Annotated in this window: 172 protein-coding genes, 1 pseudogene and 1 riboswitch (1 of these 174 running past the window's edge); of the genes and pseudogenes, 65 read left to right on the top strand and 108 right to left on the bottom strand. The window is 34.9% G+C overall.

The features are described from left to right. Window positions 1–181: 181 nt before the first annotated feature. Entirely contained in the window at window positions 182–1,204 is a 1,023-nt protein-coding gene (locus BM289_RS15985) for an LLM class flavin-dependent oxidoreductase (protein WP_091495333.1), read from the bottom strand. A gap of 135 nt (window positions 1,205–1,339) precedes the next feature. Further along, window positions 1,340–1,690, bottom strand: a complete 351-nt coding sequence (locus BM289_RS15980) for a winged helix-turn-helix transcriptional regulator (RefSeq protein WP_091495332.1) — start codon at window positions 1,688–1,690, stop codon at window positions 1,340–1,342. A 105-nt stretch (window positions 1,691–1,795) separates the two neighbouring features. Here BM289_RS15980 and BM289_RS15975 point away from each other — a divergent pair, with 105 nt between their 5' ends. Continuing rightward, window positions 1,796–2,539: an SDR family oxidoreductase gene (locus BM289_RS15975; RefSeq protein ID WP_091495331.1), complete on the top strand. Its 744-nt coding sequence runs from the start codon at window positions 1,796–1,798 to the stop codon at window positions 2,537–2,539. Window positions 2,540–2,835: 296 nt separating this feature from the next. Here the strand turns inward: BM289_RS15975 and BM289_RS15970 are convergent, their stop codons facing one another. Both BM289_RS15970 and BM289_RS15965 read right to left on the bottom strand, forming a co-directional pair. Beyond that, a complete protein-coding gene (locus BM289_RS15970) occupies window positions 2,836–3,201 on the bottom strand; it encodes a helix-turn-helix domain-containing protein (RefSeq protein ID WP_091495330.1) in 366 nt (121 codons plus the stop codon). Between the two features lie 104 nt (window positions 3,202–3,305). Then, on the bottom strand, window positions 3,306–3,935 hold the full coding sequence (locus BM289_RS15965) for a Crp/Fnr family transcriptional regulator (protein WP_167365438.1): 630 nt from the start codon (window positions 3,933–3,935) through the stop codon (window positions 3,306–3,308). A 394-nt stretch (window positions 3,936–4,329) separates the two neighbouring features. On the opposite strand from BM289_RS15965, the gene BM289_RS15960 reads away from it, so the two are divergent. Both BM289_RS15960 and BM289_RS15955 read left to right on the top strand, forming a co-directional pair. Next, complete coding sequence (locus BM289_RS15960; protein WP_091495320.1) at window positions 4,330–5,361, top strand: hypothetical protein; 1,032 nt, start codon at window positions 4,330–4,332, stop codon at window positions 5,359–5,361. 36 nt (window positions 5,362–5,397) lie between these two features. Beyond that, window positions 5,398–5,859 (top strand): VOC family protein, encoded by a 462-nt coding sequence (locus tag BM289_RS15955; protein WP_091495318.1) that lies wholly within the window; start codon window positions 5,398–5,400, stop codon window positions 5,857–5,859. 122 nt (window positions 5,860–5,981) lie between these two features. Here BM289_RS15955 and BM289_RS15950 read toward each other — a convergent pair whose 3' ends face one another. From BM289_RS15950 to BM289_RS15910, 9 genes are all read right to left on the bottom strand, one after another. After that, window positions 5,982–8,771: a M16 family metallopeptidase gene (locus BM289_RS15950; RefSeq protein ID WP_091495317.1), complete on the bottom strand. Its 2,790-nt coding sequence runs from the start codon at window positions 8,769–8,771 to the stop codon at window positions 5,982–5,984. 583 nt (window positions 8,772–9,354) lie between these two features. Then, a complete protein-coding gene (locus BM289_RS15945) occupies window positions 9,355–9,801 on the bottom strand; it encodes a protein-disulfide reductase DsbD domain-containing protein (RefSeq protein WP_091495316.1) in 447 nt (148 codons plus the stop codon). Between the two features lie 62 nt (window positions 9,802–9,863). Next, on the bottom strand, window positions 9,864–11,078 hold the full coding sequence (locus BM289_RS15940) for a redoxin domain-containing protein (protein ID WP_091495315.1): 1,215 nt from the start codon (window positions 11,076–11,078) through the stop codon (window positions 9,864–9,866). A 28-nt stretch (window positions 11,079–11,106) separates the two neighbouring features. Then, a complete protein-coding gene (locus tag BM289_RS15935) occupies window positions 11,107–12,321 on the bottom strand; it encodes a TlpA disulfide reductase family protein (protein WP_091495314.1) in 1,215 nt (404 codons plus the stop codon). Window positions 12,322–12,349: 28 nt separating this feature from the next. Further along, window positions 12,350–13,558 (bottom strand): thioredoxin family protein, encoded by a 1,209-nt coding sequence (locus BM289_RS15930; RefSeq protein ID WP_091495312.1) that lies wholly within the window; start codon window positions 13,556–13,558, stop codon window positions 12,350–12,352. A 188-nt stretch (window positions 13,559–13,746) separates the two neighbouring features. Then, window positions 13,747–15,246 (bottom strand): RagB/SusD family nutrient uptake outer membrane protein, encoded by a 1,500-nt coding sequence (locus BM289_RS15925; RefSeq protein ID WP_091495310.1) that lies wholly within the window; start codon window positions 15,244–15,246, stop codon window positions 13,747–13,749. Between the two features lie 31 nt (window positions 15,247–15,277). Continuing rightward, window positions 15,278–18,757 (bottom strand): SusC/RagA family TonB-linked outer membrane protein, encoded by a 3,480-nt coding sequence (locus tag BM289_RS15920; protein WP_091495308.1) that lies wholly within the window; start codon window positions 18,755–18,757, stop codon window positions 15,278–15,280. A gap of 123 nt (window positions 18,758–18,880) precedes the next feature. Next, the gene (locus BM289_RS15915) at window positions 18,881–20,035 is read right to left on the bottom strand and encodes a FecR family protein (RefSeq protein WP_091495306.1); all 1,155 of its coding nucleotides are present in this window, start codon (window positions 20,033–20,035) and stop codon (window positions 18,881–18,883) included. Between the two features lie 143 nt (window positions 20,036–20,178). Then, window positions 20,179–20,727 carry an RNA polymerase sigma-70 factor gene (locus tag BM289_RS15910; protein WP_091495304.1) on the bottom strand — a complete coding sequence of 183 codons (549 nt, stop codon included), beginning with the start codon at window positions 20,725–20,727 and terminating at the stop codon, window positions 20,179–20,181. Window positions 20,728–21,800: 1,073 nt separating this feature from the next. Here BM289_RS15910 and ilvN point away from each other — a divergent pair. Both ilvN and BM289_RS15900 read left to right on the top strand, forming a co-directional pair. After that, complete coding sequence (ilvN, locus tag BM289_RS15905; protein WP_091495298.1) at window positions 21,801–22,313, top strand: acetolactate synthase small subunit; 513 nt, start codon at window positions 21,801–21,803, stop codon at window positions 22,311–22,313. A gap of 156 nt (window positions 22,314–22,469) precedes the next feature. Beyond that, a complete protein-coding gene (locus BM289_RS15900; RefSeq protein ID WP_091495296.1) occupies window positions 22,470–23,933 on the top strand; it encodes a glycoside hydrolase family 125 protein in 1,464 nt (487 codons plus the stop codon). Between the two features lie 266 nt (window positions 23,934–24,199). Here BM289_RS15900 and BM289_RS15895 read toward each other — a convergent pair whose 3' ends face one another. Then, the gene (locus BM289_RS15895) at window positions 24,200–25,018 is read right to left on the bottom strand and encodes an alpha/beta fold hydrolase (protein ID WP_091495294.1); all 819 of its coding nucleotides are present in this window, start codon (window positions 25,016–25,018) and stop codon (window positions 24,200–24,202) included. Window positions 25,019–25,040: 22 nt separating this feature from the next. Next, the gene (locus BM289_RS15890) at window positions 25,041–25,811 is read right to left on the bottom strand and encodes an alpha/beta hydrolase (RefSeq protein WP_091495292.1); all 771 of its coding nucleotides are present in this window, start codon (window positions 25,809–25,811) and stop codon (window positions 25,041–25,043) included. A gap of 354 nt (window positions 25,812–26,165) precedes the next feature. Between BM289_RS15890 and BM289_RS15885 the strand changes: the two genes are divergently transcribed. Continuing rightward, complete coding sequence (locus BM289_RS15885) at window positions 26,166–26,783, top strand: cysteine hydrolase family protein (RefSeq protein ID WP_091495289.1); 618 nt, start codon at window positions 26,166–26,168, stop codon at window positions 26,781–26,783. A 131-nt stretch (window positions 26,784–26,914) separates the two neighbouring features. Here BM289_RS15885 and BM289_RS15880 read toward each other — a convergent pair whose 3' ends face one another. The 9 genes from BM289_RS15880 to BM289_RS15835 form a co-directional block, all read right to left on the bottom strand. After that, a complete protein-coding gene (locus BM289_RS15880) occupies window positions 26,915–28,288 on the bottom strand; it encodes a sensor histidine kinase (RefSeq protein WP_091495287.1) in 1,374 nt (457 codons plus the stop codon). A 144-nt stretch (window positions 28,289–28,432) separates the two neighbouring features. Continuing rightward, window positions 28,433–29,857: a SusD/RagB family nutrient-binding outer membrane lipoprotein gene (locus BM289_RS15875; RefSeq protein ID WP_091495285.1), complete on the bottom strand. Its 1,425-nt coding sequence runs from the start codon at window positions 29,855–29,857 to the stop codon at window positions 28,433–28,435. 12 nt (window positions 29,858–29,869) lie between these two features. Next, window positions 29,870–33,058, bottom strand: coding sequence for a SusC/RagA family TonB-linked outer membrane protein (locus BM289_RS15870; protein ID WP_091495283.1), 3,189 nt, complete (start codon window positions 33,056–33,058; stop codon window positions 29,870–29,872). A 1,281-nt stretch (window positions 33,059–34,339) separates the two neighbouring features. Continuing rightward, window positions 34,340–34,861 carry a DUF3347 domain-containing protein gene (locus tag BM289_RS15860; RefSeq protein ID WP_091495278.1) on the bottom strand — a complete coding sequence of 174 codons (522 nt, stop codon included), beginning with the start codon at window positions 34,859–34,861 and terminating at the stop codon, window positions 34,340–34,342. Beyond that, entirely contained in the window at window positions 34,858–37,296 is a 2,439-nt protein-coding gene (locus BM289_RS15855; RefSeq protein ID WP_091495277.1) for a zinc-dependent metalloprotease, read from the bottom strand. The genes BM289_RS15860 and BM289_RS15855 overlap by 4 nt, the downstream gene beginning before the upstream one ends. Window positions 37,297–37,301: 5 nt before the next feature. Beyond that, the gene (locus BM289_RS15850; protein ID WP_091495416.1) at window positions 37,302–38,726 is read right to left on the bottom strand and encodes a RagB/SusD family nutrient uptake outer membrane protein; all 1,425 of its coding nucleotides are present in this window, start codon (window positions 38,724–38,726) and stop codon (window positions 37,302–37,304) included. Between the two features lie 4 nt (window positions 38,727–38,730). Then, a complete protein-coding gene (locus BM289_RS15845; RefSeq protein WP_091495275.1) occupies window positions 38,731–42,378 on the bottom strand; it encodes a SusC/RagA family TonB-linked outer membrane protein in 3,648 nt (1,215 codons plus the stop codon). A gap of 135 nt (window positions 42,379–42,513) precedes the next feature. Beyond that, complete coding sequence (locus BM289_RS15840) at window positions 42,514–43,650, bottom strand: FecR family protein (protein ID WP_091495273.1); 1,137 nt, start codon at window positions 43,648–43,650, stop codon at window positions 42,514–42,516. Window positions 43,651–43,849: 199 nt separating this feature from the next. Next, entirely contained in the window at window positions 43,850–44,419 is a 570-nt protein-coding gene (locus BM289_RS15835) for an RNA polymerase sigma factor (RefSeq protein WP_091495271.1), read from the bottom strand. A gap of 187 nt (window positions 44,420–44,606) precedes the next feature. Between BM289_RS15835 and BM289_RS15830 the strand changes: the two genes are divergently transcribed. From BM289_RS15830 to BM289_RS15820, 3 genes are all read left to right on the top strand, one after another. Then, window positions 44,607–45,485: a helix-turn-helix domain-containing protein gene (locus BM289_RS15830; protein WP_091495269.1), complete on the top strand. Its 879-nt coding sequence runs from the start codon at window positions 44,607–44,609 to the stop codon at window positions 45,483–45,485. A 74-nt stretch (window positions 45,486–45,559) separates the two neighbouring features. After that, complete coding sequence (locus BM289_RS15825) at window positions 45,560–46,390, top strand: NAD(P)H-binding protein (RefSeq protein WP_091495267.1); 831 nt, start codon at window positions 45,560–45,562, stop codon at window positions 46,388–46,390. A 123-nt stretch (window positions 46,391–46,513) separates the two neighbouring features. After that, entirely contained in the window at window positions 46,514–47,968 is a 1,455-nt protein-coding gene (locus BM289_RS15820; protein WP_091495265.1) for an FAD-dependent oxidoreductase, read from the top strand. Between the two features lie 306 nt (window positions 47,969–48,274). Here BM289_RS15820 and BM289_RS15810 read toward each other — a convergent pair whose 3' ends face one another. The 7 genes from BM289_RS15810 to BM289_RS15780 form a co-directional block, all read right to left on the bottom strand. After that, window positions 48,275–48,724, bottom strand: a complete 450-nt coding sequence (locus BM289_RS15810) for a hypothetical protein (protein ID WP_091495261.1) — start codon at window positions 48,722–48,724, stop codon at window positions 48,275–48,277. A gap of 170 nt (window positions 48,725–48,894) precedes the next feature. Then, window positions 48,895–49,530 (bottom strand): hypothetical protein, encoded by a 636-nt coding sequence (locus BM289_RS15805; protein WP_091495414.1) that lies wholly within the window; start codon window positions 49,528–49,530, stop codon window positions 48,895–48,897. A gap of 221 nt (window positions 49,531–49,751) precedes the next feature. Then, on the bottom strand, window positions 49,752–50,828 hold the full coding sequence (locus BM289_RS15800) for an adenylate/guanylate cyclase domain-containing protein (RefSeq protein ID WP_143102092.1): 1,077 nt from the start codon (window positions 50,826–50,828) through the stop codon (window positions 49,752–49,754). 102 nt (window positions 50,829–50,930) lie between these two features. Further along, a complete protein-coding gene (locus BM289_RS15795) occupies window positions 50,931–51,755 on the bottom strand; it encodes a DJ-1/PfpI/YhbO family deglycase/protease (RefSeq protein WP_208610255.1) in 825 nt (274 codons plus the stop codon). A gap of 74 nt (window positions 51,756–51,829) precedes the next feature. Next, window positions 51,830–52,579: a putative quinol monooxygenase gene (locus BM289_RS15790; protein ID WP_091495255.1), complete on the bottom strand. Its 750-nt coding sequence runs from the start codon at window positions 52,577–52,579 to the stop codon at window positions 51,830–51,832. A gap of 12 nt (window positions 52,580–52,591) precedes the next feature. After that, window positions 52,592–53,626, bottom strand: coding sequence for an alpha/beta fold hydrolase (locus BM289_RS15785; RefSeq protein WP_091495253.1), 1,035 nt, complete (start codon window positions 53,624–53,626; stop codon window positions 52,592–52,594). Window positions 53,627–53,648: 22 nt separating this feature from the next. After that, window positions 53,649–54,236, bottom strand: a complete 588-nt coding sequence (locus BM289_RS15780; RefSeq protein WP_091495251.1) for an NAD(P)H-dependent oxidoreductase — start codon at window positions 54,234–54,236, stop codon at window positions 53,649–53,651. Between the two features lie 185 nt (window positions 54,237–54,421). Between BM289_RS15780 and BM289_RS15775 the strand changes: the two genes are divergently transcribed. Beyond that, window positions 54,422–55,222: a hypothetical protein gene (locus BM289_RS15775; protein WP_091495249.1), complete on the top strand. Its 801-nt coding sequence runs from the start codon at window positions 54,422–54,424 to the stop codon at window positions 55,220–55,222. Between the two features lie 64 nt (window positions 55,223–55,286). Here the strand turns inward: BM289_RS15775 and BM289_RS15770 are convergent, their stop codons facing one another. Continuing rightward, window positions 55,287–55,706 carry a hypothetical protein gene (locus tag BM289_RS15770; protein WP_091495247.1) on the bottom strand — a complete coding sequence of 140 codons (420 nt, stop codon included), beginning with the start codon at window positions 55,704–55,706 and terminating at the stop codon, window positions 55,287–55,289. 66 nt (window positions 55,707–55,772) lie between these two features. After that, on the bottom strand, window positions 55,773–56,363 hold the full coding sequence (locus BM289_RS15765; protein WP_091495245.1) for a Crp/Fnr family transcriptional regulator: 591 nt from the start codon (window positions 56,361–56,363) through the stop codon (window positions 55,773–55,775). A 176-nt stretch (window positions 56,364–56,539) separates the two neighbouring features. Between BM289_RS15765 and BM289_RS15760 the strand changes: the two genes are divergently transcribed. Then, window positions 56,540–57,385 (top strand): chromate resistance protein ChrB domain-containing protein, encoded by an 846-nt coding sequence (locus tag BM289_RS15760; RefSeq protein ID WP_091495243.1) that lies wholly within the window; start codon window positions 56,540–56,542, stop codon window positions 57,383–57,385. 86 nt (window positions 57,386–57,471) lie between these two features. Further along, complete coding sequence (locus tag BM289_RS15755) at window positions 57,472–57,966, top strand: hypothetical protein (RefSeq protein ID WP_091495241.1); 495 nt, start codon at window positions 57,472–57,474, stop codon at window positions 57,964–57,966. A gap of 18 nt (window positions 57,967–57,984) precedes the next feature. On the opposite strand, the gene BM289_RS15750 is transcribed toward BM289_RS15755, so the two are convergent. Together BM289_RS15750 and BM289_RS15745 are read right to left on the bottom strand one after the other, a co-directional pair. Beyond that, window positions 57,985–58,290, bottom strand: a complete 306-nt coding sequence (locus BM289_RS15750) for a hypothetical protein (protein ID WP_091495413.1) — start codon at window positions 58,288–58,290, stop codon at window positions 57,985–57,987. A 259-nt stretch (window positions 58,291–58,549) separates the two neighbouring features. Further along, window positions 58,550–60,019: a DUF1254 domain-containing protein gene (locus BM289_RS15745; protein WP_091495239.1), complete on the bottom strand. Its 1,470-nt coding sequence runs from the start codon at window positions 60,017–60,019 to the stop codon at window positions 58,550–58,552. A gap of 448 nt (window positions 60,020–60,467) precedes the next feature. Between BM289_RS15745 and BM289_RS15740 the strand changes: the two genes are divergently transcribed. Then, window positions 60,468–62,072, top strand: coding sequence for a class I SAM-dependent methyltransferase (locus tag BM289_RS15740; protein WP_091495237.1), 1,605 nt, complete (start codon window positions 60,468–60,470; stop codon window positions 62,070–62,072). Window positions 62,073–62,161: 89 nt separating this feature from the next. On the opposite strand, the gene BM289_RS15735 is transcribed toward BM289_RS15740, so the two are convergent. The 10 genes from BM289_RS15735 to BM289_RS15690 all read right to left on the bottom strand — a co-directional run bounded on the left by BM289_RS15735 (window position 62,162) and on the right by BM289_RS15690 (window position 73,404). Continuing rightward, the gene (locus BM289_RS15735) at window positions 62,162–62,971 is read right to left on the bottom strand and encodes a hypothetical protein (RefSeq protein WP_091495235.1); all 810 of its coding nucleotides are present in this window, start codon (window positions 62,969–62,971) and stop codon (window positions 62,162–62,164) included. Between the two features lie 31 nt (window positions 62,972–63,002). After that, complete coding sequence (locus BM289_RS15730) at window positions 63,003–64,547, bottom strand: DUF1254 domain-containing protein (RefSeq protein ID WP_091495233.1); 1,545 nt, start codon at window positions 64,545–64,547, stop codon at window positions 63,003–63,005. A 36-nt stretch (window positions 64,548–64,583) separates the two neighbouring features. Next, window positions 64,584–66,068, bottom strand: a complete 1,485-nt coding sequence (locus BM289_RS15725) for a DUF1254 domain-containing protein (protein ID WP_091495231.1) — start codon at window positions 66,066–66,068, stop codon at window positions 64,584–64,586. 528 nt (window positions 66,069–66,596) lie between these two features. Next, on the bottom strand, window positions 66,597–67,613 hold the full coding sequence (locus BM289_RS15720) for a cytochrome-c peroxidase (protein ID WP_091495229.1): 1,017 nt from the start codon (window positions 67,611–67,613) through the stop codon (window positions 66,597–66,599). Window positions 67,614–67,774: 161 nt separating this feature from the next. Further along, window positions 67,775–68,650 (bottom strand): MbnP family protein, encoded by an 876-nt coding sequence (locus BM289_RS15715; RefSeq protein ID WP_091495227.1) that lies wholly within the window; start codon window positions 68,648–68,650, stop codon window positions 67,775–67,777. Between the two features lie 251 nt (window positions 68,651–68,901). After that, entirely contained in the window at window positions 68,902–69,270 is a 369-nt protein-coding gene (locus BM289_RS15710) for a hypothetical protein (protein ID WP_091495225.1), read from the bottom strand. A 4-nt stretch (window positions 69,271–69,274) separates the two neighbouring features. Continuing rightward, window positions 69,275–71,254, bottom strand: a complete 1,980-nt coding sequence (locus BM289_RS15705) for a TonB-dependent receptor plug domain-containing protein (protein WP_091495411.1) — start codon at window positions 71,252–71,254, stop codon at window positions 69,275–69,277. A gap of 4 nt (window positions 71,255–71,258) precedes the next feature. Next, a complete protein-coding gene (locus BM289_RS15700) occupies window positions 71,259–72,179 on the bottom strand; it encodes a hypothetical protein (protein ID WP_091495410.1) in 921 nt (306 codons plus the stop codon). Window positions 72,180–72,470: 291 nt separating this feature from the next. Further along, window positions 72,471–72,842, bottom strand: coding sequence for a hypothetical protein (locus tag BM289_RS15695; protein ID WP_244165387.1), 372 nt, complete (start codon window positions 72,840–72,842; stop codon window positions 72,471–72,473). A 112-nt stretch (window positions 72,843–72,954) separates the two neighbouring features. After that, the gene (locus BM289_RS15690; protein WP_091495221.1) at window positions 72,955–73,404 is read right to left on the bottom strand and encodes an isochorismatase family protein; all 450 of its coding nucleotides are present in this window, start codon (window positions 73,402–73,404) and stop codon (window positions 72,955–72,957) included. 606 nt (window positions 73,405–74,010) lie between these two features. Between BM289_RS15690 and BM289_RS15685 the strand changes: the two genes are divergently transcribed. The 10 genes from BM289_RS15685 (at window position 74,011) to BM289_RS15635 (ending at window position 92,568) form a co-directional block, all read left to right on the top strand. Continuing rightward, complete coding sequence (locus tag BM289_RS15685; RefSeq protein ID WP_091495219.1) at window positions 74,011–75,552, top strand: tetratricopeptide repeat protein; 1,542 nt, start codon at window positions 74,011–74,013, stop codon at window positions 75,550–75,552. A 293-nt stretch (window positions 75,553–75,845) separates the two neighbouring features. After that, window positions 75,846–76,391 (top strand): RNA polymerase sigma factor, encoded by a 546-nt coding sequence (locus BM289_RS15680; protein ID WP_091495217.1) that lies wholly within the window; start codon window positions 75,846–75,848, stop codon window positions 76,389–76,391. A gap of 76 nt (window positions 76,392–76,467) precedes the next feature. Next, entirely contained in the window at window positions 76,468–77,520 is a 1,053-nt protein-coding gene (locus tag BM289_RS15675; protein ID WP_167365437.1) for a FecR family protein, read from the top strand. Between the two features lie 176 nt (window positions 77,521–77,696). Continuing rightward, window positions 77,697–81,257: a SusC/RagA family TonB-linked outer membrane protein gene (locus BM289_RS15670; protein WP_091495213.1), complete on the top strand. Its 3,561-nt coding sequence runs from the start codon at window positions 77,697–77,699 to the stop codon at window positions 81,255–81,257. A gap of 18 nt (window positions 81,258–81,275) precedes the next feature. Next, window positions 81,276–82,634 (top strand): RagB/SusD family nutrient uptake outer membrane protein, encoded by a 1,359-nt coding sequence (locus tag BM289_RS15665; protein WP_091495211.1) that lies wholly within the window; start codon window positions 81,276–81,278, stop codon window positions 82,632–82,634. An 11-nt stretch (window positions 82,635–82,645) separates the two neighbouring features. Then, a complete protein-coding gene (locus BM289_RS15660; protein WP_091495209.1) occupies window positions 82,646–84,622 on the top strand; it encodes a TlpA family protein disulfide reductase in 1,977 nt (658 codons plus the stop codon). 24 nt (window positions 84,623–84,646) lie between these two features. Further along, window positions 84,647–87,244 carry an alpha/beta hydrolase family protein gene (locus BM289_RS15655; protein WP_143102091.1) on the top strand — a complete coding sequence of 866 codons (2,598 nt, stop codon included), beginning with the start codon at window positions 84,647–84,649 and terminating at the stop codon, window positions 87,242–87,244. 233 nt (window positions 87,245–87,477) lie between these two features. Beyond that, window positions 87,478–90,273: a M16 family metallopeptidase gene (locus BM289_RS15650; protein ID WP_091495206.1), complete on the top strand. Its 2,796-nt coding sequence runs from the start codon at window positions 87,478–87,480 to the stop codon at window positions 90,271–90,273. Between the two features lie 836 nt (window positions 90,274–91,109). Then, window positions 91,110–91,967: a helix-turn-helix domain-containing protein gene (locus BM289_RS15640; protein ID WP_091495202.1), complete on the top strand. Its 858-nt coding sequence runs from the start codon at window positions 91,110–91,112 to the stop codon at window positions 91,965–91,967. Between the two features lie 94 nt (window positions 91,968–92,061). After that, window positions 92,062–92,568: a hypothetical protein gene (locus BM289_RS15635; RefSeq protein ID WP_091495200.1), complete on the top strand. Its 507-nt coding sequence runs from the start codon at window positions 92,062–92,064 to the stop codon at window positions 92,566–92,568. Between the two features lie 41 nt (window positions 92,569–92,609). Here the strand turns inward: BM289_RS15635 and BM289_RS15630 are convergent, their stop codons facing one another. The 8 genes from BM289_RS15630 to BM289_RS15595 all read right to left on the bottom strand — a co-directional run bounded on the left by BM289_RS15630 (window position 92,610) and on the right by BM289_RS15595 (window position 103,577). Next, window positions 92,610–93,392, bottom strand: a complete 783-nt coding sequence (locus tag BM289_RS15630; protein ID WP_091495198.1) for a hypothetical protein — start codon at window positions 93,390–93,392, stop codon at window positions 92,610–92,612. Window positions 93,393–93,480: 88 nt separating this feature from the next. Beyond that, entirely contained in the window at window positions 93,481–94,890 is a 1,410-nt protein-coding gene (locus BM289_RS15625) for an efflux transporter outer membrane subunit (RefSeq protein ID WP_091495196.1), read from the bottom strand. 2 nt (window positions 94,891–94,892) lie between these two features. Next, on the bottom strand, window positions 94,893–98,048 hold the full coding sequence (locus BM289_RS15620; protein ID WP_091495194.1) for an efflux RND transporter permease subunit: 3,156 nt from the start codon (window positions 98,046–98,048) through the stop codon (window positions 94,893–94,895). Between the two features lie 32 nt (window positions 98,049–98,080). Continuing rightward, entirely contained in the window at window positions 98,081–99,214 is a 1,134-nt protein-coding gene (locus BM289_RS15615) for an efflux RND transporter periplasmic adaptor subunit (RefSeq protein WP_091495408.1), read from the bottom strand. Between the two features lie 547 nt (window positions 99,215–99,761). Then, window positions 99,762–100,523, bottom strand: coding sequence for a LytR/AlgR family response regulator transcription factor (locus BM289_RS15610; protein WP_091495192.1), 762 nt, complete (start codon window positions 100,521–100,523; stop codon window positions 99,762–99,764). Continuing rightward, complete coding sequence (locus tag BM289_RS15605; RefSeq protein ID WP_091495190.1) at window positions 100,520–101,623, bottom strand: sensor histidine kinase; 1,104 nt, start codon at window positions 101,621–101,623, stop codon at window positions 100,520–100,522. Before BM289_RS15605 ends, BM289_RS15610 begins: the two co-directional genes overlap by 4 nt. Window positions 101,624–101,665: 42 nt before the next feature. After that, complete coding sequence (locus tag BM289_RS15600; RefSeq protein ID WP_091495188.1) at window positions 101,666–102,709, bottom strand: beta-ketoacyl-ACP synthase III; 1,044 nt, start codon at window positions 102,707–102,709, stop codon at window positions 101,666–101,668. Window positions 102,710–102,743: 34 nt separating this feature from the next. Beyond that, window positions 102,744–103,577 carry a universal stress protein gene (locus BM289_RS15595; protein WP_091495186.1) on the bottom strand — a complete coding sequence of 278 codons (834 nt, stop codon included), beginning with the start codon at window positions 103,575–103,577 and terminating at the stop codon, window positions 102,744–102,746. A 219-nt stretch (window positions 103,578–103,796) separates the two neighbouring features. Here BM289_RS15595 and BM289_RS15590 point away from each other — a divergent pair, with 219 nt between their 5' ends. The 7 genes from BM289_RS15590 (at window position 103,797) to BM289_RS15560 (ending at window position 108,333) form a co-directional block, all read left to right on the top strand. Continuing rightward, window positions 103,797–104,381 carry a Crp/Fnr family transcriptional regulator gene (locus tag BM289_RS15590; protein ID WP_091495185.1) on the top strand — a complete coding sequence of 195 codons (585 nt, stop codon included), beginning with the start codon at window positions 103,797–103,799 and terminating at the stop codon, window positions 104,379–104,381. Between the two features lie 85 nt (window positions 104,382–104,466). After that, window positions 104,467–105,000 (top strand): YceI family protein, encoded by a 534-nt coding sequence (locus tag BM289_RS15585; protein ID WP_091495183.1) that lies wholly within the window; start codon window positions 104,467–104,469, stop codon window positions 104,998–105,000. Between the two features lie 12 nt (window positions 105,001–105,012). After that, window positions 105,013–105,234, top strand: coding sequence for a tautomerase family protein (locus tag BM289_RS15580; protein WP_091495181.1), 222 nt, complete (start codon window positions 105,013–105,015; stop codon window positions 105,232–105,234). A gap of 19 nt (window positions 105,235–105,253) precedes the next feature. Next, on the top strand, window positions 105,254–105,994 hold the full coding sequence (locus BM289_RS15575; protein WP_091495179.1) for an SDR family NAD(P)-dependent oxidoreductase: 741 nt from the start codon (window positions 105,254–105,256) through the stop codon (window positions 105,992–105,994). Between the two features lie 18 nt (window positions 105,995–106,012). Then, entirely contained in the window at window positions 106,013–106,387 is a 375-nt protein-coding gene (locus tag BM289_RS15570) for a nuclear transport factor 2 family protein (RefSeq protein ID WP_091495177.1), read from the top strand. 6 nt (window positions 106,388–106,393) lie between these two features. Then, window positions 106,394–107,455: an NAD(P)H-dependent flavin oxidoreductase gene (locus BM289_RS15565; RefSeq protein WP_091495175.1), complete on the top strand. Its 1,062-nt coding sequence runs from the start codon at window positions 106,394–106,396 to the stop codon at window positions 107,453–107,455. 488 nt (window positions 107,456–107,943) lie between these two features. Then, entirely contained in the window at window positions 107,944–108,333 is a 390-nt protein-coding gene (locus BM289_RS15560; RefSeq protein ID WP_091495173.1) for a DoxX family protein, read from the top strand. A 472-nt stretch (window positions 108,334–108,805) separates the two neighbouring features. Here BM289_RS15560 and BM289_RS15555 read toward each other — a convergent pair whose 3' ends face one another. The 8 genes from BM289_RS15555 to BM289_RS15520 form a co-directional block, all read right to left on the bottom strand. Next, a complete protein-coding gene (locus BM289_RS15555) occupies window positions 108,806–109,573 on the bottom strand; it encodes a LytR/AlgR family response regulator transcription factor (protein WP_091495171.1) in 768 nt (255 codons plus the stop codon). Continuing rightward, window positions 109,554–110,573, bottom strand: a complete 1,020-nt coding sequence (locus BM289_RS15550; protein ID WP_091495169.1) for a sensor histidine kinase — start codon at window positions 110,571–110,573, stop codon at window positions 109,554–109,556. The genes BM289_RS15555 and BM289_RS15550 overlap by 20 nt, the downstream gene beginning before the upstream one ends. Before the next feature lie 550 nt (window positions 110,574–111,123). Beyond that, complete coding sequence (locus BM289_RS15545; RefSeq protein WP_091495167.1) at window positions 111,124–111,861, bottom strand: DUF1223 domain-containing protein; 738 nt, start codon at window positions 111,859–111,861, stop codon at window positions 111,124–111,126. Window positions 111,862–111,965: 104 nt separating this feature from the next. Continuing rightward, a complete protein-coding gene (locus BM289_RS15540; RefSeq protein WP_091495165.1) occupies window positions 111,966–112,376 on the bottom strand; it encodes an organic hydroperoxide resistance protein in 411 nt (136 codons plus the stop codon). Window positions 112,377–112,406: 30 nt separating this feature from the next. Beyond that, window positions 112,407–112,598 (bottom strand): hypothetical protein, encoded by a 192-nt coding sequence (locus BM289_RS15535; protein ID WP_143102090.1) that lies wholly within the window; start codon window positions 112,596–112,598, stop codon window positions 112,407–112,409. Between the two features lie 13 nt (window positions 112,599–112,611). After that, complete coding sequence (locus BM289_RS15530) at window positions 112,612–113,598, bottom strand: alpha/beta fold hydrolase (RefSeq protein WP_091495161.1); 987 nt, start codon at window positions 113,596–113,598, stop codon at window positions 112,612–112,614. A 254-nt stretch (window positions 113,599–113,852) separates the two neighbouring features. After that, a complete protein-coding gene (locus tag BM289_RS15525; RefSeq protein WP_091495407.1) occupies window positions 113,853–114,266 on the bottom strand; it encodes a cupin domain-containing protein in 414 nt (137 codons plus the stop codon). A gap of 529 nt (window positions 114,267–114,795) precedes the next feature. Then, window positions 114,796–117,249, bottom strand: coding sequence for a hypothetical protein (locus tag BM289_RS15520; RefSeq protein WP_244165386.1), 2,454 nt, complete (start codon window positions 117,247–117,249; stop codon window positions 114,796–114,798). Window positions 117,250–117,767: 518 nt separating this feature from the next. On the opposite strand from BM289_RS15520, the gene BM289_RS15515 reads away from it, so the two are divergent. Together BM289_RS15515 and BM289_RS15510 are read left to right on the top strand one after the other, a co-directional pair. Further along, window positions 117,768–118,184 carry an OsmC family protein gene (locus tag BM289_RS15515; protein WP_091495157.1) on the top strand — a complete coding sequence of 139 codons (417 nt, stop codon included), beginning with the start codon at window positions 117,768–117,770 and terminating at the stop codon, window positions 118,182–118,184. A gap of 117 nt (window positions 118,185–118,301) precedes the next feature. Then, entirely contained in the window at window positions 118,302–119,069 is a 768-nt protein-coding gene (locus tag BM289_RS15510; protein WP_091495155.1) for an alpha/beta hydrolase, read from the top strand. A gap of 252 nt (window positions 119,070–119,321) precedes the next feature. Here BM289_RS15510 and BM289_RS15505 read toward each other — a convergent pair whose 3' ends face one another. Both BM289_RS15505 and BM289_RS15500 read right to left on the bottom strand, forming a co-directional pair. Further along, complete coding sequence (locus tag BM289_RS15505; RefSeq protein WP_091495153.1) at window positions 119,322–120,287, bottom strand: hydrogen peroxide-inducible genes activator; 966 nt, start codon at window positions 120,285–120,287, stop codon at window positions 119,322–119,324. A 354-nt stretch (window positions 120,288–120,641) separates the two neighbouring features. Further along, window positions 120,642–121,385: an SDR family oxidoreductase gene (locus BM289_RS15500; protein ID WP_091495151.1), complete on the bottom strand. Its 744-nt coding sequence runs from the start codon at window positions 121,383–121,385 to the stop codon at window positions 120,642–120,644. A 269-nt stretch (window positions 121,386–121,654) separates the two neighbouring features. Between BM289_RS15500 and BM289_RS15495 the strand changes: the two genes are divergently transcribed. The 6 genes from BM289_RS15495 to BM289_RS15470 all read left to right on the top strand — a co-directional run bounded on the left by BM289_RS15495 (window position 121,655) and on the right by BM289_RS15470 (window position 129,672). Continuing rightward, a complete protein-coding gene (locus BM289_RS15495; protein WP_091495149.1) occupies window positions 121,655–121,990 on the top strand; it encodes a winged helix-turn-helix transcriptional regulator in 336 nt (111 codons plus the stop codon). Window positions 121,991–122,165: 175 nt separating this feature from the next. Continuing rightward, window positions 122,166–123,242: a calcium:cation antiporter gene (locus BM289_RS15490; RefSeq protein ID WP_091495147.1), complete on the top strand. Its 1,077-nt coding sequence runs from the start codon at window positions 122,166–122,168 to the stop codon at window positions 123,240–123,242. Between the two features lie 705 nt (window positions 123,243–123,947). Then, window positions 123,948–125,357: an NADP-dependent phosphogluconate dehydrogenase gene (gndA, locus tag BM289_RS15485; protein ID WP_091495145.1), complete on the top strand. Its 1,410-nt coding sequence runs from the start codon at window positions 123,948–123,950 to the stop codon at window positions 125,355–125,357. A 29-nt stretch (window positions 125,358–125,386) separates the two neighbouring features. Then, complete coding sequence (zwf, locus tag BM289_RS15480; protein ID WP_091495143.1) at window positions 125,387–126,898, top strand: glucose-6-phosphate dehydrogenase; 1,512 nt, start codon at window positions 125,387–125,389, stop codon at window positions 126,896–126,898. Continuing rightward, on the top strand, window positions 126,899–127,615 hold the full coding sequence (gene pgl, locus BM289_RS15475; protein ID WP_091495141.1) for a 6-phosphogluconolactonase: 717 nt from the start codon (window positions 126,899–126,901) through the stop codon (window positions 127,613–127,615). A 329-nt stretch (window positions 127,616–127,944) separates the two neighbouring features. Continuing rightward, entirely contained in the window at window positions 127,945–129,672 is a 1,728-nt protein-coding gene (locus BM289_RS15470; protein ID WP_091495139.1) for a tetratricopeptide repeat protein, read from the top strand. Between the two features lie 30 nt (window positions 129,673–129,702). Here the strand turns inward: BM289_RS15470 and BM289_RS15465 are convergent, their stop codons facing one another. The 8 genes from BM289_RS15465 to BM289_RS15430 all read right to left on the bottom strand — a co-directional run bounded on the left by BM289_RS15465 (window position 129,703) and on the right by BM289_RS15430 (window position 141,779). Beyond that, a complete protein-coding gene (locus BM289_RS15465; RefSeq protein WP_091495137.1) occupies window positions 129,703–130,062 on the bottom strand; it encodes a nuclear transport factor 2 family protein in 360 nt (119 codons plus the stop codon). 617 nt (window positions 130,063–130,679) lie between these two features. Then, a complete protein-coding gene (locus BM289_RS15460; protein ID WP_091495135.1) occupies window positions 130,680–130,982 on the bottom strand; it encodes a hypothetical protein in 303 nt (100 codons plus the stop codon). Between the two features lie 12 nt (window positions 130,983–130,994). Further along, window positions 130,995–131,666 (bottom strand): hypothetical protein, encoded by a 672-nt coding sequence (locus BM289_RS15455; protein WP_143102089.1) that lies wholly within the window; start codon window positions 131,664–131,666, stop codon window positions 130,995–130,997. Window positions 131,667–131,695: 29 nt separating this feature from the next. Further along, window positions 131,696–132,346, bottom strand: coding sequence for a CPBP family intramembrane glutamic endopeptidase (locus BM289_RS25865; RefSeq protein ID WP_394332982.1), 651 nt, complete (start codon window positions 132,344–132,346; stop codon window positions 131,696–131,698). A 73-nt stretch (window positions 132,347–132,419) separates the two neighbouring features. Next, window positions 132,420–133,103 (bottom strand): hypothetical protein, encoded by a 684-nt coding sequence (locus tag BM289_RS15445; protein WP_091495129.1) that lies wholly within the window; start codon window positions 133,101–133,103, stop codon window positions 132,420–132,422. 15 nt (window positions 133,104–133,118) lie between these two features. Then, window positions 133,119–133,892 (bottom strand): hypothetical protein, encoded by a 774-nt coding sequence (locus BM289_RS15440; RefSeq protein WP_091495127.1) that lies wholly within the window; start codon window positions 133,890–133,892, stop codon window positions 133,119–133,121. Window positions 133,893–133,900: 8 nt separating this feature from the next. Further along, a complete protein-coding gene (locus BM289_RS15435; protein WP_091495125.1) occupies window positions 133,901–141,316 on the bottom strand; it encodes an RHS repeat-associated core domain-containing protein in 7,416 nt (2,471 codons plus the stop codon). A 10-nt stretch (window positions 141,317–141,326) separates the two neighbouring features. Further along, complete coding sequence (locus tag BM289_RS15430; protein ID WP_091495123.1) at window positions 141,327–141,779, bottom strand: T9SS type A sorting domain-containing protein; 453 nt, start codon at window positions 141,777–141,779, stop codon at window positions 141,327–141,329. Window positions 141,780–141,983: 204 nt separating this feature from the next. Here BM289_RS15430 and BM289_RS15425 point away from each other — a divergent pair, with 204 nt between their 5' ends. The 7 genes from BM289_RS15425 to BM289_RS15390 all read left to right on the top strand — a co-directional run bounded on the left by BM289_RS15425 (window position 141,984) and on the right by BM289_RS15390 (window position 151,234). Further along, on the top strand, window positions 141,984–142,295 hold the full coding sequence (locus BM289_RS15425) for a helix-turn-helix domain-containing protein (protein WP_091495121.1): 312 nt from the start codon (window positions 141,984–141,986) through the stop codon (window positions 142,293–142,295). 820 nt (window positions 142,296–143,115) lie between these two features. Beyond that, entirely contained in the window at window positions 143,116–144,207 is a 1,092-nt protein-coding gene (locus BM289_RS15415; protein WP_091495117.1) for an efflux RND transporter periplasmic adaptor subunit, read from the top strand. Between the two features lie 49 nt (window positions 144,208–144,256). After that, window positions 144,257–147,373 (top strand): efflux RND transporter permease subunit, encoded by a 3,117-nt coding sequence (locus BM289_RS15410; RefSeq protein WP_091495115.1) that lies wholly within the window; start codon window positions 144,257–144,259, stop codon window positions 147,371–147,373. A 189-nt stretch (window positions 147,374–147,562) separates the two neighbouring features. Continuing rightward, complete coding sequence (locus tag BM289_RS15405) at window positions 147,563–149,041, top strand: TolC family protein (protein ID WP_091495113.1); 1,479 nt, start codon at window positions 147,563–147,565, stop codon at window positions 149,039–149,041. Between the two features lie 160 nt (window positions 149,042–149,201). After that, window positions 149,202–149,762, top strand: coding sequence for a Crp/Fnr family transcriptional regulator (locus BM289_RS15400; protein WP_091495111.1), 561 nt, complete (start codon window positions 149,202–149,204; stop codon window positions 149,760–149,762). A gap of 253 nt (window positions 149,763–150,015) precedes the next feature. Beyond that, window positions 150,016–150,342: a DMT family transporter gene (locus tag BM289_RS15395; RefSeq protein WP_091495109.1), complete on the top strand. Its 327-nt coding sequence runs from the start codon at window positions 150,016–150,018 to the stop codon at window positions 150,340–150,342. A 445-nt stretch (window positions 150,343–150,787) separates the two neighbouring features. After that, entirely contained in the window at window positions 150,788–151,234 is a 447-nt protein-coding gene (locus tag BM289_RS15390) for a GNAT family N-acetyltransferase (RefSeq protein WP_091495106.1), read from the top strand. A gap of 3 nt (window positions 151,235–151,237) precedes the next feature. On the opposite strand, the gene BM289_RS15385 is transcribed toward BM289_RS15390, so the two are convergent. Next, window positions 151,238–152,101 (bottom strand): LysR family transcriptional regulator, encoded by an 864-nt coding sequence (locus BM289_RS15385; protein WP_091495104.1) that lies wholly within the window; start codon window positions 152,099–152,101, stop codon window positions 151,238–151,240. Between the two features lie 257 nt (window positions 152,102–152,358). Here BM289_RS15385 and BM289_RS15380 point away from each other — a divergent pair, with 257 nt between their 5' ends. Further along, window positions 152,359–152,877: a GNAT family N-acetyltransferase gene (locus tag BM289_RS15380; protein WP_091495102.1), complete on the top strand. Its 519-nt coding sequence runs from the start codon at window positions 152,359–152,361 to the stop codon at window positions 152,875–152,877. Between the two features lie 277 nt (window positions 152,878–153,154). Beyond that, window positions 153,155–154,042, top strand: coding sequence for a DMT family transporter (locus tag BM289_RS15375; RefSeq protein ID WP_091495100.1), 888 nt, complete (start codon window positions 153,155–153,157; stop codon window positions 154,040–154,042). A 107-nt stretch (window positions 154,043–154,149) separates the two neighbouring features. Here BM289_RS15375 and BM289_RS15370 read toward each other — a convergent pair whose 3' ends face one another. From BM289_RS15370 to BM289_RS15355, 4 genes are all read right to left on the bottom strand, one after another. Next, on the bottom strand, window positions 154,150–156,426 hold the full coding sequence (locus tag BM289_RS15370; protein ID WP_091495098.1) for an ATP-binding protein: 2,277 nt from the start codon (window positions 156,424–156,426) through the stop codon (window positions 154,150–154,152). 4 nt (window positions 156,427–156,430) lie between these two features. After that, a complete protein-coding gene (locus BM289_RS15365) occupies window positions 156,431–157,027 on the bottom strand; it encodes a biliverdin-producing heme oxygenase (RefSeq protein WP_091495096.1) in 597 nt (198 codons plus the stop codon). Between the two features lie 302 nt (window positions 157,028–157,329). After that, a complete protein-coding gene (locus BM289_RS15360) occupies window positions 157,330–158,670 on the bottom strand; it encodes a sensor histidine kinase (protein ID WP_091495094.1) in 1,341 nt (446 codons plus the stop codon). A 1-nt stretch (window position 158,671) separates the two neighbouring features. Beyond that, window positions 158,672–160,021, bottom strand: coding sequence for a sigma-54-dependent transcriptional regulator (locus tag BM289_RS15355; RefSeq protein ID WP_091495405.1), 1,350 nt, complete (start codon window positions 160,019–160,021; stop codon window positions 158,672–158,674). A gap of 284 nt (window positions 160,022–160,305) precedes the next feature. Between BM289_RS15355 and BM289_RS15350 the strand changes: the two genes are divergently transcribed. Together BM289_RS15350 and BM289_RS15345 are read left to right on the top strand one after the other, a co-directional pair. After that, entirely contained in the window at window positions 160,306–161,016 is a 711-nt protein-coding gene (locus BM289_RS15350) for an ABC transporter ATP-binding protein (protein ID WP_091495092.1), read from the top strand. A gap of 5 nt (window positions 161,017–161,021) precedes the next feature. After that, on the top strand, window positions 161,022–163,433 hold the full coding sequence (locus BM289_RS15345) for an ABC transporter permease (RefSeq protein ID WP_091495090.1): 2,412 nt from the start codon (window positions 161,022–161,024) through the stop codon (window positions 163,431–163,433). Window positions 163,434–163,656: 223 nt separating this feature from the next. Here the strand turns inward: BM289_RS15345 and BM289_RS15340 are convergent, their stop codons facing one another. The 12 genes from BM289_RS15340 to BM289_RS15285 form a co-directional block, all read right to left on the bottom strand. Further along, complete coding sequence (locus BM289_RS15340) at window positions 163,657–165,087, bottom strand: glycosyltransferase family 2 protein (protein WP_091495089.1); 1,431 nt, start codon at window positions 165,085–165,087, stop codon at window positions 163,657–163,659. A gap of 11 nt (window positions 165,088–165,098) precedes the next feature. Next, window positions 165,099–165,920 (bottom strand): hypothetical protein, encoded by an 822-nt coding sequence (locus tag BM289_RS15335; protein ID WP_091495087.1) that lies wholly within the window; start codon window positions 165,918–165,920, stop codon window positions 165,099–165,101. Between the two features lies 1 nt (window position 165,921). Continuing rightward, window positions 165,922–167,136: a YaiO family outer membrane beta-barrel protein gene (locus BM289_RS15330; RefSeq protein WP_091495085.1), complete on the bottom strand. Its 1,215-nt coding sequence runs from the start codon at window positions 167,134–167,136 to the stop codon at window positions 165,922–165,924. After that, window positions 167,136–167,501 carry a response regulator transcription factor gene (locus tag BM289_RS15325; protein ID WP_091495083.1) on the bottom strand — a complete coding sequence of 122 codons (366 nt, stop codon included), beginning with the start codon at window positions 167,499–167,501 and terminating at the stop codon, window positions 167,136–167,138. Before BM289_RS15325 ends, BM289_RS15330 begins: the two co-directional genes overlap by 1 nt. A 78-nt stretch (window positions 167,502–167,579) precedes the next feature. Beyond that, window positions 167,580–169,562 carry a response regulator gene (locus BM289_RS15320; protein WP_091495081.1) on the bottom strand — a complete coding sequence of 661 codons (1,983 nt, stop codon included), beginning with the start codon at window positions 169,560–169,562 and terminating at the stop codon, window positions 167,580–167,582. Between the two features lie 225 nt (window positions 169,563–169,787). Next, complete coding sequence (locus BM289_RS15315; protein ID WP_091495079.1) at window positions 169,788–170,426, bottom strand: NAD(P)H-binding protein; 639 nt, start codon at window positions 170,424–170,426, stop codon at window positions 169,788–169,790. Window positions 170,427–170,523: 97 nt separating this feature from the next. Beyond that, a complete protein-coding gene (locus BM289_RS15310; protein WP_091495077.1) occupies window positions 170,524–171,471 on the bottom strand; it encodes a DUF4465 domain-containing protein in 948 nt (315 codons plus the stop codon). 31 nt (window positions 171,472–171,502) lie between these two features. Then, the gene (locus BM289_RS15305) at window positions 171,503–172,717 is read right to left on the bottom strand and encodes a hypothetical protein (protein WP_091495075.1); all 1,215 of its coding nucleotides are present in this window, start codon (window positions 172,715–172,717) and stop codon (window positions 171,503–171,505) included. 5 nt (window positions 172,718–172,722) lie between these two features. Continuing rightward, window positions 172,723–173,961, bottom strand: a complete 1,239-nt coding sequence (locus tag BM289_RS15300; RefSeq protein ID WP_091495073.1) for a PKD domain-containing protein — start codon at window positions 173,959–173,961, stop codon at window positions 172,723–172,725. A 38-nt stretch (window positions 173,962–173,999) separates the two neighbouring features. After that, a complete protein-coding gene (locus tag BM289_RS15295; protein ID WP_091495071.1) occupies window positions 174,000–175,283 on the bottom strand; it encodes a PKD domain-containing protein in 1,284 nt (427 codons plus the stop codon). 4 nt (window positions 175,284–175,287) lie between these two features. Continuing rightward, window positions 175,288–176,433, bottom strand: a complete 1,146-nt coding sequence (locus BM289_RS15290; RefSeq protein ID WP_091495069.1) for a YncE family protein — start codon at window positions 176,431–176,433, stop codon at window positions 175,288–175,290. Further along, complete coding sequence (locus BM289_RS15285; RefSeq protein WP_091495404.1) at window positions 176,430–178,478, bottom strand: TonB-dependent receptor; 2,049 nt, start codon at window positions 178,476–178,478, stop codon at window positions 176,430–176,432. The genes BM289_RS15290 and BM289_RS15285 overlap by 4 nt, the downstream gene beginning before the upstream one ends. A gap of 109 nt (window positions 178,479–178,587) precedes the next feature. Continuing rightward, window positions 178,588–178,790: riboswitch (cobalamin riboswitch) on the bottom strand. 168 nt (window positions 178,791–178,958) lie between these two features. On the opposite strand from BM289_RS15285, the gene BM289_RS15280 reads away from it, so the two are divergent. The 3 genes from BM289_RS15280 (at window position 178,959) to BM289_RS15270 (ending at window position 180,362) form a co-directional block, all read left to right on the top strand. Then, window positions 178,959–179,285, top strand: a complete 327-nt coding sequence (locus BM289_RS15280; RefSeq protein ID WP_091495067.1) for an ArsR/SmtB family transcription factor — start codon at window positions 178,959–178,961, stop codon at window positions 179,283–179,285. 54 nt (window positions 179,286–179,339) lie between these two features. After that, a complete protein-coding gene (locus BM289_RS15275; RefSeq protein WP_091495065.1) occupies window positions 179,340–179,810 on the top strand; it encodes a DUF6428 family protein in 471 nt (156 codons plus the stop codon). Window positions 179,811–179,942: 132 nt separating this feature from the next. After that, on the top strand, window positions 179,943–180,362 hold the full coding sequence (locus BM289_RS15270; protein ID WP_091495063.1) for an arsenate reductase ArsC: 420 nt from the start codon (window positions 179,943–179,945) through the stop codon (window positions 180,360–180,362). Window positions 180,363–180,588: 226 nt separating this feature from the next. On the opposite strand, the gene BM289_RS15265 is transcribed toward BM289_RS15270, so the two are convergent. Then, complete coding sequence (locus tag BM289_RS15265) at window positions 180,589–181,482, bottom strand: YybH family protein (protein ID WP_091495061.1); 894 nt, start codon at window positions 181,480–181,482, stop codon at window positions 180,589–180,591. 215 nt (window positions 181,483–181,697) lie between these two features. On the opposite strand from BM289_RS15265, the gene BM289_RS15260 reads away from it, so the two are divergent. The 3 genes from BM289_RS15260 to BM289_RS15250 all read left to right on the top strand — a co-directional run bounded on the left by BM289_RS15260 (window position 181,698) and on the right by BM289_RS15250 (window position 183,463). Then, entirely contained in the window at window positions 181,698–182,291 is a 594-nt protein-coding gene (locus BM289_RS15260; protein ID WP_091495059.1) for a hypothetical protein, read from the top strand. Between the two features lie 210 nt (window positions 182,292–182,501). Continuing rightward, entirely contained in the window at window positions 182,502–182,993 is a 492-nt protein-coding gene (locus tag BM289_RS15255; protein ID WP_091495058.1) for a GNAT family N-acetyltransferase, read from the top strand. Further along, window positions 182,990–183,463 carry a MarR family winged helix-turn-helix transcriptional regulator gene (locus BM289_RS15250; protein ID WP_091495057.1) on the top strand — a complete coding sequence of 158 codons (474 nt, stop codon included), beginning with the start codon at window positions 182,990–182,992 and terminating at the stop codon, window positions 183,461–183,463. The genes BM289_RS15255 and BM289_RS15250 overlap by 4 nt, the downstream gene beginning before the upstream one ends. 136 nt (window positions 183,464–183,599) lie before the next feature. Here BM289_RS15250 and BM289_RS15245 read toward each other — a convergent pair whose 3' ends face one another. Beyond that, the gene (locus BM289_RS15245) at window positions 183,600–183,956 is read right to left on the bottom strand and encodes a winged helix-turn-helix transcriptional regulator (protein ID WP_167365435.1); all 357 of its coding nucleotides are present in this window, start codon (window positions 183,954–183,956) and stop codon (window positions 183,600–183,602) included. 108 nt (window positions 183,957–184,064) lie between these two features. Here BM289_RS15245 and BM289_RS15240 point away from each other — a divergent pair, with 108 nt between their 5' ends. The 3 genes and pseudogenes from BM289_RS15240 to BM289_RS15230 all read left to right on the top strand — a co-directional run. Further along, window positions 184,065–184,697, top strand: coding sequence for an NAD(P)H-dependent oxidoreductase (locus BM289_RS15240; RefSeq protein WP_091495056.1), 633 nt, complete (start codon window positions 184,065–184,067; stop codon window positions 184,695–184,697). A gap of 268 nt (window positions 184,698–184,965) precedes the next feature. Next, window positions 184,966–185,343 carry a hypothetical protein gene (locus BM289_RS15235; RefSeq protein ID WP_091495055.1) on the top strand — a complete coding sequence of 126 codons (378 nt, stop codon included), beginning with the start codon at window positions 184,966–184,968 and terminating at the stop codon, window positions 185,341–185,343. Window positions 185,344–185,476: 133 nt separating this feature from the next. Beyond that, window positions 185,477–185,899: pseudogene (locus BM289_RS15230) on the top strand (transposase); the annotation flags it as partial. A 91-nt stretch (window positions 185,900–185,990) separates the two neighbouring features. Here BM289_RS15230 and BM289_RS25575 read toward each other — a convergent pair. Continuing rightward, window positions 185,991–186,521 (bottom strand): hypothetical protein, encoded by a 531-nt coding sequence (locus BM289_RS25575; RefSeq protein WP_208610254.1) that lies wholly within the window; start codon window positions 186,519–186,521, stop codon window positions 185,991–185,993. Between the two features lie 311 nt (window positions 186,522–186,832). On the opposite strand from BM289_RS25575, the gene BM289_RS15220 reads away from it, so the two are divergent. The 3 genes from BM289_RS15220 (at window position 186,833) to BM289_RS15210 (ending at window position 189,997) form a co-directional block, all read left to right on the top strand. Further along, window positions 186,833–187,591 carry a helix-turn-helix domain-containing protein gene (locus tag BM289_RS15220; RefSeq protein ID WP_091495052.1) on the top strand — a complete coding sequence of 253 codons (759 nt, stop codon included), beginning with the start codon at window positions 186,833–186,835 and terminating at the stop codon, window positions 187,589–187,591. Between the two features lie 30 nt (window positions 187,592–187,621). Further along, window positions 187,622–188,824, top strand: a complete 1,203-nt coding sequence (locus BM289_RS15215) for an FAD-dependent oxidoreductase (protein ID WP_091495050.1) — start codon at window positions 187,622–187,624, stop codon at window positions 188,822–188,824. Between the two features lie 114 nt (window positions 188,825–188,938). Then, a complete protein-coding gene (locus BM289_RS15210; protein ID WP_091495048.1) occupies window positions 188,939–189,997 on the top strand; it encodes a BamA/TamA family outer membrane protein in 1,059 nt (352 codons plus the stop codon). Between the two features lie 169 nt (window positions 189,998–190,166). On the opposite strand, the gene BM289_RS15205 is transcribed toward BM289_RS15210, so the two are convergent. Beyond that, entirely contained in the window at window positions 190,167–190,553 is a 387-nt protein-coding gene (locus BM289_RS15205) for a DoxX family protein (RefSeq protein ID WP_091495046.1), read from the bottom strand. A 437-nt stretch (window positions 190,554–190,990) separates the two neighbouring features. On the opposite strand from BM289_RS15205, the gene BM289_RS15200 reads away from it, so the two are divergent. The 3 genes from BM289_RS15200 to BM289_RS15190 are packed head-to-tail and all read left to right on the top strand — an operon-like array spanning window position 190,991 to window position 205,028. After that, the gene (locus BM289_RS15200; protein WP_244165385.1) at window positions 190,991–202,111 is read left to right on the top strand and encodes a PKD domain-containing protein; all 11,121 of its coding nucleotides are present in this window, start codon (window positions 190,991–190,993) and stop codon (window positions 202,109–202,111) included. 52 nt (window positions 202,112–202,163) lie between these two features. Continuing rightward, window positions 202,164–203,087 carry a PorP/SprF family type IX secretion system membrane protein gene (locus tag BM289_RS15195; RefSeq protein WP_091495042.1) on the top strand — a complete coding sequence of 308 codons (924 nt, stop codon included), beginning with the start codon at window positions 202,164–202,166 and terminating at the stop codon, window positions 203,085–203,087. A 12-nt stretch (window positions 203,088–203,099) separates the two neighbouring features. Further along, window positions 203,100–205,028 (top strand): OmpA family protein, encoded by a 1,929-nt coding sequence (locus BM289_RS15190; RefSeq protein ID WP_091495040.1) that lies wholly within the window; start codon window positions 203,100–203,102, stop codon window positions 205,026–205,028. A 124-nt stretch (window positions 205,029–205,152) separates the two neighbouring features. Here the strand turns inward: BM289_RS15190 and BM289_RS15185 are convergent, their stop codons facing one another. From BM289_RS15185 to BM289_RS15140, 10 genes are all read right to left on the bottom strand, one after another. Further along, window positions 205,153–205,578 carry an MgtC/SapB family protein gene (locus BM289_RS15185; RefSeq protein WP_091495038.1) on the bottom strand — a complete coding sequence of 142 codons (426 nt, stop codon included), beginning with the start codon at window positions 205,576–205,578 and terminating at the stop codon, window positions 205,153–205,155. Window positions 205,579–205,587: 9 nt separating this feature from the next. Continuing rightward, window positions 205,588–206,001 (bottom strand): 3-hydroxyacyl-ACP dehydratase FabZ family protein, encoded by a 414-nt coding sequence (locus BM289_RS15180; protein ID WP_091495036.1) that lies wholly within the window; start codon window positions 205,999–206,001, stop codon window positions 205,588–205,590. Between the two features lie 379 nt (window positions 206,002–206,380). Then, window positions 206,381–207,364 carry a glycoside hydrolase family 43 protein gene (locus tag BM289_RS15175; protein ID WP_091495034.1) on the bottom strand — a complete coding sequence of 328 codons (984 nt, stop codon included), beginning with the start codon at window positions 207,362–207,364 and terminating at the stop codon, window positions 206,381–206,383. A 205-nt stretch (window positions 207,365–207,569) separates the two neighbouring features. After that, on the bottom strand, window positions 207,570–208,751 hold the full coding sequence (locus tag BM289_RS15170; RefSeq protein ID WP_091495032.1) for an aldose epimerase family protein: 1,182 nt from the start codon (window positions 208,749–208,751) through the stop codon (window positions 207,570–207,572). Window positions 208,752–208,775: 24 nt separating this feature from the next. Beyond that, on the bottom strand, window positions 208,776–209,798 hold the full coding sequence (locus tag BM289_RS15165; protein WP_091495399.1) for a glycoside hydrolase family 43 protein: 1,023 nt from the start codon (window positions 209,796–209,798) through the stop codon (window positions 208,776–208,778). A gap of 93 nt (window positions 209,799–209,891) precedes the next feature. Next, window positions 209,892–211,706, bottom strand: coding sequence for a glycoside hydrolase family 2 protein (locus BM289_RS15160; RefSeq protein ID WP_091495030.1), 1,815 nt, complete (start codon window positions 211,704–211,706; stop codon window positions 209,892–209,894). A gap of 449 nt (window positions 211,707–212,155) precedes the next feature. Next, window positions 212,156–213,196 (bottom strand): glycoside hydrolase family 43 protein, encoded by a 1,041-nt coding sequence (locus tag BM289_RS15155; RefSeq protein WP_091495028.1) that lies wholly within the window; start codon window positions 213,194–213,196, stop codon window positions 212,156–212,158. A gap of 275 nt (window positions 213,197–213,471) precedes the next feature. Continuing rightward, window positions 213,472–214,644, bottom strand: a complete 1,173-nt coding sequence (locus BM289_RS15150) for a glycoside hydrolase 5 family protein (RefSeq protein ID WP_091495026.1) — start codon at window positions 214,642–214,644, stop codon at window positions 213,472–213,474. A gap of 266 nt (window positions 214,645–214,910) precedes the next feature. Further along, window positions 214,911–216,434, bottom strand: a complete 1,524-nt coding sequence (locus BM289_RS15145; RefSeq protein ID WP_091495024.1) for a RagB/SusD family nutrient uptake outer membrane protein — start codon at window positions 216,432–216,434, stop codon at window positions 214,911–214,913. A 16-nt stretch (window positions 216,435–216,450) separates the two neighbouring features. Continuing rightward, entirely contained in the window at window positions 216,451–219,456 is a 3,006-nt protein-coding gene (locus BM289_RS15140; protein ID WP_091495398.1) for a SusC/RagA family TonB-linked outer membrane protein, read from the bottom strand. A gap of 390 nt (window positions 219,457–219,846) precedes the next feature. Between BM289_RS15140 and BM289_RS15135 the strand changes: the two genes are divergently transcribed. Beyond that, complete coding sequence (locus tag BM289_RS15135) at window positions 219,847–223,773, top strand: hybrid sensor histidine kinase/response regulator transcription factor (protein ID WP_091495022.1); 3,927 nt, start codon at window positions 219,847–219,849, stop codon at window positions 223,771–223,773. Window positions 223,774–223,915: 142 nt separating this feature from the next. Here the strand turns inward: BM289_RS15135 and BM289_RS15130 are convergent, their stop codons facing one another. From BM289_RS15130 to BM289_RS15105, 6 genes are all read right to left on the bottom strand, one after another. After that, the gene (locus BM289_RS15130) at window positions 223,916–224,623 is read right to left on the bottom strand and encodes a LytR/AlgR family response regulator transcription factor (RefSeq protein WP_091495020.1); all 708 of its coding nucleotides are present in this window, start codon (window positions 224,621–224,623) and stop codon (window positions 223,916–223,918) included. Further along, window positions 224,623–225,792 (bottom strand): sensor histidine kinase, encoded by a 1,170-nt coding sequence (locus BM289_RS15125; protein WP_091495018.1) that lies wholly within the window; start codon window positions 225,790–225,792, stop codon window positions 224,623–224,625. The genes BM289_RS15130 and BM289_RS15125 overlap by 1 nt, the downstream gene beginning before the upstream one ends. 380 nt (window positions 225,793–226,172) lie before the next feature. Further along, window positions 226,173–226,910 (bottom strand): CPBP family intramembrane glutamic endopeptidase, encoded by a 738-nt coding sequence (locus tag BM289_RS15120; RefSeq protein ID WP_091495397.1) that lies wholly within the window; start codon window positions 226,908–226,910, stop codon window positions 226,173–226,175. Window positions 226,911–227,155: 245 nt separating this feature from the next. Next, window positions 227,156–229,360, bottom strand: a complete 2,205-nt coding sequence (locus BM289_RS15115) for a TonB-dependent receptor (RefSeq protein ID WP_091495016.1) — start codon at window positions 229,358–229,360, stop codon at window positions 227,156–227,158. Between the two features lie 96 nt (window positions 229,361–229,456). Next, window positions 229,457–229,843: a DoxX family protein gene (locus BM289_RS15110; protein ID WP_091495014.1), complete on the bottom strand. Its 387-nt coding sequence runs from the start codon at window positions 229,841–229,843 to the stop codon at window positions 229,457–229,459. Between the two features lie 432 nt (window positions 229,844–230,275). Next, window positions 230,276–230,686: the end of a zinc-binding alcohol dehydrogenase family protein gene (locus tag BM289_RS15105; RefSeq protein WP_091495012.1), read on the bottom strand. 603 nt of this gene lie beyond the right edge of the window; 411 of the gene's 1,014 nt are visible here — the last part of the coding sequence; its start codon lies beyond the right edge, outside the window; the stop codon is at window positions 230,276–230,278.

The raw sequence follows: 230,686 nt of genomic DNA, 5'->3' as shown, positions 1-230,686 counted from the left end.
CAAAAAAACAAAAAGAAAACAAATCACTAGTTATCAATACCTTAAAACAAAAACATCTATTTATATTGTATGAATACTTATCAAAATGAGATGGTTATCATTTCAAAATGAGATGGAGAAAAAATCAAAAAAAGCCTCTAATCACAAGAATTAGAGGCTTTTCGAGTTTTTATTTGACTAATTAACGCCAACCTAATTCTGGGGCAATATATTGTAATATAGAAGACAATATATGAACATTATACTCTACTCCTAAAGTGTTAGGAATTGTCAGCAATAAGGTGTCGGCTTCTTGAATTGCTTCATCTTCTGCCAATTGCTTTATCAGTTTTTCTGGTTCTGCTGCGTAGCCTCTTCCAAAAATGGCACGTTTATCACTTTCGATGTAACCAAAACTATCAGCCGCCTTGCCTTGATCTCCAAAATAGAATTTATCCTGTTCATTGACTATAGCAAATATCGAACGACTTACTGAAACTCTAGCTTCGCGTTCATGTCCTGCTTTTTTCCAAGCTTCTTTATACAACCTGATTTGCTCTGCCTGCTGGATGTGGAATGGTTTTCCATTCTCATCATACTTCAAGGTAGAACTTTGCAAGTGCATTCCGTTTTCAGCAGCCCAAATCGCAGTTGCATTAGAGGCTGCGCCCCACCAAATACGCTCTCGCAATCCCTCAGAATGGGGTTCAAGTCGCAATAAACCTGGTGGATTTGGAAACATTGGATACGGATTTGGTTCTGCAAATCCTTCTCCGCTCAGCTTATCCAAAAACTCTAACGCTTTTTTGCGTCCCATATCGGCATCGGTTTCTCCGGTCTCTGGTTCGTATCCAAAAGAGCGCCAGCCATTAATTACTTGTTCCGGTGAACCTCTGCTGATTCCTAATTGCAATCGTCCTTCCGAAATGATGTCTGCTGCACCAGCATCTTCCACCATATACAAAGGATTTTCGTATCGCATATCGATTACCCCTGTTCCAATTTCAATTTTCTCTGTTTTAGCACCAATAGCCGATAGTAAAGGAAAAGGCGATGCCAGCTGTCGTGCAAAATGATGAACACGAAAATAAGCGCCATCTATACCAATTTCTTCTGCGGCAACAGCTAAATCTATGGATTGAAGCAGTGTATCGCTTGCTGTACGAGCTTTATAGGAAGGGTGATTGGCCCAATGTCCAAACGATAAAAATCCTATTTTTTTCATATAGCATTATTCTAATTTATAAACTCAAATATACGCATCATTCTTGAGTGATTCAGCAATTTTATGATTAATAATAGAGATTTCATAAGTAAATAGTAATCAACAATAATTGCTAAATCGGATAAGAATAAGAATTTATTCACTTTCAATAATCACTTTTCGATGTTTTATTCCCCACTCTGCTAAATCATTTATAATCGTTTTTAGTGTAAGACCATAATCCGTCAGCTGATAATGAATGCTTACTGGCTGCGTATCCAGAACAGTACGTTTTATAAGTTTATTGATCTCTAAATCCTTTAATTCTTTACTGAGCATTTTATTAGAAATACCGCTTACATCATTTAATATATCCGAAAATCTTCTCTTATTATGATAGCAAATAGAAGAAATAATTGAAATTTTCCATTTCCCATTTAATATATCCATCGTATCATGGACAGCCATGATTTCTTTTCTGTGTTCAATTTGACATTCGTTACTCATAAGTTACTAGGTTTCTCAAACGTTACTGTTACTTTTAGTTACAAAGTAACAATAATAAACTTAGTTGAGCTAATTTTGTTCTCCTAATTTATAAAACACATTAAAATGAACTTCACAAACAAAAATGTTCTTATCACAGGTGGAACAACAGGAATTGGACTAGCAACTGCAAAAGAATTCATAAAAGCTGGAGCAAACGTATGGATTACAGGAAGAAATATTGAAAATCTGGAAAAAGCATCGGCGGAAATTAAAAGTTCTCAATTAAAAACTATAGTTTCAGACACATCAAATTTAGCAGATCTTCCTGTTCTTGAAAAAGCATTTGCATCAAGCGGTACTCAACTAGATGTTCTTTTTCTGAATGCAGGAATAGCAACATTTAGTCCAATTGAAGAAGTAACTGAAGCTGATTTTGACGCTCAGTTTAATACCAACGTTAAAGGTCATTTCTTCACGCTTCAAAAATTGCTGCCTCATTTAGCAGAAGGTTCCTCTGTAATTTTCACTTCTTCTACTGTAGCAACGGCAAAAAACTTAGGAACCAGCATTTATTCAGCAACTAAAGGCGCTTTAAACAAAATTGCACAAATCGCTGCAAACGAATTAATCGGCAGAAAAATTCGTGTCAATATTGTTAGTCCTGGACCAGTTGAAACACCTGGATTACATAAAGCCGTTCCTGAAGAAGCTAAAGATTACCTTGCCAGTGCTACTGCAATGCAGAGATTAGGTAATCCATCAGAAATTGCCAAAACGGTATTGTTTCTTGCTTCCGATAATGCAAGTTTTATAACTGGAACAGAGTTATTGGTAGATGGCGGTTATATAAATTATGCATTGAAATAAGATAGTTTAAGTATAAGTGACTTTTATAAAAAAGAGGCAATAGCTTCTTTGGGTAAAAGATAAAATTTGCTGAAAAAATTACCTTATACCCCAGAGGAGTACAATATTTATAGAATTACAATAAGAAGATGTAGAAAAGCTCCGGAGGAGTGACATTAAATTATAGACTACAAAAAATATGTCGCTCCTCTGGAGCTTTATATTGGCAACATTTACCCTTTTCTATAAATATGCCACTTCTCCGAAGCTTACAAAAAAGAGGCTGTCCTAGTACCTCTTTTCTGTTTTTATATAAACTAAAGCATTCCGAATCTATCTCTGTAGGTTTTAAGTTCTAAATCCATTTTATGTTGCAATTTCTCTAAGAGCATTATTTTATCTTTTAACAGCTGACATATAGAATAGTCAATACTTTTAGTGCTAACATTTTCTTTAGTTCTCTTTTCAAAATACTGTTCACTTTCAAACTGTATTATATTTTGTATGCTGACTTCCAACACAGCTGCGATTTCCTCTAATTTCTTCAGACTTACTTTACTTATTCCTTTTTCGATTTTACTATATCCCGCCTGCGTCATTCCTAATCTGTCAGCCACATATTCTTGAGTATAGTTTTTTAGTTCTCTGATGTTTTTTATGTTATTATTTATATTTACTGCCATCTGTTTAAATTTTATAAATTATACCTCATTAATTAAATTCATATCTATTTACAAATGATAATTGCAAATAAATAATCAAAAACGAACCTTCGCAATAACAAATGTTAATCGTTTGGCGTGTTTTTTATTTTACTGGCATATTTTAAACGGCTTAAATGCACTGAGCTGATATTAAGATAAGATGCGATATGATATTGTGGAACCCGCTGCAATAAAGTGGGAAACTTCGCATTCATCGTTTCATAACGCTCTAGCGGAGAATGCATATAGAATGCTTTAATTTTATCATTCAGAATAAAGAAATAATCTTCTGTAATAAGTCTTCCTAGTTTTTCGCCATTTCTGACCGTACTGTATAAGGTTTGAAGCATTTCAAAAGTTACTTCTATAACTAAAGTATCTTCTACTGCTTGTATCGAAAAACTTGAAGGAATGTTTTTTAAAAAACTTTCATAATCAACACCAAAAGTCCCTTCCAGACAAAAATGAAACGTCTTCTCTTCTCCTTTTTCATCAGTATAATAAATCCGAAGTAAACCTCCTGCAACAAAAAATATCTTACTACAAATTTCATTCTGATTTAAAAGAATGCTTTTTTTGGGAAAAAATGTGCTTTTAAAACTGTTACAACAGTATTCCCATTCCAATTCGTCGATTTCAACATAATTCGAAATGAGTTTATATATGTTCTCTATTCCGTTGTTTTTTAAACTTTCAAATTGTTTTCTCTTCATATTTCTAATTTTTGGCGTGTACATAATCTGTTTAACTTTTAAATTTAATTCTTAGACAAAATTAAATTATTACCGAAGCTGAATAAATGGAAACTTTAAAAGCTTTTAATACAGTTATTAAAAAAACTGCTTTCATTTTATAACTCCGAAAAAAAGAAGAAAATTGTTTTCAAACAAGCCCATTTTCGTTATTCCTAATCGATTTAACAGAAAACGATTGGTGTCTTTTATCTATTTAGTATACTGAATTCAAACACATTAAATATTAAATCCAAAAATATGAAGAAGGAAATCTTAATTTCGACATTACTTTTTTTAAAAAGACTTTTCTTACTGGTGTTGTAGAATTAAAATAAATTTTATCTTCGTTTATAAAACAAAACTTGAAAATTAATTGAAAACTTTTAACAAAAAACTAACCGTACTTGTCTTATATCTGATTGCGATTTATTCTTGCAAAAGAAATGAAGAGGCAAATAATAAAGAAAAAAAACAGCAAAGCATCAAAATAGATAGCACAAAAACAACAGATGATGATCCTATTGTCACATTATTTTCTTTTAATAATGAAAACAATACTGAATTAATTAAAATAGCTGCGAACGGTGCTGGTGATGATGATAAATTTAGTTTGGGTGCAGATAAAATCACAATAATTGTTTCAAAATATAGAAAGAATAAAGAAAGCCTTAAAATTACTCAGCAGGTTACATTACTCGTTAGTGAATTTAATTACATCAACATCGATTCTCATTTTTTACGAAAAAAGATTCAGGGTATAGATTATTTCTTATTTGCATTAAAAGAATCTCCTATGGGTAACGGAGATCCCTCATCATATCTAAGCTATATTATGATTAATACCAATAATTTACAATTTTACAAATTAGGATATATTGGAGAATATACTTTAAGATCCGGTGATTCAATTGATGGTGATTTCACAAAAGATAAAACCTTGGAATCTAATACGACAGTCTATAATGAATTATATCAGTTTGCGTCTAAAAGCAAATGGATATACAAGCCAACAGAAAAAGAAAAGGACATTAATTATTATAAAAATTTTGAACAAAAATGGTATAAAGATAATAATCATGAAGATGAAGAAACCTCAGCTTCCTCTATCATTACGAGCACTTATTACACTGAAAATCTATTTAAATTTAATGGTTTTTACGATGACGACCAAGTAATTGAAAATGCCGATTTTAAAATTGTCTCCTATTTTCGTCATAACATTATTGCATATGACAAAAATAAAAAGTTGTACTTTCCTGTTATTGTAGGATCCTGTGCCCATGGATGTAATAAGGAAATAAAATTTGTTTCTGAAAATGAAATAGAAATTGTATACGAGATGAATACACAAAAAACCGACACTATTGATTTGGATAAAATCAAGTTTACCAACACCCCTATCTGATACTTATAATTTAGCATCAAAATATTTAAATTACAAATGGACTTAAAATTTAGTCATATCGATATTTTAGTAAAAGACCTTCAAACGGCCTGCGATTATTATTCAAAAATTCTAAAGGCAGAAATTTCAAAAAAGTTCACTTGGCAGAGAGACAATCTTCATGTGACTTATGCCGTTGTAAAAATAGGACAGGAAAAATTCATGCTTGTACAGCCTTTTACTGGAAACCTCAAAAATCTTTTGGACAGCAAAGGCGAAGGAACTATTTACCGTCACTGCTATTCAACTCCAGACATCGAAGTGGTTTATGATGAATTGATGGATGTTGGTTTACAGCCCGAAGATGAAAATGGAAATCCTTTATCCAAAGAAAAACTCAATTCACCAAGCGGTGTAAGAATCATTTGGCTGCCTAAACGTTTTGGAGAATTTTCAATCGAAATATTGGAAGAATCAGGACTGGAGGATTTTATGGCCGAGGCGTTTAAAAAAAACTAAGGAGTATATTATTAAGTTTTCAGTCGCAGTCACAGTTTACAGGTCGAAACTGAAAACTGTGACTGAAAACTGTGACTGAAAACTGAGACTGAAAACTGAGACTGAAAACTGAGACTAAAAACTTATTTCAAAGGATTCCCTTCTTTATCCAAAGAACCCGATTTAATGATGATCATTTTATCCAGTTTAACATACTTTTTAATCGCATCGTTTACCTGCTGCAAAGTCGCTTTTTCGATGTCTTTTGGATATTGGTCAATATAGTTTGGTTCCAATCCTCTTTCCATGAAACTTAAAATTGTTCTTGCCATACCGTTTGTGGTAGACATCCCGACTTTAAAACTTCCGATTAGATTGGTTTTCTTGTTTTCCAGTTCTGTTGCAGTGATTCCGTCTTTTACCCATTTATCAACCTGAACCATTGTCGCATCAAGTCCTTTCTGGAATAAATTCGGGTTGAAAGAAGCGTTTACATACCAATAACCTCCCGTTTCTATATTTCCTCCAATTCCGGATGAAATGTTATAAGTTAGACCGTCATTATCACGAACAGTCTGCATTAAACGACCTGCAAATCCAGCTCCCAAAGTATAATTTCCAATGAAAAACGGAATATAATCAGCATCGGCTCTTTTTAAACCCGTAAACTGTCCTATGAATAATTCAGCACTTGGTTTCTCCGGAATTGTCACTACTTCAGTTTTTGAAGCTGCTTTTGAAGCTTCTTCAAATTTTAGTTTTTCCGAAACTCCCCCGTTCCAGTTTTTGAATGATTTTTTTAATGAAGCATTTAAATTCGCTCCTTCTGTATCTCCCACAATAACAAGGCGCATTGATGCAGTACCAAAATATTTTTTATGAAAGGCCTTTACTTCATCTAAAGTCGCTTTTTTAATATTTTCGATATTTTCTTCAACGCTTAAACTGTAATTCGGATTGTTTTTTGGATAAATAGACTGAGATAAAGCGATATCTCCTCTTTCTCCCGGATCATTTAAACTCTGCTGCGCATTTCCGATAAATTGTTGTTTTAAATTCTCGAATTCTTTGGCATCAAACAATGGATTTCTTAATTCTTCAGCCAGTAAAGCAACAACCTGATCCAGATCTTTCTTCAAACATTTAAATCCAATATTGATTTTAAAAGTCGAAGCATTTACGTTTAAAGTCACTCCTAATTTCTGCAGTTTTTCCGAGAATTTGAATTTGTCATTCAGCGTTGTTCCTTTTGACAGCATCGAAGCCGTTAAAGACGGAATACTATTATTTTTCGTTTCGCTCGCATAATTTCCCAATGAAATACTCGCTGCAACAGTTACAAAATCTTTAGCCGAAGTTTTTACTGAAACCACATCGATTCCTACTACTTTTTCTCTTTTATAAGCCGACGACGATTTTTCAATATTTTCACTTGAAACCTTTTCTTCTAAACTATTTTTTATTGATGAGGAAACATCAGCTGGACTTTCTCGATGTAAATGTCCGTCTTGTACATGTCTGTAATAAAATGGTCCATTTTCCGGCATAAAATTGCCTGCCTGAGTTGTATTTTGATTTTGAGAACCAGATTGTTTCGGAATAAAATAACCCGTTGTACTTTGGTCTTCCACCAAATATTTATTGGCCACGCGAAGCACATCAGTCGGAGTTACTTTTTTCAGTCTCTCAACACCCGTTACATAATCCGTCCAGTCTCCTGATGCGATGGCTTCATTTAATTCTGATGCAATTACGCCAGATCCATCACGTGCTAAAACAGTCTGTGCACTGATATTGGCTATCACACGATTTACCTCATCCTGAGTTACTCCCTCTTTCTGAATTTTAGCTACCACTTCGCTGATTTTAGCATCAATATCTTCATGTCTGGAACTTGTCGGAAATCCTACACCAATTGTAAACAATCCCACTTCTTTAAAGTTGGTTGCGCTTGCATAAGAATAAATTCCTAAACGGGTATCTACAAAAGTTTTGTTTAAAATGGAGGAAGCCCCTGAACTTATAATTTCTGCTAAAATATTTAAGGCAGGCAAATCTTCATGGAGCGCGCCAGGAATTTTGTAGGCTTTGTTTACAACGCCCAACTCCCCAGGTTTACTAACCACAATTTTACGTGCCCCGTACTGCTCCGGTTCTTCTGTGTAGGGCTGGGGCATTACATGCGGTGCCTTTGTGATTTTTCCGAAATACTTTTCAATCAGCTCAAAAACATTCTCTTTTCTGAAATCACCGATAATCGTTAAAGTCGCATTATCCGGCCAATAATAGGTATTATAAAAATTCTTCAAAACCTCAATCGGCGCTTTTTCAATATCCGATTTCCACCCGATTGTCGAATGATGATACGGATGCGCGATATATGCCGAAGCCCAGATTTCTTTGTCCAATAAACTGTTTGGGTTGTTTTCACCTCTTTCGAATTCGTTTCGTACAACCGTCATTTCTGCTTCTTTATCTTCTTTTAGTAGTAAAGAATTACGCATCCTGTCCGCTTCAATCTGAAGCGCCAGTTCTATTTTATCACTAGGCAATGTTTCGTAATAGTTGGTTCGATCGTACCAGGTTGTGGCGTTCAATTGCGCTCCAGTATTTTGCAAAACATCGGTAATGGTGTTTCCATTCTTTTTGTTGAAAGTCGGCGTTCCTTTAAACATTAAATGCTCTAAAAGATGCGTTGATCCTGTATTTCCCAAAACTTCATGTTTAGAACCTACGCGATATACAATTTGTACCGTTGCAACCGGCGAGGCATTGTCCTGCAAAAGCAAAACACTCATGCCGTTTGGCTGGTATAAATATTCCTCTATACCACCTAATTCTTTTATTTTCTTAAAATTAACTGATTTGTTCTGCGCTGAAATTAGGGTACAGAAAGCTAATGAGCAGTAGCCCAAAAAGATGTATTTTTTCATTTTTTTGTATTTTTTTAGTTTGCAGTCTCAGTCCCAGTTTTCAGTTTTTAATGGGACTGTAAACTGAGACTGAATACTGAAACTAAGTTTTCTTAAAATAGGTTTTTACAATCAGTGACGTTTCTTTTGTCATCATTATTGACAATTCTTTACTGTCGAACTTTTTAAAGGATAATTGCTCATACCAGTATTTCTTAAATAGTTTCAATGGTTTCATAATGTCTCAGAAATTTATAAGTCTTTCTAGATTTTTAATCAGATTTAAAAGAGCCGTTTTTCACAGCTCTTTTATTCGGTTTTTCTGTTTAATTGTTTTTGCTTACTAATTCAAAATAAAAAATGAAACATCAAAAACCTGTATGAAAATTTGAAGTCTGATTCTCTTGAAAGAATTTGACTTTTTCGAATTCCGTTTCTCTCAGGAGATTCATCATGATGTGTTGAAAAAGGGTCTTAAAATGCTTCCAGAAACTCAGAAATTAAATAAAGAATAAGCATAACAAACAAAAGTCTAAATTCTATTCTTCCTACTGAAATTATAGTTCAGCCTAGAATTATGACGAAGTGTAAATAGAATTTCTCTTTATTTAATCTTAAAAAGCAATTCCACTTGTTTAGGCGGAAGACATTTGGCATCATCACAAGCCATAAACTCGACATTTGCATTAATTTGTTTTGGTGCTTTGTCCTTAATTTTAATGCGCTGTTTAAAAATCGTTTTATTTTCGAAATATTTAATTTTTATTCCATAAATCGGATCATTAACTATACGACCTTCTTCTTCTTTGGTATTTCCTTTTTTAAGATATTCTCCTTTGCCGTCAAAAGAGAATTTAGTTGGCAGAGGTCCATCTTCAGGTACAGTTTGTGAATACAAATGCCAGCCTTTTTCAATAGCCGCTTTGGCAATAAGTTCATATTCTGATCCTGATATTTTCACGACGCTTGTCGTCCATTTTACCGGATTGTATACTTGTGCACTGACAACTGCTGAAAACAAAATCATCAGTATTGCAATTATTTTTTTCATTTTGTGGTATTTTTTTAAGTCTTATTTACCAGCTAAACAACTATTGGGAAGGTAAGTTTTGACTATTTATTTTTGAAAATTTCGCTTAGATCTTTATCCATTTTCGCATCATCTTCTTCGCCTCCATCATATCTGGCAACTATAATTCCGTTTGGATCTACTAGAATTTTGGTTGGAAGAACATGAATGTTATAACCGTCGCTGATGTCTTTTTCAGGGTTTATTTTTTCATAAGTTCCTTCTTTATACTGAAGTCCTCTCAAAACATGCTTCCATACTCCGATTCCGTCTTTTTCGACTGCTTTTCTCCATTTGTCATGCGCTCTGTCATCGTCTGAAACACCTAAAATTTCCAATCCTTTTGATTTGTATTCTCCATACAGTTTCAATAAATGCGGATTTCCTTTTCTACAAGGCACACACCATGAAGCCCAAAAATCAACCAAAAGATATTTTCCTTTAAAATCATCCAGTTTAATTGGATTTCCGTTGATGTCTGTAGTATTGAAAGGCCCTGCCGGTGCGCCTGGAACTCCTTTTTTCATGTTCTCTATATCGGCTTCTAAACTTTTAGCCATTGTTCCTTTTTTGTATAATGGATTGAAGCTGTCATAATAAGCTTTAGCTTCGTCATACTTTAGATTTCTTGAATTCATTCGTAATAACTGTAAGCTGTAATAAGATTTCGGGTTCTCTTTCATGAATTTGAAAGCTGCATCTTCATACTCTTTATACATTGGCTCTAAGCGTCCTCTGGCATCATTGTCTTCATATTTTATTGCTTCCAGAACTTCTTCGCTTTTTTTAGCCGCTCTAGCATCATCATACTTTTTTCTGATGGCATCAAACTGATCCAATTCTTTTTTATATTTTAATTTAATCTTGTCGATACTGGCATCAAACTTATAAGCATCGTCTTGTGCTTTAGAACCTTTTAGTTTGGTCTTTTTAAAATCTGCGTAGTTCAACTGTAAAGTCATTGGCGTCGCTTCTGCGAAAAGAGAGACATAGGCTTTGTCAGTCATTTTTCTTTGATCTGAAGTATTGGCAATTGCAATGTATTCTACAGGATCTTCCAATTCTCCACTGATCTGAAACTTTCCTTTAGTTACCTGAACAGTGTCGGTTTTTTTTCCATGTAAAAAATAAATTTTACCATCTGTTAAACCTGTAACAGTTCCGTCTATTTTAAATTTCCCCTGAGCTTCACATTCATTTGCGAAACCTTGAAGCAGCAAGCATACAAGTGCTGTTTTTATTATATTTAAACTTTTCATTTGCTTTCTTTTTAGTTTTAACTAGGCATTATTTGGTCTTAAAAATCTTTGCTAGATCTTCGTCCATTTTTTTATCATCAGCTTCGCCTCCATCGTATCTTGCCACGATAATTCCGTTTGGATCTACTAAAATTTTAGTTGGTAACGAATGAATATTGTAGCCTTCGCTAATATCCTGATCTACATTAATTCTTTCGTAAGTTCCTTCTTTATACTGAAGTCCTCTCAAAACATGCTTCCATACCCCGATTCCATCTTTTTCAACTGCTTTTTTCCATTTATCTTCGTTTCTGTCATCATCAGAAACACCTAAAATCTCTAAACCTTTTGGTTTATATTCTGCATACAATTTCAATAAATGCGGATTCCCTTTTCGGCATGGCACACACCACGAAGCCCAAAAGTCTACTAAAACATATTTCCCTTTAAAATCTTCCAGTTTTAATGGATTGCCGTTGATATCTTTGGTATTAAAAGGTCCTGCCGGCACACCTGGAATACCTTTCTTCATTTTTTCGATTTCAGTTGCTAAATATTTGGCCGTTTTAGTCTCTTTGTAAAGCGGATTAAAACTGTCATAATAGCCTTTCGCTTCGTCATAAGTCATTCCGTTTAAATAGTATAAAAGAGTACTAATACTAAAATAAGATTTCGGATTATCCTTTAGAAATTTCAATGTCGCTGCTGTAATCTCTTTATAGGCAGGCTCCAACAGTTCTTTTGCATCATTGATTTCGTATTTGATTGCCTCTGTCGTTTTCTCGTCTTTTTTTGCTGCCACGGCATCATCAAACTTTTTATGAAGTGCTTCAACTTTATCAAACTCTTTTTGATATTTTTTCATGATTTTATCTCGAATAGCATCATACCTATAGCTGTCATCCTGAGTTTTTGATCCTGTCAAAATAGCTTTTCTAAAATTTGAATAGTCTAGTTTTAAAGTCTGCGTTCCCGGCTCTGTCAAAACAGATGTAAAGGTTTTTTCGTCCCTGTAATTAATTTCAGCATCTTTTGCCACACTAAGATTATAGACCGGTTCGTCCATTTCTCCCTCAATTTGAAACTTGCCGTTTTTTACTTCTATAGGCACAACTGCATTGTTCTTATACGTATAGATTTTACCGTTAGTCAATCCTGTAATTGTACCATTTATGTGGAATTTTTGCTGTGCTGTCGCTTTAAAATTAAAAACGGACAAAAGCAGACTTAAAATGGTTATTTTGATTACACCTAAATATTTCATGGTTGTTTATTTTTAAGTTTTTCAGGTTTTATAAACTTTCAATTTTGGTTTTTAATGTCAATACCCTTGCGTTTGGTTCATCTCCTTTGTCAGTAGATTTTTTGATATAAGCATTGATATTTTCCAAACCTTTTTCTTTATTGGCAGTTTTCAAATAAAGACTTGCCAGACAAAAATTTACAGCCAATGATTCTGGATCCGTATTTTTCACGCTTTCAACCATTGCAATTGCTTTTTGTTCTAATCCTGCTTTATCCAAATCAGGGTTAACCGCTACGCTGTAAGCTGTATTGATATATGAACCCAATGCTTCTTTCTGATTTTTTGCAAATGTTTCGTCTGCTTGTTTTTTATTAAAATCAAACCATTTATCGTATTGTTTTTGGGCTAAATAATGCTGTCCGTAGTAATATGTTTTATACTGACTTTGCTGTGGAGACACATAATCTTTTTCTGTTTCTGCAATCGCTTTATCCAGTTCCGGTAATGTTTTTTTTGTCGCTACTTCTACTAAATATTTTGAAATTGCAGTTCCAACTACATAATCATAGCTTTCTTTTCCGATGTAAGGTTTATCGATAAAGGCTTTTTTATTTTTAATTAAGTAATTGTAAACCTTGCTTTTGTAGTCAACTCCAGCGTGTGCGATAACCGTAAAACCATTTTCTGTTACATAGTGCTCTGGTTTCATTGTTGGAATAACATCCTTGCCTACTTTTTCAATAGCATCCAATTTATACGCTGTATATAAAGCTTTTACATATTGAGCCAAAAAAGCAAAATCACGATTTCCCGACTGATATTGTTTCTCAAGGTTGTCTAATTGTTTGGAAGGATCGAAAGCTATTTTTGCCTGCTCAATAAAATCTTCTGCTTTTTCTGCACCTGTAGCTCTGTGTACCACTTTCCCATCAGCATCCATAAAAAGCAGTGTTGGATAAGCACTTACACTGTAAGTTTTCGTTAATTCAATTCCTTCGCCTTTTTCCATATCCATCTTGATGCTTACAAAATTGGCGTTCATATAATCTCCAACATGCTGTTGTGGAAATATATCTCTAGCCATCATTTTGCAAGGACCGCACCAAGTGGTAAAACAATCCATAAAAACCAGTTTCTTTTCTGCTTTGGCCTTTGCCAAAACTTCTTTAAATGTGCTGTGTTCAAAGGAAATTCCTTGTGCACTCAGCTTTGGAAGCGCCAATAACATTACTACTACAATTGCGATTTTTTTCATTTTTTGTTGATTAAGATTTGTTGTTGTTATAATTTTTTTCTTTTAAAATATCTTAATTAAAAGACATAAGTCAGGCAGCTCACTTATAAAAAATAAGCGAATTCTTATATTCTGAATTTCAAAATGAAATACAAGGTTAGAGAAGTATTATAGAGGAAAAAGCACTTCTCTAACCTGTAATTTAAAGTTTAATACGATGGGTTTTGTTTGATAATGTGATTCCCAGCATCTATAGATTCTGTTGGAATTGGCAAAATAAATTTATCCGAATTCGTAGCCGATGCTTTTACATCCGATACTTTAAATCCTGTACCAAATCCGTCAACGTAATCATATCTGATTAAATCAAACCATGATTCGCCACCTTCGGCATACAATTCGGCTAATTTTTCATAACGAACTGCTGTTAAAAATTGTGCTAAAGAAATGGTACTTGGATAAGTTTCAAAACCATTTCCGCCGGTTGTTGTGGCTCCAGCTCTCGTTCTAATAGTATTTATAGCAGAAAGCGCTTCTGGAGTTACAGCATTGTTCGCTCTTGCACTGGCTTCTGCCAAAATTAAATACACTTCTGCCATACGCATGTGGTAAAACAATTCATTTGTCCCTGTGGTAAAATAAGAAGTATATTTTGTGCTGTAATAGCCTCCATATTGCAGATTATTTATAAAAATAGAGGTTCTCGTGGCATCGTAAGTGATATTTTGCGATCCGACTGTAATACTTCCTGCAATAGCATTTTTATAAACCTGAGAAACACTGGCTGAAAATCCGCTGTAGTAATTTCCAATTCCCAATCCTGCATTCGATTCTCCTGCACTACCAAACAGAATTTCAGAACTTGTAAAAATGGCAGCCGAATCGTGATCGTCAAAAATAGCTCCGTAAGTTGGTTCTAATTTAAAATTTGAATTTGTTGCATCAATAATGCTCTTACACAAAACAGCAGCGTTCGCATAATCGCCTTTATACAATAACACTCTTGCTTTTAAACCTTTGGCAAAGGTTTTATTGGCATACTTTTTACTTCTAAGAACTGGAGCATTTGCAATTCCTTCATCTAAGTCAGCGATTATAGCGGCATAAGTTTCTGCCACTGTATTTCGTGGACTAATTTCAGAATTCTTTACTGGGGTTGTTCTAATTAAAATACCATATTCTGAATTCACATCATAAAACTGACCAAAAGTGCGAAGCAGGTAAAAATGTCCCAATGCTCTTAGAATTTTAGCTTCAGCCAAGATTTCCGCTTTTCTTTCCGGATTGGTAAAAACTTTACTATCTAATTCGGTTACTTTTTCAATAAGCCAGTTTGTGCGATTGATCAAATCATACAATCCGCCATAGATGTATTGTGTATCCGAAGCACCTGCCGCAATTGGATTATTGGATGACCAACCTACTTTTTCTGGTACTGAGGCATAAGATGATCCATTATTGCTGTAACCGCTCATAATATCGGAAACTAAATAAAAGATCGGAAAAGCGCCACCAGAACTTTTTTGTCTAAAAGTAGCATAAGCTCCAGTCAGTGCTAATTCCGCAGCCGACTCACTATTAATTGCAGTATCTGCTTCTAAAGCATAGGGCGGTTTATAATCGTCTAGATCTTCTGTTAACTGGCATGAAGCTACGGTAAACATGGCAGCACTTACTAAACCTATGTATATATATTTTAAATTTTTCATTTCTGTCTTTTTTACAATTATTTACTATGAATTAGAAAGTAACATTTAGAGCAAATGTAAAAGTCCTGATGTTTGGATAAGAGTTTCCGCCGTCACTTGTAAAACCAGTTGATCTGTTCGCAAAAGAGCTCCCAACAACATCTTCTGGATCCAACCCTGGATAATCTGTAATAGTAATTAAATTATTACCACTCAGCGATAATCTTACTTTGCTCAGACCTGTATTTTTAAATAAACTTGAAGGCAGATTGTATCCTATAGAAGCCGAACGTAATTTAATATAAGACGCATCTACAACAGATCTTGAAGTGGCTATGTAGCCGTGTGTTGGAGAAGCGTATCTAGCATAAGGCGCATCTGGATTTTCTGGAGTCCAAGTCTGAAAAACTTCACGAGTAGGATTCGTAATAGCATTAGTGTAATAAAGATTCGAAATTTTCTCGTACTCTCTTTGTGCTCCTTGCGAAAAATTCCAGTTCATGGTAAAATCCCAATTTTTATAGGAGACTGTATTGTTCCAACCTCCAAAATAATCTGGATTAATGTCTCCAATTGGACCACGGTCTAAGGTTGTGATTTTTCCGTCGCCGTTAATATCTTTAAAAATATAATCTCCAGGCTGTGTCAGCGTACTTTGATAAACACCTCCTGCAGCAGCATTAAGCGCATCGATTTCTGCTTGAGTCTGTGCAATTTTCACTACATCATAACCTGTAATAACACCAAGTGGTTTTCCTTGAATAACGGTTTGAGATCCTGCGTTTCCTCCATATAAATTGTCTACATTATTTTTTACAGTTGAAATATTAAATGAAGAATTCCATCTGAAATTTTTGGTTCTAAAAATATCTACACCAATTAAAAATTCCCAACCTTTATTAGACACATCTGCCACGTTTGTATTCCAACTGATTGATCCTGTTTCGTAAGGAAGTGGTGTAAACAAAATAATTCCTGAGGTATTTTTTTCAAAATAAACCAACTCTCCAGTTACACGGTTGTTAAATAAGCTAAAATCAAGTCCTAAATCCAATTGATCTGTTTCTTCCCATTTAATTTTAGAGTTAGGAACTCCTGTAACAGCTATACCATTTTTTCCATCATAAAAAGAATCACCATTTTCTAAAGATTGATAATAAGCCAAATAAGTAAATGACGGAAGATTATCAGAACCTGTTCTACCAATTGAAGCTCTTAACTTTAACTGATTGATAAAAGAGACTTCTTTCATGAAATCTTCATTGTGTATATTCCATGCTAAAGCTCCTGAAGGGAAAAATCCGTAACGGTTATCTGGTCCAAATTTGGTCGATCCGTCTCGTCTGGCTGTAACTGTGGCCAAATATTTTGATTTATAACTGTAATTTATCCTTCCAAAAATCGAATTAAGCCCCTGTTCCACACTTTCGCTTTCAACACTGTCCGTAAAATTAGAAGAACCAATATTGATTAAAGTGTCATCATCAGGAAAGCCTCTGTAGTGTTGTGCATCTGCATCATATCTAGTGTGATTCCAAGAAACACCTGCAACAGCATCAATTCTGTGATTTTCGCTAATAGTTTTATTGTAACTTAAAGTGTTTTCAAAAGCCGTTGTCCATCCTTCATTATGCTGTACGTCTAGTCTTGCTCCTGGTCGATCATAGTACAATGCATTAAATAAAGCCGTAGTACTTTTTGAAGTGCTGAATGTATTCGATTCATCCGAATTTACACTGGCGTTCAACTGAGATTTAAATTTTAATCCGCTAATAATTTGGATTTCACCGTAGATAGAACCTATCAAATTTTTTGAAAGCGCTTTTTTTCTAGTCTGCATTCCGTCTCCCAGAGCAGTGTATTGCTCTCCATAGTTTCCTACGAAAGTTGAATAAGAGCCGTCTTCGTTGTATGCTGGAAGATCAGGTCTAAAACTTCCAAGGGCAAGAGAAGAAAATCCTTTATTTTTATTAATTGAATAATTGTAATTAACCGATCCTCCTACTTTAAAAGAATTAGTTACATTGACATCTAAATTAGTACTGAAAGTGTAACGCTTAAAATCATTCTCAATCATAACACCTTCTTGGTCAGAGATTCCGGCAGACATCATATAATTGACTCTTTCGCTTCCTCCATTCACATTAAAACTGTACTGTGTCCATAAAGCATTTTTGTTGGTAATTAAGTCTTGCCAGTTGGTATTGGCTTTTCCAAAATAGGTATCCGGACTATTTACAATAGCATACTCCTGCGGGAAATACGGCCAATACATTGGTGGATACTCATTTAAAGTCTGCTGCGCTTTCTCAGTAGAAAATTTGATGTATTCATCTGCAGCTAAATAATCGTAGGTTTTTACCGGATTTTGAAATGTACTTGCAGCATTAAATGAGAATTTAGGTGCCTGATTTCTCTTTCCTCTTTTTGTAGTTACAATAATAACCCCGCTTGCCGCTCTAGAACCGTAAATTGCAGCCGCAGAAGCATCTTTTAAAACATCAATACGTTCTACATCATCTGGATTAATTGCTAAAAGTGGATTTTCTCTTGAACCGTAATTAATCAATCCCAAACTTTCAGAGTTTGGCGTAATTGAGATTGGTGTTCCGTCAATCACATATAAAGGCTGGTTATCTCCTCTAATTTGTGTTAAACCACGAATGTTAACAGAAGAACCTGATCCAGGTGACCCGCCTCTGCTCGATACATTTACCCCCGGAATTTTCCCAATCAATGCATTATCAATCGTTTGTGTTTTAATCTGTTGAATATCTTCTGATGTTATCGAACCTACAGAACCTGTAAGGTCTTTCTTTTTCGTTGTTCCATAACCCACCACCATTACTTCCTCAAGAGCACTTACTTCTTCTTTCAATACAATTGAATAATTGGTTTTGCTTTTTGTGATTTCTTCAGTGTACAATTGAAAACCTATACCACTTGCTACAATATAATAACCAACTTCGGCTGTAATGCTGAAAGTTCCATCAAAGTCAGTTGTAGTTCCTCTGATAACGAAGTTTTTGTTGTTTACAGCACCAGTTGGTTTGTAGCTGGAAACGTAAACCGTAATACCGGGAATTGGTTGCCCGTTTACATCCGTAACTTTTCCTTTTATTTCGATGGCCTCGGCAGTATCTGTTTTTGGTGTCTTCGATACCGCAATCTCTTTGATAATAATAGTATTATTGCCCGCAACTTCATATTTGAAATTTCCTCTTGAAAGGCTTTTCTCTAAAAGAGTATTAACACTTATCTCCCCCTTTTCAAGTTCAATTTTTGGAAGATTATCAAACATATCTGAGCGATAGACAAATCTGTATTTTGTCTGCTTTTTAATGATCTCAAAAACTTGATCAACAGTAGCTTTTTGGTTATTCTTAATTACAATTTTTACATTTTGGGATAAAAGTTCTAACGGAGTAAAGCTGAAAAGCGCCAGAGAAAGAAAAAGAATAATGGTTCGCATAATTAAAGTAGAAATGTTTTTTCTTGTGGAGAAAACATCTTTAATAATTTTAATTTTCATAATTTTGGTTTTGGTTTATCAGTTAATCTTGAATTAATTATAAGTCCTATCACGGGAAAAGATGGTTTGTACTTCGACCCACTAACCACTTTTCCCTTTTTTATCAGCTTATAATTTCTTTTCTTACTTAAAAATTACAGTCTTTTGGTTTATTTCATACGGTATCTTGTTTGTGTTACTAATTATATTTAAAATTTCCTCTATTTTCTGATCTTTATCTAGTATTCCATTAAATGTGCTGTTTTCTATAGCTTTATTTTTAAATACGGTTTTGATGTCGTACCATCTTTCCAGTACTCTCATAATATCTTTTAAAGGCATTTCCTGAAAACTGAAAATTCCTTCTTTCCACGAAACTTCATTAAACACATCGACAGCTGCAACGCGAATATTGTGGTTTTCTAATACCGACTGATCTCCAGGTTTTAGAATAGTCGAATTGAAAGAACCTGTTAAGTGTACTTTACCTTCAACGAGTGTTGTATAAATAGTTTGATTGTCCTGATACGCTTTGATATTGAATTCGGTTCCTAATACTTCAACATTCTGGTTTTGCGTCAATACATTAAAATGTGAACCTTTGTGCGCTGTACTTGGAGAAACATCAAAATAAGCTTCGCCATAAACCAATTCCACCTGACGTGGCTGTCCATCTACAAAACTTACAGGAAATTTCAGTTTTGATTCGGAGTTTAACCAAACTTTTGTGCCGTCTGCTAATTTTATAAAAAACTGTCCGCCTCTTGGTATCGTTAAATAATTGTATGCAATTGTATTTTTAGCGGTATTATCATTTTTATAAATAATCTCTGTTCCATTACTATGCACCCCAGTTGAATTATATACTGAACCTTTGCCTAAAGCAACCTGCTCTCCACTTGCCAAAACCAAAATCGCTTTGTCTGTTCCTGGAGTAATAACTGATTTGGTTACAACCACTTTGTTTGGCTCGTTTTCGATTAAATGATTTTTAGAGAAATAGAGAGTAGATCCCAATATAAGAACTGCAACGGCGGCGGCATATTTCCAGATCTGCAATTTCTTAACTGGTACATCAATTTTACTTTGAATAGCTTTCCAATCTTCTTTTTTATTAAACTGTTGTAATAGAACAGCACGTTTTTTTAAAAGTTTTTCATCGGTAAGATGTTTCAGTATATATTCTTTATCCGAATCTGTAAATAAATCAGAATCGGCAAGTGATTCTGGTTTCTCTCGTTTTAAAATGGAGGAAGCAGTTCGACTGGAAAGGTCAATTATTTTATCAAAAATAGACATCTTAAAATGTGTTTATAATGCTAAGACGACAAAACGAAAAACGAGGGTGAAAAAAAGTAAAAAAAAATTATATTTTTTTTAAGCAATTCTAAAATACCATGAATTTTTGACAGTAGTAAACAGAAATCAATACCTAAAAAACATCAATTTCTAATCTCAAATACAAATGCAATAATGAAGAAACAATCTTTCAGCAGGGGTTTTAAGCGTTTGTAGGCAATCTTTTTCTGTGTTTTAATGGTATTTAAAGAAACACCTAATTCTTCTGAAATTTCGGTGTTGCTAAGTCCTTTAATGCTCAATTTTATAATCTGTGCACATTTTGCGGGTAGCGTATTTACTGCTTTTTCTATCAATAATGAAGTTTCGGAAATAACCACTTCTCTCAAAAAGAATGGATCTGTTTCCATTTGAGCAAAATCAGTTTTACCAAGTGACTCTGTCACTTTGTAATGCCTGCTTTTTAAATAATCAAGAGATCGATTTTTGACAGACGTGTACAAATAAGATTTGATTGCGGCATCGTTATGAAATTCAATTTTTTCTTCCCAAATCTTAATAAAAACTTCTTGTACAATATCTTTTGAAACTTCTATATTCTCAATATACTTGTTGGAAAATAAGCACAACGAAGGATAGAGCGTATTAAAAACGCTTTTGTATTCCTTTAATGTTAAACACTGCACTCCCATATTTCCTTTTCGAAGGCTTTAAAAACTTAATTTATAACTCTTTATTTGCATTTCTTTTTATTAAGAAATTGCTCATTCAAGTAAAAATTAAATCGTTATTTTAAATGCTAATATAAATAAATTGTTAATTGATGCGTAAATTACAAGGAATCTGAAAAATTTCCTTGCTTCTTCATCTTAGCTAAAAAATTAGAATTACTATCCTACCATCTCATTAAATAGTGCCTTTTTTACGATTTTGATATTTAAATAAATCAAAAATTACCTGATCTAGAAAAAAGCTAAATTAAACAAAAATTACACTTTTAATAGTCAAAGTAAGATTATACTACATATTTAACATTTAATATTCACACATACCGAGATATATTCAAAAACAAGAACAAAAAAATAACATACGATATTTCTGAAGAAAATAAGATGACTTAATTCAGTGCCTCTTAATCTTTAATTATTGCATATACTCTTAAACACAAATTTATATAAATTCTATAGAATTAATAGATAATAATTTTAGACTAAATTGTTAAATATCGACCTAACTTTTCTTAATCGCGCTTAATCAACTAACATTCTGACATTTAAATTTCATAGACCTCATTATTCAAAAATAAAAAAAACTGTTTTATACTAAGAAAATTCTCAAAACGCTACTTCTAATTACCTAAAATATTCTTCAAAAAACAGAAATAAAAGCTATAATTTGAGAAAATATAATATATTTGCCTCCACAATAGAAAAAAATGAGCAATCAAATTATTACCCTTATTATTAGCAACGATATTATTATCAATCGATATTAATAAGGGAAATTTTTATATAAAAGTATTACAGTACAATTTTAAAAACCTCCCGTAATGGGAGGTTTTTTTAGTTTAGGACTAAAATGAAAAATTTAACGTCAATCATTATTATCTCAATTATCATTATTCATTCCCCGTGATGAGTCAGGATTGTATTGTATAATAAAAACCTTTCTCATCCTACCGAGAAAGGTTTTTTTTTGATCCAAACTGAACTGAATCCACCATAACTTAAAAATATTTTACTAACAAATAAGCATTAAACATCCAATGAAAGAGCAATACACGCTAACATTTTACACCGAAGATCAAATGGGATTAGTCAGCAAAACCGCTGTTATTTTTTCGAGAAGAAAAATCAGTTTTGAAAGTTTTAATATTTCATCTTGTGAAATTAATAGCATGTACCGATTTACCATTGTTGTTACGGAAACCTTTGAGACAGTACGAAATCTAGCGTTGCAAATTGAAAAAATTATTGATGTTTATAAATGTTATTGGAGTACAAATTCTGAAATCGTTTACACACAAACCGCTTTATTTAAACTTCCTACTCATGTAATTATCGAAGAAAAAGTACAAGATTTGTTGAAACAGCATAATGCCCACTACAAAATTTTGGAAAGAGATTATATTATTTTTGAAGTCACACAGCAGGAAACACAAATTGATTTTTTGACGAAAGAATTAACAAAACACAGCATTATAGAATTTGTCAAAAGTCCTAGAGTTGCTTTAATTAAATCTGGAAAAGGTTTTACAGATGAATTGGAAGGTTTTTAATGGAACTCGTCTTTTTACAATTCGAAATGTTGTTTAAAGTGTTCAAGATGTCATTTGTCTAATTTTAAATGAAATAATGAAAAATATTATTTATTTAGTACAATAAAGTTTCCATTATCTTTAAACTAACCTTACCTATTTCTAAAATAAAATTTTATGCAGTCTCGAAGAAAATTTATCAAAAATGCCGGCATTTTTTCTGCTGGATTATTGGCTATTCAATCCGAAGCATTTGGATTTAATTCTAATCTTTACGAATTTCCGTTAAAAGATTTTGTATCCCAGAGACCACCTTTGGCAGAACGTAAATTTACCAGTAAAGCAATTGAGGCTGCTATCGTAAAAGTTAAAAAACAAATTGCCAATCCTGAGTTGGCTTGGATTTTTGAAAACTGCTTTCCTAATACACTTGATACTACGGTTGAATTTGAAGTGATAGACGGTAAACCTGATACCTATGTAATTACGGGTGATATTGATGCGATGTGGCTTCGCGACAGTACAGCGCAGATCTGGCCTTATATACCGTTTGTGAAACAAGATCCAAAACTGGCTGAATTGGTAAAAGGAGTTATAAACCGTCAGGCGAAATGTATCCTTTTAGATCCTTACGCTAATGCCTTTTACAAAGATTTCAATAAGGAAAGTGAATGGAAAAATGATTTAACAGACATGAAACCAGGAGTCCATGAACGAAAATGGGAAATCGACAGTTTATGTTATCCTGTTCGTCTGGCTCATGGGTATTGGAAAGAAACTGGTGATATTTCTATGTTTGACAGTCATTGGAAAGAAGCCATGAAACTAGTTGTAAAAACCTTTAAAGAACAGCAAAGAATGGACGGCAAAGGTGGTCCGTACAGTTTTCAGCGTCAGACGGCTTGGGCTACAGACGGCGTTCCATTAGCAGGTTATGGTTATCCTGTAAAACCTTGTGGTTTGATCGTTTCGACTTTCAGACCAAGTGATGATTCAACATTATTTGGTTATTTGATTCCAAGCAATATGTTTGCGATTGAAATATTAGGGTATCTAATGGAGATTTTCTCTCTTCCTGCTTTAAAAGACGAGGATTTGGTAAATCAAGCGAAAGAACTTAAAGAACAAGTTCAAAAAGGATTAAAAGAACATGGAATTATTGATCATCCTAAATACGGAAAAATTATTGCTTTTGAAGTCAATGGATACGGAAGTTTCCATATGATGGATGATGCCAATGTGCCTTCTTTACTATCGCTTCCCTATTTGGGTGCCATCGCTCCTGATGATCCTTTATATTTGAATACCAGAAAATTGGTCTTATCTGAAAATAATCCGTTTTTTTATAAAGGAAAAGCAGGAGAAGGTATTGGAGGTCCGCATACCGGCGTAGACACCATCTGGCCGATGAGTATTGTTTTGAGAGCCATTACGAGCATTGATGAACAGGAAATAAAAAAATGTATCAGTAATTTGATAAAAACGAATGCCGGTACTGGTTTTATGCACGAATCCTTTCATAAAGATGATGTAGCTAAATTTACACGCAAATGGTTTGCCTGGGCAAACACTTTGTTTGGCGAAATGATTGTACATACCAGTCTAAAATATCCTCAAGTTTTAAAAGATAAAAACTTGTAAAACAAAGAGCTTTCATCAAAAGTATTAGATAAAAAAATACGCTTCGAGAAGCGCAATATTTATAGCAAAAAATAGAATTTTACAATATAAAGCACCAGCGGAGCGACATACAAAAAATTGAAAAAATACGTCGCTCCGCTGGTGCTTTGCTGTCGATACTAACATGATTTCTATAAATATTGCACTTCTCCGAAGCTAATAAAAAAGCTGCCTTTTTTAGACAGCTTGTTTTTTTTTTAATCTAAAAGCAATCTTACTATTTCAAATTACTTAATAAAATCCATAATATCGGCATTAATTCTATCTGCATCTGTTGTGGGCATGCCGTGGCAAAGACCGGGATAGGTAATTAATTTTCCGTTTTTCAATAACTTTTCTGCTCTCAATGCTGTCACTTTATAAGGAACAATCTGATCGTCTTCTCCGTGAAGAATCAAAACTGGAAAATCAACACTTTTTAGATCTTCAGTAAAATCAGTTTCAGAAAATGCTTTTATGCAGTCGTAATGTGCTTTGATTCCTCCATTCATTCCCTGACGCCACCAATTGTCCTGAATCCCTTTTTTGATATTAGCCCCTTCTCTATTGTAGCCGTAAAAGGGAAAAGTAATATCCTGATAAAACTGCTGTCGATTATTTGCTGTATTAAAACGAATGTCATCAAAAACTTCAATAGGCACTCCATCTGGATTATTGGCATCTTTAATCATGTACGGAGTTACAGCGCTGATCAAAATGACTTTAGAAACTCGGCCTTTGCCATATTTAGCAGCATAATGAATTGCTTCTCCTCCTCCTGTTGAGTGACCAATATGAATAGCATCTTTTAGATCTAAAAATGCTGTCAGTTCTGCTACATCTGCTGCATAAGTATCCATTTCATTGCCTATATACGTCTGAGTAGATCTTCCGTGACCTCTTCTATCATGGGCAATAACTCTAAATCCTTTATCCAAGAAAAACAACATCTGTGCGTCCCAATCATCTGCCGACAAAGGCCAGCCGTGATGAAAAAAAATAGGCGTTCCTGTACCCCAGTCTTTGTAATAAATCTCTGTTCCGTCTTTTACTTTAATTTTAGCCATTTTAATTTCGTTTTAATTGTTATTATAGATTTTCATACCATTCTAAAATATAATCTGCTACTGCTTCCCAGCCTGGTTCTCCGCAGATGAAGTGACTTTTTCCGGGAAAAATTTTTAAATCTACCTGACTGTTTTTGTCTTTATATTTCCGAGCCAGCGTTGTTGTAAGTGAAGCTGGAAAAATAGCATCGTTAGCGCCTCCTATAAACAGAATTGGTTTATGAGGTTTTTTAAAATCAATATTCGAAAAAGAGTTTAAAACCAATTCTCTGCTTACTTTATAACTTTCTGGAACTGCAATAGTATCAAATGCTTTTGCCCTGTCCCTATGCTGTAAAGTGTTAAAAAAACATCTGTCATACCAATCACGGCTTCCCATAAAATATTTGCTGGAAGAGAAAAATCCAAAAGCTGGAAGCACCGATTTTAAAGTTGCAAAAGGTGGAAATACATTTTTTGGTGGCGCACCATCTATGCTTACCACCGCAGTTGCTTTGTCTAATTCTAATAATTTCATTGCTGCCATTCCTGCCATCGAATGACCAATTATAAGCGGTTTTTCAGACAGGCTGTCTGCCAGTTTTGCGATATTATTTACTACATCAATAAAACCGGTTTTGATAAGATCAGGATGAACTGTTTTTCTTAAATCTGAAGGATTTCCTCCATGACCGGGATTAGCAGGAGTGTAAACCGTATAACCTTTCTGTTCATAACGTTCTTTCCACTTTATCCAACTGATGTCGTTTACAAAGTTTCCATGAACAAGAATAATGGATTTTGATTTTGTCATATAATTGATATTTAATTAGTAAATAGCTTTTTATAATTACAGTAAAATCCAGTTTTTTCAAACTGTCTCAAAAATCAAATTTGGAAGACGTGGTTTATTACAAGAAATAAAACATGCTTTTTTAGCCGATCTGATAGCGAAAAAGAAAATGCAAGAAGCGTGCTAAACAACTAATTTACTAAATATCAGCTAAATACACCTAAAATTAGTTTTACTATTAGTTATATTTCGCAAATTCATTATATATCGTAGAATTTTTTTTTTTGAAGCTCACTAAAAATATAAGTTAACAAAGAAAAAAGGAATTGGCACATTATTAGAATCCTTTTTTCAACACATTAAATCTTTAGAATTATGAGCTTATATCAACTTCAAAAAACGGCAATTGTACTAATCGATCCCTTTAATGATTTTCTTTCTGAAGGAGGAAAATTATATCCTATAACAAAAGAAACCGTTGAAGGAAACGGAGTCGTTCAAAACATTAAAAAGCTGTTGACAGCAGCAAGAGAAAAGAAAATACTCATTGTATACGCTCCTCACCGGCACACAGAAAAAAATGATTATTTAAACTGGAAATTTATGGCTCCATCGCACGCAGGAAGCAAGAATATTACCTTGTTTGAAAAAGGTTCTTGGGGAGCCGAATTTTATCCTGATTTGATAATGCAGGAAGGCGATCTTCTTGCTCAAAATCATTGGACAGCCAGCGGATTTGCCAATACGGATCTGGATTTTCTTTTGAGACAGCATAACATTGATCAAATTGTTATTGTTGGAATGCGAGCCAATACTTGTATTGATTCAACAGCAAGATTTGGCGTGGAACTTGGCTATCATGTAACTTTAATCAAAGATGGAATTGGTGCTTTTAATTGGGAAGAAATTAAAGCAACGGTTGAAACCAATTTTCCTAATTATGGACATGTACTTTCTTCTACAGATGAGTTTATCCAACAGATTCATCTTTAATTAGATTATTGTAAAAAATGTTTCACGCAGATTTAAAAAGATTTCAGCAGATAAACGCAGATCTATCATAAATCTGTCCAAATCTGTAAAATCTGTATAAAAAACCTGTTATATAAGCTAGTTTCTATTCTCTATTCTCTATTTTCCAAAGGCAGTATAAATTTAAAAGTACTGCCTTTTCCAAGTTTACTTTCGGCCCAAATTTCGCCTCTGTGTTTTTTTATAAATTCATGACAAAGCAGTAATCCTAAGCCGTTTCCGATTTCATTTTCGGTGCCTTTTTGGATTACTTTTTCATTAATTTTAAAAAGCTTTTCTTGTATATGGAGCGGAATTCCAATTCCGTTATCACGAATAGATACCTCGACTTTTTTATTGGTTTTCTGAAGACTTACAACAATTTCTCCATGCTGTTCTGTAAACTTAATAGCATTGGTTAAAAGGTTTCTTAAAACAGTATCAATCATATCTTTGTCCATCATTGTGCTCACAGTTTCTATTGATTCGAATCTTAAATCTATGTTTTTATGTAATGCCACACTTTTGTGCAGTTTTATGTTTTCTTCAATTAAACTGTTTAATTCACATTTTTTCGGATTGTATTCGATCATTCCTGTCTGCATTCTGGACCAATTTAAAAGGTTTTCGAGCAGTTTATAAATATTCTTGTTCGAATCATGAAGCATTTCTGTAATTTCCTTGATTTCTTCACGGCTGTAAGTATCGATTTCCTGAGACAAAATTTCCGACAAAGCCAGTGAAGAACCTAACGGACCTTTTAAATCATGTGCGATTATTGAAAAAAATAAATTTTTGTCCTTTAATAGTTTCTGTATTTTAAGATCCTGCTTTTCTTTCACCAATAATAAAAAACCGATTGTTCCAATGAGAGTTAGTAAAAATAATCCGATACTGTATAAACTATCAAATGTGCTTTGTCTAAAGAAATGTTTCTGCGGACTAACATAAGTGTATATTGCTTTAAGAAAGATCAAAATTTCAAAAGAAACATAACAAAGCAGGTAAAATATACGGAACAAATTTGTTGCTTTCTCTCTAAAATAACCAATTGTCGGAAGCAGATAAATAGAAAATATTCCGAGAGACATGATTATAATACGAATATTCATTGATCCTCCAAGTAATGCTACTGCGTTAAAAACCAGAATAGCAATAAAGGTTAAAACTGTCTGAATCTTATAACGTCTAATGAATTTGGATTTATTCATAGATATTATCGCTATAGTTTCATACCAGCATCCTGAAAGAATTATTGTATTTCCCAAATTGATAGAAACAAGATCTGGCACCATTCCTCTTAGAAAAATACAAATCCATCCAATCGTTAATAATACTTTTCCAAAACCAAACGTATTCAATTTTTTTCTGTTTTCTGCTGAAGCATACGAAAGGGAGTAACTGAAAATAAGTATGCAGACAAATAAATTTCCCCAGAAATAAAGAAGAAAGATGGTTTTAGGATCTAAGGGTAACAATTTGAGCATTTATATACTTAGAATATTATAACTAGTCGCAAATATACAAATTAGAAATAATAAAACCCCGCATCGCTGGGCGACACGGGGTTTTCTTAAGATTTTTCTTTCTTAAAAAGAATTTTGTTTTGGCGAAAAAACAAAAAATACTATTTATTTAGCATCAAACCATAATTTAGTCGTCAACAGATCTTTTCCTTGATCCGAAACCGCATTTTGATAATTAATTCCGTTTAATGACTGCTCCGTTCCAGGATAAAAGAAACGGGAAGGAATTTTTCCGTCCAAAACAGTATTTGGTCCAGCTGTCAAAACGGGGAAATCTAATCTTCTCCATTCTGTAAAAGCATCTAAACCTTGTCCGAAGAATGCAATCCATTTTTGTGTACCAATAGATTTAGCATAATTCGATGCATCATATTTTACAGTTGCCTGATCTAAATAATTAGAGATTACTGTAGCATCTGTAATTCCAAATTGATTGAATGATGCTGTAATGGCATTTTTATAAAGTGTCTCGGCATCTCCAGCAATGTAGCCGCGAGCAACAGCTTCAGCAAGATTAAATAATACTTCTGAATAAGAATAAATTACAGCTGGTGATGTTGACGTTAAGAAATAAGTTCCTGGTTTAGATGTTTTAGCAAAACCTTGATTGTTCGCATCACTGTTTGTTAATCCGTTACCACCTCCAACATAAGTACCCACACTTGCATCTGATGGTAATTGTGCATAAACTGGTAAACGTGGATCTGAGAATTCTTTTAATTTATCTACCATCGTTTTTGAAATACGGAAATCATCACGTGTTTCAAACCAAGCCGAAGCCGGATTCTGTTGAGGAGAAGCAATATACGTAAACTTAAAAGTATCATTATTACTACTTAAAACTCCTGCTGGATCAGTTGTTGCATCAATAGCAACTTGTTTTGCTAATGCAGGTTCTTTATCAGCAATTCTTAATGCAATTCTCAGACGAAGAGAATTTACATATCTTTTCCATTTTACAATATCTCCTTTGTAAACTAAATCTCCTGTTACAGTACCATTTGTTGTCCCCAATAAAGACTGAGCTTTTGCCAAATCTTCTAACAAGCCCGTATATACTTCTTTCTGTGTATTATAAGCTGGCGTTACTTTTTGTCCTGCTTCTTTATAAGGAATACTTCCGTAAGCATCTGTCAACAGTAAAAATGTCCAAGAACGAAGTGTTAAAGCAATTCCCTTGTAGTTTGAATTGGCCTGAGCATCTGGAAAATTAATAATCGTATTCAAATCTGTTATCAAGGTTGCATAACCTGTATTCCATAAAGAAGTGAATGAAGTATTGGAAACATCGTATCGATCTGGTTCCGTATATTGGATTTTAGCCCAATGTTGCACAAATAGTAAAGAGGAGTTAAAATTGTTCTCTGAGCCCCAGTATAAGTCAGCTCCTTGTTTTAAACTTCCAGTTAACAAATAAGGTGCTAATGGTGTTTCGGTTGCATTTGGATTTTTATTGATATCATCCAAAGTATCACTGCACGAGGTCAGTGTCAATCCAAATAAGATTATATATGATAGCTTTTTTAGCATGATTTCGTGTTTTTAGAATTTAAGATTAACATTAAGACTGAAATTTCTGGTTGTTGGCAAAGACAAACTTTCCAAACCTTGAGCATTTCCAGTATTGAAAGCCGTTTCAGGATCAATATTTGGCGCATCTTTATAGATAAAGAATAAGTTACGACCAACGGCAGTAATACTTGCTCCTTCTAATCCCAGTTTTCTTGCGAATGACTTATTAAAATTGTAAGCCAATTTAATTTCTCTCATTTTTACAAAAGTTGAGCTGTAAATGTAAGCTTCGCTGATGTTGTATGATGCTTTATAATATTCCTGAGCACTAATTACTTTTGTGTTTGGACTTCCATTTTCGTATACTCCGTTAAAAATCATACCGTCATCATAAACCGTTACACCGCTTGGTGCAGTTCCGTTCACTAAAGTTCTTCCATTGGCAGTATTATTATTTGGATAATAATAGCTTAAACCGCCATTTTCAGCACCACGTCCCGGAAGCGTTGAAGCCAATACTCCTGTATAAGTTCCCGTTCTATTCGTTCCTGAGAAAATTTCTCCACCTACACTAGCATCAACCAAAACGGATAATTCAAGATTTTTGTATGTCAAAGTATTCGTTACACCCGCTAAATAGTCTGGAGTGTAATGTCCTAAAACTCTCTTTGTCGGATCAGCTTTTGGTAATCCGTTTTCTCCTACTACAATGTTGCCGTTTGCATCACGTAAATAAGCCGTTCCGTAAAGTGCTCCATAAGCCTGTCCTACAGATGCCAACACCTCTACACCTCCAGAAGAACCAATTGTATAATTTTGAATCTGTTTTGCATAATCCAAAATCTCTACTTTACTTCTGTTTCTAGAATAATTGGCTCCAATATTCCATTTGAAGTTTTCAGTTTGAATTGGACTTCCGTCTAATTGAATCTCTAAACCTCTGTTGTTTATTTTTCCAGCGTTGATTAACTGTGAAGTGTATCCGCTTGAAGCTGTCGTTTTGATTTCTAAAATCTGGTCGAAACTGTTTGTGTTATAATAAGCCACATCAAAATGCAATCTGTTTTTCCAGAAAGTAGCTTCTAAACCAACTTCTGTTGAACGTGTCGTTTCTGGCTTTAAATTCTCATTCAATTTTCTTTGTGAAGAAGTTTGAATTGGATTACCATCAAATGCAGTCTGGAAATTATAGATTGTTGATAATTGATACGGATCAGCATCATTACCTACTTCAGACCATCCACCGCGTATTTTTAGGAAATCCAATGTACTGCTTTTCAAATTTAAGGCTTCGGATAAAACTAAACTTCCGTTGATTGAAGGATAAAAATAAGAACGGTTGCTGCTTGGTAATGTAGATGACCAATCGTTACGAGCTGTTACGTTCAAATACGCATAATTTTTATATCCCAATTGTGCAGAAGCATAAGCACTATATACTCTCAATCTTGATAATGTATTTGATGATGTCAACGGATCTCTTGAATTCGTCAAAGTATATAAATCTGGTACTGCTAAACGTGGCGCTTTTTGATAGTTGTTAGCATCACTGTGATTACGGATATTGAATCCAGCAAGAGCATCTAAACTAAAATCATCATTCAGTTTTTTAGTATAAGTAAAAATACCTTCTGTATTTTGTTCGTTTACCGTGTAAGCATCTTCAGCATATGATCCGAAAGGGGTTCCGTTTGTACCATATTTGATTGTATACTTTCTACGGTCATTGTAATAATCAACTCCTGTACGGAATCTGAAATTAAGTCCATCAGCCAATGTAGCATCCAAATGCACATCACCAATAAAACGATTACGCTGCTGGCTTGTGGTATTGTAATAAGCATTCCAATAAGGGTTGCTGTAATAACTGTTGTTCCAGTTCACATTTCTGTTGTTTTGAAGCTCATTAATATCAACCTGACGACCGAACCATAAAAACTGAAGCATTACACCCGCAGCACGGTTTCCTGATGGTCCACCTGGCAATGCGGGAGCATTAGTTGTAATATAATTCCCTGTAACTCCTACTTTTATGTTTTTTGAAATTTGATAATTTGTGTTAATCGTAAAGTTTGTTTTGTTCACTTCACTATTAGGTACGGTTCCCAATTGTTTTTGATTGTTTACACCTAAACGGAAATCTGATTTATCATCTGATCTTGCTACAGAAACACTATTGTCATAAGTAAGTCCTGTATTAAAGAAGTCTTTCACATTGTTTGGATGTGCTACAAAAGGCACTGCTTCACCATTTGAGAAAAATTGAGGAATTAAACGTCCGTCTAGTCTTGGTCCCCAGCTTTCGTCAACACCATCATTTATTCCGCCTCCTTTTCCATCAACAAAGCTGAATCTTCCGTTTGAACCTTGTCCGTATGAGTTTTGGAAACTAGGCAAAGTCGCTACTTGAGAAATTGTGATTCCTGAATTTACAGTAATTCCCAGTCCTTTCTGGCTTTTTCCAGATTTCGTCGTAATCAAAACCACACCATGCGCCGCACGTGATCCGTAAAGTGCCGCCGCGTTTGGTCCTTTTAATACCGTTAAGGTTTCAATATCGTTTGGATTTAAATCGGCAATTGCATTTTTAAAGTCACGAGTTGCTCCTCCTACACTTCCTAATTGTGAGTTATCTACAGGAACTCCATCCACTACAAACAAAGGTTGGTTGTTTCCTGCAATAGAAGTTTCTCCACGAATGATAATACGAGAAGATCCCATATCTCCTTGAGAGTTTGTAATACGTACACCCGCTAATTTTCCGCTAAGACTGTTTAAGAAGTTCGTTTCTTTTGTCTCAGCAATATCTTTGTTTTTAAGTGCTTGAGTTGTATATCCTAAAGATTTTTTTTCTTTTGAAATACCAAGTGCCGTAACCACTACTTCAGATAATTGATTTTGTTCTTCTGTAAGATCAATTACGACTGAATTTTCATTGATTACAAATTCTCTCTTTTTGTATCCCAAGTAACTTACTATTACGGTGTAAGGCAGTTTTTGTCCAGTTTGGAAATAGAATTTACCATCAAAATCAGTTTGAACGCCATGCGTAGTGCCTTTGATCACAATTGATGCTCCAATAATAGGTTCTTTAGTAACGGCATCTATCACTGTTCCGCCAACTTTTGATTGAATCAGTGGTTGCTTTTCCTGAGCCGTCGCACCGATGGAAATCAAGAAAATACATAATCCAATATATCTATTTAATATTTTTTTCATTAGTTCTTTTTAATTTAATAAATCAAGGATTGCGTAAAAACAGAAAAAAATCCGTTGATGCTTCCCTTTCTAGAGATGTATATTTTTTTTTTTAAGCTCGACCATTTCTGCGACTACAGGAATGGCATATTGTTTTACCGGCTACACATTCGTTTTTTCATTTTTTCTTCTTTTTTTGATTACTATTATTTGGATTGGCCTATACAAGAGCTGCCCTATTGCTAAGGTTCACTCTAATTTAAATTTGTTGAAATTGGGAATTGAAGACTTTTAACAGAAGCTGCACATGAGATTGAAACAGCTAAGAGATTTCTGTTTGTTTGAAAGTGAAATGTTTTTACTAGTCTTCATTATTGGGAAAATTTTAAACTCTACTAATTCGATAGAACAAAAGTATATTAAAAATTTTAATATAAAAGTATTATTGCAATTTTTTTGCAAAAAAAATGTTAACGAAAACGATAAAGAAAATACAAATAACTGATAAACAATAAATTAAAAAACACAATAATTTTTAAACCTTAATAAGAATTTTACTAAAAAGAAGGAATTTAAATTGAAAAAACAGTGTATTTAAAAATGTTTTACAAACAATTTTAAGTTTGCAAGCAAAAAAACTGCTCAAAATAGTTGAACAGTCTCTTTTTCTTATTTTTTAAAATCTAAAAGGGCAATGCCTTTAAGTTAAAAATTTCTCTCTTAAATTTTCGTTAATCTAATTCTAAATAATCCCGATGGCTACACTATTAAGATTAATCCGTTGAAAGAAATTGATAACATTCAAATGAATTCCGTAGGAATGAGAAAATATTGTAGCAACGGATTTTAATCCGTTGAAAGAAATTGACAGTAATCAAATGAGTTCCGTAGGAACGGATCATTTTCCTTCCAAATATGAATCGAACCTACAGCTCTTTATTTTTCGAACGTTTTATAAACCGGATTAAAATCCGGCCCTACAAAATAGTTCGAGCCTAAGGCTCTTTTTACATTGTTTATTAAAATCTGACTGAATTATTCAACCAGTATTTCTATGAAACATAAATAGTTGTAGTCGCTATTTGTTTACCCATGAAACATTGCTGAAAAATGATCGTTAACTATAACGTTAAAAATTTATTTTTTATAAAAAAAAAAAGGACTGTCTCAAAATTGAAACAGCCCTTTGCTAATTCTTTCATTGTCCTATTTTTTCGAAAGAAATAAAGAGTATAATAGAAACGACAAATACGGCTTCAGTTAGAACACCGTATTTATCAAACTAATTCAAATTAAAAAAAACTACAAACTTGCTTTTACTTCTCCACAAGTCAGCATATTTTTTGGATAATAAGGATTCTTAATTTCCTTACTATCACTTGTCCAAACAGCGCCTGTCATGGGACAAACCTGTAAATATAATGTAGCATCAGCTGCTTTGAATTTTGAAGCCACATCCCAGTATTTCACAGAAAGTGTTTCAAAAATTTTGCGCTGTTTATTAATATTTTTAGTCGTTGCCATTTCAGCTGCTAAATCTGAGATTGCTTTTCTTGTTGCTGTCGCCGCATTCATTTGTTCCAAAGTCAGCTTTTTAAATTTGAAGTTCTTTAAAGAATTTTTTAAAGCTTCAGCATTCTTTACAACGGCAAGACTATCTGAAGTGATTAAACTGTTTTTTAATGCCAGATAATTTTTAGTAATTTCCTTTTTTTGTTCTTCTCTTTTTTGAACCAATTCTGGCACTACTTCTTCTTTTGAAGTTACTTGTGCCTGAGCAAAACCGCTTAAGAAGATTAGGGCGATAATTAATACTTTTTTCATATCGTTGTAGTTGAATTTAATTTTGTACTTATTTTGTCTATTTCGATCAAGATTGCTTCAAAATGATCTTTATTTATTCCTGTTGCACTGTTCATTAATTTAACAACCTCTGCTCGTAATTTTACTAAATGCTGTTTAGCATATAATCTAACATCGCTTCGCTGTGCTGTATTTAATGCTTTTCCAGGTTCTGTTTCTTTAGGCAATAACAGCATTCCCATTTTTTCGATATAACCACGCTGTAAACTTCTTCTGTAGAAATCTTGTTTCTCGTCACCACTAAATTGTACCCAAACGGTCTGCTGTAAATCGTTTAAGAATTCGGGCACCGTATAAGCGCCTTCAAACTGAATTGCTTTTTGACTGATGTTATAAAGCATTCCTGAACTCAGCAACATATTCAATACTTGATTTTGTTGATCTGAAATCTGCTCTGATGTTTTTAATGGAATCAATTTATCTAATTCCTGCGGGTACATCCAAAGCGGTGCTACAAATAATTGTCTTCCAACATAATCTACCGCTGCTTTTACTTTTGCTTTAGGAACCGGCTGAAAAACTGCTCCTTTTTCATCAACAGTACGTTTAGTGATATAATTGCTTCCAATATTTTTCAGAACATGGTACAAATAGCGTCCGTATTGCAACACAACTGCTTTATGCATATCTTCTAAATTCTCATAAGCATCATTTGGCTGATACGTCCATTCAATAAGATTTGGAACTACGCGTTTTAGGTTTTTAATTCCGTAATCACTTGCTAAAACAGAATCATCACCGATGTCTTCTTTTTGGCTTCTTGGATCTTCATCTTTTCCTTCTCCGCCAAACCATAATTTTGGATTAGCTGTTAAACTATCTGTGGTTAATTTGGCTAGAATTTTTTCTTCCTCAAACTCATCTTTTGCTTTTGGATAATAACCATAACCCCATTTCACAGCCCACTTATCATAGACTCCAATTCTTGGGTAAATTCCTTTTGGACTGATATTATCTTCTGGCTGTGCTACATAATTGAATCGGGCATAATCCATAATCGAAACCGTATGTCCGTTGGCTTCAACCCATTTTTTGTCTCTTAATTTTTCAACTGGAGTCGCACTGCTCGCTCCCATATTATGACGAAGACCAATGGTATGACCAATTTCATGAGAAGAAACAAAACGAATCAATTGTCCCATTAATTCATCATCCAAATGCATTTTTCTTGCTCTCGCATCTAATGGTCCAGCCTGAATCATATACCATCTCTGTACTAATTTCATCACATTATGATACCAGCCTACGTGACTCTCAATGATTTCACCACTTCTTGGATCACTAATTCTTGGTCCGTAAGCATTTGGTGTTTCTGAAGCATAATATCTTACTACCGAATATCGTGCATCTTCCAGACTCATTGTTGGGTCATTTTCCGGCCATTCTTTACCTACAATAGCATTTTTAAAACCTGCGGCTTCAAAAGCTTTCTGCCAGTCGTTGATTCCTGCAATTAAATAAGGTCTCCACTTTTTTGGTGTTGCCGGATCGATATAATAAACGATTTGTTTTTTAGGCTCCACCAATTCGCCGTTTAGATATTTTTTGATGTCCTTATCTTTAGGTTCCAGACGATAGCGCTGAATAATATATTTTGTTTGAGCACGTTGTTCATCATCATCAAACAAAACATATTTGTTGGCAAAATACCCTACTCTTTCATCAAAGAAACGTTTACGCATTGGCGTTTTTGGAAGCAGTACAATCGAAGTATTTAAACGTAATGTAATACTCCCGCTGCTGGCTGTTGCACTTGTATAAGTTTTTGTCGTTTTTACCTCAATATTGATTGGATAAGCATCTATACTTTCAATAAAAGATTTGTCGTCTGCAAGAGAAGTTAATTTTTTCTCTGTTTTCTCTTTACTCTCGATAGCAAACATTGGATTGTCTTTCTTAAAAACATCCGTTACATCGATAACTACTTCTTTTGTATCTGGATTAGTTGTTTTAATTGGAAATGCAGCAACAATCGGATTTTCGTTGCTTCCCGCCAATGCTTTTGCCAACATTGAATCGGCTGAACGAACATCTTGTCTGTATTGCAGTGATCTTAAATAAACGGTGTTGTTGGCTCCTTTTTCAAAATAAATAGTCTGTTCGTTGGCTTTTTCTCCACCAAAAACCCCCATTCCTTGTGGTGTAGAAAGAAATCGGGTAACCACCAGCATGTATCTATTGAACAAGCTGTCTGGAATTTGAAAATAGTATTTGGTATCTACCTGACTCACCGTAAAAAGACCTGCTTTATTTTTCGCTTTATCGGTAATTACTTTGTTATACGCCAGCATGCCTTTTAGCTGCGTGCTGGTGCTGTCGGCTTTTTTTTCTGGAGTTTGAGCAAAACCATGCTGTCCAAAAGACAGCATGATCAGCATTATAAATAATTTCTTCATCTCAATTAAAATGGAAGTTTTTCGTCTGTATTTAAAGTCAATTTTGGATTCTTTTGTAAAGCAGACAAAGGAAACGGAATAATATACAATCGAGAGTTTGGCTGTAAAGTATATGTTTTTTGAGGAACCGTTTTGTTTACAATTGGGAATACTCTGGTAATTGTTTTTGCATATTCAGTTTCCGTATTTAATCGTTTCAAATCGAAAAAGCGGTTAAAACCTAAAAGCAATTCTTTTCTTCTTTCATTAATCACCAATTGCATTGTTTCTTTTCGAGTAGCCGGAACTGTTAAGTTTACCGTACCAGAGAGAATACGTTTTGCTCTTAATGTATTTAAAACGGCAACTGCTTCGTTCAATTTATCTTGTCTCGCTAAACATTCAGCCTTCATCAAATACACTTCGGTTGTTTTCATCCCCACTGTTGGGTAAAAAAATCTTGTGTACTGAGTGCCCCAATAAGCAGTACCAGAACCTTGATCTAAATTGGTTGTGCTGGTAGAATTGAAGAATAAATTAAAACGAGCATCATTTGTTCCGAATAACGTTCTCAATTCTGGACTGATGATGTATAACTGGCCAAAATTCATTTCGTTGTAACCCGTCATATACATATAACTTAATACTTCAGTGTTATTTGCCGCAGGAACAGCCAAAGCAGTTGGTCCGCCTTGTGCGCTATAAGCTACCATATCAAATATCTGATTGTTATAGCTTAATGATTTTTCAGCAGCTTCCTGTGCTTTTGCAATTTCTCTTTTAAACAAATGCACTTTTGCTTTAAAAGCATAAGCAAATGCCAATGAAGGATGATAAACATCAGCCGGTTTCTCTAAAAGATACGGTAATGCTTCATCGATATCTTTTTGAATAAAGTCATAAACTTGCGCCACAGTAGATTTTGAAGGCTGTGCTTCTAAATCAAATTTGTCCATAATACAAATTCCGCCATCTGTAGCTGCTGTATTGGGGTCATACCCTTTTGCATAAGTATTTACTAATAAAAAGTGATCATACGCTCGGTAAATTCTAGCTTCAGCTTTTGCTAATCGTTTGATGTTTTCATCTCCTTTACTATTATCCACTAACGAAATAATGGTATTCCATCTGTTGATATAACTATAAGCTTGATTGTAAAAACTCGACCCGGTCATTAATGAAACGCGGTCTACACTTTCATCAAAAGTAAAATTAAGAATATCGATGTTTGGAGTTCTACCAATTACATTGGCTTCTTTCATCCATTGATCATCTGACAAGTATTGAAAGTTGTTGATTGGGTAACCACGTCCAGGAAGCGAAACCAATTCAAGAAATTGCTGTGGTGTTTCAATTACTAAAGCTCCTTTAGGTGTTATGTCTGTATAATCGTCACATGATGACATTGTTAGCATCATTAAAGAAAGCAGTGTTATATATATCTTTTTCATTTTTTTAAAGAGTAAGATTAAAACCAAATAGGTATGTTTTTGGCAATGGCAAATTACGTGTACCAGAATTAACTGTATAAACTTCAGGATCAATACGATTTCCAGCAGCACTCCAATACCAAATATTATTCATTTGAAAAGTAAATTTTGCCGATGTGATATTCATTCGAGTAGCGAAAGCTTTTGGAATATTATATCCTAATGAAATGTTTCTTAGTTTAATATAATCTCCATCTACAACATTTGCAGTTGAATTTCTCCATTGACTGCTTATCGTTCCTGCATAATTTCTAACACTTTCGTCAAAATCTACAAATAAACGAGTATTTCCATTTCTATTTGTGTCAGTATAACGATCTGTGATACCAGAAAGGTTTACAGCATCAGAACTCATATCGATGGTTTCTTTACGCATTACATTGCCACCAGAGAAAACAAACAAGAAGTTTAAATCGAATTGCTTGTAAGAAAAACGCTGTGACAATGAACCTGTGTAAGTTGGCATTAAAGTTCCCACATTTACTAAGGCATCTGGATTAGTAATTGTTTTTATACTTGTCGAAATTGGATTTCCATTCGCATCAAAAGTGATAGATGGATTTCCATTTTCATCCAAAACATAAGGATATCCATTTACTGTTCCTCCATATTGGTAAGCATACATACTATTGAAGAAATCATTTTCTACAAAGAAATTAGTTGGTGCCGAAACATATGACGAAGCTGTAGATTGAGCTCTTGTTACTTTTCTAACCGTTGTTTCGTTAAAGGCAAAAACTAAATTTGAATTAATACGGAAATTGCCATTATTATACCATTCAGAACCAGCGCTAAATTCTATACCTTTATTCAATAGTGCTCCAGCATTAATTCTTCTTGACAATGCTCCAACAGTAGGATCAAGATCTGTAGTTGCTAATAAATCGCTGCTATATTTGCGATACACATCAATAGTACCATTTAATTTAGCACGGAACAAACTATAATCTACACCAATATTGGTACTTTGCGTTTTTTCCCATCTCAACATTGGATTAGGCTGAGCAGTGATATTGGTATATTGTAAAGACTGATATAAGTTGTCATTTCTTCTTGTAGCAGTTATATAAGGTGTTGTGCTTTGATCTACGTTTCCGTTAATACCGTAAGTAGATCTCAATTTCAGCATAGTTACCCATTTTACTTCTTTCATAAAATCTTCATTGCTGATGTTCCATCCTAAACCTGCAGACCATAATGGGCGGTTTTTGTATTTTGGATCCACTCCAAACAAATCGGCTTTATCAACACGGTAACTTCCTGTAATGTTATATTTAGATAAATACGTATAACTAGCAGTACTAAAAATTGAAAAGTAACGGTGTAATATTTCCTTCTGCGTTCGTCCCAAAGCCGCCAACGTTCTGTTGCTGCCAAATATATAGCTAGAAACTCCTGTTTGGCTTAGTGCAAGATTATTTAATACTGCAGAACTAAGTGTAACAGGATCATAACCATATCGCAATTGTTCGATAGATCTTGGAACGAAAGTTTCCCGCATTTCAGTACCAACCAAAGCATTAACAGAGTGTTTGCCTTCTGCAAATTCTTGATTAAAATCTAATTGATTTCTAAAAGAATAATTACTTGCTTGAGAACTTGTCTGCATATATCTTCCTCCGGTTGAGAAACCGTCAACATAAGTGTATGCATTTGTAGTTGGATTATAACCCGTTAGCGCATTGATTGCAGAACGCATTCTGTAAGAATTAACATCAAGATACTGTTCTCTATCATTTTTTCTTACTTCATACTGAAATTGTGTACTATAACTTAAACCTTTCCATAATTTCGCTTTTATATTAGCGAAGGTTCTTAAACTCAATGAATTCTGTTCTTCAATACCTTCTCTAAGTGCATCTAAAACATTAAAACTCGTTGATTTAAAACCACTTAAAGCCGATATTTTTTCAACCATAGCCGGGTTAAGAACGGCGCCTGAGGTAAAACCATCTCTAATTGATGCAAATGACGATTGTACCAAATTTCCGTTATCATCTGTAATACGCTCGTATCTTTTTTGAATATCATAATTGCCAAGATCAAATTCCGTAACATCATCATTACTATAAGTTCCATTTACTCCGAATGTAGCATTTAACCAATTGTTTACCTGAAAACTACTTTTAGCATAAAGATTAAAATTACGACCCTCATTGTATTTAATACGACCTAATGATTTATCATAATTAAGTGACACATAAGTATTCTGCTTCGTGGTACTGCCTGAAAATGCAACATTGTAACGTTGTCTGAATTCTTTCTGCCAAACATTATCACGATAATCTTTATTATAATCGTTCTTTCTCCATTGTGCTAGAGTACTATTGTAAGTTGTATTGTCTATTTTACCCTCTTCCAGATTTCTATTCAACTGATAAAGCGGACTATAATATTTAGGATTGCTGTTTCCAATATCTCCATAACTGCTAAACATGGTAGCTGTATCAGCAAATCTGGCTCTTTCTCTATTGTAAACCGCTTGCTCAAAGTCAATCATATCGCTGGTTGAAGCGTAATTCATGTCTCTAAGATTTGGTTTATCTGAAATAAAGAAATCAGAGTTGATTGTTACTTTTAATTTACCATTTCCTTTTTTAGTTGTTAAAACGATAATACCATTTGCCGCTCTTGAACCATAAATAGAAGCCGCTGCGGCATCTTTAAGAACATCCACACTTTCAATATCATACGGATTAATTTCATCTAAAGTCAACTCTGTTGGCAAACCATCTATTACTACAAGCGGACTGTAGCCAACTTGATCAGATGAAAAAGTACCAATACCTCTTAATATAGGCTGATCTGAACCAATGCCGTTTGGATTCTTTTGAAACATCAAACCCGCAACACGTCCTTCTATAGCGCTTGATAAATTCGAGTTGATGTTTTCGTTTAACGTTTTTTCATCAATTTTAGAAATGGCACCAGTAAAATTGCTTCTAGCAATAGTCTGATAACCAGTCACTACTACTTCTTTCATTGCCGCAATTTTGTCTTCAACAATAATCGTAAGAGTATTTCGACCACCAATAGCAATAGACTTTGTTTCAATTGTTAATCCCGAACACTCCAAAATTCCGTTAGAAGGCACATTGTCAAAAATAAAACCACCATCAAAATCGGTAATGCTTGTTCTATTTGTCCCAGATAAAGTTACAGTAACACCAGGAAATGGCTCATTTTTATTGTTTGTAACTTTTCCGCTTACGCGGATTTGCTCGTTTCCCAAGCTTTCTGCTTTCTCTTTAGAGGAAGCGGCTACAACAATAGTCTGATTAGCCAAATTGTATTTTAAATTCTGACCGCTAAAAATTTTATTTAAAGCTTCTTTTAATGTAGCATTCTTAACATTAATTGTAACCGGCTTAGCATCTTTTAGCATTTTCTGCGTGTACAAAACTTCGTAATTCGCTTGTTTTGCCACTTCTTTCAGCACCGTTTCAAGTGATGCGTCTTTAAAATTGATGGTAACATTTTGTGCCTGCCCCGAAAAACTGCAAAACAGCATAAAAAGCACAGCAAAAACATTTAAATAATTGGAAAAATTAAATCTGGGAATCTTTTCTCCAAGATTTTTGTAAGGTTTTTTTGGTTGTAAATTTAATTTCATACATTTACATTGGTTATAGTTAAACAATAGGTGGACAACTTATACTGGCTATACCCTTTTATAACAACCAGAAGCATCGCAACTGCTTCTGGTTTTTTAGTTTATAGTCTCAGTATATTCGGGTAAACTTAAAATTTAGGGATACACAATAACTGTTTTTCCTTCAACCTTAAATTTGATATTACTAAACTCAAGTACTTTTAATACTTCAGATAAATTTTTATTTCTAAACGTACCGCCACTAAAACGAACATCAGAGACGTCACCGTGATATTCAACTTTAATTCCGTACCAACGTTCCAACTGTTTCATTACAGTCTTTAAATCAGCATTGTCAAATTTGAAACGGCCATTTTTCCACGCAACCGCTTCTTCCGTATCTACTTCTCTCACTTTGATTTTACTGAAACTCTCCGATACGTCAGACTGCTGTCCCGGTTTCAAGATTGTTTTTTGATTTTTGTACGTAACGGCTACACTTCCTTCCAGCAAAGTAGTTTTCACAACCGATTCATTATTATAAGAATGAACATTGAAATGCGTTCCCAATACTTCAATAGATTGGTTATCCGATTTTACAATAAAAGGTTTGTTTTTGTTTTTCGCCACTTCAAAATAAGCTTCTCCTTCTAACTCAACCACTCTTTTATCTCCGTTAAATTGCGTTGGGTATTTGATTGATGAAACTGCATTTAAATACACTTTGGTTCCGTCAGCCAAAATAATATTGTACTGACCTCCTGTTGGAGTTGAAAGTGTGTTGAAAGAATTATCATCTTTAGCACCAGCTGCATTTGGATTTATGATATAAGTAATTTCTCCATTGGCATTCATCTTGATTGTTACCTCATCTTCTTCTCCTTCTTGGGCAATAATATCTTTTGCTGTAATTTCAGAAAGTACGATTTGTTTTCCGTTCGAAAGGGTCAATACTCCTCTGGTACCTCCAGGAGCAATTTCCTGTGGTTTTGCAGCAACCTGAACTTTTTGTTCTTTTGGTTGTGCAAAATAAAAAATTCCTGTACCTAATATTACAGCAATTGAAGCAGCAACCGCTATACGAGGCCAAAGACGGACTACTTTTGTTTCTTCCTGCAGTGGTAATTTCGATTTCAAAAGCTGGTAACTATCTTCCAGCTCATATTCATTAAGCTGTAAATTGCTGTTAGAAGCTTTATGCAGATACCAAGCATCCAGTTTATCTTTATCCTCATTAGATAAAGTACCGTCCTGATATTTTTTAAGCAATTCTGAGATTTGGGTTTTGTTCATAATTACGACACGAAATTTTGTCTTGTTTAATAGTAAGACAGTTAGAAAGTGCTTTTGTCATAGACAAAAACAAAAAAAATTAAAAAAACATTATTATATCTTTAACAAATTGAGAAAAACGTTAGCTTTCTATTTACTACTGAACGAGTTACAAAATTGAAAATCATTCAAAAAAATTAACAAAAAGCATAAAAATAATTCACCAGACAAAAAGATTTATCATGGATTTCAGCTTTTCTCGGAGAATTTTAAGCGAATTATACACTTGTTGCTTGGCTGTTTTATCCGTAATATTCAATTGAAGTGCAATTTCATCATACGAAAGCTCTTCTACCTTTCTCAGCAGAAAAACTTCACGCATTTTTTCGGGAAGCAATGCAATTTCTTTCGCAATAATCGTCTCTAATTCTTTTTCTCGAAGATCAGAATCGGCAAAAACATAATCGGCTTCTATAAAGTTGGAGATTGAATCGGCATATCTTGAAACCACCTTTTCATGTGCGATATGATTGAGTACTCTATTTTTTACCGCTTTGTATAAATAAGAAGAAAGCGAACCTGTAATATTTAATTCGTAGCGCTTATTCCAGATAGAAAGGAAGACTTCTTGCGCTACATCATTTGCTTCATCTTGATTTTCAAGAATTTTATAAGCATGATTAATTAAAAGTTTAGAATAACGCTCAAAAATTTCTGTATACGCCAACTGATTATCTTCTTTTAGAAGATTTAATAAGAAATCATCAGTATATTCGTTATAAACAGACATTAAATTGAAGGGTTGCTAATCAAAAAGGCAATATTAAACATTTTTTATGTTAAAAGCTAAAAGATGATGCAGTACAAATTTTAGTTTAAAATAAATCTAAATGAATTTATACTGAATTATAATCTATTTAGACTCTGAAAAATAAACCTTAACTTTTCACACATTTTACCCGAAACAGCATTATTCCATGACAACCGATATTCTTGAACTTAACGATTGCATTGTTTTAATCGAACATTCGAACACAACAAAAACAATAGTCCAAAAATGCGAAATAGACGGCGACGCGCTTGGCTTTGCCTTTTATGGATCAGGAAATGTTGAACTGGAAATCAAACACAACAAACAGACAAAATATCTAATGAACACAACAGGTTTGGCAATTTGCTTTTTCGGAAATCAAAAAGTCGAATTCTCCCATAAAATTGAACCCGACAAACCTTTACAATCTATTAGTATTTTTACGAAACTAAAAAACCTAAATTCACTCCCGCAGGCCGAGAAAGAGATTTTCGAAAGTTATCTACCACAGTTATTACATCCGAAAGAGCATTTTGTAAAAGGCCCTTCATTTTACATGACACTTGAAATGCAATTGGCTGTTCAGAAAATCTTTAATACTTCTTACACAGGAAATGCACGTTTGCTTTTTTTAAAAAGTCAGGTCAACGAACTTCTTGCTCATTTTTATGCACTTCTGGCTTCTGAGAAAAAAACTGATTTGTCTGAAACCGACAAAAACAAACTATTTCAGGCAAAAGAAATTGTTACCATCAACTACTCTGCTCCGCCATCCATTACACAATTATCACAAATGGTTGGTCTTAATAGCAATAAACTAAAAAAGAATTTCAAAGAACTATTTGGAATCCCGGTTTTTAAATTTGTGCAAGAAGAAAGATTAAACAAAGCCTACGAATTACTCCGCGAAAGCGAAAAAACAGTTCAGGAATCGGCTTGGGAAGTAGGTTATGAAAGTCTGAGTTCTTTTTCGAATGCGTTTCATAAAAAATTCGGCATGCGCCCGAATGAGGTCAAACAACAGTTCTTTTCAAACAAATCATAATTCTTTTGCGACAAATGATTGCATTTTAATCTCCACAACTTTGCATCAGTAATCATCATTAAAAAACTACTGATATGAAAAAGAAAATTTTAGTTCTAGGATCCAATGGAAAAACAGGACGCAGAGTTGTTAAAAGATTAGAAAATAATCCTGAAGTTGAAATTCGTTTAGGTTCAAGAAACGAAATTATTCCTTTTGATTGGGAAAATCCCGAAACCTGGCAAAATGCTGTAAAAGATGTTAATATAGTTTATATCACATTTCAGCCAGATCTGGCTGTTCCTTTTGCAGCAGAAGCTATAGAAAATTTCACCAAAATTGCCACAGCAGCAGGCGTAGAGAAAATCGTTTTACTTTCTGGAAGAGGTGAAAAAGAAGCCCAGGTTTGCGAGGAAATCGTCAAAAAAAATGCTAAAAACTGGACAATCATTCGTGCCAGCTGGTTCAATCAGAACTTTAGCGAAAGCTTTTTCCTAGATCCAATTCTTTACGGAATCGTAGCATTGCCAAGAGCCGAAGCACTAGAACCTTTTACTGATGCTGATGATATTGCAGATGTAGTAACCCAAGCGCTTTTGGATGAAAATCACAACGGAAAAACCTATGAATTGACTGGGCCGAGATTATTAACTTTTAAGGATGCCGTAAATGAAATCGCTAATGCAAGTGGCAGAAATATCAGCTTTAAAGGATTAAGTCTGGAAGAATACACGAAAATGCTTCGAGAATACCAAGTTCCTGAAGATCATATCTGGCTGGTGAACTATCTATTTGAACAGGTTTTAGACGGAAGAAATTCAAATGTAACTTCAGATATTGAAAAAATTTTAGGAAGAAAAGCTAAAGATTTCAGCGCTTATGCAGAAGAAACAGCCAAAACTGGAATATGGAATCCTGAAAATTAAAAGAATACAAAAGCATCAAGTCTATCAAAAGTTCCAGACAGAATTATATCATAATACTTTTGAAAATATTTCTCTAATTTTGCCCGCCTTTACAAATGAATTGAAAAGGTAAAACAGTAGAATATGTGGACTATTTGTGAGGAATGCCAAGGACGCGGTAGAAAAAGCCGAAGAATCAGCAAAAAAGTACGGCTTGATTACCAAACTGCCCTTGATCAGTTTGAAAAATCAGATAAAACAGGGACAGCTCCAGTTCGTGCTAAAGCGGCTTTATATACTTGCACCAACTGCAACGGATCTGGTTTAACTGTTTCTAGAACTTATCCAAAACCTGATCTTGAAAATTTTCCACATGTTGCCATTATTGGTGCCGGAATTGGCGGTATGGCTCTGGCTGTTGCTTGTTTACATCGAAGAATTCCTTTTACAATTTATGAACGTGACCTTAATTTCGAGGCACGTTCTCAAGGTTATGGACTTACTTTACAGCAAGCCAGTAAAGCAATGGAAGGATTTGGAATTACAGCTTTAGAAGAAGGCGTAGTCTCTACAAAACATATTGTACATAATACTGAAGGAAAAATAATTGCTGAGTGGGGTTTTAGAAAATGGCTCGAAAATGACATCAATGCATCACCAAAACGCACCAATATTCATATTGCACGGCAATCTCTGCGTCTGGCTTTACTACAACAGCTGGAAAGCAACGATACTGTACAGTGGGGACATCAATTAATAGATTTTAAATCATCGGCTGAAAAAGGGATTGATTTACGTTTTCAAGTTAATGGAGAAATAAAAAATGCGAAAGCAGACATTCTCGTAGGTGCAGATGGTATTCGCAGTTCGGTTCGCAAAAATCTGATTAGTGAAGAAACAACTCCTTTGCGTTATCTAGACTGCATTGTGATTTTAGGAATATGTCCATTAAAAGCATTGGAAAATCTTGATAGTCCGTTATTAGATTCGGCTACTGTTTTTCAGACTGCGAATGGAAACGAACGAATATATATAATGCCTTATACTTCAGATTCAATTATGTGGCAACTTAGTTTTCCAATGTCCGAAGAAGAAGCTAAAGCCTTAAGTGCACAAGGAACCAAAGCCCTAAAAGAAGAAGCCTGCCGAAGAACACAATGGCACAATCCTATTCCGCAGATACTAGCCGCAACACAAGAAGCACAGATTTCGGGTTATCCTGTTTATGACCGTGAATTAATTAATAAAGAATTACTGGAAAATGCAGGCCCTGTAACACTTATTGGAGATGCAGCACATCCTATGAGTCCGTTTAAAGGTCAGGGAGCCAATCAAGCTTTATTAGATGCACTTGCGCTCGCTCGTGAAATTGCAAAAGGTTGCAAATCTCCAATGTATTGGAAGGAAAAAGGTGTAAGAGAAAGTGCTTTGGAACAATTTGAATCAGAAATGATAGAACGAAGTGCTTCTAAAGTGAAAGATTCTGCTGCTGCCGCTGAATTTCTGCATTCTGACATTGCCCTTTATGAGGGTAATGAACCAAGAGGAAAATGTCTTAAGAGAGAAATCAATGACAATGGCAATGATAAATCTCAATGACAAATTTCAATATTCATTCTTTTTTGCTCAACATAGCCCGTCGTTTCAAACACAGGAGACATATAATTTACATTGTGTTCCCGTGGTTGAAACCACGGCTATATTTTTATTTTTTTTAGAGTTACTTGCGAATTTTTCATTTTACAATAACAAGATTCTGTACCCTATTCACCAATTTCAATGGGCAGTCGCAACGAAAACCAATCTATAATTTACAATTAACGCTCAACGCCTATCAAATTGTTTTAAAATAAAAAAACTCCAAAATCTTAGGACTTTGGAGTTTTAAAATATTGTATGTAAATCTTACATTTCGTTCAAATCATTGAATTCGTGTAGAGATTTTAATGTGTTTTCGTAGAATAAAATCGCAGCGATTAAATTTCCTTTATCGGAGTAAGGCATCATCTTTCTTTGGAACTCTACTGTAGTATCTAGGAAAGTTGTTGTACCAGCTGCTTGGTTATCTAAGATTTTCTTGTGATCTCCATCGTCTGGAATACCTAAATCAGCCATAGTAACACCTGGTTTAGTAACCAAAGCGATGTAAGGAAGAGTTTTTACTAATACTTTAATACGCTCAATGTACAATTCCAAAAGCTCTCCTTTTTGCATACCACTTAATTCTTTTTGATCATGGTATTTACGGATTAACGCTGTTGTACTAATAATACTTTTAGGAGCATTTTTCGCTTGTGCTGAAACAGCCTCAGTTGCCAATAAGAAAAGGAAACTTAGTAAAATTATCTTTTTCATGTTATGAATTTGATTTGGGTGTTGTTCGACGACAAAAATATGTATTTTAACTTAATTTACAAGTTTATTGTTTTCTTTTTTTGATAAAACTTTAACATTTATCACTATTATCAGAATTTACTTATTTTAACATATTTATTTTCCTACTTTAAAATAAACAAACTCTTTTTTTATGTTTTTATAATTCTAAAACGTCCTGGATATTTTATCCAAATGCTTTTTTTATTGCCATAATAATCCATGAATTCTTCACATACAAAAACAGCGTGTGCTTTTGACCAGGCAACAACACCACAATACTCACTTCCAGACTCTCTTTTTAACTTCTGGACTTGCTTACCCACTGTAAAACCTAAGTATTTATATATTGTTGGCGTATACACTGTCCCATCTTCCAAATCCTCTAGCGCTTTATCAAAAGTAGATTCCCTATCGATAATCTGTTTGTATTTTGCCATTACAGCATACGTAAGAACAGCATAATCGGTTATTTTTTCTGTATCGCAATTGTCTTTGATGTACACAAAACCAGCAGAAATTCTGGCTCTGTTCAATTCTTCTTCTTTAAGATCGAATGAAGCGTTATTTTTTAAGGTTATTTTGAAGAGTTTATCATTTACAGTATCTGTTACAAATAGATTGTCTAATCCGTACACGTTTAAAGAAGCTTTAATGAAAGCAATAGACGAACAATTAGTCCGTTCTCCCTGCTTAAAACTTTCAAATATTTTATCCGAACTTAATTGGGAATAAGAATAAGAACAAACAAATAGTAAACAGATAACTAATAACCTAACAGACTTCATTGAATTTGCTTTTTTAATTTTTCTCCAATATCCTTTAGTGGTAAACATAAGAGAGTCTACAAATCTATAAAAATCAATTCATAGTTTTTTTACTTCTTTGCTTTTAACTTTTATAAAATAACAAAATTTGATTTTTTTCTTGAAATTGTCTTTTTAAAATTACCTCTAAAACCTAATAATGAATTGATTATATATTTTCATTAATTAAAGAATAGTTCTGTTTAAATTTTAAAATCGACTGTAAAAAGCTGTAAAGGCTTGGCTTTTCCTCTCAATTCAATTTCTCCCTGCCGGACATATTGGATTGATTGATCTTCGACAAGAGCATTTTTCATCGATTCTGAAATCACAAAATCATGATTTAATTCGTTGCATTTGCATTGGATTCTGGAAGTTGTGTTTAAAAGATCACCGTGATACACAATTTCTTTTTTTACTTTTCCAACCCAAGTTGTTACTGCATTTCCAATGTGCATTCCGGCTTTAAATTTTGGTACAATTTGATAGGTTTTGAGATAATAATCTTCTCGTTTTTTTATACTTTTTTTCAGCATATAAAAACAACATAAACAACGATTTTCTTTTATTCCTGTAGCTGATTTCCAAGTCAAAATGATTTCGTCTCCAGCATATTGATAGATTTCGGCACGAGAAGCCAGAATTCCATCGGTAAAATGACTGAATAAATCCTGTAATAAACTGCTGTACAAAATATCTCCCAATTGTTCAGCCAATGTCGTGGAAGATTTGACATCGACAAACATAAAAATACGTTCTTCTTGAATTGATCTATGATATTTTCCAGTAAAATAATTATAGAAAAATCCTGCACTCAATAAACTGCTTATTTCTAAAAAAAGAATTAAAAACACCGAAGCACCAAGCGAAAAAATAAAATCGCCAACTAAACGCTTAGAAATATATTGCTTAAAAGCTTCTTCTAAAGCAATATGTTCCAAAATACTGGTAAATAAAACCACAAAAAACAATAAGAAAATCAAAATGCTAATACTGTAAATTACAGCTTTCAACAACATTGCCTTGACAAAAGAATATTGATTTAAATAGGTAAAATGCTTTTCGAAAGTAACAATAACAAAACCAAAAGAAATCCCAATAATCAATCCTAAAACTAATTTCAAACCTATATTTTCAGAATCAGAATCTGTGATTGCAGTATATAATAATCCTAATATACCGCCAGCAATAATGGCTTTAAGAATTAGGTTGTACTTTTTGTAAAAAGACAGTTTTGGCAATTCCATGATTGGATTAATTTTCCATATAAAAATAGCCAATTTTAGAACATAAACCACTATCTATCAAACAAGTATTCCCTGAACACAATTATGTATTCAAGGAATAATATTACAGCCTTTATATTTTTTCAATCAGTATAATTATTTCTTAACTAACCAACTTTCAACTGCCCTTGAAAAATCGGCTACATCGATTGGGTGACGACTTGTAATGATATTGGCATCGGTTACCACGCTTTGTTCTACCACATTTCCTCCTGCATTTTTCAAATCTACCTGAATGTTCCAATAACCTGTTAGTTTTCTTCCTTTCAAAATATCGGCAGAAGCCAATACAACCGGAGCGTGACAGATAGCTGCAATTAGTTTTCCTGCTTGGTTAAAATCTTGGATGAACTTAATAACATCCTTATCATAACGCAGATTATCCGGATTCCACGCTCCACCCGGAATAAACACCGCATCATAATCATTTACTTTAATCTGATCCGCTGTACGGTCAAATTTAATCCATCCAACAGGTTGTAAGTATTGAATAGCCATGACATGCGTTTTGGACATTTCCGGATATACCAAACCATATCTTTCCGGCGCTGGATTGTATTTTGGCGCTACTATATCGACCTGAGCACCTAATTCTTTAAAATACCAAACTGGACCTGTTAATTCAATTTCTTCAAATCCGTCGGCTACGATAACGGCAATTTTTTTTCCTTTCAATACTGATTTATCTTTTACAGGTGTAAAGAAAAAATCTCTTAACGCTTCATTCCCCGGTGCGTTTAATAATTTGGTTACGGGCATATTGACAACCGCTACTTGGGTTGACAATTGATTTACAATTTCGAATTCGCTAGTTGTTGCTGTTTTCATTTCTTTTGTTTTTACTGTTACTTGTCCTTCTACACTTAATACTGCAAATACTGTGGTTATACCTGCAGCGATCATTTTAGGTATTGTTTTCATTTCATTTTAGGTTTAAGAGTTATCTTTTAATTTTTAATTTTTAATTTTTAATTTTTAATTTTTAATTGTTTTTATCATTCTCGAATCAGAGGCGCAAATTCAATCAGGTTATGAATTCCGTCCTGAAAAGGCTGTTTTTTAATACTTGTATTCAGATAGTCTATTACGGGTTGAATGGGTGGAAAATTCAAATGGTATTGAAACGCTTCTTTGTTTCTAAACTTTTCGAAAGTCGCAAACTGAGAAGCATCTTCTTTTAACTGTGATAATTGATACGTTACAACACCTTGTTCACTTCTAAATTCAGGCATTGCTTTGTGATAGACTTCCATAAAATTGTTTTCTGTCCCTTTTTTAGCATCTACAAAAAGCATGATGGTTAACTGCTCCTCTCCTTTTTTACTGGTTTTGCGCCATTCTTTTTTGGTTAAAGGTTCTAAATCTTTCACATAGATTATTCTCTCCGGTTTTACTAAAGCTGTTTTAACCAAGCCATTCAATTCTTTAGCATTCTTCCAGAATTTTTCTAATTCGTCTTGGTTTTTCCACCTTTCAAAAAGCCAGATAACGCCATGATCTTCCTGTTCGAAATAAGCTTCTGACATGATATTATTTCCATTTGATATGGATTTCTTCACATAATTAGCAACCGTCTTTTGGAATTTCTCCTGATTTTCTTTTTTGACTTCGTAACGTGTCATTTTTGCAACTATTTCCTGATTCTCATCAGCAATTTGTGCTGTAGCTGAAGAGCCGTTCATAACTAAAAGACTAAAAATGCCTAGCATTCCTTTAGAAATTGTCTTTTTGGTTTTCATTCTCATGATAATTGATTTTTAAAGTTGTTTTCCTATTTGAATCAATACATCTGAAACTGCTTTTGGCTGGGATAAAAAAGGAGAATGACTGCTGTTGATTTCGTAAATCGTTTTGATTCCAGCTTTAGAAATCATTTGATCTTGCAGTCTTGGCGAAATGACAATATCTTGAAGTGTTTTGATATAAACTTTCTCTACACTTCCAAAATTCTGAGAAGTTAGTGTAACAGCGTTAGAAAACGGAATTGCAGGTTCAGCGCGATAATTATCGATTACTTTTTGTTTGGCCGCAGCTGTGCCATCATTAATAAACAAACGAGTTAATTCATCAGATTTGACATCGAGAGTCAAATGATCCGCAGCTTCAATCAGGGTAGGTCCTAACTGCGAATCTGGATCGGTTTTGGCAATATCGGCAATAGCCTGCCCAGATGTTGGCAAAAAAGCACCAATGTAAACCAGTCTGCTAATTTTAGTTGGAATACTTTCGGCAACGGCCGTAACGACCATTCCCCCCATGCTATGCCCTACTAAAACCACTTTTCCGTTTACTTTAGAAAGTGCTTCAATAACCTTGTCACGATATAAATTTAATGATAAATTTTGATTTGGCGTATTGTCTTTTCCATGACCTGGAAGTTCTACTACAATTACGCTATTACCGTTTTTCATTAAATTCGCTTTTACTTCATCCCAAACATAAGGAGCCTGCCATGCGCCATGTACCAAAACATACGTTTGTGGTTTTCCGCTGTTGTCGTCATTATTGCTATTGCAAGAAGCAACTGCAGAGAATGAAGTAAAGGCAAATACAGAAGCCAAAAGTCTCGGAATTGCTGTTTTATTTTTAAAAACATAAACTCCTAAATAGTGAAATAGTACTCCCACTGCCCAAGCAGCATTCTGCCAAAGCGGCCATAAAACTGTTTGATCTGTTAGTAACCAGGTTAACCAAAGTACTTGAACGGTTAATACAAATACCAATAAGTGAGTTTTGAATCCTTTTTTAGAATCGATGTGAGCTGTTTTATGCTCTTTTGCTAAATTTTTCATGATGTGTGATTTTTAATTGTAATTATTTAAGTTGTGTTCCTAATTGTTCGACTTTTTTAAGCCATTTACTGCGTTGTTTGTCAGTCGATTTTCTCATAAATCCGAAAGTGGAAAATTTGATTGGATCGAAACCAACGTAACCAAACACAATGTTTTTAAGTATCTGATATTGAGATGCACGATAGATGAGATAAAACCACCATTTTGGCGTATCCATCGTAACTAAAAGCCTTAAGCTTTTTCCTTTGAGAAGTTTTTCTGGGAATATTTTTCCTGAATGGTGTTTGAATGCAAAATCAGGAAGCAGGATTCTGTCTATAAATCCTTTGGTAATGGCGGGCATAAATCCCCACCAGTTTGGATAAGCTAAAACAACATGGTCAGCCCATAAAATAAGTTTTTGAGCTTCAACTAAATCGGCTTCGAGTTGTAGTTTTTCTCCCGTTTTGTATCCGTCAGCAAGATTGACATCAAAATCTAATTCTGATATGTAAATTGTTTTGCAGTTTGCACCTGTACGCTCTACTCCTTTTTTATAAGCATTAAGCAATGCATTACAAAAAGAATTTTGAGAAGGATGCCCAAGTATAAGTAAGATATTCGTTTTCATTGCAGTATCATTTAATTTGACACTGCAAAGATTTTAAATATCACAAAGGCGTTCCTGACACAAATGTGTCAAAATTATTTCTCCTTTTTTGAACAAATCTCTTTTTCAGAAAAAAACACCAAAAAAGAGAAAAGAATAGACAATTACTTTAAATTTGATTTATAAAAATTTTATCAGCCTGCCCAATGAAACTAAAACTGCTTCTCTCCATTATTACGATTGGACTTTTAATTTCCTGTAAAGACGCTTTAAAACAAGAAAAAAAATCAGTTAAACCCGATGCAGTAAAACTGAAACCAAAAGAAATAATTAATGAAACAGAAACTGCAGATTCCCTAAAAGGTTATAAAATCGTGGATCTTATTAGCCCCAAAAAAATTCCGGCTACAAAAGAGCTTTTAAATTATCTTGGAGAAAAAATTGAGAAGACAGAAACCGTTGATTTTAATGGTGATGGTATTCTCGATTATATTTGCCAAACCAAATCAGACAGTCTTGGTATTGGAAATGAATACTGGATTTCCTCTGATTATAAAACCATTAAAAAAACGAAATACTACTCGGATGGTTTTTACTACCGCTGGTTTATCAATTTAGATAATGACCCTGAACCGGAAATGTTTGAAGTCATTGGTGATGAAGACGGAGCTGATTATATTATTACAGATCAAAATCTGATAACAGGAAAAAATACAACTTTGCAGTATATAAATCCGATTATTATTGAAAATAACAAAAAATACTGGGGTTATGCGTGGGACATCAAAAGTATTATAGCTAGAACCAATGGAACTGTTACTGAACTGTTTTGTTCTTTAAACCATACAATAATAAGAGACGGAAACGAAGAATATGATCCTAAACACCAAAAGCAGATGCCTGTACTATTTTTTACTGGACACCATACACAGGAAAGCGGAGATCATGATATACAAAAACCACAATGGCTCACTCTGGAAGAAATTATAAAAAGGACTAAAAGATAAAGCAATGTTTCTTTTAGAGTATTTTTGTTGATTCGGTAAATTCAGAAATAAATAAAGATCACCTTTAGTCAAAAGTAACTCTGCCGAAATTTATTTTTTCGGTTTCATGAAGAAAACCATTGTAGTGATCGGCTGTCCATTCTTCGTTTCTGTAAATAAACGATAACTTTCTATCGTAACTGCCAGGAGCGAAAATTTCCAGATTATCCCCTTCGCTCGGATTGTACTCAAAATCAAAACAATTTCTGCTGTTGAGTTCTTCCAACATTTTTTTAGTCGACAGACTTTCATTTAAAGTATCCAGAGGAAAAATAATCATTCCGTCCATCGTGGTATTGGCATACCCTACATATCTTTCGAGAACCCAGATATAATCATTACGCTTTTTACTTTTATACTTCGTAAATCTTTTATGACTAATGACAGTATCGTTGTCATTAATAATACAAGTACATAGTTTAATTTCTTTTACGTTTTCGCACATGAGGATAATTGAAGAAATGGTATTCTTTCAAGGATTGAATTTAGTCTATTTTTTTTAAGTAAAATACTACTGATGCGCTATTTTTTGACGAATTCGGGTCAATGTCTGCCTTTCAATACCTAAAAAACTGCATAAATGAGAGATCGAGATTCTGTTAAATAAACCGGAATGATGTTTTACAAAATCAATGTAACGTTCTTCGGCGGTTTGAAATATAAAGCTTTCAATACGTTCCTGCTGCCGTTTTAGAATTTCGCCTGCAATCAATCTTCCGTATCTTTCCAGATTTGGAATATGATCGTAAACCCACTGCATGTTTTCGTGAGAAAGACAAACCATAACAGTTGGCTCTAAGCATTGAATGTAATATTTACTGGGCTGTTGTTCTATAAAGGCAGAATAATGTGTAGCGTAATCGCCTTCGGCATAAAAACCTACTGTAATTTCGTCTCCATCTTTATCTATAAAATAAGAGCGGACTAAACCGTTTGCAATAAAACCAATATTCTTTTGTACGTGACCAAACTGAAGAAAGTACTCTTTTTTAGAAAACGATTCAATAGTAAGTTTTGTAGCATATAGAGCCAATTCGTAATCAGTCATTTTAGGACATATTTTTTTGACGGAATTTAGAAATACTTCTATTGTTGGTTCCATACTTCTTTGATTTTGTTTTGGTTATTGAAGTATAAATTTAAGGAAACGCACAATTAAGTGCTTCAGAAAACCAAAATATTTAATTATGACCATTTCTATTTGAGTCAAATTCTAAAAATATTCTTGAAAAAAAATAAAGATAAAATGTACATTAGCAGTGATTAAAATTTTCCATAATGAAATGGATCACCAGAGAAAGACCTAAAATAGATCGAATCGCCTGCCCATGGCTAATAAGGAAATTTATAGATTCTGAAGCAGAATTTATATATGTACCCTATGATCAGGTTTTAGAAAAAGCAAAAAAATTAAATGCTGTTCCGTTTGATATTCCGGATGTAGAATACACGCATTATGAAGAACAATGCACTTTTGATTATTTCGTAAAAAAACATGAAATAAAAGATCCCGCCCTATTCATTATTGCCGACATCGTACGCGGAGCGGATACAGACCGTCATGAAATCGCCAAAGAATCGGCTGGACTTTGGGCAATATCAGCTGGCCTTTCTTATAATATTACTAATGATTACAAACTTTTAGAAACAGGAATACTGCTTTATGATGCTCTTTACAGCTGGGCAACTCATTTGTACCAACAAAAACATTTACAAAACAGTCCCTTTGAAAATCTTCTTCATGAAGTTTACAATAAGTTTTTAAAAGATAAAAAAAGCAATGCCAAAACGCCTTCATGGGTTAAAGATCTCAAAGAAATCATTCAAGATCAGATTGATGCACAATTTACTCTTGACTTAAAAAAAATATCAAGCGAACTTGACCTAAATCCTTCCTATTTATCAAGGGAATTTTCTAAACATTTTGAAGATCTAAATTTTGGAGAATACGTTCGAAAACAACGCATTGAGAAAGCTATAAATCTAATTGAAAACTCTTCATACACCCTAACTGAAATTGCCTATATGACTGGTTTTTCTGATCAAAGCCATTTCACTAGGATTTTTAAGGCACATACTGGAAATAATCCTTCCGTCTATCGCAGAAAAATCCGTAAAAAGTAATCTTTATACAAAAACGTAAAAAGCGTTCTATTAAAGGAAAACACAGGGAACTAACTTTGTTTTTATAACCAATAAAACAAAACTCCATGTTTCGATACACATTCCTTTTTTTAGTATTACTTTTTAGTTCCTTTTCTTTTTCTCAAACTACTTATCCAAAAATCACGGGGTATTTTGGCATTATGCATCCAATTGTTACTGTGAGCAGAGACGAAACTGCCGTAAATTTTAGAGATTATTATGCTGTATCATTTCCTACTGGAATCAACATTTGGAAAAGCAGTAAAATAGGCTTTTCTTTTGAAATTGTTCCCAATATTAAAGACGATAACGGATCTAGTAAAACAACAAGTTTATTATTTCATCCTGGAATTCTAGTTGCTTTGGGAAAAGGATATAGTTTTGCAGGACGACTTGCCTTTGATAGTAATGGAAGATACGGTTTTACACCTGTATTCAATAAAACATTAATCAAAACAAGTAGCGTTAGTTATTATGCCGCAGTGCCTTTACCTGTTCGTTTTGGTAATGATCATCCCGCTTCATTTACCGCAGGATTTCAATTTGGAATAGCTTTTTAGAATATTTTGATTTTCCTCTTATTCATCCAAACTCTCAACTTTTGCAATTTCACTTATTCTGTCCAGCAATTCAAATTCATCTACAGGAAGCAACTGTAATACCATTTCCAGCATTAAAGCAATATCTGAATCTTTATTTGCATTTAATTCCAATACTAAAATACAGGACTTTAGCATTTGTGTAATGATAGAACTTAATTCGGTATAACTTGACAATTTGATTTTTGCTTCATATATGTTCTTTTCTTCAGACACAGGTTTCAAAGTATTTAAATATAGAGCAGTTAATTTTTTAAGATTTTCTAGTTTTTCAATCATGTCCATAGCTTTGTTTTTCAACAAATTTATCGGCAAGGAATTGAAAAATGAGGAACGTATATATCCAGTCATATTTGACTGTAAATGAAAACTTCAAAAAGATATACGCTTGGTAAACAAATTATTGGAATTGATAAACTTATACGAATTGGTAAAGCTTTGAATGTTGAGATGTCGGAATTGTTGAGAGCATTATGATAATAAAAAAGACAGACAACATAAAAAAATTGTCTGTCTTTAAATACTAAAAAATGAATTAACTACCTTAATATTTTTCAACTAATGGTGGAATCCAGCTTTCGTCAATAATTGCTTTTTCACCCCAATATGCTCTTATGTATAAAGAAAAATCTCCTTTAGGTGCAGGTATCCAATTACTTTCTTTATCTGCTCCGGGATTTTTGTTTCCTACATATAATGTAAGTGATCCATCAGATTCTTTTTTAAGTCCCTTATTTTTAGTTCCTAATGAATAACGTTTTAAGTCATTTGGGAAAAAGAAGTGTTCAGCATTATATAAGGTCATAGACCAAAAACCTTTTACAGGAGGCAATACTTTAAAGTTTACTTTGTAATTATTATTCCCGTTAAGTTTTTCCCTTTTACTAGTGTTGTCCGTGTAGAAATATTGTGTTTCAGTTGGTCTGTTATCAAAAATATTACTTCTTCCAGAACTAGTTCGGTTTGTATAATCAAATCCCCAAACGGCATTATGAAAAGACCTGTTCCATCCATTTCCTGCAGGTTTTCCGTTGTATTTCCATTTCAAATAATCTTTAATTAGAGTATTATCTAAATCAACAGCTTCCTGAACAATAATTTTTTTTATTTCAGGGTCTTTGGCTGCAGTCGCTAATAGCGCTCTAAATTGTGCATATAAAGCTTCTTCTCCTTTTACCGGTGGTACTTTTTCCAAAATTTCTGGCAATAAATCAAAGAATTTTTCAGGAACTACCCATTTAATTTCTCCTCCTCCTGTATTTCCAGTAGGAATATCGGGTGCTTTATTCCATTCTTTTGTTTTCATTTTACCATCGAACTCAGAAAGCGGATAAGCAACAATTTGATTAATAATCGGCTGTAGAGCAATTCTATCCTCAGGGGTATCATCTAAAAAAACTCTCGGAATTGCATTTCCTAATTCGGTCTCAAATTTAATTGTACCCGCAATTCCAGATGGAACTTTACCTTTCCAGTTTGGACCATGAAGCAGATAAAACCCAGGCTTCGTATTGTACATTTTACCCATATTTCCTGTTTGTTCTGTTCGTGCATTATAGAGCGCATAAACCCAGAACCTGTCACCAAAATCCGGAACCTGAATTACTACAGGATTCTTATCTAATTCGAAATATCCATACCCATAAGCAACATCCTGATTGGGACAAGCAACACTATTCTGCTGTGGCGCAATGTAATCTGAAAGCATACATATTTGCCCCAGTGGAGCCGCAGGAAGTACGCCGTTTAGCCTTCCAGGTTCTTTTAGTGGACGAAAAGCATTTCTTCTATTAAAAATATTAGCAAGCGGATAACCCCAAATATAAGCCATTCGTGCAATACCTCTGGCATATTCCGGATGTAGAATAACATCTGATCCCGGAAGCTTTATAGAATCAGTTTTTACCGTATCAATAGAAGAATCTGCTGTGTTTTTTTCAGCACTGTCAGAAGTTTCTTTTTTACAACCTGTTAGAATAATAAAAAACAGGTAAATGCATAGTTGTTTTTTCATTGTGACAGATTTAAAATTATACTAGATTGAAGCCTAATACAATGATTATTAGTTTTTGATTTTTACATTAGAATTCATCTCAAAATTAAACAAAGTTAAAACTGAACATTTTAAAAGTGTGTTTCAAGTTATAATTTGAAACAAAGTTTTTATTCTAATACATTATGTGTAAAATATCACTTTCGCAAACCCTGTATAAACATAGCCCGTGGTTTCAACCACGGGAAACGTATCGTTTTTCCATTGTGTCCCCGTGGTTGAAACCACAGGCTATATTTGAAAATAACGACATAAAAAAAATGAGACTTTCAAAATATATCGCTCCGCTGGAGCTTTTTTTATTTGTGATTTTATTTGCTATAAATATTTTGCTCCTCTGGAGCAAATTTGGATGCGCTTCGTTTAAAAAATTTTCACTATTTTTAAACTAAACCTTCACTCTTACACTATGACCGAAAAATCACAACTTCTAAGTTCCATTTTCAGGCATCTCGACGGTTTAGTTACTGCTCCCGTTGCCATAGCGCTTAAGAAAAAATCAGTTTTAGAGTATCTTTTAGAGAAAAAACAGCTTTCATTATCAGAACTTACAAATGTTTTCAAAGCCAATGAAGGTTATCTGAATATTGGTTTGCGACTTTTGGCTTCACAGGGTTTTCTGGAATATAAAGTCAATAATCAAAAACAGGAAATTATAATTGGGGTAAACGAGAAAACCAAAACGGCTTTTTCGTTATTTTATTTATACGAAGATGTTGTCGATTTGCTTCAATTATCTACACAGTTTCATCCGCGTCAGTTTGAAGATACTCCTTTTGAAAAACTCAATCTCATTTTTGAAAAATATAAAAAGGGATACGGAATCGAACTTTCAGACGATCCTTTAACCAATGAAATTCAGAATCAGATTTTAAAACATATTGAAGGCTATTTGATCGGCCCAACGATTGTTCGTCTGGCAATGAACGGAATGTTTCATAAATACTTTATGGAGACTTCTTTCCGTCCGGAAGAGTTTCATAAATCGCCTGAAAATTTTAAAAAGATTCTGGACTTTTTTGTGCATTTGGGATGGTTTTTAGAAAAAAACGGCAATTATCAGTTTACCGAAGCGGGTTTGTTTTTTGCCAAAAGAGCCAGTGCTTATGGTGTTACGGTTTCTTATTTACCAACATTTGCTAAAATGGACGATTTGCTTTTTGGAAATCCCGATGTTTTAAGAACTAATGAAGGTGAAAATGAAATTCACGTAGATCGCGAAATGAACGTTTGGGGAAGCGGTGGCGCACATGACACCTATTTTAAGGTTGTAGATGAAATTCTGATCAAACTTTTTAATCTCCCAATCGAAGAACAGCCCAAAGGAATTCTGGATATGGGTTGTGGAAACGGTGCTTTTTTACAGCATGTTTTTGAAGTAATCGACCGACAGACTTTACGAGGTAAAATGCTTGACGAATATCCGTTATTTTTGGTCGGTGCCGATTATAATCAGACAGCTTTGAAAGTTACAAGAGCCAATTTGATAAAAGCAGATATTTGGGCAAAAGTCATTTGGGGTGATATTGGACGCCCAGATTTGCTTTCGAATGATTTAAAAGAGAATTATAATATCGATTTAAAAGATTTGCTGAATGTGAGAACTTTTCTGGATCACAATCGAATTTGGACGGAACCTCAACACGAAGATAAAAATAGAATCAGTACCTCAACAGGAGCTTTTGCGCATAGAGGAAAAAGAATCAGCAATAATCTGGTTGAAGATAATTTGTTGGAACATTTACAACGATGGTCGCCGTACGTTTATAAATTTGGTTTACTTCTGATTGAACTGCACACCATAAACCCGAAACTAACAGCTCAGAATATCGGAAAAACTCCTGCAACGGCTTACGATGCTACACACGGTTTTTCGGATCAATACATCGTCGAAATTGATGTTTTTAACAAAGTTGCTGCAGAGGCTGGTTTATTTCCTGATAAAGCCGTTTTTAAACGATTTCCAGATTCTGATACCGCAACAGTTAGCATCAATTTACTAAAAGGAAACTAAAATTAGAAAACCTCTGAGATCAATGGTTTCAGAGGTTTTCAACTTACTAACTCAAAATATTTAATTGTAATTAACTCTCTTACTTAGATTTAAAAAATCACCTGAAACTGAAAAATTGCCTGCCAATTTCCAACATATTCTGGTTTTTCAATGTTATAAAAAGCTTGTGCGGCTGCAGAATAAAACAATTTACTCTTTTCTCCTATTTTAAACGTTTTTCCCGGGCCTCCGCCAATGGGAACCAGCCAGCGATTATTACTGTCAGCAAGCCAATTGGCAACAATAGTAGCATTACTTTCTACAAACCAGCCTTGTGAAAAATTGTAATAAGCAATGTATTGAAGACTTCCTGAATTCACTTTGTTATCTCCATTACCACCCAGCGACCAATAATTTTGAAGTACGGTTCCTAAAGAAAATTTATCTCCGGCATAATACAACAACGCAGTTGGCCCTAAACTTAAAGCACTGCTTCCTAAAGCTGAATTGGTTCGTGTGGGAATCTGCATTGCCGGGCCAATTCCCCAACTGAATTTACCTTTCTTGGTAATACTCGAAAAATATCCGTTAAACAAAACATTCCCCATTCCTGCCTCGCATGTTGCCCCTTCTGTAATTGGAGGTATGGATTGAAAGGGAATAATGGTATACGTAATAAGCTTGAGATTTGTTCCCAGTTTAAAAGGATAAACAGGCTGAACAGAAAATGAACTTGCAGTACCGTCTCCTACAGGAAGCAGTACTTCCTGCAGAAAAACACTACGCAAACCACTTACTGGGTCTTGTCTTTTCTTACTCATTTCTTCGACAGAAGTCGTATGCTGTTCATCAGACTGGCTAAAAGCGGGAATGAAAGAAAAGCATAACCAAAAACAGCAGCAATACAATCTTAGATTCATAAATCTTATTTTAAGGAATAAAACTTGATCTTTATTTTACTTTCTCGAAATCGCCTGGTTTATATTTTCGGTCAAAAAATTCTTGTTTTGGTCCATAAAAACGGAACAAAGCAAACCATCCTTTTCCTGGAACTGTTTTTAACCAATTTGCCTCGCCAGAAGGTTTATCTGGCCCCACAATAAAAGTTACCGATTTATCTGCATTATAAATAAGCTTATTCATAGAATTTAAAGAAGGATAGACCTGATCTTTCGCATCAACACCTGAAGCAGTTTCTGCATCATATAAGGTCAATGACCAGAATAATCCAGCAGGTGGATTTGCAGGAAATGTAATTTTATAAGTGTTCTCTCCCATTAAATAATTTCCGTCTTTATCTTTATAAGCGTTTCCATATTTTGCTCCTAAACCTGGAATAGAAGACATCATACCAGAACTTATTGAATAATGGTTGATGTACATTTGTATTTTAGCATTTACATCGGTATGTTTTGTAATTCTGTTGCGATATTCTTCGTCTAGCAATGTATGCATGAAATCGTCTTGTTTTGTTTTCGCATGAGCAATCCATTTGCGGTCTGCCCACCAAAGTGCATCTTTTTCTTTATCATAATTTCCGGCAACATTTTTAGCCATTTTCCATGCGGTTGCTGCCGCTTTGCCTAATAATTCTTTTTGCTTGTCTGTAGGACTGAATGTCTCTCCTTTTTTGATTCCAATCGCTTCCAGCATTCCATGCATATAAGGATCAATATCATCTACTTTATCACTTTGTATAAATCGATTCAACATTTCAAAGTAGCTGAAATCATGTGCAAACAATGAATTTGAAGGAACATCGGAAACATGTTTAAAATTCATTGGCATTTTTTCTCCGTTAAGTGGATAAACCTTAATTCCTTCAACAGATTTTACTCCAGGCGACAAATCATCTACAGATTTAAAGAAACCGCGCTGAAAAATAAAAAGTCCGTTTGTTTTACATTTGAAGACAAAATAGTTTTTTGCATCGACAACACCTTTATAATCGGATGGAACTACCAAATACTTTCCACCTTTTCCTTTATCTGGACCAGGAAGACCAATATCCCCTAAATAAGTTGTTCCATCAGGTTTTGCAGGACCGACTAATGGTCTGTGCCAAAAATCATCTAATATTCCCTGTAAATTTGGCGGCACTTCTAAAACTAAAGGCCCTGTCTTACTAAGATCAGCAAATCCTAAAGCATAAATAACGTCTGAATTAGGAGTTGTAATTACAGTTTTAGGCTTTAGTCTTTTCTCAAAAACAGAAATCACATTATAACCTTCTCCAGATATTTTGCCCAAACCTTCTTTCATAGCGTACATATTTACTGCTGGTAATGCCCATAAATAAACCTGTGTAGCTCTTTGAAAATATAAATCATCATTTAGTTTTTCAGAAGACTCAGCTGTTGGATAACCGCCTACAATATCCTGATTTGCTATTTTTTCAGAGGCCGTAGCGGTATCTGCAGGATTTGTTTTTGAAGATTCTTTGCAACCTGTAAATAATGTAACTAACAATATTCCAGAAATAATTATTTTTTTCATAATTGATAAAATTTAGGTTTTCTATTATCGAATTAATTAACTTTTTTTAACCGCAGGCGGATTCCAGCTATCATTCAAAACTGATTCTTCTGGCCAATAACATCTTATATATAGAGAAAAAACTTCTTTTGGTGCCGGAAGCCAATTGCTCATTTTATCTTCTGATGGAGGTGTACTTTGAACATAAAGCGTTAAAGAACCATCTGGGTTTTTCTTTAAGTTTTTATTTTTTGTCCCTAAAGAATATCTGTTAAGACTATTTGGTGCAAAAAAGTGATCTTCATTATAAAGAGTAAGTGACCAAAATCCTTTTACTGGTGGAATCTGACCGCTTGGAAATGTTACGGTATATTTTTTACTTCCATTTAATCTTGCGCCATTCTCATCCAAATCCTGATAAAAATATCTGGTTTCGTTAGGTTTGTTCACAAAAATATTAGCTTTGGCACAAGAAAGTCTTGTCAGATAATCGTAACCAAATTGCGCTCCGTTACGCTGTGTTGTCCAATTGTATTTGATAGGATAACCCACATTTTGAAACTGAAACAATGGCGTAACGTAATTTTTCTCGGCATCAATTGCGGCATTTACAGCAATCGCTTTTAATTTTGGATCTCTTTTCACGGCTTCTAATAATGCATTTATTTGTGCATAAAGCGCTTCTTCTCCTTTCATTGGTGGAACCTCTTTTAAAATATCGCTTAACTGGTCAAAAAAGATTTCTGGTTTTACCCATTTATTTTCGCTTTTTTCTCCTTTTGCAGGAGGTGGCGTTGATTTTATTTTAGTCCAGTCCGTTGTTTTTACTTTTCCATCGTATTTGCTTAAAGGATATAAACCAATTTGTTGAACTAATGGCTGTACCGCTTTTTTATCAGCAGGATCATCGCTTTGAAACACACGCGGAATTACAATTCCACGACTTGTCGGAGATTTAAAAACGCTGATAATACCGTCTGGAACAGTACCGTTCCAGTCTTTCGAAGCTAAAAGATAAAAACCAGGTTTTGTATCATACATTTTACCAAGACTTGCAAATCCGTCTGTACGCTGATCACATACCTGATAAACCCAGAATCGGTCACCAAAATCAGGAACTTGCACTACTACTGGTTCTATTGCCAAATCTAATGGAGCCAAACCATAAACTACATCCTGATTTGGACAAGCAACGGCGCGTTCCTGTGGCGCCACATAATCTGTAAGCATACAAAGATGATTTGGTGGTGCAAGTGGCAGAATTCCTTCTCCATAAATAGGACCCGGAAGATTTCTAAAGGTTTCAACTCTATTATGAATATTCACCATTGGCCACGCCCAACCATAAATAGAAGTGGTAAGATTTTTCACAACAGCTTCGGTCATAATGGTATTTGGAATCGGACCAGAAGGTAATTTTTCTGCTGTACTTGAATCTACAACCGTTGCATTTTCTGAGCTCGGATTTACAGCTACTTCATGTTTTTTACAGGAAACTAAAAATAGTATCGCCGTAAGTACTATAAAAATTTTATTTTTCATGGTATATAGTTTTTGTAGTTGAGTATTATTAATTCAATTTTGAAATTGTTGAATGCGAAAATCTACTATATACTGAATTTTACGGGCAGATATTTATTAGAAATCATTATCAGGAAATTTGTGTTTTTTCATTTCCTAACACTAATTTATATATTATCCGTTTTTGATTCTTTTTTAATGTGTTGCAAGTTATAATCTGCAACATCTTTTGACCTGAAAATGCCTAAATACGTTAATTTTTCTTTGATTTATTTAAAAATCGTTTTTGATTTCAGGTTTAATGCTCTGAAAGGGCTTAAATATTTATTAGAAATTCCAATCATAAAAATGAAAAAAGCTCCAGTGGAACGACATATTATATGTCGCTCCGCTGAAGCTTTATGTTGTAAATCATATTAACAGCTATAAATATTTCGCCTCTCCGAGGCTTTTTATATATATATCTAAATCCCGTTTAAATTGTAAATTCTCTTATTGGCTATGAATATTGGCCTCTACTAAACTTTTTATTTTAATCTACAAATATTTTTATCTCTTCGTAAACGTTGCATCGCTAAAGGTCTTCATAAAAGCAATCAGATTTACTTTTTCTTCTTCTGTCAACGGAATTCTTTTTCCATTCTCTTTAAAAATCGGATCCAAATTATCAGCGTCTAAAACACCATTATCAAAATAATCTAAAACCGATTTCAATGTTGGAAACTGTCCAAAACTTCCGTATGGAGCGGTGTATTCTATATTTCGTAAAGTTGGAACTCGGAAACTCATAAAATCTGCTGCAATTCCCGTAACTCTGGCGCGTCCGGCTTCATTGGTATCTGTATTTAGAGGAAAACCAATATTTCTGAAACTTTGGTCCGTGAACAATTCTCCTTCATGACAGCTTGCACATTTCTGCTGAAAAGTTTGATAGCCTTTTAATTCACTTTCTGTAAAAGAAACTTCTTTGCGTTTTACTTTATCGTATTTACTGTTGGCAGAAATCAAGGTATATTCAAACTGTGCAATACTTTTATAGATTCTTTCAGGTGTAATATTTTCATCTCCAAAAGCTTTTCTGAACAAGTCTTTGTAAACAGCATCGTTCTTAATTTTACCCATTACTTCCAAAATCGAGGAATCCATTTCTTCATGTGTGATAATGGGTACTAAAGGCTGATTTTCAAGCTGTAATTTGCTTCCATCCCAATTGTAAAACTTCATAAAAGCCAAATTCTGAATCGACGGTGTATTTCGAAGTCCGATTCTGCCTTCAATTCCGACTGCTTGTGTTTTCTGATCTGTAAAAGCATTTTCCTGAATATGACAGCTGGAACACGAAATTGTATTATCGGCACTGAATCGTTTATCCGAAAACAATTTTTCTCCCAATTCTACACCATATTGAGTCGGTTTGTTCTGACTTACAAAAGCATTCAGTTCCGGAAAATCGGCCGGAATTTTTAAATCAATTTCAGGATTATCAATAGCCAGCATTTCCGAATCTTCGCTATTACAGGAAGTCAGAAACAATATTGCTATTACGAAACCTAGTATTTTTTTCATTTTAAATGAATTTTAAAAATTGAACTGTTTAAACAGCTCTGGAAATAGGACACGGATTAAACGGATTCGCTATCGCGAAGACGCGGATTCGAACGGATTTTTTTATCTATTTTTATCTGGGGCTTTACGAAGTAAATCCGTTTCATCCGCGTACTCTTTTTTTAGTTTTCTACAGCAGTAACAGAAAACATTCCAGTAATATCGCTTGATCCGTTTCCGCCTAAATTATCTACAAATTTTGCCATTTGAGCAGCAGTATGAATATTTGGAGTAGCGTTATCATTCATTCCAGTACCAGTTGATAAAGTAATGGTATTGGTTTTACCGCTTAATAATTTATCGAAATCAGCCTGAATCTTAATTTTTGGCGCTTTGCTTCCAACCACTGCATTTGTTGTTAGGTTTAAAGTAATATCTCTATAAGCGTTTACTCCCTGCGTATAACTTGACGGAACATCTTTAGTCCCTTCAACCGTACTTCCTGTATGGATTGACATGGTTTTATTATCAGTACCATAAAAACCTTCAATTTTAGTAAAACGGTAACCGCTTCCCCATTCCCACATCATGGCAGTATCATTTGCACCCGCTAAAGCATAGAAATTAGGAAACCTAACCTGATCTAAAGTATTTTGCTCCGCCTTGATTCCTAAACCAAATTTAATCTGCTTGTAAGTTGCAGAAGGCACATTGCTTAAAACATAACTCAAAGAAGCTGTTTTTGCCTGATCGATTACTGTTGCTCCTTTATCCAAATCGTTTACATTGTACGGCACTTCATCTCCATTGTCTTTTACCAGACGAATATTGCTGATTACGTATTTCAATTCCGAAAAATGGTGTACTTGTCCTGCTGCAGAAGTATTGGCTGTAGCCGAAGTCGAAGCCGCGTTTCCTAAAACAATGGTAGTACTTTTGAAAGTATTATTGAATTCCAACGTTACATTGTTCGCAGCAGGATTGTCATCATTGTCTGAACATGATACGAAAGCCAAAGCGGCAAGAGATAATAAAAGGTATTTTTTAAAATTTTGCATTTTGTGATATTTAAATTTTTGTAATTAATTATGCCTAAAAGATGCTTTTGGTACATCTTTTTCCATTCTAACTGTAAATAATCTTAAACACATAGAAACATAGATTTTATTTGAATTGATAAAGATTAAATAAAAATGACACATCATTTAACACATAGCTATATGTATTGATGCAAGTGAAATGGCTTTTTCTAGACTCCGAAAAACTAGGTTTCTATGTGTTTAAATTAATTTCAATTGAGGGGAATTAATCAGCAAATAGGCGGTGGTACAAAAATTTCGAGACAAGGTTCTGTTTGCCCGGTCTCTTTATATATCAATACTTTTCTGGAATTTATTTCTTTTATAAGGCTGCAGAAAAATCCAATATCTGAATTCAGAACAATGTCAATCTTTTTACTAATGCTCGTTAGTTCTAAATCACTGTTATTATCCGATTTTTCGAGTTCTTTCTTCAAATGACATTTACCATGACATTGTAATTCTGGTTTTGTTTTATTGACACAGAATTCCTTTTCTATACTCTTCTGATTCAGTTTAAAGTGTACAATAATCAATGCCTGCTGGAAAGAAACCAGCAGTAAAAGCATTATCATTGTGAAACTAAAAACCTTTTTCATTTTCTTAGAAATTTAATTTTAAAGAAGTAAAAATATTACGCCCCATTCTTGGAATATTTCCCCAGTCGGCATAAGTGCTGTAATATTCATTTAATAAATTCTCTGCTCCAGCTTGAACAACGGCTTTTAGATTATTGATTTTAAAAGTATAATTGGCTGAAAGATTCCAAATTACGTACGCCGGTGTTTGATCTTCTCCGTATTCCGGACTGTAATTGATTTGCTCAAAATCGCCATTTACAGAAGTCTGGATTCCAAAATTTTTATGCATGAAATGAAGCGAAGTCAGATAACTTAACGGACGAATAAAAGGCAGATTTCCTCCGTTACTATCCACTCCGCGCGCATATGTTACCGTTCCGTTCCAATGTAAATGTTCTAAAATATCGTAACTCACATTCATCGACATATTTAAAAGCGTCGCATAATCCAATGAAGTGTAACCTTTTACTCCAACCGACTGATAATTCATCGGACTTCCCATACTGAGGATTCTACCAATAATATAGTTTTCGATATAGAAATAATTCAGTTTGCCCTGAATGCTTAATCTTTCATTTTTAAAACCAGCAGATGCATTTCCTTCATACGAAATTTCATTTTTCAAATCAGGATTTCCAATGTAATCGTAACGGTCAAAACTATTGTAGATATAATAACCGTAACCTTCAGAAACAGAAGGCGCTCTGTGTCCGTAACCCGTTCCTACAGAAAAATTAAACTGATCGATGTTCAGATTATAACCTGCATGCAAACTCGGTAAAAATCTCGTTTTTTCCTGAGAAGCTCCGGGATGAAAAATCCAGTTGAATTCTACATATTTAGAATAATTGTAATTTACTCCCAAAGAGCCACCCAAATTCACCTGACTTTTCTCTGAAAGATCCCAGGAATTATTCATCGACAGTCCAGCAAAACGAGTTGTAACCCAAGGCCAGCTGTAAGCAAACATGGTTCTTTCGCTTCTATCTTGCGGATACATTCTCATTTCGGCAATAGACAAATTATCGTAAGCATTCAATTGTATTTCAGACGAATAACTATTCTTTTTCAAATTGGCTTTCGAAACCAGACCATAAGTCGTGCTCCAGCCCGGCATATCCATGTGAACCAGATTTTCAGGTCGCGTCGTATCGTCCATATAATGTTCGATTGCATTGAAATAAATCTTAGAATCAATCACTTTTACAAATCCGTCTTCGAATAATTGTTTGTACGAAGCTGAAGTAATTAAGGCACGAGAAAGCGATAAATCCATTGGAAGAGCTGGATAACCTACGTCTTTTGCCATATCAAAAATCGCGTCTACTCTCACAGCAGATAAATCACTTGTTTTATAAGCAAACCCTAATGACGTATTGAACTTTTTATATTGCGAATGTTTAACTTCATCGTTATTTCCATCATCATAATCATCTGCTTTTCGGTACGAAATACTTCCTTCGGCAACAAATTTTTCGCCTGAATAGGCTATGTTTCCAAGATTGAAAAATTGTTTGTTATTGAATTCAAATCCGCTTTGGTAAGCACCGTTCCATTTTTTGGCAAGACCAAAGGGTGTACTTTTTCTTTTTAAATCGATGCTTCCGGCAATAGTAGAACCGTGCAAACTTCCTTCCTGTCCTGATTTTATATCGATTGTCGAAAGGTTATTGCTTTCTACATAAGACGTAATCGGATCCATTTTATCGGTACAAGCGCCAAAAATGTGCATTCCGTCAATAGTTACTGTAGAACGTTCTGTACTCATATTGTTCAACAGCGGTTCCCAGGCATAAGCACCGCGCTTGATAAAACTGATATTATCTGCAGAAGACAAAAATTCATCAACTGAAACCGCCATTTTCATTTGGGTTTCTATTTTCTTTTTGGTCGCATTTTTTACCTGAACTTCTTCTAAATTTTTAATGCTGTCGTGATGTACGTGATGATTTTGAGCCATTGCCGACATTCCTAAAAAAAGAAATAATATACTATATTTCATACTGTTAGAATAAAGTATCAATAAATAATTCACTCTTTACTCCTTCTACTCCAGGCGTAAAATCGGTTGGAACTACGGTTCCTTTTACAATTAATCCGTTTTGGTTCATTAGGATTAAATTCAAAGTCCAATTTCCTGTCATGGTATAATTGACAACACCATGGTACAAACCGTCATTTTGCTGTGTCAAATCCTGATTGTTTGGCGAAGAATGATTTCCCATAGAAGGTTCTGGCATTCTTGGATCCAATTTCAAAGTATAACCGTTTACTTCTGAATACGAAAATTGTGTTGGATCTGGAAAAGTTCCGGCTTGACTTGTCGGTTTATTGTATTTGTAAATACCTGCAATCAATGGATTTTCGGCCACTTTTGGTTTCTGCGGAGAAATTAACGCAATTACATATTGTTCGTTATCCTTTCCCGTAAAAGTGGTCATATTGAGGTTTTTATTGCTCTGCTTTTCAACCGAAATTTCTTTATTGACTTCGTATTTCTGATTGTCAACTTTAAAACTTACATATAATTTCCAGCTATTTGAAACTGCTGTTTCGCTCGTAAAAACAGCATATCCAGAGAAATATTTATTTGTCGCATCATACGATACATTGTATTCGTGCGGACAAGAACTTGAAGTTTCATTAGTACTTAGAATTGGTAGAAAAGTCAAGTCAGAAGCATTTACACTTTGATTGGTTTGTGCATTGATAACTTTTAAATGAAGTTCGTTGTAGCCTTTATAAAAGGTTCCGTTCAAGGCTTCAATGCAAATTTTATAGTTGCCACTGGTTAACGAAACGGCTTCTTTAAACTCATAATATTCTGGAACTTGTGAACCGATTTCAGCTTCATAATCTGTTTTATCGATTGTACAGGAAGTAATCACACCTAATAGTGCCATTACTAAAATTTTAAAAGATTTCATTGGTAATGAATGTTTGAAAAACGTTTTAAAATGCAGCATAAAACCATCCTTCTAGGAAAGTGCAAATGCCGTGAAATTTTAATGCTGTTTTGAATTGAAAATGGATCTAGAGCATTTTCAATTGAAGGAATAAGATCATTTTTTTCTGTATGAAAAAGTAACGCAGATTCAAGTATTAAACTGAATTTCTACAATATTCAAAATATATAGGAAATCCGGAATATTGCCTCTTTTTACATCATTCCAAAAAGAACAATGCCATTAGATTCAAAAACAGAAAATGATCTCGAATTAAACGAGCGGAGGATGAAAAGTAAGATTAGAAGCCTTGATTGGTTTCTTTTCGAACAAAATAGAAGTATTTTCTTTTGATTCGATAACTGGAACTGCATTGATAACAACTTCAGCAGTATTTTGTACATAAACAAGCTCTGATTTCTCTTTTAGGCTGTCCTGCATTTTCTTTTCGTTATCTGAATATTTTTTGATGCTTTTTTGAAGTTCGCATCGACCGTTACAGTTGTTGAAGACTTGTTTACGCTGTACACAAATCGTTTTTGCAATTTCTTCTTGATTGATTTTGAAGGAAGCATAAACGAACAAGCTGCCAAATGATGGCGACAAAATTAAAATGGAAAGTACTATGATGGTTAACCTTTTCAACTGCTTGTTAGTTATTTTGACGGCAAAAGTACATCATTTTTATATTTGTTTTAACTAAATCTGTTTTTTTGTTTGATTTAATTTTAGAATAGAAGCCTTTAAATTTGCTATCTTAAACAATTTCAGCTGTTTTATTTTCTACCAATTGTACATTAAATCCTAAATCTTTGGCTGTTCGTACAGTTGGATCATTGGCCATATCAGCCATCATTCCAACGATAGTTAAATTTTCTATTTGATTGTTTTTCAAATAGTCATACAAATTGGTATCTATAAAACTGTTGGGATTATTTTTAACAATAACCGTTTCATTTTCCAACGGCATAACTTCTTCATAAATTTCTGCTCCATAAGTACCCGAAATAAAGCAAGCAGCATTCTTTTGGATTGCTATATGCTGAATATGTATAATTGTTCTTCTTTTTTTTCTAAAAATATCCAACGTTTTTTTGGCTTTAGCCGCCACTTCATAACTACCGCGAAACTCCATTTTTCCTTTGTAGAAGTAATCGTTTTGTATGTCTAGTAACAATAATGCCGATTTGGTATATTTTCTTTTCATTATGGGATATTCGTTTTTTAAAAATTTTAAAAAAAACTGCTGGTTTCAAGTGCTTCATCCAAAAATCTATCAAATACATCAAAAGCAAATATACTCCGGACCCCTCTAGAGCCTGCCATGAACAGGATTGGTTTAATGTAATTAGGGAATAAATATTGGAGGAAATGGTGCAGCTTTTGTACGAAACCAGCAGCCCAACAAAAAAAAGCTTTAAAACAAAAAACTAATCCTTTCCATTCAAAAACTTAGCTGCGAAACTAGTCATTTGTGAGAGGTGAAAATCGAGCGTCTCTTTACCAATTACGTAATAAGTAAAATATTTTCTCTAAAGATAAAACGTAAATAACTGAATTAAAATGTTTTAAAAATCGACTCATTTTGAAGTTCAAAACTTCAATTAATCAGTTCAAAGTTCATCTATTTGATGCAAAACGTTAAAGACTAATTACACATAAAAATTTAATGTTGTTAATAAAATAAATAGGCCACAATATTTTGAAAAATTATACCTACATTCCCCGTTTACTATACTAAAATTATATTATTAAAACAGAATCTATATTCATAATATAAAACTGTTTGATTTAATTTATAACTAAATACCACATGCAATTAAAAAACACTCTCCTCCTATTTGCTTGTATTCTTTCGTATAGTCTCTGTTATTCGCAGCAGTCATTCGAAAGTATTTATACCGAAACCTATCAGGTTTTGCTAAGTTCAAATCCGAAAAAAGCTTTGAGCAATACTGATTATCTCTATACACTTGCAAAAAACAATACTGACAGAATAAAAACGCGTATGTTGAAGGCGCACCTTTTGTACCAGTACGGAATTAATAATGAAGCAATTAATGCATTAAAACAAGCCGATAGTTTGGCATTGCTGGACAAAGATTATGCTCTTCAAGCTAAAATTTATGGATTTATGGCTTCTCTTTACCGTGAAAGCGAAATTTATGATATTGGGAAAACGTATCTGAACAAAGCCGTTACGATTAGCAAAAAAATCAAGGACGAAAGTGAAATGTATCGTTTTCAGGGAAATTTATCGCAGGAACTTGCTTGTTATGAATTACTGGAATCGAATTATTCCAAAGCCATTTTACATCTTAAAAAAGGAATTCAATTGTTTGAAAAAGCGGCTTCTGTAAGCGATAAAAACTATCAGATTGCCATTAACGACGAACTGATTGCCCGAAACTATCTGGAACTGCATAAAGCGGATTCTGCTTTATATCATTACGAAAAAGCAGCAAAAGAACTGCAAGGATCTTTGTCTTATGACAATCCGTTAAAAGGTTTTATTTATAATGGATTGGCAAAAGTTTATGTTCTCACAAAAGATTATAAAAAGGCATTATTGCATTATAAAAAAGCGGAAGAAATTGCCGAAAAATCGGATTACTCTGCCTTAAAACAAGAGGTTTACAATTCGTTAATGGAATTCTATAAAAAGACCGATTCCAAAAAATATATCACCTACAACGAAAAGAATTTAAAACTAGCCAAAGCTGACAATGACAATAAAAAAGTAATTGCAGACGATTTAATTCGTTCCATCCGAAAAAACCATTTGGACAGTCAGTCTAAATATCAAAAACATAAACTTATTATTATAGGTATTTGCGCTTCTTCCATTTTGACTACCATCGCACTATATATCTATAAGAGAAAACAGGATCATAAAAAAATAAAAGCTTTTATCGAAAATAACAAAGTTGCTTTTACGGAAGAAACAGAACCCGAAATAAAGAAAGATGCTTCCAAAGAATATATGTCTGAGGCGACTGAAAATGCAATTCTGGAAAAACTAAACGAATTTGAAAATTCTCTTTTTTATCTCAACAAAACCTTGTCGCTCAATTCTGTGGCTTCAGAATTAAATATCAACCACCGTTATTTGTCTTATGTTATCAACAAACATAAATCAAAAGATTTTGCGGGATATATTAATGAGTTAAAAATCAATTATATCGTCGATTGCTTAAAAAACGATCCGAGTTATTTAAAATATAAAATAAGTTATCTGGCCGATCAAGCTGGTTTTGCTTCGCACACTCGATTTACTATTACATTCAAAAAAATTACGGGCGTTTCTCCTTTGGCTTTTATTACGTATCTTCAAAATAATAACGATGTGGCATAAATGTTTACAATTTTGAATTTTATTGATGATTAGTTTAAAGAGATTGAATGAGTTAAACTCTTTTTGAGTTTATTTTTACTTTGCAACAATGTTAAGAAAAAGATTATTTCTACAAAAGATCTCTTTCCTTTCATGCTAATATCAACACAATTCCTTCAAACTCATTTTAACAAAATTATCGCCATTATTTTGACCAAAATCTTCAAAATGATGCGAAATATTCGAAATATTATTCAATCAACTGATAAAAGTTTTAGATTTGCTTTAAAAACAATAGCAATTTTATTCCTTAAATGGAGAATACCACATCAGATATTTTATTATGGCAACAGATTAAAAAAGGTGATATTACCGCCTTTGAGAAGCTGTATGATAACTACGCTGACGTTTTACTTACTTTTGCTTTACAATATACTAACGAAACTTCTATCGCTAAAGATGCGATTCACGATGTTTTTCTAGACATTTACAAATACCGAAGCGGTCTTGCCGAAAGTGTCAATGTAAAATCGTATTTGTTTAAAATCACACAGCGAAATGTTTTAAAAAAACATAAAGCCACTCAAAAAACATTTTCATTAAGTACTGACTATGATTCGGTTATACTAAAAGAACTTTCTTTTGAAGACACTTTAATTGAAGAAGAAAACCATCAAGCGCTGAACTCCAGACTGGCTTTTGCAATGGAAGAACTTACCGATAAACAGCGCAAAGCTTTATTCTACAGATTTAACGAAGACAAACCTTATGAAGAAATTGCCTCTATTTTAGGCATTTCTATCGAGTCTTGCAGGACACTGATATACAGGTGTTTGAAAGATTTAAGAAAAAAACTTTAAAAAAAGGTTATTTTTTATGTCTATGTTTTACAAGAGTCGTTCTCTTAGTATTATATACCCCATAAAAAACATCGCCTTGCAAATTAATTTTAATAAAATATCAAACGATGAAAAAGATTCTTTAAAGAATCAAATTCGTCACGGACTAATCGAGCTGGAACAAAAAGAAACCAGACGCAGAAGAAAGAAAAGATTAATCGCCTTTTCTGCAGCTGCGAGCGTGGCACTTTTAGCTGGATTGTTTCTAAACCGAACTCCAGTAAGCAAACCTAAAACAGATTTAGAGCTTTTTGCTGAAAAAGGAGCCACAACTGAATCTAATGAAGACTTAGAGGATATCTCTCTTATTCTGCAAGATCAGAAGACTATTGCTGTACAAGACAGCTCAATCATTAGCTATGGAAAAAATGGCAAAAAAGTTACGGTTGGAGAACAAGCAATCAATACCAACTCCAACAGCGCTTCTTTTAATACGGTTAGAGTTCCTTACGGAAAAAGAACACAAATCGTTTTAACCGACGGAACAACTGTTTGGCTAAATTCAGGTTCGTCCCTAATTTATCCAACTCAATTTGACGGATCGATTCGTGAAGTGTATTTAACTGGTGAAGCGGCTTTTGATGTCGCACATAACAAAGCCAAGCCTTTTTTCGTAAAGACAAAAGAATGTAATGTCCGTGTACTTGGAACAGTTTTCAATGTGAGTTCCTATCCTGAAGATGAAACGGTTCAAACTGCTTTATTGCAAGGAAAAGTCCGAATTACATACAACAAAAAAGGATTGTTAAGCAACAAGGAAATTCAGGAAGATTTAACGCCTGGAATGATTGCTACAATCAATAAAGATCAAAAACAGCTTAAAGTAGAACGAAAAGATGTTGCTTCGATATTATCTTGGAGAGAAGGTTATTTTACTTTCAAAAGTCAGTCTTTGAATACCATTTTAGGCAAACTTTCAAAATATTATAAAATTGAATTTATCAAAGGATCCGATTTAAACCTCGACGCTAATTATTCCGGATCTTTTGCTCTAAATGAAAATTTAAATAATCTGGCTAGTACTTTAGCGAGTATTACCAACAACAACTGTACTGTTAACGCAAACCAAAGAACTATTACAATTAAATAAATAAAAAAATCAATTCTAAAACCACCAAAGCCTATGATATAAGACCAAAAATAAACATATCAACCTTATTTGTAAAAACTAACCAAAAAAAAACCAAAAGATGTTGGAACCATCTTTTGGCATTGTAGAACTGTAGTCAACGCTAATTGACTATCTCTTAAATTCAAAACAAAATTATGAATAAAAAACATAATTCAGAAAAGTATTTTTCTGGACGATACCACTATTACCTATATCTGCTGCTTATGAGATCTGTTACTGCATTTATTTGGATAAGTATGTGTAGTTTATATGCGAACCCTTCTTTAGGACAAAATAAAATACATGTTCGTTTCAAGAACACGCCACTAACCGAGGTATTTTCTACTTTAGAAAAACAGACTAACTATGTCTTCTTCTATAATGATGATGTGCTAAAATCGGCCAATACTATTACATTGGACAAAGACGCAACATTGGAAGAAATCTTAAATAATGCTTTAAGAAGCAACAATTTAACCTTTGACATTATTGACAAACAAGTTGTTGTAAAAAGAAACAAAAAGAAAGCCGAACAGCTGGAATATGACTTAACCGGAAAAGTAACCGATAAAAAAGGTGCTCCACTTGTTGGCGTAAACGTAATTCTAAAGGGAAAACAAAGTTGGGATATTACCAGAAAAGAAGGTGAATATCGAGTGAGAGTTTCTCCTTATGATACTATTGTTTTCAGCTCTTTAGGATATAAAACTGTAACCGTTGCTGTTAATAATAGAAGAATTATCGATGCAACACTTGTACCGGATGTTATGGAATTGCATTCTGTAGAAATTGTAGCTTCTAACGGTTATACCGACCTTCCAAAAGAAAGAGTTACTGGAGCTATTGGTGTAATGACTGCAAAAGAATTGGCAGAAGTTCCAACAGTAGATATTCAATCTAGATTAGAAGGAAAAATGGCAGGTGTAAATGTCGATCCTAGAACGGGTTCTATCAGTGTTCGGGGAACTAATAATTTCAGCGGAACAGGACAGCCACTAATCGTTATTGATGGTTTTCCACAATCAAGAGAAGATTTTGCTTTCTCTAAAAGAGGTGTTCCTGGATCTTCTATTTTAAGTTTCCTTAATCCAGATGATGTCGAAAGCATTACGATTTTGAAAGACGCTGCTGCAAGTTCCATCTGGGGATCGCAGGCTGCAAATGGTGTAATCGTAATTACAACCAAAAAAGGCAAAAAAGGTGAACCAACCATTAATTTTAATACCACGACAAGCATTGGAGAAAAAATAGATTTGGGCAAACTTCGTGTTATGAACACAGCCCAATATATTGATTATGAAAAAGACCTTGTAAATGGCGGATTTGTTGCTGATAATATCTCGAACTGGCAGGCGCTGAACCCAAGTGCAGCACAAGAGATAATGTTTAGACAAAAAAGAGGCCAAATTTCTGTTTCTGAAAGGGATGCGTTGTTAAGTCAGCTGGCACAAAATGATAATTTGGGGCAGATCAATAGATATTTATTAAGAAATTCGCTTACCACTCAATACGATTTATCAATCAGTGGCGGAAACGACAAAAGTTCTTACTATTTGTCTTTAGGATACAATAAGGATCAGGCAGCCATGGTTGGAAATGATTCTAAATCGTATAATATTACCTTGAATAACTCTTTTCAGCTTAAAAAATTCTTAAAGTTAAATACAGGAATCAATTACGTTCCAACAACTTATCAAAGCAATAACGTTGCAAACGAAGCTTTATCAAATGTATCGGCTACCGCTTTGCGCCCTTATGATATGATTGCAGACGAAAATGGAAACGGTATTGATCGTTATTTTCTTTTCAGGCCAGAAGTTTCACAAGGATTTGAAGCAAAAGGATATTTGCCTTGGTCTTACAATTACTTAGATGAGCTTAATTATTCGAATGTAATAACAAAAGGAGCCAATATACGATTAAATGCTAGTTTAACTGCTACAATCACAGATTGGTTGAATTTTGAGGCCGCCGGAATGTATACTTCTATTACGAGCAAAATCAAATCTTTAAATGAACTGGACAGTTATTATACTCGAAACATGATCAATCAGGCTACATCTATTAATACAGCCGGAAAATTAGTTTACGGTATACCGCTAGGTTCTTATTTATACAATACGAGCACGAACAATGACAATCAGAGTATGCGTTTTCAAATGAATATTAATAAGAATTTCAACGAAAATAACAGCTTACACTTTTTAGCAGGCTCAGAAATTAGAGAAGAGCGTCGAGAAGGTTCAAGTCAAAGATATTATGGTTACAATATTGACACTAACTCAGGACAATCTGTAAATCCAACTGTTTATTACACTACCGTTTATGGATGGCAGAGCATTATCGGATCTTCTGACAATAGCATTAGTAAATCAAGAAGCCGTTATTTATCTTACTACGGATTAGGTTCTTACGATTTCATGAACCGTTATCATGTTTCGGGAAGTGTTCGTTTTGATGATTTTAACTTGTTAGGAGCTTCTAGAAAAAATAGAGCTCTGCCTTTATGGTCTACGGGAGCAAAATGGGACATTAATAAAGAATTTTTCTTGAGGGACGTAAACTGGTTAAGCAGTTTAGCCTTTAGGATAACTTATGGTAAAGCGGGAAGTTCGCCTCCAGGAGGATTTGGAAGCCAAAGTCCAGTAATTAGTATTGGATCTGTTGATTTCAACACACAATTACCAACAGCTAGTATCTCTATACCTCAAAATCCTGAAATTAAATGGGAAACAACATCAACCTTAAATTACGGTTTAGATTATGGCTTTTTCAATAATCGTTTAAGAGGATCTATTGATTTATATTATAAAAAAACCAAAGATATTTTAGCAAATCTTCCATTTAACCCAACTTACGGCTGGTCTTTTGTAAATTATAATACCGCTTCGCTCAAAGGACATGGTGTAGATCTATCTCTATCAGGAACTATTGTAAACACCGCTTTTAAATGGAACAGTACTTTTAATTTTTCTTATAATACCAATGAGGTTACCGACTCACGTTATGTGTTAAACAGCACCAATCAGTATTTTGGTTCGTCACCGATGGTTGGAAACAGCATAGGAACTGTATATGCCTACAATTGGGCCGGACTAGATGCAACTGGACAATCTCAGGTATACAAAAAAGATGGGACAATTGTTACATCGACCCAAGGTATTGCTTCAATAGATAAAGACGACCTGAAAAAAATGGGAACTACTTTTGCTCCTTATTTTGGAGGATTTATGAATGATTTCTCTTTTAAAAATTTCAAATTAGGAGTTCAAATAACTTATTATGCAGGACACGTATTTAGAAATACCGTATTGCAAAATTATCCTTCATATTCTGGCGTACAGTCTGGAGCTGTCGCTAAAGACGAGCTAGTAGCTGACAGATGGAGAAAAGCAGGAGACGAAGCTATTACAAATGTTCCTGGCCTTACCAATATTAACTTTAACAGCTTGAACCGTTACCAAATGGCAGATATTAATGTGCTTCCTGCAGACAATATTAGATTGCAGCAGATTTCGTTAGGATATAATGTGCCGTCACAATGGTTAGAAAGAACATTTATTAAGTCACTAAGTTTCAATTTTGCCGCTAGAAATCTTGGATTGCTTTGGGTTAAAAATGATTTAGGAATCGATCCGCAATACTTGTCAAACGCTAATTACAATACACTTGCCCCACAGCGTAATTACTCGTTACAATTTAATTGCACTTTTTAATTTAAAAAACAGATTATCATGAAATTTCTAAAAACCGCATTATATATAATCCTTCCTTTGCTTTTACTAAACTCATGCCGAGATTATGTTGAAGTTGAACAGGTTGGAAATAACAGAATTTTAAAATATACTTCTGATTACAGGGCATTGGCTAACAGCTATAACGATATGACTTCTTCTGGAGGAATCTATCTTATTGCTAATGCTGATGTTGAATTTCCGACAACTTATCAAAACGGAGTAAGTACAATTTGGGCCAACAGTTATACTTGGCAGGACAGAATTTACGATCCTTCTCAGGGCGATTCAGACTGGATCGGATTATACAAAGCAATTTATTACAGTAACGTAATCCTAGATGGCGTAATGAGCAGCCAAAAAGGAACAGATGCTGAAAAAAAAGAAATCTATGCTGAAGCTTTTGTGCATAGAGCGTTTGCTTACTTGCAGCTAGTAAACACTTACGGACCTCAATTTGATCCAGCTTCTGCGAATTCAGAAAAAGCTGTGCCTATTTTATTGAAACCTGAACTATTTTCTTCATTGGACAGAAGCACTGTTGCTCAAGTTTACGATCAAATTATATCCGACTTAAATACTGCTTTAGCAAATGGCATTCAGAATGACCCTCAATTCAATGTGCTTCCTTCAAAAAGAGCGGTTTATGCATTACTTGCTAGAACTTATTTATTGATGGGACAATATCAATTGAGTCTTGAAAATGCAGAAAAAGCTTTACAGATGCAAAATGGCCTGATTGACTTAAAAACATTTGCTTCTGGCTACAGTTATCCTGTTCTGATTCAGAATCCTGAAGTAATATTTTCTAAAACTTTACTCAATACCTACAATAGAGCTCCTTTGTCTCCTGATTTATTAAGCAGTTTTGGAACAAATGACTTGCGCTACGATTATTATACAATTGCCGGTAATATTGCCATCTCTCCTACTTACACAGGAAGAGGATTTGGAATTGCGACTTACAGCAATACAAACGGTATAAACGTTGGAGTTTCAGTGCCAGAAATGTATCTTATCGCTGCAGAATGTTACGCGCGAGGCGGACAGCCACAAAAAGCAGTTGATTATTTAAATATCTTAAGAGCTAAACGTTTTAAGACAGGAACAGCTTACAGTGTTACTGCAGCAACAAACAAGGAAGCTTTGGATTTGGTTTTAACTGAAAGGCAAAAAGAATTTATCGGACGCGGATTCAGATGGTTTGATCAGCGCCGCTTAAATTTAGATCCGACTTATCAGAAAACTTATAGCCGAGTTTTCAAAGGCCAAACCTATACCCTAGCTCCAAACAGCGACGGATATGTTTTCCCAATCAATCAAAATTATATCGATCTAAACCCTGAGTTAGGGAAATAAAAAAACGTACAATGTTTACAAAAATTAAAAATATCAAATTATTGGTATTGGCGTTCTGCGCCTTTACCTTACAGGTTACGAGTCAAGAAGTTAAATCAAGATTGCAAGGAATGGTAGACATTCCGATTCCTGGAGCAACTTTCAGCATGACTTATAATCCAAAAGGTGGGCCACTAGAAAACGTTAAGAATATCAGCGGTTATGCTTATGTTTTTAATGATTACAGATGGGAAATTGAAGATCTAAAAATGAAAAAAAATGGCGCTGTTTACAGCGCCGATTTTACAGTTCCAAAAAACTGTGCTTTTATGGCTTTCAAATTCTATGGCAATACCGAAAACGGATTAGTTACCGATACAAATCAGGATGCAGGATATATGCTGGTGGCTTTTAAAGAACCAAAAGTAAAAATGCCGGGAGCAGATTTGGCTTGGGCGACTTTTAGAAACAAAGACTTTAATGGTCAGTTTGGCGGTTACTTCAAAGATTTTTCTATTGATGGCGATGCTACAGAATATTGGTTAAAAAAGGAAGTTTCAGCCAACGGAAATAGATTTCCTGAGTTTTTTGATACTTATTTCCAAGTTTTGAAAGTACAAAAACCAGAAAAATTTCAGGAATTAGGAAGCAAGTTTTTAGCCGACTTTACAAAAAACATGAAAAGTCTTCCAGAAGAAGTGTACACAAAAGTGCATCATATTTATTTATTCGATTTAAAAAATAAAACTAAGGCCGATTCTCTTGAAACTGTAATCACAAAACAATTTCCTAAAGGAGCTTTTGTAAGACAAAAAGCATATCAAAAGATTATGCCCATTGCAGATGCTGGAGAAAGAAACAAAGTAATGACACAGTTTTTGGCTGATTTTCCATACAGCTCTGAAGTTCCGCCATCTCAACAGTACTTTTATGATAATATCACAAAAATGCAGTTTGGTTATTATTTCGAAACGAAAGATTACAAAACCATTTTGGCTATGATTCCAACAATGAATTTTGCTAATTTAAATGATGCTTACCACCAGAATATTTCTAAAGCATTATACTTAAAAGTTGTAGATCCAGCGGTTATCGAAACTATGGCAGTGCCAATGATTCAGCAGATGCAGCAAAAAGTAAACGATATGTCTTATATATCAGGACTTTATTGGTCTCCAAATCAGGCCACTGAAAATGCAAAAAATCAGCTTAACAACGAATTAGTGATTCAGATTCGTATGTACGATATTTTGAAAAAATACAAAGAAGTTTTAGAAACTTTTGATTTACTTCCTTTCGAAAAACGTTACGAAAAAGCAAGTATCAACGATATCCACATCAAAGCTTTAGAAGCATTTAATAAACCAATTATTGAAGTTTTGAAAAATGCGGCAAGAGCCAATACTTTATCAGAAGGCGCAACAGCTAAGCTGAAAGAAATCTATTTAAAAGAAGGTAAAAAAGAAGCTGATTTCCCTGCTTATTTAGAGCAGTTGAAAAAAGAAAACAAAGCGGAAGAAAAAATCGCCCTGATTGATATTGCAGCTCCTGCAATCAAAGTGCAGTCATCTGATGGAAAAACAAAAGAATTGGCTTTAAACAGCGGTAAAATTATCGTAATCGACTTTTGGGCAACTTGGTGCGGACCTTGTAAAAAAGCTTTCCCAGCAATGCAACAATTGGTAAACAACTTTAAAGATGACAAACAAGTTGAAGTGTATTTTATCAGCACGCAGGAAACTAAAGAAGGCTATAAAAAAGAAGCTTTGGCTTATCTAAAAGAAAAAGGCTTAAAAATCAATACATACTTTGATTTGGTTAAAAAAGGCGGCGGCACAAACAACGCTTCTTTTGGCCAATATGCCAAAATTTTTAATTCAAGCGGTATTCCTAGAAAAGTGGTGATTAAAGACGGAAAAATCCGTTTTACATCTGAAGGATATTCTGGAAATCCAGGACAATTAGTAGATGAACTTACAAATGTCATCAATACTTTGAAAAACGAATAATTGCTTTTTGAAAATCAAAAAAATATGAAAAAAATAGTTTTACTATGTGCACTCGCTTTGGGTGCACATAGTTTATCTGCACAGAAAAAAGCAGTAGACGAATCGGCATACCAATCGTGGCAGCGAATTAACAGCAAAGCTTTATCCTACAATGGAAAATGGATGTTGTATAATACTGTTTTTCAAGATGAAGAAAAAGAAAACAAAAAGCAAATCATTATTCAGGAAGCTCCAAAAGGTAAACGATTGGTGCTGGAGAATATCAGTGATTTAAAGTTCATTGGAAAAAAAGACTGGATTCAGTACAGCAAAAATGACAGCACGCTTTTGCAGAATTTAAAAACAGGAGTTAAAAAACTTTGGAAAAGCAAGCATTACACAAATGCACTTGACGGAACCGATTTCCTGTACTACACTCGCCCTGAAACTCCAAAAGGAAAATTCTTCTTGCAGCGTTTGGTTTGTTACAATTTAGAGAGCAATGACAGTACTTTTGTAAGCAACATTAAGTCGTCACGTTTTTTAAAAAACAAATCAATTGTTTATGTGCAGATAGAAAAAGATCAAGTCTTTCTAAAACATGGAACAATTGGCGGAAAACAAGAAACTATTTACAGCGGAAAAGCTTCTGATTTTGGCGATTTTCAAATAAACGATAAAGAAAATGGCGGCAGTTTTACTTTGAAAGGCAATAGCAGCTCCGATTTTAATGTGGTTTATTCTTTTAATCTGAATAATAATTCTACAAAAATTTCATTCAACTATGATGATATTAAGTTAGGCGAATCTGGTTATTCGATTTCAAAAACAGCATACGGATTAAACGAAAACACTCGTTTTATAACGCTATTAGTAAATTCTAATAAACGTCCTGAAAATACACAGATTGCAAAATCGAATATTGAAATCTGGAGATCAAATCAGGGAACTATGGAGCGCAGACAGGAATTACTAAGAAATACGAAAACGCTTCCAAGTGAACAGAAATTTATTTATGACATTCAAAATAAAAAAGTAATCAAAATTGCTTCAACAGGTGAATTTGATCAAGTTTTAATTCCAGAATCTGGAAACTTCAAAGGTGTTTTTGCCATTGATAAAAAACCATATGCTGTAGAAGTAGATTGGACTTTTAATGAACGTAACGATGTATATTGGATTGATGCTTCGACAGGAAAAACTACCAAATTACTTAGTGGAATTTTCGGAAGTCCCACTTGGAATCCGCAGGGAACTTTTGCTGTTATGTATGATGAAAAGCAAAAGATCTGGACCGTTTTCGCTACCGACTCTATGCAGTTTAAAAACATTAGTTCGCAAATTCCTTACTCAGTTTCTGATGAAAATGTGGACATGAAATCGGCTTATAGCGCATACGGAATTGCAGGCTGGCTAAACAACGGAAATACAGTAGTTCTTTACGATCAGTTTGATTTGTGGGCAATCGATCTTACGAATCAGAAAAAGGCTTATTCGCTCACGCAAGGTTACGGAAGAAAAAACAATGTAGAGCTTCGTTATAATGAAACTGGCTTTATAGGAGATTTGGACACTAAAAAATCAATTACTTTCATAGGTTTTAATATCAAAAGCAAATCAAAAGGAGTATATAAATTAGCTAATAATAGTACGATTACAAAAGTATTTGCTAATGCCGATTATAATGTTCGAATTGAAGCTGTTTCTGGAGATAATTCAAGTGTATTATTCAGCAAAGAAAGCTATACTATTTTCCCAGACTTATGGTGGTGCACTGCTAATTTTGGTTCACAATCTAAAATGACAGATATAAATCCGCAACAAAAAGATTATGCTTGGGGAACTGCAAAAATATTGACATGGAAAAGCTTTAACGGAAAAGAAAACCAAGGAAACCTTTATCTTCCAGACAATTACGACAATAAAAAAAAATATCCCGTAATTGTTCATTTTTACGAAAAACATACCACCGATTTTAATGCATATCAGCTGCCAGAAGTTAGTTCTTCAAACATTAATATTCCTTCATATTTAAGCAGAGGATATATCGTTTTTCAGCCAGACGTTCATTATGTTTATGGTGATGTTGGAAACAGCGTTTACAATGATGTCATGAGCGGTGTCGAATATTTAATTGCAAATGGTATTACTGAAAAAGGTAAGATCGGAATTCAGGGACACAGTTTTGGAGGTTACGAAACTTCCTTCTTAACCACTAAAACAGATCTTTTTACTTGTGCAATTGTAGGTTCTGGCGTAAGCAACTTTACTGCCAATTATCCTGTTATGAGATCCAATGGAATTTCGACTATGTTTAAATACGAAGCCGATCAATATCGTATGGGAAGTTCAATGCACGATAACCTTGACGGATACATCAAAAATTCGCCTTTATTTGCTGCAAAAAACATTAAAACACCTATTTTGATTTTCCATAATGATAATGATCGCGCAGTTCCTTATCAAGAAGGACAATCTTTATTCTTTGCACTTCGTCGTTTAGGAAAACCTGCTTTATTGGTAAACTATAAAAAAGAAGGACATACCTTAGACGATGCCAGCAATAGAAAAGACTGGACACTCAAAATGCAACAGTATTTTGATTACTACTTAAAAGGTGCTACAAAACCAGACTGGATGTAATTACAATGCCTTTAAATTAGACACTGATTTTGCTGATTCGCTATCACGAAGACGCGGATTAAACAGATTTTATTTTTGAATATGTTATCTGTGTAAATCCGCGTTTTCGCAGGGCGAATCCGTTTCATCCGTGTTCCATTACAGCTGTTTTTGAAGACAAATGAAACAGCAGGGACTTCTTATATCCTATTCCAACTAAAATTCAATCAAAAAAAGAACAATAAGGATCAACAATGAAAGCAAAATTAATTTTAGCGCATTTCCTATTTCTGGGTTTAACTCAGGTTTCTGCTCAGTTTAAAACTACTTTTCCACTGCCCAAAGAAGTGGCTCATGGAACGCTTAAAAATGGAATGCAATATTTCATCATGCACAACGAATGGCCAAAAGACAGAGCCGATTTCTATTTCGTGCAAAATGTTGGAGCGATTCTAGAAAACGACGATCAGGACGGATTAGCTCATTTTCTGGAACACATGGCCTTTAATGGTACAGAACACTTTAAAGGAAAAGGAATTATCAATATGCTGGAAAAACAAGGTGTTTCTTTTGGAAAAGACATCAATGCTTACACGGCTTATGACGAAACCGTTTACAATATCAGTAATGTTCCTGCAGAAAATAAAACTTTGTTGGATTCTTGCATGTATGTATTGCACGATTGGTCAGGTTATTTACTTTTGGCCGACAACGAAATTGATGCCGAAAGAGGCGTTATTCGTGAGGAATGGCGCACCAGAAGAAATGCAGATTACAGAGCCGGAGAAAAAATAGACAAAGTCGTTTTTCAAGGTTCTAAATATGCCAAACGAAATGTAATCGGAGATTTGAATGTCATCAATAATTTCAAATATCAGGTTTTAAGAGATTATTACAAAAAGTGGTATCAGCCTCAAAACCAAGCTGTCATTATTGTTGGAGATATCGATGTGGCGTTAATCGAGAAACGCGTTAAAGAGATTTTCGGTTCGATACCTACTCCAAAGAAAATCAACAAAAGAGAATACGAAAAAATTCCGGTGCAAAAAGAAAATCGCTATGTTCTGGCTACCGATAAGGAATTACAGCGCTCAGGGATTTCACTGTCCTATACCAGACCAAAACCTTTAGTGCAAAACGAAACTGAAATGACCAAAAACATGCAGGAAAGCCTTGCCATGCAGTTAATGAATATTCGTTTTGGAGAATATATCTTGAATAATGAAACGGCTGCTTTATCTTTTGGAATATCTAATAGCAATCTTTCCAGATTAGACAGCAAATTTTCATTGAATATTGCCCCTAAAAAAGTCATGTTTTTAGAAGCTTTTTCAGAAGCGTATAGAGAATATGAAAGAGCCATTCAAAACGGCTTTACACAGCAGGAATTAGACCGCTTGAAAACCAAAATGCGTAGCAGTTATGACAATCGTCTGGCAAATAAAGATAAAATCAGCAACGGATCTTGGGCAGAACAATTTCAGATGTATTTCCTAGAAGCCAATCCAGTTATGACAATGGATCAAGAGTACAAATGGATGAACAGCTTCTTAGATAAAGTTACACTCGAGCAGGTAAATGCCGCCTTTAGAGCTTTAGAGCCAAAACAAAACTTAATATTATCGGTTTCTGCTCCAGAAGATGCTGCAACGAAATTTCCTGAAGCAAATGATTATTGGAATGCGATGAAAACCATTTCAAACAGCAAATTGGAACCATACAAAGAAGAAGAACTTACAGCTTCATTGGTAAAAGAGCAATTGACAGAAAAAGCGATTGTAAAAACCAGCGACATTAAAGCTTTTGCGAATACGAAACAATATACTTTGGCCAACGGTGCAAAAGTGATTATTTATCCAACCACATTAAGCAAAGACCAGATTTTGTTTTCGGCTTACAGCGCAGGAGGAAATTCGCTTGCAGACTGGCAGGATCTTCCGTCAGCTCAGATTGCTACTGGTGTGGCTTCATATTCTGGTTTAGGAGATTATAAGTTTACCGATTTAAAAAAGAAACTAACTGGTAAAACAGCTACCGTGAATCCATATATTGGAGGCTTGTATGAAGGTTTTAACGGAAGCAGCAATAAAGAATCTTTGACAACTTTGTTACAGCTCACTTATTTATATTTTCAGCATCCAAGATTTGACGCCAATACTTTTGACAAAATTAAAGAGCAGTACCAAAACAAACTCAACAATGCTCACAATAGCAACGAAAAAGCATTAAGTGATACGATTTCGGTTTTAAACAGCAATTATAATAAACGCAATTGGTTATTGAATCAAGACTTCATCAATGCTTTTGATTTGAATAAAGCAAAGAAATTCTACACCGAACGTTTTTCTAATGCAGGAGATTTTACTTTCCTTTTCGTAGGAAACATCTCTGAGAAAGATATTGAAGTAATCAATACCTATTTAGGCAATATTCCATCAAGCGAAAAAACAGAAACATACGTCGACCATAAAATTTATATGAAAGACGGAAATACTGAAAAAACAATTTTCAGAACGATGGATACGCCCAAAACGACTGTTTATCTTCATTTAGAAAATAAAGATGTAACCTATTCTAAAAAGAACAAAATTCTGAGTTTCATGGTTTCGGAGTGGCTGAAAAAACGTTATTTAGAAACCATTCGTGAAGAAGAAGGCGGTAGTTACGGAGTTCAAGTTGGAGCCAATTTATCGCAATCCCCTTCTCCATTATACTCTTTAGAAATCAATTTTGACTGTAATCCGGACAAAGCAGATGCGTTGATAAAAATCGTTCACGCAGAACTAACAAGAGTACAAACAGAAAACATTCCTGCGAATATGCTGGAAGACATTAAACAATCTATAATCAAAAATTATCAGGAACAGATCAAAGAGAACAGTTATTGGCTGGGTGCGTTGACTTCTTATGTCCGTAATGACGAAACACCTCTTGATATGGAACTTCTTAAAAATACACTAAGCACGATCACTGCAAAAGATTTAAAAGAATTTACAGTAAATGCTTTGAAAAAATCTAACAGCGTACAAGTGCTCATGAAAGCAAAGTAAGAATCAATTTTAACCCCATTTTTAGTTTCAGGGTTTAAAATATTCTTATCGATTTTTTTATTTTTTTTATTTTAATTAGTTTTTAAAGGCTGTCCACAAGACAGCCTTTATTGTTTTAATACGAAACGCTTTGTAAAATATGAATCGAGCCTATGGCTCTCCAGTTTGGTGGCCATTTTTTCAAACCGGATTAAAATCCAGCCCTACAAAATGGTTCGAGCCTAGCGGCTCTTTTATATACTTGACTTAAAATCTAATTGAACTGTTTAATCAGATTCTTTAGCAATGACAAATAATGTAACAAGCCATCGTTATTAAATTAATCTATCAAAACAAATTGATAACAATCAAAGAAATTCCGTAGAAATGGAAAAATATTGTAGCAACGGATTTTAATCCGTTGAATAAATTGACCGCAATCAAATGAGTTCCATAGGAACGGCTCATTTCTCCACAAAATAGGAATCGAGCTTACGGCTCTTTAAATTTGGACGTGATTTTTTTAACCGGATTAAAATCCGGCTCTACAAAATAGTTCGAGCCTAGCGGCTCTTTTATATACTTGACTTAAAATCTAATTGAACTGTTTAATCAGATTCTTTAGCAATGACAAATAATGTAACAAGCCATCGTTATTAAATTAATCTATCAAAACAAATTGATAACCATCAAAGAAATTACGTAGGAATGAAAAAATATTGTAGCAACGGATTTTAATCCGTTGAATAAATTGACCGCAATCAAATGAGTTCCATAGGAACGGCTCATATCTACATGAAATACGCAATTTTCCTTATATTTGAGAAATAAAACTTCCAAAAAAAGCTCCATAGAAAATGAGCAAAATCGATACCTATTCACTCGAGCATCATAAAAGCCTGTTTACAGACGAAAACCACAACAAAGACTATTTTTATGTACAGATTGAAGAGCATCCGTACATTGATATTCCGTATCGGGCTGAAAGTTATGCGATTGAATTTCTGAAAAAGGGAAGCATTGTATTGCAGACACGATTAGATAAAATCGTGATTGAAGCTCCAGCTATGCTTGCGCTTGGGCCAAATGTCATTCGAAGTTTCAGCAAAAACAGCGAGGAAATTTTAATGGATATTATTTTTTTTAAACCTAAGTTTTTTCTCGAAACGCAAACCAATGTATTTTTTCTTTCTCAATATGATTTTTTCGAAAACAGTGCAATGCACGTATTTCCTTTGGAGAAAAAAAACAAAACCAAATTCGAACAGCTTTTTAATTTAATCGAGGAAAATCTTCAAACAGATCATTTTCATCAGGCTTCTATTCTTCGAAGTTATTTGTATGTTTTGATATTTGAACTGGATTCGATGAAACAAAATCTGCCGCAAAGGGAAGGTCAGAATCCGTTGTTTGAAAGATTTAAAGCACTTTTGGTAAAAGATTTTATTCAACATCGTTCTCCGTCTTATTATGCGGAAAGTCTAAATGTGACGCGAAAATATCTTTCAGAAGTGATTAAAAATAACAGCGGTAAAACGACTCGTGAATGGATTGATGAAATGATTATTTTGGAAGCCAAAGTACTACTTCAGAATAAATCATTAACGATTAATCAAATCAGTGATATCTTGCATTTTTCGAACCAGTCTGTTTTTGGCAAATTCTTTAAAAACTACACAAAGCTTTCTCCTTTAGAATATCGAAACAGTATTTAGAAAACCGACTTTCTGACCAACATTTCAGACTTCCTTCCCTTTTCTTGCCAAACAAATAAGTGCAGTTTTGTATTGAAATTCAATACCTGAAAACATGTCTAAAAAAGCACAATTTGTAGTTATAATACAGGACACAGCTACCAATATGGAAGCTAAAGCCAAAAAATTCTACTCTGATTTATTTTTATCTGAAGAAGTCGGAGAACAGTATGTTTCTGAATATCTTTCTGTTCCAGAACTTTTTAAAGTCCAAAATGATTTTAACATCGAAGTTTTAAGGATTCATGAAAATGAAATTCCTTTTTCTTTTCTTCAATTGAATTCCAACCGGATATTTAATGAAAAAATAGAAGCTTCAAAACCCGTCTGCATCGAGCATATCGTACATTTTAGTGTTGAAGAAATTCAGCTGCTTTTTACTCGTGCTGAAGAAATCGCCAGACAAAGAAAACACGATTTTATTTGGGTAAAACTCTTTGAAACTGATCTGATGTTAAAAGAAACTTTAATTGAAATGGGATACTCAGCATTTAATTATTTTGGAACTATAACCGAAAATCTTCCTGCAAAACAACTATTTTTAAAAAAGGAAATCCATTAAATAAAAAACCTGCTGAATGTGATCAATTCCAGCAGGTTATCTTATTCTTCCATTGCCATTAATTCTAATTTGGCTGTAATGATTGCCAAATTATCTTCTAATGAAACACGTCCATCGCGCCATTCTTTTTTATCCGATTCTCTTGAAACTCTAAAGATAAAATCGTCTGTAAAAACATATTCTGTAGTTTCTCTTAGACCGTTTGCGGTAATTCGTTTTAAAGCTTCTCTTAAATCGACTTTAATTTCGATTCCGTTGCTGAAAAAAACAGTATCTAAACCGTCGTTACTTTTTCCAAATTTATGACCACGGTATTCTATCAGTTTTATGAAAGCATCCATAAAAAGTAAAGCTCGATTTATATTGTCAATTGAAACATTTAAGTCTAAAACTTTAGATTTAGGTTCATAAATCCTATCGTTTAAGGCTTTGTTGATCCAATATTTTTGTGTTGCTGTTACAATAGCGATAGGCTTTTTCAGCTTTTTAGGAACTTGTAAAGGTGCGTTCGCATCACTTTTTATTTTTCCTGCTAATTCTTGTAAAGGTGTTGGTTTGGAAGCAGTTCTAAACTGCATGTCGTACCTTTTCTTAAAAATACTGATTTCATTATGTCCTTTATAATTGAAAGCCAATTTTGGAATGTCCATACGCTTATATTCCGGTCTTGTCCAATGTTTGTTTTTGGGCAGCGGAATTTCCAGTTTAGCACAGGCATTTTTTATTCCCATCGTAGAAATTTCATAATGTTTTGCAACTTGTACGAGTGGAAATTTCCAAACTAAACCATAAAGTTCTGAACGCGTAAAAGTAATTTTGTCCATCTCAGTAATTCAAAATCAATTAAAACACAAATTCACCACCTCTGAAGTTTCCTTCCAGCGATGGCGAATTGTAATAATTATTAGGCTTTTACTCTACTCCACCACCTAAGGCACGATAAAGATTAATGGCCGCATTTAGTTTTTCCAATTTTATAGTCACAACATCCAGATCATTCTGAAGTGAACTGTTTTGAGCCGTTATGACTTCTAAATAATTGGCCATACCACTTTTGTAAAGTAAAGATGCATCAGAAGTGGCTTTATCCAGAGATTGTGCTTTTTCTTTGGCTAAAACAATTCTTTCATCAGCATATTTCAGTCTTGACATTGCATCGTTTACTTCGCCGACAGCTGTTATAAAAGACTGTTTAAACTGAACTGCCGCTTTTTCCTGTTCTAAAACAGCAACTTTGTAAGCTGTACTCAATGCTTTTTTTCTAAAAATTGGCTGAGCAAGATTTGCAGCGATGTTTTTGGTAACCGATCCTGGAAAATCAAACCATTTATCAAATTCAAATGAATTCACTCCTATTGACGGATTTAAGCTTAAAGTGGGATACATGGCAGCTTTTGCCAGTCCTGTTTTAGCAACAGCTGACATAACTGCATATTCGCTGGCTTTTACATCTGGTCTTCGGCTTAAAAGCGAAACTGGAATTCCTGTTGGAAAAACAACATTTATCTCAGCTGCATCAATATTTCCCGCACGTTCAATACTATTTGGATATTCACTGCACAAAATCTGTAAAGCATTTTCTTGAACTGCAATATTCGCTTTTGCTAATGGGACTAATAATTCAGCCGTTTTCTTTTGTGCTTCTGTTTGGTTTACTGCTAAAGAACTAATGGAACCCGAATTGTACTGCAGCTTCATCATATCTAAAGTACTGGTGCTCAATTCAATATTTTTCTCTGCAATTTTCAGCTGTTCATCCAAACCTAAAAGATTATAATAAGCTTGTGCTACCTGAACAATAATTCGGGTTTTTAATGCTGAAAGATTTTCTTTCTGAGCAAAATAAGCCGCCTTGGCATCTCTTTTTTGCATGGCTGCTTTTCCCCAAATATCGACTTCCCAGGACATACGTAGGTTAGCACTGTAATCGTCCATATAATCTTTTCCGATAAACTGAGCACTTAACGAACCGTTTAAAGAGTTTTTGGACTGGTAGGCACGACTTGCTCCTGCATCAAAATCAAGTGTTGGAAGTAAGGACAACTTGGCTTGTTTGTAACTAAGGTCAAGTTGTTCCATACTTTTCATTGCAATAAGCACCTCGTTGTTTTTAACGAGTGCTTTTTCAATTAAATTAACCAACAAAGGATCTTTATAATAGCTTTTCCACGGAAGCAGAATTGTATCTCCAGTAACCGCAATTTCTTCACGGTATTTTTCCGGAGCTTTTAAATCTTCACGGGAATATTTTTTTCCTACCACACACGATGTCATGATCGTTCCGGTAAGTAAAACAATTCCAATCTTATATAGTATTTTCATTATTATTCGTTTATAGTTTGAACTTGTGCTGCAATCTTCTTCCCAGATACTTTTTCTTGTAAATACTGGAACACAATGAACAGCAACGGAATTACAAAAATTCCCAAAACAACACCGCTTAACATTCCTACGGCTGCACTGACGCTAATAGATCGATTACCAACTGCAGTTCCTCCAGAAGCAAACATCAACGGAATCATTCCGACAATAAAGGCAAGCGAAGTCATGATAATTGGTCGAAGCCTTGACCTTGCCCCCTCAATCGCGGCTTCGACAATGCTTAATCCGGCTAAACGTCTTTGAAGCGCAAATTCCACAATCAAAATGGCATTTTTTGCAAGCAATCCGACGAGCATGATTAAACCAACCTGAACGTAAATATTGTTGTCTAAACCAACTGCTTTTACTCCAGCGAAAGCTCCTAAAATTCCTGTCGGAATTGAAAGCAATACAGCCAATGGCAACAAATAACTTTCATATTGCGCAGCCAATAAAAAGAATACAAACAAGAGACATAATCCGAAAATAGCAACCGTTTGGTTTCCTCCGGCTTTTTCTTCCAAACTTAAACCTGTCCATTCGTAACTATAATCTGCAGGAAGTTTGTCTAACATCGTTTCCAAATTCCCCATGATTTGACCGTTACTATAACCCGGCAATGCCATTGCAGTAATGTTTACAGAATTATAAAGGTTATATCGGTTTACCGATTCCGGTCCGTACACTTTATGGAATTTTACAATCGATTTTACAGGAACCATCTGCATTTCATTATTTCGAACAAAAATTTCGTTAAACGCATCCTGATCCATTCTAAAAATTCCGTCTGCTTTTACGTTAACTCTGTAAAACTTACCAAATCGGGTAAAATCTGACGATTGATCACCGGCAAAATAGGTCTGGATATTGCCTAAAAGTTCTTTGATATTCACTCCCATCTGACGGGCTTTATCTTCATCGACTTCCAATTCCAACTGCGGATAATCGGCTCTAAAAGTGGTGTAGGCATATTGCACTCCCGGTTGCTGCATAATCTGTCCGATTACTTTATCCGACATTGCTTTTAAAGCTTCCGGACTTCTCGCCATTCTGTCTTGCAACACAATTTCGGCACCACTCGTTACACCAAATCCTTCAACAGGTGGCATTCTGAAAACCATAATCGAACCTTCTTTGATTTTAGCCAATTTGCCATTTACGATATTCATGATTTCATCAATATCTTTTACAGCACCTCTTTCTTTTTTAGGTTTTAATTTGATAAATCCTAATCCGTAAGCGGTACTCGCACTGTTGCTTAAGATGTTGAAACCGGTAATACTGGTATTCACATCAATAGCTTCAATTCCGGATAATTCTTTTTCCATTCTTTGAATTACAGCAGTTGTTCTGTCTAAAGCGGTTCCTGGCGGCATTGATAAACTGTACACCATAAATCCGTCATCTTCTAACGGAACAAAACTTTTTGGAGTCGACATCATCATATAAACTGCCAAAGCAGATATTCCTGTAACCAAACCTGCCGCAAGCCATTTTCTTCCAATAAGGAAACGAACACCTTTAATGTATCTACCTGTTAAGTTGTTGAAACTCGTATTGAATCCAACGAAAAATCGGTCCTTGAAACTCGTTTTATGTTCGTGATTGCCATGTTTATCTCCATGATTCTTTAGCAAAAGCGCACATAATGCAGGAGTTAATGTTAAGGCATTTACAGCCGAAATAATAATCGCAATAGCTAATGTATAAGCAAACTGTTTATAGAAAATTCCAGAAGATCCTGTCATGAATCCAATCGGAATAAATACTGCCGACATTACCAAAGTAATCGAAATTACTGCTCCCGTAATTTCTGCCATCGCACCATGAGTCGCTTCTTTGGCTGAAATTCCTTCGTCTTCTTCCATTTTACTGTGAACGGCTTCGACGACGACAATCGCATCATCGACCACAATTCCAATGGCCAGTACCAAAGCGAAAAGCGTTAAAATATTAATGGTAAATCCAAAAACCAATAAAAAGAAAAACGTTCCTACAATGGCTACCGGCACTGCAATTGCTGGAATTATCGTCGAGCGAATGTCCTGAAGGAATATAAATACTACGATAAATACCAAAATAAAAGCTTCAAACAAAGTCGATTTTACTTGTCCTGTTGCTTCGTCCAAACGTTCTTTGGTACTCATTACGTTGACGTATTTAATACCTGGAGGAAAAGATTTAGATAATCTTTCTACTTCTTTATTAATTCCGATTTCAATGTCGTTTGCATTGGATCCCGAAGTTTGTAAAATTGCCATCGTCACAGCATTTTTACTATTCGATTTGTTGTCTCCGCTATACGAAATAGAACCAAATTCAACTCTGGCAACATCTTTTAATCTCAGAACATTACTTCCGTTATTTTTAACCACAATATTTTCATACTGTTCTGGTTTGTTCTTTTTTCCTTTGTAACGAATTACATATTCTAAAGCTGCTGTAGATTCTTCTCCCAGTTTTCCCGGAGCCGATTCTAAACTCTGTTCTGCAATAGCTTGTGTAACATCTGAAGGAACTAAACCGGCATTGGCCATTTTTCTTGGATCCAGCCAGATACGCATCGAATAATCTTTCTGACCAAAAATTTGAACTTGTCCAACACCCGGAACACGTTTCATCTGTGGTACAAGATTGATATTCGCATAATTCTGTAAAAACAACTCGTCGTATTTGCTATTATCCTCTGTATACAAGTTGAAAATAACAATCATACTGTTTTGCTGTTTTGAAGTCGTAAGTCCCATACGCACCACTTCCTGAGGAAGCTTTGGTGTTGCCTGCTGAACTCTGTTCTGCACGTTTACCGCAGCTTGATCTGGGTCTATCCCCTGTTTGAAAATAACGCTGATTGAAAAAGATCCGTCGTTACTGGCAGTCGATTTAATGTACTGCATATTTTCAACTCCGTTAATCTGTTCTTCCAATGGCGTAACCACCGAACGAATAACGGTTTCACTGTTTCCTCCTGGATACGAACCGCTTACCATAACGGTAGGAGGCGAAATATCCGGAAATCTTGTTACCGATAATCTTGTAAGACCAATGATCCCCAATATTACCAATACAATAGAGATAACTGTGGCCAAAACTGGCCTGTCTATTATTTTTTTTAACATGGAAAATGTTATTTTATATTATAATCAAAAAATTATTTGCTGCTCACGGCTTTAGCAGCGGTTTTTGGAACAACTTCCATACTATCATAAAGTACATCGATAGAATTCAAAGCCACTTTATCACCCGATTTTAAACCTGATTTTACAAAGTAATCTGATCCTGCGCTTCCTGCAATTTCAATTGGAACCATAGCGACTTTATTGCCGTCTTTCAAAACAAAAACAAAGAATTTATCCTGAATATCTTTTACACTCGCCATTGGAACTGTAACTACAGAAGACAAACTTTTGTTCAATACAATTCGGGCAGAACCTCCGGAACGCAATATTTTTTTCGGATTTGGAAAAATGGCTTTTAAAGCGATTGTTCCTGTAGAACGATCAATGTTTCCACTCGCCACTTCCAGTTTTCCTTTTTGATCGTATTCGCTGTCATCTGCCATAATTAAACTTACGGTTTGATTCGCTTTTGCATCTTTAGAAAAAGCTAAGTAATCGGCTTCTGTCAAAGAAAAATAAACAAATACATTGTTGATTTCAGAAAGCGTAGTTAACGGAACGGCATCGTTTGGAGTAACCAAGTTTCCGACACGATTAGGAATACGGCTAATATAGCCGCTTACAGGAGCTTTAATCAAAGAGAAATCGGCATTTAACTGAGATGATCCTAAAGCGGCCTTAGCCTGTGCTACTTGTGCGGTTGCAGCTTCGTAATTGGCCTGCGCTGTTTTTAACTGCATGTCTGAAAAAACTTTTCCTTCCACAAGCGGTTTGATTTTTTCTACTTCCAATTTGGCATTGGCTAAGTTTGCCAAAGCACTTTTGTAAGCTGCACGGCTGTTGTTTACCTGTTCAGCATACACATCGCCTTTTATTTTAAAAAGAGATTGTCCTTTGTTTACGTAATCTCCTTCTTTTACATAAATAGCTTCAAGATATCCTGATACCTGAGCTTTTATATCAACGTTTACAGTACCTTCGACTGTTCCTGGATATTTTTTCTCTACTGCTCCATCAGCTGAACTTGTTTGTAGAAAATCAACATCCGGTTTTGGAGGCGCCATTTGCGCATCGGCACTTTTCCCGCAGGAAGAAAAAGAAATTATAATCAATAAAATCGCAATCCTGCCAATTGCCTTGTTATTTTGAAAAAACTGTTTTGTCATTTTACTTTTCATTTTAAATGAATTACCTCATATTTGGCCGCAAAATAACAGCTCAACACCGCTTTTTTTTGGGAGAATTTTACCCAAACGACATTTTTTGATACTGAAACGTATGGGGTGTTTCGGCCGAGAAGGCGCTAAAACGCGAAGTTTTTTTAGCCACGAATTCACGAATTTTCTCTAATTAAAATTTTGATTTGAAAAGACTGAAATAGAATCTCACGGATTTTTTATTTCGAAGACTTTATTTTTTTTGCCACAAAGGCACTAAGACGCAAAGTTTTTTAGATAAAGGGACAAAGTAACAAAGTAGCAAAGGGACAGAGGTTTTTTCTTTTCTGGCGAAAAGATTTCTTATGCTTGTTTTTGTCATCCGTGACAAAACTGTGCGTAGAAAAACTCTGCGCCTTAGCGACCTTGCGAGATTAAATTTGCAGGATCTTCATGAAAAAAATCCTTTCAAATCCTTTTAATCAGTGGCATAAAAAAAACTTTGCGTCTTAGTGTCTTCGCAGCAAAAAACTTAGCATCTTAGAATCTTAATAACTTATCTGTCCATCCACTGTTTAAAAAATGGTGTTTTTTCCCTGCTAATAATTACTTCGCGTTCGGAATCTAGTTTAAGTTGGATTTTAAGTTTTGCATTGAAGTAATTCGCAATAGATTTGATGCTTTCTGCGCGAATGAAGAATTGTCTGTTGGCTCTGAAAAAGATATTAGGATCTAATTCCTGTTCCAATTCTTCCATAGTTTGTGGAATCGAAATAATAGTACCCGATTTCAGGAACAAATTACTCGTTTTGAATTCCGAATAAATAAAATCAATATCAGCAACATCTACGCTTTTATAGCCGTCACGATAGGTTACCAAAAAACGAAGTCTGTAGATTGGTTTATGAATAAGTTCTTTTAGAATTCCAGTTATATTCGAAACGTTGGTTTCTGTTTCTTTTTTAGATAAAGATTTAAATTTCGTTAAAGCAAATTCCAATTCGCCTTTATCAATTGGTTTCATCAAATAATCAATGCTATTGACCTTAAAAGCCCGAATAGCATATTCGTCATAAGCCGTAGTAAAAATAACCGGACAGGTAATATTGATTTCGTCAAAAATAGAAAAGCTTAGTCCGTCTGCTAAACGAATATCCAGTGTGATTAAATCGGGAGCAGGATTCGATTTCAGCCAGGCAACTGTATCAACAACAGTATCGATAATCCCTAGAATTTCACAATTAGGTTCTAATTCCTCCAGCAGTCTTTTTAGACGGCTGGCATTGATACTTTCATCTTCTACAATTAAAATTTTCATAATACTTCAATTAACGGTAGACGTACTTCATAATAGCCGTTTGCTTCTTTAAAAACCGGCATTCTTTCAGATAAAATTTTATAACGAAATTCAATGTTTTTATTTCCAATTCCGGTAGAAACTAGGCTTTTTCCTGCTGTTCGCTGGAGATTATTTCTGACGATAATATCTTTCGAATCACAAAAAACAGTAATCGTAAGCGGATTGGCTAAAGTAGCCATATTGTGTTTTACAGCATTTTCAACCAATAACTGCAATGTTAAAGGCGGTAAATGCAATGCTTGACAAGAAGGCTCAATATCAATTTTTAAATCGATTTTATCTCCCAGTCTTTTTTTTAATAAATAAAAATAAGCGTTCAGAAATTCAATTTCTTCTTTTACAGTAATGGTATCTTTATTAGAATTTGAAATCATATAACGATACACTCTTGTGATATTCTCTAGAAACGAAGCCGCTTCTTTTTGATCTTCATAAATCAATTCTGTCAACGTACTGAAATTATTGAAAACAAAATGCGGGTCTAACTGCATTTTTAAGGATTCCAGTTTTGAACGTGTTACGGCTTCCTGAAGTTCAGAAGCTTTAATTTTCAATTCGGCGGTTTCTATAGAATTTAAACGCCAGCGGTTTAAAAGAAATATACCGGTATGAATGGCGCTGATAAAAAGAGAAATAATAGCAGCCATAATTTTGGACTGCCAAATGGTAACTAAATCATTTTCTTCCAAGGCTGTGCAGGGATATAAATAATCCCAAAGACAAGAGAAAAAGTAATTTAAAAGTATATTTCCGGCAATTAAACAAATAAACTGTGCTATTGCTCTAAAAAAGGGATTTTGTTCCCAGCTTATATAGTTGTTTAATTTTCTGCCAACAAAAAGTGTCAGCTCAGTCAATATGGCACAGTACAGTAAAATGATAAAAATATCAAAAGTCTGATCCAGATCCAGCAAAGTTTCTTCTTCAAAATTCCGGTATGGATTTAAGAAGTAATAAGAAGACAAATACACTAAAAAAACCGCAGGAATTACTATTACTCTGTAATATTTATAGAAAAAGTTTTTCCCTGATTTTTTATTTTGCTTCTGTCTTCCCATTAAATCATCTCTATTTTGAATCGAAAATCTGCGTGGCCCTATTTAGTGTGCCACCAGAACTTCTTCTACTTTTGAATCTTCAGTTTTTTGAACTGTTTTTTTTTCACGCATCACTCCCCATTTCAGACAAGTAGCTCCCCATGAAAATCCTGCACCAAAAGTCGTAATCAATAAGTTTTGACCTTCTTTAAAATCTTCTTGAAAGTCCCATAAGCACAACGGAACTGTTGCCGAAGTAGTATTTCCGTAACGCTCAATATTGACTTTTACTTTAGAAGCGTCAATATTTAAACTTTCTCCGACTGCATTGATAATTCTTAAGTTTGCCTGATGCGGAATTACCCAGTCAATTTCTTCAGATTGTAATCCGTTTTTAGCCAAAGCATCTTGAGAAACCTGTCCCATTGAAGCCACTGCTCTTTTAAATACAAAAGCACCATCTTGTTTTAAATAATGCGTTCTGTGCAACAAACTCTGCATAGAAGTAGGATTTCTTGAACCTCCAGCTGGAACAGCTAATGAAGACGTACCGCTTCCGTCAGTTTTTAAAATGGTTTTCATCAAACCGTTTTCAGATTCCGTTCTTTCAAGTAAAACCGCCCCTGCTCCATCTCCGAAAAGGATACAAGTATTACGGTCTTCATAATCTACGATAGAACTCATTTTGTCTGCTCCAACAATAATTAACTTGCTGTAACGACCACTTTCAATCATGTTTGCTCCCATTTCCAGCGCATATAAAAAGCCGCTGCAGGCTGCATTCATATCAATTCCAAAAGCATTTGTTAGTCCACTTTTTTCACACACGATACTGGCTGTCGGTGCTAAAATGTGATCGGGAGTTGCAGTTGCCACAAGCAAAGCTTCAATTTCGTCGCGATCTACATTATAATTTTCAATTAGGTTTTCAATAGCAGCAGCGGCAAGATCAGAAGTTGCCGTATCGTCGTCTGCGATTCTTCGTTCTTTAATTCCAGTTCTTTTTACAATCCATTCGTCAGATGTATCAACAGTCTCCGAAATCATCTTATTCGTTAGGATTGATGATGGCACAAAGCCACCTATAGCTGTTATAACTGCATTCATGTTTTTAGTTTTTTTAACGGATACAAAAATAACACTAATAATTCGGAAACGACAACAATGGTATGTCTAATCCTGCAGCTAATATTCTAGTTTTGCTTTTATGTACCAAAGAATCCCAAAAACCATACTTTTGAGGCACCATAATTAAGATATCTGCTTCATAATTCTTAATTTCTTTCTTAATTTCGTTAATAACTGCATTTGATCTCACTGTCTTGTACAGGTATTTCACGTCTTCAAACTCTTTTTCGATATTTGAATTCATTAAAATTCGATGCTGCTCTTCTTTTAAATCGTCCAATTTCTCATCTACGCTGAAAAACTCAATTTCAGCACCCAAATCACCTAATGCATTTTTGATCCAGCTGAATCTCTTAATGGCTGAAAAACTTAAGCTATCGCAAGCATACAGTACTTTTTTGACATTCTGAAAACGTGCTTTTTCTGGAACTGCCAATACTGGAATATGAAGGTTTTTTATTGCCGAAGTAGTCGAGTTTCCTAATAATTCCTGCTCAAAAGAACGTTCCGCCATTCCCATTACTACAACATCTGCTTTGGTTTGGTCAATAATTCTTGGCAGTTCATCTTCTAAAAAAGAATAGGTACAAATCGCTTGTGTCTCAATTTTGAAAGAATCGGCTATTTCTTTTGCTAAATTTTCCAGTCGTGAAATCGCTTTTTCAATCTGCTTTTGCATCGCATCAGCTGTAATATGCGAATTGGCACTGTGTACACTCAAAGAAAACGAATTAAATAAAACCAATTTAGCTCCTGTCGCTTTTGCAAGTCCGGCAGCATAATTTACAGCGTTGTTGGCAATTGCAGAAAAATTGGTCGCGGCGATTATAGTTAGTTGTGGAATCATATAATAGTAATTAAACTTTTTTTCGCAAAATTGACTAATTAAACGCTTGTTTAATTTTTTAAATTACTGAAAGATCATTTTTTAGCACTCAACCGTAAAATTTCATTACTGAAAAAACAGGCTTTACTTATTTGTTTAGTATTTTAAAACCATTCCAAATTATAGCATTTACATCTTTTCAATATTTAGTATTTTTACTTTCCATAAAATCTTTACTAAATGGATGCCAAAAACCTTTTAAAAGAACACGTCTCTAAAATTGTAACCCTGACTGATGAGCAGTTTGAGTATTTCTTTTCGCATTTTAAAACAGAAACGTATAAAAAAGGACAAACCATTATTAGTGAAGGACAACAGGTCGATAAAGAATATTTTGTGGTTTCGGGCTGTTTAAAATCTTTTTATGTTAATGATGAAGTAAAAATGTACATTCTGCAGTTTGCCATGTCAACCTGGTGGGCATCAGATTACGCGGCACTTTACAACAAAACCAAAGCAACAATTAATGTAGATTGCATTTCGGATGTTGAAATTCTTTCTCTCTCCAATAATGATCGAGAGAAAATCTGTAAAGAAATACACGAAGTAGAACATTTTTTTAGATGGCGTACCAATCGCGGTTTTGTGGCTTCTCAAAAAAGACTGCTTTCTTTTATGAATAATGACACCAAAACGAGATATGAAGAACTGTTGGTACTTTATCCTGCATTGTATAATACTGTTCCCAAACATTTAATTGCGGCTTATCTCGGGGTTTCGAGAGAAACTCTAAGCCGATTATACAACGCTTCCAAACCTCATTAACGAATGTGATCTACATCACGTAATCAATTTTGAATACCGCCATTACTTTGTACCATAAATTAATAACAATTTAAAATACAGAATAATGGAAACTCAAAATTTTAAAATTTCGAATACTGAAAGTCAAGTAAACTGGATCGGAAAAAAAGTTACTGGACAACACAACGGAACGATTAATATTGAAGAAGGCAATTTTACTTTTTCTAATGATGAACTTACTGGCGGAAATGTCGTTATCGACACCACTTCTATTGTAATTCTTGACGTCACCGATCCTGCAACAAATCAGCAGTTTGCAGGGCATTTGGCCTCAGATGATTTCTTTTCTACAGATAAATTCCAAACTGCTACTTTAGATATTACAGCTGTTTCAAAACAATCTTCTTCAAATTATTTTATCGAAGGCAATCTTACGATTAAAGCCATTACACATCCAATTGGTTTCAATTTAGAAGTAAAAGCCAATAAAGATGAATTGAAAGCATCTGGTAAAATCATTATTGACCGTACCAAATATGACATGAAATTCCGTTCTGGAAATTTCTTTACCAATCTCGGCGACACTTTAATCTACAATGATTTTGAATTGGATGTTAACCTAACAGCAAAACTTGCTTAATACCTAGAAATCATGCCATACATAAAAATAGAGTTAACGAGAGAAGGCGTTACCCGAGAGCAAAAACAACAGCTGATTTTTGGCATTACAGAATTAATCACTGAAGTTTTAGACAAAGATCCAAACCTGACCCATGTAGTCATTCAGGAAATAGAATTGGACGATTGGGGATTTGCAGGCGAACAAGTTTCGGTATTGCGTGAAAAAGGCATTACCGCTCAAAGAAAAAAATAACTTTTAAGAATCAGAAAAAATGAAAACAATCATAATCACTGGTGCCTCTACAGGCATCGGTAAAACAACCGCTCAATTATTTTTAGAAAAAGGCTATAATGTAGTCATCAACTCCGCAAATTTAAAAAACCTTGAAAATACGTATCAAGAATTAGGACACGCTAGCCAATTAGCAATGGTACATGGCGATGTAAGTCTTATTGCTACGGGAAAACAATTAGTGCAAACGGCTTTGGAACGCTTTGGAAGCGTTGATGTATTAATCAATAATGCAGGTATTTTTCAACCAAAAGCTTTTTTAGATGTAGAAGAAAAAGACTTGGATCGTTTTTTAAACATTAATTTAAAGGGAACTTACTTTACAAGTCAGGCAGCAGTAAAACAGATGTTGCGACAAGGAGAAGGATCCATTATTAATATCGGAACCGTTTTGGTTGACCATGCTATTGATGGGTTTCCTGCTACCGCGCCAATTTCAAGCAAAGGCGGTATTCATGCTTTTACGAGACAACTTGCAGCTGAATTCGGGAAAAACAATATTCGCGTAAATGCCATTGCTCCGGGAATAATTAGAAGTCCGCTTCAAGCTAAAACTGGCGTAGACAATGCTGATAGTTTGGCTGGATTGCATTTATTAAAACGCATTGGAGAAACTAGCGATGTGGCTCAATTGGCTCTTTATTTGGCCGAAAGTAATTTTGTAACTGGCGAAATCATTAATTTAGACGGCGGTCACATTGCCGGACACAGCATTCAATAATCATAAAGAAATTAAATCATGGAAAGTTTCGGTACAAATGCAGCACTGATTACAGCTGTACTCATGAATTACTTTAACGGAATTTACAACGGAGATGTTCCTTTACTGCAAAGTGTTTTTCATCCGCAGGCAATTATTGGTTTCGATCTAAATGGCGAAACCCATTTTAAAACGGTAAACCAATATCTGGAAGGAGTAAAAAATCGTAAAAGTCCAAAAGAACTTGGAGAAGAATTTAAAATGAAAATTTTATCTTTAGAAATTATCAATAATACGGCTGTAGCAAAAGTTCAGGTTCCGATATTTGAATTTGACTACTATGATTTGTTAAGCCTTATTGTTGTTGATGGCAAATGGGTTATCAGTAATAAATTAGCAACTAAAGTAAATTAAAATACAATGTGGAATTCAACCAAAATAACACAGTTACTAGGCATTGAGTATCCAATTTTACAAGGTCCAATGGGCGGTGGTTTTTCAACTGCCGCTCTTTTGGCTTCTGTAAGCAATTCGGGAGGATTGGGCAGTTACGGTGCTTATACCTTAACTCCAGACGAAATTCGCGAAGCTGGAAAAGAAATCAAAAAAGCCACATCCAAACCGTATAACATCAATTTATGGGTAAATGATGTAGATAAAAGTCTCGTTGATTATTCTCCTGAAAAACTAGAAAAAATCAAACTGCTTTTCAAACCTTATTTTGACGAACTGGGAATTCCGCTTCCTGATCTTTCTTCTGATATTCCTTCTAAATTTGAAAAACAAGTTGAAGTTTTATTCGAACTTAAACCAGCCGTTTTTAGTTTCATTTTTGGAATTCCTTCAAAAGAAATACTTCAAGAAAGCCAAAAACTTGGAATAAAAACTATTGGAGCCGCAACCACTTTAGAAGAAGCACTTGCTCTTGAAGATGCTCAAGTTGATGCTATTATCGCCGCAGGATTTGAAGCCGGAGGTCATAGACCATCGTTCTTAAAACCCGCTCAGGATTCTTTTACAGGATTATTTACGCTTGTGCAGCAATTAAAAGCCAAAACCAAAACGCCAATTATTGCGGCAGGCGGAATTATTGATGCAAAAGGGATAAAAGCCGCCATGACCTTAGGAGCCGATGCCGTTCAGCTAGGAACCGCTTTTATGGTTACCGACGAATCTGGTGCCGCACCCATTCATAAAGAAATGCTGTTTGCTAATCCAAATGTACCTACAACAGTTTCGAAATCATTGACAGGAAGAATGGGCAGAATGATCAGTAATACCATTTCCGACGCTGTCCCTTTTGAAACCGAAGTATTGCCATTTCCCCTTCAAACCAAATTAATTGCACCTTTAAAAGTGGCTGCACTCGCACAAGGAAGAACCGATATGGTAAGTTTTTGGTCCGGACAAAATACTAGTACCTTAAAATATCATAAAGCACAGGAATTGATGCAGGCTTTAATTGCTGAAATGTCTGCTTAGATTTTTTTACCGCAAAATGCGCTAAGTTTATTTTTTATGTAAATGTTGGAGATTTTAAGTTCGCAAAGTTCTCACTAGACTTAAAGCTTTGTCCTCAGACTTTTTTAATCTGGTAGAGTCACAGAGTTTTTTTTTAAAAGCCACAGATTATTAGGATTAAAAGGATTTTGTTTCACGCAGATTTTGCAGATTTTATTTTTATTATTAAAAAAAATCTGCAAAATCTGCTTAAATCATTTTAAATCTGCGTGAAATAAAACTCTGCGACTCTGCGACTTTGCGAGATTAATTACACATAAAGCTTTGCGAGCTTAAAATCTCCAAACATTTATTTAAAAAAGATCCTTGAGCTCTTTGCGGTTAAAAAACACCACCCAACATCCCGTCCATTTCACCCCGAAGTTTGTCCGCTTCAACATATTTTCGATTTCGTTTTTAAGGCTTTCAACGCACATTTGTACCGTTAAATAACTTTAAATATCAAAATCATGAACTTAAAAACAACAAAAATTATCTATTGGACAGGCGCAGTATTAACTTCTTTATGGTTTGGTGCCAGCGGTTTCTTTGAACTAACAAATAACCCATTGGTTTGGGGAATTACGCAACAATTAGGTTATCCAGCACATTTTATCTACATCTTAGGCGTTTTTAAAGTAGCGGGAGTTATTACCCTATTAATTCCGAATAAATTATTACGATTGAAAGAATGGGTTTTCGCAGGCGTATTTTTCGATATCATTTTTGCTTTCTTTTCTAAAATAGCCGTTTTAGGATTTGGCGCAGCAACCGATGCCATTGTAGCTTTTGTAATGGTTAGTGTTACTTATGCTATGTATAGAAAATTATATACGGCTACTTACACTCCAGCTGAGTAAAATATTTATAAAACTGCAATAAAAACAAATACAAAAAGCTCCAGTGAAGCGACATACAGATTTTGAAAAATATGTCACTCCTCCGGAGCTTTATATTGTAAATGTTTATTCTTTACTATAAATATTTCGCTTCTCCTAAGCTTATAAAAAAAGAACTTTCCTTTTGAGAAAGCTCTCTTAAAAATTTATTTCACTTTAATTATCTCCAATGAAAAAAGTCATTCTCATTATCTGTTTCATTTTATCAGCTTTGTTTTTTATCAGCTGTTTTATGTTTCCAGAATTATAAAATCAAAGCCAATTAATTTATAATCAGCAAATAAATTAATTGGCTATACATTCTCTATTCTCCATTCTCCATTCTCCATTCTCTATTCTCTATTCTCTATTCTCTATTCTCTATTCTCTATTCTCTATTCTCTATTCTCTATTCTCTATTCTCTATTTTCTATTTTCTATTTTCTATTTTCTACTACCTATTTTCCAGCCAACTCAAAAAAGCGGTTGCTTTTTCTTTTCCAACCAATATTTTTTCTTCTGTTGGAACACTTAATTTTACCAATATCTTTCTCGAGAAATAATGTTCTGCTTCCCTAATAGCCGAAAAATTAACCAAATATTGTCTGTTGACCCTAAAAAACTGAATTGGTGATAAAAGTTTATGAATATCATCCAAAGACTGCGTTAAGGGATATTCATTTTTATCTAAAGTCATAATTGTAGGCGTTTCATTTTTGATATAAAAAAACGCAATATTCTCCGTTAAAACCGTTTGATATTTATTGTTTTTGAAAACCAAAAAACTACTTTTCCCTTTATTTTCGCCATTTCGCGTCAGCAAATAATCAAAATCGGGCATTGCTTTTTTATTTCTTTGAAAGAAATTTTTCAGTTCGCCGGCTTTCTTTAAGGCTTGCGAAATGCTTTCTCTGGAAAACGGTTTTAAAACATAATCAATTCCGTTTGACTTAAAGGCTTCAATCGCATAATCGTCAAAAGCAGTGCAGAAAATAACAGGCGACAAAACCTCAACATTTTTAAAAATCTCAAAACATTGGCCGTCTGCGAGCTGTATATCCATAAAAATCAAATCGGGCTGATCGTTTTCTAAAAGATAACTCACAGCGCCGTCAATACTTTGTATATAAGACAAAATCTGAACATCGGGTCTGATGCTCAGAATAAGCTGGCCAAGGGCTTTGGCCGTTTTTACTTCATCTTCAATTATTACGATGGTCATAAATGAGTGGTATTTTTACTTTAAAAGTGGATTCATTTTTATCAATTTCGATTTCTTTGTGCACCAAATGCATAAAACGCTGGTTGATATTATCCAATCCAACGCCAGTAGAAACTATAGCACCTCTCTTCAACTGAATCGGGTTTTCGATTACCAAAAAATCATCTTCGCTGTAAAGTCTAATTTTTAAAGGTTTGTCTAAGGAAACGACATTGTGTTTGATGCAGTTTTCAATCAACAACTGTAAAGCAAAAGGCGGAATAACCGATTCGTACTGTTTTTCGTCGATTTCATTCTCCAAAACAAAACCATCCTCAAAACGGGCTTTCAACAAATAAACATACGAATCGAGAATCTGAATTTCTTCTCGAAGCGAAATCAGATCTAATTTTCGGCTTTCTAATGTAAAACGGTAAAAATCAGATAATTTCAGAATAAAATCAGAACTATTTTCGTCGTTCATATCCACCATCGATTTCAAAGTATTCAAACTATTAAAAAGAAAATGTGGATTGATTTGCTGTTTCAGTAATTCGTACTGAGCACCAAGATTTACGGCTTTTGTGCGTTCCAGTTCGACTCCCATTTGTTGGGTTTGATAGTTTTGAAAAAGCAGATGCAGAAACATATACACAATCAGATTAATCAAAACCCCGCGGAGTTCGAACATAATCGGCGCATCCATTTTAGAAACCTGAAACAATTCCTGATGCGCGATTACCAGAATTACCATTAACAAAATCCCTAAAACAACACTCAGTAAAAGTTTCCAGTTGAAAAGACTTTTAGTAGTTCGGTTTGAAGAAAATTTGGGTAAACTGTAAATGTTGTAATACCATATAAAAAGGGAAAACAACAGTGTAATTGAAGAGTTTATCACAATATCTCCAGGTGTTGATCCGGCATCAAATAATTTAGGAATCGAAGCCAGAATCGCCAGAGCAATCGAACTTCCCCAAATCACTTTGAGCGAAACCTGAAAACGTTTTGGTTTTTCCATAGTTGTAGTTTAATAGTCAAAGATAGGTTTATTTTCATTTTTTTTAAACACATAGAAACATAGGATTTCAATTTGCGCTTAAAGGCGTTTCACTTAATTTAATAAACATAGCCTTTTAAATTTCTCTCGCAGATTTCGCAGATCTAGGAGATTTTTTTTATCTGCTAAATCTCCAAAATCTGCGGGAGTATACTTTTTATATAGTACAGTTTTATAAAAAAAGATGTCACACTCCCGATAGTTATCTGGATTATAGTATTTCAGCAGATGCGCGCAGATTTTTTTGTTCAAGTACCCGCACAGTTTGTCATTTCGACGAAGGAGACCCGAGCGATAGCGAACTGGCGAAGCAAATCTTCACTAGAAACTCCGCAAAGCATGTCGCCAATCTTTGTCGAATCCCGAGTGTGATTTCTCCTTTCAGTCGAAATGACAAAAAATGAGAATAAAAACTGTGCGTCTCTGCTCCCGATAGCTATCGGGATTGCGAGATTAAAAAAAATCTGCAAAATCAGCTAAAATCCTATAAAATCTGCGTGAAACAAAAAAATCAAACTCGTTTAACTCCCAAAACAACACCAGAATCAGCATCCTGAACAAAGCCAATCACTTCAAAACCTTGTGAATTATAATTTTTGGGAAGAGAAATTGTCGCCGTTCCTTTCTTACCTTTACTCAAATTTACAGTCTGCAACTGACGTACAATCTGATAATGCAATAAAACCCGATTCGCATTTTCGCCTCTTTTTACATTGCTTTTAGCTTCTTTCTGAACAACAGCAAGTAATAAACGGCTATTTTTTGAAGTGCTTTCCACATTATACTGCACTGAAAGTATATTTGAGTTTTTAGCAGTTTCTAAGCTTAAATTAGCCAAAGCAGGTTTCGAAAGTGCCGATTTAATTCCATTTCTGAGACTTGTTTCCTGAGAACCAATAAAATCTGTTTTTCCGTTAATAATCACCTGAGGCGTATAAATAGGTTCTTTTCCCATAAATTGAGCGTAATCGTATTGTCTTTTGGTATAATCGGCATTGCTGAAAATATCTTTCCAGCCCTGTTTATCCCAATAATCCACATGATAAGCCAAAACAAAAACATTTTTATCACGGTACTCATTCTGAATTTTGCCCAATAATTCGTCTGCAGGCGGACAACTCGAACAGCCTTCCGAAGTATACAACTCCAAAAGCGCAAAGCCTTTTTTATCTACGTTCTGACTGAAAACACCATTTCCAATCAAAAGAAACAACATTAAAAAGCCTGTTAATAACTTTATCTTTTTCATAATTTCTATTTGTTAAACCGACAGGTTTTAAAAACCTGTCGGGTTTGTTGAGAGTTAATTTTGGCATCAACTCCTAACTTATAACTTATTACTCTTAACCTTTCTTAAAGAATATTAATCTCAACGTTTATATTTCCTCTTGTCGCTTTAGAATACGGACAAGTCTGATGCGCCTGAGACGCTAATTTTTCGGCTGTTTCCAAATCCAAACCCGGAAGACTGATATTCAATCTCGCCTGAAGAAAATATTCGTCCTCTTCGATACACAAATCTACTTCGGCATCAACGGCGGTCTCAGCTGGAAGTCTTACTCCTAATTTCGAAGCTGCAATTCCCAACGCTCCAATAAAACAAGCCGACCATCCCGAAGCAAACAACTGCTCCGGATTTGTCCCCGGACGTGAAGATCCCGGTGTGCTTAATTTGATATTCAATTGTTCATCCGAACTATGAGAAACTCCTTCTCTACCGCCTGTTGTATGTGTTTTTCCTGTGTATAAAACTTTTGTGCTCATGTTTTCAAATTTTAAATTGTTGATTTTAAATTATTTTAAATTGATATTGATATTGATATTGATATTGATATTGATATTGATATTGTTATTGATATTGTTATTGTTATTGTTATTGTTATTGATATTGTTATTGATATTGTTATTGATATTGTTATTGATATTGATATTGTTATTGATATTGTTATTGATTTTTGACATTGACATTGTAATTGTAATTGCCATTGAATTTTGGAATTTATTTAGAAACGTCAATTATCGCTTGTGCAAACGCCTTTGGATCTTCTTGCGGAACGTTGTGTCCGATTCCTTTTAAAATTCTGTGTTCGTATTTTCCCGTGAATTTGCTCGCATAGGCTTTCCCATCCGCGAAAGCGCCATCAAAATCACTTCCTATTGTAATAGTCGGAACTTTAATTTCTGGTTTTGCTGCCAAACGTTTTTCTAAAGCATCATATTTAGATTCTCCCGCTTCTAGAGATTGTCTCCATCTGTAATTATGAATCACAATTGCTACGTGATCTGAATTATCAAAAGACTGAGCTGTCTGATCGTAGGTTGCTTTGTCGAAGTTCCATAACGGAGAAGCGATTTTCCAGATCAGTTTATTGAAATCATACGTGTTTTGTGTGTAACCTTGTTTTCCTCTTTCGGTTGCGAAATAATATTGATACCACCATCCTAATTCGGCTGTTGGAGGAAGCGGTTTTAAATTTGCTTCTAAATTCACTATCAAATAACCACTTACAGAAACTAATCCTTTTACGCGTTCTGGCCAAAGTGCTGACATTACAACTGCTGTTCTTGCTCCCCAATCGAAACCGCCAATTACAGCTTTATCTATTTTCAATGCATCCATAAAAGCGATAATATCACTTGCTAAAGCTGCCTGCTGACCGTTTCTGAAAGTATCTTGGGAAAGGAAAGTTGTAGTTCCAAATCCTCTTAAATACGGAGTAAAAACGTGGTATCCTTTTGCCACTAAAACAGGAACGACTTCGTTATAACTATGAATATCGTACGGCCAGCCGTGAAGTAAGATTACTGGCGTTCCGTTTGACGGACCTGCTTCGGTACAACCCACGTTTAACAATCCGGCATTGATTTGTTTTAATGTTCCTAAAGAACTGTTTACTTCAATTGTTTTTTTCTGTGAAGTCTGTGCTTGAGTGAAAGCTGCATTCATAAAAAGAATAGTGATTAGAATATTGGATAGTGTTTTCATAATTGTTTTTTTTAAGATGTGAGATGTTGTTTAACCGCAAGGGGCGCTAAGATTTACGAAATGTTCGCCAGTTTTTTTCACAACGTTTTGCGCTTAGTTATTTTTAGTCACAGATTAAAGGATTAAAAAGATTAAAATCTGTGGAAATCATTTTAATCTGTGGCTAACCTAATCAACACAAAGCTTTGCGAACTTTGCGTTTTTCAACAGCAACTAAGAAAAAAAAACTTGCGTGCTTTGCGGTTAAATAAAATTTAGTTTTTCATTACAAGTATTGGTTTTCCCTTTTCTACGATATAAGTTGCCAGTTCCGAAGCCTTAGCATTCGTATTATTTTTAGCCGAGTGCACCACGCCAGCCGGAATAAAAAGCACTTCTCCCGCTTTTAAGGTTACCGGTTCTTTGCCTTCAATTTGATATTCTAGCGAACCTTCCACGACATAAATAATTTCTTCACCGTGATGATAGTGTTTTCCGAAAGCCGAATGCCCGTCAAAATCGATTCTCGCCTGAACCATTTCGCGCCCCGGAACACTTAAGTCGTGTTTTTGCAAATCGATGCGTTTAATGCCTGTCTGTGCCGCAATCTGATTTGGAACCAAAAAGGCAATGATTCCCAAAACGATAATTGCGATTATAATCCATGTTTTTTCTTTTTTCGTTTCCATAGCTTTTAGTTTTAAATAGTTGTTTTTTGTTAATTTCTTCGTCAAAAGTATTTCGATAACCCTTCTTACGAAATCAGAAAATAGGTGAAACGGACAAACTTCAAGGTGAAATGGACAGGCTGTAAGTTGTGATTTGCGAGATGTGAAATGTTTGAGAGTTTAACCGCAAAGCTCGCAAAGGTTTTACGCAAGGTTCGCTAAGTTTTTTAATCTCGCAAAGTCGCAAAGTTTGCCTTTATTTTTTGCCACAGATTAAAAGGATTAAAAGAATTTTTGTTTCACGCAGATCCAGCAAATTTTAGCAAATTTAATTTTTAATATTTTAGAAAATAATTTACATTTATCTGCTTAAATTATTTAAAATCTGCGTGAAATAAACCTTTTCGATTAAAATAAAAATTCGCAAAACTTTAAAAAGAAAACTTAGTGCCCTAGCGCCTTTGTGGCAAAAAAAAGGAGTAAAAAAAAATCAGGATTAGTATTTTACACCATCCTGATTTTTTTTGAATTAATTAACCTTTACACTTATTTATCTTCTTCCTCTAAAACCTCCACCGCCAAAGCCTCCTCCATTAAATCCGCCACCGCTTCTTTGAATATTCTGAAAGTTTCGAGTTTGCATTTCGCCACGATCTCTTGAAAAAGCGGAGCGGTCAAGATCGCGTGTAACATCAGGATGACCTGCCTCGCCAAGCGGTTTATTTGGTTGTCCAAGTGTTTGATCTGCTTTAGGGAAATTATCGCGTTGCATTCCTATTCGAGTTTCACCTCCAAGGTTTTGACCAGATTTTGGCAAATTATCGCGCTGAATTCGTTCTCCCGTTCCATTTGCGCCAAGCCTTTGGTTAGCTCTATTCTGAATTCCTTCGCCCGATTTTTTGGACGAACCCAAAGTTCCCGCTTGCGTCCAGCCACCGTTTCCGTTATTATAATGACTCCAATTTCCGTTGGCATCTCTTTTATAAACATGTCCATCGTGACCAGCATAAACATTATTATTAGTGTGAATTGTTGTTCCTCCGCCTCTTCTATGCGTAATTACACCTTTATTTCCGCTCGAAGTTTCATAACCAATTGCCGTTCCGCGTCGCGTTGTAATATGTCCCGTTTGTACCCATTGATTTCCATTTGTAGCAGCCGAATGTCCCCATTGCGCATACGCGTTATGTCCTTGATTCGTTCTTGCATAATTTCCCGTCCATGGATTGTAAGTGCTTGCAGCAGTTCTTCCGCCATACCATCCTTGCACACTTGCAGAACGACCATATCTTCCCGTTGCAGGATTATACCAAGCCGAAGTTCCTGCAGCGCCATAAGGTCCGTAAACACGTCTTCCTGCCGCATAACCTCCCGTCCACGGATTGTAAACCGCTCCTCCTCCATACGCATAAGGCCACGGACGATAAATTGGATACAGTCCGCCGTAATACATATAAGGCGGATAATACCATCCTGTGCCATAAGTCAAGATAGCGCCAAATGTTGCGCCAATAATAAATGCACCCAAATAACCTGCTGTTGCACTGCTTTCAACCGTTGTATCGGTTGTGGTTTGCGTTACATACGTAACATTATACACTGGCGAACTTGGCGGAATGGTATAAATTTCTTTCGGAACAGAATCGCATGTTTTCCAAGGCCCATTCGGACTTGTAGACATAAACCAAACCGCTTGAAAACACAAATAATACAAATCGCCTACTTTTATAATTTTCTCTTGCGTATTGCTTGCATATTGCATTTTTGTTCCATCAATAGGTTTAAACTGAGGAGTTCCGCCATCATACGATACTTTTACTTTTGCCTCAGCATCCGATTTCTTCAAAATAGCGGTTGTAGGAACCTGCGATAACATTACCGCATCATTGGCTTCCTGCGTTCCTGGCACAGACGACAATACATTGGCACGCGGAGAATCTTTCGGAATTTTAGCAAAATCAGCAGGAAGACTATTACTAGCATAACTCCACGGCCCAGTTAGTTCTTTGGACTTAAACCATCTTCCAGACAACAATACATAGTACTGGCCTTTGTTTTCGTCAGCAAAAACATCATTCTCGGTATTGTCAATGTATAACAGTTTAGTTTCTGGAATTTTAACAAACTTCGGACTTCCGTTTATAGCAATCAATTCAGCTGGTTTATTGCTGTAAAAAACCTCAGGAGCCCCGCCAGAAGACGGAGGCGGAATCATTTTCTTAACATCATCAAAATTCTGTCCCGAAGGCAAATGACGTAAACCCGAAGGCAATTGGGTTGTTTTGGTCCATTTGCCCGCGATATTTTTCGATGTCAGCCAGATATTCTCCACCAATAAATAATAATCTTTTGTGGTTTTATCAAAAAACAAATCCCAATTGGTATTTACCACATATTGAATATCTGTTTTTTCGACAGGCACCAAAACCGGTTCACCTTGCACAATAAGCAAAATCGACGGATTCGTACTGTAAAAAATAGTTGGAGGATCGTTTTTAGCCGCAATTCCCTTTGGCGGACTTTTGGTATGACTTAAATCGGCCAAAATACGATCTACCGAAATAGGATCTCCACTCTTAGGAAGCGTTTCCTTAAACAGCTTTTCCATTTCAGGCACTTTCTTTTCGTCCAAAGCAGGAAATCGCACATCGGTTACCTGAAGATTTTTAATAAAAGCGCTTCGGTTGTCTTTGTCAACCAATGTTTCTGCTTTTAGAGAAGCCACGCCCAAAACCTGTTTTCCGTCTTTTGGAGTCAGCGAAAAAGCTACTCGCGCTGTAAGTTCTTTAAAATCTTTCCAGTCGTCTACCTGAGGTTGATAATAAACCAATTTTGCACCGTTATTTTCAGCTTCTCGAGGCCAGCCACGATCGGCAATTAATGTAGAGTCGGCAGTTTCAGACTTTCCAGTTTCAGAACTTGACTGCTCAGCATCTTTATCTTTTTTGCACGAGAACAAAACTGCACTCAAACAAACTCCAATTATTAGAAAAGTATTTCTCATAAATTTAAAAATTAGATTATTCATTGAAAACTTATTTTCTCGATCGTCTTATAAAATTGTTTCGTATAAAATTAAATTCACAGAATAAAAAAAACTATTAATCAGTCACTTACTTTGTTTCATTTTCTAATTTGAAACCAAATAAGTGCCTAAATACTCGTTCTTTTCTCTAACTAAGATTTTAATCTTTCTCTATAAAGTGAACTAGAAATGAAGCATTAATATTTATTAGAAGCTATTTCCTGCTATCCGCTATATCTTTTCCTTGCTAAAGAAGCAAGAAAAAGGATGCCGCTCCTATCAGGGCTAGGGCACACATTTTCATAAGGAAGTTTTCGAAAAATTATTATTTAAAGTCTTTTGCGTTCTAACCTCAATTAAATCAATAATTATAAATTATTTTTATAAATACTAAAAATTATTAATTTGATTAATAAACACCTTCCCTATACCTTTGTCTCATCAAAATCAAAGAAATGATTTGAACATCTTAAAAAATAACTTAAAAAATAGAAATCATGAAATTTACAAGAAGAGCAAACGCAAACTGGAAAGGTACAGGAATGGAAGGAAAAGGAACCATCAGTACACAAAGCACCACTTTAGATAATGCACAATTATCGTTTAAAACTCGTTTTGAGCAAGGTGTTGGAACCAACCCCGAAGAATTAATCGCAGCGGCACATTCTGGATGTTTTACCATGCAATTAAGCTTTTTATTATCTGAAGCTGGTTTTGTTCCAGAAGATTTAGACACAACGGCTAAAGTAACTTTTGAAGACGGAACGATTACTTTAATTCAGTTAGAATTAACTGGAAAAGTACCTGGAATTTCTGCAGAAGAGTTTCAGCAAACCGCTCAAAAAGCAAAAGAAATTTGTCCAATTTCTAAATTGCTGAATACCGAGATTACTTTACAAGTAACACTTAATTAAATACCAATATTTGAAATTCCAAATTCCAAGCTTTACGCAAAGCTTTGTCCTCCTGAGCGGAGTCGAAGGACACTTCATAAATTCCACAAAATATTTACAATCTAAAATTTTATAAAAATGAAAACAATATTTAAAAGCTTTTTAGCATTCGTAATACTAATTTTTAGTTTAGCATTCACAAACGTAAACGCACAAACTAGTCCTAAAATTAAAAATGTCGTATTAGTTCACGGTGCCTTTGCAGATGGTTCTGGATGGCAAGGTTTATACAAAGTTTTGACTAAAAAAGGCTATAATGTAACCATCGTTCAGAATCCGTTGAGTTCTTTGGAAGATGATGTTCAAGCTACAAATTTAGCTTTAGACAAACAAGACGGACCAACAATTTTGGTTGGACATTCTTGGGGAGGAACAGTAATTACAGAAGCTGGAAATCACCCAAAAGTAGCGGCTTTGGTTTACGTAGCGGCTTTACAGCCAGATAATGGCGAAAATTCTGTTCAATGGTTGCAAACTGCGCCTCCAGCTCCAGAAAATGGTGTATTGCCTCCAGACGAAAAAGGAATTGCTTATTATGACAAAGCTAAATTTCACGCTGGTTTTGCAGGAGACTTGAGCAAAGAACAAGCCGATTTTATGTATGCTTCGCAAGGTGCTTTTCATGCGAAAGGTTTTTTAACACCAATTACTAAAGCGGCTTGGAGAACTAAACCTTCTTACGGAGTCGTAGCAACTGAAGACAAAAGTATTGTTCCGAGTATTCAGCACGCCATGTACAAACGTTCGAACACAAAAATCACCGAAATTAAAGGTAGCCACGTGGTATTTATTTCTCAGCCAGAAAAAGTAGCAAATGTGATTATTAATGCATCTTTACTAAAATAAATTTCAAATAAAAAATTCCAAATTCCAAGTTCTCTTGTCAATTTCGACGAAGGAGAAATCACACTAGAAATTCTACAAAGATTGACGACAAACGTTACGGAATCCCGCGTGTGATTTCTCCTTTCAGTCGAAATGACAAACTGTGAGCAAAAATTCCAAATTCCAATTACTGTATAGCTTGGAATTTGGAATTTTTTGTATTGGAATTTCTCCCAAATCAATTGGAATTTGGAATTTTAGTATTGAAAATTTTTAAAGCTTGCTAATCGCTTTAATAAAATAAGGAGAATCGTTCCAGCGGATTTTTTTATAATTGAAATCTTTTTTGAGTGACTCGGGAAGGCAGTTCCAAATGGCTTCGTTCATTTTTTCGAGCAATAATTTCTTAGAGAAAGAATCCGAAACTACGAGGCTAATTTCTCTTACGGGAACGGGTTCTTTAAAAGGTTTAAAAAGTGCGCCTGATTCGTTTAAAGTCGAAAGCTTTGGAATAATTGCAAATCCTAAATGGGCGCGAACTAGATTTTTTAAGGTTTCGATCGAATTAATATCGTACGTAAATTGTTCCTTTATTTTGTCCGACGTTTTTAGTCCGCAGATGTCTAATAATTGAGCGTTGTAGCAATATTCCTGATGCAATAATAACAACTCGGTTTTGTCGCCGGGCTGCATTTCGTAAAATTCATCATTCGCCATTGGATGCGTCTGATTTAAATAGGCAACAAATGGTTCTTTAAAAACCACATGTTCTATTAAATTCGGGTTTCCTGTTGGTGTAGCCATAATCGCAACATCAATTGCCCCAGTTTCCAAATCGCGCATTAAATGTCCCGTATATCCTTCTTTAATGATGAAATGAACGTTTGGGGCCACTTCTTTCATGGCTTGAATAAAAAGCGGAATCAGATAAGGCGATAAAGTGGAAATAATGCCTAGTTTCAACTCTCCTTCCAGCAGATTCTTTTCGTTGATCACAAAATCCCGAATTTCATCAACTTCACGAAGTATCTTTTTGGCTTTATTGATAATTTCAATTCCTAAAACGGTTGGTGTCAACGGCACTTTATTTCGATCAAAAATCTTAATTCCGATTTCTTCTTCCAGATTTTTTAACTGAATGGTAAGTCCGGGCTGTGTTACCATACAAACTTCGGCGGCTCTTGCAAAATGCCGTTCTTCGTCTAAAGCGACTATATATTTTAACTGCTGAATGGTCATGTTTTCTAGTTTCTAAGGTACTGAGATGCTAAGGTACTAAGTTGTTGAGTTTTTATAGTGAAAACTTTTTCAAAGTTTGAAACTTTGAAAAAGGCCTCTCAAAAGCATAAATTATTTAGAATCAAAATAATTATCATCTTTTTCATAGAAAATTGAATCCGTAATATCTTATTTATCGTACATTAACAAAATGGAATAAAGGAATGCTGTAAATTCAAATGGAGTAGTTTTTGGAGCATATTGAGTTTATCATTCCTGAATGAAGTTTTTTTCAAAGTAAACTAATTTGAAACAAAAAAGCGATCACCTAACCGATCGCTTTTTCTTTTTACTTAATTAAGAGCTGATTTTGATTTAAGCTAAAACCATTCCGCCATCCATAATAACATCAGCCCCAGTCATAAAAACTGCAGCTTCACTACTTAAATGCGAAACCATTTTTGCGACATCTTCTGCTTTTCCCATTTGTTTTAGCGGGACTTTTTCTACTACGACATCCATAATACCTTTTACTGTGGTTTCGTCTAGGCCTACTTTGTTCATGACTTCGGTTTGAGTTGGCCCTGGACTAACCGAATTGACACGAATCTTTCTTGGCGCTAATTCTAAAGCCGCCGATCTCATAAACGAATTCAAAGCCGTTTTACTCGCCGAATAAACCGAAGATCCCGGACCCGGCATACTCGCAGTATTCGAAGAAAGAAATACCACCGAAGCGCCATCTTTCAAAATCGGGATAAATTTGCTTAAAGTGAAGAAAGCGCCTTTTAGATTCACATTCATAATATTGTCGTACAATTCTTCTGTGGTTTGTTCGATCGTTCCTAAACCTGCAATTCCAGCATTAACAAACAAAATATCAACCGAACCGAAATCGGCTTTTACTTGAGCTGCCAGTTTTTCGATATCCGAAATATTAGATTGATCTGCTGTGATGGCTGTAACGCCTAGTTCTAGAGCTGCTTTTTCTATGGCTTCTTTTCTTCTTCCTGTAATAATGACGTTTGCGCCTTGCTCTTTTAATTGTTTGGCTGTTGCGTAACCTATTCCGCTGTTTCCGCCTGTTATAACGGCTGTTTTATTTTTTAGATTTTCCATCTTTTTGATTATTTAAAATTTATTTGGCAAATTTAAATTCAAATTGGTATAACTTTGTAACCAGTATAATCGAGTATACCAAACTAATTAATACGATCTGTTATAATAGGTAAATTTATAGCCACGAATTCACGAATTTATTTTTATAATCTATGTCGAAAAATGTGATTAATTACACGAATTATATAGATTGATATTCAATCTATATAATTCGTGGGGAAACTTTGGAAAAAAAATCGTGAATTCGTGGCGGAAAAAAATAAACAATTATGGAAAGAAACCAAAAAGAAGAAGTACAGGCACTTCAGGATACACTGCATGTTTTGGGCGGAAAATGGCGTTTGCCTATCATCAATTCAATCTGCAACGGAAATCATCGCTTTAGAGAAATTGAACGCAGTATTCCAGGAATTACAACAAGAATGCTTTCGCGAGAACTCAAAGAAATGGAACTGAACATGCTCATTAAAAGAACAGAAGACCGCGATGCTGAAATTCAGGTCAAATATGAATCGACTCCTTACTGTAAATCGTTTGCTCCCGTAATCGAAGAAATGATCAAATGGGGAAAATCGCACCGAATGGAAATCATTCGGAACTCGTAAAACACAGCATTTTTTTTAATAAAGATTCATAAAACATCCTTCACAAAACTTAAAAAGTCCTTAAAAATGTAGTTTACTTATCGTTTTAAGCCATAAAAGCCTTATCTTACAGATAGACAAATGCTGGTCCTGTTGGCCCTATCGGCATTGTACCATAATTTTAAAACTATAGAAAATGAAACAATTATTACAGTGGACCATCATTATCCCAATACTATCGTGGGTTCTTCTATTTAGCGGACTGATAGAAAAGAGCAGTATTTTTCAAATCGCTGCCAGTATTTTACTTATTCTGAGCGTAATGTCAGCCGTTCATCATTCAGAAATTATTGCTGAACGTGTTGGAGAACCTTACGGAACAATAATTTTGGCTATTTCGATTACTGTAATCGAGGTTTCTATTATTGTTTCTTTAATGCTTTCTGAAGGTTCAGAAGCCACTTCTTTAGCCAGAGATACGGTTTATGCCGCCACCATGCTTATTTTAAATGGTATTATCGGATTGTGTCTTCTTATTGGAAGCATCAAACATTATGAACAAAATTTTTCTACTTCTTCTGTAAACATTGGTTTGGTTTCATTGATCTCGATTATTGTCTTTACATTAGTTTTTCCCACATTTACTGAAAGTGTTCACGGTTCCTACTATTCTACTCCACAATTGATTTTTGCTTCTATCGCCTGTCTGGTTATTTATGGCTCTTTTTTATTTGCACAAACAAAAGGTTACAGACAGTATTTTTTAACTAACGGAACAAATGAAGACGAGTCTAAAACACATCCGATAGAAATCAATAAAAAAACATTTTATACTAGTCTTGTTTTTCTATTAGTTAGTTTAGGAATTGTAGTTCTATTAGCCAAAACGCTCTCGCCTACCATCGAAAAGATTATTATAGGTTACAGTCTTCCTAAATCTTTAGTTGGGGTTATCATCGCCATCATCATTTTATTACCCGAAGCCATTGCAGCTATCATTGCCGCAAGAAAAAACAGGTTACAGACAAGTTTGAATTTAGCTCTGGGGTCTGCATTAGCCAGTATTGGTTTAACGATTCCGAGTGTTGCAATAGTTTGTATTACTATGGGAATGCCTATTGTTTTGGGACTTGATATTAAATCGATTGTACTTTTGGCATTATCTGTCTTTATTGTAATGCTTTCTTTGAGCAAAGGAAAATCGAATATCGTGTATGGCGTTGTGCTTTTAGTAAATTTATTTGCCTTTATGTTTTTGATGATTTATCCTTAAAAATTATTTCAAACACATAGAAGCATAGAATTTATCTTCTGTTTATATAAAAACAGAATGCAGAAAGAAACTAGTTCCTAACACATAGCTTTGTGTTTACGAGGCCAACTTTGACAAAGTTTAACATAATAAACCTATCTTTATTTAAACAAATAAAATGCCTTCAAATTTTTTTTTAAGCAAGCTTCTAATTCTTTAGAAAAATTCATATCCTACTTTTAAAATTAATCTCCCACAGATTTTGCAGATTCTACAGATCAAAAATCTGCTTTATCAGCTGAATCTGCGAGAAAAATATATGGCGTTATAAAACTTTGTCAAAGTTTAAGGCAATTGGGATAAACACATATAGCTATGTTATTTATTGAAAAATGAAATGCCTTTTTAAGCGTTCCAAAAAACTATGTCTCTATGTGTTTAAAAAATTAGTATACCATTTTTTAATTACAACGATATAGTTCAAAAAACAGCCTTATAAGTGTGTTTTTAACACCTATAAAAGTATCACAATAAAGACCAAAAGTGAACGATTTTACCCCTCATTTTTCAGCATTTTTCTCTAACTTAGCACTCTACATTTTGAAATGTAAGATTAAAATAAACTTTGTTTTGCTGCAAAACATTGAATGAAAAAGAATTACCATACTTTCTCTTACTTTTTTGCTGCTAAAACATTTCTTCTAATAATTTAGTTAATTGAAAACTATGAGCAAATTTGATTTTGGAATTGTAGGACTCGGCGTAATGGGCCGTAACTTACTTTTAAATATCGCCAGCCATGACTTTGCGGCTGCAGGTTTAGACTTAGACACAGAAAAAGTCAACTCTCTTCAACAAGAAGCCGATGCCAACCACACTATTGAAGCCACTACAGATGTAAAACATTTTGTGGAGCTTATTCAACAACCAAGAGCAATTATGTTATTGGTTCCTGCAGGTAAACCAGTTGACAGTGCTATTGCTAGTTTATTGCCTCACTTAGACAAAGGAGACATTATAATCGACGGTGGAAACACTTATTTTACAGATACAGACAGAAGATTCTTGGAATTGTCTGAAAAAGGAATCCATTTCTTTGGAATGGGAATTTCAGGCGGTGAAAAAGGAGCTCGTTTTGGTCCTGCCATGATGCCGGGAGGTGATCAAAAAGCATATGAAAGATTGCGTCCAATTTTTGAAGCAATCGCTGCAAAAGTTGAAGGCGAGCCTTGCGTAGAATATCTTGGAAATGGTTCTGCCGGTAACTATGTAAAAATGGTTCACAACGGAATCGAATACGGAATCATGCAGTTAATTTCTGAGATTTATGACTTAATGAAAAGAGGTTATAATCTAGATGACGCAACGATTCAAAAAACTTTTGAAGAATGGAACCAAACGGATGATTTAAGATCTTATTTAATAGAAATCACCGGAAAAATCCTGAAACAACAAGACGAAGACGGAAGCCTTCTAATTAATAAAATTTCGGATTGGGCAAGATCAAAAGGAACAGGAAAATGGACTTCTCAAAACGCAATGGATTTACAAGTTCCAGTTCCAACTATCGACGCGGCGGTTAACATGCGCGATATGTCTAAAACCAAACCAGAAAGAATTGAAGCAGCTGAAAAACTAGTTTGGAACTCTAATCCAAGTGATGTGAATACAAGCGAAGCAATTATAGCTTTAAAATCAGCTTTATACTTTTCTATTGTGGTTACTTATGCACAAGGATTGGCACAGCTTCACACAGCTTCTAAAGAATACAACTACGGATTAAATCTAGAAACTGTTGCTAAAATATGGCGAGGTGGCTGTATCATTCGTGCAACAATCTTAGAAGATTTCAGAAAAGCATACGTAGCAAAATCAGATTTGCCAAACTTACTTTTGGATGGCGGAATCGCTTCAAAATTAACCCAAAACCAAGCAGGAATGCGTGCTGTTATTCAGTTTGCAGTTCAAAAAGGATTACCGGTTTCAGGATTAATGAATTCACTTTCTTATTTTGATGCTTACCGATCTGCTAATTTACCAACAAACTTAATTCAGGCTCAACGTGATTTCTTTGGTGCGCATACTTACGAACGTATCGACAAAGAAGGCGTTTTCCATACACAATGGGCTGAATAACAACATAAGCAACACAACTAAACCGCACAATGACTAAAAATAAACTAAAGAATCCAACAATCATTGTTATTTTTGGAGGAACCGGAGACTTGGCAAAGAGAAAGCTCTTTCCTGCTTTTCAAAATCTGTATCTTGACGGACGTATGTCTGAAAAGTTTCAGATTATTGCTCTTGGAAGAGCAGAAAAAACCAATGAAGATTTTCGCGCTTACGTAGCAGAAAATCTAAGTCTTTTTTCAAGAAAAAAAGGAATTGATGATCCAGAAACCGAAAAATTTCTTTCACACATTACCTACCACAGTCTTGACATTGACAAGGAAGAATCATACATCGGATTAAACGAGAAAATCAACAATTTTGATCTGGCTTTTGGCGAACGTGCTAATCGTCTTTTCTATCTTTCGATTACGCCTTCTTTTATTTCGACAATTTCGAGCAATATCAAGAAAATTGGTCTAGCGGCAAATCCAAAACAAGATCGCATTATTATTGAAAAACCTTTTGGTTACGATAAAGCTTCTGCAATTGAATTGAATGAAATGCTTTCGCAGACTTTCAAAGAAGAGCAGACTTACAGAATCGATCACTATTTAGGAAAAGAAACGGTTCAGAATATTTTGGCTTTCCGTTTTGGAAACTCCATGTTTGAGCCTTTATGGAGCCGTAATTTTATTGATTTTGTCCAGATTACTGTAGCAGAAGAAGTCGGCGTTGAAGAACGTGGCGGCTTCTACGAAGGTGTTGGTGCTTTAAAAGATATGATTCAGAACCATTTGTTTCAGATTTTATGTATGACGGCAATGGAAGCGCCTGCTTCTTTAAATGCTGATGATATTCGTAATCGTAAAGCAGATGTTTTAAAATCGATTCGTCGTATTAAACCAGAAGAAGTTGATCATTATATTGTAAGAGGTCAGTATGACGCTGGAGAAATAAAAGGAGTTCCAGTTCCAGGTTATCGTCAGGATAAAGGCATTGCACCAGATTCTAATACAGAAACTTATGTAGCGATGAAAATCTATCTGGACAACTGGAGATGGCAGGGAATTCCGTTCTACTTGCGTTCTGGAAAAAGAATGGAAGAAAAACAATCTTCAATTATTATACAGTTTAAACCAGTTCCGCATTCTTCATTTTCTTATGGAAAAGAAGGCATGACCCCAAACCGATTGATTATCAATATTCAGCCTTCAATGGACATTAAACTGCAATTTATGACCAAAAAACCAGGTTTATCAATGTCTTTAAGACCTGCTGAAATGGTCTTTGATTATTTTGCTTGTTCAACCATGTCACCAGAAGCATACGAAACGTTGATTGCAGATGCATTATTAGGAGATCCTACTCTATTTATGCGTTGGGATCAGGTGGAAGAAGCTTGGGACGCAATTGATACGATTCAGCAAGTTTGGAAAACAACTGCTCCAAAAAATTTCCCTAATTACAAAGCAGGAAGCTGGGGACCAGAAGAAGCTGACGAATTGTTGGCGCGTCAAGGCCACAAATGGATTCCGAATACACAAACAAAAGAAGAAGTTTAAATGATACAGATTTATAATAACACAGAAGAAATTAATACTACAGCTGCAGACCTTTTTGTAGAATCGGCTCAGAAAGCAATTGCTACAAAAGGCAATTTCACGGCTGTTCTTACAGGAGGTTCTTCTCCAGCAGGAATCTATAAATTATTAGCTTCTGATGCTTACAAAAATAAAATTGACTGGAGCAAGGTTTTTATCTTTTGGGGGGACGAAAGATGGGTACCGCTAAATGATGATTTGAGTAATGCTAAAATGTCTTATTCCACTTTATTGAGTCACGTGCCTATTCCGCAAGAAAACATTTTTGAAATGTACAAAGATGGCGTAACTCCTGAGGATTATGCTGTTGAATATGAAAAGTCTATCAGAACTGTTTTAGGCGAAGAAGGAAAATTTGACTTGATCCTTTTAGGAATGGGAGACGACGGACACACGGCTTCTCTTTTCCCAGGCGAAGCAGTTTTGCAAGAACAGACCAAATGGGTTGATGCTTATTATTTAGCTCCGCAAAAAATGTATCGCATCACGCTTACTGCTCCGTTAATCAACAAAGCTGAAAAAATTGTTGTGGTGGCTTTTGGTGAAAAGAAAATCCACGCTTTAAAAGAGGTTACAACTGGCGAATACAATCCGACTTTGTATCCAATGCAATTGATTAAACCCGTTTCGGGTGAATTATTGTTTTTGGTAGACAAAGTGGCTGCTGGGACAAACTAAGAATTTGTTTTTATAATATATTTATAAGGTCTATACTTTTCCGTATAGACCTTGTTTTTTTTATTCTTTTTTTCACGCAGATTTAAAAAAGATTTAGGCAGATTCAGCAGATTTTCTCTAATATAATCTGCTTAAATCTGCAAAATCTGCGTGAAACTTAAAATCTCACAAAAAACGTATAATACTGAAAAGTAATTATTTACAAAATATATTCTTTTTTTACTTAATTTTGTTTTTAATATACTCCTATCCAAAATCTTAGGCTATACACCTCCATTTTGTTCTTCAAGGCTTTTATACTGATTATATAATTTCAAATCCTTTTTGCAATGAAATATAATTACTCCCTAATGGCTGTTTTTCTTCTTTTGACTTGTTGTAAAGATAAAAACACTGAACCCAAATCAGTTGATAAAGTAAATGCCGTAAAAAGCTGTTTTGTGCCCCAAACCAATGATAAAGATTGGTATACACAGAACAAAAAAGCACCCAAATTTAAAGGTTTAGAGGGTGTGACTTTTAAAATTTCCACCAATAATCCGGAAGCTCAGCAATACTTCAATCAGGGATTAATGCTGGCGTATGGATTTAATCATGCCGAGGCCGCAAGGTCTTTTTATGAAGCCACACGAATCGATCCGAATTGTGCTATGGCCTATTGGGGTTTTGCGTATGTTTTAGGCCCAAATTATAACGGCGGAATGGAAGAAGATAATTTTCAAAGAGCTTATGATGCTGTGCAGAAAGCCAAAAAACTTTCTGCAAAATGTATGCCTCAAGAGATAGCCTTAATAAATGCACTGGCTACTCGATATGCTACAAAACCTCCAGTGGACAGAAAACCTTTGGATATCGCTTACGCGGAAGCCATGAAAAAAGTTTATGCAAAATTTCCTTCTTATCCTGATATCGGAGCGCTCTATGCCGAATCTTTAATGAATCTACATCCTTGGGATTTGTATGAAAAAGATACGGAAATCCCTAAAAAATGGACTCCAGAAATCCTACGCGTTTTAAACGAACTAATCCAAAAGAATCCCAAACATCCCGGAGCACATCATTTTTTAGTGCATGCTTTGGAAGCTTCTGCCCATCCTGAAAAAGCGATGCAAAGTGCCAAATTATTGGAGACATTGGTTCCCGGATCTGGGCATTTGATACATATGCCTTCTCATATTTACATTCGTACAGGAGATTATCATGAGGGAACGCTTTCTAATATTGAAGCCGTTAGAATTGACAGTCTTTATACAACCGCCTGCCATGCGCAGGGCGCTTATCCTCTCGCCTATTATCCACATAATTATCATTTTTTAACAGCGACTGCGGCTTTAGAAGGAAATTCAAAATTGGCTTGGGAATCGGCATTGAAGCTGCAGGAACATATTTCGCCAAAAATCATGCGTGAGGATGGCTGGGGTACTTTACAGCATTATTACAGTATTCCATATTATATAGGAGTAAAATTCTCCATGTGGGACAAGATTATGGGACTTCCAGAACCTAAAAACGACATTGTTTATCCAAAAGCAATTTGGCATTATGCAAAAGGAATGGCTTTTCTGGGAAAAAATGATGTTGTTAATGCCGAAAAACAACTCAATGAGCTCCACACTTTAGCGAAAGACAAAACTTTAAAAGAGATTACTATTTGGAATATCAATACAACTTACGACCTTGTTGAGATTGCGTCTAATGTACTTTCTGGAGCAATTGAAGCGAAAAAGAATAATTTAGACCAATCTATTTCATTTTTATATAAAGCTGTAGCGATTGAAGATCATTTAAACTACAACGAGCCACCTGATTGGTTTTTCTCTGTTAGACATTATCTAGGAGCTGTTTTATTAAAAGCTGGAAAATATGCCGAAGCTGAAAAAATATACAGACAAGATTTAAAAACTTTACCCAAAAACGGCTTTGCCTTAATCGGGCTTTATAATGCTTTAACACTACAGAAAAAAGAAAAAGAGGCTTTGAAAATTAAAACCTCTTTTGATAATTCGTGGAAATTTGCTGATTTACAGATTATGTCTTCATCTAGTATTGTGGATTAGAATTATTCAGATATAAAATTTTTCTCGCAATCAATTCTCCACTAATTCAATATCCATAGTTTTGATTAAACCGTCTTCAAAGGTATAAACATGTTTTACCAATCCATCAAAGATTAAATTGCCTTGAAGGTCTTTTACGTTTTGTTGCACCAGAACTTCCAGACTTCCGTTGTCTCTTTCTACAAAACCAACAGGTTCTACTTTCGGATTAATTTCCGCCCATTGTCTGGTCCAATATTGCCTGATTTCTTCGTGTCCGCTAATATAACCACCTTCCCAAGCTTTTGACCATTGAACATCTTCCTGCATGGTAGACAAACAATGATCTATATTTCGCTCATTAAAAGCGTTATATGCCTTCCTAATTACTTCTTTATGCTGATTTAACATGGTTTTATTCTTTACGTTTTTCTATTTAACTAAAGTAGAAATATTTCTTGTCAAATAACAAAGTCTTGAAAAATTAGATTTATAACAATCCGACTTTGCGCCTTTCAAACAAATGTACTTAAAAACATACACGTTCTTAAAGTCTCTGACTTTCAAACAAAAAATTCCTAATACAAAAATTCTAACAAGGTATGAACGGAAAAAGTCGGAGACTTTTGTGAGGTATCAAATTCTAATAACTACCAAAAAATTGCGCAAAGTCAGAGACATTTGCGCAGCTTTTCTTAAGGAACTTTTCGGAGAGCGGGGTGTGCCCCGTATAACCACGGTCTAACACGGTTAATCCGGCAAGTGCAGTTCCTGCTTCATCCTGTAATATTTTATCATACACATAATTTCACCAACACATCTGCAACACGAACTAATACTCAAAGCCATTTTATCTCATTTAAGAAATTATATAATTACAAAACATCTTTAGTTTATCTTAATTCCTATTGTAACAATTGTTTAAAATACTGATAATTAAGAGCTATTTCTTTTAAAATAGTACCACCAACACATTTGATACATTACTGGAATTCTTCTTTATATATTTGGAAAATTGTTGTTTTGTCTTAAAAATAAATCTTTTTAATTTTTTCTATCTCTTCTAAAATTTCCTCTTTTATAATAGCAATATTTTTACCATCCACATTTTGAAAATTGTGAGTTCTTGCATCAAAATAATTTGAAACTAAGTTAAAAAGTTTTTTAAATTCAAAATAATTTTCGTTTTCAAATTCGTCCAAACTATTTCTAACAACAATATCACTTATAAACATATCGGGACCAACAACCTCAAAATCAAACTTTTGCTCATAATTCAAAGCTTGTTCCAATGCTGGAATATAATTACTAAAAAAAACTTTTTTTTCCATTATAAAATAAATTCAAAATCTATCCCAAAAACTTTTATCATTCCACCCTTTCTCCCAAGGTCGATGTCTGTGAAGATTATTCCCTGCTCCTCTATGGTAATGTGGTAAAACTTTACCTTTAACCCATTCTGAAAAAGAATTAGATCTTTTTGAAGGATTAACTAATTTATGAACATCAAACCTTGCTTTTGAGCCATATCCAGAACCCTTAGAAATTGAAAATCCATTAATTCTTCCTCCGCTTGCTCTCAGAAACTTAAAACTTGCAGAAACTCCTTCAAGAACTTTACCCCCAGCATACAATTCAAAAATGGTATTATCTTCAACTATCGAGCCTGTTGCCATAGAAAATCCTTTAAAACCATATCCTCTAAAACCACCAAGGTCTCTAAATTTTCCTTGAGAGATTGCTCCAATAAATTTAACATTTGTGGATTCTATAATGTTACCTTTTTCATCATAAAGATAATCAGTAGTATCTCCTCCTTTATTATTAATTTGTTTACCATTCTGGTCGTATCCATTATCATCCATCATATGCATAGCGTGATTCAACCCAGAAACTACCAAGCCTGTAACAGCTCCCTGCCAGAAATTACCACCTGTAAACGCTGCACCAGCTCCTCCTGACAGACATATATTAGTAATTTTATTGCTCCAAAAAGAAAGCAAGTAAATTTTCAAAAAATATTTTAATCCAGTTTTTTTGCCTCTTATTTTCTTTCATAGAACTCATTTATTTTATCCTTTTTTATGTTAACAATGGATACAAATATCAATACAATTAATACAAATATTACCACAAACAATAGTTCCAATTTGATTTGAGTTAAAAAGTTAATTAAAGTAGTAATCGATAAAAAATTATTGAAAGAGTGTAGAAAAATAGTGAGATAAATATTTCTTGTTTTTAAATATATCCAAGAAAAAAAAACACTCATCAGAAACACATATAAAAGAGATGAATTTGTAAAACAGTGTGTCATAGTAAATCCAAACGACAAAAAAAGAATTGAACTAAAATTAGAATTAATTTTTTGCAAACTAACTAATAAATATTTTCTAAAAAATATTTCTTCTAAAACAGGAAATACTAATAAAGCTTTAACAATATCAAATTTATATAATCTATCATACTGTAACACTTCATAATTTTCCAATACAAAAGATATAGACAAAAAATAAAAAATGTAAAAACATATTACAAATAATAAATAGTAGAATAATTTCAAATTAAATCTAAAACTTTCGAAATAGTTTGTTTCAAAATACCTAACTGAACAATAATAAATAAAAAGTAAATAACTTATTATTAATAAAAACCCATTTAATTTATTACATAAATCTAAATATGAAATAAACATAAATGTAATTGTTATCAAAATGAACTGAAAACTTTTCATTGCGAGTATATTTAGTCAAAGAGTTCTTAAATAATTATTTAACCTTATAATATAGATCAAATCTGCTAAGCCCAGAATAAGAGCTAAAGCCATTAATCATTGCAGGGTTTTGCGTCGGACCTTGTGGCCTAAAAACATAATCTATCAAGGCACTTTGCGCGTTAGAAACATCTAATGTTATCATACCATTATTTCTTTGAGGCACCTTGGCTAAACCTCCATCACTTAACAGACTTCCTCCTCCTTTAATTAATAGTTTTAATACGCCTACTGCCATTTTTTTTATTCCCCACTGAGAAGCTTTTTCATATGCATTATTCATATAATCAGGATTTCCATTAGATGGATTTGTATCTACACTTAACCCATCAATTCCTTTAAATGAAACAATTCCGTCTTTAGTAACAAATGGATGATCATCTAACCATTGTTCAATTTCATTTACATCTCCGTGTTTATATTTATCAACAATGCTTCTTGCTCTTGTTCTATTTGGGTTTTCAGCTTGCATTTTATGCATGTAATGATTCAACCCGGAGACTACAAGACCTGTAACCGCGCCCTGCCAAAAATTTCCTCCTGTAAGTTGTGCTCCAACACCACCTGAAACTGTACCAAATGCAATCATACCTACTCCTGAACTAGCAAATCTGCCAGCTCCATGATAATTACTGTTTTCTCCTCCACCACTCCATGCACTAGCTGCAATACTACTCAAAGCTCCAGCGTTTTACTAATAAATAAATCTTACAGGAACTTTGTTTGAAATTAATTGTCCTTGAAAAACTTTTATATTGTTTTCTTTCAATTCTTCAAGTTTATGCTTTGGTAGATTTTTTTTAAGTAATGTGCTATCTGAAATATAAATGAAATTAAAAGTATATTTTTTTTTGCTATTAAATCTAAAATATGAAAAGGCGTTATCGAAATTATTTGCCTCTTTAATGGGCAAATAAACAACGGTTTGAAAATATTTAGTTTCTTGTGGATAAAGCACAAAAGAATTCTTTCGAATTGAATTTAAAAAATCAAAATCATTATTAACTTGAGAATAATTTAACTCATTTAATTTAAATTTAGTTTCTTCAATTCGAAAAATTTCCGGATTCATCTTGTTATTTGACATAAAATTATCTCCTCTTTCTAAAGAATACAGAGCTCTAACATTATCGTTTGATTCAATATTATAAAAAAGCTTGCTTTTTTTACAATAAGAACAACTTCTTATGTCGTATTGATTTATTGGATCTATAAAATCCTCATCTAAAACAAATAAATATCTGCCTTTCGTATTATTAGATATTTTATAAGTAATGATATTTTTTGCAATGTTTCTTTCCATTGCTTTATAAATTGGTTTAGCTCTTAAAACAAGGCAAGAATCTCCAATACACTTTATCTCGTCATTAAGTATTTCTATTTTTACACCTTTTTCTATTGACAACTCTTTTTTTTCACAAGAAATTAAGCAAATAAACACTAAACAAATAAAAATTTGATTATTCATGAGTCACTTTATTTTTTAATTAAACCTAATTCACTGTAGGATGGCATACCGTGAACATATGCCGCTCCAATTGCGTAATTTACATAAGATGCATATGGAACTCTGCCTATCATATAAGCAAATTTGTATGCATAAAATTCTGAAACAGCCCATCCCGTTCTATCTCCATATTTTTGAGCAACTGCCCATCTAAACCCTAAATAATTAAATCTCGCATGACCCAACTCATGTAAAACAGTCTGTGCTAAATTTCTATAACTTGAAAACGAAGCCGCATAATATGTTATTGTCGAACTCTTATGATCGACTAAACTCAATTCAGTTAATGCCTCAGATTGGCCGTCTTTTGCATACATTTCTTTACTATAATAAGTCTTAGGATTACCCGATCTAGAAGCCCACTTTCTTAATACTGGCAAATTTAAAACTTCTTCCAAAGCTTCTGCTGTTACTGGAGCCTTATTATCAGCATTTTCTTTAAAAGTTTCATTAACTTCTTTATCTAGCTGATTCCCCTGAATTTTATGCATTGCATGATTCAGCCCACTAACAACAAGACCTGTCGCCGCTCCCTGCCAGAAATTACCACCTGTAAGTTGTGCACCAACACCACCTGAAACTGTACCAAAAGCAATTGTACCAAAGCCATTTACCATACCTGTAGCTCCACTTAATCCTTGGTGTATTGTTTCTGTTGTAACGCCATCGACTGTCTCTGTACTCATTCCTCCTCCCCATGCACTTGATGCAATGCTACTCAAAGCTCCAGCAGCAAAGCCACTCCAAAATTTACCGCCAGAAATGGCAGTCATACCACCTTGAAAAGTACCGTGTGCCACAGCCTGAAATGCAGCCTGAGAATAGAAATTGGTAAACAAACTTCCTGCCGCACTTCCAATACCGTAAGTTACCGCAGAACTTGCTGCTCCAACAAAAGTTGCTTTGACCAAACCGCCCACTGTGAACGGAACATCGGCAACTAATGCTGTTATAGTATAAGTTAATGCGGCAATAGTCGCACCAATTATCACAGCACCAGCAAATCCGATTATAACCTCTCCGCTAGGATCTGTATATTTCAACGGATTATTTAGAACATAAGCATATTTATTGTAATTCTGCGTATTGTAAGGTTCCTGTACATAATTATCCGGCTGCAGGAATCGATGGAGTTTCGGGTCATACAAACGGCCGTTCATATTAATAATCCCTATGCTCTGTAAATGCTCATGCCCTGTATAACCACGGTCTAGAACCGTTAAACCTGACAATGCATTACCGGAACCATCTTCGACTTTTATGATACTTCCCCAAGCATCAAAAAGTCGTTTTTCTACCACAGCACCATTTTGATCACTGATGGCAACAATAGTTCCCTGATAATCTCTATGCAAATATAAATAATTCTGAGCCGTTCCATTACTTTTTAAAACGACTGGAGCACTATAGCCATCACCACCAATATAGGTTAGAAATTCAGTTTCACCAGTGATTATGTTCTGTTTGATTTCCATACTGCCGTCTGCTGAATAATGCTTACGGTAAGGTCTTAACAGTTTTTCATTATCCAGACTTCCATAAAACATCGAACTTCTGTCATTTCCATCGTTATAAGTAAAACTTATTTTATCTACTCCTGTTTCTTCAATTTGTACAGGACTTTTAAAGGTATTATAGGTAATCATTTGTGTATTTCCAGTAGGTGGGAGTGGATCAGTTCTATCTACCTTAATATCATCAAACCATACAGTTCCATAGTTGCTGTCTAAGCGAACTTTCAACCTTTTTGTAGAAGCTGGAACCAAAATTGTTTTGCTAATTTTTGACCACTTCATTTCAGATTCGCCACCCACATTATCAACCTGAATATAATCACCAGTTCCACATTCATTTTTCGTATATAGTCCTATCGAGCCTTGCCCATTATATGTAAATATCCATGCTGATAGAGTATATTTTGTATCTGTTGTGTTATTGATATTAATCCACTTATCTGAATACACATAACATTTACTTGTAGTTTTATTGTCTATTTTTAATGAAACCTGCCCTCCATGAGCACCGCCAATCGAATAACTATGAAAATTGGTATTTGGATGTTTTTCTGTTCCCCATCCTGTCTGGCTTTCAGTTCCATCATTAAAAACTTCTGAAACATCAGTAGTAGGACTATCTAAATTTGCTTTATTTATTTGAACATCATCAAACCATACAGTTCCATAGTTGCTATCTAAACGAATCTTTATTTTTTTTGTATAAGCTGGGATTAAAATTGTTTTGCTAATTTTTGACCACTTCATTTCAGATTCGCCACCCACATTATCAAGCTGAATATAATCATTAGTTCCACATTCATTTTTTGCATATACCCCTATCTCGCTTTGCCCGCTATATGTAAATATCCATGCTGATAAAATATATTGAGTATCAACTGTATTATTAATATCAATCCATTTATCAGAATACACATAATATTTACTTGTTGTCTTATTGTCTAATTTTAATGAAACCTGCCCTCCATGAGCCCCACCAATCGAATAAGTATGAAAATTGGTATTTGGATATTTTTCTGTCCCCCACCCAGTTTTTTCTTCCATACCATCACTAAAAATCTCTTCAGTACTTGATACACCTCCTCTATTTTTATAATAATTTAATGCATCTGGACTTAATGTAATAGAATTATTCTGATAAGTTTTTCCTGTTACAGTATAATCATAAGTTCCTACATTGTTTTGGGTAATTCTTCCTTTGTCATCATAACTTTGTGTTTGTTGCTGTCCAAGCGCATTTTTATAAGTTAACAAACGGTCCAGCCCATCGTAGGTAAAACTTTCATTCCAGCTAAATAAATTGTTGGTTCTATTGGTCAAATTTCCTCTTTTGGGTTCAAACGTAGTAGTCAAGGTCATAACGTTCCCTGGGTTGGTAACCGTCCTGTCAAACTTAAACTGCGAAGCATAACCGTATTGATCGTAGGTATTGCTTATGGCAACTCCATTACCCACACTGGCACCTGTAAGCTGGCCTCTTTCGTTTAAAGAATTAGTTTGCCACAGTACCTGTTGTGTAGCATCGTCAAGAATTTGCCAGGCATAACCATTAGTATAGGTATGTTTTACTTTTTTTGAACTCGACTTTCCACTAATAGTAGCTGTCGAGGTTTCGGTTAAGGCACGTCCGTAAGTATCATAAGCAAGTTCTTTTGTAAAAACGGCATAAGGAGTACTTTCGGTTGTTTTGCTAATTCGTTTATAGCCGTCGTATTCAAAGGTATTGGTAATGGCATTCCCTTCAAGATTGTTGACAAACGAACTGCTAGTTACTAAATTGAATGCATTATAAGCATACGTTGTTTTGCTGTTGGTATTTGTGCCTATAATGGTTTTTTGAGTTGTTTTTCCTGCTGCATCATATTCATAGGAAGTGGTACCATTTGGTGTTGTTTCTGTTTTTATTTGTCCAAAAGCATCGTATGAGTAGGTATAAGTTCCCGAACTTGGGTCTGTCATGGCAATTTTATTGCCCCAGCCGTCTATAGAAATAGTAACTTTATTCCCCTGATAATCTGATTCTTTTAGTTGTCCGTTTGCATAATAAACAAAATTGATTGCGCCGCCCGGATCAGTAGTCTGCGTTTTATTCCCTAAAGCATCCACAGTAATGGTGGTTATTTTGCCATCGTCATTGCTGGTTGTGGTTAATCCTGAATAAGACAAAGTTTGTATTTTTCCGGTATGTGCAGTTACTTTTACTGGACGCATTAAATAATCGTATTCATAGGCTGTCCATTGACTTGGTGAAGTAAAATACGGCTGGCTTTCTTTAGTTTTTCGTCCCAAACCATCATATACAATTTGTTTAGAAACCATAGAATTTGCCGCAAAACCTTTGGTGCTGGTTATAACTGCCCTTCCTAAAACATCATATTGTGTTATAGTTTTTCCATCAGTATTATTAGTCGTAGTAGTTGTGTAACCGCCATTAGACAGCTTTGCATAAACAATTGAAGAGGTCAGTGATGTCGAGGCTGTATTTTGTGTTGCAGTAGTAATTAGTTTTCCCCAATTATCATAAGTATAACTATTTACAACTCCCAAATAATCTGTTGACTGGGTTACCTGGCCAAGTGTATTGTAAACAAAATTGGTCACAAAACCCTGATGATCTGTTTTTTTGATCACAAAACGTTTAGTTGCGTCATACTCATCTGTGATAGTTCTTGATGCAGGCGGTGTTGGTGCACCTGGAGCACTTACAGTTTTAGTCAATAAATTGCCCAAGGCATCATAGGTCATGTCTTCGATTATGGCATAAGTGCCGGTTCCTTTTTTCTCTGTTTTTGTCAAGTTTGCCCCACTATAACTATATACTTCCTCTGAGGTGCGAGTGTCTCCTGTATAAATAGTCGATGATGAATTGACTTTTTTAGGTCTTCCTACATAATAGGAACTGCCTGTTCCAGAAGGATTGTTTTCATATTGTGTATCTACTGTTATAGTGCCCTGCAATGCTGCTCCGCTAAAATTCTTGGTAATACTTTGAGCTTCTAAACCATAATAATTAGAGCTCTGTACTGTTCCATCGTATGTAAAAGTAGTTTCGGTCTTGACATTTGTTAAGTGGTCAATGGCAGTTTGAGAGCGCAATAAAATGTTATACACCTTTGATATTGGGTTTGTATAGCTATCAAAAATATTTGTTTTGGTACTTAGTAAATTGCTTGGCGTATCACTAAATACGGTGTTTGCATCAGTACTGCTCCAAATAATGGTGTTTGCCCCACGATAATTTGCATCATTATACTGAGTAGTCCAAATCTTGGAATCTGAAGATGATAAATACCAACTGCTTCTTGTGGTATGGGTGAAACCAACTGTACCATAAACAAAATTAGAAACAAAACCTCTATACCTAAAATCCTGGTATTTAGAAACTCCGTTTATTGTAGCAGTAAGTTTTGAAACCAGATAACTGTCTGAATTTCTTATAATTTCTATATTAGGATAAGTTACGGCATTTTCTGAAGAATAAAAATCAGTTGACGCATTGCCTAAACTTGCACCTTCTGCCTGCATTGGCTTATACTCTATAGTCTGTTTTATATTTCCATTAGATTCTGTAACTGTTACTAATCTGTTGTCTGTATCAAGATTTTTATTGAACTGGTAATATTCAATTTTATTGTAATGGCCTCGAACTACAACCAATTCGCTGTTAGCTCCATCGTATTTATAATTGGATACGATTGGAATGGGAATATCTGGGGAACCAGATTCATATGTTCCAGAATCATAAGTTAATGGAAAACCAGATGCGTCTGTTTTGCCAATATTATTTGTAAATCCCGTAACTCTCCACTGGGTATCGTGATTATTGATAGTCCAGCTTGCCTTAAAATATTTGCGCCAAACCCTTACCAAATCTGATTTACCATCTCCGTTAATATCAATTGCATAATAATTACTCCAATGTCTTTGAGTATTATAATCGGAACCTGTATCTGGCCTGTATTCTACAATATTTAATGTTTCTTTAAAGAAAAAATCTCCACCAGCCGGTTTTGGATTTGCATAATAAATATTCCATTCGGTTTGACCTTCACCTCCTTCTGAAGTCGGCAGCATAATATCTGTTTTACCATCACCATTAAAGTCTCCAAAAAGTATTTGCTTTGTATGGGAATAATTAGAAAGAGTTCCATAACCAATTCTATTAACTTCTATTGCACCGGATGGCGACTTATTTATTTCAACAATAGAATACTGTCCGTGCTGATTTATATTTATGATATCCGATTTTCCATCGCCATTCAAATCCGCAACATATCGTTTTCCAGTTGCGCAGATATAATAGGAATCTCCCTGTAGCACCGTTGAAGCACCTGTAGAGAGATAAGCCAATCTAGCCTCTCTCCTATAATCACTATTAGTATTAGAATAAAGCCTCCAATAGCCACCCTCAGAATAACCACTCGAATTAATGTATACTTCCCAAACTAAACGTTCATCTTTAGATAATATCAATACTTCGGAAATCCCATCCCCATCAAAATCTCCAGATAAATATTCGTTGTTTCTAGAGTCTTGTGGAGGAGCTACAGGAGGAACATAATTTTCATCTTCATCCTTATACGAAGGATCAATAAAAATAGTGTTATCAAAAGTAATTGTTTGGACAGTGGAGGAAGTTAAACCTGTATAATTTAAATTACTATCAACAATATTATAGGCTATAAACTGAATTTGTGAATTGCTTGCAACCGGCTCGATAATGGAGTGAAATTGATTTATTTTGTAATTTTGCTTTATCGTTGCTGGAAATATTAGAGTTGGTCTAATTGTGGGGAAATTTATCCCTGAGTTGCCTGTATTTCCTGTAAACAAGTTTGTGAAAATTTTTTTGTCCGCTACAAAGTCTAATCTACCATCACCGTCAAAATCACCAGCTATATCAACTTTATCAAAAGCAAGATTGTTTACATAGGTTTTTTCAATTCTTTCTTCATTTGCAGGACTAGAAGCATAAGTAAATGTCACAGGATTTGATTCCTCCATTTGAGCATTTATTTCCTGAATACTTTTTACTCTTTCATACCCTAATTTTACATCTTCATAATGCTTCAATTGATATGTTCTGAAAAGACTATTGCTTGCATATACTTTTATATTGTCTAATATTTGTGTTGCATAAACTGCCTGTCCTTTTAGATAATCTCTTTCAATACGTTTCGCATTTCTATAATTGAATGCAATTTTATTCTGTGCAGCAATTCCTGTCGAATTATTCCCGCTAAAGGTTATCGTATCGATATACAGCTGGTTTGTATTATTGTAAGCTACCGTTTTATAATTATAATCTATAAAATTTTCATTAACATCTTCATAGTGCACAATGTGCCAAGAATTCAGAGAAACAGAATTCTGCAGACTGCCAGCCCCTTTGGAGCCATACCAGCTTCTTGATCCATCTGGAGCTGTAACTATAAAATACATTATCGCACCTTCAATCTTAAGTTCTATTTTTGTGTTGCTTTTATACTCTGTTTCATAAGTAGAACCGCTTGCCCAGTAGGTTCCGGTCTTAATTAATAAACGCTGGCCATCTAAAGCCAGTTTATCGTTATCATCAAAATCGACTCCATCTACAAAACCATCAATATCACGACGAGTTGCAATGCGACTGATAGCTGAAATACTGTTTATACTCCAGCCCTGTCCAGCTATACCTCCTCTCACTCCACTGTTGTAAACAAGATTTATAATTGGAGCAACGCTTTTAATACTTGGAGGAACAGCAATTGGCAGTGTGTAAACTGCTGTTCCTGAAGACGAAATCTGTAATTCTCCTTTGGTATCTGTAAAATTTTGAGAATAAATGTAAGGTGTAACTAAAACTAGAATAAATAAATAAAACTTCTTCATAATCCCTTTCTTATTGCTTAATAATTTTTATAGTCTTTTCTCCGCCATCCTTATAAGAAAGCAAAATCAAATAAACACCTGTTGGATACTGCTGAAAAGGGATACTCAAATTATTTACACTAGAGCCAATCTGAAAATCTCGTAACATCTGTCCTGTCATAGAATATACACGAACAGCCATCACATAGTTTTCCTGCACCAGCTGCCACTGCAGGTACAGTTCTTCTTTTACAGGATTTGGATAATAAGAGATTACATCCTCTGGTGAGAATTTCAGCAGATCGTCTTCGGTTAAAGATTCGATTTCTTTAATTTCTTTCGCAGACTTTGCAGATGAACTGCATCCCGAAATACACAACTCTCTTTGATATTGATTTCCAGCAGTATCATAAGTAAACAAAACTTTATTTTGTGCCTGAAAATAAAAAGGCATCAGTAATAATAAGTGTAAAATATATTTCATAATTAGTTTGGTTAGATGGTTAGTCTTTTTTTTAATCAACTTATAAACAGTAATTAATGGTTTTGCACATGTAAGTGTTTATGTTTTTAATAAAAATCTTTCATTTTCATATAACGCAAACATATTTATATAAGTTAAATATTGTTAATTAAAACAAAATATTATATATTCGTTTTTAACTAATCGTTTTAAAAATATGTTGTCATGGGTGTTGGATTTAAAATCAAGAAACTAAGAGAGTCAAGAAATTTAACGCAGGAACAATTGGCCATACAATTAGACATTTCGCAAAGTGAGTTGTCCAAGATTGAAAATGGAAAAGCCAAAAAAATCGATTTTCATCTGATGGGGAAAGTCTGTGCTTTTTTTAATAAAGATTTTGTTTATTTTCAGGAGAAGCAGGATCCGGCAAAAATTCTGGACAACTTTAATATTGATATTTCAACTGAAAAAATTCTGGATGAATTAAGCAGAATATCAAACGAGTACAAGAAGAAATTAAATGATGCTGAATAAAACTGGTAGTAAATTTTTAAAAAATAGCAAATCTCCATTTACAAAGTCCAATTATAAAGCTCTTAAAAAATTAAAACCCTAAAAATCAACTTCGATTATTATCAAACCTTTAATTTTAAACGGTTTTTAGAAAATTTTAAGATTCCTTACTTTTCAAAATAGTATATTTGACGCACTAAACGCGACTTAAATTCGAAATTTTCAGCAACAAAAACTAATTACTATTTTACTATAAATGAAACCTAGCAAGTTCATATATATCGTTTTACTGTCGTTACTTTCTTTTTTTAGAGGTACCGAAAAGTATACGCTACCTATTGAACTGAATCCTTGCATTACGCTGGATAGTGTGGAAGCTGACGATGTACTGCACTTTTCTTCCGATTTTTCTACCTCAAAAACTATTGATCTTCATTGTATAGCCAAAAAGAAGATTAAAGGCAGAGCGACTACTTTAGAGCAAAGTACCATCAGGGCTCCTTATTTTAGTAATTTAATCAACTTCAAGCTTTATAAAAATAGCTTAATCTATGGTATAGCTTCAATATACCAGATTCAAAGACACACTCATCTTCACTTATATCAATTATTCTAGATTGTAATTTTTTAGTGTTTTTATGTTTTCAGAAAATCATTCTGAACGAATCTTTCGTTTGCCTAAATGAGGTATTCGGTTATAAAAACATTTCTTAAAAACGGTGCTTCAAGAAACAGAAAAGCAACCAAAAACATTTCTGTTTATTTTATCCAAAATCATTCAAACTTCCTGTAAATAAGCAAGGAAGAACACCTATTTTATCTAAATTTTACAAATCTAATTATGAATATCTATAAAAATACATTCCTATTGTTTTCTTTGTCCCTGTTCGTTTTAGTCTCGTGCGGCGATAAATCAAAAAAGAATTCCGACAATATCAAAACGCTTCCTGTTTACAAAGTTACCCTAAAAGACACTGTAGTTTCGAGCAAGTTTGTTGCCGATGTACATGCCAAAAATAATGTAGAAATACACGTAAGAATTCCTGGTTTACTAGACAAAGTGTATGTAAGCGAAGGACAAAAAGTAAAAAAGGGACAAATCTTATTCAAAATAAGCGATGTCGAACTTCAAATACAACTCCTAAAAGCTGAAGCCGTTTTTAAAAGTGCAAAAGCCGATTTAAGAATTGCAACGGTAGAATTGGAACAAGCTCAAACGCTTTTCAATAAAAAAGTAATTGCTGATAAAGAATTAGAATTATCTAAAGCAAAACATGAAGCTGCTTCGGCAAAATTGGCTCATGCTGCCGCAGAAAAAAAAGCCATCGATCAGCAGATTAGTTTTACCACGATCCGTGCCCCTTTTGATGGTACGGTTGACCGAATTCCGTTTAAAGAAGGAAGTTTGGTAGAAAACGGTTCGTTGCTGACAACCGTTTCACAACTGGACGACGTTTATGCTTATTTCTCTATTCCTGAGAATACTTATTTCCAAATGATGGAAGATAAAACCCTTCATACACAAGGTGATATTAAACTCGTATTACCAAACGGAATGGTGTACGATCAAAAAGGAGAATTGAGAACTGCCGATGGAGAAATCGACAGACAAACCGGTTCTATTCAATACAAAGCAAAATTTCACAATCCGCAAGGATTTATCAAACACGGAACTTCGGGTAAACTGATTATTTCAGAACCAAAGAAAAATGTCGTGTTGATTCCCCAGAAAGCAGTTTTTTCTATTCAGGACAAACAATATGTATTTCTGGTACAAAAAGATGGAGTAGTTAAAATGACTAATGTAAGCATTGAAAGCACTCTTGATGATGTGTACATCTTAAACGATGGACTAAAAAGCGATGACCTTATTGTTCAGGAAGGCACGCAGTCATTAAGAGACGGAGATAAAATCAACATCAAACAAATGTAGGTTTTAGGCTTATTAGCAGTTATTTAATTATTTATCTAAAAAAAATCCAATGATAGAGTTATTTATCAAAAGAAAAATATTGTCATTAATCATCTCGGTTATGATAGTACTTTTGGGATTACTGGCGTTGTTCCAGCTTCCCATAACACAATTCCCCGACATTGTACCGCCGTCTGTTACGGTAACAGCAAAATATACTGGTGCTAACGCAGAAGTTTCAGCAGATGCCGTTGCACTTCCATTAGAAAGAGCCATCAATGGTGTGCCGGGAATGACGTATATGTCAACCGTAACTTCCAACGATGGTTTAACACTTATTCAGGTTTTCTTTGAAGTAGGAACCGATCCCGATCTGGCCGCCGTAAACGTTCAGAACAGAGTAACCACGATTCTGGACGAACTTCCCGAAGAAGTAATTCGTGCCGGAGTCACCACCGAAAAAGAGGTAAACAGTATGTTGATGTACTTAAATATTACGAGTACAGATAAAACTCAGGACGAGCAGTTTATCTTCAACTTTACCGATATTAATATTCTACAGGAATTAAAACGTATTGATGGTGTCGGTCGTGCCGAAATCATGGGACAAAAAGAATATTCGATGCGTGTCTGGCTGGATCCGCAAAAGATGCTTTCTTATAATATTTCAGCAAACGAAGTCATTAATTCGCTTCAAAAACAAAACATTTCCGCCGCTCCGGGTAAAGTCGGCGAAGGTTCAGGACAATTGAATAATGAGTTACAATATGTAATCAAATACGGCGGGAAATTCTTCCAGCCAAAACAATACGAAGAAATCGCTTTAAGAGCCAATCCAGACGGAACAATCTTAAGATTAAAAGACATATCCAACATCGAATTTGGAGCCATGAGTTACGGAATGGTTTCTAAAACCGACGGGAAACCTTCTGCTTCGATTATGTTGAAACAACGTCCGGGTTCTAACGCTTCTGAAGTAATTGCGAGCGTAAAAGCAAAAATGGCTGAATTGAAAGATTCTTCTTTTCCTCCGGGAATGGAATTTAATATTGCTTATGACGTTTCCCGTTTTCTTGATGCTTCGATTCATGAAGTAATCCGAACATTAATTGAAGCGTTTATTCTGGTAGCTTTTGTGGTTTTCATCTTCCTGCAAGATTGGAGATCTACTTTGATTCCTGTATTGGCAGTTCCTGTCGCGCTTATTGGTTCGTTTACTTTTATGTCGATGATGGGATTCTCCATCAACTTATTGACACTTTTTGCCTTAGTACTTTCCATCGGAATTGTTGTGGATAACGCCATTGTCGTCGTCGAAGCCGTTCACGTTAAAATATCTGAAGAACATATGTCGCCAATGGACGCTACTATCAGCGCCATGAAAGAAATCACAGGAGCGGTAATTGCGATTACCATTGTCATGGCTGCGGTATTTATTCCAGTAGCGTTTTTGAGCGGTCCAGTTGGGGTTTTCTACAGGCAGTTCTCTTTAACAATGGCCATTAGTATCGTGATTTCGGGAGTTAACGCGCTTACCCTTACTCCTGCCCTTTGTGCCATTATGCTGAAAGCACATGATCCAAACAAAGAAAAGAAATCATTAATCGATCGCTTTTTCCACAGATTCAATCATTGGTTTGACAATGTAACTTCAAAATACATTAAAGTCTTGGTAAAATTTGCTGATCGAGGTGCTGTAACTATTGGATTATTAGTGCTATTTTGTTTCCTAACTTGGGGAACAAGCAAGTTTTTGCCTTCAGGATTTATTCCGTCTGAAGATCAGGGAATGGTCTATGTGAGTGTTACAACGCCACAAGGAGCAACCGTTGAACGTACCGAAAAAGTATTAGACGAAGTAACCAAAATTGCAAAAGGAATTAAAGGAGTTGATAATGTTACGACTCTTGCCGGATACAGCATTGTAACTGAAATTGCCGGAGCATCATATGGTATGGGAATGATCAACTTAAAAGACTGGAGTGATCGTGATATTTCTGTAACCGATTTTATTGCTCAGCTTGGCGAAAAAACAAAAGGAATTACGGATGCTCAAATCGAGATTTTTGCACCGCCAACGGTTCCTGGTTTTGGTAATACAAGCGGTTTTGAGCTTCGATTATTAGATAAATCCGGAGGAAGTATTACGAATACAGATGAAGTGACCAAAAACTTCATTAAAGAATTAAATGCTTCGCCTGAAATTCAGAACTCTTTTACCAGTTTTGATGCTACTTTTCCGCAGTATTTAATTCATATTGATTATGATTTGGCAGCCAAAAAAGGAATTTCTGTAGACAATGCCATGGCGACTTTACAGACAATGTTAGGATCTTTTTATGCGACCAACTTTATCCGTTTTTCTCAAATGTATAAAGTAATGGTTCAGGCAAGTCCGCAGTTTAGAAAAAATCCGGAAAGTATTTTGGATATGTATCTGAAAAATGAAGCGGGCGAAATGGTTCCGTTCTCTACTTTTATCAAACTGGAAAGAGTATATGGGCCAGAAGTTTTAACACGTTACAACATGTACATGTCGGCTATGATTAACGGAGAACCTGCCGAAGGTTACAGTTCCGGAGAAGCAATTGCAGCTGTAGAAAGAATTGCTGCAGAAAAACTGCCAAGCCGTTTTGAAGTGGAATGGTCTGGTATGACCCGTGAAGAGATTCTGTCTGGTAACCAAACAATATACATTTTTGCGCTTTGTATACTATTTGTATACTTATTACTTGCCGCACAATACGAAAGTTTATTACTTCCTTTTCCAGTATTATTAAGTCTTCCAGTTGGTGTTTTTGGTTCCTATTTGGCATTGGTTGCTGTTGGTTTAGACAATAATATTTATGCACAGGTAGCGCTCGTCATGCTGATTGGTCTACTCGCCAAAAATGCCATTCTGATTGTGGAATTTGCTATGGCACAGAATAAAATCGGACGTGATATTGTCGAAGCCGCAATTGAAGGCGCAAGGCTTCGTTTCAGACCTATTTTGATGACTTCTTTTGCTTTTATTTCTGGGTTGATTCCACTATGTATCGCTACAGGTGCGGGTGCTGTAGGTAACCGTTCTATTGGTACGGCTGCTGCGGGCGGAATGTTGATTGGAACTGTGTTTGGTTTGGTGATTATTCCAGGACTTTACATCGTATTTGCCAAACTTGAAAAACGAATGAGCAAATCTTAATTGCGTAATTTTTAAATACATAGAATCATAGAATTTAGATAATCTGAAAAGGCGTTTCACTAGCATAAATACACATAGCTATGTGTTAGAAACTAGTTTCTTTCAACACCCTTATCCATAAGAAAAAATCTATGTTTCTATGTGTTTAATGAAAATTTTACGCAAAGGATTGATAAATAAATATAAACAATGAAAGAGATATTAAATCCATATAAAATTTTGAATCAGAATAAGATTAGTGCTTTTGTTTTAACCGGAACGCTTCTTTTAACAGCATGTTCTGCACCTAAAGTCAGTGATAAACTGACTGTTGCAAAACTTCCGGAACAATTTGATGCCAAACGAACTTCTGATACTTCTAAACCTTTTATTCCGCTCAAAACGGAAACCTATTTTAAAGATCCAAAACTGGAGCAGTTATTAAAAAAAGCTGTGGCTCAAAATCCTGATTATTTAATAATGCAGGAACGTATTTTGATTGCCAATTCGCATTTAAAAGTCGCGAAAATGGCACTGCTTCCTTCTTTAGATCTTGCGGCAGATGTTTCAGGAACGCATTACGGAAAATATACGATGGACGGTGTTGGAAATTACGATACCAACTTCTCGCAGAATATTACCGAAAAACAAAGAATAAACGAAGACGTCACTCCTAACCTATTTTTAGGTGGAAAAGTCTCTTGGGAGGCTGATATCTGGGGAAAACTAAGCAACCGCAAAAAAGCGGCACAACAGCGTTTTTTTGCATCACAGCAAGGAATGAGACTTTTGCAGACCAGACTTTTAAGCGATATTGCCGATTTGTATTTTAAATTGATTGCACTAGACAAACAAGCGGCAATTTACGACAACAACCTTAAAACTCAAGAAAGAGCATTGGAAATTGTTTCGGCACAGAGATCGGTTGGAAAGGCTACAGAATTAGCAGTACAACAATTTAATGCTCAAAATAATAATATTCACGCCGAAGCTTCGGAACTAAAATTAAGCATTGATCAAACGGAAAAAGCTTTATTGACACTTTTGGGACAATACGGAGGAACTGTTGAGAGAAGCAGTGATTTCTTGGCAGGTCATTTAGAAGTTTTAAATCAACAGATAAGTGTCGATTCTATTATTCACAAAAGACCGGATGTTTCAGAGGCTTATTTCGAATTATTGGCCAGCAACGCCGATGCAAAATCAGCCAGAGCAGCCTTTTTCCCGACTGTAAATTTAGGTGGTTATGCAGGTTTCAACTCGTTTTCTTTCAACACTATTTTTGATGCAGGATCTTTTGCGTGGCAGATTCTTGGTGGATTAACAGCTCCCGTTTTTAATAAAGGACAAATCAAACAAGAATATTACGTTTCGAACAGAAAACAAGAGATTTCGTTTCTGCAGTATCAAAATGCGGTTACGACAGCTTATAACGAATTGAGCGCTTTATTGCATAGAAATGAAGCTTTTGAAGAGGTTTTGAAATATAAAACCAACGAAATTGATCATTTAGAAATTGCTGTAAATGTTTCGAACGATTTATATTTAAGCGGTTATGCCAATTATCTGGAAATCATTAATGCACAGAAAAACAAACTGCAGGCAGAACTTGATTTTGTAGATATTCAGCTGAAAAATGCAAACTCTCAGGTGTTGCTTTACAAAGCTTTAGGCGGTGGCATTAATTAGGTTTATTTATTGGTCAAAAAAAATTGTCTCTTATCACAGCTCATCAAGAATGCAATTTTTATATCCCATTTGTTTTCGCAAATGGGATTTTTTTTTTGACAAAATTTTCTGTTCCCCATAGCAACTCTTATCTTTATTCTAAATTTATAAAATACCGAAAATGGATATTTCCACAATTCTTGACAACATCTACAAACTGCCAGAACAATCCCGACTTACGCTGCAAAACAATATCACAGAAATTGCTTTCCAGAAAGGACATATATTATTAAAAGCCAATAAAGTAGAATCGAATATTTATTTGATAAAAAAGGGATTAGTTAGAGCATTTGTCGATCGTGATAACGAAGTTACGTTTTGGTTTGGAAAAGAAGGAGAAACAATCCTTTCGATGAAAAGTTATGTGGAGGAACAACCAGGATATGAAAGCATCGAACTTTTGGAAGACTGTGAATTATATGAATTAAAAACAGAAAATCTTCGGAAACTATTCGAACAAGACGTTCATATTGCCAACTGGGGAAGAAAATTTGCCGAAAAAGAATTAATAAAAACCGAAGAACGATTGATTTCGAAACAATTCAAAAATGCTTCTGAACGATATCTCGAATTAATGAAAGATCATCCTGAATTGCTTCAAAGAGTTCAGTTAGGACATATTGCCTCTTATCTTGGTATTACCCAAGTCAGCCTCAGTAGAATTCGTGCAGAATTGAAATAACTTTTTTGAGAACCTTCTTTCAATTCCCTCTTTTAGTCTGTAATAAAATCTGAATAAATCTGCTTAAATCTTTTAAAATCTGCTTGAAACACTTATTACATTAATTTTTTTTCACGCAGATTTACACAGATCCAAGCAAATTAAAGTAGATTTATCTGTTGAACAAAACAGATTAAAATAATTTCATTTTTTATCATTTGTTAAATTTTTTCTGCATTTCAAAAAGGAACTTTGCACCATAAAATTTAACTCTATGAACTGGATTATTCTAATCATTGCGGGGCTTTTTGAAGTAGCCTTCGCATCATGTCTTGGAAAAGCAAAAACAACAACTGGAACAGAAATGTATTATTGGTATATTGGTTTCTTCATATCACTAACTATTAGTATGCTTTTATTAATGAAAGCAACTGAAACATTACCACTAGGAACAGCTTATGCCGTCTGGACAGGAATTGGTGCTGTTGGAACTGTTTTAGTTGGTATTTTTATATTTAAAGAACCAGCTGCTTTCTGGAGATTGTTCTTCTTAGCTACTCTGGTTGGTTCTATTGTAGGTTTAAAGGCGGTTTCTCATTGATTTTTTCTTTTAAACACATAGAAACATAGACTTTTTTTAATAGTAGGAACTTATAAAAGAAGACTAAGAAAACAAGTTTTCACACATAGTTTTTTCTGTTTCTGTATGTTCAACTTATAAGCGCCACACAGTTTGTCATTCCGAGGAACGAGGACACGAGCGATAGCGAACTGGCGAAGCAATCACACTCGGGATTCGACAAAGATTGACGATTTTCTTTGCGGAGTTTCTAGTGTGATTCCTCGTTCCTCAGAATGACAAATTGTACGTAAAACTTTGACAAAGTTCTTCAAATCAAAAATAGATAAATAAGCGAAATACAACATTTTGCTTTTCTTTGCCTCAAACTTATTAATGCATTTTCAGCATCACATGATAAAAAAATAGCATTTTACTACATTATTCTCTCTTCTATCTTTGTCATCAAATAAAGATTAATTAAAACATGACATTCAGCCATTCTATTAAATCATTTGATGAATTAACCAATCACGAAATGTATGCTATGCTTCGTTTAAGAAGTGAAGTTTTTGTGGTAGAACAAAACTGTCCTTATCAGGATCTAGACAACAAAGACCAAAAAGGTTTTCACTTACTATATTGTGTTGATAATGAATTGGCAGGCGTAACCCGCTTGCTACCTAAAGGAATATCTTATCAAGAAATTTCGATAGGAAGAGTTGTAATTGCTCAAACGCATCGCGGATTAGGTTTAGGCGTAAAACTAATGGAAGCTTCTATCACAGGTTGTGAAGAAAAATTTGGAAAAGGTGCGATACGAATTAGTGCACAATATCATTTATCTAAATTCTACCAGTCACTTGGATTTGCAGAACAAGGAGAAGTCTATGACGAAGATGGAATTCCGCATATCTCCATGCTGAGAGCTTAGAGATTACGGAATAATCAATTTTAAAACATTGGCTAATACAGGATTATGGTCTTCTATTCTCCAATTGATATACAGATCAGTTTCCAGAGGCAAAGTGATAAATCGGATTCCTGATATTTCATGAAAAACATAAGAATCCGGCAGAATAGCAATTCCAAGGCCTTTTCGAACCAAAGCAATAATTGCTGATCCAAATTCAGAATGAAGATAAACCTCTGGAGCATTTTCAAAAGAATTGAATAATCGCTGAATCAAATCGCTGTAACTGCTGCCTTCATCGTTTGTTGGTAATATGAATTTCTGAGAAGCAAGTGTCTCTTTTGTCAGATCTTGAGGTGTTCGATACGGATGATTCTCGGGTACAACTATAGCGAGATGATCGGTATGGATTTTTTCGGAATGAATATCTTTTGCAGTATTAATATCTCTGGTAATCGCTAAATCAATTTTATAATTACGAAGGTATTCCTGCTGATTTTCATACAATACCTGAACCAGTTTGATTTTTAGTTTCGGAAAAGCATCGGAAATACGAGATAAAATATCAGGCATCAGCGAAGCAGAAATAGAATCAGGATGCGCAATGGTAATGGTGCCGCTCTCACCCAACTGAATCTGTCGAGCTGATTGATGAATGTATTCAAGTTTACTCAGTTCTACCTCCCATTTTTCTTTTAGAAATTGGCCGGCAGCTGTAAGTTTGACATTGCGTTTATTTCGTTCAAACAATTGAACACCAAGCTGATTCTCTAAAGACTGAATCTGACGACTCAAAGCTGACTGCGTGATATTCATTTTTCCGGCTGTATTCCAGAAATGAAGTTCACGAGATAAGGCTAAAAAATATTTAATTTGCTGTAAATCCATTGATGCAATTTACGCATTTATTAGAAGATAATATCCTGTTAGGCGCATCAAAAAAATGAAACACACAGAAAACATAGTTTTCTTGTGTGTAAAAAGAAATCAAAAGAAACAAGTTTCCACACATAGCTAAACTATGTGAATTTCAAACAAATGAAACGCCTTTTAATGTTAGTAAAATCTATGTTTCTATGTGTTTAAAATTAACTGCACATAACAAATCACACAAAAATAAGTTCTCATTCATTAAATAATAAAAAATGAATTCATTAGAAATAAAAAAAGCGACTGTAAAAGATTTAAATGTCCTTCAATTCATTGGAAGACAAACTTTTTCAGAAACATTCGCAGAAGTGAACAGCGAAGAAAATATGATCAAATATCTGGAAGAAAGTTTCGCTACCGAAAAATTAACAGCAGAATTGAATAATCCAAATTCGTATTTCTATTTAGCTGTTTTAGAAAATAAGGTGATTGGTTATTTAAAGCTAAATACCAGCAACGCACAAACTGAGAAACAAGCTGCTGATGCACTTGAAATCGAACGCATTTATGTTGCGAAAGAATTTCATGGCAAAAAAGTGGCGCAAGCGCTTTATGCGCAAGCTTTGCAAACTGCCGAAAAGCTGAAAGCAACTTATATTTGGCTTGGGGTTTGGGAAAAGAATTTTAGAGCAGTAAGTTTTTATACAAAAAATGGCTTTGTTCAATTTGATACCCATATTTTTCGTCTGGGCGACGATGAACAAACTGATTTATTGATGAAAAAGACTTTGTAAACTATGCAGCTAAGTTTAAGCGTGTAGTTTACAGGAATGACAAACTATCAACAGAACTTTGTCAAAGTTTGAAACTTTGACAAAGCTATTAAAATCATTTTTTTTACACACAGTCCCCACAATCTTGTCATTCCGAGGAACGAGGAATCACACTAGAAACTCTGCAAAGAAAATTGCCAATCTTTGTCGAATCCCGAGTGTGATTCCTCGTTCCTCGGAATGACAAGATTGGGGAGAATTTTCAAAATAACAATAAAAAAAGCCACAAAAAATCCAAATGAAACAAAAACAACTTTTACTAATCTTATTAATCATAGGAACCGCTTTTTGGGGTATTTCTTATTCGGTTACCAAACTGGCCATTGGGAATTATTCTCCTGCCACTTTCCTATTCTACCGTTTCTTACTGGCTGTTATTGTGCTTTCTATTATTTTCTGGAAATACGTTAAAGATACCAATCTGCAAGCTGTTAAGACAGGATTTATTTTGGCTGTTCCGATGTTTTTGGGTATTCATTTACAAACAATCGGACTTAAATATACTGATGCTTCACAATGTTCTTTTATTGCGGGATTAACCGTTATTATTATTCCGTTAATGAAATTGGGAATTTATAAGACCAATGCTTCTCTAAAAGTCTGGATTGCCGCTTTTACCGCTTTAACGGGATTGTTTATTATTGCCATACAAGATAAATTTATTGTAAACGTTGGTGATTTGTTTACTATTGCGGGATCGTTTGGCTTTGCCGTTTATTTGATTGCGGTCGAGAAACATTCGGCTACAAGGAATCTTTTATATTCTATCGTTCCTATGTTTGCTTTTTGTGCCTTATTCACTTTTTGTATTGCTCTTACAGATGCTAAAGCGGTTTGGTTACCGCAGAATGATACTTTCTGGCTTGGTGTTGTCTATTGCGCTTTGTTTTCTACGGCTTATATGTACACCGTTTCGAATATTTCACAACGTTATTTATCGGCAGAACGTGTGGCTGTGATTTATTTGTTTGAGCCTGTTTTTGGTGCAATCGGTGCTTTCTTTATACTTGGAGAAGATCTTTCGTGGCGTTTGCTTTTAGGCGGAAGCCTGATTTTTGCAGGAACTATTATTTCTGAAGTCAATTTTAAAAGTCCTAAAGTTAGGATTTTGACTAAAAGGAGTTAAAATATTTCACGCAGATTTCGGCAGATTGAAGCAGATATGTGCAGATTTTTAATTTTATTAGATTTACCTAAATTTGCTAAAATCTGCCAAAATCTGCGTGAAAAAATCTATAAAGTTGTAAGCGTATCTTCAGGATCACAAGGGAAATAGATAATAATATCGGTTCCTTCATTTGGTTTTCCTTCAGCTTTTATATCACCACCTACTGCCTGCATAATTTTTTTGCATAAAGCCAAACCAATACCAGATCCTGTGTATTCTTCCTGCGGATGAAGTCTAGTAAAAACTTTAAAAATAGATTCAGCATATTGTGGTTCAAAACCAATTCCATTGTCCGAAAAACAAACCCAATGACAATACACTTTATATCTGTCATGTATTAAAACAGGTTCCTGAGAGGCCGTAATTTTAATTTTAGGCTGTCTTTCTGCAGAAGCGTATTTTAGGGAATTTTGAAGGATATTTATAAAAAGCTGTCGCATTAAAAAGCCAATAGCATGAACTTCGGGAAGATTTTCATACTCAATTGTGGCATTACTTTCTTTGATGCTTTCGTGCATTTCTTTAATCGTAGATTTCAAAATTTTATTTAAATCTACTTCATGCAATGTATCTCTTGTATTTTTTATACGAGTATATTTCAAAATATCTTCCAACAAACCACTCATTCGGTTGGCAGATTTAGAGACACGCTGCAAAGAATTAGAAATGGATTCTGTAGAAATTGCGTCTAGCTCTCCCAGCATTTTAGAAGTAATCAGCTGAATTTTGCGCAACGGTTCCTGTAAATCATGTGTACTAATCCAGTTGATGTTTTCAAGTTCCGAGTTGGTTTCTTTTAAAATCTCACTTTGATTACGGTATTTTTCTTCTTCTTCACTCAGCATAATCAAAATGAGCTGATTTTGTAAAGTATGGGCATACTGCGAAGCAGCATTTATTTCGTACTGTTTCCAAGGACTGCTCTGATTTTTGACAATCTGTTTCCAAATATTGAACGAATTCCTCGGATGAAGTCCGTTACGGTCTTTGATAATACTTTTTTCCGGATCTCCGCCCCAGTTTATTTCTGAAACAGTTTCAGGTCTAAACCACAAAACATGACCATTAATACCGATTGAATGATAAATGATTCCAGCCAAATTAGCATTTTCAGCAAACTCAGGAAAATGGTCGCTGATTTTATTAGTATAGAAAATTTCAGATTTAGTCTTATTTATTATTTTTTCAATAAGACTTAAAATCTCGTCATCAGCTGGTGTTATGCCAGTTTTAAAAATTTTATTTTTAGACAATATTGCAACACCAGAAGCATTAGAAATCTCTAATAATTGCGGGGTTTCAATAATCCTTTGCAACGATTCTTTAACGACAGGAAGATCAATGCTCGTTAATTGTTCTAATGCTACAATGGTTTTCTGCGCATTGATATATTCATCATTTGATTGTCTAATATCAATTTGAGAAGTAATAAATTGTCCCTGAAGTTTTGCTGCCAATCTAATTTCGGGGGAAATGTTTTTTTCTGAGTAATGATGGCAGGCAATTAATCCCCATAATTTTCCGTGATGAATAAGAGAAATAGTCAATGTTGCACCAACCCCAATATTTTTAAGATATTCAACATGAATTGGTGATGTACTTCTTAAAATCGAAAGACTTAAATCAAGATTTTTTCCTTCTTTATCATCAACAGTAAAAATGGGAACCGGAACATAATTGATATCAACAATCAATCTAAGCTGATTTTTGATATATAATTCACGAGCTTGAGCAGGAATATCAGTATGAGGATAATGTAATCCTAAAAAAGGTTCTAAATCTTCACGACAATCCTCGGCAAACACTTCTCCGTTATACTGTTCGTCAAAACGATAGATCATCACACGATCGTAGCCTGTAATTTCGCGCGTTCCCTGAGCAACAAGAGCACACAAATCCTTAAGTGATTTGGTTTTGTTCATCTGGCTCACAAACTGGATGGTCTGTTTGTAGGCATCTGCCAGTTTTTCCTGATCAGCAAACAACAATTCTGCTTCTAGAACATAAATACCACCGCTGATATGGACATTAATTTGAAAGAGCCTTCCAAGCAGTTCTATTTCAAGAGGAAAAGCATCCTGAACTTCATCACCTTTAATATAAGCTACTATTTCTTGTTCAGCAACTAAACCAAAAACTGCAGAAAAATCTTTGCCTAAAACCTGATTATGAGTAACATCAAAATATGAGGCAATATTTTCTGTACAGAAATCTATTTTCCAATCCTGTGTTATACCCAATAAAAAACCATGAGGCTGAATTTGCCCTGGTATATGTATAGGTTCATGCTCGCAGTTGGTTAGCGTAACAATATCACGATTAACTATGTCCCTAATCTTCATTATTCTACCTACCCTCAAAATGTTTGTAAATACTATCAAAAGCAAACAGCGCTCCTTCAATAATCTCCTCTCCGCATTCGTTCTTTTGTTCGTATTCTGATAGAAAATTCAAGAAAGCTTTCCAGAAACTTCCTGTTTTTTCTCCATAACCATTAAAATAAGAAACGCCTTTTTCGCCTGAAAGTTCAGGATATTTTGAAACGTTTTTTAGAATAAATCTTCCGCCCAAAGTCGAACCTTCCACAACATATAAAACACCAAGTGCAAAAGGAATTGACATTTCATCTTTATGAAAAACTTTAGCAGAATCTGTTTTTTTATAATTTAAAGATAAAAGATCATCTTCTATAAGATGTTTCTTTCTTCTTTGTTCTATGTCTTCCAAAAAATCCGAGAAAAAAGGAAAAATAATACCTTCAGTATCGTTATGAACATCGTGCATTAAGCTTAAATAACGGGTATATTCTTCCAGCTTCATTTCTGGTGACATAATCGATTTCGACACAGAAAGGTCTTCCAGTTTTTGATGAGAATCAGCGGTTTGCGTTTTTAGATTATGAAGAAAATCTGAAGCTATTGCTGCATTTGTATGTGTACTCATTGTAAAATGTTGTGTGGTTTATAAGCCTTATTTACTAAAGCTCTTTTCACAAATTTAAACAAAAATAATTACCTTAAAAAAGTTCTTTTCACTATCAGAATCCCAAATCGCAAAATAAGATTGAATGCTTTTAATTTTAGCCCAAATACACCAACATATCACTCCGCTGGAGCTTTTGACAAAATCAAATAATAGTTGCTATAAATATGTCGTCTCTCCAAGACTGTTTTTAAATATTTCAAATTTTGACAATATAAGTAAACAATAGCTTAGGAGAAGTGAAATAAAAAGATTAAGTTTTCCTAATTCATATCCTCAACCAAACAAATTTCAAAAGTCGTTTTCCCTTTTTCATTTTTGTTGAGAATATAACCTCCGTGTGCTTCTACAATGTTTTTAGAAAGCGTTAAACCAATTCCTGCGCCTTCAGTTCGAGTGGTAAAAAAAGGAAGAAAAATTTTGTCTTCTATTTCTTTTTCGATTCCTTTTCCGTTGTCGGTAATCTTTATAAAAAAGCGGTTTTCTTTGGCTTCAGCCGAAATAAAAATTTGTTTCTGATTGTTTTGATTCAATGCATTAATAGAATTTGTCAATAAATTAATTAGCACTTGTTCTATTTGCTGTTGATCTATATTGACCTGATAATTATGTGTAATCGAATTTTGAACTTCGATATTTTCCTTTCGCAATAACGGATTCATAATCTGAAGAACGTTTTCTACCAAATTTCCTAATTCAGTTTTTTCCTTTTTGGGAGAAGGCAACATGGCTAATTTTCGATAACCTTCCACAAATTTCTGCAAATGATCGCTTCGTCTTAACATGGTTTCGACACTATTTTTGATGTCTTCCAGATCTTCAGTGGACAGTGAATCCTGTTCTACCAAATCCTGTAGGTTTTGACAAATAGAACGAATTGGTGTTATTGAGTTTAAAAGCTCATGCGAGATTACTTTCATCAAATTAATCCAGGCATCTTTTTCTTTCTTCTCCACCACATTCTGAATAGAGTCTAATAAAACAATAAAATAATCCTGTTCAAAAATCTCGGTACGGGAAGCTTGTAAAACAAAAGTCTGCTTGCTTTGTTCATTTATGCTAATGTCAATCGATGTTTTGGTTTCATGAAAATTATCTTCTTCTATAATTTCACATAAAGCAGGCAATTGATTCTTAAGATATTTCCATTTCGAAACCTTCGGCACATTAAAATGATTTGAAAAATAATCATTCATTAAAAAAATGCTCCAGTCGCTGTCTTGTTTCTGTAAAATGATTACTCCAGTTTCTATATTATTTAAAATCGAACGGTAGATAATATCTTTAGAAATCTGCTCATTTTCCTTATTTTTCAAGGTTTCATACAACTGAAATAAATCATTATAATTTCTATTGAATTTATGTTTAGAGAAATCCGAAGAAAAATCATTTTGCAAAATTGAAGTAATCGTTTTATCGTAAATCAGAACAAAATTTCGAACATAAAAATACATTTCGCGGACAATCAGGAATACCATGCAAAGTCCGAATATGCCTGTAAATAATAATCCAATTTTAAAGAAGTAAATGGAAAGTTCAATTCCTGCAACAATGAGCATTAATCGCAGAAAAAGCAGCTTATAAGTTTGTAATGTCTTAAACATATCAGTTAATATTGATATTGTATTTTTCTAAACGGCGGTACAAAGCACCTCTTGAAAGTCCCAGTTCTTCTGCCGTTTTACTAATATTATTATGGTTTTTGAGAAGTGCTTTTTCAACCGTTGCCTTTTCTACAGCCGAAAGCTGAATATCATCAGAACTGTCTTCATAAGGCGTGATGATTTCCAAATCCAGATCAGAAACCTTGATTTTATGGTTTTCACAAAGAATCACAGCGCGTTCAATTTTATTTTCCATTTCACGGATGTTTCCATTCCAGGCGTGTTTTTCAATTTGTTCCAATACTTTTGAATCGAACGTAATTTCATCTCTTCCGTATTTTTCAATCATTTTATCCAAAAGATATTCTGCCAGTGGAATTTTATCTTCGTTTCTTTCCCGTAAAGGAGGCAAAACAATTTCCATCGTATTTATGCGATAATACAAGTCTTCACGGAAGTTTTTACCGGCTACTTCTTCTTTTAGATTTAGATTGGTTGCAGTGATAATTCGGACATTTAGAGATCTTGCTTTGGTTTCTCCCAAACGTGTTACAGTTTTGGTCTGAATAACCTGAAGGAGTTTCGATTGCAGCTGCAGCGGTACATTTCCTATTTCGTCCAAAAAAATAGTTCCGTTCTGCGCCATTTCAAAACGTCCCGGCGTGTCTATTTTGGCATCGGTAAAAGCACCTTTGGCATAACCGAATAATTCGCTTTCGAAAATATTTGAATTTAACGAACCCAAATCAACTGCGATAAAAGGTTTATCTTTTCTTTCGGACTGCGAATAAATATGATGAGCTAAAACGAATTTTCCTGTTCCGTTTTCTCCTAAAATCAAAACGTTAGCATCTGTTTTAGCTACTTTATCAGCAAGCGAATAAGCTTTTTTAATCGTTTCGGAATTTCCAATAAAAAAGTCATTTTTGATTTCAACTTCTTTTGCTTTTTTCTGTTCTTTTCGGGCTTTATCAACAGCTTGTTTTACAGATTCTAAAAGTTTTTTGTTTTCCCAAGGTTTTAAAATATAATCAAAAGCACCCGTTTTTAAACCTTCAACGGCGGTTTCTACTTTTCCAAAAGCCGTCATTAGAATTACAACCGTTTTGGGTGAAAGTGTTTTAATTTCCTTTAGTAAATACAAACCTTCTCGCCCATCTTCAAAACCAATTCTGTAATTCATATCCAACAAAACGACATCGATGGTATTTTTTGCCAATAATTCGACAATATTTTTAGGATTATTGAGCGTAAAAATGTTTTCAAAATACTTTTTCAGGTACACTTTCGACGCAAAAAGAATGTCTTCCTGATCGTCTATGATTAAAATAGAGGCGTTTGTTTTTTTCATGTTGTTCGGTTTTGGACGAAAGCTGTCCATTAATGGACAGTTCTATATTTTTTCAATAAATAAACCCTTAAAAAACAAGGCATTTGCAATGTTTAAATTATTGGCACGAAAATCACATTAGAACTGGTAAATCATTAATAATTAATGGCTTTCGGAAGTAAAAATAACAAAATAAATAAGTATAAATTACATCAAAATTATCTTAATTTTCAGACTTGTTTCTTTCATTTCCGAAGGCATAAAATTTTAAAAGAAAATCAATCAAAAAAACAAACAGTCAAATTATGATTACAATTAAAAAACTTTCAAAAGTATTTAGAACTGAGGAATTAGAAACAAGAGCTTTAAGTGACATTTCATTAACGATTAATGAAGGCGATTTTATTTCGATTATGGGACCTTCGGGAAGCGGAAAATCAACTTTGTTAAACATCATCGGACTTTTGGACAGCGCTACAGACGGGAGTTATAAACTGCTTGATCAGGAAATGGTAGGTTTAAAAGAAAATTTAAAATCAAAAGCCAGAAAACAAAACATCGGATTCATTTTTCAAAACTTCAACTTAATTGATGAGTTATCGGTTTTCGATAATATTGAACTTCCATTGCTTTACAACAAAATTCATTCTTTTGAAAGAAAGAAAAAAGTAGAAGACATTGCTTCTATTTTAGGCATTTCACATCGCTTGAAACATTTCCCGCAACAACTTTCAGGCGGGCAACAGCAACGTGTGGCTGTAGCAAGAGCTTTAATCAATAATCCAAAAATTATTCTCGCTGATGAACCAACGGGAAATCTAGATAGTAAAAATGGAAATGAGGTGATGGAATTGCTAACCGATCTTCATGCCAGCGGTTCGACAATCCTTATGGTAACACATTCTGAATACGACGCTTCCTTTTCGCAGAAAACCATTTTAATGAAAGACGGAATGATTTTGTCTGAAAAGGCAAATCACAGAAATGTTGATGTTTTGGTAACCGCTAAAAACTAAAAATCATGCTAAAAAACTATATCAACATATTTATATACCACATCAAAAACAACAAATTCTTTACGGCTTTGAATGTTTTGGGTTTGAGTATTGGTATCGCAGGATTGATTTTTGCGATTTTGTATTGGAATAACGAACATTCCTATGATAAATGGGTTCCGAAAAAAGAAAATATTTTTCTTGCCTTAAATGATTTAGGAGGAGGAAATGTCTGGACAACCAACTCCCCAGTAACAGGTCCTTCATTAATGGAATCGACCCCCTATCTAGAAAGTTATTGCTATTTTTTGCCTAATTATTCTAAGGAGACTATTCAGTATAAAGGCAAAATAGAATTAATTGATAAAATTTTTACTGCACAGCGTAATTTCTTCACGTTTTTTCCTTTTGAATTTGTACGTGGCGATGCCAAAACAGCTATTCAGGATAATAACAGCATTGTTTTTTCTGAAGAAACTGCTTCCCGAATCTTTGGAAAAGAGAATCCAATGGGAAAACAAGTTCGATATGCCGAACGAATTTTTGTAGTTCGTGGTGTATATCGTTTAGTTAAAGAGACATCTGTGATGCCTGCGGCGGTTACTTCTATTATTGAAGAAGAACTAGAAGAAAGAAAAGACGATTGGGGTTTCAGTTACAGCTTAATGCTGAAATTGAAAAAACCAAGTGATACTACTGCCGTCATTAAAAAACTTGATGAAATTTTTGTAGAGAAAAATTATAAAAAACAGGCCAAAGATGAAGGCATGACTTATGAAAATTTTCTAAAACAATACGGCGAACCTGTAAAAGCGAGATTACTTCCTTTTGAAAAATCAAGACTTTACAGAGGCAGTTATTCTTTTCCTGAAAAGAGCGCAAATGGTCAATTTTTAAATATATTAATGGGATTATCGATACTTATTCTAGTATTGTCAATTGTAAATTATATTAATATGGCTACGGCAAATGCTGTAAGACGAGCCAAAGAAGTTGGAGTGAGAAAGATTATTGGCGCTTCAAAATGGCAGATTGTAGTTCAATTTGTATTCGAAACCACTCTTATTACATTATTTTCTATTTTGCTGGCACTGGTTATTGTAGAGCTTTCACTGCCTTTTTACAATGCCTTTTTGGAGAAAAACCTAGTTCTTTCAGGATCTCAATTTGCATTGCAATTAGTCCTTATTTTTTTCATTGTTATTGCCGTTTCTGGAATTTTTCCTGCCCTTTATATTTCGAATTTTGAGGTTTTGAAAGTACTCAAAGGAAATTTCTCGCGAAGCAAAAATGGTGTCTGGCTGCGAAACGGAATGCTGGTACTTCAATTTTCTATTGCCACACTTTTTATTATTGGATCTTTTATTGTTTATCAGCAGGTAAATTATATGGCTTCTAAGGATTTAGGTTTTAATGGTTCGCAGGTGATGGATATTTCATTTAAGTCACAAAAAGGAAAAAATCAGTACGACAGATATAAATTAATTAAACAGGAATTACTGAAAATTCAGGGTGTTCAAGATGTTTCAGCAGGAATATTTTCTATTGGAAGTCTTGAAAATTCTTGGTCAGGACTTCATTACAAATCAAACAAAGAAGTCATAACACAGCAAATGGGTGTAGATTTTGGCGTTTTAGACATTTTAGGAATTAAAATAATAAAGGGTCGGAATTTGTCTGAAAAACTGGCTTCAGACAGTATTTCAAATGTTTTGCTAAACGAAGTAGCCGCCAAAACATTACTTGAAAAAGATCCTGTTAACAAAGAGATCACTTTCAATAACCAAAAATTCAAAGTGGTCGGAATTGTCAAAAACTTCCATTATTTTGGTTTAGAAAGTAGATTTAATCCCATGATTTTTATGCATATCAAATCTAATGACTGGATGCAGCATAAGGTCAATAATATTACGGTTAAAATTGCTCCAGAAAACATGACGGCAACAATAGCGGCAATCGACAAATTTTGGAAAGCAAAAGTAGATCAGGAATATCCATTTGAGTATAATTTTGTAGATAAAAACTTTGCAAGAACCTACAAAAGGTATCAAGATCAAAGCAAGTTATTTTCGATATTAAACGGAATCGTAATTCTAATAGCTGTTTTCGGACTATTTGCTCTTGCTTCTTATTCTATGGAAAGAAGACTTCGCGAAATTGCCATTAGAAAAACCCTTGGTGCCGAAACAGGTGTTTTGCTGAAAGAACTATCTAAACAATATGTTATCTTTTGTATAATCGGATTTTTTATTGGGATTATCCCAGCTTATATTTTACTGCAAAAATGGCTCGAAAATTTTGCCTTTAGAATAGATATTCCAATCCTGCCTTTTATTCTAGCTTTTGTGTCTTTGTTATTTCTAACCTTGACCATCGTTTTAGGGAAAGCTTATCAAGTGACAAAAGTGGATGTTTTACGTTATTTAAAATACGAGTAAAGTAGTAATCAACTAAAAAAAGCGTTTGTCATGGCGAACGCTTTTTTTATAATTTCGATTCAGTATCAATGTCAATGCCAAACTTCTAACTCATAACCTATAACTCATAACCTATAACTCATAACCTATAACTCATAACCTATAACTCATAACCTATAACTCATAACCTATAACCTATAACCCATAACCTATAACTCATAACCTATAACTCTTAACTTTTCCCCTACTTTTTCGTAAACCCTTTTCTAGTCATTTCGCCCCAGCCTTTGGTTCCCATGATTTTTTCTTTGTAACCGACTAAAGCGGCATAAACTGTCAGCGGGTGAAAATAAAATGGTTCTATAAAAGCGGCCATTAAAAGTTTAAAGAAATCGGCTTGTTTTGGGTATTTGTGATAGGTGTTTTCTTCGCTGAACAAGGCAATAACTGAAAAGAATACGGCAAAAGTATACACAAACAACAGAAGCAGAATAAAGAAATGCCAATGAAGTAAACCAAAAATGATAAATAAAGCCGTTATCACAAGTCCGATAAATTCAATTCCCGGTGCCAGAAATTCAAACAATGTCCAATAGGGTACGCTCAGCATTCCCAATAACTTATATTTCGGATTCATAAACATTTTTTTATGAAAACTTAGCGTTTCTATTGTTCCTCTCATCCAGCGACTTCGTTGTTTTTTGAAGATTTTAAATTCTTCTGGTGCTTCTGTCCAGCAAAGTGGATCTGGAATATAACTTACGGCATATGGAAGTTTATTTTCGAGCATATAACGACGCATTCTTACGATAAGTTCCATGTCTTCGCCAACCGTTTTAGTACTGTAACCGCCTGCTAATATTGCTATTTCTTTATCAAATGCGCCAAAAGCGCCACTAATTAGTAATAAGCCGTCCAATCGTCCCCATGCCATTCTTCCCAAAAGAAAAGCTCTCAGATATTCTAAAACCTGAATTCTTGGCAGCATTCGGTCTGGAATATTCACTTCGACCAAACGACCGTTTTTAATAATACATTGATTCGCAATTCTCACAACACCACCTGTAGCAATAATACGTTTTCCGTGCGATTCTAAAAATGGTTTTGCTAGTTTTAAAAGTGAATCTTTATCTAAAATACAATCGACATCAATGCAGACTACAAATGGATTTTCGGCAATATTAAGTCCCACGTTTAAGGCATCTGCTTTACCTCCGTTTTCTTTGTCTACGACAATCAGTTTTTTATAAGCCGCATTTCGGGAAACATAAATTCCTTTTATCTTTTTGGTTTCAATCTGTGGATGAAATTCACGCTCTGACAAAACTAGATCATACGTTTTAATCAGGATTTCCATTGAATTGTCCTTGCTTCCATCATTTACCACGATTGCTTGATAATTATTGTAATTAAGAGACAGTAATGATTTTACGTTTTCTTCAATCGTCATTCCTTCATTATATGCTGGAGCAATTAATGAAAGTTTTGGCGCAAATTCGCTGGTCAATAAAACTTCGTAATCTACAAAGCTATTTTTCTTCAAATAACCTCTCAGCTCTTTTGTAGAAAGATAAGCCAACACTAAATATGAAGACATAATAAGTATGGCATAACCCAAAATTAGGAGTATGTATAGGTCTAGAAACCATATCAATTCGTCACTTAAAAAAGTCATTTCTCAATCAATTAAACTGTTAGTGCCTGCAAAATGCTTTGTGCTTCGTATTTTATTGTTGTATTTGTCGCTTTTGTTGCCAATTGTACCACGTAAGGAAGTTTTTGTGTCAGTTTTAACTCTTTAATGAGTTTTAATCCAAGTGTAACAACCGTTGTATTCTGAGATTCCAGCAAAAGTTCAATTCCTTTTGTATCGCCAATATCATGTTTTTTAAAAGCTCCAATAATATTAAGCTGTGTCCAATCGTCAATAGGATCAGGATGTTCTACCAAATGAACTATGCCTCTTGTGCCTCCAAGTTTAATACAGGCATTTATGGCTGTAATTTTTAAAGTTTTGTTTCTTCCTTTAGAGTAAAGGATAATCTTATCAAACGCTTCCTTAATATTAAACTCGGCAAGCTCTGTAATTCCTTTGCATTTTACTTCCCATTTGAGACTTTTCAATTTCTTAAAAGAATCTTTTATCAATCCCGATTCTTTATAAAACTGTTCTAATTTTTCAGCATAAATACCTTCGTAATTTTTATGCAGATTGATAAGAGATTCTGTCAACACTTCTCTAAAAAAAGAAGTATCAAAAAGTACCAGAAAGTTTTTATTTTCTTTGATTGCTGCAAATGAAACATTCTCAAAAATTACCGATGCCAGTAATTTTTCAATCTCAGTATTGTATTCAATTCGAAGTCTTTCTCTATTGATTTTTTTGTTTCGGCTTGCAACAATATACAGATATAAAGTAAAAGAAGCTGCAACGAAAAAGTAAATCGAAAAAGTGAGAAAGGACACTACCCATTTACCGCCTTTATAGATTTCCCAGATTTCTTCCATACTAAAAACGTTTCGTTACAATAAGCTGTACATTGAATCTGTTTCTATATTCTCCTGGAATATATTCTTCTCGTTCATAAAGAAATATTGGGCGTACAAAAAAAGATTCACCCAAACGATGCTGATATTGAATTCCAGCTCTATAGGCTTTTAATGGCGTAGTGAAATTATTGTACAGATACAAATACGGAACGTTTCCGTATTGAAGTTCAAAACGTATCAAACTCTCTTTTTCTTCGTTTACTTTCTGCAGACTTAGAACATGAGAAAACAATTCGTTCGAAGTATCGTAATAGGGTCTGTAAGCAACAGTATAAGTTCCTGCTGTATAAGCCAACTGTCCTGTAAGCAGTGTAATATCATCTGATTCAAAATGCATAAACCGTGCACCAAGCGAATAATCAAACTTTTTATGCGGTTTGAAATAGTACTCTAAACCTGCTTTTGCTACAGGAAATATCGTTTCGCCTGTAGAAATACCTCCGTTTGCATACAAATAACTTTTATTGGAAAACGTTTGGTAAAAATCGGCTTCAAACAAGGCTTGTGTATCGTTACTCACATTTCCCACATTGGCACGACCCACAATAGCCGATTTATTGAATTTATGAGAATACTCCACATAGCCATAATGAAACGGAGATTGTCCAGGTTCTGAAGTGGAAACATTTAAATAAGAAACAGATACCGCGTTTTTAGATTTGTGACCAATAAGCGTTCGGATTCCTTTAAAAGCTTGTGTGCTGTTATCTATATAAGCAGATTTTTCGATTAATTCTAAAGCTTCCTGATCACGGTTTAATTTTTCAAGACAAGTTGCTTTTATTTTTAAAACCTCAAGAGATTTTGGATCCAACACCAAATATTTATCGCAGTAAACAACGCATTTTTCATATTGTTCTGTCCAAAAATAAACATTGATTATCGCCTGTAAAGCTTCCTGATTTGGATTTACTCTGTCTGTCATTGGAGATAAAATCTTTATCGCCGTTTTATAGTCTTTTTTCCAGCTGTAAATACGTCCCGTATAAGTCTGAATATCCTCGTCCTGCGGAAATTTGGCTCGTAAAGGTTCAATGAGCGTTAATGCCTTATCGTAGTTTTGTTTTTCAACCTCACGTTTAGCATTGGCTAAAGTCTCCTCAACATTTATTTCCTGTCCAAAGGCAACAGAAGAAATAAACAGCAACACTATGGAATAATAGATAAACTTCATTAGAAATGTGTTTTTAGCAGTTTATTAATTCGTACTAAAAGCACGGCTGGACTTACAGGTTTGGCAATAAATTCATTTGCACCAATGTCAAAAGAGTCCAGTTCTGTTTGTTCTACTCCCGAGGAAGTCAGTATAATAATAGGAGTTTCGGAATTTATGGTTTGTCTTACGTATTGGGTAATTTCCATGCCACTTTTACCCGGCATATTGATATCCGTAAGGATTAAATCGTAATTATTGGTTTCGATTGCATCCAAGGCATCTTTTCCATCAGAAAACTGGTCAACTGTAAATCCTTTTGATTCTAAGAAAAAAGATAACGATTTGCGTAGGATATCATTATCTTCGGCTAAAATAATTCTCATTTTTTTAAAATTTTAACTTGGGGGCAAACTTTAATTATAACGTGATATTATGTAAAGCTAGGGCTTATTTCTTTTTTATCATAGCTCTTTTAGAATTTTAACGACCTCAATCACACCGCAAAGCAGTAGATTAACGTTCTCCCTTGTTTCGGGTGTAAATTCTCCGGCCGAAGCTTGTTCTTCAATAATAGCAGCATATTCGCTAAGATCTTCCAGCATAAAAATATCTAAACTGGATTTCATATTGTGCGCTAGTTTTTTTACAGCATCGTGATTGCCACCGTGAAATGCTTTTTCCAACTGTTCTGTCTGAGCTGGAATTTTTTCTATAAAAAGACTGATCATTTCTTTCTTAAATTCCTGATCTCCTGAAGACATTTCATCCAGAAATGACATATCTATATATCTCTTTGGAGTATCATTATCTTGATTCAATACTGTCTTTATTGCTTTTAAAAGAACATTTTGCTTAAACGGTTTTGGCACATAACCATTCATTCCTACTTTATAGCAACGCTCCTGCTCTCCTACCAAAGAATGCGCTGTCATGGCAATAATTGGAATGTTTGAATTCATTTCGTTACGAATATATTCTGTTGTTTGGTAACCGTCTTTTACAGGCATCTGCAAATCCATTAGAATCAAATCATATTCGTTTTGAGATAAAAGCTCTATACCTTCTTCTCCATTTTGTGCTATATCCAAATCAAAACCAAAACTGCCAATTACACTTTTAGCTAATTTTTGATTTAATACATTGTCTTCGCAAAGTAAAATCTTAAGATTTCCTAAGTTATTTTGTAGAAGTGGTTTTGCAGAAGATTCTACAGCCTGCACTTTTTTATATTTAAGAATAAAGTAAAACTCAGAACCTTTGTTTAACTCACTTTTCAAATGAATTTCACCATTCTGTAATTCTACTAATTCTTTAACAATATTCAATCCCAAACCAGTTCCTCCATAGGTTCTGGTAGTACTTTCTTCTCCTTGTGTAAAACGCTCAAAAACGGTTTTATGTTTGCTCTTTTCAATTCCGATTCCCGTATCTCTTACAAAAAATTTGAAAGTGATATCGTCTTCTGTTTCTTCCATCTTTTTTACCGCGACAATTACTTCACCTTCACTTGTAAATTTGAGAGAGTTTCCGATAAGATTCACCAAAATCTGATTTAACCTTCCTTGATCACCAATAACCATATCTGGCAGTTCTGCATCTAGAAACAAGTTGAATTCAACCTCTTTCTGCACTTTTATTTTTAGTAAATTATAAACGTGTTTTAAGGTCTTTTTCAGATTAAAAGGGGCTGCTTCGATTGTTAAACTTCCAGATTCTAATTTGGAAAGATCCAGAATATCATTTACAATCAAAAGCAAGTTTTCGCCGGCAATCTGTACACTCTCAATAAAGTCGTTTTGTTCAGCATCTAATTGGGTTTGTGCTAAAAGATCCGTAAAACCAATTATCGCATTTAGAGGTGTTCTGATTTCGTGGCTCATATTGGCCAAAAAGCTATCTCTTGCCAGTACTGCTTTTTCTGCAATTTTTCTTTGGGCGTCTAACTGAATATTTTTTGTTCCAATTTCTAATTGTGCCATAACGTGCTTAGCAACAAGAGAAAGCGCATTTCTTTGACTTTCATTAAGCTCTTTAGAAACATGGTCTATTGCACATAACGTTCCAATATTAAATCCATCTGGTGTTGTAAGCGGAACTCCTGCGTAGAATCTCACATTAAACCCTCCTGTAACGTTTGGGTCATCTTTAAATCTTTCGTTTAAATGTGTGTCATTGATTTCGACCATTTCCGATTCCAGAATCGTATATTGACAGAAACTAATTTCTCTTGGCACTTCGCTCACGCCGATTCCAATTTCAGATTTAAACCATTGTCTGCTTTCGTCAATAAAGGAAATATGAGCAATTGGAACACCGCAGATATATGAAACTAGTTTTGTGGCATCGTCAAAAGCGTTATCAGGAAGTGTATCGAGAATATTGTAACGTTTTAAGGCAGCTAAACGTTGTAATTCGTTTTCTGGAACTGGGAAATTACTATTCATTTTGTCAATTTGGAGAAAGTGCGCAAATTTACAATAATTTGATATAAAAGCTCTTAAAACACCCTTAGTTTATAGCATAATTATGCCGAATGTGACTTAATTATTACAGTTTGGATTAATCAAAGTTTATTCAGAAGAAGAACCTGAATTACAACTTTTGATATTATAAAGAAAAAAGACAACAATCTAAACTTTTTAGAGAGTTGTTTTTATGATTATTTTTTTCTAAAGATTTAAAATACTTTTAAGTTCTAATGTTGTAGTTCCCGACGAAATTACTTTCGGCGCTTTCGCCAATTTTTCTGCCAGAAATTCAGTTGTTATAGGTTTTAAATTTTTAAAAAGCCCGACAGCATTAAAGACTTTAATAATTTTAATTGAGATTTTTTCTCCCAAACGATCTGTATTTTCACGAATTAAAGGTCCTGGTCTGAAAATGATGTATTGAGGAAAATTCAGTTTAGCCAGGTATTCTTCGAGCTCTCCTTTCATTTTAGAATAAAAAACATTGCTTTTGGACGAAGCACCATAAGAAGAAACCAAAACAAGAGATTTGACCTGATTTTTAATGGCAATTTCTGAAAAGTCAGCAGGAATATCATAATCGATTTTCCATTGTTTTTCCTTTGAACCCGCATCTTTTAAGGTTGTTCCGATGCAGGAAAAAAGCACATCTCCAATAATTAAATTTTGAAATGAATTTAGATCAGAAAAATCTACAATGTGTTCTATAAGCTTTGGGTGAGATTTTCCGAAAGGACGTCTCACAAAAACAGAAACCGAAGTATAATCTTGATCTTTTAAAAGTTTATCAACCAGTTCTTTTCCTGTAGAACCTGTTGCGCCAATTACCAGTGCTTTCATAATTCAATTGTTTAACAAGTAAATATAAGGAACTTTTAAGCAAAAAACCCTCTGCAGAATAGCAAAAGGGTTTTCTTTTTTATTAAAATTTTAGAAGTTAGTAAACTCTCTTAACCGAAAGTTTGTCTAAACAGAAATAAGCTGCTGTATTCATTCCGTACATAGGATCAGAATCTGTTGATGCCATTTGGAAAACCAAATACTGAACATTTCCTAAAGCCTGAAGTTTATTTGCTGCAACACTTACCCAGCCTGTTGGCATAACCAAAGAAGATCCTGTATAATCTGCTAAAGTTTGTGTTACTGGATCTGTAATGGTTCCATTTTCGTCAACACCATAAATCAATAATTCAAAATGATCCCCTGAAGCAAAAGGCTGTGCAAATCCGTCCCCATTTAAACAACCGTAATACGGCCACGGATGCATATTGATTTTCAAACCTTCAACTGAATATATTCCAGTATCTCCAATTTTAATCCAGTTAGAAAAACCAGACTCACTGAAAGTTGTTCCTTCAGGAGAAACTGGATCCAAATAACTTGACCAATACGCTACAATATAAGGATCACCAGAAGTCCCCGGAGTTCCAGGTGTAGTTGTGGTCGAAGTTCCAAAACCACTTCCTGCCATAGTTCCCCATTGGTGAGGCACCCATCCGTCTGATCCGCCCGGGCCTGCTCCAGAACCGTAATCTGTAATATCATTTACATTAGAAACAATAAATCCGTCCCAGTAATTATAACCAGCAGATGTACCAGTATGCGAAAACGTAAAAATATCTACACTTAGATTCGTGTTTGCCACATAAGTGTTTTCCCAATACTTTCCACCAGTTGTGGTAATACCGCTGCTTAATAAAGAACTTGTCAAATTAAGCGTTGTAGTGGTTCCAATAGAAGGATCTGTTACAGCGGTTTTAGCTGTTTTTGAGGAATTGTTAACCACAGAATTAGCACTTTCACTGCTTAAAACAGCATCATCATTGCTACAGGAAGAAAATCCCAGTGCAAGACCCAAGGTCAAAAAATAAACTACTTTTTTCATTATTTATAAAATTTAGGGTTAATATTCATGCTTAATTATTCGGAAAATTCAAATCCGAAACTTCTTCAAATATGCTCATCAATAAATCACTTGATCCTAAAGCAGTAAATGTTGGCACATACACTTTTACAAAATCAACTCCTGGCAAATGCACTTTTTTGCCATCTTTATCCACCGCCCAAGAAATATCAATTGAAGGATTTTTGATACCGCCGTAGCCCCAATCAAAAGTGCCAACGTTATAACTGGTTCCTGCACCATCGCTTACATCTTTTGTTGGAATGTATATTTTTGTTCCTTTTAAAGTATAAGAATCCCCTACCCAAGCTGGATAATAATTATTTCTTCTTCGTGTATTGGTTCTGGTAATATTTCCCGAACCATTTTTGTTATCAGTCCACGGAAGATAAGCCGTATCGTACTGCCAGCTTAAAGCTCCTGTCACTGGAGTTGCTGTCGCATTGGGTTTCTTGTACGTTAACTCATAATTTTTAACTGTTGTAGATTTATAGTATTCACTTCCTGCAATTTCATACCATTCATTTTCATCTGCAATTCCGTTTTTATTGGCATCATACGCTACCGCAATACTTACTGGAGAATATTTAACTGAAGCTGTTCCAGCCGACATTAAAACCGTAAAATCGCGTTTTGCATAAGTATTTACAACAGTATGATCGAAAGCGGTAACAATATATCCTCCAAAAGTTCCTAAATTAACAGAACCGCCTTCGTTTAAACTTATTTGGGCTGCTTGTAAAGATTCTTCTTTGGTAGTGTAACTTCCCATAGCATAATTTGGTGCAGGCAGATAATCTATAAGTTTTAAGGCTTTTGCGGTATAGGTTTTTCCTGTTCCTGAAACCGCAACTTTGGCAGAAGCTTCTTTCACAATTTTATCTACTGTTACTTTAAAATCCACCACATAATCTGCAGTTTTTGGCGTGATAAACAATAAGTTTTTGCTGTCGCCAATGATAGAATCCTTTGCTACACCATCTTTACCCATAACTTTAATCGACCATTGATAAACCGGAGTTTTTTCTTCAGCATTTTCAATGGTTACTTCTGGGGCAATTTCTACCACATTATATTGCTGCACTGCAAATTCTGAAGCCAGCTTAATTGTAATGACAGGATCTTTGACCGGTTCTACAACTTCTTCTTGTTTTGAATCGTCGTTACTGCAAGAATAAAAGCCAACAAGAGTGATTAGCAATAAACTATACTTTAAATACTTTTTCATTTTTCTTATTTATTATCTTGTTTTAGATTGTATTTTTTTAAGATATGAAGGTCACCGGCACCCGCAAATACAGTTGCCATAGAAGATTGCTGCTGGCAAAGTCCCATTGGTTCGCTCACACAGTTCACTACTTTTATGAAATCGATTCCTGGAAGGTTGGCTTTGTTTCCGTTTTTGTCGATAGCCCAATCAATATCGATATCTGGATTTATGGCATTTGCATAACCCCATTCTGGAGGTGTTGAATACCAAAGTGTTGTCTGACCCGCACGTGCTGTTTTAAAATCTACATCTAATTTTAATCCTTCATAACTTACTGAAGTTTGCGCTGCCCATATTGGATAAAACTCTTTTTTACCTCTCGGTCTTGCCAGATAATATTTTTCTTCCTTATTGTTTTCGCAGTAAACATGTTCATAATCTGTCCAAAGCGCACTTGAAGTTACCAAAGGTTCTCCTGCGGCTTTTTTGTTGTAAGTAACTTTGAAGTTTTTAACTGTAGTCGATTTAGCATGTTGACTTCCTGCTATTTCGTACCATTCGTCTGCATCTGGTTTTCCGTTTTTGTTTTTATCATAAGCCACAAAAAGTAATCCCGGTGCTGGCGGATTAGCCTTTGCTACAGCCGGATTGGTTACATCACCACCATAAATTCTAAAATCATTTGTTCCTGGAACATTCACAACCGTATGGTCAAAACCAACCACAATTGAACCTCCAAAACCACCCAAGTCTAATAGATACCCCACATTCGTTTCATTGATTCTTCCTAAAGCCGTTTTCATTACGTCTTCTTTAGAATTACCCTCTTTGTAAAGATCATTGGCAAACATTCCCGGAGCTGGATCAAAATCAAAAATTTTAGTGATATATGGATTGAAGTTTGAAACTTCATTTACAACCATTACAATGGTACTTTTACTTCCTTTTTTATTGGCATCAGTAACATTTAAGGTAAATTCATAAGAACCTGCATAAATAGCTGTAAATCTTAAATCTTTTGTATCTCCAACAATTGAATCTTTTACTGCATTTACTGGATTTTTGGTCATAATCCATTCGTATTTTGCAGTTGCACCAGCATCAGAAGCTGTAATATCTAAAACCGTAAAGGTTGGCGTCTCGTATTTTTCCTGAAGCGTAATGTCAATTACATTCGCGTTCTCATCTTTGTCATCACTGCTGCATCCAATAAAAGTGAACGCAAATGCCAGCAATAAAAATCGGGTAACATTTTTTTTCATAAATTGATTATAATAATTTGATTTGATACTAGTTGTAATTATCTCGTTGGAATATTTTCTCCTGAAAGATGCAGATCTGTTGCTCCCATGATTTCGGTTGAAGTTTCACCGAGCCAGCCCGCCTGCTGATTGAGTCCGTTATACACTTTTACAAAATCTATTGCCGGAAGCTGTATTTTTTTCCCTGTGCTGTCTATTGCCCAATCAATATCGATTGCAGAGTCGTCATCATTATTTGGGGCATTATCGGCATAACCGTATAAGAAAGCATACTGAACATAATAACTTCCATTGCCACTTTCATCCACAGCATTATCTGGCAATCTTGTTCCTTTGAAAGTAATAGAAGCTTGGTCTTTCAGCCATTTTGGCCAATATTCTAAAGAATGATTGTAAGCATTATTCTGTGCTAGATAACCGTCTCTTCCCTGATTGTCTTTCCAGTAGATGTATTCTAAATCGGTAAAAGTTACCGTTCCCGTTCCACCGCCCGGAACTGGAATTTTATTTGGATCTGGCCTGTAATAGGTTATTTCGTAGTTACGGATTGTTTTTTCCATTTTGTGGCCGGCGCCTTCAATTTCGTACCATTCGTCATCCGGAAGTCCGTTTTTATTTTTATCATACGAAACCATTATAACCCCAGCTTCACTGCTTCCGCCTCTTAGTTCAGCATTCTGATTTGGGTTTGCATCTGCCCAAAAAGCATTTCCTAGAACCCTAAAATCACGCTTTCCTTTTAGGTTGACGATACTATGATCAAAACCAAAAACAACATAACCACCAAAAGCACCAAGCGAAATAAGATCACCGTTTTTCTTTGCCAAATACGAATTGGCTCTTGTCAAAATTCGATCCTCGGAATCGCCGTCATTGGCCACAGGAAGATCATTTACAAATTGTCCTGGCGCAGGTTTAAATTCGAATACTTTAGAAATAAACGTTTTTAATTCTTTAGTCTCAGGTGTTACAATTACAGTTACTTTTTGAGTCTGAGTCGTTCCTTTATCCGTAATTGCTACTTTAAAAGTGTAAGTGCCTTCAGCAGTTGAAGCAAACAGAGCTTCCTTTGAAGTAGTGTTTACCAAAGAATAGTTTTCTGAAGAAACACTTTCAACTGCCCAATTGTAAAGGGCATTTGCGCTGGCAGTTGTTTTGGGACCCAAACTAATAATTGCAAAACGTGTGGTTTTAAATTCGTTTGTTGCAGTTTCTCCTCCAGAATCTGGATTGTCATTGTCTCCACCTGAACAGTTTACCAGCGAAAAGGCTAAAAAAGCAAACGTTAATACTCGGTAATACTTTAAAAGTTTCTGATTCATTTTTTTATTTTTTGGTTATAAAAGCAATATGCGCTGGAATATTTCCTGCTGTAGTTTTCCATTTTAATCGGCCATCCGGCGTAAAACAATAGATATAGCCCGTTACTACGTAATTTTGAGCATCGGTTATATAGATTTCTTTAGTTTCGGGATTGACCTGAAGTCCGTACGGAATCATGATTTTTTTATCTGTTCCGTCCGTAATGATTTTATCGCTGATTATCTTTTTGGTTTTGGTATCCAAAATTCCGTACGTAATCTTATTGCTGTTTGTGAGATAACTCCACGAAACACTATAATAGTAAAGCAAATCATCAACCAGACACATTCCCAAAGCTGGAATATCGAGTTGCATTTTTTTCTCATCTGTATTGGTATCAATCACAAAAAGATTGGGTTGTGTATTATAATAATCCCCTCGTGAACTCACATAAATATCTCCACGGCTGTCAATCTCCATACTGTACAAATTAATACCGACATCTATTTTTTTGATTTCTGTGAAAGTTTCTAAATCAATTACCGAAACGGTTCGGTCGTAATTTGGAACTCTGTAACCGCCTGAGTTGGCTACATATAATTTCCCATTATGCACCACCATTTGTTCCGGCTGATAGCCAACGGTTACTTTTCTTTTTATTTCTAAAGAAGTGGTATCGATTTCGGCAACAAAACCAATTTCTGCATTCGGATTAATCGCAACTGGGCCTGAATACGAACTCACATAAGCCTTATCTTTGTAAAAAGTCACATAACGACAGTTTGGAATGTCAATTTTTTTGATTCGTTTCGCTGTCCATTTTTCCAAAACTTCCACTTTATTGGAGACATTGATGACTGCATAAACCTTATTACCATAAATCTGAATGTCGTTTCCAACATCACCTAATTCTTTGACTACGGAAGGATTTCTTTCAGAATACACATCGGTTGTATAGTTTCCTGTTCTGTAATTGAAAACATCAATACTGGCACGGTTCATTCCCATATTACCTTCGTTCAGGAGATAAAAACCTTCGATGTTTCCATCTTCTTTCGGTACGGCAACATTCGTATCTGACGAAAGAAATATCGTTTCATCTTCCCTGCAGGAAACCAATACGATAGCTGTAAATAAGCTAATTATTATTTTTATAAAACTCTTTTTCATAACTCAAAACCAATTATAAATTTGAACGTTCTGCCCGGCATTGGATAATTGTAAATCACTTCATACTGCTGATTGAAAGCGTTATTGACTTCTACCATTGCATTTAATTTGTATTTCTTGAAAATGAAAGATTTTTGAACCGCCAGATCGTGTGTGTACCAAGGCTGCACTTCATTCACTTTGATATTGTTGACGTTTCCGTTGTAGCGTTTTCCAACATATATAAAACTATAATTGAAATTCCACGATTCATAGCCTGCATTCAGAATTCCCGAACCACTGTGCCAAGGCGTGTACGGAATCTGATCGCCGTAAGAAGACATTTGCAACCCTGAAACCTTTGTAAAATCCTGACTTTGAGAATACGTATATGTCAGATTTGCATCCAGATTTACTTTGTGAATATGAGTTCCTAAATTCACTACAGTTTCAATTCCTTTTCCTTTCACCTGACCAATATTCGTCATCATCCAGCGGAATAGATTTCCTGTCGGCGCAGCCACAATTTTGTCTTTTGTATAGGTATAATAACCATCTGCCTGAATGGAAAATTTATCCAGAAAGCTTTCTTTTACAGAAAAATTATAGGTAAAACCAACATCATACTGATTCATATATTCTGGCCGTAAAGTACTTGAACCGACCATGGTATAATACAAATCGTTGAAAGTCGGCATTCTGAAAATACGTTTAGCGAATGCTCTTAAATTGAAATCGTACTTTTTGAAAGGAGTATAACCGAGAAATAATGCAGGCGTAAATTCGGTTTTATTGGGTGCTTTGGCGTTGTATTTTACTTCTTCAATAACTCTTGTTGCGAGTACATTTCCTAAAACTTTAAAACCTTCGTATCGATAGGACGTTGCCAAAGAAACCAATGCGGTATAACGTGTTGGAAAAGAAAACTGCGTCTGGATTCCTCTTCTCGTCGCGTTTAATTTGTTGTATTGAAAATCGGTTGAAAGCGAAACATCCCAAGTAGGTAAAATGCTGTACATATTTACAGCCGAAAAATAAGTTTCCTGCTGGTAATAGCTGTCATCAGACTGAACGCCTTCGGTTACCGTTTCGCCTAAAACGTTCGTTGTATCACGGGCAATATAATGGGTATAATCGTAAGCGAATTTTCCTTTTAACTGAAATTTATACTTTTCCGAAACGTCTTTCGTTAAAAAAACCTGACCGAAAAAATTCTTATCAAACTGTCGGAAACCGTCTCTGAATTTGTTTTCTACAATGGCTCCGGGCGCACCTCTTTCGGAATCGTAATAATATACTTTTGCATCCCAAGAACCGTTGTTTATTTTTCCGTAAATACCAGATTCAAACCGAAGTGCTTCGATATCGCTGTTCCATCTTGTGGCTGTGGTATCGTAAGCGGTGCTACCGTCCAAATTTTTTCTTTTGTATCGAAATTTATACTGTCCGTTTGATTTAATGTATTCTGAACTGACACTCATACTCACCTTTTCGCTCAGTTTCTGTTCCCATCTAAAACTCGGATCATGATAATTGATGGACATCGTTTTGTAACGAACCAATAAATTTGTCTTTTTATCGCCAACAAAAACAGGACGTTTTGTTTTTAAATAAATGGCTGAAGCCGAAGCAAAATCTTTAGCCGATTGGAAAATTTCACTTTTTTGTCCATTGTACATCGTAAGTGATTCCATATCGTCAAGCGAATATTTTCCGAGATCTGTCACTCCGTTTTGGGCATTTCCCAGCTGGATTCCGTCATAGAAAACACCGACATGATGCGTTCCCATGTTACGGACGTCAACCGTTTTAAGTCCGCCGACTCCTCCGTAATCTTTGATTTGAGTTCCGGCAAAATAACGAAGCGCATCGGCTACATTATGACTTGCCAGTTTGTCAAGCACAACGCCTGAAAGACTTTGTACCGGAATCACTTCCTGATACGGTTTTCCTTTTAAAATAACTTCTTTTAAAACACGCGAACTATCTTTCTCCGTTTGTGCATGAAGCCAAAAAGGAAGACCTAAAATAAAAACGGCAAGTAAAGTTTTTTTCAAATTATACATCACAATTGAATTAAATCAACTTTCTGTGATGCTTATACAAACGTAGAATTGACCCCGCTGTAAAACAGCTGGTCATTATCTTTGTCATCAACTTCATACCACGAAAGTTTTAAACTATGTGATCGTGGCAGGTCTCCTGACTTATTCTATCTTTAAACGGCCTTCTCACCCCGCAAGACGGGACAATGGCATTAGTAATGTTTAAAGACTTTGTGTAGAACTTACAGTAGCGGGTCTGTTCAGGATTTGCACCTGATTCCCTTTTAACTATTTTTTCTGATGAAAAAACAGACCAAAATCAGGCGCAAATATAGGGCGCATATAATGGGTCTGCAAATTCGAAAGAACTTTTTTACAAAATATATTGTTTTCATAATAATTATGAAACCTAAAAATGAAGACTATTTTTAAATTAATTAATGTTACTTTATTTGATATTTAATATTTATATTGTAATATTGCAATATTAAATTACAAAATATGGGGGCAACTAAAACAGAACACTTTACAGATGCGCAGAATCAAATCGCTACTATCGCAAAAGCTTTGGGACATCCTGCAAGAATTGCCATAATAGAACATTTATTGAAAGTAAATGAATGCATCTGCGGAGATATTGTAAATGAGCTTCCGCTTGCACAGCCAACCGTTTCCCAGCATTTAAAAGAACTTAAAAATGCCGGAATCATCAAAGGAAACATTTCAGGTAACTCGATTTGTTACTGCATTGATGAAAAAACTATAGCAATTTTAAACACTTATTTCTTAAAAATCACTCAAACTCTTTCAAAATCAGAATGCTGTTAAGGCATTTTTTTTGAAAAACGATATCGTAATATTGCAATTAACAAATAAAAAAATATGAAACTATCAGAAATTAAAGAAATTTTACCAACATTAGAAAATGTTGAATTTCAATTGGAAAACGGAACTTTTGTTCCTGAACATTTCCATGTAACAGAAGTCGGAATGATTACTAAAAACTTCATTGATTGTGGTGGCGTTATTAGAAATGAAGAAGTGGTAAACTTTCAGCTTTGGAATGCAGACGACTATGAACATCGCTTAAAACCTAATAAATTGCTTCATATTATTCAACTTTCAGAAGAAAAACTAAATATTAAAGATTTTGAAATCGAAGTGGAATATCAAAACGAAACAATCGGAAAATATGATTTGGAATTTAATGGAAAAACCTTTGTTCTAAAAAATAAAACTACTGCTTGTCTGGCACAAGATTCGTGTGGAATTCCAACTGAAAAACAGAAACTAATTCTAAGAGGATCAGAAGATAATGCTTCTTGCTGTACGCCGAATTCAGGATGCTGCTAAGCAATGAAAGCCAAAATTATTCAATATAAAAAAACTATTATTATTACAGGCTCTGTTCTTGTGTTACAGCTTATTTTTGGCTTTGATCCAAAATTCTGCATCATCAATATCATTTGGCTGTTCGTTTAAATTATGGAAAAGAAAATACTAATATTGTGCACAGGAAATAGTTGCAGAAGTCAGATTGCAGAAGGTTATATGAGGTATTTTGCAGGCAATAATGCAATAGTTTACAGTGCCGGCGTAGAAACACATGGCGTAAATCCAAAAGCGATTGCTATCATGAAAGAAGACGGAATTGACATTTCAAACCATACTTCAAATAATATTGATGAATATGCCAATATCAATTTCGATTACGTCATTACGGTATGTGATAATGCCAAAGAAAGATGTCCGTTTTTTCCAACTCAGGCACAAAAGTTTCACTATAATTTTCCCGATCCTGCCAAAGCAACCGGAACAGAGTCCGAAATAGAAGAGCAATTTAGAAACGTTAGAAATCTTATAAAAGAATATTGTAGAGCTTTTGTAAGCAATAATTTAAATTAAAAGAAAACAGACAAAGAAGCGCAACGAATTATTTTTTTTTGGATGCTTCGGAGAAACATAATATTTATCAAGAAAAAAAAACATTTACAATATAAAGCTCCGGAGGAGTGACATTTTTTATCAATTTATAACTATATGTCACTCCTCCGGAGCTTTATTCATGTGTCTTAATTGGAATTCTATAAATATTTTGCCCCGCTGGGGATTTTGTCTATAAAACAATCAATTAGTCATGATTCACCATTTGTCTGAAAAGCATTAATTGTCCATCTGTATTTCGTTTCCATACATTTATACTTTTCCCTTTCACATTTCCTTTTTTATCACCATCACTCCAATCGACGCTGTAAAAACCAAATTCTACAATTGCCTTTTGTGTAAAAATAATCCCCGAAGTTTTAATTGAAATCTGATCAATTACTAAAGTTCCAGGCTTTTCGTGTTCAACAAAATAAGTTGTAATATCTTTTTCTCCCAAAAGAATTGGAGTATAATACGTTAAATACATAGCGTCTGGCATAAACATTTTGGCATGCTCAGCTCCCAGCCTATTCTGAACTAACATTTTAATGGAACTGTTTCGTTCTATTACTTCTTTTGTCAGTTTATCTGATGGTACATACTCTTTTGTTTCTGGCACAGATGCATCATTTATTTCCGGAACAAATCTGTCATCAAAATAAGCGTTCGCTCCCCAAATTTCGGAAGCAATTTTCATTGACGATTTTTTCCATAAAATCATATATTTTCCGGAATAGTCAAAAGGCTTTTGTTCTTTAAGATTCAAATCTTCCTTGAAAGTTCCAATCTCCAGAATGTAATTCCCAAAATCCTGCAATTCCAGAATTGTTCTTTGATACGAATTAATCGAAGCCTGTGTTTTCCATTGTTTATAAAAATCAGAAATACTCTTTTTTCCGATTCTTTGTCTGCTGTGTTCGGGCATCAAAACCGATTCGTCGGTATAAGCTTTCAGCAGATCATCTGTTTTTCCTTTGCTAAATGAAGTGGCAAACGAAACATTATAATCTTCAATCTGTTTACGGAGATTTGCATTGATTCTGCTTTCCTGAGCAAAAACACTAATTGCTAAAAGAAAAAAGGTAAAACTCAATTTCATAACAGTTTATTTTATTCATTCAAATATAAACATAAAACACTAAAAATCAGAATTTTAAAAACACGAATTCAATCTTAAAAAAAGAATCAAATACGTTAATTTTTAGACAAATAATTCATAAGAATACAATAATTAGTTTTATAAAATGTTTATATAGAAAGACATCTATTGTCGATTTTTTAATAAATAGTACCCCAAGATTAATAATACCACGTATGAAAAAAATATTTTTGATAACTGCCATTACTTGTTTCTCAGCGCAGATTTACGCTCAGGAATTAAACAATAAATTCAAAGCCATTCCGCCAAAAGATGCTGAAAAAAAAGAAGTTGTCCCGCCGAAAGAAACAGCTCCAAAAGAAAATCCGCCGGCACCGGTAGAAAAACCAGCACCATTACAGGTAAATCCAGACGAACTTTTTAAAGATACCAACCGCTACAAACAAGAAGCAAATGTTGAAGGCATTTTTTACAGAAGAAATCAGTTTTTAGGAAACTTCAACACTACTGCGGTTACTTCTACCATTATGTATCGCGATGCCGCTTTTGTTGATGGCGATAAAGTAAAAGTATATTTAAATGATAAAGTAATTGAACCGGAAGTTTTTCTAACCGGTGATTTCAAAAGCGTAAAAATAAATCTCGAAAAAGGAATCAACAAAATTGATATTGAGGCTTTGAACGAAGGTTTTGCTTCTCCAAACACAGCTGAATTCAAAGTTTACGACGATAAAGGTCAGGTTATTTCGTCAAGCGAATGGAATGTTGGAACTGGCTATAAGGCTGTTATTGTTTTGGTTAAAGAATAATCTTTTTTAAACACATAGAAGCATAGATTTTCATAGCTTTTTAAAGGCGTTTCACTTTCAATAAAACACATAGTTGTGTGTCTTTTCAATTTAATCAATCATTCTAAAAATCATAAAAAACACTTAAAACTGCTGTCTTCAGCAGTTTTTTGCTTGGATATATGTAGCCAACTACGTAGTTTTGTACTCATATTTAATTATTCAAATAAAATGCAGATTCAGCCTATACAAAACGAGTACGAAAATGAGATCGTAGATTTGATTTTAAACATTCAGCAAAAAGAATTTAATGTTCCTGTAACTCTGGAAGATCAGCCGGATTTATTGGATATCGAGAACTTTTACTTTAAACCTGGCGGAACTTTTCTTGGAGCATTCATAGAGGATAAATTAGTCGGAACTATTGCTTTGGTTAAATTTAATCCAGAAGCCGGAGCAATCCGAAAGATGTTTGTAAAGAAAGAATTTAGAGGAAAAGAATTAGGTATCGCCCAGCAATTATTGGAACAATTAATTGTTTACAGCCAAGAAAATGGTATTAAAAACTTATATTTAGGAACTGTAACTATATTACAAGCGGCATTGCGCTTTTATGAAAAAAATGGTTTTGTTACGATTACAAAAGAAACGCTTCCAAGTGATTTTCCATTAATGAAACCCGATAATGTATTCTGCCAATTGACTTTAAACCCAAAGAAATGAATATAATTGACGAAATAGGCATTCTTGCCATCTCTACACGTTTACAGCGTTTGAGCGAACAATTACGCAAAGACGGCGCTCAAATTTATGCTTATAATAATATTGATTTTGAACCTAAATGGTTTCCTGTAATTTACACGTTGCATGTAAAAGAAATGTTGAGCGTGGTCGAAATTGCCAATGAAATTGGTTATAGCCACCCATCTACAATTAGTTTATTAAAAGAATTGGAGAAACAAAAAATCATCAGTTCTAAAAAAGACAAACTGGATGAACGTAAAAGACTGATTATCCTGACAGCAAAAGGAAAAGAACTCGTTGTCAAGATGCAACCGGTTTGGGAAGTTATGTCAAAAGCGCTTAATGAAATTACGAATACTCAGAACAACTTACTAAAAGCAATTGAAGAAGCCGAAGAAAACCTAACGCGTCAAGGCTTTTTTCAAAGGGCCTTAGAATTGAAAGGCTAAGTTTAGCTTTTAAAATATCTGCCGAATCAGCCAAATCTGCGGGAAAAATTTTTAGCTCGCAGATTTAGCAGATCAGCAGATAAAATGAGATTTTAAAATCTAGCTGCGTCTATTAAAATTAAAACCTTTTTTCAATTTACTCTCTTCCAGTAATCTTTTTTCGGTGGTTTGTTCCCCATTTAGCCAGAGAATCTATTACTTCTTTTAAGGTATGTCCGTATGGTGTAAGTTCATATTCCACTGTAATGGGTTGCGTGTTTAAAACCGTTCTGGTAACCAATTGATTTTCTTCCAGATTTTTCAATTCCCTGCTCAACATTTTCCCCGAAATCCCTTCTACTTCGCGCAAAAGATCCGTAAATCTTAAAGTATTGAAACACAATGATGCGATTATGGCAATTTTCCATCTTCCGTTCAAAACGTCCATAGCATCTTGAACTGCCAATAATCTTTGATTGCATGTGTTTTTATCGTGTAAAGCCTCTTTTATCATGCTGTGTTAGTTAGTTACCTCGATGTCACAGTTACTTTTGGTAATTGGATGACAAAAATACACTTAAAGTTTTTACATTTGAATCATAATTTTAATCAATAGAAAAAAATGGCCTTAATAGAAGCACTAAATTGGCGTTACGCTACAAAAAAAATGAACGGACAAGTAGTTCCGCAAGAAAAAGTAGATTATATTTTAGAAGCGGCAAAACTAGCTCCGTCTTCATCTGGATTACAGCCTTATAAAATTTTTGTCGTTACAAATCAGGACTTAAAAGAGAAAATCAGAGCGGTAAGTTTTGACCAAAGTCAGATTACTGATGCTTCTCACGTTTTGATTTGGGCTGCTTGGGATGGTTACAGTTTAGAAAGAATTTCTGCTGTATTTGAAAGAACAACCGCAGAAAGAGGTATTCCGGCAAGCGCAATGGACGAATACAAACAAAGACTTTGGGGAATGTACGAGCCTCTTGGTCAAGAATGGCACGCTAATCATGCGGCGAGACAAGCTTATATTTCGCTTGGAACAGCTGTTGCCGCTGCTGCTGAACAAAAAGTAGACGCAACTCCAATGGAAGGTTTTATTCCGACTGAAGTAGATAAACTTTTAGGATTAAACGAGCAAGGACTTAAAAGTGTTCTAATTCTTCCACTTGGTTACAGAGACGAAGCTGGCGACTGGCTGGTAAACTTGAAAAAAGTAAGAACACCGCAGGAAGATTTTATCACAGAAATCAAATAAAAAATTATATTTCTTCACTTTGTTAAAAATGCTTCTGAAATTGCTGAATCTGCTTTTTCAGAAGCATTTTTCTATAAATATTTCATTCTGAACTTCTAATAAAACCAAATTTAAGAAATCATGAAATGGGTTTCAAATCAGACTTTGTTAATTTTTTATTTAACTGAAAAAAGGTACAAAAAGCGGATAATTAAATAATATTGTATAACTAATTTTGTGCAATCCGAAACAATTCATTCTAATTACAACACATTAAAATTCTAGCACTATGTCTGATTTTTTAACTCAATTTGGTGAAGACCTAAAAAAAAACGTCCCAGGTTTTATCGCTGTATCTGTAGCTGAAATCGCAAGCGGTATGTCATATTACTCTCAGTCTGTTGTTGCAGATTTTGACCCTGAATTAGCATCAGCTTATAACCTTGAAGTGGTTAAAGCAAAAATGAATGCTATCAAGGCCCTTAATCTACAAGGTCAGGTTGTGGATAATATTATGATTACGCTGACTTCACAGATTCACATTATTGACGTTTCTGACAATCAACAATACTTTATTTATTTAGCTGTAGATTCTACTAAAGCTAATCTAGGTATGACAAAATCGATTTTAAATAAATACAAAAAAGAAATCGCAACAAAACTGTAGTACCCGTATTTTTATTACCCTAACGAAAAGGAATATTCAGTTTGAGTATTCCTTTTTTATTTTTCTGCAGGTGTCTTTTCTTTTCTTTAAAATATTTTATATTTTCGACAAGTAAATGACCCCAAATTTATAAATGGAATTACGCGCGTATTTCGAAAAATATCACGACGAGGCTACTTGTATAGAAGAGCTGAAAAACCAACGCTTACAAAATGGCATCATTTGTAATAAATGTGGTCATGATACACATTCCTTTAGACGAAATGATTTAAAATTTCAGTGCCGTAAATGCCGTAATCGTATTAGTTTACGATCTGGAACAGTTATGGAAAATTCCAATCTTCCCATTCGCTATTGGATGATTTGCATAGAATTAATGACTTTATCACACAGAAAAATGTCAATTCTTAAAATTCAGTATTTATTAGGTCACAAAAGATACGAACCTATTTGGCTGATGGTACAGAAAATTCGTTTGGTTATGAAGATACGAGATGAAAAATACAGATTGAGAGCCTATTCTCAATTTGATCCTGAATTTCTTCAAAAAATAGACATGCTGATGTTAAAGAAAAAAACAAAAAGTGCCTCCAATTAGAGGCACTTTTTGTTATAAATAGTTTTGCTATCCTATTTAATTGGTAAAACTATTTTTTCTTATTCTTTTTTGCTTTAGTTCTTTTCGCTTTTTTCTTAGCAATTTTTTTCGCTTTTGCTTTATCTTTTGCTTTTTTAGCTTTGTCCTTTTTCTTTGCTTTTGCTTTAAGTTTCGCTTTCTTCGCTTTCTCTTTCTTTTTATCTTTTGCTTTTTCTTTTCTCTTAGCTACCGCTTTTTTCTTTTTAAGCTTTTCTTTTTTCTCAGCTAATTGCTTTTTTTCTTTTTCTTTCATCTTTTTACTTTTCTTTTTAGATTCCTCTTTATCCTCTTCCACTGTTTCTTCTTCGATTTCAGATGAAACATTTTCTTCAACCTCTTCTGTTTTTTCTTGCTCCTCTACAACAACAGCTTCTTTTTCAACTGTTTTTCTAGGAGCTCTTTTGGTTTTTGGTTTTGATTCTGGACCAACTGATTCTGTTTCTGAAACTGGAGCATCAATCTGCTCGTTTTCATCAGTAGAAACAACTGGAACAGCCTCTACCTTTTGTTCGATTTCATTAGTAAGCACTTCTTTTGCCATTATTCTGTTAATTTTAAGAAATTGATTAAACTAAATATGTAATAAACTAATTTTCAATGTTATTAAATCATTAAATTAACATCAAAAAATAATAAACAAAGATAGATTGAAAAACACATTCGCCAATGTTAAGTTTTTCGAGAAGACCGAAAACCACTTGCAAATACTTAAAAATCAAAACATTACCCAATGTTAAGTTTTTAATTACGATTTTTACTACATTTAAAAATGTTGTTATAAGCTTTCTGAGCAAAATCAAACTTTAAAAAATGTCTCTTAATTTGTATAATTTCGCTTTTAAACACTAGAGAATGCACAGCGATTTAGCGTACAAATCAAAACAGCCAAGCAAAAAACTTTCTGCATTTGTAGATAGTTTTTGGTGTATGCACAATAAATCGGATAAAACTATTGAGACAATAGGTCTTCCCGACGGAAGAATTGATCTGTCTTTATTTCAATCTTCTAAAGAACCTTTTAGCATTAGACTTTTAGGTTTAGGAACGCATCAATACGAAAAAGGAAAAATTCCAGCCAACAGTCTGACTTTTGTGATTAGTTTCAAACTTCTTGCTGTAGAATATATTTTTCATGATTCTATCTCGGCACTTCTAAACGAAGGAAAAAAACTAGAAAATGATTTTTGGGACTTTAATCCAACCGATTTGAGAGATTTTGAATTGTTCTGCGAAAAAGCTTCTCATAAAATGGAGTCTTCAATAGTAAAGGAAATAGACAGCCGAAAGCAAAAGCTCTTCAACCTAATCTATGAAAGTAACGGAGCTATGACCGTAAAAGATTTAGCTGAACAATCAGGTTGGAGCAGCCGTCAGATTAACCGCTATTTTAATCAGTATTTTGGGATTTCTTTAAAAGGGTTTTGTTCGATTCTTCGTTTTCGTGCTTCATTGGAACATATAGCAAAAGGAAAATTGTTTCCAGAAGAAAATTTTTCAGACCAGACGCATTTTATTAAAGAAATTAAGAAAATATCTGGTTCGATCCCCAAAGAATTGTTTCAAAACAAAAATGACCGATTTATACTATTATCGGCTCTCTCATCAAAATAATTTTGTGGCATAGATTTAAAACTAAAAACTATGCTTTTACAAAATAAAAAAATCGCTGTTATTGGTGGCGGAATGGGCGGTTTGACTTTGGCCCGACTTTTACAAATGCAAAATAGCAATGTAAAGGTTTATGAAAGAGATTTCAATAAAGAAGTTCGCGTACAAGGTTCTCCGCTTGATCTGCATGAGGATTCAGGTTTGAAAGCCATAATTCAAGCCGATTTATTGGATGAATTTTATGCGAATGTTCGACTGAATGCCAGCAAAGCACGAATTGTAAATAAAGATTTTGAATTACTATTTGATGAGCATGCTGTTCAAGAAAAGAAAATACCGAAAGCTTCAACTACTACCATAAATTCGCTTGACGCCATTTCAAAACCTCGTCCCGAAATTGATCGTTTTGAACTTCGAAATATTCTCTTAAACTCCCTTTTGCCTGAAACAGTAGTTTGGAACAGTCAGTTTGATTTTATGGAAAAAGAAAACGAAGGTTGGAAACTGCATTTTAAAAACGGCTCAACCGCTTATGCCGACTTAGTCATTGCCGCCGACGGAGGCAATTCAAAAATTCGTCCTTATATAAGTAACGAAAAACCTATTTATTCTGGTATTACCTTAATAGAAGGAACAATTTATAATGCCAAAAAAAATGTTCCAAAACTGTTTGATTTCTCTAAAGGCGGAAAAGTTCTTGCTTTTGGCCATCAACAAACTTTAATGTATGGCACTAAAGGCGATGGTTCTTTAATGTTTCTTCTGAGTAGTAAAATTCCTGAAAACTGGATTTTGGAGGGAAATTTAGATTTTAAAAATAAAGAAGCGGTGTTTGAATGGTTTAAAAAAGTGTACAAAAATTGGAGCCCTGAATGGAACGAACTTTTTATGGCTAATGCATTGTATTTTATACCGCGCCCACAATATTATTTCCCGTTGAATCAAACTTGGGAAACTCAAAAGAATTTGACCATGATTGGCGATGCAGCACATCGAATGCCTCCTTTTGCTGGAAAAGGTGCTAATCTTGCCATGTTAGATGCTCTTGAATTGGCAGCTTTTTTAACCAATAACCAATTCAGCAATCTCAAAACAGCTATTGCGACTTTTGAAAAACGAATGCTAGAAAGAGCGTCAAAAGCAACAAAAGAGACTTTGGAAAACAGCGAGCAATTGCATGCTGAAGGAGCGCTCGAAAGATTGGTTTCGATTTTTAAAAGAAACGCACAAGTTTAAAACTTTTTAATTTTCAACAACTTACACTTAATTTAATTAAATTTACGAGTATCGAAAAAGATGATTTCAAATATTTTAGAGCCTGAATAAAAGTTTCACTCAAAAAAATACAAAATGAAGCATTCTCTACTCCTATTCTTTTTAGCTGGTTTTATGTCTTTAACTTTTGGACAAAAAACAAACGATTCCATTCCGAAAAAAGAAAAGAAAATAGAATTAAGAGTAATGCCTTATCTGAGTTACAATCGGAATCTCGAATTCATGTTTGGCGCAATTCCTATGATGATGTACAAAGTCAATCAAAGTGATAGTATTTCCCCTAAATCATTGTCTGGAATGTCGGCCATTTATACTACAAACAAATCTTTTGTTTTGGCTTTTTTCAATAAATGGTATTTAGAACAAGACAAATGGCGTTTGAAACTTTTCTTTTTTACTGGAAATCAGAACTCACAATTTTTTGTTGACGATATCGATCAGCCTGATTTTTATGATTATGGAACTAAAACCACTATCTTAAGTATTGGCGGTCAACGCAAAATTATAGGAAACTTTTATGGCGGTTTGTCTTATACCTTTGCACATTATAATACTACGTATGAAGATGATATTTCTCCTTCTTCTGTCTCACATAGTAATGCTTTAGTCGTAAATCTATTGTATGACAGCAGAGATGCGGTTTATTATCCAACAAAAGGATATAAAATCAAATTGGATTGGTCCACTTATCCTAGCTTTTTAGATAATGAACTCGCTTCTAACCGAATTGCTTTTCAAGCCAATACCTATTTCCCTACCCGAAACAATAAAGATGTAATCGCTGCCCGATTTTATGGCAAATTCGGACTTGGAAATGTGGCTTTTGAACAACAGAGTACCATTGGCGGTGTCGATATTCGAGGTTATTCTGAGGGAAAATACAGAGGCGCAGGTTTAATGGATATTCAGGGAGAATATCGTTATAACTTTGGCAAAATGGGATTGGTTGGTTTTGCGGGTCTCGCCACAATCTACGGTTCTGATACTCCTAGTTTTGACTGGAAACTGTATCCAGGTGCTGGTGTTGGATATCGCTATAATCCTTTTAAAAAGTCAAAGTTTAATGTCGGATTGGATGGTGCGGTTGGTAAAGGAGACTGGGGAGTTTATTTTAGAATTGGTGAAGCTTTTTAGTTTTAATACTTTTGATTTTTTTTAAACACATAGAAACATAGTTTTGCTTTGTCTAGACAGACGTTTCACTTGTAACAAAACACATAGAAATCTTCTCTTAAAATATATTATTTCAAAAAAGCTCTAAATCTGTTGATTTAGAGCTTTTTTATTTGGTTTTATATTAGAATCAATCCCATTTATTACTATTTGAAATTGCATATTTTCCAGCACCTGTAAAAAACAATGCGATGGCACCCAAAAGGTAGAGTGTTATTAATTCGTTAGCATAACCGCCTTGTTCTCCAATTGAAAAAATATCTTTTGAATGTGCTACGGCAATGGCCACAATACAATTGATTGCTAAAATGACCGATGCAATTCTAGTTCTCCATCCCAATAAAATGGCTAATGGAGCTAAAACTTCTCCAATATAAACAGCATAGGCAAATGCTCCCATATTTTCGACGAGAAACGATATACCGTGTAAAATTTTGGATACACCATGAAAAAGCATTAAGCCTCCAATACTAATACGCAATACTAACAATCCAAAGTCTGTGTTTTTTGAAATCATAACATTCTAGTTTTAAGATTAATATACTAATTAGGTTTTGTAATGATACTAAACTACGAAATAATACCATTGCTCTAACTATTTTATACAGGACTGTTCTGCATCAACATTCAACTAAAAGCGACGAAATGCTACATTACGAGTATTAATGTGAGATATTTTTTACTTTTATATTGTTTCATTCTAGGTTTTCTTGTTTCATTTTACAATCTGCAACATCGAAAATATTGAGGCTGAAGCCTACATTCGCTAATTTTGAAATACCCCAATTGTTTTTCTTAACCTCATTCCGAATTAATACATAACCCAATTTATTAATATAAGGTTGCTTTCAAAATTTAGCATGTACCTTTTTATTCTGATTGCTTATGGCTCAATTTTACGTTTCCTCGACTTTTAGTAATTTTTCCAAAAAGCTTTTTTTAGCATTTTTTTTATTGTTTTTAAATAGCAAAATAAATGCTCAAAATTGTACAGTAAATGCTGGAGTACTTAATGTCACCATTTGCGAAACCGATGCTTTGGTTCTAACTGGAAATACTCCTTCTCCTATTATAGGTACTGTTACATGGACGCAGATTTCGGGCCCGACTGTTGTTATTGATACGCCGAACAGTCCGAGTACAATTGTAACGGGTTATACAGGAGGAAATACTTATATTTTTAGATATAGTGCAACTTGTGGTGACGGAATTTTAGCTTATCAAGATAAAGTAGTAAATGTACAGCCCATTACAATTGCCAACGCTGGTGGTAATATAGCAAGCTGTCCAAACAGTACTGGAAATTTATCTATTACTGCAAATGCGCCTCAAAATACAGGTGAAACTGGTTATTGGGAGATAGTTGGTGCTAATAATGCAGGGGTGGTAATTAATTTTCCTAATTTACCAACCTCAACTATAAATCTGCCTGCAACAAGCTGTGGCACTACTACATTACAATGGGTTATTGAAGGACCAGAATACGCTCCCGGACAACGCTGTAGAACTACTTCGCAAATAACAGTAACTAATTATGGCGGTGTTACGCCTGTTTCCGCAGGTCCAGATCAAACTTTAAGTAATTGCTATACTACAACGCAATCTACCAATCTCAGTGGGACGTATGGTGGTTGTGGTCTCAACGGACAAAGCGGGCAATGGACATTTGTAAGCGGTCCAAATACCCCAACTATTGGAAGTCCGGGTTCTAATAACACGCAGGTTTCTAATCTGGTTCAAGGAACTTATACTTTTAGATGGACAGTTACAGGTCCATGTGCTTCAGGCAATGATTTAGTTACAATCACAGTTCCTGCCGCAACGCAGGATGTAACTACTCTGCCGGGCGGTGATGAAGATATTTTCTTTTGTGACAATACCATTACACAAGTTACTCTTGTAGCGCAAACGCCACTTTACGCAGGAGAAACCGTTCAATGGACACAAATAGCTGGAGGTTCAGGAGCAGTAATTGTTTCGCCAAACAACCCAACTACTTTGGTTACAGGTATTTCAGATTCTGGTGACCCTTATACTTTTAGATATACCCTTACCAACAGCAATACGGGTTGTGTTTTTACTAAAGATTATAACATTCAATACAATGGACCTACACGAACAATTGTGGCCAATAATGGTAATGATATTGCTGGAAGTTGTAATGCCACAGTATTTACAATTCCACTTACTGTTACAGGAACTGGGGTAAATCAGTACCGAATCGTCAGCGGGCCGAGTACTTCTCCTCTAGCTCCTTTCCCTACTGCATTGCAAAATATTGGAAGTTCACTTACCCTAACCCTTACCGAATCGGGGGAATATACAGTTGAATTTATCCGAAGCCAAAATGGAACACTTCCTGTTGGCTGTGATTACGGTTTTGACACTTTAAATATCATCGTTTCAGGAGACCCTGTCCCTTCAAATGCAGGATCTGATGTTAGTTTACCCTGTGGCGATACCAGCACCATGTTATCAGGTGTAGTAACTGGTGATGGAATGCACTTTTGGAGTCAGCTCAGCGGTCCTAATCAAGCAACAATTGCCGATAATTTTGCCATAGACACTCAGGTAACTGGACTTATTCCTGGGACTTATGTTTTTCAGTATATTACAAAAGGTGGTGGTGCTACCTGCGGTTTTTCTGTTTCAACAGTAACAATTTATGTTTCTGACAGTACTTTAGGCACAACTGACGCAGGACCGAACCAAGTTATTTGTGCTAATTCTCAGGTAACTCTTGGAGCTGAGGCGGTGCAAAGCGGTGAAATTGGTACATGGAGTCAGCTTTCTGGCCCAAATACTATCACATTTTCTAATGTCAATGATCCTAATGCCGTTGCAACCGGTTTTACTTCTAATGTTTCACAATACGAATTACAATGGACAGTCTCTTATCTTCATCCTGGTCCTTCGTGTAGTGTAGCAATATCAGATACAGTCACCATTACAACCAACAATTCCACAGCCTCATCGACGTCCGATGCTGGGCCAGATGCTTGTTATCCTGCAGGTACAACATCTTTTAACCTAAGCGGCAATAGTCCTGCAGTATTGGAAGTTGGTCTGTGGTCTGTGACTCCATCTGCTGGAGTCGTTTTCGCAGATTCCAGCGATCCTAATACTTTAGTGACTGTCCCAGGTAATGGAACCTATGTTTTTACCTGGACCATTCAATCCATAACCAGGCTTTGCTTACCAAATACAAGTGACGTATCTGTCACTATTGCTGATACTCCGCCAGCGGCAAATGCAGGTCCAGATCAGGATATTTGTGGTAATACCATAACTATGGCTGCAACTATTAGTAGTGGTGCTGTAGGAACATGGACGAGAATTTCTGGAGTAGGAAGCTACACTATAAGCGATATACATGATCCGAATGCCGTTTTTACCTTTACATACAGCGGTTATTATATTTTTAGATGGACAGTAGATGCCGAAGTCTGTGGTGAAGCATTTGATGATGTCAATTTAACAATCGGTATTCCACCTCATCAAGCTGTTGCTGGTCCGGATCAAAATGTTTGCAATAGTACAAGTGTTACTATGGCCGGAAGCACCTATGACAGTTTCTTTGAGGCAGGTCAATGGTCTGTACTTACGGGTGCACCAAATCAGCCGACTATCGTCGATCCAGCCAATCCTAATACTGTTATTAATGGACTTGTAGCAGGAACTTATACTTTTAGATGGACGATAACCGCTAAAAGCATTTTCTTATGCCAAGGTACTTTTGATGATATGGTTGTTGTGGTAACACCAACTGCAAATGCAGGCACAGATCAAACCTATTGTGATGTAACCAGCGTTCAATTGAAAGGAAATGAAAACTCAACGGGAACATGGACACTTACCAGTACTACAGGAAATCCCGCTTCTGTTGTTATAACACAATCGCCTTCCAACAGCTATATTGCCAATGCAACGGTAGTTCCTGGGAATGATTATGTTTTTACTTACACTACCAGTTCAACAACATTTCCTAATGGCAGTACTTGTCCAGGCTCATCTGATAATGTAAATATTACGATTTTCAGTGGAGCAAGTATTGATCCTAATGCAGGACCAGATCAAATTCTATGTATTTCTGATGTTGGAGGAGTCGCTACATTACAGGGGAATATTCCGCCTCCTGACGTTTCTACAGCTGAATGGCGTTTTGCATTTCAGCCTACCGGAAGCGTTGCGGTTATCACTACTCCATCAGCACCTTTGACCACTGTAACAAATTTGACGGTTCCCGGACTTTATGTGTTGGAATGGGTTTTCGAAAATCAATCTTGCAGAACCCTATCAGATGTAGTTCGAATTGTAATGAATGAGCCTCCAAGTACTGCCGATGCAGGACCAGATGATGCCGTAGCCTGCCAAACCACTTATCAGACGGACGCTGTACCTCCTACAGTTGGTATTGGAACATGGACAATTACAAATCAGCCTGTTGGAGCCACCGCAGTTATAGACAGTCCTAATAGCCCTACTACCACTCTTTCAAATGTTACCGTCTTAGGAACTTATACTTTAACATGGACTGTTACTAATGGACCATTTAACAGTCCATCATTGTGTCAGCCTTCTTCAGATACTGTCGATATAACCTTTAATGACGATCCTCCAACTGTTGCAAATGCAGGACCAGATCAGGAATTATGTGATGTGGCTTCGGTAGTGATGGCGGCGAACACACCTATTATTGGCACAGGAACATGGACTCAAATTTCTGGGCCTAATACCGCTACGATAGCGTCACCAACCAACCCTAATTCATTAATATTACAATTAGTCGCTGGAACTTATGAGTTTAGCTGGACTATAGCAACTGCAGGATGTACATCTGAAGATAGAGTTATCATTACTATTTATGATTTACCTTCTACTGCTGACGCGGGTCCAAATCAGACTATTCCACAGTTCTCACCTGTCAACATGAATGCAACAATACCTACAGTTGGTACCGGAATTTGGACTCAGGTTTCTGGACCGAGTATTGTAGGTTTTACAGACGCAAGTTCTCCAAATACAGCAGTAACAGGTACTGTTGCTGGATTATATGTTTTGGAATGGACTGTTAGCAATGGTACTTGCGCCGTTTCATCCGATACAATGAATCTGACCATTTTATCTGTTGCTGATCTTGAACTAACCAAATCTGTTGGTCCTGTAACCGGAAGCGCTGGAGATGTAGTTACTTTTAATATTCAGATTTTCAATAATAACTCCTTAGGCGGAACAGTAAATGCAACCGGAGTTTCTGTACGAGATTATATTCCATCTGGATACACTATAGTTCCTGGTTCTGTTAATCTAGCCGGAATCTATAATCTTGGCGATAATACAATAACTTGGAATAATCTTACTGTTCCTGTGGGTGGTAGAATAAACTTAATGTTTCAAGCCGTAATTAAATCCACAGGATCTTATGTCAATAATGCTGAAATTATTGCTTCAGACCAATTTGACCCTGATAGTACGCCAAACAATAATGTCGCAACTGAAGATGATCAGGATGATGCAGCAATAATATTGGATGTAGCCGACTTATCTTTACAAAAAACCGTTTCTCCGGCAACTGTCAGTATCAATGACAATGTTGTTTTTACCATTAGAGTAACCAACAGCGGTCCTAATAATGCTACAGGAATTACTGTATCCGATCAATTACCTCCAGGCTATACTTACGTAAGTGATAATGGAGCTGGAAAATACAATAGTACTACAGGAATCTGGAATGTTGGAAATCTGAATAACGGAAATTCACTTGCTTTACAAATTACAGCTAAAGTGAATGTCGTAACAACAGGAAACGATTATATTAATGTAGCAGAAATAGAAACTGCAAAACAGCTCGATCCTGATAGTACTCCCGGAAACGGATTACCAGAAGACGATATGGCCAGCGCAACTGTTTCACTAAAACAAGCTGATTTAGAACTAACAAAAAGCGTAACACCAACTGCCGCAGCGGCAGGACAGCAAGTGGATTTCACTATAAATGTATTAAACAGAGGAGCGGGAAATGCAACAGGAGTTGATGTTCAAGATGTAATTCCTGTTGGATATACGCTCATTCCGGGATCTGTTTCAACAGGCGGTACTTATCAGGTCGCAACTGCCACATTAGAATGGAAAGATTTGTATCTGCCAGCAAACTCAAATATGAATTTAACTTTCAGCGCGCTAGTCAATCCGCTTGGAAATTATTTGAATATTGCACAGATAACTGCAAGTGATTTACCCGATCCAGATTCAACTCCTAACAATAATATTGCTTCCGAAGATGATCAGGATGATGCCGAAATTACTTTTATTGGCCCATCTGCTGACTTGTCTTTAGTTAAAAATGTTGTCGCAGGAAATACAAGTCCTGTCGTCGGAAGTCAGGTATCTTTTGAACTTGTGATTTCAAATGATGGTCCAAATAATGCCACAGGAGTTCAGGTAACCGATTTACTGCCTTCTGGCTTTCAATACGTGAATTACAGTTCTTCTGCTGGTTTATATGACAGTACAACAGGGATTTGGAATGTGGGCACCGTTGACGTCGGAGTTTCAGAATCACTTATTTTAGATGCAAGAGTACTGCCTACAGGAAATTATTTCAATATAGCTCAAGTTACATCCAGCAACCTGCCCGATCCGGATAGTACACCTAATAATGATGATGGAGACCAAAGCGAAGATGATGAAGATAATGCCGTAGTAATACCGATTCTACCTTCGGCAGACTTATCATTAACTAAAACAGTTAGCAACCCAACTCCTTTAGTTGGTTCTATTGTTACTTTTAGCATTATAACCACAAACAGTGGCCCACAGGACGCTACTCTTGTGCAGGTGACCGATCTATTGCCTTCTGGTTATACATTCAGTAGTTTTAATGCAACAAGTGGAACTTATGACAGTACTACCGGTTTATGGACATTGGATATATTAGAAAGCAGTGAATCCGAAACATTACAAATTAATGCAATCGTCAACCCAACAGGAAACTATGTCAATATTGCTGAAGTGACCAATAGTGATACTCCAGATCCAGATTCTACTCCTAATAACGGAATTCCAACCGAAGATGACTATGGAACTGCTATCACTACTCCTGTTCCACAATCATCTGATTTATCTTTAGTGAAAACAGTAAACACGACAACTCCATTGGTAGGTTCGCTTGTCACTTTTGAAGTCGTAGTAACCAATAACGGTCCACAGGATAATTTTGGTGTTCAGGTAACAGATGTACTTCCATCAGGATATACCTTCACAGGCTTTACAGTTTCAACAGGAACTTATGATACTGCTACCGGAATTTGGAATGTAGGTAATTTAGTTAATGGCGATTCAGAAACACTACAAATTGTAGCAAGAGTAAATCCAACGGGGAATTACACCAACACTGCAGAAGTAACCGCTGCCAATCTTCCAGATCCAGATTCCACTCCAAATAACGGAATCACAACGGAAGATGATTATTCGCAAGCCACTACAGTTCCTGTTCCAACATCGGCTGATTTGTCGTTGACTAAAATCGTCAGTAATTCTACCCCGCTTGTGGGTTCTTTAGTAACGTTTAGTATTCAAATAACCAACTCTGGACCTCAGGAAGCAAATGGTGTTACTGTTACCGATTTACTGCCTTCGGGTTATACTTATGTATCATACAGTGCAACAACAGGAAGCTATACTCCTACAAATGGACTTTGGGATGTTGGAAATATGCCAATATCAGATTCTTATACTTTACAAATAACAGCTTTAGTCAATGCAACAGGAAATTATATTAATAGTGCAGAAATCACAGCCAGCAGTCAGCCCGATCCGGATTCGACTCCGAATAACGGAATTACAACGGAAGACGATTATGCCGAAGCCTCTATAGTCCCAATTGCAACATCAGCAGATTTATCGTTAACCAAAACAGTTAATAATGCCACACCGCTTGTTGGTTCACCAGTAACTTTTAGTCTTCAGATAAGCAATGCAGGGCCTCAGGCTACAGATAATGTTGCGGTTACTGATTTACTGCCTTCTGGATACACTTATGTTTCTTATACTGCAACAGCTGGAAGTTATGATGCTCTAACAGGACTTTGGAATGTAGGAAACATGCCTGTTGCGTCCAATCATACTTTACAAATCACAGCGACAGTCAATCCAGCAGGAAATTATACGAATACTGCCGAAATAACGGCCAGCAGTCAGCCCGATCCTGATTCGACTCCGAATAACGGAATTACAAATGAAGATGATTACGCTGAAGCTACGACAACACCAACAGCACAATCCTCTGACCTGTCATTGACTAAAACAGTGAACAATAGTACTCCATTAACTGGATCTCCTGTGACTTTCGCAATTGTCGTAACCAACAACGGCCCACAAGACAATACTGGTGTTCAAATAACAGATTTACTGCCTTCTGGATATACTTATAGCAGTTTTACAGTTTCTACAGGAACTTATAATCCAACAAATGGAATATGGAATATTGGTAATTTAACGAATGGCGAATCAGAAACATTACAGATTACCGCTATTGTAAATGCTTATGGAGATTATTTAAATATTGCCGAAGTTACCGCAGCGAATCTTCCTGATCCAAACTCAACTCCAAACAATGGTGTTCCAACAGAAAATGATTATGCAACAGCCTCCATAACGCCAACAGCACAATCCGCAGATTTATCGTTAACTAAAACCGTTAACAATGCTGATCCGTTGGTTGGATCTTTAGTTACTTTTGAAGTAGTTGTAACGAATAATGGTCCGCAGGATACTTCAGATGTAACTGTTACTGATTTACTTCCAAATGGTTATACGTATTCTAATTTTACCATTTCCACAGGAACTTACAACCCTGTAACAGGTTTATGGACGATTGGTAATTTAATTAACGGAAAATCAGAAACATTACAAATTTTAGCTGTAGTAAATCCAACAGGCAATTATGTAAACGTCGCAGAAGTAACTGCAAGCGCACTACCCGATCCTGACTCTACTCCGAACAACAGTGTTACTACTGAAGATGATTACGCAACAGCAACAGTCACTCCAAATGCACAGGCAGCTGATTTAGCTTTAACGAAAACAGTCAATAATCCAACACCACTTGTTGGTTCTCCTGTTATTTTCGAATTAATAGCAACCAATAATGGTCCTCAAAATACAACCGGAGTTGAAATAACAGATTTACTTCCTTCCGGATATACTTTTGTGAATTACAGTACCACAAAAGGAACTTATAATGCGACAACCGGAAAATGGACAATTGGTTCATTCCTTTATGGGGATTCTCAAGTTTTAAGGATAACTGCCATTGTCAATCCTGCAGGTAATTATGTAAACATTTCAGAAGTAACTGCCAGCAGTTTACCGGATCCAAATTCAACTCCAAACAACGGAGTTCCGACTGAGAATGACTATGGAACAGCTACCACAGCTCCTTTAGGACAATCAGCAGATTTATCTTTAACTAAAACAGTAAATAATGCTACTCCGTTAATCGGTTCTTCTGTAACTTTTGAAATTGTTATTTCTAATAATGGTCCGCAAAATACAACAGGAGTCGAAGTTACAGATCTATTGCCTTCTGGATATACATTTAGTGGTTTTACCGCAACAAAAGGGACTTATAACAATATCACCGGAAAATGGAATATTGGTTCTTTGGTGAATGGGGATTCTCAGACACTACAATTAACCGCTATTGTAAACGCAACTGGTAATTATTTAAATACAGCCGAAGTTACTGCCAGCAGTTTACCGGATCCAAATTCAACGCCAAACAACGGAGTTATTACCGAAGACGATTATGCAAGTGTTTCAACTTCACCAATAGTCCCTATAGCCGATCTCTCTCTGGTAAAAGCTGTGGTTGGAGGTAATTTGAGTCCGATATTTGGAGCTACCATTACATTCGAAATAACCGTAACCAACAGTGGTCCGCAAAACGCAACTGGTGTACAGGTAAAAGATCTTTTACCAAGCGGTTACGAATATGTAGTTTACAGTTCAACTGCAGGGCAATATTATAACACTACAGGAATTTGGGATATTGGAACCATACCAAACGGGGCTTCTGAATCTTTATTGATAGGCGCAAAAGTCAATACTACCGGAGTTTATCAGAATGTAGCCGAAGTTTATGCTTCGAACGAACTGGATCCTGATTCAACTCCAAACAATAATGATAGCAGCGAAGATGACATCAGTTCTGTATTATTGAATCCGGTTCCTGCCGTTGCTGATCTTTCTATTGAAAAAAGGGTAATCAATGATATTCTAACGCCAAATGTTGGCTCACTAATTACATTCTCTATTACAGTAACAAATTCAGGTCCTAGTATCGCTACGGGTGTTACTGTCAAAGATGTTCTGTCTTCCGGATATGAATATGTATTTTATAATTCGACTTCCGGAGCATACGACCGCTTTACCGGAGAATGGAATCCAGGAATTATTCTTCCAGGAAACAGTCACACTTTATTGTTGAATGTTAACGTAAAAAGTCCAACCGGTACACCAGATGAATACTTAAATAGTGCCGAAGTAATGACTTCAGATCAATTTGACCCTGATAGCACTCCTGGAAATGGAGTAACTACAGAAGATGATTACGATAGTATTTCGGTTACACCAGTAATTGTAATGGCAGATTTATCAATCAGTAAAACGGCATTAAACCAAAATAATGTTTATGATGTTGGTGCGACCGTTATTTTCACTGTTACTGTCAAAAACGATGGTCCTGCCAATGCCAGCGGCGTCATGGTTAAAGATTTACTTCCGGCCGGATTTACTTATTTAACCAGCAGTCCTACCAGCGGTTTATATAATTATGTTACAGGAGTTTGGAATGTTGGTAATATTGCTACTGGAACCGATCAGTCACTCGATATTTATACTCGTGTAAATCCGCCATCGGGAACCGCAAATGAATACACCAACGTAACCGAAGTTATTGCCAGTAACCTGCCCGATCCGGATTCCACTCCAAACAACGGAGTGACAACAGAAGACGATTACGACAGCTTAACCATCAATGTTGCCGTAGCCGATTTGAGTCTGGAAAAAACGGTCAGCAATAAAAACGCTAATGTCAACGATGTCGTAACTTTTACGTTACAGCTTAACAATGAAGGGCCAAGTACCGCAACAGGAGTCGCTGTTGAGGATATTATTCCGCTTGGTTACAAGAATATTTCGAACATCAATAATGGCGGTATTTTTAGTCTGAATACCATCAAATGGGTAAACTTAACCGTTCCTGTAGGTGGAATCACGTTAACTTATCAGGCTACTGTCGCTAATCCGATCGGATTGGAAAGTGTTGATTATGTCAATACAACCCAGGTTACAGCAAGCAATCAGTTTGATCCTGATTCAACGCCAAACAACGATAACGGAGATCAAAGCGAAGACGACGAAGATTCTGAATCTATCAGCATTCCTTCTACTGATATTGCCATCAATAAAGAAGTAGATAAAACAGATGTTCCAATGGATACTCAGGTAACTTTTACAATCACTGCTGAAAATCTCGGCAATCTAACAGCCACAAACGTAGAAGTTCAGGATATACTGCCAAAAGGATATTCGTTCGTAAGTTCAACTGTTACTTCAGGAACTTATGATGTTAAAACTGGTATCTGGAACATTCCGACAATTAATGCAGGAGCTTTACAAACGTTGACTTTAACTGTAAAAGTGGTTGATTTTAATGATTATCTGAATACAGCTCATTTAACAAAACTGGATCAGATTGACACCAATTCGGCAAATAATCAGGACAGTGCTACGGTTTCTCCAAATTGTCTGAAAATTTACAACGAGTTTTCACCAAATGACGACGGTCAGAACGACTTCTTCTACATTGATTGTATTGACAGATATCCAAACAATCAACTGGAAATCTTTAACCGCTGGGGCAATCTGGTTTATTATAAAAAAGGCTACAACAATACTTGGGACGGAAAAGCAGACGGTTCTGCCAAAACACTTCCTGAAGGAACCTATTTCTATATTCTTGATTTAGGAGATGGATCTAAAAAAACCTCTGGATGGCTTTATCTAAAATAAAATCACCCCGAAAAACAAAATTAAGAATAGGATTAACCAAAATAAATTGGCTATGATTAAAAATATAAAAAAGGTTTTCGCGCTACTCACTCTATTCTCGGTATATGGAGCCTTTGCACAGCAAGACCCACAATATACGCAGTACATGTACAATACGCTCACAGTGAATTCTGCTTATGCGGGTTCGCTCGGCCATTTAGCTATAACAGGAATTTATAGAACACAATGGGTTGGTATTGAAGGCGCTCCGGATACACAAAGTTTTACTCTCGATACTCCGGTCGGAAAAAATGTCGGTCTTGGAATTTCGATTGTAAACGAAGAAATCGGACCAACAGAAGAACAATACTTAGATGCCAACTTCTCTTATACCATCAAATCCGGTGAATCTCATAAACTCTCTTTTGGAATAAAAGGAGGCGGACGTGTTATCAATATCGATTGGTCCAAAGGAAGCCACAAAGATCCCGATGTACAATTTCGTGAAAACATAACCAATAAATTCCTGCCTGTTGTCGGAGCTGGGTTATACTGGCACGGCGAACGAGATTATATCGGACTTTCTGTTCCTAATTTTATGACCCGAGAGCGGTATACTTACGACGATATTGCCGATGATCTGGTTAACGAAAGAATGCACTTGTATCTTATTGGAGGAATTGTTTTTGATCTTTCGGCACATACAAAATTCAAACCTGCCGTTTTGGTCAAATATGTTGCCGGCGCTCCTCTTATTGCCGATTTCTCCGCCAATTTTATGTTCAACAATGCGCTAACACTGGGAGCTTCTTACCGTACCTCAGATTCGGTAAGCGGACTTATCGGAATCCAAATCACTCCAATGATTATGGCTGGATATGCTTATGATTATACCACAACAGCATTGCAGAATTACAACAGCGGTACGCATGAGATCATGCTTCGTTTTGAACTGGTTTCACGCAAAAAAGGACTTAAATCACCAAGATTCTTCTAATACGGATAGTCTATGAAAAGAACAATTACTATACTCGCATTATTGGTCATACAGCTAATTCATTCACAGACCAAGAACAAAACTGCCGATGCTCTTTTTGATAAGATGTATTATGTTGAGGCCGCCAAATCGTATGAACTTTCTATAAACAATGGAGATGCTTCAAAAGAAATACTTCAAAAACTTGGAGATGCTTATTATTTCAATACCAAAATGACAAGTGCTTCAAAATGGTACGGAAAACTAATTGCCGAATATCCGAACGAAGTTTCTGCCGAATATCTATTTCGTTATGCTCAATCTCTACAGGGAATTCAGAATTATGAACTCGCCAAAAAATGGATGAAGGCTTTCGCCGAAAAACAAAAATCGACTGATGCAAGAGCCAAGAACTTTTCACTAAAAAACGTAACACTCGAAGATATCGAAAATATCAAACCTTCTTTTCTTCTGGAAAATCTTGATGTTAATTCTGCTTATTCCGATTTTGGCCCAATGTATTACAAAGGCGATTTGGTTTACTCCACTACTATTGATTCTTCTTATTGGAAAACAAATAAATACGGATGGAATGATCAGCCTTATTTAAATATGCAATTGGGTAAAATCAGTGAAACACAGTCAAATGTTACTTTTAAAGAAAAATTCGGAAAAGAAATCACTACACAGTATCATGAAGCCTGCATTGCTTTTTCTCCAGACGAAAAAACGATTTATTTTACCCGAAACAATTATAACGGAAAACTAAAACGCGACAGCAAAGGCATTAATAATCTGAAAATTTTCTCAGCAACAGCATTTGAAAACAATAACGGAACGGTTTCTTGGAAAGACATAAAAGAATTGCCTTTTAACAGCGATAATTATTCCGTTGGACATCCTACGGTAAGTAAAGACGGTAAAAAGCTCTATTTTGTTTCCGATATGCCGGGTACAATTGGTTCTACAGATATTTTTGTAGTGGATATTTTAGGCAATAATCAATTTTCAACGCCGAAAAATTTGGGAGAAAAAATAAATACAACCGGACGCGAAATGTTTCCTTACATTACAGATCAGGCGCTCTATTTTTCCTCTGATGGATTTTTGGGTTTAGGAGGTCTCGATGTTTTTGAAAGTCGAATAAATGACGGTACTTTTGATGTTCCTGCCAATTTAGGCGCGCCATTAAACAGTAATCGGGACGATTTTGGTTATATCGTAAACGAAACCACGAATAAAGGTTTTGTATGTTCCAACAGAAAAACAGGAAAAGGAGATGATGATATTTATTCTTTCGAAAGATCCTGCAACCAAGCCATAAACGGTTATATTTTTGATGCTATTTCAAACAATAGAATAGCCGGAGCCATGGTAATATTAAAAAATTCAAACGGCATCAAAGTTGCTGAAACTGTTTCTCAACTCGACGGAAAATACGATTTTAACAACGATGTAAATTGTAATACTGCTTATACCGTTGAAGTCTCAAAAGAGAACTATAATAACAATACTAAAGCCATTACAACAGCAAACAGTTCTGGAAAAACCGAAGCTTTAATTGGTTTAGATCCGGCTTTAATTGCACGTGAAAATGGTGTTTTAAAAATAAAAATCGGCATTATTTTCTTTGATTTAGATAAATCTAACATTCGTTATGATGCTGCAATAGAATTAAACAAAGTCGTTCTTTTGATGCATCAATACAACAATGTAGTAATCAAAATCGAATCTCATACCGATTCTCGTGCCAATGATCAATACAACTTAGAACTGTCCGACAGAAGAGCAAAAGCCACCAGAGATTATCTAATTTCACAGGGAGTTGCGCCGGAGCGAATTGAAAGTGCCATTGGTTACGGAGAAACACAACTCATCAATAATTGCTCAAACGGAGTTCCTTGTACCGACGCACAGCATCAAATGAACCGAAGAAGCGAATTCATTATCACAAAAATGTAGACTGCTAAATTTTAGACTTCAGGTTTTACATTTTAGATTCTAAGCAGTGCGTTTAGGATTTGAGATTTATATTATGGAATTTGATTTCCAAAGTTTTGGAATTTGGCTTTTTAAATATTGGAATTTACCCCTTTCTATTTTTCAGCCATTTATCAATCGGTTCAATAGCGGTATTAATAAGAATGACGATAAGTGTACAGATTAAAGCTTCTAAGAAATAACCAGAAGCGGCAATACTTCCAATAGCTGCGCTGCACCAAATTGTGGCAGCAGAATTTAGTCCGTGTACATTATCGCCTTCGCGAAATATAACTCCTGCACCTAAAAATCCAACTCCCATTACTACTTGGGCAGTAATACGAGTTACGTCAATATTCGCTTCAGTTTCTGCTACTTTAATCGACAGCAGCACAAAAGTAGCAGCCCCAATGGCTACAAGCGTATTGGTCTTCAATCCCGTTTCTTTGTGATGCCATTGTCTTTCGAAACCAATAATTAGTCCTGCAATTGCTGCTACTACAAGACGCATTAAGAATTCAATCGTACTCAATTTTCTATTTTATTGAAGTTTAACACACAGCCACTCGCCTTTTAAAACCAATTTGTCATCAACAAAAGCTTCTCCTGCCTGTTTGATAATTTTTTCGCTTAAGCGAATATTCTTTACAACGAATTTTACTAACTTTTTGAATTCTACGCCAGCAAAAAACTCAACATTATCTAAACTCACCAAACCAAAAACACCATCGGCAACTCCCAAAAGCTTCACTCCTGCGCCACCAACTTGTGCCATAGCCTCAATTAAAATAGTTCCGGGAACAAAACTAAATTCTGGAAAACTGCCCTGAAGCCAAACATCTTTTTCTGTAAAGGTCTTTAAACCAACGATTGTTTCGGTTGTATACGAGATAATTTCATCCACAAACAAAAATGGGGCTCTGTGTGGAATTAAATCTTCTATCTTCTGACTCATGATTTTTATTTTTGAACAATGTACGAATCTGAGCCGAGATAGACAATATTAAAATTCGATCTCCTCTAAATGCTCATCAAATTCTTTTTTTTGAATTAATATTTATGTCGCCTCGCTGAGGCTTTTTCTCAAGCGGTGAAATAGATTTCTATAAATATCAAGTTCCTCTGAAACTATCAGCAATATTAAGGATCTCCAGAGGAATTTGATATTTATAGCCTGAAAATCCACCTTAGAATAAAGCTCCAGCAGAGCGAAATATTAAATTAAAAGTCTAATCAAAATTGTAAATTTTCTAAACAAACATAGTTCGAAATAAAAAAGCTGTCCCTTCTCTGAGACAGCTTTTCACGTTATTAACTCTAAAATCACAAAGCTTTTATTCATTCAGTAAAACAAAACTTTTAGCATTTGCTTTGATTTTAGTTCCTTCAAAATCAATATCGATAATTCCTGCTTTTCTTGGTGAAACACCGCTATTGCTAAAATGAGTATGCAACACATATTTCATTTTTCCTTTCTTATCATAAAAAACATCACCATGACCAGCTCCGTTAATTCCAACATCTTTTTTACTAATGATTGGACTATCTGCTGCTTTCTCCCAAGGACCATACGGACTTTTTGCTGTTGCATATCCTACTGCATAATCTGGATTTCTAAAATCATTGGCAGAATAAATCATATAATACAAATCGTTATGTTTTAGCACTGTTGGGCCTTCTGTAACCGGCCAAGATACATTTTGAGTATTTTCCCAAGGAAGAGTTCCCGAAATGCATTCTTTCAGCGTTTCATCTTTAATTCCCGACAGATCATCTTTTAATTCTGCAACAAAGATTCGGTTTCCGTTAGTCAAACGTACGTGATAAAGGTATTTTCGACCGTCCTGATCAACAAAAACAAACGGATCAATCTGATTCCCCAAATTAAACATTGGAGCCTTAAAATCGCTTTTAAATGGCCCAAGTGGATTCTCACTGCTTGCGATGGCAATATTCTCATCGGCAGTATAAATCATGTAGAATTTATTGTTGTATTTAAAAACCTGCGGCGCCCAAAAACCTTTTGTTCCAAATGCGTCTCCTTTTTTAAGCGCCAATCCGTTTTGTGCTCCAACAGGACCTTTCCATTTTTTTAAATCGGTTGAAGTGTACACCATAAATCCTTCTCCGTTTAGTGGCGTTTCTCCAGTTGTCGTTCCGTACAAATAATAAACTCCATTGTCAAAAAAAATAGTCGGATCTGCCAACAGAATCGGAGACTCGTTTTGAACTGTTTTTTTAACCGTTTCTTTCTCTTGAGAACAGCAAACAAAGACACAAAGCAGTGCAAATAAGCTAAAATACTTTTTCATTATCATTATTAAACTTTTTATTTAATTAAATTAATTTTAAAAACTAAATATCAAATAGTTAAACATTAACTATAGAAAAAATCTATAATAGAAAATCAGCCGAAAAACCATCATTTTATCGAAAAAAATCTATTTCAATTTTGTAAAAAAGAAGTTCCAAAATCTTCGTAAAAAAAGGTCTTCTACTCCTAACTTTTTAACTCATAACTTATCACTTTTGAGATGAAAATTGATACAAAGAAACTGTATGATACTTCTCTCCTGCTTTTAACGTTATTGGAGCAAATTTTGGCTGGTTTGGAGCATCTGGAAAATGCTGTGTTTCAAGAGCAAAAGCTGTCCTAAAATCATCTTTCGCTCCTGATTTAAAGGTATTTTTACTCTGCATAAAATTTCCGCTATAAAACTGTAAACCAATTTCTTCTGTATAAACATCTAAAGTAATACCTGAAACATCTCCTTTTATTGTTGCTGCATGAATAAAACCATCTTTTTTAACGGTATTGAGAACATAATTATGATCGTACCCCTTCCCAAATTTCAGCTGATCATCTTTGGTTTCTATTCTTTCACCAATGGTATGTTTTGAAGTAAAATCAAAAGGCGTATTTTTTACAGATTTTAATTCACCAGTCGGAATCAAACCTTCGTCCACTGGCGTAAATTTATCTCCATAAATCTGTAATTGGTGATTTAGAATCGTACCGCTTCCTTCCCCATTTAAGTTAAAAAAGGCATGATTGGTTAAGTTGACAATGGTGGTTTTATCTGTTGTCGCTTCGTATTCCATCCTCACGGCATTATCATCTGTAAGTGTGTAAGTCACTTTTACATTTAAATTTCCGGGAAAACCTTGTTCGCCATCTGGTGAAAGATAAGTAAAAACCAAAGTATTTTCGTTTGTCTTTGCAGCATTCCAAACCACATCCTGAAACCCTTTTACACCGCCATGCAATGCATTTTTTCCATTGTTTAAAGGAATTTGATACTGCTTTCCTTCCAATGTAAATTTCCCTAATGCAACTCTGTTGCCTACCCTTCCAATTGTAGCGCCAAAATATGGCTCAGTTGAAGTTTTAAAGCCTTTTACACTGTTCATTCCGACCACAACATCAGTCGGTTTTCCGTTTTTATCATTCACCCACAAACCTACCAATCGCCCACCATAGTTGGTAAACGCAGCTTTAATCCCTTTGTTTTCGATCCAATACAAACCCACTTTTTTACCGTCGATGATAGTATCGAAATTTTTGGTTTCCAAAACTGTTTTTACCGAATCTATAGCAATTTCAGCGGTATTATCTTTTGAAACTGAATTTTCTTTTTTACTGTCTTTACAATTGAATTGCAAAAGTGCCAATATTAAAACCGCAGTAATCTGAATATTTTTCATTTATCGAATTTTAAAATTTTGCTATTATTTTGACGGAATTGCCAGTTTGGTTTCTTCACTCACTGGCTCACCTAAAACTGGATATCCATTTATATCCCAATCAATTCTTTGCATTCTTGGAGATCTTTTGTTTCCGCAACCCTCTCCTGGATTGGAATTGGCGTGATACAAAATCCAATCTTCTTTTCCGTCTGGAGATTTGAAAAATGAATTATGTCCTGGCGCATAAACTTTATTTTTTTCTGATTGTTTGAAGATGGGTTCAGGAGATTTTTTCCAAGCATATGGATCTAACAGATTATCTCCGCCATTAAAAGCCAACAATCCCAAAGCATAAAAGTCAGTCCAACAGCCACTTGCTGAAAACACAATGAAAATTTTACCGTTTCTTTCTAAAAACTGAGGACCTTCATTCACATTCACCTGAGGCGGATTTACATCATCATGTAAAGCGCCATGTGTTTCCCAGTCATACGTTGGTGCAGCAATCATCACTCTGTCACCATCGATTTCTAACGGATTCTTCATTTTAGCGATATAAATATTCTGCTGACCGTTGGTATCTCCTTCCCAGCCTGCCCAAATCATGTACAATTGTTTTTTATGTTCGAAAACATTTCCGTCGATTGCCCACTTATCGGTTTTTGCTGCGATTTTGCCTTTAAATTTGAAATTTCCTTTAAACGGATCTGAGGATTTGTTCTCCAAAACATACATTCTGTGATTGTTGTTATCACCGTTATCTGCAGCAAAATAACAATACCATTTTCCGTTAATGATATGAAACTCAGGAGCCCAGATTTCTGCCGAATAATTAGTGTTTTTAGGCGGTGCCCAGATTACTTTACTTTCAGCATTTTTAATATCCGACAAGTCTTTTGCTTTCCACAAAACCAGTTTATTTCCAAGCGTATTGGTATAGTAATAATAACCTTTGTAATATGTACTGTAAGGATCTGCTCCCGCCGGCAATATTGGGTTTGTAAATGTTTTTTGCTGCGCAAAACTTATTGTCGTGAACAGGAAAAGAAATAGGTATTTTTTCATTTTAGTTTTTTTATTTGAATTTTTCCCGCAGATTTGACAGATCATGCAGATTATTTTATCCGCTAAATCTGCCAAATCTGCGAGAGGAAAAAATCATTTTTGATTCAAAGCATTTATAACTTCTGTATTGACTTTATTTACAGCCTTGAAATCCATTTTGTCAACTTTACGATCGTAAGTCATAAAACCGTTTACTTCACCTTCCACATCGGTTGTTTGAGTGTAGACTGCTGCAGAGAATCCCGTTTTAACGTATTTTCGAAGCATTTCCGCGTACTTTATGTATTCGGTGGTAACTTCACCCGCATTTTTAAATTTAATGTAACCCCAGTTGTCATTTGCTCTCCAAAGATGTCCTTCAAGCGGCAAACCGATTCCTCCATATTCTCCTAGTACTGTAACTCTTCTGGCATCATACAAATACATTTCTGGACCTGGGTAATTATGCAAATCCAAAATATCGCCCGTTTGAAAATGATTTCCTCCACTTGCAGAGTTAATCAAACGAGTTGAATCGTGGTTCTTTGTCCATTCTGTAATTTCGACGGTTTTAAATTGTCCCCAAGCTTCATTAAACGGAACCCAAACCACAATACTTGGATAAGAATACAAATGATCCATGATTTCTCTCCATTCTTTTCTATAGATTTCCTCAGACTTTGCAGAACGTTGCAACTCTGTTGCATCAAAGTATTTTCTGTTTTGCCAGATTGGCTGCTCGTCTCCGCTTGGCATATCCTGCCAAACCAGAATTCCCAGCTGATCACAATGCGTATACCAGCGTTCCGGCTCTACTTTTACGTGTTTACGAATCATATTAAAACCTAATTCTTTTGTTTTTATGATGTCGTATTTTAAAGCCTCGTCAGTTGGAGCGGTGTACAATCCGTCTGGCCACCAGCCTTGGTCTAAAGGTCCAAATTGAAAATAATCTTTGTTGTTTAGCTGCATTCTCAAAATACCGTTTTCATCTCTTTTGGAAGAAATTTTACGCATCGCAAAATAACTTTTCACCTCATCAACCACTTTGTTTTTGCTAATCAAGCGAATTTTAGTCTGATACAAAAACGGACTTTCAGGCGACCATAATTTTGGATTACTTAGTACAATATCATTGCTTTCTCCAATTACCGCTTTTTCTTTTGCAATTTCTTTTCCGTTATCAAAAACAGCTATTTCCACCACATCTCCCTTTTCTGATCCATTTACCTCAGCTTTGATGCTGATAATATTTTGGTCGATATTTGGAGTCGTTTTTAAAGCTATAATATTTTTAGCATTTACTGGTTCAATCCAAACCGTCTGCCAGATTCCGGTAACAGGTGTGTACCAGATTCCTTCTGGATTTTTAACTTGCTTTCCTCTTGGCTGTGGTCCGTCATTGGATGGATCCCAAACTTTTACAACCAGCTTTTGATTTTTTCCTTTTTGAACAAATGGCGTAATATCAAACGAAAACGGCGTATAACCTCCCATATGAGAACCGACTTTTACATCATTCACAAAAACCTCTGTTTTCCAATCTACAGCACCAAAATGCAACAGAATGTTTTTGCCACTCCATCCAGATTCAATAGAAAAACTGGTTTGGTACCAAAGTTCATTTTTAGAACCAACTTCTTTCATCACTCCGGACAAACTGGATTCAGCTGCAAACGGAACCAGAATTTTCCCATCATATTTTGAAGGCGCTGTTTTTCCGAATTCCTGAATACTGTAATTCCACAAACCATTCAGATTCTTCCATTGGCTTCGCTCCATAATCGGACGGGGATATTCAGGTAACGTTTTATTCGGATCAACCTGTTCTGCCCATTTGGTCTTGATTTTGTCTCCCTGCGGTTTCCATTGCGCATTTACCATCAAAACAGATAATAAAGCGATAAAAACGATACTTTTTCTTTTCATATCCTATAATATTTGAGATTTTACACTCCCATTTTTTTCAAACCATATAAGTCATGTAAGTTCATTTTAGTTTAAGCAACGGTTGTTAAGCATTGCCAAGAAAATATAAGTTTTGACTTTCAAACTAAAACTAAACTTAATATGAACTTATATATCTTATATGGTGAAAATATTTATCTAAACTAAAATTGAATTACCAGACTTATCTCCACATAAGCCTGGTAATTACTGAACTAAACTAACTTAACTAACCATATTTTTGATTTATGAGTTAAGGGGTATGAGTTATTTGTTATGCGTCAACTAAAAATTGTTATTGTGTTTTTTAATGATAAAACGTTAACTTATCTCACCTAACTTCTAACTCAAAACCCTTAACTCATAACTTCTAACTTCTAACTCAAAACCCTTAACTCATAACTTCTAACTTCTAACTTCTAACTCATAACTCATAACTTCTTCGTAAGGTCGAATTTCTTCACCAAACTGTCGTATTCTTTTTTAGAGATTGTAATCATGCAGCCGTGGCGTACTTTTTCTGGGAGACTGTATTTGTCCCAGTCCGAGAAAAAAGTGTAGCCTGAGGCTTGATACCAAGGTCCGTTTAGGTTATCTGCGATAGATAATCCATACGAAACTCCCGGATATTGTTCGTAATACATATACCATATTTTATCATCAGGAGAAGGAATCAGCATTGGCGCTTCTCTGAAGTTTGGACTGATAGATTGCTGGGGCAAAGAATAAGGTCCTAAAAGATTTTTTGATTTGGCAATTCGGATTGTTTTTCCGGTTGTCCAATACAAAGTTGGATATGTTTCGTCTTTAATCACAGCGTAGTAGGAATCGCCGACTTTACGAATAAAAACATCAATTGTTCCCATATCCCAGTCAAATAAACGATTTGGAGTTCCTTCGAAAGTTTTCAAATCTTTAGACAAAACATACAAAGTGCGCTGACTTGCCCAATAACGCTCTCCGTCTTCTTTTGTTCCTTCCAAATGTGGCGTGTGCCATGTCATGATAAACTTTTGAGAAGGTTCGTCATAATACAATTTTGGTGCGCCAATTCGCTGTAAAGCGTTTGAATAATCTGGCGTGCTTTTTAAATCTGGCGTATAATCTGAATGTTTTTTCCACGTAATCAAATCATCCGAAACCCAGATATTGATTGATTTTGCATCGTCTCCTGTATTCCCTGCAATATAATATTTCCCGTCTGGGCCTTTACAGATGTCGGGATGTCCTTTGTATTCTTCAAAAACGCGTTTTCCGTTATTCAGATTTTCCCAATGAAGTCCATCCAAACTAACAGAATAATACAATCTGCCATAATCGTTATGCGTCATGTGCGCAAACAAATAGGCTTCGTTTTTTGGTTTCTCATTTCCTTTAACTTGTCCGGGTGGGTCTGGTTGTTGTGCTTTCGCAAAAAATCCAACTAGAATTGTCGCTAGAAAAAAGAGTTGCTTTATTGTGTTTTTTTTCATGTTGCTAAAAATTAAAATGTTTTTGCCACAGATTTCACAGATTAAAATGATTTTTTAAACACATAGAGACATAGCTTTACTTTGTCTACAAAAGGCATTTCATTTATTAAAATACACATAGCTCTATGTGTGAAAGCGAGCTTTTTCTATACTCTCAAAAAAGAAATAATAAAATCTATGTTTCTATGTGTTTAATTTTTTCGCCACAGATGTTAATCATTTTAATCTGTGGCAAAAAAGATCTAACTTTCTAAAAATCTAGGAAGTCTAACAATCTATTTTTTATTCGCCTCAGCAGTCATCTTTTTAATCAAATCTGTTTCTGCTTGAATATATGGCGTTCCGTCTGTATGTAAAATATCGTGAAACCATAATTTTGGTTCTGCAGTGTAAGTTTTCGTCCAGCTGTCCCAAGCATATTTGGTTTGCGTTTTTCCATCAACAAATCCCCAGTTGATCATACCAACATTGTATTTTCTGGCAAGAGGTAAAAATCCTTCGAAAGTGCTTCCGTTTGGTCTTGCCATATATTCTGTACAGATCAATGGTTTTCCGTAACGTTGTAATTGTTTCACTACTCTTTCGAAATCTGCTGGTTTATCATAATTGTGGAAAGAAACAATATCAGATTGTTCAATCTGCATTTGGTGCATTGGTTTCATTTTAGCTTCGTCGCTCCAATCTCCAACCCAAACTCCTGAAGTTAAAGGCTGTGACGGATTGCTTTCTCTTGCCCAGACAAAAACATCTTTTAAAAGTGGCAGAATCAAATCAACTTTATTTTTTATTTCTACTTTTTCATAAGATGGCCCTGTCATATTATCCGGTTCGTTCCAAACATCCCATCCTAAAATTCGTTTATCATCTTTAAAGTGAGCTACAGTTTCTTTTACATATTTTTCTAAACGAGGATATTGTGTTTTATCCTGAAGTGTTTTTTGTCCCGGAGACTGCACCCAGCCTGAATTGTGAGTATGCGGTTTTGGAGCTCTTTGTTTTCCTAAAGCAGGAAACGGATCCCAGCAGGAATCAAACAGTACAAAAAGCGTTTTAATATGATGCTTGTCTGCGATTTCAAGAAACTGGTCCATGCGTTTGTACAAACCTTCTGCATCTTGCTGGTGCAATAAGTCATGCAAATAGACACGCATAACGTTCATGCCTAAGTTTTCTGCCCAGCCTAATTCCTGATCAATTCTTTTGGGATCAAAAGTAGCGGACTGCCACATCTCTAACTGATTTATAGCTGTGCTAGGAGAATAATTTGCCCCAACCAACCAAGGCTGTTCTGCATACCATTTATCGGCCTGATCTTTTGTCCAGATTTCTCTTTTTTCAACCATCACGGTTTCCTTTTTACTTTCTTCAGCAGTATTCTTTTTGTTGTTACAGCTTAGCAATACTAATCCTGCCAACAATACTGTCAGACCCAATTTTACTTTCTTCATTACAATTTTCTTTTTTTGAACAATCGTTCTTTTATGATAAGGGAATCAGAGTTATAAATCTGATTCCCAAAAAATCAACTTTAACACATTTGTTATTTGTCCTATCCATTATCTTAATTTAAATCAGCTTTAATCTGTATGAATCTGCGTGAAAAAATGAATTCGACAAAAGTATTTCACGCAGATTTTAAAAGATTTCAGCAGATTAAATTAGATTATACTTGTTGAATGAAACCATTTTAAGCTATTTCACTCCATACATAATTTTAATATCCTGAGTTTTGCTCCAGATTTGGATTATTATCTACATCCACTTGCGGAATTGGCATCCTATGATTTTTACCCACTTTGAAGTTTTTAAAATCTGAATCACGAAGTGCGATTTTGTCAACAGCAGCCTGAGTATTCAAATCACCCCAACGTTTTAAGTCTTCCCAACGAACACTTTCTCCGCATAATTCCAAAACTCTTTCCATTTTCAAACGTTCTAAGAACTTGTCATGATCATTACCAATTTCAGGATGTGCAACAGCCAACGTATTCATGTTTACACGGGCTCTTACCTGATCAACATATTGATAAGCTTCGGCAGTACTTCCTAATTCGTTTAAAACTTCTGCATAACGCAATAAGATATCTCCATAACGAACCAGTCTGTAATTTACCTGGCTGTAATAATCTTCATTATCTCGGTAATAATCACGGCTTCCTTTTCTGAACCAAGCTTCATCATTGTTCCATTCCCAGTTTCTGTTATAGGTTTTGTCTCCAAAATCAGCTAATAACTGCGGGTAGTACAATGTCCATCTCAAACGAATATCCAAATTACCGTCTTTGTTTTTTTCTTGTTTAAAAGCATTTACGAGCCAAAAACGAGCTTGGCCATCAGACCATCCAATTCCTCTTGGCGCAAAAAACTGACAACGGTTACTGGAAACTGCCGCATTTTGATCTTCTCCAGTTCCTCCTTTTCTTTGGTCTCCAAACTGGATTTCAAAAATAGATTCGCTGTTGTTTTCATTTACATCTGTAAAATTGTCTCTGTAGTTCGCCACCAAACTGTATCTTGCACCTGGGCCGGTAATCAAATATTCTAAAGCTGTTTTGGCTTCAGACCATTTACGTTGTTGCATGTATAATTTTGCTAAAAATGCTTTTGCTGCTCCTTTATCAGGTCTTCCCGTCTGATCTGTTCCCCATTTTGCTGGTAAATCATCAAAAGATTCATTCAAATCTTTTTCAACCTGAGCCCAGATTTCATCCACCTTTTTTTGCTGTGGTAAATCTGCCGGCGTAGAAGGATCTAAAACCAATGGAACATCTTCCCAAATCACGGCTAAATAATAGTAATGTAAGGCTCTGAAAAACTTAGCCTGAGCAATTATTTTCTTTTTATCATCTTCATTTTGGAAAGTGATATTTGGAACATTCGCTAAAACTTGGTTGCATCTAAAAATTGCTTTATAACTGTCTCTCCACGTTACAGCGTTTCCTTCCCAAAAATTATAATTGATGTAATTGAATCTCGTCCAGTCTGCCAATTCCGTCCATGGACTTACACTGTAACCTTCATCAGAAGTCAGGTCTAAACGAAAATACATCCATCTTGCCCAAAGGCCGTCTTTGTAAAACATGGCATAAATAGAGTTTACACCAGCTTGTGCATCACTTTCAGTTTTCCAATATTGGTCCACTGTTATATCATTAGGGCTGTTCAGGTCTAGTTCGTTTTCACAAGCAGTAAAAACAAGACCTAGAAAAGCTGCGGTTAGTATAATTATTTTTTTCATTATGCTATTTTTTTAATTAAAAGCTAAAATCAACACCAAGTGAATACGTTTTAAGATTTGGGAAAGCACCATTATCTACACCTCTTTCGAAAATATTACCATTTGTAAATTCAGGATCTAGACCTTTGTATTTTGTAATGGTAAGAATGTTTTGTGCAGACAATGTCAATCTAGCTCTCGAAATACCTGAATTCTTTAGAACACTTTGAGGCAGATTATATCCAAATCCGATATATTTCAACCTGATAAAATCTCCATTTTCCAAGAAACGGTCACTATCTCCTCTTGAATTTAAAGTGGACCCTTTTGTTACTCTAGGAAAATCGGTATTAGGATTTTCTGGTGTCCAAGGCTGAATACCTGCTCTGTAGTTACTGTTGTCATCAAATCTATCGACAACACTTCTAAATCCATTGTAAACCGTTGCTCCATGCGAAGCAATCCAGTTCATCGAAAAGTCAAAACCTTTGTATTCTGCTCCTGCATTTAAACCCATTTCAAATTCTGGCCACGGACTTCCTACAATAGCTTTATCTGTACTTGTAATTTGTCCGTCTCCATTTACATCTTTAAAACGAATGTCTCCTGGAACAGCATTTGGCATAATTACCTGACCATTTGCATTTTTGTAGTTATCAATTTCCTGTTGGTTTTGAAACAATCCATCAGTCTGCAGTACATACCACATTCCAACTGGATTACCTGCTCTTGTGATGGTATTTCCTGAAATGTTTTCATTTTGACCGTTTCCTAACGAAACCAACTTGTTATTTACTTTTGTAAAGTTGATGGAAGCATTAAAAGAAAAATCGTTGATTTTTTTGCTGTAAGCCAATTCCAATTCAAGACCTTTGTTTTCTACAGTTGCAGCATTTGAAATTGGATTTCCGCCATCATTTCCAGTAGTCAATAAAATTGGAAAACCAAACAATACATCTTGTGTACGTGCAATAAAATAATCTGCCGTAAAACGTAAATCATTATTTAAAACAGCTAAATCTAATCCGAAATTGGTTTGTTTTAATTTTTCCCAACGCAGCTGTGAATTCGATAATTTTACTTGAGCAGCAGAAGAAAACAGGTTTTGATCGTTACCTAACACAATCGCTCCAAAATTGTTTACGAAGCTTTTGTACTCATAATAACCAATATTACCTGAACCTAATTCACCATAACTTGCTCTTAATTTTAAATCTTTAATAAATTCAGATTTAAAGAAAGATTCGTTGCTTACTCTCCACCCTGCAGAAACAGAAGGGAAATTACCCCATTTGTTTGCATCACTGAACCTTGATGATCCGTCACGTCTTAAAACAGCATTTAATAAATAACGATTGTCATAATTGTATTCAATTCTTCCCAGATATGATGCAAGTGCTGCTTCATTGATAAAACCACCAACTACCGGCGAATCTCCCTGATTTAAAACTTCATAATATTGCCCGGTTCCAGAATTCATTGGAAGATTTCTCTTCGTTCCGTAAATCTGATCGTATTTGTCTTTTTGAAAAGTCTGCCCCACCAAAACGGTTAGATCATGTTTACCAAATTCTTTTTTGAACGTCAAAGTATTTTCGAACAACGTAGTCTGCGATCTTCCTTTGTTTTGATCTGTCTGGGATGGATCTATCGGCTGGTTTAAAGTCCAGTTTCCTACTTTTCTCATGAATTTATAAGAATCAAAACTCGTTTCGTACCCAAAATTGAAACGGTATTTCAGCCAAGGAGCAAATTTTAGCTCCGACCAGATGTTTCCTCTAATTCTGAAATTTTCATTTGTAGTATTCGCAAAATCAGCAATTGCAAGAGGATTTGTACCAAAAGTATCCGCAACTCCTTGTTTTCCGTAACCGTATCCGCCAGGATTTGAAGCATCATAAAGCGGAATTGTAGGCGTCATTCTATAAACATCAATAATTGGATTCCCAGACATTTCATCTGTTTTAGAATTACTGATGGCTAAGTTTTCTCCAATACTGAAAATTCCTTTTGTACCACTTGAGTTGACGCGGAATGAAATTCTGTCAAAATCAGTTCCGATAACCGTTCCTTCATTTCCAAAATAATTCGCGGACATAAAAAACGTAGAATTTTCGTTTCCTCCAGAGAAACTAGCATTATAGTCCTGAATCATTCCAGTTCTGAATGTAGCATCTTGCCAGTCAGTATCTACTGTCATATTTAAGTTCTGTCTTGGCAATCCGGCGTTATCATAAGCCATATTGTTCCATTTGGCAAATTCTTCCGTTCCCATTAAATCGTAACGAGGCATAATTTGAAAACTGCTTTTTGCCGAAACTTCAACCTGCAACGGACCCTTTTTTCCTTTTTTAGTTGTAATGATGATTACTCCATTTGCTGCTCTTGAACCGTAGATAGCTGCTGCCGAAGCATCCTTTAAAACCTGAATACTTTCGATATCATTTGGGTTAAAATCTCTATTTCCGGTTGTTACTAAACCATCAATTACATACAAAGGATTTGTATTTTGAAGATTTTTAAGACCACGAATCTCTACATTCGCTTCCTGCCCAGGACGTCCACCGCCACGAACTTTAACTCCCGTAACTAAACCTTGTAATCCGTCTGCCACTGTAGTAACCTGACGTTTTTGAATTTCTTCCGGTTTCACTAAAGAAACAGCTCCCGTAAGATCTTTCTTTTGCTGCGATCCATAACCTACCACAACAATCTCGTTGAGTTTCATGGCATCTTCTTCTAAAGTAATATTGATTGAAGTTCTATTGTTAACTGCAACTTCTGTTGTTTTGTAGCCTTGCGAGCTGAAAACTAATGTTTGATTTCCGCCGACTGCAATTTTGAAGCTTCCGTCAAAATCTGTAGCGGCACCATTTTGTGTTCCTTTTATTAAAACATTCGCAAAAGGAATCGCTTCTCCCGAAGCGGCTGTAACTTTTCCCGTAACCGTGGTCTGTTGGGCAAAAGCGGACTGCAGTAATAAACTAAAGAAAACTAAGAGGTAATATCTCTTCGTTAAAAAGTGAGTGAGCTTTGTTTTCATTGATTTTTGCATTTTAGATAGTTTCATTTCTTTTTGTGGTTTGGTTGGAAATATTGCGTTTTTAATCGTCCGGAAATCGAACAAGTAAAGAATCAATATTCTTTTCTAGTAATAAATTGTTCATTTTGTTTCAAAATTGTTAATGGTTAGATTTTTCAAAGTTTATTTTATTGATAGTCTATTTTTAACCTTAAAATTTTATCAATATCATTTATTTGAAAATTCAAATTAGGCGCTTTTTATTCAAAATAAAATGCTTCATTTGTGTCAATATCTCTCGCAAATGATTCAAATTGTACAAAAAAGGTCAAGATTAACAAGCCTTGCAACATTTTGTAGAATATTGAGACGATTTGCAGAAACATTGATTTCAGCCTAAAAAATAGTCTTATGCGTAAATTCTTTCTTTTTTTACTTTTTAGCATTTTTTCGATACATTTTTCAAATGCTCAGGAATATTATTTTAAACATTTCCAGGTCGAAGAAGGACTTTCTAATAATACGGTATTAACCTCATTGCAAGACAATGACGGATTTATGTGGTTTGGAACTAAAGATGGTTTAAACCGATTTGATGGTTATCGTTTTAAGACGTACAGAAGCAACGGAGATCCGATTCACAGTCTTGGAAGCAATTATATCCAGTCGCTTCATGAAAATAATGGTACAATTTGGGTTGGAACAGACAAAGGTTTGTATCACTATGATAAAAAACAGGATCGTTTTTCTATTTTAAACGAAGCAATCAATGATCGTATCAACGACATCAATCATGACTTAAAAGGTAACATTTGGTTTATTTCTGGCAACATTTTGTATAAGTATGCACCAAATAAGAAAGAAATGACTACTTTCAATCCGAATAAATATTTTATTTCTACTTCTATCACGAGAGATTACAAAGGCGAAATCTGGGCTTCTTCTTTAAATAAGATTTATCATTATTCAGAAGAAAATCATTCTTTTGAAAATATTACCTTAAATCCGCCAGCGAATAAAGCGAATTTCAGAATTACGGTAATTTATGCCGTTGATCCTGAAAACATCGTAATTGGAACACAAGACGACGGAGTTCTGATTTACAATCGAAAAGATAAAACGACAAACGAACTAAAATTTGGCATAAAAGAACCTGTTTTTGTTCGCCAATTTAAGAAAAGAGGAAACGACGAACTTTGGATTGCCAGCGAATCCGGCGTCTATGTTTACAATCTAAAGACAAAAACAGCCGTAAATCTTAAGAAAAATTACAATGATCCGTATGCAATTTCAGACAATGCGGCCTACTCTATTTTGATTGATAAGGAAAACGGCGTTTGGATTGGGACTTATTTTGGCGGTGTCAATTACCATCAAAAACAATATACGCAGTTTAAAAAATACTTTCCGCAGGAAGGCCAGAATTCCATTAGCGGAAGCGCTGTCAGAGAAATTCACAAAGACGATTACGGCGATTTGTGGATTGGAACTGAAGATGCGGGCGTAAATCGTTTTAATCCGAAAACACAGAAATTTACTTCTTATCCTGTTTCCTACTATAATATTCATGCTTTAATGCCAAGAAAAGATAAAATCTGGGTTGGAACTTTTGAGCATGGCTTGGATGTTTTGGATCGAAATTCCGGCAGGATTTTGAAACATTACAGTGCTAATGATGGAAGCGGTCTGCACAGCAACTTTATTTTTTCTTTTTATGAAATGAAAAATAACGATCTGATTGTTGTGACTACGTCTGGTCTTTACCGTTATAATGAACAGGCAGACCATTTTGAAATTCTGAAATTCTTTCCGGAGACTTTTCATTATACCAATTTTAAAGAAGACAGCGATGGCAATCTTTGGGCGGGAAGTTATCGCGACGGTTTGTTGTTTTATAATCCGAAAACCAAAAAGAAAGAGGTTTTTACGTATGATTATAAAAATCCAAACGGAATCAGCAACAATACCATGAATGCTATTTTTGAAGACAGTTCCAAAAATTTATGGATTGCTACAGAAAATGGTTTGAATCTCGTGGATCGCAAAAATCACACTTTTACCAAATTCACGACCAAAAACGGAATGCCAAGCAACGTTTTCTACTCAATCTTAGAAGACGATTCTAAAAATTTATGGTTGACGACTTCCAAAGGTTTGGTAAAATTTGGGCCGGATCATAAAACTATCAAGATTTTTACCACTTCAAATGGCTTATTAAGCGATCAGTTTAATTATAATTCTGCTTTTAAAGATACAAACGGCGATATGTATTTTGGAAACCTCAACGGAATGATCAGTTTTAATCCGAAGCATTTTACCAAAAACAAATACACTCCTTTTATCTATATCACGAATCTTCAAATTAATAATAAGGACATTGAAGTAAACAGCCCCGACTCGCCTATCGAACAGTCTATTTCGTTTATTGAAGAACTGAAACTAAATAACAGCCAATCGTCATTTAATCTTGAGTTCGCTTCTTTAAATTATACTGCGCCGGAACTGACCGAATATTGGTATCAATTGGAAAATGTCAATAATGACTGGGTTTACTTGGGCAGAAACAATAAAGTTTTCTTTACCGAACTGGCTCCGGGAGATTATGTTTTTAAAGTGAAATCCTTAAACAGTTTTGGTGTTTGGAGCAAAGAAGTAAAACTGAAAATCACGATTCTGCCACCGTTTTATGCGAGTACTTTAGCTTATATTCTTTATTTTGTATTAATGTGCGCCGGATTCTACTACATCATTCGTTATTCCCAAAATCTGACTCAGATTAAGAATAACCGCAAAATCAAACATCTGAATGACGAAAAAGAAAAAGAAATCTATCAGGCTAAAATTGACTTTTTTACAAATGTAGCGCACGAAATCAGAACGCCTTTGACTTTGATAAAAGGGCCTTTGGAGAAACTTTTAGGCATGGAATACGAATCGAAAGAAGTGCCTCAACATCTTTCGATTATGAAGAAAAATACTTCCCGTTTATTGAAATTGGTTAACGAATTACTTGATTTTAGAAAATCGGAAATCGGCGGATTGAAATTGACTTTTGTTGAAACGAATATTTCTTCGATGGTTCGAAACTTTCATTTGAGATTCAGCCAGTTAATTGAAGAACGTGGCCTTCAGTTTGAATTAGAATTGGGAGAAAAAGATATTTTTGCTTTTGTAGATAAAGAAGCTTTTAAAAAGATTCTGAGCAATTTAATCAATAATGCCATCAAATACTCAAACGAAAAAGTCATCATTTCTTTGTTTCGAGATGAAAAGAAACTGACTTTAATCGTAAAAAATGACGGAAATGTGATTCCGATTCATTTAAAAGACAAGATTTTTGAACCTTTTTTTAGAGTCGATGACAGCAGTACGGCTTCGGGAACTGGAATTGGGCTTTCTTTGGCGCATTCGTTGGCACAATTGCATAACGGAAATTTGAAATTAGTTGAAGATGTAAATTATAACATTTTCGAATTGACCGTTCCGTTACATCAGGAACAGGAATTTATGCTGTACGCCGATGCTAAAAAAGAGGATGAAGAAACTGAAACGCCAAAAGAAACCGTTGAAATCAAAAACGAAAAAGCGCAGATTTTGGTCGTAGAAGATAATGAAGATCTCTTGAGTTTTATTACCTCAGAATTGGCAGGAACTTATGCTATTTTGAAAGCCGAAAACGGTGAAGAAGCACTTAAAATCATCCATAATGAAAACATTCAATTGGTAATTTCTGATGTTTCGATGCCAGTTATGGACGGAATTACGATGTGTAAAACCATCAAAACCAATCTGGAAACGAGTCATATTCCGGTTATTTTATTGACTGCGAAAAACTCGCTTAAATCACAAATTGACGGACTTGAAGTGGGTGCCGATGCATATATCGCGAAACCATTTTCTATGGATTATCTAAAAGTACAGGCCAATAATCTAATCGAAAACCGAAGACAGATTATGAATTACTATGCGAGTTCACCGCTTTCGCACATAAAAAGTATCGCCCACAATAAAACCGACGAAAAATTCCTAAAAAAACTGGACGACGAAATCCTGAAAAACATCACCGACCAGGATTTGAGTGTAGAATCGCTAGCCGAAATCATGAACATGAGCCGTTCGACTTTATACCGAAAAATCAAAGACATCACGAATTTAAGTCCGAACGAACTCATCAATATCGTACGCCTAAAACGCGCCGCTGAACTGCTTTTAAATGAAAATTATAAAATGTACGAAATCGCAGAAATGGTAGGTTATAAATCACAAACGAGTTTTGGTCGAAATTTCCAAAAGCATTTTAATATGTCACCTTCGGATTATATTCAGACAAATCGTTGATTATTTAACCGCAAAGTTCGCAAAGAGTTTACGCAAAGTCCGCTAGGTTTTTTAAGTTTAGCTTTGTGAACTTAAAATAAAATGCAATAACTAAACCTTGCGTTTCTTTGCGTAAACTCTTTGCGAACTTTGCGGTAAAAAACTATTTAATCCCAAGTAGTTGATACAATTCCTCCTTTTTATTCAAAGCCACGGAAATGTTTTTCCCATCAATCAATTCAATCATATTTCCGTTCAGGCTTCTGACTGCTTCAAGATTTAGGATAAAAGAACGCTGAACGCGAAAGAACATTGGAAGTTTCAAAACCTCTTCCATTGCTTTTAGTGTTCCTAAAGTTGTGTAAGATCCACCGTTAATGACGAATTTCAGATAGTCGCCCTGAGCTTCTACATAAAGGATTTCATTCAACAAAATCTTAATCAGTTTTCCTTCTGATTTAATAAAAATGCGGTCTGAATTGATTTGATGCACTGAAGCCGTTTTCTTTAGCAAAAGATAGTCTTTGGCACGATTCACCGCTTTCAAAAATCGATCAAAACGAACGGGTTTTACGAGATAATCCGAAGCTCCAGTTTCAAATCCGTCCAAAGCAAAATTACGGTGTGCCGTTATAAAAATAATGACAGGAGGATTAGTAAGTGATTGTGCCAGTTCCAAACCAGTGAATTTCGGCATTTCGATATCGCTGAACACAATATCAATTGCATTCTCTTCCAAATAAACTAAAGCCTTTGCAGATTCTCCAAAAGAAGCTTTTAATTCTAAATACGGAACTTCGGTAATAAAAGATTCGATAATATCTCTTGCAATTGGTTCGTCATCAACGATTATGCATTTCAACTTTTCCATTATTTTCTTAAAACTATTTTTAAACCGACTTTAAAAGAGGATTTTAGATTTTTAATTTCCAGTTCGTATTGGTTTGGATATAATAATTCCAAACGTTTACGGGCGTTCTCTACTCCTATCCCGCCTAAATTATCCGTTGTAAAACTTTCATCAAAATCATTCTCTAAACTGAACCAAAACGTGCTGTTTTCAATCTTAATATCCAGTTTTACAAAAGCGTTTTGAGTGCTTTTCAATCCGTACTTAAAAGCATTTTCAATAAAAGTAAAAGTCAGCAACGGCGCAATAAAAAGACCTGCAGTTTGCCTTTCTCCTTCAATATTAACCTGAATATTGGCTTCGTCAGCATAACGCATTTTTTCTAATGCAATATAATTTTGGATAAAATCCAGCTCTTTCTCCAAACGAACGATTTCAGTATTCGATTCATACAAAGTATAACTCATAATATCCGAAAGGTTCAGGATAATTTCTGGCGCGAGATTGTCTTTTCTAACCGTCAAACCATACAGATTATTTAGTGTATTAAATAAAAAATGCGGATTCAATTGTGCTTTCAGGAAATCCTTTTCCATTTGAATGTTCTGAATTTCCAATACCATTTTTTCTTTCTCTACTTGAAATTTCTTGTGGTAGAGTTTTACAATTTCAACCAGAATTTTAGCAAAACAAAAAGGAGAAAGCAATGAAATAATGATAATTGTCTGCGAAAGCATTCTTTTTAAAGAAACTGCTTCCAGAAAGGTCTGTTCTGCACTCATTTTGATGACGCCTTTTAATTCTCCAAAATTAACTTCAAGACCTAAAGCATAATATAAAAGGGAAATAAAGTACGTAGAAGCCATCCACACAAAAATTGAAACTGGAAAGACCAACACTAAAAGCACTATAATTCTGGTTTTGCTTCCGGAGAAAATCTTTGGAAGCAACAGATAAAACAGCATATAAAAGACAATCATGTTGACCAAAGCCATTCTGACAGTAAGCAAAACAGCATCAGAATACACCAAATGATAGCCGATTACATAACTCAAAAACAGTAAAACAGAGAATCCAAACCACATTAAAATATGCAGTAAAACCCGATTTCTTTTGGTAAAAAACTGATCAAAGTTTAAAGAAGCTACTTTATCTAGAAAATAGCCCGAAGCAGTTGTGGTATTTGGCATGTAGTACAATTGTAAAGCAGTTTCAAATATAATTTATTTTTTACTGCGTGTAATTCAAAAAATATATTAAACACATAGAAACATAGATTTTTTTTGACTTTAAAAGGGTGTAGAAAGAAACTAGTTTCTCACACATAGCTAGACAGTTTTGTCATTCGAGGAACGAGGGCACCAGCGATAGTGAACTGACGAAGTAATCACACTAGAAATTCCGCACGGAGAATCTCCAATCTTTGTAGAGTTTCTTGCGGAGATCCTTCCTTCGTCAGTATGACAAACTGTGCGAACTATGTGTTAGAAACTAGTTTCTTTCTCTCTTCTTTTTAGAAATAAAAAAATCTATGTTTCTATGTGTTTAAAAATTAACTCTACACTAAAAACTATAAAATTCTAATAATAGCATTAATCAAATTAATGGAATTATGTCCCAAAACAGAATAAATCAGATTTCCAGAAAAGCATCTTAAAACACCTACGCTTAAAGACGAAATCAGCGTTAGATATACGATTGTTATAACATCAAACTTTAAATGTAAATCCTGATCTAGAACCATTCCGTGTCCAACTCCAAATAAAATGGTTATGATAACAAACGACCAGCCGAATTTGATGCCTCGATAGTTCCATTTTGGTGCGAAAGCCTTGTTTAAAAGCCATAAAGAAATCCCTCTAAAAGCAATTTCTTCTGTTAATCCCGGCATTGTAGCCTGAAAAAGAAACGTTTCTAAATCGAATGCGCCGCCTTTTGGAAATAAGATCATTTTAAAAACAACATCAAATAAGGTGAAACCCAGAAAAAACAGTAATCCAAATTTTAATTGTGCTTTTGAATTGGTTTTCGATGTAAATCCGATTTTGATTCTTTCTTCTTTGGAAACCGAAAAAATCACCATAAGCCCTAAAACCAAACTCAGGATTTTCCCCGACCAATTGAACTTTAAACCAAGAGATTCGAGCGGTAATAATATCTTTCCGTATTGCTGTAAATATATATCTCCAAGAAAATAAAGAATAAAAAAAGCAACGTATTTAAGATTTGATTTCTCTGTTTTAAAATGAGCCAATACTAAAAGTGGCGAAACAACTAAAATCCAGATAAGTGGTGATAATGGTGACATATTTTTGATTTTTAAGGTTTTAATTGGAACCAAAAGTATATCGGGAGTATATTAATTAAAATTGTAATCGGTAGAACATAGAATCTGATCGGTAAAAATGTTCTTTTAGAGGTTTAGAGAATGTGCCAATTTGGAAATGTGCTAGTTGGAAAATGTTTAAATTACATAATTACTATTATTTTCTAAATATTTCATTGACAATTGACTCATTATCTAATTATCTAATTGCCACATTGACTAATTTACTACCATATGTATTTTAGTATCAATCTGGCATTAAAAGGTGTTCCTGCAGTGAAGTGAATTTCTTCAACAGGATTAGTTTCATTGACTAAGCGGGATTCGGTTAAGAATTGTGTTTCTTTCCATTTTGTATTAAAAATGTTATCGATATTTACACCAATCGTCACTTTTTTGATCTGATAATTTACAGAGAAATCGGTAATACAATACCCTTTTGCTAGTACTGAATTGTCTTCGTTTGCTGGTCGGTCACCTAAGAAACGGGTTCTTATGCTTCCTGAAAAACCTTTTAAATCTTTTAATGAAAGTCCGCTTGTTAAAGTATTTACCGGAGCAAGAGGCAGATAATCATTTCCTTTTGGTTCATCAATTGCTCTTGCATGTGTGTACGTATAATCGGTATTCCAGAACAGCCAGTTTGTTAATTGGTATCTAAAACCAAAATCGACCCCTTTTCTTTGTGTTTTACCACTTGGTTCTACTACAGCTTCATCTCCAACATACACAAATTCCTGAACTACATACAAATACCAGATTGCCGAATTAATAATCATTCTCGGAAATGGTTTCCAGTTCAAACCTAAATCAGCTCCATACGTTTCGGGCAAGATTTTTTCTCCCATTTGAGCTATAACAACTCGAGTATCATTGCTGTGAAACCCTTTTCCTAATTTCAGGAAATAATTTAGTTTTTCATTTTGTGTATATAAAAAGTTCAATTTCGGGCTCACAATTGCCTTCGTCTGTGTCTGATTAGTATATGTTGAAGCCAGCTGATCTTCGTAACCAAATTTAAAATAATCTAAGCGCAGGCCTCCATTTATAAGCCATTTTCCTGAAACAAAATCAAGACTAGAGTATGTAAAGAGATTGGTTTGGTTTACATTTCCTAAACTCAAATAATCCAGCACTGTTTCTCGGTTTAAAGTATGTGACAATTCAACATCTGTATTATTGTCATTTCGCAGACCTGCTCCCAATTTAAAACGCCATTTTTCAGTTAGTTTTTGATCATATTCAGACTGAAAACCTACTATCGTTCTATTTTCCTTCTGTTTAATTTGATCTCCGTTTACAGGGTCATTGAGGAAAAAAGTAAAATTAGAATACAGTTCAAAATCGTATTTGCTTATAAAAGCACTGCTTTTAATATGCGTATTTTGATCAATCTTGGCGTCATACTGCAAATTGAAATTGGTTCTGCTGGTATTTCCTCCTTCATTAGAATCTATTGCTCCATAATGCGAAATTGTCCCGTCGTTAACAGCACGGTCCGGAATCTGTCCGCTGGCATCCCACTGGCTTTTAAAATGAGAAACCGAAAGAGCCAGTTTATCTCCATTATTCATTTTAGCTGAATATTTCCCAAACAAATTAATTCGGTTAAAATTCTGTGGCGCATCAAAATAACCATCGGTCATCATATATTCACCTGCAAAATAAGCAAACTGGTTTTCTTTATTCAATAAATTAAACAGGGCAACAGTGCGAAAGGTATCAAATTGTCCGCCTTCAAAAGAAATTGAACTATTCTGCAATCCATTTTTAGTATTAAATCCCACATATCCCGCTGTGGTAAAATCGCCTTTATCGACAAAATAAGCACCTTTATCAAAATCGATGTTATCCACTGTTTCGGGAATTACAAAATGCAGATCAGAATAACCCTGACCGTGCGCGTGAGAAACCATATTGACTGGCATTCCGTCAACAGTAATATTAATATCTGTCCCGTGATCGCAGTCAAAACCTCTTAAAAAAATCTGTTCTGCTTTTCCTCCACCCGCATGCTGGCCGATAAAAAGCCCAGGAACTTTGCGAAGTAAATCCTGTGAGTTTGAAATGGGCTGAATTTCAAAATCTATTTTAGATATTGTATTAAGATATTTTAAGTTGTTTGTAATGGTAACTTCTTCCAGCAGAAAAGGTTTTTCTTCCATTTGAATAGAAAGAAAATCACTTGATGAAAGCTTTAACTTTTGAGTGCTAAATCCCTGCTTAGAAATCTGTAGACTATCACCTGCTTTAGTTTCTTCTAAAGTAAACTTTCCGTTAATATCTGTATGTGCATGTGATTTTGAGGCTAAATTCCTTATCAAGACATCTGAAAGAGGTTTTATATTTGCATTATTTACAACTCCGCTAACAGACTGTGCTTTTGCCGAAAAAGACAAAATAAAAATTCCGAGTACAACTAACAATCTCACGTAATAAAATTTAGTAATTCGCGGACAAAAATAACATAATAAAACAAAAAAGCCCTAAATCTGTTGATTTATGGCTTCCTTATAATTTACGAGAAATTAATCCCATTTATTTGTTTTGGAAACAGCATATTTTCCTGCCCCTGTAAAGAATAATCCAATCGAACCTAGAAGATACAGCATCAAGAGTTCATTAGCGTATCCTCCGTGTTCGCTGATCGAGAAAATATCTTGAGCATGTGCTACAGCAATCGCTACAATACAAGTTACGGCAAGAAGAACTGCTGCAATTCTGGTACGGAATCCTAGCAAAATAGCAATTGGAGCTAAAACTTCGCCAATATAAACAGCATATCCAAATGCGCCCATATTGTCTACAAGGAAGGAAATTCCGTGAAGCAGTTTTGCAATACCATGGAAAAGCATTAAGCCTCCAACGCTGATTCTGATTAGTAATAATCCAAAGTCTGTGTTTTTTGAAATCATAACAATTTAGTTTTGGGTTTTAGAAAATGAAATACAAATTTGGCTTGTAATTCGGCTAAAATACAAAAATTGTTGTGATTCAAACAATACTATTTAAAATTATTCTAAATAATTAATTTGATGTAAAATATATTTAAACACATAGAAACATAGATTTTTATATTTCGAAAAGAATAGAGAAAGAAACTAGTTTCTAACACATAGTTCACACAATTTGTCATTTCGACTAAAAGGAGAAATCACACTAGAAACTCTGCAACGCATATCGCCAATCTTTGTCGATTCCCGAGTGCGATTGCTTCGCCAGTTCGCTATCGCTCGTGTCCTCGTTCCTCGGAATGACAAGATTGAGAGTAGTAGTTTAAAGGTTAAATCTATGTTTCTATGCATTTTAAATTACATCCAAAGATATTTTTCAAGACAGAAAACCTTCTAGAATTTAATAGCAATTTTTCCAATCGTTTTTCCTGATTCTAAAAGCTGATGTGCTTTCTTTAGATTATCAGCCGTAAGTCCATCCAACGTTAAATTCAAGGTCGTTTTCAATAAACCATCGTCCAACAAATCAGCAACAATATTGAGAATATTATGTTGCTCTATCATGTCTTCCGTTTGATACATAGAACGGGTGTACATTAATTCCCAGGAAAAAGAAACACTTTTGCTTTTTAGCTTATTTAATACAACTGGTTCACTACTTCCCGTAATCGAAGCGATATGTCCCTGTGGTTTAATCAGTTCAACCATTGTATCCCAATACGCATTGGTATCTACAAAATCCAGAATAAAATCAACGTTTTGGAAACCTGCTTCTCTTACTGATGCCACTAAATCTTTATGATT

Source organism: Flavobacterium phragmitis, from assembly GCF_900112575.1.
GTDB classification, from domain to species: domain Bacteria; phylum Bacteroidota; class Bacteroidia; order Flavobacteriales; family Flavobacteriaceae; genus Flavobacterium; species Flavobacterium phragmitis.
The sequence above is the reverse complement of the archived record's forward strand: the minus strand, read 5'-3'. Positions and strand labels throughout refer to the sequence as shown.

Excerpts from the sequence above, each read along its gene's own strand:
- BM289_RS15985 (WP_091495333.1), bottom strand. The coding sequence starts at position 1,204 with ATGAAAAAAATAGGATTTTTATCGTTTGGACATTGGGCCAATCACCCT.
- BM289_RS15980 (WP_091495332.1), bottom strand. The coding sequence starts at position 1,690 with ATGAGTAACGAATGTCAAATTGAACACAGAAAAGAAATCATGGCTGTC.
- BM289_RS15975 (WP_091495331.1), top strand. The coding sequence starts at position 1,796 with ATGAACTTCACAAACAAAAATGTTCTTATCACAGGTGGAACAACAGGA.
- BM289_RS15970 (WP_091495330.1), bottom strand. The coding sequence starts at position 3,201 with ATGGCAGTAAATATAAATAATAACATAAAAAACATCAGAGAACTAAAA.
- BM289_RS15965 (WP_167365438.1), bottom strand. The coding sequence starts at position 3,935 with ATGAAGAGAAAACAATTTGAAAGTTTAAAAAACAACGGAATAGAGAAC.
- BM289_RS15955 (WP_091495318.1), top strand. The coding sequence starts at position 5,398 with ATGGACTTAAAATTTAGTCATATCGATATTTTAGTAAAAGACCTTCAA.
- BM289_RS15950 (WP_091495317.1), bottom strand. The coding sequence starts at position 8,771 with ATGAAAAAATACATCTTTTTGGGCTACTGCTCATTAGCTTTCTGTACC.
- BM289_RS15945 (WP_091495316.1), bottom strand. The coding sequence starts at position 9,801 with ATGAAAAAAATAATTGCAATACTGATGATTTTGTTTTCAGCAGTTGTC.
- BM289_RS15940 (WP_091495315.1), bottom strand. The coding sequence starts at position 11,078 with ATGAAAAGTTTAAATATAATAAAAACAGCACTTGTATGCTTGCTGCTT.
- BM289_RS15935 (WP_091495314.1), bottom strand. The coding sequence starts at position 12,321 with ATGAAATATTTAGGTGTAATCAAAATAACCATTTTAAGTCTGCTTTTG.
- BM289_RS15930 (WP_091495312.1), bottom strand. The coding sequence starts at position 13,558 with ATGAAAAAAATCGCAATTGTAGTAGTAATGTTATTGGCGCTTCCAAAG.
- BM289_RS15925 (WP_091495310.1), bottom strand. The coding sequence starts at position 15,246 with ATGAAAAATTTAAAATATATATACATAGGTTTAGTAAGTGCTGCCATG.
- BM289_RS15920 (WP_091495308.1), bottom strand. The coding sequence starts at position 18,757 with ATGAAAATTAAAATTATTAAAGATGTTTTCTCCACAAGAAAAAACATT.
- BM289_RS15915 (WP_091495306.1), bottom strand. The coding sequence starts at position 20,035 with ATGTCTATTTTTGATAAAATAATTGACCTTTCCAGTCGAACTGCTTCC.
- BM289_RS15910 (WP_091495304.1), bottom strand. The coding sequence starts at position 20,727 with ATGGGAGTGCAGTGTTTAACATTAAAGGAATACAAAAGCGTTTTTAAT.
- ilvN (WP_091495298.1), top strand. The coding sequence starts at position 21,801 with ATGAAAGAGCAATACACGCTAACATTTTACACCGAAGATCAAATGGGA.
- BM289_RS15900 (WP_091495296.1), top strand. The coding sequence starts at position 22,470 with ATGCAGTCTCGAAGAAAATTTATCAAAAATGCCGGCATTTTTTCTGCT.
- BM289_RS15895 (WP_091495294.1), bottom strand. The coding sequence starts at position 25,018 with ATGGCTAAAATTAAAGTAAAAGACGGAACAGAGATTTATTACAAAGAC.
- BM289_RS15890 (WP_091495292.1), bottom strand. The coding sequence starts at position 25,811 with ATGACAAAATCAAAATCCATTATTCTTGTTCATGGAAACTTTGTAAAC.
- BM289_RS15885 (WP_091495289.1), top strand. The coding sequence starts at position 26,166 with ATGAGCTTATATCAACTTCAAAAAACGGCAATTGTACTAATCGATCCC.
- BM289_RS15880 (WP_091495287.1), bottom strand. The coding sequence starts at position 28,288 with ATGCTCAAATTGTTACCCTTAGATCCTAAAACCATCTTTCTTCTTTAT.
- BM289_RS15875 (WP_091495285.1), bottom strand. The coding sequence starts at position 29,857 with ATGCTAAAAAAGCTATCATATATAATCTTATTTGGATTGACACTGACC.
- BM289_RS15870 (WP_091495283.1), bottom strand. The coding sequence starts at position 33,058 with ATGAAAAAAATATTAAATAGATATATTGGATTATGTATTTTCTTGATT.
- BM289_RS15860 (WP_091495278.1), bottom strand. The coding sequence starts at position 34,861 with ATGAAAAAAGTATTAATTATCGCCCTAATCTTCTTAAGCGGTTTTGCT.
- BM289_RS15855 (WP_091495277.1), bottom strand. The coding sequence starts at position 37,296 with ATGAAGAAATTATTTATAATGCTGATCATGCTGTCTTTTGGACAGCAT.
- BM289_RS15850 (WP_091495416.1), bottom strand. The coding sequence starts at position 38,726 with ATGAAAAAGATATATATAACACTGCTTTCTTTAATGATGCTAACAATG.
- BM289_RS15845 (WP_091495275.1), bottom strand. The coding sequence starts at position 42,378 with ATGAAATTAAATTTACAACCAAAAAAACCTTACAAAAATCTTGGAGAA.
- BM289_RS15840 (WP_091495273.1), bottom strand. The coding sequence starts at position 43,650 with ATGAACAAAACCCAAATCTCAGAATTGCTTAAAAAATATCAGGACGGT.
- BM289_RS15835 (WP_091495271.1), bottom strand. The coding sequence starts at position 44,419 with ATGTCTGTTTATAACGAATATACTGATGATTTCTTATTAAATCTTCTA.
- BM289_RS15830 (WP_091495269.1), top strand. The coding sequence starts at position 44,607 with ATGACAACCGATATTCTTGAACTTAACGATTGCATTGTTTTAATCGAA.
- BM289_RS15825 (WP_091495267.1), top strand. The coding sequence starts at position 45,560 with ATGAAAAAGAAAATTTTAGTTCTAGGATCCAATGGAAAAACAGGACGC.
- BM289_RS15820 (WP_091495265.1), top strand. The coding sequence starts at position 46,514 with ATGTGGACTATTTGTGAGGAATGCCAAGGACGCGGTAGAAAAAGCCGA.
- BM289_RS15810 (WP_091495261.1), bottom strand. The coding sequence starts at position 48,724 with ATGAAAAAGATAATTTTACTAAGTTTCCTTTTCTTATTGGCAACTGAG.
- BM289_RS15805 (WP_091495414.1), bottom strand. The coding sequence starts at position 49,530 with ATGAAGTCTGTTAGGTTATTAGTTATCTGTTTACTATTTGTTTGTTCT.
- BM289_RS15795 (WP_208610255.1), bottom strand. The coding sequence starts at position 51,755 with ATGAAAACAATACCTAAAATGATCGCTGCAGGTATAACCACAGTATTT.
- BM289_RS15790 (WP_091495255.1), bottom strand. The coding sequence starts at position 52,579 with ATGAGAATGAAAACCAAAAAGACAATTTCTAAAGGAATGCTAGGCATT.
- BM289_RS15785 (WP_091495253.1), bottom strand. The coding sequence starts at position 53,626 with ATGAAAAATTTAGCAAAAGAGCATAAAACAGCTCACATCGATTCTAAA.
- BM289_RS15780 (WP_091495251.1), bottom strand. The coding sequence starts at position 54,236 with ATGAAAACGAATATCTTACTTATACTTGGGCATCCTTCTCAAAATTCT.
- BM289_RS15775 (WP_091495249.1), top strand. The coding sequence starts at position 54,422 with ATGAAACTAAAACTGCTTCTCTCCATTATTACGATTGGACTTTTAATT.
- BM289_RS15770 (WP_091495247.1), bottom strand. The coding sequence starts at position 55,706 with ATGTGCGAAAACGTAAAAGAAATTAAACTATGTACTTGTATTATTAAT.
- BM289_RS15765 (WP_091495245.1), bottom strand. The coding sequence starts at position 56,363 with ATGGAACCAACAATAGAAGTATTTCTAAATTCCGTCAAAAAAATATGT.
- BM289_RS15760 (WP_091495243.1), top strand. The coding sequence starts at position 56,540 with ATGAAATGGATCACCAGAGAAAGACCTAAAATAGATCGAATCGCCTGC.
- BM289_RS15755 (WP_091495241.1), top strand. The coding sequence starts at position 57,472 with ATGTTTCGATACACATTCCTTTTTTTAGTATTACTTTTTAGTTCCTTT.
- BM289_RS15750 (WP_091495413.1), bottom strand. The coding sequence starts at position 58,290 with ATGGACATGATTGAAAAACTAGAAAATCTTAAAAAATTAACTGCTCTA.
- BM289_RS15745 (WP_091495239.1), bottom strand. The coding sequence starts at position 60,019 with ATGAAAAAACAACTATGCATTTACCTGTTTTTTATTATTCTAACAGGT.
- BM289_RS15740 (WP_091495237.1), top strand. The coding sequence starts at position 60,468 with ATGACCGAAAAATCACAACTTCTAAGTTCCATTTTCAGGCATCTCGAC.
- BM289_RS15735 (WP_091495235.1), bottom strand. The coding sequence starts at position 62,971 with ATGAATCTAAGATTGTATTGCTGCTGTTTTTGGTTATGCTTTTCTTTC.
- BM289_RS15730 (WP_091495233.1), bottom strand. The coding sequence starts at position 64,547 with ATGAAAAAAATAATTATTTCTGGAATATTGTTAGTTACATTATTTACA.
- BM289_RS15725 (WP_091495231.1), bottom strand. The coding sequence starts at position 66,068 with ATGAAAAATAAAATTTTTATAGTACTTACGGCGATACTATTTTTAGTT.
- BM289_RS15720 (WP_091495229.1), bottom strand. The coding sequence starts at position 67,613 with ATGAAAAAAATACTAGGTTTCGTAATAGCAATATTGTTTCTGACTTCC.
- BM289_RS15715 (WP_091495227.1), bottom strand. The coding sequence starts at position 68,650 with ATGCAAAATTTTAAAAAATACCTTTTATTATCTCTTGCCGCTTTGGCT.
- BM289_RS15710 (WP_091495225.1), bottom strand. The coding sequence starts at position 69,270 with ATGAAAAAGGTTTTTAGTTTCACAATGATAATGCTTTTACTGCTGGTT.
- BM289_RS15705 (WP_091495411.1), bottom strand. The coding sequence starts at position 71,254 with ATGAAATATAGTATATTATTTCTTTTTTTAGGAATGTCGGCAATGGCT.
- BM289_RS15700 (WP_091495410.1), bottom strand. The coding sequence starts at position 72,179 with ATGAAATCTTTTAAAATTTTAGTAATGGCACTATTAGGTGTGATTACT.
- BM289_RS15690 (WP_091495221.1), bottom strand. The coding sequence starts at position 73,404 with ATGAAAAGAAAATATACCAAATCGGCATTATTGTTACTAGACATACAA.
- BM289_RS15685 (WP_091495219.1), top strand. The coding sequence starts at position 74,011 with ATGCAATTAAAAAACACTCTCCTCCTATTTGCTTGTATTCTTTCGTAT.
- BM289_RS15680 (WP_091495217.1), top strand. The coding sequence starts at position 75,846 with ATGGAGAATACCACATCAGATATTTTATTATGGCAACAGATTAAAAAA.
- BM289_RS15670 (WP_091495213.1), top strand. The coding sequence starts at position 77,697 with ATGAATAAAAAACATAATTCAGAAAAGTATTTTTCTGGACGATACCAC.
- BM289_RS15665 (WP_091495211.1), top strand. The coding sequence starts at position 81,276 with ATGAAATTTCTAAAAACCGCATTATATATAATCCTTCCTTTGCTTTTA.
- BM289_RS15660 (WP_091495209.1), top strand. The coding sequence starts at position 82,646 with ATGTTTACAAAAATTAAAAATATCAAATTATTGGTATTGGCGTTCTGC.
- BM289_RS15655 (WP_143102091.1), top strand. The coding sequence starts at position 84,647 with ATGAAAAAAATAGTTTTACTATGTGCACTCGCTTTGGGTGCACATAGT.
- BM289_RS15650 (WP_091495206.1), top strand. The coding sequence starts at position 87,478 with ATGAAAGCAAAATTAATTTTAGCGCATTTCCTATTTCTGGGTTTAACT.
- BM289_RS15640 (WP_091495202.1), top strand. The coding sequence starts at position 91,110 with ATGAGCAAAATCGATACCTATTCACTCGAGCATCATAAAAGCCTGTTT.
- BM289_RS15635 (WP_091495200.1), top strand. The coding sequence starts at position 92,062 with ATGTCTAAAAAAGCACAATTTGTAGTTATAATACAGGACACAGCTACC.
- BM289_RS15630 (WP_091495198.1), bottom strand. The coding sequence starts at position 93,392 with ATGGACAAAATTACTTTTACGCGTTCAGAACTTTATGGTTTAGTTTGG.
- BM289_RS15625 (WP_091495196.1), bottom strand. The coding sequence starts at position 94,890 with ATGAAAATACTATATAAGATTGGAATTGTTTTACTTACCGGAACGATC.
- BM289_RS15620 (WP_091495194.1), bottom strand. The coding sequence starts at position 98,048 with ATGTTAAAAAAAATAATAGACAGGCCAGTTTTGGCCACAGTTATCTCT.
- BM289_RS15615 (WP_091495408.1), bottom strand. The coding sequence starts at position 99,214 with ATGACAAAACAGTTTTTTCAAAATAACAAGGCAATTGGCAGGATTGCG.
- BM289_RS15610 (WP_091495192.1), bottom strand. The coding sequence starts at position 100,523 with ATGAAAATTTTAATTGTAGAAGATGAAAGTATCAATGCCAGCCGTCTA.
- BM289_RS15605 (WP_091495190.1), bottom strand. The coding sequence starts at position 101,623 with ATGGGAAGACAGAAGCAAAATAAAAAATCAGGGAAAAACTTTTTCTAT.
- BM289_RS15600 (WP_091495188.1), bottom strand. The coding sequence starts at position 102,709 with ATGAATGCAGTTATAACAGCTATAGGTGGCTTTGTGCCATCATCAATC.
- BM289_RS15595 (WP_091495186.1), bottom strand. The coding sequence starts at position 103,577 with ATGATTCCACAACTAACTATAATCGCCGCGACCAATTTTTCTGCAATT.
- BM289_RS15590 (WP_091495185.1), top strand. The coding sequence starts at position 103,797 with ATGGATGCCAAAAACCTTTTAAAAGAACACGTCTCTAAAATTGTAACC.
- BM289_RS15585 (WP_091495183.1), top strand. The coding sequence starts at position 104,467 with ATGGAAACTCAAAATTTTAAAATTTCGAATACTGAAAGTCAAGTAAAC.
- BM289_RS15580 (WP_091495181.1), top strand. The coding sequence starts at position 105,013 with ATGCCATACATAAAAATAGAGTTAACGAGAGAAGGCGTTACCCGAGAG.
- BM289_RS15575 (WP_091495179.1), top strand. The coding sequence starts at position 105,254 with ATGAAAACAATCATAATCACTGGTGCCTCTACAGGCATCGGTAAAACA.
- BM289_RS15570 (WP_091495177.1), top strand. The coding sequence starts at position 106,013 with ATGGAAAGTTTCGGTACAAATGCAGCACTGATTACAGCTGTACTCATG.
- BM289_RS15565 (WP_091495175.1), top strand. The coding sequence starts at position 106,394 with ATGTGGAATTCAACCAAAATAACACAGTTACTAGGCATTGAGTATCCA.
- BM289_RS15560 (WP_091495173.1), top strand. The coding sequence starts at position 107,944 with ATGAACTTAAAAACAACAAAAATTATCTATTGGACAGGCGCAGTATTA.
- BM289_RS15555 (WP_091495171.1), bottom strand. The coding sequence starts at position 109,573 with ATGACCATCGTAATAATTGAAGATGAAGTAAAAACGGCCAAAGCCCTT.
- BM289_RS15550 (WP_091495169.1), bottom strand. The coding sequence starts at position 110,573 with ATGGAAAAACCAAAACGTTTTCAGGTTTCGCTCAAAGTGATTTGGGGA.
- BM289_RS15545 (WP_091495167.1), bottom strand. The coding sequence starts at position 111,861 with ATGAAAAAGATAAAGTTATTAACAGGCTTTTTAATGTTGTTTCTTTTG.
- BM289_RS15540 (WP_091495165.1), bottom strand. The coding sequence starts at position 112,376 with ATGAGCACAAAAGTTTTATACACAGGAAAAACACATACAACAGGCGGT.
- BM289_RS15535 (WP_143102090.1), bottom strand. The coding sequence starts at position 112,598 with ATGGCAATTACAATTACAATGTCAATGTCAAAAATCAATAACAATATC.
- BM289_RS15530 (WP_091495161.1), bottom strand. The coding sequence starts at position 113,598 with ATGAAAACACTATCCAATATTCTAATCACTATTCTTTTTATGAATGCA.
- BM289_RS15525 (WP_091495407.1), bottom strand. The coding sequence starts at position 114,266 with ATGGAAACGAAAAAAGAAAAAACATGGATTATAATCGCAATTATCGTT.
- BM289_RS15520 (WP_244165386.1), bottom strand. The coding sequence starts at position 117,249 with ATGAGAAATACTTTTCTAATAATTGGAGTTTGTTTGAGTGCAGTTTTG.
- BM289_RS15515 (WP_091495157.1), top strand. The coding sequence starts at position 117,768 with ATGAAATTTACAAGAAGAGCAAACGCAAACTGGAAAGGTACAGGAATG.
- BM289_RS15510 (WP_091495155.1), top strand. The coding sequence starts at position 118,302 with ATGAAAACAATATTTAAAAGCTTTTTAGCATTCGTAATACTAATTTTT.
- BM289_RS15505 (WP_091495153.1), bottom strand. The coding sequence starts at position 120,287 with ATGACCATTCAGCAGTTAAAATATATAGTCGCTTTAGACGAAGAACGG.
- BM289_RS15500 (WP_091495151.1), bottom strand. The coding sequence starts at position 121,385 with ATGGAAAATCTAAAAAATAAAACAGCCGTTATAACAGGCGGAAACAGC.
- BM289_RS15495 (WP_091495149.1), top strand. The coding sequence starts at position 121,655 with ATGGAAAGAAACCAAAAAGAAGAAGTACAGGCACTTCAGGATACACTG.
- BM289_RS15490 (WP_091495147.1), top strand. The coding sequence starts at position 122,166 with ATGAAACAATTATTACAGTGGACCATCATTATCCCAATACTATCGTGG.
- gndA (WP_091495145.1), top strand. The coding sequence starts at position 123,948 with ATGAGCAAATTTGATTTTGGAATTGTAGGACTCGGCGTAATGGGCCGT.
- zwf (WP_091495143.1), top strand. The coding sequence starts at position 125,387 with ATGACTAAAAATAAACTAAAGAATCCAACAATCATTGTTATTTTTGGA.
- pgl (WP_091495141.1), top strand. The coding sequence starts at position 126,899 with ATGATACAGATTTATAATAACACAGAAGAAATTAATACTACAGCTGCA.
- BM289_RS15470 (WP_091495139.1), top strand. The coding sequence starts at position 127,945 with ATGAAATATAATTACTCCCTAATGGCTGTTTTTCTTCTTTTGACTTGT.
- BM289_RS15465 (WP_091495137.1), bottom strand. The coding sequence starts at position 130,062 with ATGTTAAATCAGCATAAAGAAGTAATTAGGAAGGCATATAACGCTTTT.
- BM289_RS15460 (WP_091495135.1), bottom strand. The coding sequence starts at position 130,982 with ATGGAAAAAAAAGTTTTTTTTAGTAATTATATTCCAGCATTGGAACAA.
- BM289_RS25865 (WP_394332982.1), bottom strand. The coding sequence starts at position 132,346 with ATGTTTATTTCATATTTAGATTTATGTAATAAATTAAATGGGTTTTTA.
- BM289_RS15440 (WP_091495127.1), bottom strand. The coding sequence starts at position 133,892 with ATGAATAATCAAATTTTTATTTGTTTAGTGTTTATTTGCTTAATTTCT.
- BM289_RS15435 (WP_091495125.1), bottom strand. The coding sequence starts at position 141,316 with ATGAAGAAGTTTTATTTATTTATTCTAGTTTTAGTTACACCTTACATT.
- BM289_RS15430 (WP_091495123.1), bottom strand. The coding sequence starts at position 141,779 with ATGAAATATATTTTACACTTATTATTACTGATGCCTTTTTATTTTCAG.
- BM289_RS15425 (WP_091495121.1), top strand. The coding sequence starts at position 141,984 with ATGGGTGTTGGATTTAAAATCAAGAAACTAAGAGAGTCAAGAAATTTA.
- BM289_RS15415 (WP_091495117.1), top strand. The coding sequence starts at position 143,116 with ATGAATATCTATAAAAATACATTCCTATTGTTTTCTTTGTCCCTGTTC.
- BM289_RS15410 (WP_091495115.1), top strand. The coding sequence starts at position 144,257 with ATGATAGAGTTATTTATCAAAAGAAAAATATTGTCATTAATCATCTCG.
- BM289_RS15405 (WP_091495113.1), top strand. The coding sequence starts at position 147,563 with ATGAAAGAGATATTAAATCCATATAAAATTTTGAATCAGAATAAGATT.
- BM289_RS15400 (WP_091495111.1), top strand. The coding sequence starts at position 149,202 with ATGGATATTTCCACAATTCTTGACAACATCTACAAACTGCCAGAACAA.
- BM289_RS15395 (WP_091495109.1), top strand. The coding sequence starts at position 150,016 with ATGAACTGGATTATTCTAATCATTGCGGGGCTTTTTGAAGTAGCCTTC.
- BM289_RS15390 (WP_091495106.1), top strand. The coding sequence starts at position 150,788 with ATGACATTCAGCCATTCTATTAAATCATTTGATGAATTAACCAATCAC.
- BM289_RS15385 (WP_091495104.1), bottom strand. The coding sequence starts at position 152,101 with ATGGATTTACAGCAAATTAAATATTTTTTAGCCTTATCTCGTGAACTT.
- BM289_RS15380 (WP_091495102.1), top strand. The coding sequence starts at position 152,359 with ATGAATTCATTAGAAATAAAAAAAGCGACTGTAAAAGATTTAAATGTC.
- BM289_RS15375 (WP_091495100.1), top strand. The coding sequence starts at position 153,155 with ATGAAACAAAAACAACTTTTACTAATCTTATTAATCATAGGAACCGCT.
- BM289_RS15370 (WP_091495098.1), bottom strand. The coding sequence starts at position 156,426 with ATGAAGATTAGGGACATAGTTAATCGTGATATTGTTACGCTAACCAAC.
- BM289_RS15365 (WP_091495096.1), bottom strand. The coding sequence starts at position 157,027 with ATGAGTACACATACAAATGCAGCAATAGCTTCAGATTTTCTTCATAAT.
- BM289_RS15360 (WP_091495094.1), bottom strand. The coding sequence starts at position 158,670 with ATGTTTAAGACATTACAAACTTATAAGCTGCTTTTTCTGCGATTAATG.
- BM289_RS15355 (WP_091495405.1), bottom strand. The coding sequence starts at position 160,021 with ATGAAAAAAACAAACGCCTCTATTTTAATCATAGACGATCAGGAAGAC.
- BM289_RS15350 (WP_091495092.1), top strand. The coding sequence starts at position 160,306 with ATGATTACAATTAAAAAACTTTCAAAAGTATTTAGAACTGAGGAATTA.
- BM289_RS15345 (WP_091495090.1), top strand. The coding sequence starts at position 161,022 with ATGCTAAAAAACTATATCAACATATTTATATACCACATCAAAAACAAC.
- BM289_RS15340 (WP_091495089.1), bottom strand. The coding sequence starts at position 165,087 with ATGACTTTTTTAAGTGACGAATTGATATGGTTTCTAGACCTATACATA.
- BM289_RS15335 (WP_091495087.1), bottom strand. The coding sequence starts at position 165,920 with ATGGAAGAAATCTGGGAAATCTATAAAGGCGGTAAATGGGTAGTGTCC.
- BM289_RS15330 (WP_091495085.1), bottom strand. The coding sequence starts at position 167,136 with ATGAAGTTTATCTATTATTCCATAGTGTTGCTGTTTATTTCTTCTGTT.
- BM289_RS15325 (WP_091495083.1), bottom strand. The coding sequence starts at position 167,501 with ATGAGAATTATTTTAGCCGAAGATAATGATATCCTACGCAAATCGTTA.
- BM289_RS15320 (WP_091495081.1), bottom strand. The coding sequence starts at position 169,562 with ATGAATAGTAATTTCCCAGTTCCAGAAAACGAATTACAACGTTTAGCT.
- BM289_RS15315 (WP_091495079.1), bottom strand. The coding sequence starts at position 170,426 with ATGAAAGCACTGGTAATTGGCGCAACAGGTTCTACAGGAAAAGAACTG.
- BM289_RS15310 (WP_091495077.1), bottom strand. The coding sequence starts at position 171,471 with ATGAAAAAAGTAGTTTATTTTTTGACCTTGGGTCTTGCACTGGGATTT.
- BM289_RS15305 (WP_091495075.1), bottom strand. The coding sequence starts at position 172,717 with ATGAAAAAGTATTTAAAGTATAGTTTATTGCTAATCACTCTTGTTGGC.
- BM289_RS15300 (WP_091495073.1), bottom strand. The coding sequence starts at position 173,961 with ATGAAAAAAAATGTTACCCGATTTTTATTGCTGGCATTTGCGTTCACT.
- BM289_RS15295 (WP_091495071.1), bottom strand. The coding sequence starts at position 175,283 with ATGAATCAGAAACTTTTAAAGTATTACCGAGTATTAACGTTTGCTTTT.
- BM289_RS15290 (WP_091495069.1), bottom strand. The coding sequence starts at position 176,433 with ATGAAAAAGAGTTTTATAAAAATAATAATTAGCTTATTTACAGCTATC.
- BM289_RS15285 (WP_091495404.1), bottom strand. The coding sequence starts at position 178,478 with ATGTATAATTTGAAAAAAACTTTACTTGCCGTTTTTATTTTAGGTCTT.
- BM289_RS15280 (WP_091495067.1), top strand. The coding sequence starts at position 178,959 with ATGGGGGCAACTAAAACAGAACACTTTACAGATGCGCAGAATCAAATC.
- BM289_RS15275 (WP_091495065.1), top strand. The coding sequence starts at position 179,340 with ATGAAACTATCAGAAATTAAAGAAATTTTACCAACATTAGAAAATGTT.
- BM289_RS15270 (WP_091495063.1), top strand. The coding sequence starts at position 179,943 with ATGGAAAAGAAAATACTAATATTGTGCACAGGAAATAGTTGCAGAAGT.
- BM289_RS15265 (WP_091495061.1), bottom strand. The coding sequence starts at position 181,482 with ATGAAATTGAGTTTTACCTTTTTTCTTTTAGCAATTAGTGTTTTTGCT.
- BM289_RS15260 (WP_091495059.1), top strand. The coding sequence starts at position 181,698 with ATGAAAAAAATATTTTTGATAACTGCCATTACTTGTTTCTCAGCGCAG.
- BM289_RS15255 (WP_091495058.1), top strand. The coding sequence starts at position 182,502 with ATGCAGATTCAGCCTATACAAAACGAGTACGAAAATGAGATCGTAGAT.
- BM289_RS15250 (WP_091495057.1), top strand. The coding sequence starts at position 182,990 with ATGAATATAATTGACGAAATAGGCATTCTTGCCATCTCTACACGTTTA.
- BM289_RS15245 (WP_167365435.1), bottom strand. The coding sequence starts at position 183,956 with ATGATAAAAGAGGCTTTACACGATAAAAACACATGCAATCAAAGATTA.
- BM289_RS15240 (WP_091495056.1), top strand. The coding sequence starts at position 184,065 with ATGGCCTTAATAGAAGCACTAAATTGGCGTTACGCTACAAAAAAAATG.
- BM289_RS15235 (WP_091495055.1), top strand. The coding sequence starts at position 184,966 with ATGTCTGATTTTTTAACTCAATTTGGTGAAGACCTAAAAAAAAACGTC.
- BM289_RS25575 (WP_208610254.1), bottom strand. The coding sequence starts at position 186,521 with ATGGCAAAAGAAGTGCTTACTAATGAAATCGAACAAAAGGTAGAGGCT.
- BM289_RS15220 (WP_091495052.1), top strand. The coding sequence starts at position 186,833 with ATGCACAGCGATTTAGCGTACAAATCAAAACAGCCAAGCAAAAAACTT.
- BM289_RS15215 (WP_091495050.1), top strand. The coding sequence starts at position 187,622 with ATGCTTTTACAAAATAAAAAAATCGCTGTTATTGGTGGCGGAATGGGC.
- BM289_RS15210 (WP_091495048.1), top strand. The coding sequence starts at position 188,939 with ATGAAGCATTCTCTACTCCTATTCTTTTTAGCTGGTTTTATGTCTTTA.
- BM289_RS15205 (WP_091495046.1), bottom strand. The coding sequence starts at position 190,553 with ATGATTTCAAAAAACACAGACTTTGGATTGTTAGTATTGCGTATTAGT.
- BM289_RS15195 (WP_091495042.1), top strand. The coding sequence starts at position 202,164 with ATGATTAAAAATATAAAAAAGGTTTTCGCGCTACTCACTCTATTCTCG.
- BM289_RS15190 (WP_091495040.1), top strand. The coding sequence starts at position 203,100 with ATGAAAAGAACAATTACTATACTCGCATTATTGGTCATACAGCTAATT.
- BM289_RS15180 (WP_091495036.1), bottom strand. The coding sequence starts at position 206,001 with ATGAGTCAGAAGATAGAAGATTTAATTCCACACAGAGCCCCATTTTTG.
- BM289_RS15175 (WP_091495034.1), bottom strand. The coding sequence starts at position 207,364 with ATGATAATGAAAAAGTATTTTAGCTTATTTGCACTGCTTTGTGTCTTT.
- BM289_RS15170 (WP_091495032.1), bottom strand. The coding sequence starts at position 208,751 with ATGAAAAATATTCAGATTACTGCGGTTTTAATATTGGCACTTTTGCAA.
- BM289_RS15165 (WP_091495399.1), bottom strand. The coding sequence starts at position 209,798 with ATGAAAAAATACCTATTTCTTTTCCTGTTCACGACAATAAGTTTTGCG.
- BM289_RS15160 (WP_091495030.1), bottom strand. The coding sequence starts at position 211,706 with ATGAAAAGAAAAAGTATCGTTTTTATCGCTTTATTATCTGTTTTGATG.
- BM289_RS15155 (WP_091495028.1), bottom strand. The coding sequence starts at position 213,196 with ATGAAAAAAAACACAATAAAGCAACTCTTTTTTCTAGCGACAATTCTA.
- BM289_RS15150 (WP_091495026.1), bottom strand. The coding sequence starts at position 214,644 with ATGAAGAAAGTAAAATTGGGTCTGACAGTATTGTTGGCAGGATTAGTA.
- BM289_RS15145 (WP_091495024.1), bottom strand. The coding sequence starts at position 216,434 with ATGAAAAAAATAATTATACTAACCGCAGCTTTTCTAGGTCTTGTTTTT.
- BM289_RS15140 (WP_091495398.1), bottom strand. The coding sequence starts at position 219,456 with ATGAAAACAAAGCTCACTCACTTTTTAACGAAGAGATATTACCTCTTA.
- BM289_RS15135 (WP_091495022.1), top strand. The coding sequence starts at position 219,847 with ATGCGTAAATTCTTTCTTTTTTTACTTTTTAGCATTTTTTCGATACAT.
- BM289_RS15130 (WP_091495020.1), bottom strand. The coding sequence starts at position 224,623 with ATGGAAAAGTTGAAATGCATAATCGTTGATGACGAACCAATTGCAAGA.
- BM289_RS15125 (WP_091495018.1), bottom strand. The coding sequence starts at position 225,792 with ATGCCAAATACCACAACTGCTTCGGGCTATTTTCTAGATAAAGTAGCT.
- BM289_RS15120 (WP_091495397.1), bottom strand. The coding sequence starts at position 226,910 with ATGTCACCATTATCACCACTTATCTGGATTTTAGTTGTTTCGCCACTT.
- BM289_RS15110 (WP_091495014.1), bottom strand. The coding sequence starts at position 229,843 with ATGATTTCAAAAAACACAGACTTTGGATTATTACTAATCAGAATCAGC.